At 61.5% G+C, this 230686-nt stretch carries 202 protein-coding genes, 3 tRNA genes, 1 other RNA gene and 3 riboswitches (1 of these 209 cut by a window edge); of the genes, 80 read left to right on the top strand and 126 right to left on the bottom strand.

The features are described 5' to 3' along the window. Positions 1 to 238: the beginning of a DUF4388 domain-containing protein gene (locus tag E8K79_RS16795; protein WP_136515740.1), read on the bottom strand. The gene continues 995 nt to the left of window position 1, outside the view; 238 of the gene's 1233 nt are visible here — the first part of the coding sequence; the start codon lies at positions 236 to 238; its stop codon lies off the left edge, out of view. Between the two features lie 134 nt (positions 239 to 372). Next, a riboswitch (cyclic di-GMP riboswitch) is annotated at positions 373 to 449 on the bottom strand. 956 nt (positions 450 to 1405) lie between these two features. Between E8K79_RS16795 and lexA the strand changes: the two genes are divergently transcribed. The 3 genes from lexA to E8K79_RS16780 are packed head-to-tail and all read left to right on the top strand — an operon-like array spanning position 1406 to position 6376. Further along, a complete protein-coding gene (gene lexA / locus E8K79_RS16790; protein ID WP_136515739.1) occupies positions 1406 to 2110 on the top strand; it encodes a transcriptional repressor LexA in 705 nt (234 codons plus the stop codon). Further along, positions 2086 to 3336, top strand: coding sequence for a DNA polymerase Y family protein (locus E8K79_RS16785; RefSeq protein WP_136515738.1), 1251 nt, complete (start codon positions 2086 to 2088; stop codon positions 3334 to 3336). Before lexA ends, E8K79_RS16785 begins: the two co-directional genes overlap by 25 nt. 4 nt (positions 3337 to 3340) lie before the next feature. After that, positions 3341 to 6376: a DNA polymerase III subunit alpha gene (locus E8K79_RS16780; protein ID WP_136515737.1), complete on the top strand. Its 3036-nt coding sequence runs from the start codon at positions 3341 to 3343 to the stop codon at positions 6374 to 6376. Here the strand turns inward: E8K79_RS16780 and E8K79_RS16775 are convergent. From E8K79_RS16775 to E8K79_RS16660, 24 genes are all read right to left on the bottom strand, one after another. After that, positions 6373 to 8478 carry a sensor histidine kinase gene (locus tag E8K79_RS16775; RefSeq protein ID WP_136515736.1) on the bottom strand — a complete coding sequence of 702 codons (2106 nt, stop codon included), beginning with the start codon at positions 8476 to 8478 and terminating at the stop codon, positions 6373 to 6375. The two genes, E8K79_RS16780 and E8K79_RS16775, sit on opposite strands and share 4 nt — an antisense overlap. Positions 8479 to 8755: 277 nt before the next feature. Beyond that, the gene (gene ftsZ / locus E8K79_RS16770) at positions 8756 to 9910 is read right to left on the bottom strand and encodes a cell division protein FtsZ (RefSeq protein WP_135868486.1); all 1155 of its coding nucleotides are present in this window, start codon (positions 9908 to 9910) and stop codon (positions 8756 to 8758) included. 111 nt (positions 9911 to 10021) lie between these two features. Beyond that, positions 10022 to 11260 (bottom strand): cell division protein FtsA, encoded by a 1239-nt coding sequence (gene ftsA / locus E8K79_RS16765; RefSeq protein WP_135868487.1) that lies wholly within the window; start codon positions 11258 to 11260, stop codon positions 10022 to 10024. Positions 11261 to 11275: 15 nt separating this feature from the next. Then, positions 11276 to 12100: a cell division protein FtsQ/DivIB gene (locus E8K79_RS16760; protein WP_136515735.1), complete on the bottom strand. Its 825-nt coding sequence runs from the start codon at positions 12098 to 12100 to the stop codon at positions 11276 to 11278. 89 nt (positions 12101 to 12189) lie between these two features. Next, on the bottom strand, positions 12190 to 13107 hold the full coding sequence (locus E8K79_RS16755; protein ID WP_136515734.1) for a D-alanine--D-alanine ligase: 918 nt from the start codon (positions 13105 to 13107) through the stop codon (positions 12190 to 12192). A gap of 24 nt (positions 13108 to 13131) precedes the next feature. After that, positions 13132 to 14037 carry a UDP-N-acetylmuramate dehydrogenase gene (murB, locus tag E8K79_RS16750; RefSeq protein WP_136515733.1) on the bottom strand — a complete coding sequence of 302 codons (906 nt, stop codon included), beginning with the start codon at positions 14035 to 14037 and terminating at the stop codon, positions 13132 to 13134. After that, entirely contained in the window at positions 14034 to 15419 is a 1386-nt protein-coding gene (gene murC / locus E8K79_RS16745; RefSeq protein WP_136515732.1) for a UDP-N-acetylmuramate--L-alanine ligase, read from the bottom strand. Before murC ends, murB begins: the two co-directional genes overlap by 4 nt. 184 nt (positions 15420 to 15603) lie before the next feature. Beyond that, on the bottom strand, positions 15604 to 16683 hold the full coding sequence (murG, locus tag E8K79_RS16740; protein WP_136515731.1) for an undecaprenyldiphospho-muramoylpentapeptide beta-N-acetylglucosaminyltransferase: 1080 nt from the start codon (positions 16681 to 16683) through the stop codon (positions 15604 to 15606). Then, complete coding sequence (ftsW, locus tag E8K79_RS16735) at positions 16680 to 17747, bottom strand: putative lipid II flippase FtsW (RefSeq protein WP_198419399.1); 1068 nt, start codon at positions 17745 to 17747, stop codon at positions 16680 to 16682. Before ftsW ends, murG begins: the two co-directional genes overlap by 4 nt. Positions 17748 to 17779: 32 nt before the next feature. Continuing rightward, positions 17780 to 19144, bottom strand: coding sequence for a UDP-N-acetylmuramoyl-L-alanine--D-glutamate ligase (gene murD / locus E8K79_RS16730; RefSeq protein WP_136515730.1), 1365 nt, complete (start codon positions 19142 to 19144; stop codon positions 17780 to 17782). Positions 19145 to 19167: 23 nt separating this feature from the next. After that, complete coding sequence (mraY, locus tag E8K79_RS16725; protein WP_136515729.1) at positions 19168 to 20244, bottom strand: phospho-N-acetylmuramoyl-pentapeptide-transferase; 1077 nt, start codon at positions 20242 to 20244, stop codon at positions 19168 to 19170. Next, positions 20244 to 21653 (bottom strand): UDP-N-acetylmuramoyl-tripeptide--D-alanyl-D-alanine ligase, encoded by a 1410-nt coding sequence (locus tag E8K79_RS16720; protein ID WP_136515728.1) that lies wholly within the window; start codon positions 21651 to 21653, stop codon positions 20244 to 20246. Before E8K79_RS16720 ends, mraY begins: the two co-directional genes overlap by 1 nt. A gap of 169 nt (positions 21654 to 21822) precedes the next feature. After that, entirely contained in the window at positions 21823 to 23340 is a 1518-nt protein-coding gene (locus E8K79_RS16715; protein ID WP_136515727.1) for a UDP-N-acetylmuramoyl-L-alanyl-D-glutamate--2,6-diaminopimelate ligase, read from the bottom strand. A 13-nt stretch (positions 23341 to 23353) separates the two neighbouring features. Further along, positions 23354 to 25318, bottom strand: coding sequence for a penicillin-binding protein (locus tag E8K79_RS16710; RefSeq protein WP_136515726.1), 1965 nt, complete (start codon positions 25316 to 25318; stop codon positions 23354 to 23356). Beyond that, positions 25315 to 25650: a cell division protein FtsL gene (gene ftsL, locus E8K79_RS16705; RefSeq protein ID WP_129127351.1), complete on the bottom strand. Its 336-nt coding sequence runs from the start codon at positions 25648 to 25650 to the stop codon at positions 25315 to 25317. The genes E8K79_RS16710 and ftsL overlap by 4 nt, the downstream gene beginning before the upstream one ends. Before the next feature lie 16 nt (positions 25651 to 25666). Beyond that, complete coding sequence (gene rsmH / locus E8K79_RS16700; protein WP_136515725.1) at positions 25667 to 26605, bottom strand: 16S rRNA (cytosine(1402)-N(4))-methyltransferase RsmH; 939 nt, start codon at positions 26603 to 26605, stop codon at positions 25667 to 25669. Continuing rightward, entirely contained in the window at positions 26606 to 27088 is a 483-nt protein-coding gene (gene mraZ, locus E8K79_RS16695; RefSeq protein WP_135868500.1) for a division/cell wall cluster transcriptional repressor MraZ, read from the bottom strand. Between the two features lie 274 nt (positions 27089 to 27362). Next, a complete protein-coding gene (locus E8K79_RS16690; RefSeq protein ID WP_136515724.1) occupies positions 27363 to 27692 on the bottom strand; it encodes a hypothetical protein in 330 nt (109 codons plus the stop codon). Between the two features lie 18 nt (positions 27693 to 27710). Then, on the bottom strand, positions 27711 to 28205 hold the full coding sequence (locus E8K79_RS16685; RefSeq protein WP_136515723.1) for a hypothetical protein: 495 nt from the start codon (positions 28203 to 28205) through the stop codon (positions 27711 to 27713). 212 nt (positions 28206 to 28417) lie between these two features. Continuing rightward, positions 28418 to 28838, bottom strand: an RNA gene (gene rnpB, locus E8K79_RS16680) — RNase P RNA component class A. A 150-nt stretch (positions 28839 to 28988) separates the two neighbouring features. Further along, positions 28989 to 29705, bottom strand: coding sequence for a zinc ribbon domain-containing protein (locus E8K79_RS16675; RefSeq protein WP_136515722.1), 717 nt, complete (start codon positions 29703 to 29705; stop codon positions 28989 to 28991). A gap of 46 nt (positions 29706 to 29751) precedes the next feature. Next, a complete protein-coding gene (locus tag E8K79_RS16670) occupies positions 29752 to 30870 on the bottom strand; it encodes a Nif3-like dinuclear metal center hexameric protein (RefSeq protein WP_136515721.1) in 1119 nt (372 codons plus the stop codon). A 120-nt stretch (positions 30871 to 30990) separates the two neighbouring features. Further along, a tRNA-Ile gene (locus E8K79_RS16665) sits at positions 30991 to 31067 on the bottom strand. 48 nt (positions 31068 to 31115) lie between these two features. After that, positions 31116 to 32267: a THUMP domain-containing class I SAM-dependent RNA methyltransferase gene (locus E8K79_RS16660; RefSeq protein WP_136515720.1), complete on the bottom strand. Its 1152-nt coding sequence runs from the start codon at positions 32265 to 32267 to the stop codon at positions 31116 to 31118. A gap of 380 nt (positions 32268 to 32647) precedes the next feature. Here E8K79_RS16660 and E8K79_RS16655 point away from each other — a divergent pair, with 380 nt between their 5' ends. Continuing rightward, on the top strand, positions 32648 to 33937 hold the full coding sequence (locus E8K79_RS16655; protein ID WP_136515719.1) for a sensor domain-containing diguanylate cyclase: 1290 nt from the start codon (positions 32648 to 32650) through the stop codon (positions 33935 to 33937). A gap of 58 nt (positions 33938 to 33995) precedes the next feature. On the opposite strand, the gene E8K79_RS16650 is transcribed toward E8K79_RS16655, so the two are convergent. The 5 genes from E8K79_RS16650 to E8K79_RS16630 all read right to left on the bottom strand — a co-directional run bounded on the left by E8K79_RS16650 (position 33996) and on the right by E8K79_RS16630 (position 40604). Then, entirely contained in the window at positions 33996 to 34784 is a 789-nt protein-coding gene (locus E8K79_RS16650) for an outer membrane protein assembly factor BamD (protein WP_136515718.1), read from the bottom strand. A gap of 69 nt (positions 34785 to 34853) precedes the next feature. After that, positions 34854 to 36659 carry a translational GTPase TypA gene (typA, locus tag E8K79_RS16645; protein ID WP_136515717.1) on the bottom strand — a complete coding sequence of 602 codons (1806 nt, stop codon included), beginning with the start codon at positions 36657 to 36659 and terminating at the stop codon, positions 34854 to 34856. A 106-nt stretch (positions 36660 to 36765) separates the two neighbouring features. Continuing rightward, the gene (locus E8K79_RS16640; protein ID WP_136515716.1) at positions 36766 to 37494 is read right to left on the bottom strand and encodes a tetratricopeptide repeat protein; all 729 of its coding nucleotides are present in this window, start codon (positions 37492 to 37494) and stop codon (positions 36766 to 36768) included. Between the two features lie 66 nt (positions 37495 to 37560). Continuing rightward, on the bottom strand, positions 37561 to 39048 hold the full coding sequence (locus E8K79_RS16635) for a lytic transglycosylase domain-containing protein (protein ID WP_136515715.1): 1488 nt from the start codon (positions 39046 to 39048) through the stop codon (positions 37561 to 37563). Positions 39049 to 39467: 419 nt separating this feature from the next. Then, positions 39468 to 40604: a DUF362 domain-containing protein gene (locus E8K79_RS16630; protein ID WP_136515714.1), complete on the bottom strand. Its 1137-nt coding sequence runs from the start codon at positions 40602 to 40604 to the stop codon at positions 39468 to 39470. A 60-nt stretch (positions 40605 to 40664) separates the two neighbouring features. Between E8K79_RS16630 and xerC the strand changes: the two genes are divergently transcribed. Then, complete coding sequence (xerC, locus tag E8K79_RS16625; protein WP_136515713.1) at positions 40665 to 41543, top strand: tyrosine recombinase XerC; 879 nt, start codon at positions 40665 to 40667, stop codon at positions 41541 to 41543. A gap of 191 nt (positions 41544 to 41734) precedes the next feature. Here the strand turns inward: xerC and E8K79_RS16620 are convergent, their stop codons facing one another. Both E8K79_RS16620 and E8K79_RS16615 read right to left on the bottom strand, forming a co-directional pair. Continuing rightward, positions 41735 to 43333 (bottom strand): acetyl-CoA hydrolase/transferase C-terminal domain-containing protein, encoded by a 1599-nt coding sequence (locus E8K79_RS16620; RefSeq protein ID WP_136515712.1) that lies wholly within the window; start codon positions 43331 to 43333, stop codon positions 41735 to 41737. 642 nt (positions 43334 to 43975) lie between these two features. Beyond that, a complete protein-coding gene (locus E8K79_RS16615; protein WP_136515711.1) occupies positions 43976 to 46057 on the bottom strand; it encodes a methyl-accepting chemotaxis protein in 2082 nt (693 codons plus the stop codon). Positions 46058 to 46286: 229 nt separating this feature from the next. Here E8K79_RS16615 and E8K79_RS16610 point away from each other — a divergent pair, with 229 nt between their 5' ends. Continuing rightward, positions 46287 to 46730 (top strand): PAS domain-containing protein, encoded by a 444-nt coding sequence (locus E8K79_RS16610; RefSeq protein WP_136516010.1) that lies wholly within the window; start codon positions 46287 to 46289, stop codon positions 46728 to 46730. Positions 46731 to 46800: 70 nt separating this feature from the next. On the opposite strand, the gene bfr is transcribed toward E8K79_RS16610, so the two are convergent. From bfr to E8K79_RS16565, 9 genes are all read right to left on the bottom strand, one after another. Next, on the bottom strand, positions 46801 to 47268 hold the full coding sequence (bfr, locus tag E8K79_RS16605) for a bacterioferritin (RefSeq protein ID WP_136515710.1): 468 nt from the start codon (positions 47266 to 47268) through the stop codon (positions 46801 to 46803). A gap of 231 nt (positions 47269 to 47499) precedes the next feature. Next, on the bottom strand, positions 47500 to 48777 hold the full coding sequence (locus E8K79_RS16600; protein WP_136515709.1) for a uracil-xanthine permease family protein: 1278 nt from the start codon (positions 48775 to 48777) through the stop codon (positions 47500 to 47502). Positions 48778 to 48841: 64 nt separating this feature from the next. Beyond that, positions 48842 to 49471 (bottom strand): uracil phosphoribosyltransferase, encoded by a 630-nt coding sequence (upp, locus tag E8K79_RS16595; RefSeq protein ID WP_136515708.1) that lies wholly within the window; start codon positions 49469 to 49471, stop codon positions 48842 to 48844. Positions 49472 to 49612: 141 nt separating this feature from the next. Beyond that, entirely contained in the window at positions 49613 to 50443 is an 831-nt protein-coding gene (locus E8K79_RS16590) for a rhomboid family intramembrane serine protease (RefSeq protein WP_136516009.1), read from the bottom strand. 75 nt (positions 50444 to 50518) lie between these two features. Then, positions 50519 to 51748: a dihydrolipoamide acetyltransferase family protein gene (locus E8K79_RS16585; protein WP_136515707.1), complete on the bottom strand. Its 1230-nt coding sequence runs from the start codon at positions 51746 to 51748 to the stop codon at positions 50519 to 50521. Positions 51749 to 51890: 142 nt separating this feature from the next. Continuing rightward, a complete protein-coding gene (locus E8K79_RS16580; RefSeq protein WP_136515706.1) occupies positions 51891 to 52853 on the bottom strand; it encodes an alpha-ketoacid dehydrogenase subunit beta in 963 nt (320 codons plus the stop codon). A gap of 1 nt (position 52854) precedes the next feature. Beyond that, the gene (pdhA, locus tag E8K79_RS16575) at positions 52855 to 53910 is read right to left on the bottom strand and encodes a pyruvate dehydrogenase (acetyl-transferring) E1 component subunit alpha (RefSeq protein ID WP_136515705.1); all 1056 of its coding nucleotides are present in this window, start codon (positions 53908 to 53910) and stop codon (positions 52855 to 52857) included. Positions 53911 to 54182: 272 nt separating this feature from the next. Further along, entirely contained in the window at positions 54183 to 54866 is a 684-nt protein-coding gene (locus tag E8K79_RS16570) for a TVP38/TMEM64 family protein (protein ID WP_136516007.1), read from the bottom strand. A gap of 64 nt (positions 54867 to 54930) precedes the next feature. Continuing rightward, positions 54931 to 56457 carry a mercuric reductase gene (locus E8K79_RS16565; RefSeq protein ID WP_246043857.1) on the bottom strand — a complete coding sequence of 509 codons (1527 nt, stop codon included), beginning with the start codon at positions 56455 to 56457 and terminating at the stop codon, positions 54931 to 54933. Between the two features lie 253 nt (positions 56458 to 56710). Between E8K79_RS16565 and E8K79_RS16560 the strand changes: the two genes are divergently transcribed. Then, positions 56711 to 59287 (top strand): bifunctional diguanylate cyclase/phosphodiesterase, encoded by a 2577-nt coding sequence (locus E8K79_RS16560; protein WP_136515704.1) that lies wholly within the window; start codon positions 56711 to 56713, stop codon positions 59285 to 59287. A 73-nt stretch (positions 59288 to 59360) separates the two neighbouring features. Here E8K79_RS16560 and E8K79_RS16555 read toward each other — a convergent pair whose 3' ends face one another. The 14 genes from E8K79_RS16555 to E8K79_RS16490 all read right to left on the bottom strand — a co-directional run bounded on the left by E8K79_RS16555 (position 59361) and on the right by E8K79_RS16490 (position 79998). After that, complete coding sequence (locus E8K79_RS16555) at positions 59361 to 60185, bottom strand: hypothetical protein (RefSeq protein ID WP_246043872.1); 825 nt, start codon at positions 60183 to 60185, stop codon at positions 59361 to 59363. Positions 60186 to 60266: 81 nt separating this feature from the next. Next, positions 60267 to 60416: a lmo0937 family membrane protein gene (locus E8K79_RS16550; protein WP_136515703.1), complete on the bottom strand. Its 150-nt coding sequence runs from the start codon at positions 60414 to 60416 to the stop codon at positions 60267 to 60269. Positions 60417 to 60471: 55 nt separating this feature from the next. After that, a complete protein-coding gene (locus tag E8K79_RS16545) occupies positions 60472 to 60663 on the bottom strand; it encodes a Thivi_2564 family membrane protein (protein ID WP_129127381.1) in 192 nt (63 codons plus the stop codon). Between the two features lie 149 nt (positions 60664 to 60812). Continuing rightward, on the bottom strand, positions 60813 to 60992 hold the full coding sequence (locus E8K79_RS16540) for a CsbD family protein (protein ID WP_129127382.1): 180 nt from the start codon (positions 60990 to 60992) through the stop codon (positions 60813 to 60815). A gap of 240 nt (positions 60993 to 61232) precedes the next feature. Continuing rightward, positions 61233 to 61460, bottom strand: coding sequence for a hypothetical protein (locus tag E8K79_RS16535; RefSeq protein ID WP_136515702.1), 228 nt, complete (start codon positions 61458 to 61460; stop codon positions 61233 to 61235). Between the two features lie 108 nt (positions 61461 to 61568). Continuing rightward, positions 61569 to 62219, bottom strand: a complete 651-nt coding sequence (locus E8K79_RS16530; RefSeq protein WP_136515701.1) for a response regulator transcription factor — start codon at positions 62217 to 62219, stop codon at positions 61569 to 61571. Positions 62220 to 62231: 12 nt separating this feature from the next. Beyond that, positions 62232 to 64178: a sensor histidine kinase gene (locus E8K79_RS16525; RefSeq protein ID WP_136515700.1), complete on the bottom strand. Its 1947-nt coding sequence runs from the start codon at positions 64176 to 64178 to the stop codon at positions 62232 to 62234. Further along, entirely contained in the window at positions 64175 to 65137 is a 963-nt protein-coding gene (locus E8K79_RS16520) for an ABC transporter substrate-binding protein (protein ID WP_281276108.1), read from the bottom strand. Before E8K79_RS16520 ends, E8K79_RS16525 begins: the two co-directional genes overlap by 4 nt. A 330-nt stretch (positions 65138 to 65467) precedes the next feature. Beyond that, complete coding sequence (locus tag E8K79_RS16515; RefSeq protein WP_136515698.1) at positions 65468 to 66358, bottom strand: M48 family metalloprotease; 891 nt, start codon at positions 66356 to 66358, stop codon at positions 65468 to 65470. Between the two features lie 12 nt (positions 66359 to 66370). Beyond that, positions 66371 to 66871, bottom strand: coding sequence for an SH3 domain-containing protein (locus E8K79_RS16510; protein WP_136515697.1), 501 nt, complete (start codon positions 66869 to 66871; stop codon positions 66371 to 66373). A 39-nt stretch (positions 66872 to 66910) separates the two neighbouring features. After that, entirely contained in the window at positions 66911 to 75220 is an 8310-nt protein-coding gene (locus E8K79_RS16505; RefSeq protein ID WP_136515696.1) for a CHAT domain-containing protein, read from the bottom strand. Continuing rightward, positions 75217 to 75813 carry a DUF1318 domain-containing protein gene (locus E8K79_RS16500; protein ID WP_246043855.1) on the bottom strand — a complete coding sequence of 199 codons (597 nt, stop codon included), beginning with the start codon at positions 75811 to 75813 and terminating at the stop codon, positions 75217 to 75219. Before E8K79_RS16500 ends, E8K79_RS16505 begins: the two co-directional genes overlap by 4 nt. Before the next feature lie 82 nt (positions 75814 to 75895). Then, the gene (locus E8K79_RS16495; protein ID WP_136515694.1) at positions 75896 to 79498 is read right to left on the bottom strand and encodes a hypothetical protein; all 3603 of its coding nucleotides are present in this window, start codon (positions 79496 to 79498) and stop codon (positions 75896 to 75898) included. An 86-nt stretch (positions 79499 to 79584) separates the two neighbouring features. Next, complete coding sequence (locus E8K79_RS16490) at positions 79585 to 79998, bottom strand: hypothetical protein (protein ID WP_136515693.1); 414 nt, start codon at positions 79996 to 79998, stop codon at positions 79585 to 79587. Between the two features lie 241 nt (positions 79999 to 80239). Between E8K79_RS16490 and E8K79_RS16485 the strand changes: the two genes are divergently transcribed. The 3 genes from E8K79_RS16485 (at position 80240) to E8K79_RS16475 (ending at position 86722) form a co-directional block, all read left to right on the top strand. Further along, positions 80240 to 82009 (top strand): sulfatase-like hydrolase/transferase, encoded by a 1770-nt coding sequence (locus E8K79_RS16485; protein ID WP_162604695.1) that lies wholly within the window; start codon positions 80240 to 80242, stop codon positions 82007 to 82009. A 128-nt stretch (positions 82010 to 82137) separates the two neighbouring features. Further along, positions 82138 to 84720, top strand: a complete 2583-nt coding sequence (locus tag E8K79_RS16480) for a sigma 54-interacting transcriptional regulator (RefSeq protein ID WP_136515691.1) — start codon at positions 82138 to 82140, stop codon at positions 84718 to 84720. Positions 84721 to 85156: 436 nt separating this feature from the next. Continuing rightward, entirely contained in the window at positions 85157 to 86722 is a 1566-nt protein-coding gene (locus E8K79_RS16475; protein WP_136515690.1) for a DUF6538 domain-containing protein, read from the top strand. 400 nt (positions 86723 to 87122) lie between these two features. Here E8K79_RS16475 and E8K79_RS16470 read toward each other — a convergent pair whose 3' ends face one another. Together E8K79_RS16470 and E8K79_RS16465 are read right to left on the bottom strand one after the other, a co-directional pair. Beyond that, positions 87123 to 87386, bottom strand: a complete 264-nt coding sequence (locus E8K79_RS16470; RefSeq protein ID WP_136515689.1) for a DUF6953 family protein — start codon at positions 87384 to 87386, stop codon at positions 87123 to 87125. Positions 87387 to 87413: 27 nt separating this feature from the next. After that, positions 87414 to 87587, bottom strand: coding sequence for a YodC family protein (locus E8K79_RS16465; RefSeq protein WP_136515688.1), 174 nt, complete (start codon positions 87585 to 87587; stop codon positions 87414 to 87416). 284 nt (positions 87588 to 87871) lie between these two features. On the opposite strand from E8K79_RS16465, the gene E8K79_RS16460 reads away from it, so the two are divergent. The 3 genes from E8K79_RS16460 (at position 87872) to E8K79_RS16450 (ending at position 90066) form a co-directional block, all read left to right on the top strand. After that, positions 87872 to 88450 carry a recombinase family protein gene (locus tag E8K79_RS16460; RefSeq protein WP_136515687.1) on the top strand — a complete coding sequence of 193 codons (579 nt, stop codon included), beginning with the start codon at positions 87872 to 87874 and terminating at the stop codon, positions 88448 to 88450. A 309-nt stretch (positions 88451 to 88759) separates the two neighbouring features. Continuing rightward, positions 88760 to 89293, top strand: a complete 534-nt coding sequence (locus E8K79_RS16455; RefSeq protein WP_136515686.1) for a hypothetical protein — start codon at positions 88760 to 88762, stop codon at positions 89291 to 89293. 53 nt (positions 89294 to 89346) lie between these two features. Continuing rightward, a complete protein-coding gene (locus E8K79_RS16450) occupies positions 89347 to 90066 on the top strand; it encodes a hypothetical protein (protein WP_198419837.1) in 720 nt (239 codons plus the stop codon). Between the two features lie 1063 nt (positions 90067 to 91129). Here the strand turns inward: E8K79_RS16450 and E8K79_RS16445 are convergent. The 6 genes from E8K79_RS16445 to E8K79_RS16420 all read right to left on the bottom strand — a co-directional run bounded on the left by E8K79_RS16445 (position 91130) and on the right by E8K79_RS16420 (position 93533). Beyond that, positions 91130 to 91315: a hypothetical protein gene (locus E8K79_RS16445; RefSeq protein WP_136515685.1), complete on the bottom strand. Its 186-nt coding sequence runs from the start codon at positions 91313 to 91315 to the stop codon at positions 91130 to 91132. Beyond that, a complete protein-coding gene (locus E8K79_RS16440; RefSeq protein WP_136515684.1) occupies positions 91308 to 91517 on the bottom strand; it encodes a hypothetical protein in 210 nt (69 codons plus the stop codon). Before E8K79_RS16440 ends, E8K79_RS16445 begins: the two co-directional genes overlap by 8 nt. Before the next feature lie 129 nt (positions 91518 to 91646). Continuing rightward, complete coding sequence (locus tag E8K79_RS16435) at positions 91647 to 91850, bottom strand: hypothetical protein (protein WP_136515683.1); 204 nt, start codon at positions 91848 to 91850, stop codon at positions 91647 to 91649. After that, positions 91847 to 92128 (bottom strand): hypothetical protein, encoded by a 282-nt coding sequence (locus tag E8K79_RS16430; protein WP_136515682.1) that lies wholly within the window; start codon positions 92126 to 92128, stop codon positions 91847 to 91849. The genes E8K79_RS16435 and E8K79_RS16430 overlap by 4 nt, the downstream gene beginning before the upstream one ends. Before the next feature lie 140 nt (positions 92129 to 92268). Continuing rightward, positions 92269 to 92553, bottom strand: coding sequence for a hypothetical protein (locus E8K79_RS16425; protein ID WP_136515681.1), 285 nt, complete (start codon positions 92551 to 92553; stop codon positions 92269 to 92271). Further along, complete coding sequence (locus tag E8K79_RS16420; protein ID WP_136515680.1) at positions 92550 to 93533, bottom strand: replication initiation factor domain-containing protein; 984 nt, start codon at positions 93531 to 93533, stop codon at positions 92550 to 92552. The genes E8K79_RS16425 and E8K79_RS16420 overlap by 4 nt, the downstream gene beginning before the upstream one ends. A 469-nt stretch (positions 93534 to 94002) precedes the next feature. Next, a riboswitch (M-box (ykoK) riboswitch) is annotated at positions 94003 to 94172 on the top strand. Positions 94173 to 94565: 393 nt separating this feature from the next. On the opposite strand from E8K79_RS16420, the gene mgtA reads away from it, so the two are divergent. From mgtA to E8K79_RS16405, 3 genes are read left to right on the top strand one after another with little or no spacing between them, the layout of a single operon-like run. After that, the gene (mgtA, locus tag E8K79_RS16415) at positions 94566 to 97247 is read left to right on the top strand and encodes a magnesium-translocating P-type ATPase (protein WP_136515679.1); all 2682 of its coding nucleotides are present in this window, start codon (positions 94566 to 94568) and stop codon (positions 97245 to 97247) included. 2 nt (positions 97248 to 97249) lie between these two features. Then, positions 97250 to 98041 carry a PTS sugar transporter subunit IIA gene (locus E8K79_RS16410; RefSeq protein WP_136515678.1) on the top strand — a complete coding sequence of 264 codons (792 nt, stop codon included), beginning with the start codon at positions 97250 to 97252 and terminating at the stop codon, positions 98039 to 98041. A gap of 13 nt (positions 98042 to 98054) precedes the next feature. Beyond that, positions 98055 to 98645, top strand: coding sequence for a DUF4337 domain-containing protein (locus tag E8K79_RS16405; protein WP_136515677.1), 591 nt, complete (start codon positions 98055 to 98057; stop codon positions 98643 to 98645). Here the strand turns inward: E8K79_RS16405 and E8K79_RS16400 are convergent. Continuing rightward, the gene (locus E8K79_RS16400) at positions 98617 to 100116 is read right to left on the bottom strand and encodes a hypothetical protein (RefSeq protein WP_136515676.1); all 1500 of its coding nucleotides are present in this window, start codon (positions 100114 to 100116) and stop codon (positions 98617 to 98619) included. The two genes, E8K79_RS16405 and E8K79_RS16400, sit on opposite strands and share 29 nt — an antisense overlap. Positions 100117 to 100321: 205 nt before the next feature. On the opposite strand from E8K79_RS16400, the gene E8K79_RS16390 reads away from it, so the two are divergent. Further along, positions 100322 to 103180, top strand: coding sequence for a hybrid sensor histidine kinase/response regulator (locus tag E8K79_RS16390; RefSeq protein ID WP_246043854.1), 2859 nt, complete (start codon positions 100322 to 100324; stop codon positions 103178 to 103180). A 431-nt stretch (positions 103181 to 103611) separates the two neighbouring features. On the opposite strand, the gene E8K79_RS16385 is transcribed toward E8K79_RS16390, so the two are convergent. The 4 genes from E8K79_RS16385 to E8K79_RS16370 form a co-directional block, all read right to left on the bottom strand. Further along, positions 103612 to 105891 carry a response regulator gene (locus tag E8K79_RS16385; RefSeq protein ID WP_136515673.1) on the bottom strand — a complete coding sequence of 760 codons (2280 nt, stop codon included), beginning with the start codon at positions 105889 to 105891 and terminating at the stop codon, positions 103612 to 103614. Between the two features lie 13 nt (positions 105892 to 105904). Beyond that, positions 105905 to 107167 carry a hybrid sensor histidine kinase/response regulator gene (locus tag E8K79_RS16380; RefSeq protein ID WP_136515672.1) on the bottom strand — a complete coding sequence of 421 codons (1263 nt, stop codon included), beginning with the start codon at positions 107165 to 107167 and terminating at the stop codon, positions 105905 to 105907. After that, positions 107164 to 109680: a response regulator gene (locus E8K79_RS16375; RefSeq protein WP_162604694.1), complete on the bottom strand. Its 2517-nt coding sequence runs from the start codon at positions 109678 to 109680 to the stop codon at positions 107164 to 107166. Before E8K79_RS16375 ends, E8K79_RS16380 begins: the two co-directional genes overlap by 4 nt. Before the next feature lie 212 nt (positions 109681 to 109892). Then, positions 109893 to 112052 carry a hybrid sensor histidine kinase/response regulator gene (locus tag E8K79_RS16370; RefSeq protein WP_136515671.1) on the bottom strand — a complete coding sequence of 720 codons (2160 nt, stop codon included), beginning with the start codon at positions 112050 to 112052 and terminating at the stop codon, positions 109893 to 109895. Positions 112053 to 112326: 274 nt separating this feature from the next. On the opposite strand from E8K79_RS16370, the gene E8K79_RS16365 reads away from it, so the two are divergent. Continuing rightward, entirely contained in the window at positions 112327 to 115230 is a 2904-nt protein-coding gene (locus E8K79_RS16365) for a PAS domain-containing sensor histidine kinase (protein ID WP_136515670.1), read from the top strand. A 30-nt stretch (positions 115231 to 115260) separates the two neighbouring features. Here the strand turns inward: E8K79_RS16365 and E8K79_RS16360 are convergent, their stop codons facing one another. The 4 genes from E8K79_RS16360 to E8K79_RS16345 all read right to left on the bottom strand — a co-directional run bounded on the left by E8K79_RS16360 (position 115261) and on the right by E8K79_RS16345 (position 116976). Further along, the gene (locus E8K79_RS16360; RefSeq protein ID WP_246043853.1) at positions 115261 to 115620 is read right to left on the bottom strand and encodes a nucleotidyltransferase family protein; all 360 of its coding nucleotides are present in this window, start codon (positions 115618 to 115620) and stop codon (positions 115261 to 115263) included. Then, positions 115586 to 116023 carry a nucleotidyltransferase substrate binding protein gene (locus tag E8K79_RS16355; RefSeq protein WP_136515668.1) on the bottom strand — a complete coding sequence of 146 codons (438 nt, stop codon included), beginning with the start codon at positions 116021 to 116023 and terminating at the stop codon, positions 115586 to 115588. The genes E8K79_RS16360 and E8K79_RS16355 overlap by 35 nt, the downstream gene beginning before the upstream one ends. Before the next feature lie 93 nt (positions 116024 to 116116). Beyond that, positions 116117 to 116192 (bottom strand) — tRNA-Phe (locus tag E8K79_RS16350). A gap of 220 nt (positions 116193 to 116412) precedes the next feature. Beyond that, positions 116413 to 116976, bottom strand: coding sequence for an elongation factor P (locus tag E8K79_RS16345; RefSeq protein ID WP_135868552.1), 564 nt, complete (start codon positions 116974 to 116976; stop codon positions 116413 to 116415). A 95-nt stretch (positions 116977 to 117071) separates the two neighbouring features. On the opposite strand from E8K79_RS16345, the gene E8K79_RS16340 reads away from it, so the two are divergent. Continuing rightward, positions 117072 to 117269 carry an RNA-binding S4 domain-containing protein gene (locus E8K79_RS16340; RefSeq protein WP_136515667.1) on the top strand — a complete coding sequence of 66 codons (198 nt, stop codon included), beginning with the start codon at positions 117072 to 117074 and terminating at the stop codon, positions 117267 to 117269. A 2-nt stretch (positions 117270 to 117271) separates the two neighbouring features. On the opposite strand, the gene E8K79_RS16335 is transcribed toward E8K79_RS16340, so the two are convergent. Next, positions 117272 to 117634 carry a translation initiation factor Sui1 gene (locus tag E8K79_RS16335; protein ID WP_136515666.1) on the bottom strand — a complete coding sequence of 121 codons (363 nt, stop codon included), beginning with the start codon at positions 117632 to 117634 and terminating at the stop codon, positions 117272 to 117274. A 169-nt stretch (positions 117635 to 117803) separates the two neighbouring features. Then, on the bottom strand, positions 117804 to 118883 hold the full coding sequence (locus E8K79_RS16330) for a ribonuclease Z (RefSeq protein WP_136515665.1): 1080 nt from the start codon (positions 118881 to 118883) through the stop codon (positions 117804 to 117806). Positions 118884 to 118985: 102 nt separating this feature from the next. Between E8K79_RS16330 and E8K79_RS16325 the strand changes: the two genes are divergently transcribed. Both E8K79_RS16325 and E8K79_RS16320 read left to right on the top strand, forming a co-directional pair. Continuing rightward, positions 118986 to 119318: a cupin domain-containing protein gene (locus E8K79_RS16325; protein ID WP_136515664.1), complete on the top strand. Its 333-nt coding sequence runs from the start codon at positions 118986 to 118988 to the stop codon at positions 119316 to 119318. A gap of 241 nt (positions 119319 to 119559) precedes the next feature. Beyond that, on the top strand, positions 119560 to 120411 hold the full coding sequence (locus E8K79_RS16320; protein WP_136515663.1) for a rod shape-determining protein: 852 nt from the start codon (positions 119560 to 119562) through the stop codon (positions 120409 to 120411). 100 nt (positions 120412 to 120511) lie between these two features. Here E8K79_RS16320 and hemB read toward each other — a convergent pair whose 3' ends face one another. The 6 genes from hemB to E8K79_RS16290 form a co-directional block, all read right to left on the bottom strand. Next, the gene (gene hemB / locus E8K79_RS16315) at positions 120512 to 121531 is read right to left on the bottom strand and encodes a porphobilinogen synthase (protein ID WP_136515662.1); all 1020 of its coding nucleotides are present in this window, start codon (positions 121529 to 121531) and stop codon (positions 120512 to 120514) included. A 65-nt stretch (positions 121532 to 121596) separates the two neighbouring features. Then, positions 121597 to 123135, bottom strand: a complete 1539-nt coding sequence (cobA, locus tag E8K79_RS16310) for a uroporphyrinogen-III C-methyltransferase (protein ID WP_136515661.1) — start codon at positions 123133 to 123135, stop codon at positions 121597 to 121599. A gap of 197 nt (positions 123136 to 123332) precedes the next feature. After that, entirely contained in the window at positions 123333 to 124289 is a 957-nt protein-coding gene (hemC, locus tag E8K79_RS16305; protein ID WP_135868560.1) for a hydroxymethylbilane synthase, read from the bottom strand. A gap of 48 nt (positions 124290 to 124337) precedes the next feature. Next, on the bottom strand, positions 124338 to 125639 hold the full coding sequence (gene hemA / locus E8K79_RS16300; RefSeq protein WP_135868561.1) for a glutamyl-tRNA reductase: 1302 nt from the start codon (positions 125637 to 125639) through the stop codon (positions 124338 to 124340). Between the two features lie 28 nt (positions 125640 to 125667). Then, positions 125668 to 126483 carry a c-type cytochrome biogenesis protein CcsB gene (gene ccsB / locus E8K79_RS16295; protein WP_135868562.1) on the bottom strand — a complete coding sequence of 272 codons (816 nt, stop codon included), beginning with the start codon at positions 126481 to 126483 and terminating at the stop codon, positions 125668 to 125670. Then, positions 126480 to 127157: a precorrin-2 dehydrogenase/sirohydrochlorin ferrochelatase family protein gene (locus E8K79_RS16290; protein WP_246043852.1), complete on the bottom strand. Its 678-nt coding sequence runs from the start codon at positions 127155 to 127157 to the stop codon at positions 126480 to 126482. Before E8K79_RS16290 ends, ccsB begins: the two co-directional genes overlap by 4 nt. Before the next feature lie 208 nt (positions 127158 to 127365). On the opposite strand from E8K79_RS16290, the gene trxA reads away from it, so the two are divergent. From trxA to E8K79_RS16275, 3 genes are all read left to right on the top strand, one after another. Beyond that, positions 127366 to 127695, top strand: coding sequence for a thioredoxin (trxA, locus tag E8K79_RS16285; protein ID WP_129128190.1), 330 nt, complete (start codon positions 127366 to 127368; stop codon positions 127693 to 127695). A gap of 15 nt (positions 127696 to 127710) precedes the next feature. Then, positions 127711 to 128223: a TlpA family protein disulfide reductase gene (locus E8K79_RS16280; RefSeq protein ID WP_135868565.1), complete on the top strand. Its 513-nt coding sequence runs from the start codon at positions 127711 to 127713 to the stop codon at positions 128221 to 128223. 122 nt (positions 128224 to 128345) lie between these two features. Then, positions 128346 to 128714, top strand: coding sequence for a hypothetical protein (locus E8K79_RS16275; RefSeq protein WP_136515659.1), 369 nt, complete (start codon positions 128346 to 128348; stop codon positions 128712 to 128714). Positions 128715 to 128882: 168 nt separating this feature from the next. On the opposite strand, the gene E8K79_RS16270 is transcribed toward E8K79_RS16275, so the two are convergent. Beyond that, the gene (locus E8K79_RS16270; RefSeq protein ID WP_136515658.1) at positions 128883 to 129800 is read right to left on the bottom strand and encodes an AraC family transcriptional regulator; all 918 of its coding nucleotides are present in this window, start codon (positions 129798 to 129800) and stop codon (positions 128883 to 128885) included. A gap of 296 nt (positions 129801 to 130096) precedes the next feature. On the opposite strand from E8K79_RS16270, the gene E8K79_RS16265 reads away from it, so the two are divergent. The 5 genes from E8K79_RS16265 to E8K79_RS16245 all read left to right on the top strand — a co-directional run bounded on the left by E8K79_RS16265 (position 130097) and on the right by E8K79_RS16245 (position 134353). Further along, on the top strand, positions 130097 to 131107 hold the full coding sequence (locus E8K79_RS16265; RefSeq protein WP_136515657.1) for an aldo/keto reductase: 1011 nt from the start codon (positions 130097 to 130099) through the stop codon (positions 131105 to 131107). Between the two features lie 29 nt (positions 131108 to 131136). Then, positions 131137 to 132195, top strand: coding sequence for an NAD(P)-dependent alcohol dehydrogenase (locus E8K79_RS16260; RefSeq protein WP_136515656.1), 1059 nt, complete (start codon positions 131137 to 131139; stop codon positions 132193 to 132195). A gap of 146 nt (positions 132196 to 132341) precedes the next feature. Then, the gene (locus tag E8K79_RS16255; protein ID WP_198419836.1) at positions 132342 to 133433 is read left to right on the top strand and encodes an MBL fold metallo-hydrolase; all 1092 of its coding nucleotides are present in this window, start codon (positions 132342 to 132344) and stop codon (positions 133431 to 133433) included. A 52-nt stretch (positions 133434 to 133485) separates the two neighbouring features. After that, the gene (locus E8K79_RS16250; protein ID WP_198419835.1) at positions 133486 to 134004 is read left to right on the top strand and encodes a flavodoxin; all 519 of its coding nucleotides are present in this window, start codon (positions 133486 to 133488) and stop codon (positions 134002 to 134004) included. 19 nt (positions 134005 to 134023) lie between these two features. Continuing rightward, positions 134024 to 134353 (top strand): carboxymuconolactone decarboxylase family protein, encoded by a 330-nt coding sequence (locus E8K79_RS16245; protein ID WP_136515654.1) that lies wholly within the window; start codon positions 134024 to 134026, stop codon positions 134351 to 134353. Positions 134354 to 134498: 145 nt separating this feature from the next. On the opposite strand, the gene E8K79_RS16240 is transcribed toward E8K79_RS16245, so the two are convergent. The 7 genes from E8K79_RS16240 to gcvT all read right to left on the bottom strand — a co-directional run bounded on the left by E8K79_RS16240 (position 134499) and on the right by gcvT (position 141479). After that, positions 134499 to 134972, bottom strand: a complete 474-nt coding sequence (locus E8K79_RS16240; protein ID WP_136515653.1) for a response regulator — start codon at positions 134970 to 134972, stop codon at positions 134499 to 134501. A gap of 266 nt (positions 134973 to 135238) precedes the next feature. Further along, positions 135239 to 136135: a lipoyl synthase gene (gene lipA / locus E8K79_RS16235; RefSeq protein ID WP_136515652.1), complete on the bottom strand. Its 897-nt coding sequence runs from the start codon at positions 136133 to 136135 to the stop codon at positions 135239 to 135241. Further along, positions 136135 to 136881, bottom strand: coding sequence for a lipoate--protein ligase family protein (locus E8K79_RS16230; protein ID WP_136516003.1), 747 nt, complete (start codon positions 136879 to 136881; stop codon positions 136135 to 136137). The genes lipA and E8K79_RS16230 overlap by 1 nt, the downstream gene beginning before the upstream one ends. 282 nt (positions 136882 to 137163) lie before the next feature. Beyond that, positions 137164 to 138603 (bottom strand): aminomethyl-transferring glycine dehydrogenase subunit GcvPB, encoded by a 1440-nt coding sequence (gcvPB, locus tag E8K79_RS16225; protein WP_136515651.1) that lies wholly within the window; start codon positions 138601 to 138603, stop codon positions 137164 to 137166. Next, positions 138594 to 139931 (bottom strand): aminomethyl-transferring glycine dehydrogenase subunit GcvPA, encoded by a 1338-nt coding sequence (gene gcvPA / locus E8K79_RS16220; RefSeq protein WP_136515650.1) that lies wholly within the window; start codon positions 139929 to 139931, stop codon positions 138594 to 138596. The genes gcvPB and gcvPA overlap by 10 nt, the downstream gene beginning before the upstream one ends. 2 nt (positions 139932 to 139933) lie before the next feature. Further along, positions 139934 to 140305, bottom strand: coding sequence for a glycine cleavage system protein GcvH (gene gcvH, locus E8K79_RS16215; RefSeq protein ID WP_136515649.1), 372 nt, complete (start codon positions 140303 to 140305; stop codon positions 139934 to 139936). A gap of 82 nt (positions 140306 to 140387) precedes the next feature. Continuing rightward, the gene (gene gcvT, locus E8K79_RS16210; protein WP_136515648.1) at positions 140388 to 141479 is read right to left on the bottom strand and encodes a glycine cleavage system aminomethyltransferase GcvT; all 1092 of its coding nucleotides are present in this window, start codon (positions 141477 to 141479) and stop codon (positions 140388 to 140390) included. Between the two features lie 123 nt (positions 141480 to 141602). On the opposite strand from gcvT, the gene E8K79_RS16205 reads away from it, so the two are divergent. The 6 genes from E8K79_RS16205 to E8K79_RS16180 all read left to right on the top strand — a co-directional run bounded on the left by E8K79_RS16205 (position 141603) and on the right by E8K79_RS16180 (position 145689). Continuing rightward, positions 141603 to 141941, top strand: a complete 339-nt coding sequence (locus tag E8K79_RS16205; RefSeq protein ID WP_136515647.1) for a hypothetical protein — start codon at positions 141603 to 141605, stop codon at positions 141939 to 141941. 5 nt (positions 141942 to 141946) lie between these two features. Next, on the top strand, positions 141947 to 142930 hold the full coding sequence (locus E8K79_RS16200) for a 2-hydroxyacyl-CoA dehydratase family protein (RefSeq protein WP_136515646.1): 984 nt from the start codon (positions 141947 to 141949) through the stop codon (positions 142928 to 142930). Between the two features lie 140 nt (positions 142931 to 143070). Beyond that, positions 143071 to 143847 carry an acyl-CoA dehydratase activase gene (locus E8K79_RS16195; protein ID WP_136515645.1) on the top strand — a complete coding sequence of 259 codons (777 nt, stop codon included), beginning with the start codon at positions 143071 to 143073 and terminating at the stop codon, positions 143845 to 143847. Between the two features lie 223 nt (positions 143848 to 144070). Next, a complete protein-coding gene (locus E8K79_RS16190) occupies positions 144071 to 144370 on the top strand; it encodes a cytochrome C (protein ID WP_136515644.1) in 300 nt (99 codons plus the stop codon). After that, positions 144367 to 144948, top strand: a complete 582-nt coding sequence (locus tag E8K79_RS16185; protein WP_136515643.1) for a putative metallopeptidase — start codon at positions 144367 to 144369, stop codon at positions 144946 to 144948. Before E8K79_RS16190 ends, E8K79_RS16185 begins: the two co-directional genes overlap by 4 nt. Positions 144949 to 145035: 87 nt before the next feature. Beyond that, positions 145036 to 145689, top strand: coding sequence for a hypothetical protein (locus tag E8K79_RS16180; protein ID WP_136515642.1), 654 nt, complete (start codon positions 145036 to 145038; stop codon positions 145687 to 145689). 111 nt (positions 145690 to 145800) lie between these two features. Here E8K79_RS16180 and E8K79_RS16175 read toward each other — a convergent pair whose 3' ends face one another. The 4 genes from E8K79_RS16175 to E8K79_RS16160 all read right to left on the bottom strand — a co-directional run bounded on the left by E8K79_RS16175 (position 145801) and on the right by E8K79_RS16160 (position 149994). Next, a complete protein-coding gene (locus tag E8K79_RS16175) occupies positions 145801 to 147165 on the bottom strand; it encodes an OmpA family protein (protein WP_136515641.1) in 1365 nt (454 codons plus the stop codon). Positions 147166 to 147460: 295 nt separating this feature from the next. Continuing rightward, on the bottom strand, positions 147461 to 148738 hold the full coding sequence (locus E8K79_RS16170) for an OmpA family protein (protein ID WP_136515640.1): 1278 nt from the start codon (positions 148736 to 148738) through the stop codon (positions 147461 to 147463). Between the two features lie 42 nt (positions 148739 to 148780). After that, positions 148781 to 149209, bottom strand: a complete 429-nt coding sequence (mscL, locus tag E8K79_RS16165) for a large conductance mechanosensitive channel protein MscL (RefSeq protein ID WP_136515639.1) — start codon at positions 149207 to 149209, stop codon at positions 148781 to 148783. Positions 149210 to 149364: 155 nt separating this feature from the next. Beyond that, positions 149365 to 149994 carry a cation transporter gene (locus tag E8K79_RS16160; RefSeq protein ID WP_136515638.1) on the bottom strand — a complete coding sequence of 210 codons (630 nt, stop codon included), beginning with the start codon at positions 149992 to 149994 and terminating at the stop codon, positions 149365 to 149367. A gap of 295 nt (positions 149995 to 150289) precedes the next feature. Between E8K79_RS16160 and E8K79_RS16155 the strand changes: the two genes are divergently transcribed. The 20 genes from E8K79_RS16155 (at position 150290) to E8K79_RS16060 (ending at position 170948) form a co-directional block, all read left to right on the top strand. Further along, a tRNA-Asn gene (locus tag E8K79_RS16155) sits at positions 150290 to 150365 on the top strand. 305 nt (positions 150366 to 150670) lie between these two features. Next, positions 150671 to 151297: a TetR/AcrR family transcriptional regulator gene (locus tag E8K79_RS16150; RefSeq protein ID WP_136515637.1), complete on the top strand. Its 627-nt coding sequence runs from the start codon at positions 150671 to 150673 to the stop codon at positions 151295 to 151297. Between the two features lie 23 nt (positions 151298 to 151320). After that, on the top strand, positions 151321 to 152661 hold the full coding sequence (locus tag E8K79_RS16145; RefSeq protein WP_136515636.1) for a TolC family protein: 1341 nt from the start codon (positions 151321 to 151323) through the stop codon (positions 152659 to 152661). A gap of 15 nt (positions 152662 to 152676) precedes the next feature. Next, positions 152677 to 153669 carry an HlyD family secretion protein gene (locus E8K79_RS16140; RefSeq protein ID WP_136515635.1) on the top strand — a complete coding sequence of 331 codons (993 nt, stop codon included), beginning with the start codon at positions 152677 to 152679 and terminating at the stop codon, positions 153667 to 153669. A gap of 1 nt (position 153670) precedes the next feature. Continuing rightward, entirely contained in the window at positions 153671 to 154615 is a 945-nt protein-coding gene (locus tag E8K79_RS16135; protein ID WP_136515634.1) for an ABC transporter ATP-binding protein, read from the top strand. Beyond that, the gene (locus E8K79_RS16130) at positions 154612 to 155568 is read left to right on the top strand and encodes an ABC transporter ATP-binding protein (protein WP_136515633.1); all 957 of its coding nucleotides are present in this window, start codon (positions 154612 to 154614) and stop codon (positions 155566 to 155568) included. Before E8K79_RS16135 ends, E8K79_RS16130 begins: the two co-directional genes overlap by 4 nt. Continuing rightward, positions 155565 to 156698: an ABC transporter permease gene (locus E8K79_RS16125; RefSeq protein ID WP_136515632.1), complete on the top strand. Its 1134-nt coding sequence runs from the start codon at positions 155565 to 155567 to the stop codon at positions 156696 to 156698. Before E8K79_RS16130 ends, E8K79_RS16125 begins: the two co-directional genes overlap by 4 nt. An 11-nt stretch (positions 156699 to 156709) precedes the next feature. Then, positions 156710 to 157840: an ABC transporter permease gene (locus E8K79_RS16120; RefSeq protein WP_136515631.1), complete on the top strand. Its 1131-nt coding sequence runs from the start codon at positions 156710 to 156712 to the stop codon at positions 157838 to 157840. 114 nt (positions 157841 to 157954) lie between these two features. After that, positions 157955 to 158494, top strand: a complete 540-nt coding sequence (locus E8K79_RS16115) for a C-GCAxxG-C-C family protein (RefSeq protein ID WP_162604693.1) — start codon at positions 157955 to 157957, stop codon at positions 158492 to 158494. 219 nt (positions 158495 to 158713) lie between these two features. Further along, positions 158714 to 160417, top strand: coding sequence for a sensor histidine kinase (locus E8K79_RS16110; protein ID WP_136515629.1), 1704 nt, complete (start codon positions 158714 to 158716; stop codon positions 160415 to 160417). Position 160418: 1 nt separating this feature from the next. Next, positions 160419 to 161057 carry a response regulator gene (locus tag E8K79_RS16105; protein WP_136515628.1) on the top strand — a complete coding sequence of 213 codons (639 nt, stop codon included), beginning with the start codon at positions 160419 to 160421 and terminating at the stop codon, positions 161055 to 161057. Between the two features lie 345 nt (positions 161058 to 161402). Further along, positions 161403 to 162518 carry a hydrogenase small subunit gene (locus tag E8K79_RS16100; protein ID WP_136515627.1) on the top strand — a complete coding sequence of 372 codons (1116 nt, stop codon included), beginning with the start codon at positions 161403 to 161405 and terminating at the stop codon, positions 162516 to 162518. A gap of 1 nt (position 162519) precedes the next feature. Then, entirely contained in the window at positions 162520 to 164217 is a 1698-nt protein-coding gene (locus E8K79_RS16095; protein WP_136515626.1) for a nickel-dependent hydrogenase large subunit, read from the top strand. Between the two features lie 15 nt (positions 164218 to 164232). Beyond that, positions 164233 to 164901 carry a Ni/Fe-hydrogenase, b-type cytochrome subunit gene (gene cybH / locus E8K79_RS16090; RefSeq protein ID WP_136515625.1) on the top strand — a complete coding sequence of 223 codons (669 nt, stop codon included), beginning with the start codon at positions 164233 to 164235 and terminating at the stop codon, positions 164899 to 164901. 18 nt (positions 164902 to 164919) lie between these two features. Beyond that, positions 164920 to 165441 carry a HyaD/HybD family hydrogenase maturation endopeptidase gene (locus E8K79_RS16085; protein WP_136515624.1) on the top strand — a complete coding sequence of 174 codons (522 nt, stop codon included), beginning with the start codon at positions 164920 to 164922 and terminating at the stop codon, positions 165439 to 165441. Positions 165442 to 165445: 4 nt separating this feature from the next. Beyond that, positions 165446 to 165781, top strand: a complete 336-nt coding sequence (locus E8K79_RS16080; protein ID WP_136515623.1) for a c-type cytochrome — start codon at positions 165446 to 165448, stop codon at positions 165779 to 165781. A 224-nt stretch (positions 165782 to 166005) separates the two neighbouring features. Beyond that, positions 166006 to 166755: a molybdate ABC transporter substrate-binding protein gene (modA, locus tag E8K79_RS16075; RefSeq protein ID WP_136515622.1), complete on the top strand. Its 750-nt coding sequence runs from the start codon at positions 166006 to 166008 to the stop codon at positions 166753 to 166755. 178 nt (positions 166756 to 166933) lie between these two features. Further along, positions 166934 to 168094 (top strand): sensor histidine kinase, encoded by a 1161-nt coding sequence (locus tag E8K79_RS16070; protein WP_246043851.1) that lies wholly within the window; start codon positions 166934 to 166936, stop codon positions 168092 to 168094. 105 nt (positions 168095 to 168199) lie between these two features. After that, complete coding sequence (locus E8K79_RS16065; RefSeq protein ID WP_136515620.1) at positions 168200 to 168625, top strand: MarR family winged helix-turn-helix transcriptional regulator; 426 nt, start codon at positions 168200 to 168202, stop codon at positions 168623 to 168625. A gap of 154 nt (positions 168626 to 168779) precedes the next feature. Beyond that, a complete protein-coding gene (locus tag E8K79_RS16060; RefSeq protein ID WP_136515619.1) occupies positions 168780 to 170948 on the top strand; it encodes an alpha-amylase family protein in 2169 nt (722 codons plus the stop codon). A gap of 33 nt (positions 170949 to 170981) precedes the next feature. On the opposite strand, the gene E8K79_RS16055 is transcribed toward E8K79_RS16060, so the two are convergent. The 4 genes from E8K79_RS16055 to E8K79_RS16040 all read right to left on the bottom strand — a co-directional run bounded on the left by E8K79_RS16055 (position 170982) and on the right by E8K79_RS16040 (position 173896). Next, positions 170982 to 171692, bottom strand: coding sequence for a cytidylate kinase-like family protein (locus tag E8K79_RS16055; protein ID WP_136515618.1), 711 nt, complete (start codon positions 171690 to 171692; stop codon positions 170982 to 170984). A 42-nt stretch (positions 171693 to 171734) separates the two neighbouring features. After that, a complete protein-coding gene (locus E8K79_RS16050; RefSeq protein WP_136515617.1) occupies positions 171735 to 172451 on the bottom strand; it encodes a PilZ domain-containing protein in 717 nt (238 codons plus the stop codon). Between the two features lie 17 nt (positions 172452 to 172468). After that, positions 172469 to 172861: a response regulator gene (locus E8K79_RS16045; protein ID WP_136515616.1), complete on the bottom strand. Its 393-nt coding sequence runs from the start codon at positions 172859 to 172861 to the stop codon at positions 172469 to 172471. Positions 172862 to 172960: 99 nt separating this feature from the next. After that, on the bottom strand, positions 172961 to 173896 hold the full coding sequence (locus E8K79_RS16040) for an NAD(P)H-binding protein (RefSeq protein WP_136515615.1): 936 nt from the start codon (positions 173894 to 173896) through the stop codon (positions 172961 to 172963). A gap of 212 nt (positions 173897 to 174108) precedes the next feature. Here E8K79_RS16040 and E8K79_RS16035 point away from each other — a divergent pair, with 212 nt between their 5' ends. Together E8K79_RS16035 and E8K79_RS16030 are read left to right on the top strand one after the other, a co-directional pair. Continuing rightward, complete coding sequence (locus tag E8K79_RS16035; protein ID WP_136515614.1) at positions 174109 to 174405, top strand: MTH1187 family thiamine-binding protein; 297 nt, start codon at positions 174109 to 174111, stop codon at positions 174403 to 174405. 113 nt (positions 174406 to 174518) lie between these two features. Next, positions 174519 to 175685 carry a DUF2235 domain-containing protein gene (locus tag E8K79_RS16030; protein WP_136515613.1) on the top strand — a complete coding sequence of 389 codons (1167 nt, stop codon included), beginning with the start codon at positions 174519 to 174521 and terminating at the stop codon, positions 175683 to 175685. Positions 175686 to 175719: 34 nt separating this feature from the next. Here the strand turns inward: E8K79_RS16030 and E8K79_RS16025 are convergent, their stop codons facing one another. The 3 genes from E8K79_RS16025 to E8K79_RS16015 all read right to left on the bottom strand — a co-directional run bounded on the left by E8K79_RS16025 (position 175720) and on the right by E8K79_RS16015 (position 178110). After that, a complete protein-coding gene (locus E8K79_RS16025) occupies positions 175720 to 176118 on the bottom strand; it encodes an FKBP-type peptidyl-prolyl cis-trans isomerase (protein WP_136515612.1) in 399 nt (132 codons plus the stop codon). Positions 176119 to 176196: 78 nt separating this feature from the next. Beyond that, on the bottom strand, positions 176197 to 177099 hold the full coding sequence (locus E8K79_RS16020) for an ROK family protein (protein ID WP_136515611.1): 903 nt from the start codon (positions 177097 to 177099) through the stop codon (positions 176197 to 176199). A gap of 303 nt (positions 177100 to 177402) precedes the next feature. Continuing rightward, entirely contained in the window at positions 177403 to 178110 is a 708-nt protein-coding gene (locus tag E8K79_RS16015) for a Smr/MutS family protein (protein ID WP_136515610.1), read from the bottom strand. 247 nt (positions 178111 to 178357) lie between these two features. Between E8K79_RS16015 and E8K79_RS16010 the strand changes: the two genes are divergently transcribed. Further along, the gene (locus E8K79_RS16010; protein WP_136515609.1) at positions 178358 to 180268 is read left to right on the top strand and encodes a GspE/PulE family protein; all 1911 of its coding nucleotides are present in this window, start codon (positions 178358 to 178360) and stop codon (positions 180266 to 180268) included. 1 nt (position 180269) lies between these two features. Continuing rightward, positions 180270 to 181121 carry an HDOD domain-containing protein gene (locus E8K79_RS16005; RefSeq protein ID WP_135868615.1) on the top strand — a complete coding sequence of 284 codons (852 nt, stop codon included), beginning with the start codon at positions 180270 to 180272 and terminating at the stop codon, positions 181119 to 181121. On the opposite strand, the gene E8K79_RS16000 is transcribed toward E8K79_RS16005, so the two are convergent. From E8K79_RS16000 to E8K79_RS15990, 3 genes are read right to left on the bottom strand one after another with little or no spacing between them, the layout of a single operon-like run. After that, positions 181105 to 182091, bottom strand: coding sequence for a PilZ-like domain-containing protein (locus tag E8K79_RS16000; protein WP_136515608.1), 987 nt, complete (start codon positions 182089 to 182091; stop codon positions 181105 to 181107). The genes E8K79_RS16005 and E8K79_RS16000 overlap by 17 nt on opposite strands. A 55-nt stretch (positions 182092 to 182146) precedes the next feature. Next, positions 182147 to 184825: a DNA polymerase I gene (polA, locus tag E8K79_RS15995; protein ID WP_136515607.1), complete on the bottom strand. Its 2679-nt coding sequence runs from the start codon at positions 184823 to 184825 to the stop codon at positions 182147 to 182149. After that, a complete protein-coding gene (locus E8K79_RS15990) occupies positions 184826 to 184999 on the bottom strand; it encodes a DUF4177 domain-containing protein (RefSeq protein ID WP_135868618.1) in 174 nt (57 codons plus the stop codon). Between the two features lie 184 nt (positions 185000 to 185183). On the opposite strand from E8K79_RS15990, the gene E8K79_RS21340 reads away from it, so the two are divergent. Further along, positions 185184 to 185357, top strand: a complete 174-nt coding sequence (locus E8K79_RS21340) for a hypothetical protein (protein ID WP_198419372.1) — start codon at positions 185184 to 185186, stop codon at positions 185355 to 185357. 111 nt (positions 185358 to 185468) lie between these two features. Next, positions 185469 to 185891, top strand: coding sequence for an Hsp20/alpha crystallin family protein (locus E8K79_RS15985; RefSeq protein ID WP_136515606.1), 423 nt, complete (start codon positions 185469 to 185471; stop codon positions 185889 to 185891). Between the two features lies 1 nt (position 185892). On the opposite strand, the gene larE is transcribed toward E8K79_RS15985, so the two are convergent. The 3 genes from larE to E8K79_RS15970 all read right to left on the bottom strand — a co-directional run bounded on the left by larE (position 185893) and on the right by E8K79_RS15970 (position 187573). Then, positions 185893 to 186699: an ATP-dependent sacrificial sulfur transferase LarE gene (gene larE, locus E8K79_RS15980; RefSeq protein ID WP_136515605.1), complete on the bottom strand. Its 807-nt coding sequence runs from the start codon at positions 186697 to 186699 to the stop codon at positions 185893 to 185895. 95 nt (positions 186700 to 186794) lie between these two features. Next, positions 186795 to 187253, bottom strand: a complete 459-nt coding sequence (locus E8K79_RS15975) for an RrF2 family transcriptional regulator (protein WP_135868621.1) — start codon at positions 187251 to 187253, stop codon at positions 186795 to 186797. Between the two features lie 110 nt (positions 187254 to 187363). Beyond that, positions 187364 to 187573 (bottom strand): hypothetical protein, encoded by a 210-nt coding sequence (locus E8K79_RS15970; RefSeq protein WP_135868622.1) that lies wholly within the window; start codon positions 187571 to 187573, stop codon positions 187364 to 187366. Between the two features lie 134 nt (positions 187574 to 187707). Here E8K79_RS15970 and dapF point away from each other — a divergent pair, with 134 nt between their 5' ends. From dapF to dtd, 5 genes are all read left to right on the top strand, one after another. Continuing rightward, entirely contained in the window at positions 187708 to 188544 is an 837-nt protein-coding gene (gene dapF / locus E8K79_RS15965) for a diaminopimelate epimerase (protein WP_135868623.1), read from the top strand. Positions 188545 to 188655: 111 nt separating this feature from the next. Next, entirely contained in the window at positions 188656 to 189090 is a 435-nt protein-coding gene (locus E8K79_RS15960) for an HIT family protein (RefSeq protein ID WP_136515604.1), read from the top strand. After that, entirely contained in the window at positions 189090 to 189941 is an 852-nt protein-coding gene (locus E8K79_RS15955) for a deoxyribonuclease IV (protein ID WP_136515603.1), read from the top strand. The genes E8K79_RS15960 and E8K79_RS15955 overlap by 1 nt, the downstream gene beginning before the upstream one ends. 23 nt (positions 189942 to 189964) lie before the next feature. After that, positions 189965 to 190480, top strand: a complete 516-nt coding sequence (locus E8K79_RS15950; protein ID WP_136515602.1) for an O-acetyl-ADP-ribose deacetylase — start codon at positions 189965 to 189967, stop codon at positions 190478 to 190480. Beyond that, entirely contained in the window at positions 190480 to 190929 is a 450-nt protein-coding gene (gene dtd, locus E8K79_RS15945; RefSeq protein ID WP_135868626.1) for a D-aminoacyl-tRNA deacylase, read from the top strand. Before E8K79_RS15950 ends, dtd begins: the two co-directional genes overlap by 1 nt. Here dtd and E8K79_RS15940 read toward each other — a convergent pair whose 3' ends face one another. Continuing rightward, positions 190930 to 191301 (bottom strand): pyridoxamine 5'-phosphate oxidase family protein, encoded by a 372-nt coding sequence (locus E8K79_RS15940; RefSeq protein ID WP_136515601.1) that lies wholly within the window; start codon positions 191299 to 191301, stop codon positions 190930 to 190932. Positions 191302 to 191416: 115 nt separating this feature from the next. On the opposite strand from E8K79_RS15940, the gene E8K79_RS15935 reads away from it, so the two are divergent. From E8K79_RS15935 to metX, 5 genes are all read left to right on the top strand, one after another. Beyond that, on the top strand, positions 191417 to 192274 hold the full coding sequence (locus E8K79_RS15935; RefSeq protein ID WP_136515600.1) for a TIGR02757 family protein: 858 nt from the start codon (positions 191417 to 191419) through the stop codon (positions 192272 to 192274). Continuing rightward, complete coding sequence (gene pabB / locus E8K79_RS15930; RefSeq protein ID WP_136515599.1) at positions 192274 to 193992, top strand: aminodeoxychorismate synthase component I; 1719 nt, start codon at positions 192274 to 192276, stop codon at positions 193990 to 193992. The genes E8K79_RS15935 and pabB overlap by 1 nt, the downstream gene beginning before the upstream one ends. A 91-nt stretch (positions 193993 to 194083) precedes the next feature. After that, positions 194084 to 194947, top strand: a complete 864-nt coding sequence (locus E8K79_RS15925; protein ID WP_136515598.1) for an NAD(P)-dependent oxidoreductase — start codon at positions 194084 to 194086, stop codon at positions 194945 to 194947. Then, positions 194944 to 195114: a hypothetical protein gene (locus E8K79_RS21335; protein ID WP_198419834.1), complete on the top strand. Its 171-nt coding sequence runs from the start codon at positions 194944 to 194946 to the stop codon at positions 195112 to 195114. The genes E8K79_RS15925 and E8K79_RS21335 overlap by 4 nt, the downstream gene beginning before the upstream one ends. Before the next feature lie 87 nt (positions 195115 to 195201). Continuing rightward, positions 195202 to 195301, top strand: a riboswitch (SAM riboswitch). Positions 195302 to 195401: 100 nt separating this feature from the next. Continuing rightward, positions 195402 to 196505 carry a homoserine O-acetyltransferase MetX gene (gene metX, locus E8K79_RS15920; protein WP_136515597.1) on the top strand — a complete coding sequence of 368 codons (1104 nt, stop codon included), beginning with the start codon at positions 195402 to 195404 and terminating at the stop codon, positions 196503 to 196505. Between the two features lie 70 nt (positions 196506 to 196575). Here the strand turns inward: metX and E8K79_RS15915 are convergent, their stop codons facing one another. The 3 genes from E8K79_RS15915 to E8K79_RS15905 all read right to left on the bottom strand — a co-directional run bounded on the left by E8K79_RS15915 (position 196576) and on the right by E8K79_RS15905 (position 200250). Next, positions 196576 to 197784 (bottom strand): acetate kinase, encoded by a 1209-nt coding sequence (locus E8K79_RS15915; RefSeq protein WP_136515596.1) that lies wholly within the window; start codon positions 197782 to 197784, stop codon positions 196576 to 196578. Between the two features lie 385 nt (positions 197785 to 198169). Then, positions 198170 to 199219 carry an endonuclease/exonuclease/phosphatase family protein gene (locus tag E8K79_RS15910; protein ID WP_246043850.1) on the bottom strand — a complete coding sequence of 350 codons (1050 nt, stop codon included), beginning with the start codon at positions 199217 to 199219 and terminating at the stop codon, positions 198170 to 198172. After that, positions 199216 to 200250, bottom strand: a complete 1035-nt coding sequence (locus E8K79_RS15905; RefSeq protein ID WP_246043849.1) for a polysaccharide deacetylase family protein — start codon at positions 200248 to 200250, stop codon at positions 199216 to 199218. The genes E8K79_RS15910 and E8K79_RS15905 overlap by 4 nt, the downstream gene beginning before the upstream one ends. Before the next feature lie 250 nt (positions 200251 to 200500). On the opposite strand from E8K79_RS15905, the gene recC reads away from it, so the two are divergent. The 5 genes from recC (at position 200501) to rmuC (ending at position 211164) form a co-directional block, all read left to right on the top strand. Then, positions 200501 to 203722: an exodeoxyribonuclease V subunit gamma gene (recC, locus tag E8K79_RS15900; RefSeq protein ID WP_136515595.1), complete on the top strand. Its 3222-nt coding sequence runs from the start codon at positions 200501 to 200503 to the stop codon at positions 203720 to 203722. Continuing rightward, positions 203719 to 207135, top strand: coding sequence for an exodeoxyribonuclease V subunit beta (recB, locus tag E8K79_RS15895; RefSeq protein ID WP_136515594.1), 3417 nt, complete (start codon positions 203719 to 203721; stop codon positions 207133 to 207135). Before recC ends, recB begins: the two co-directional genes overlap by 4 nt. Positions 207136 to 207167: 32 nt before the next feature. Beyond that, complete coding sequence (recD, locus tag E8K79_RS15890) at positions 207168 to 208970, top strand: exodeoxyribonuclease V subunit alpha (RefSeq protein WP_136515593.1); 1803 nt, start codon at positions 207168 to 207170, stop codon at positions 208968 to 208970. Between the two features lie 71 nt (positions 208971 to 209041). Beyond that, a complete protein-coding gene (locus tag E8K79_RS15885; protein ID WP_136515592.1) occupies positions 209042 to 209839 on the top strand; it encodes an alpha/beta fold hydrolase in 798 nt (265 codons plus the stop codon). 2 nt (positions 209840 to 209841) lie between these two features. After that, the gene (rmuC, locus tag E8K79_RS15880; RefSeq protein WP_136515591.1) at positions 209842 to 211164 is read left to right on the top strand and encodes a DNA recombination protein RmuC; all 1323 of its coding nucleotides are present in this window, start codon (positions 209842 to 209844) and stop codon (positions 211162 to 211164) included. Positions 211165 to 211455: 291 nt separating this feature from the next. Here the strand turns inward: rmuC and E8K79_RS15875 are convergent, their stop codons facing one another. From E8K79_RS15875 to E8K79_RS15845, 7 genes are all read right to left on the bottom strand, one after another. Further along, positions 211456 to 211920: a CHRD domain-containing protein gene (locus E8K79_RS15875; RefSeq protein ID WP_135868638.1), complete on the bottom strand. Its 465-nt coding sequence runs from the start codon at positions 211918 to 211920 to the stop codon at positions 211456 to 211458. A 100-nt stretch (positions 211921 to 212020) separates the two neighbouring features. Next, entirely contained in the window at positions 212021 to 212323 is a 303-nt protein-coding gene (locus E8K79_RS15870) for a helix-turn-helix domain-containing protein (RefSeq protein WP_136515590.1), read from the bottom strand. Positions 212324 to 212402: 79 nt separating this feature from the next. Beyond that, positions 212403 to 212807, bottom strand: a complete 405-nt coding sequence (locus tag E8K79_RS15865) for an acetyl-CoA carboxylase biotin carboxyl carrier protein subunit (protein WP_136515589.1) — start codon at positions 212805 to 212807, stop codon at positions 212403 to 212405. 15 nt (positions 212808 to 212822) lie between these two features. Then, complete coding sequence (locus E8K79_RS15860; protein WP_136515588.1) at positions 212823 to 213023, bottom strand: hypothetical protein; 201 nt, start codon at positions 213021 to 213023, stop codon at positions 212823 to 212825. An 11-nt stretch (positions 213024 to 213034) separates the two neighbouring features. Continuing rightward, entirely contained in the window at positions 213035 to 214579 is a 1545-nt protein-coding gene (locus E8K79_RS15855; RefSeq protein ID WP_136515587.1) for an acyl-CoA carboxylase subunit beta, read from the bottom strand. A gap of 22 nt (positions 214580 to 214601) precedes the next feature. Further along, the gene (locus E8K79_RS15850; RefSeq protein WP_136515586.1) at positions 214602 to 216107 is read right to left on the bottom strand and encodes a methylmalonyl-CoA carboxytransferase subunit 5S; all 1506 of its coding nucleotides are present in this window, start codon (positions 216105 to 216107) and stop codon (positions 214602 to 214604) included. A gap of 229 nt (positions 216108 to 216336) precedes the next feature. Further along, a complete protein-coding gene (locus E8K79_RS15845; RefSeq protein WP_136515585.1) occupies positions 216337 to 217359 on the bottom strand; it encodes a GPMC system family 4 glycosyltransferase in 1023 nt (340 codons plus the stop codon). Between the two features lie 156 nt (positions 217360 to 217515). Here E8K79_RS15845 and E8K79_RS15840 point away from each other — a divergent pair, with 156 nt between their 5' ends. From E8K79_RS15840 to E8K79_RS15825, 4 genes are all read left to right on the top strand, one after another. Next, on the top strand, positions 217516 to 218271 hold the full coding sequence (locus tag E8K79_RS15840) for a GPMC system MBL fold metallohydrolase (RefSeq protein WP_136515584.1): 756 nt from the start codon (positions 217516 to 217518) through the stop codon (positions 218269 to 218271). A gap of 31 nt (positions 218272 to 218302) precedes the next feature. Further along, entirely contained in the window at positions 218303 to 220147 is a 1845-nt protein-coding gene (locus E8K79_RS15835) for a TIGR04442 family protein (protein WP_136515583.1), read from the top strand. Between the two features lie 79 nt (positions 220148 to 220226). Beyond that, positions 220227 to 223013, top strand: coding sequence for a GPMC system transcriptional regulator (locus E8K79_RS15830; protein WP_136515582.1), 2787 nt, complete (start codon positions 220227 to 220229; stop codon positions 223011 to 223013). Positions 223014 to 223206: 193 nt separating this feature from the next. After that, a complete protein-coding gene (locus E8K79_RS15825) occupies positions 223207 to 224469 on the top strand; it encodes a tyrosine-type recombinase/integrase (protein WP_136515581.1) in 1263 nt (420 codons plus the stop codon). 92 nt (positions 224470 to 224561) lie between these two features. Here E8K79_RS15825 and E8K79_RS15820 read toward each other — a convergent pair whose 3' ends face one another. The 10 genes from E8K79_RS15820 to E8K79_RS21145 all read right to left on the bottom strand — a co-directional run bounded on the left by E8K79_RS15820 (position 224562) and on the right by E8K79_RS21145 (position 230548). After that, positions 224562 to 224999, bottom strand: coding sequence for a hypothetical protein (locus tag E8K79_RS15820; RefSeq protein WP_136515580.1), 438 nt, complete (start codon positions 224997 to 224999; stop codon positions 224562 to 224564). 92 nt (positions 225000 to 225091) lie between these two features. Next, entirely contained in the window at positions 225092 to 225529 is a 438-nt protein-coding gene (locus E8K79_RS15815) for a DUF4826 family protein (RefSeq protein ID WP_136515579.1), read from the bottom strand. Between the two features lie 113 nt (positions 225530 to 225642). Continuing rightward, entirely contained in the window at positions 225643 to 226407 is a 765-nt protein-coding gene (locus E8K79_RS15810) for a hypothetical protein (RefSeq protein ID WP_136515578.1), read from the bottom strand. Between the two features lie 83 nt (positions 226408 to 226490). Continuing rightward, entirely contained in the window at positions 226491 to 227210 is a 720-nt protein-coding gene (locus tag E8K79_RS15805; RefSeq protein WP_136515577.1) for an HNH endonuclease, read from the bottom strand. Positions 227211 to 227272: 62 nt separating this feature from the next. Next, entirely contained in the window at positions 227273 to 228073 is an 801-nt protein-coding gene (locus tag E8K79_RS15800) for a hypothetical protein (protein ID WP_136515576.1), read from the bottom strand. Positions 228074 to 228370: 297 nt separating this feature from the next. Then, positions 228371 to 228676, bottom strand: coding sequence for a hypothetical protein (locus E8K79_RS15795; RefSeq protein ID WP_136515575.1), 306 nt, complete (start codon positions 228674 to 228676; stop codon positions 228371 to 228373). Positions 228677 to 228733: 57 nt separating this feature from the next. Beyond that, positions 228734 to 229177, bottom strand: a complete 444-nt coding sequence (locus tag E8K79_RS15790; RefSeq protein WP_136515574.1) for a hypothetical protein — start codon at positions 229175 to 229177, stop codon at positions 228734 to 228736. An 83-nt stretch (positions 229178 to 229260) separates the two neighbouring features. Next, a complete protein-coding gene (locus E8K79_RS15785; protein ID WP_136515573.1) occupies positions 229261 to 229737 on the bottom strand; it encodes a hypothetical protein in 477 nt (158 codons plus the stop codon). Positions 229738 to 229765: 28 nt separating this feature from the next. Next, the gene (locus E8K79_RS15780; protein ID WP_136515572.1) at positions 229766 to 230257 is read right to left on the bottom strand and encodes a hypothetical protein; all 492 of its coding nucleotides are present in this window, start codon (positions 230255 to 230257) and stop codon (positions 229766 to 229768) included. A gap of 138 nt (positions 230258 to 230395) precedes the next feature. Beyond that, entirely contained in the window at positions 230396 to 230548 is a 153-nt protein-coding gene (locus E8K79_RS21145) for a hypothetical protein (RefSeq protein ID WP_162604691.1), read from the bottom strand. Positions 230549 to 230686 lie beyond the last annotated feature (138 nt).

The following is a 230686-nucleotide window of genomic DNA, read 5'->3' as shown; positions in this document are numbered from 1 at the left end:
GTGCGCTCAAAGCAAGGTTGAGGGTGCTTCGGTCGATGACGCCCCTGCGAATCAGCAGCTCGCCCATGTTCTGTCTAAAGACGGTTGAACTCGCCCTGGTGACGTAGCCATTCTGAAAAATGATGCTGGCCTCGCGCCCCAGACTTTTCAATGACAGCACGCCGGACTTTCGGCTCAAGCTGACGATCTGCATGATCTCGCCGAGTCCCAGATCGTCGATGTTGCCAACAAGACTCATGGTTTTAGCCTCTCATATGAAGGATTAGGTAATGCGAGGAAGGGGGAGTCAGATGGAGCCGAGAACGGCATCAGCCCCCTTCGCATCGGAAATTGCTCCATAAAAAAAGCCGGGGCCAGAATATCTTGAGATATTTCGGCGACCCGGCTGTCTCTATGAGACCCTGTAGGCTTTCCGTCCCATCCTCGCGGATGGTTTAGTATTGTCGTTATCCGGCTTTAATTGTATTGGCTTGCGGCGAACGATAGCCCAAGCAGCCCGCTTCGTCAAGAGTAAACAATGAGAAGCTTTGATCAAGAAGCCCAAAGTATATTCTTTACCTTTTCACCATTTTGGTGCGCAGCAAATTTCGCAGCGTCCCATCTCTCCACAGGCCTGCACGCCCAAAGAATGATCCATTACCGTGGGAAAGTCGCACACAGCGTTGGATAAATCATCCATCGCGATGGAGAAGTTATCCAACGCGGTATATTAATCATCCATCGCGATGGATAACACGAATACTGCGATAGATAACACGTGCATCGCGATGGAAAAGTTGTGTACCGCGTTAGATTAATCGTCTATCGCGATGGAGAAGTTATCCGACCCGGTATATTAATTATCCATCGTGATGGATAACACGAATACCGCAATAAATAACACGTGCATCGCGATGGAAAAGTTGTGTACCGCGTTAGATTAATCATCTATCGCGATGGAGAAGTTATCCGACCCGGTATATTAATTATCCATCGCGATGGATAACACGAATACCGCAATAAATAACACGTGCATCGCGATGGAAAAGTCATCCACCGCAGTATATTAATCATCCGCCGCGATGGAAAAGTCATCCGCCGCGGTATATTAATCATTTACCGCGATGGATAACACGAATACCGCGATTGGTAACACGTGTGCCGCCATGTAAGGCTCTTAAATCACTGCAAACCTGCTAAAACACGGGCTTCACTTAAACAGCAGATAACTCTGTTCGTCAGTTTTCCATCCAATCCCTCCTTTTTCAGCTTTCTTCTTCACTTTTCCCCGAGCAGGCAGACGACTGACGACGAAGAGCGAGCGACGCGCGTCGCGCTTGCCGCGTTCACCCCTTGACTTACGAAAAACTTACGAGTATCCTCGCTTTCCTGATCGGACCGGGACAAGGATGCGGTGGAGGTCGAAATGACGCCTAAACAGAAGAGGGTTCTTGATTTCATTCTGGGTTTCGTCGAGGAGCACGGCTTCCAGCCTTCCCAGATGGAGATCGCTCAGGGGTGCGGCTTCGAGTCGCTCGGGACGGTGCAACATTACCTTCGTTCGTTGGAACGGCACGGGCTCCTTGCGCGACAGGCTAATGCTAAGAGGGGGCTGCAGTTGACGGCAAATCCCCCCTGTCTCCCCTTCGCAAAGGGGGCGACGCTTACGGCCGGCACCATTGCAAAGGGAGGGACAGTTACGCCCCCGCCACTGGGGGCAAACGTTACTTTCCTAGAACTGCCGCTGGTGGGAATCGTGGCGGCGGGTAAGCCGGTGCACGCTTTCGAACTGGCGGACGCCATCGAGGTCCCTTCGGCTATGGCGGGACCGGGGAACGTGGTCTACGAGGTGCGCGGCGATTCCATGGTGGAGATGGGGATCATGGACGGCGACTACGTGGCGGTGCACCCGCAGTCGGTCGCCGAGAACGGCCAGACGGTGATCGCAGAGGTGAACGGCTCGATCACCATCAAGAAGTATCAGCGCAAGGGAAACATTATCCAGCTCCTGCCGGCGAATGCGGCGATGAGCCCGATCATGGTGACGGAGGACGACGAGTTTCACATCAGGGGCATCCTGGTGGGCTCGATGAGGTTTTATCGCAAGTGGACCGGGAAATCCTCCACATAACGGTTCCGGCCTTCCCCATCGCGCTCGCGCGGGTGGTGCACGCGCACCTGCGCGGCCGTCCGGTGGCGGTGGCGCCGCTAAACTCGGAACGGGCGCTTTTGCAGTGTATCTCCGCCGAAGCGGAGGCGGAAGGGGTGCACGTGGGGACGCCGATTTACCACGCGCGCAGGTCCTGTCCCTCGCTCATCGTCATCGCCCCCGACCCGCACCTGATGGCGAAAGGGAGCCATGCTCTCACGGAGCTTTCGGCTGAATTCACCCCGATCGTGGAGCCGGGGGCCGGACGCGTTTTCCTCGACGTGACCGCTTCGCGTCGGCTTTTCGGACCGGCACGCGACGTGGCGGCGCGCATGGAGAAGTCGATTTCCACAGGGCTAGGCCTCGTGGCGATGGCCGGGGCGGGTGGCAATAAGCTCGTTTCGCGGGTGGCCGCGGATGTGATGCAGGAACCCGGCGTCTACGACGTCTTTCACGGCGCCGAGAAAAGTTTCCTCGCCCCCTTCCCGGTGTCGGTGCTTCCAGGCGTGGGGGAATCGCGACAGACACTTCTTTTCCGGGACCTGAACCTGCAGCGGGTCGAGCAGGTGGCGGCGTTGTCGGTGCCCCAGTTGCGGCTGGCCGTGGGAGCGTTCGCTCCGTTGTTGCACGACCGGGCCTGCGGCATAGATCGCTCTCCGGTTCAGCCGCCCAGGCTTTCAACGGAGATCGTCGAGGAGGGGCTTCTCGACCAGGAGGAAAACGACGACGCGGTCCTGCTCTCGGAACTCTTGCGGCTCGTGGAGGGGTGCGGGCTGAGGCTCAGACAGCTCAACAAGGGGGCGCGCAAGATCACGCTTTCGGTGATGTACGCGGACGGGGTGACGCAGCAGGGTAAGAAGATCCTTCACTCGGCCACCGCTTTCGACTTGGCGCTTATGGGCGCGGCGGAGGAGCTTTTCTTCTCCACCTGTAAGAGGCGGCAGAGGGTGAAGGGGCTGCGTCTGTCCTGCGACCAGGTGGCCGGGGAGGCTGGGCAGATGGATCTCTTCGCGCCTGCGGCTGCCGAGGTGTCGAGAAGGGAGAGCGATCTGCAGGAGACGCTGGACCTCTTGCGGGAAAAGCACGGCAAGAACGCGGTGCGCTGGGGCAAGGGGCTCGCGGCGCACCGGGAAGTCACCGTCGCCAGCGAGGCGCCACCAGCCTGGGACCCGGAGCAGAACAGGTATATGACGGTGACTAAAAACTAAACATATGTTCGTCCATCTCCACGTACACAGTTCCCTCTCCCCCGGTTGGGGTGTGCTCTCGCCGGAGGCGCTTTGCGCCGAGGCGGCGCGTCTTGGCTTCGATACTCTCGCCGTCACAGACAGAAACGGCCTCTACGGCGTGCCTCGCTTTCTTGACGCGGCACGTGAGGCAGGGATCGCTCCCATCATCGGCACGGAGGCGGTGACGGAGCAAAACCGCGCGGTGCTGCTCGCCTCGGACGAAGAGGGTTACGCCAACATCTCGCGTCTTCTCTCCGACCTCCACTGCGAAAAGGGATTCGACCTCTGCCGGGCGCTCCTGCAATACCGGCACGGGGTCATCGTCCTGAGCGACGACGCGCGCCTGCTCGCCGCACTCAAGGGGGCATACGCCGAGCGGCTCTTCGCGGAGCTGTCGCCGGGGCACGACATGCACCGGGCGCTCGCACTGTCACGGGATCTCGGCCTGCCACCGGTGGCTACGGCACGGGCGCTTGTACGCGCCACACAACTCGAAGCGCCGCCTGCGCGGGCCGGGGGCGAGCTGCGCGACTTTCACTTGCACCGCGTGCTGCGGGCCATCCACCTCAATACGAAACTTTCCAGGCTCGCGCCGGACCGGACGGCTTCGGAGGCGGACGCCCTGTACGACGCGACGCAGATGGCGGACTTCTTCCCGCACTGCCCGCAGGCGCTGGAAAACTCGGCACGCATCGCCGCCATGTGCCGCAGGGAGTGGGACTTCTCGACGACCATCTTCCCCGCTTTCCGGGAACTCAACAACGACGATGCCTTCGCGACCCTCAAGTCCCGCGCCCGCGCCGGCGCCCTCTGGCGCTACGGCGCGATCGACGAAAAGGTGGAGGCCCGGCTCGACAAGGAACTCTCCATCATCCGGGACAAGGGGTTCGCGCACTACTTCCTCGTCGTTGAAGAGATCACCAGACAGTCGCAGCGCACCTGCGGCCGCGGCAGCGCGGCGGCTTCGCTCGTCGCGTACTGCCTCGGCATCACCCACGTCGACCCGATCCGGCACAACCTCTTCTTCGAACGCTTCCTGAACGAGGGGCGCAGCGATCCACCGGACATCGACGTCGACTTCCCGTGGGACGAGCGCGACGCGATCCTCGATTTCGCCTTCGCCCGTTACGGGGCACGGCGCGCGGCGATGGTGGCGAACCAGGTGGGTTTCAAGGGAAGATCGGCGCTGCGCGAGGTGGCAAAGGTCTACGGCCTGCCAGACTGCGAGATCAAGGAGATGACCGAGCGCGTCTCCGGCTTCTGGCGGCCGGAACAGACGGCGGCGGCCATGTCGGAGCACCCGCTCTTCCAGGGCGAGAGCCTATCTCCGGACTGGCTGGAGATCGTGGCGACGGCAAGGCGGCTGAACGGCCAGTTACGCCACCTTTCGCTGCACTGCGGCGGGCTCATCATCGTCCCGGACGAGATCCGCCGGTACGTCCCGGTGGAGATCTCGCACAAGGGGCTGCCGGTCATCCAGTGGGAGAAGGACCAGGCCGAGGACGCCGGGCTCGTAAAGATCGACATCCTGGGGAATCGTTCGCTCGCCGTGATCCGTGACGCGATGGCGGCGGTCAAGGAGCAGAAGGGAGTCGAGATAGACTACGCAAGTTGGCGGCCGCTTGAGGACGAGCGTACCCGGAGCCTCATGCGGCGCGGCCTCACCATCGGCTGCTTTTACCTGGAATCCCCCTCGGTGCGCCTGCTGCTACGCAAGATATGGAGCTCCACGGCGCCGCCGGAGACCTTCGACGCCGACCTCTTCGAGGTGCTGGTGCAGGCGTCGTCCATCATAAGGCCCGCGGCGAACAGCTTCATCCAGGAGTACGTGGCGCGCATGCAGGGGAAAAAGTGGCAGCACCTGCACCCGCTTCTGGAAGGGGTCCTCGGGGAGACGCTCGGTATCGCCATCTACCAGGAGCAGATCACACAGATCGCCATGGAGCTCGCCGGCTTTTCCGCCAGCGAAGGGGACCAACTGCGCAAGGTGATCACGAAGAAGCACAAGGAGAAGCGGCTCGCCGATTTCCGGGCCAAATTCGTCGCCGGGGGAACGGAGCGGGGCGTCTCCGCCACGGTCCTCGCGGCGATCTGGGAACAGATCCTCTCCTTTGCAGGCTACTCCTTCTGCAAGCCGCACTCGGCAAGCTACGCCCTTTTGAGCGCCAAGGCCGCCTACATGAAGGCGAACCATCCGGCCCAGTTCATGGCGGCGGTGATCTCCAACCAGGGGGGATACTACTCCCCGTTCGCCTACATCTCGGAGGGGCGCCGCCTGGGTCTCGCCATCCTGCCGCCGGACATCAACGAGAGCGAGTACCACTACCTGGGCAAGGAAAAGACGCTGCGCATCGGCCTCATGCAGATCGACGGGTTTACGCGGAAAGGGGCAAAGCGGCTCTTCGGGGAGAGGCAGGAGGGGGGACGCTACGCCTCCTTCGCCGATTTCCTGCAACGAAGCGGCGTGCAGCGTGCCGATGCCGAGCGGCTCGTGAAGGCGGGGTGCTTCGACGCGCTGGAAGGTCTGGAAAGGCGCCCCGCACTTCTCTGGGAACTGCTCCATTTTCAGCAGCAGGACACGGCGCTTCTCTTCGAGCATAAGACGACTCTCCCGAAGGCTCCTCCCTACGATGCGGATACGGTGCTGCGGCAGGAGGTGGAGGCGCTCGGCTTTCTCGCCTCCCGGCACCCCCTTTCCCTCTACAAGGCGCAGTGGCAGCGCCACCGCCCCATCAGGGCGGCGGAGCTCATCAAGCATTCGGGAAAATGGGTGACCATGGTGGGATGGTGGATCACGACAAAGATGGTGGAGGACAAGCACGGGCGTCCCATGGAGTTCGTCTCCTTCGAGGACGTCACCGCCATCTTCGACGCGACCTTCTTCCCCGACGTCTACGCCCGTTTTTGCCGCAAACTTTCGCAGCGGCGTCCGTATCTCCTGAAGGGGGTCGTGGAGGAGGAGTTTGGCGTGGCGACGCTAAGGGTGAAGTGGGTCGGTTTCCTGGAGGGAAACGGCTAGAGCGCGGCGGGCTGATCGCCGACGTCGATTCCCGCGGGGATGCCACCTATGAGCGGCAGCAGGATCGTGAAGGTGGTCCCTTCGCCCGTCTTGCTGTCGATGACGAGATAGCCGTCGTGCTGCTTCACGATGCCGTACACGATGGCAAGCCCGAGCCCGCTCCCCTTCCCCACCTCCTTGGTGGTGAAGAAGGGTTCGAGCACGTGGGATTTCGTCACCTCGTCCATGCCGACCCCGGTGTCGGTCACCGTTATCACGGCGTACGACCCGATCACGCCGAAGCCGTGCTCGTACACCCATTCTTCCGTGATATCCATGGAGCCGGTGCTGATGGTGAGGGTTCCCCCCTCGGGCATGGCGTCGCGGGCGTTGTTGGCTAGATTGGTGAACAACTGGTCGATCTGGCTCGAGTCGGCAACCACCGGCAGCGTCGCGTCGCAGAGCTCGAAATTCATGCGGATCTTGTTGGTGACCAGGCGGCTTAACAGCTTGCGCACGTTTTCCACCACCTGGTTCAGGTTGACCGGCTCGGGATGGTTGACCTGTTTGCGGCTGAAGGCGAGGAGCCCCTGGGTGAGCGAGGCGGCCTTTTCCGCGGCGCTCATCACCTGTTCCAGGAAAGGCTGGACGTCATCGTCCTCAGCCAGTTTCATCTGCGCCAGGGTGACAAACCCCATCATGCCGGTGAGCAGGTTGTTGAAGTCGTGGGCGATACCGCCGGCCAGCACCCCGACCGACTCCATCTTCTGCGACTGCCGGATCTGCTCCGCCATGCGTTGCTCGCGCTCCAGATAGATGGCGTTGCGAAGGCTCATGCCGATGACCGGGGCGATGCCGGTCAGAAGGCTCAGGTCACTGTGCGTGAGCGGGCGCTTCGAGGTGTTGTTGTCCACGGCAATGATTCCCAGCGACTCCCCTTCGCAGACGATGGGACAGCAGATGAAGGATTCCGCCTCCATCTCACGGGACAAGGCCACGCTCTGCTCGGAATGCAGGTGCTCCAATTCAGAGAAGTCACCGACGAACTTGCTTTCCTTATCCCTGAAGGAGGCCACGAAGACCCCTTGTGAGCCAGGAGAGGTGAGGTCAAAAGACTTGTTGAGCAGCGCCTCGAGCTGCTTGTCGCTATAGCCGAACCCGGTGCTGAACCTGAGGCGCGACTTGCGGTCGTCGGCCAGCATGATGACGCCCCGGTCATAGCAAAGCCTTTTTTCGATGACCCCGATGACGTTACGCAGCACCTCGTCGGTGCGGGTCTGCCTGCTCAAGGCCTGACCGACCTCGTTGACCATCCGGGCGTTGTTGTAGTTCATCCCGATCTGCTCGATGGCCCGCTCGGTCGATTCCTTCACGTTCGCCAGGGTGACCAGGATCTCCTGCTTCTCGAGCCGCTCCGCGACATATGAGGCGACGAGGGCTGAGATGGCGATCCCGGCCAGCACCTCGGGGAGGTGCCCGATCCCGAAGCTATGCTGCAGCAGGGCGTACACCGCGAGGCTGAGCGGAATCATGATGTTCCTCGCGCGGCGTATGGTCGCGAATCTCGTCTTCTTCCAGGTGACCACGTAACGGCAGCAGTTCCCCCCATTGAAGATACATTCCGGATGCTCGACCTGGGGAATGTCGTAGTCGAACATGGTGACGATCGCCTCGAAGAAACCGATGCGGTTTTCGCACTGGTACGGCTTCTCCTGGACCCCCTCGTACGGGGTGACCGTTATCTCCGCCTTGTTTTCCGCGATCCTGCGTCCGACGAAGCGGGAGGAACGGGTGAAGTGGCTCGCGCATTTACCCGCAGCGAGGAGCGTGTTGCCGGGGCCGATGAGCCCGAGGGTGTACTTGGCGCTCGCGCTGAGCGCCTCCTTTGAGGTCGCAAAGCGCCCGCCTTCCCTGGCGATGTCGGTGCCGACCAGCTGCGTCATCCTGGCGTGGAAGCGGTCAACCTGGGTCTGGGTGAGCCAGTGTCCCTCATCACTCAGTTCGTATGCGGTGATGCCTGCATAGCACAGGATGTCGCGCACGTCGACGCTGGGGTACTTCTTCTTCAGCAGCGTCACGAAGATGCTGATGATCTTGCTGTTGTAGAGGGGCTGTTCGCTCATTGACTGCAAATACTCCTGGTCGGGCGGGTCCTATATCACATTTCCTTATAGGCCATTCTCGCTTCATCGGCCAAGACATCGAATCCTTAAGGATAAAGTGGACGGGCCGGGGATAAAAGTCCCCACGAACGTTCATCTGTGAATTCCGCGGAGGTCGGGAAAATATGTCCACGAAGCGCCCCAGGTGCCCCCGCGCTCCCTCCCTAATCGCCGGATGAAAAAAAGGCCCGGCTCCCTTTGCGGGGGCCGGGCCTCATTGCCTTGGCTGTGCCTGAAGCTAGTCGACGGACTTCCTGAGGAAGGTCGGGATATCGTACTGGTCCTCGTCGTCCATCATGAAGGAGCGCTGCTGCCTCACGGTCTCGCGCTGATGCTTCTCACGGATGAAGGTCGGGATCTCACGGTTGATCTCGGGCTGCGGCTTCACGAGCGAGCTCACGTTCTTCATCTCGTGGCGCCCCTTGTCGAGGTCGAAACGGTCGCCGAAACCGGTGGCGATCGCGGTGACCTTGATGGTCTCGCCCAGGGTCTCGTCGATGACAAGACCGACGATGATGTTGGCGTCCTCGTGCACCTTCTCGTGGATCACCTTGCTGGCCGCGTCGAACTCGTCCATGGTCATGGCGGAGGAGCCGGAGATGTTGACCAGGACGCCTTTAGCGCCGGAGATGTCGATGTCTTCAAGCAGGGGGCTGGAAATCGCCTTGAGGGCTGCGTCGACGGCACGGTTCTCGCCGTTGCCAAGGCCGATGCCCATCATGGCCATGCCGCGCTCGCTCATGATCGACTTCACGTCGGCGAAGTCGACGTTGATCAGACCGGACTGGGTGATCAGGTCGGAGATGCCCTGCACCGCCTGGCGCAGCACGTCGTCCGAGGGCTTGAAGGCGTCGAGGATGGACATGGACTTGCCGGCAAGGCCGAGGAGCCTGTCGTTGGGGATCACGATCAGGGAGTCGACGTGCTTCTTCAGTTCCTTGATGCCGTCCTCGCCCTTGGCGAGACGCTGACGCCCTTCGCGGGTGAACGGCTTGGTCACGACACCCACGGTGAGCGCGCCCTGCTCGCGAGCAATCTCGGCTATGATCGGGGCTGCGCCGGTGCCGGTGCCGCCGCCCATGCCCGCTGCGACGAAGATCATGTCCGCGCCTTTGAGGGCCTCGTTCACCTTCTCCTTGTCCTCGAGGGCGGCCTCGCGGCCGACGTTCGGGTTCGCCCCCGCCCCGAGTCCCTTGGTGAGCTGGGTGCCGATCTGTATCTTGACCGGCGCTTTGGACATCCTGAGCGCCTGGGCATCGGTATTGGCAACGATGAAGTCGACCCCGGTGACGCCCACTGCCATCATGGTGTTGACTGCGTTCCCGCCGGAACCACCAACGCCTATCACCTTTATCTTCGCACTCTGGTCGATGCTTTCATCGAACTGAAACATGAACTACCCCCCTTTATTAGCGCGCCCCCCGGCGGCGTTAAAATATTAGCCGGTTTTATACTACGTTTATGTAGAGAATGGAAGCCCAAAAGCACTACATATTGTGCTTTTTTAGAAGAATTCTCCGAACCAGTCCTTCATCCTGCGGCTCACCCTGCGGAAGACGGTCTCGTCGCTTTGCTGGGTCGGGAATTCGTGAACCCCGACGTTCTTCGAGCCGTAGACGACAAGGCCCACGCCGGTCGCGTAAACCGGTGAATTCACGACGTCTGTGAGCCCGCCGATCCGCTGCGGCAGGCCGCGGCGCACCGGGAGGTTGAAGATCTGCTCGGCCAACTCCGGCATCCCCTCGAGGATGGTGGAGCCGCCGGTGATGACGACGCCCGAGGCGATCATGTCCTCGAGGCCACTCTTCACGATCTCGCGGTTCACCAGGGTGAAGATTTCCTCGACGCGGGGTTCGAGGATCTCGCACAGAAGCTGCCGGGAGAGGATGCGCGGTTTTCTGCCGCCGACACTCGGCACCTCGATGGTCTCGTCCTTGCCGACCATGGAGGAGAGGCAGCAGCCGTACTTCTGCTTGATGCGCTCGGCCTCGGCCATCGGGGTCCTGAGACCTACCGCGATGTCGTTGGTCAGGTGGTTGCCGCCAAGGGAGAGCACCGAGGTGTGCTTGATGGCGCCGTCCACGAAGATGGCGATGTCGGTGGTGCCGCCGCCGATGTCGACGAGAGCTACGCCGAGCTCCTTTTCGTCCGCGGAAAGGACCGCCTCGGAGGAGGAGAGCTGTTCGAGGACGATGTCGGCTACCTCGAGACCGGCGCGGTTACAGGACTTGACGATGTTCTGCGCGCTCGCCACGGCACCGGTGACGATATGCACCTTCGCCTCGAGCCTGACGCCGCTCATCCCGAGCGGCTCGCGGATGCCGTCCTGGTCGTCGATGATGAATTCCTGGGGGAGGATGTGGATCACTTCGCGGTCCATCGGGATGGCGATCGCCTTGGCTGCCTCGATCACGCGCTTCACGTCCTCGGGAGAGACCTCGCGGTTCTTGATGGCGATGACACCCTGGGAGTTGAAACCCTTGATGTGCCCGCCGGCGATACCGGCGTAGACCGACTTGATCTCGCAACCCGCCATGAGCTCGGCCTCCTCGATCGCCTTCTTGATGGCGGAGACGGTGCTCTCGATGTTTATCACGACACCTTTTCTCAGCCCCTTGGAAGGACTGGTGCCGATGCCGACGATGTCGATGCCGTCTTCGGTGACGTTGCCGACGATGGCGCAGATCTTGGTTGTGCCTATGTCGAGGCCTACGATCAGGTTATCCCTTCTTGTTGCAGACATACTCCCCCCCTTTTCCTACACTTTTTTAACTATGATTTTGTCGATGTAATCGAGGTCTATGTAATCCAAAGCCTGCATCTGCGTTTTCAGGTCGCCGTAGATGCGGGACAGGCGCGCCAGCTTGTCGCCGAACTCGCCGTTGCCGAGTTTCACAGGGATCCCCCCCTGCATGGTGAAGAGGGTGAATCCGTACCCCCTGCTGTAGTGGATCTCGGAGATGTCGGCGAGGCTGAAGACGCTGCCGGACTTGAGCGTGCCGATGAGCTGCAGCGCGCTCTTGAGCGCCTCCTGGGTCCCTTTCGGGTCCTGAGCCAGCTCTTCCTCGGTGATCCCGGTTATGAGCGGGTAATCGAGCCGGTCGCCCTCGGTCAGCGATTTGAAGAGAACGCCCTTGTCGTCCAGGTAATAGAGGCAGCCGACGTTGGCTACCGCGACCGGCGTTCTCTCGGCAACGGTGATGGAGAGGGTGTGCGGGAAGTAACGGCGCACCTGGATCTGTTCCAGCCAGGGGTTCTTCCCGAGGCGGGCCATGACGGCCTTGAGGTCGAGCCCGAGCATCGAATCGCCTGGGCGGACCCCGGCCAACGTGATTAGCTCGTCCCGGCTCACCTTTTTAAGCTGTGAGACCTCGATCGTTTCGAGACGCAGGAGCGTGGTGCGGGATACCACCCCGTAGGCCTTCCAGCCACCGAACCCGACGATAGCGCAGACGGCCGAGGCGCCGATCCCCCTGGAGAGCCATTTGAGGATGGGAGTCCAGTTGATCGGTTTGCGCTGCTTGGGCGGCTTCTTGACCCTGTTGTTGGGTATCCGCTGTTTTTTGGTGTGAAGATCGCGCATGGCAATTACCGTTCGAATTTAATTTCAATGCACTGCATGACAACGGCTTTTCAGCTTACGGGACTGAATCTCAATCCCAATTTTTCCGTCTAAATCTTGAGCGACGCGGCGAGCAGGATGCGCGTCACCAACTGGTCAAAATCAATCCCGGAACCGCGGGCGATCTCCGGCAAGAGGCTCAGGTCGGTCATCCCCGGCAGGGTATTGACCTCGAGGAGGTAGCATTCGCCCTTCTCGTTCACCAAGAAGTCGACGCGGCTGTAGCAGTCGCACCCGAGAGCGGCGTGCGCCTTCTCGCCTTCCTTTAAAACCGCCTGGTACACGTTCTCCGGCAGGCGGGCGGGGAGGATGTGTTCGGCGCCGCCGTCGGTGTATTTAGCCTCGTAGTCGTAGAACTCGTTTTTCGGGACGATCTCGATGGCGCCCATGGCACGGCCGTCCAGGATGCCGACCTGAACCTCCTTGCCGCTTATGAACGCTTCGATCAGGATCTCGGCGTCGTAGCGGAAGGCCTCTTCCAGCGCCTTCTCCATCTGCCCGGGCTCTTTCACGATGCTGACGCCGACCGACGACCCCTCCTTGGAGGGCTTCACCACGACCGGAAGCGGGTTCTCGAGCTTCAGTTCCTCGCCGCGGCGCAGCACCTGGTAGGGAGCAAGCTTGAGCCCCGCCGCTGCGAACATAACCTTGGCCGCGACCTTGTCGATGGCCAGCGCCGAGGCGAGCACGCCGGAGCCCGTGTAGGGAACGCCCATGAGTTCGAGGAGCCCCTGGACCGAGCCGTCCTCTCCGAAGCGGCCATGCAGGGCGATGAAGGCGCGCTCCACCTTCTCCTCGGCAAGGCGCTGGGCGAGGTCGCGCCCGACGTCGATGCCGACGGCGTCGTACCCCTGACGTTGCAGGGATGCGAGCACGGCCTTGCCGCTATTGAGGGACACCTCGCGCTCGGCGGAAAGCCCCCCCAGCAGCACGGCGATCTTTTTGGTTTTCAGCTCATCTATGGTCATGCTCTGATTCCTTTTTCCTATTCGCTACCCTTCTCCGACGATCCTCACTTCTTCTTCCAGTTCGACGCCGCTCTCCTCTTTGACCCGGAGCTTTATAAAAGCGGCCAGGGTGAGAAAGTCGGCGGCCCGGGCGTCGCCGCGGTTCACCAGGAAGTTCGTGTGCACCTCGGAGACCTGTGCTCCGCCTACCGTCTTGCCGCGCAGCCCCGCCTGGTCGATGAGGCGCCAGGCGTTTTCGTCGGGAGGGTTCTTGAAGAAGGAGCCCGCGTTTGGGAAGCCGACACGCTGCCCGCCGCGCTTGGCGATGTACTCCTGCATGCGCGCCTCGATCAGGCGGCGCTCTTCCGGCTCCAGCCTGAGCCTCGCCCCGAGGACGATCTCACCCGGCTCAAGCTTCAGGTAGCGGTAGCCGTACTCCGCCTCGGTCCCTTTTCTCACCAGGACCTCGCCGCCGCGCATCGTGGTCAGCGACTCGACCCGCAGGAAGGTCTCGCTGCCGTTTGCACCGGCGTTCATGGTGAGCGCACCGCCGAAACTCCCGGGGATGCCGCAGAGAAACTCGATGCCTCCCAGACAGTTTTCCGCAGCGAAGCGGGTAAGGGCCTGGTTGGTGACGCCGGCCCCCACCTCGAGTCGTGCTCCGGGCATCTGGGTCATGGTGTCGAGGCGCTTGAGGGAGATGACGCACCCCCTTATGCCGCCGTCGCGCACGAGCAGGTTGTATCCGCCGCCGACCACCATGGAGGGGATCCCACCTTCCAGGAGCGCCTCCACTGCCGCTTTCAGGTCATCCTGATCGGCGGGTTCGAGGAAGAGGTCGGCCGGCCCGCCCACCCTGAGCGAGCTGTGCCGGGACATCGGCTCGTCCCACAGGACGCTGCCGCGGACCCTTTCAGCCACCCGCTCCAGATCGGCGCGCGACCAGGTCACTTGTCCCCCGTTGCCTTCAGACGCTCCAGCATCGCCTCACCGATCTGCCAGACGTTGCCGGCGCCAAGCGTGAGCAGGATGTCGCCCGGTGCGAGGACGCCTTCCAGGTGCGTGCAGAGTTTGTCGCGGTCCGAGATCCAGGTGACATCTTTCTGGCCGTGGCGCCTCACGCGCGCGGCAAGCGCCTCGGCGGTCACCCCTTCGATCGGGGCCTCGCCGGCCGCGTAGATGTCGGTGAGGATCAGGACGTCGGCATCGTGGAACGCCTTGACGAAGTCCTCGAAGAGCTCTTTGGTGCGCGAGTAGCGGTGCGGCTGGAACACGACCACCAGGCGGTTCTCCGCGAAGCCTGCCTTGGCTGCGGCGAGCGTCGCCCGGATCTCGGTCGGGTGATGGCCGTAGTCGTCAACCACCTTGATTGAGTTCACCTCGCCCTTGAGCGAGAAGCGGCGCCCGACCCCTCCGAAGGCCTTGAACCCTTCCTGGATGGTTTCGAACGGGATGTCGAGTTCCATGGCGACCGCGATGGATGCAAGTGCGTTCAGCACGTTGTGCGCGCCGGGCATCGAGTAGATGATCTCCCCGAGCCTCACCCCCTTGTGGTGCGCCACAAAACTCGTGGAGAACCCGGAGAGGCGCACGTCGGTGGCGCGGAAGTCGGCCTGGGCCGACAGGCCGTAGCTCGTGAAGCGTTTCTTCACGCGCGGTAGGACGTCGGCGATGTTGCCGTTATCGAGGCAGAGGACGGCGAGCCCGTAGAAGGGGATCTTGTTGATGAACTCTACAAAGGTGTCCTTGATCTCCTCGATGCCGCTGTAGAAGTCGAGGTGGTCGGCGTCGATGTTGGTGACGACGGCGATGGTCGGAGAGAGGAGCAGGAAGGAGCCGTCGGACTCGTCTGCCTCGGCGACGAGGAACTGTCCCTGGCCCAGGCGCGCGTTGCTACCGAGCGAATTGAGCCTGCCGCCGATCACCATGGTCGGGTCGATCCCCCCCTTGGCGAGGAGGGTCGCCACCATCGAGGTGGTGGTGGTCTTGCCGTGGGTGCCGGCCACTGCGACGCCGTACTTCATGCGCATCAGTTCCGCGAGCATCTCCGCGCGGGGGATGACCGGGATCAGTTTGAGGTGCGCCTCGATAACCTCGGGGTTGTCCTCGTGCACCGCGCTCGAGATGACCACGACGTCCGCCTGGGCCACGTTCTCGGCCGCGTGGCCGATGAAGATCTCGCCGCCAAGGCTCTCAAGGCGCTGCGTCGTGTCCGAGCTTCTCAGGTCGGAGCCGGAGACCTTGTAACCCAGGTTCAAGAGCACCTCGGCGATGCCGCTCATGCCGATGCCGCCGATGCCGACGAAATGTATCCTCTCTATCTTTCCGTACACAGAAACTCCTTAACCGGAGGACGTTCAACGTTCAGCGTTCAACGTTCGCCTTATTCATTTGCTTCGCTCGGCCGCTTCCTGACGGCCTGATCTTAACCTGGTCATTTAAAGTGATGCCGCTTCGACATCCTTTGCCGGAGGGACATCCAGTCTCGAACGTTGAACGCAGAACGCTGAACGGTCTCTAGCCTCTCCCCGTCATGGCCGCGACGATCGCCTGGGCGGCGTCTAGCTGGGCCAGGAAGCGGGCGTTTTTCTCCAGCTCGGCCACCTTTTCCGGGTGCTCCATAAGATCACTGATCTCGGCCGCGAGCCGCTCGCCGGAAAGATCCTCCTCGAGGACCATGCGCGCGGCGCCTTTGTGCACCAACGACTCGGCGTTCTTCCTCTGGTGGTCGTCGGCTGCGTACGGATACGGGATGAAGACGCACCCCTTGCCGCAGGCGGTCACCTCTGCGATGGTGGTGGCCCCAGCCCGACAGATGACCAGGTCGGCGGCACCGTAGGCCGCGGACATGTTGTCGATGAAGGAGAGTACCTGCGCCTGGACGCCCTGCCCCTGATACCCCTCGCGCACCCGCGCTACGTCCTTGTCGCCGGTCTGGTGCGTAATGCGCAGCTTGTGCTTCACCGACTCGAGGAAGGGAAGCGCCTCCAGCATGGCGCTGTTGATCCGCTGCGCTCCGGCGCTACCGCCGAAAACGAGGATGCTGAACGCGTCGCCGGCCTCGCGCTCCCGCTGCTCCTGAAAGCCCCAGAGGATCTCCTTGCGGATCGGGTTGCCGGTCATCTGGGTGATCCCCTTCGGGAAGAACGCGGCCGCCTCCTCCATGGAGATGAAGATGCCGTCCACGATGCGGCTCAGAACCTTGTTGGTGAGCCCCGGAAACGCGTTCTGCTCGTGGATGAAACGCCTGATCCCCATCCCCTTCGCGGCGAGGAGGATCGGGGCCGATGCGTACCCTCCCACCCCAAGCACCATGTCGGGACGGAACTCCTTCAGGATCTTTCTGGACTGCGAGTAGCCGTAAAGCAGGCGCCCGGCGCTCATGAGCTTCTTGACGGTCCCCATCCCCTTCATGCCGCTCGCGGAGATGAGCTCCAGCTTGTATCCGAGCTTCGGCAGAAGGCGCGCCTCGATGCCGCGCTCGGTGCCGACGAAGAGAACCTCGTTCTCCGGGCTGCGGGAGAGGAATTCCTCTGCCACCGCTATCCCCGGGAAGAGATGCCCCCCGGTGCCGCCTCCTGCGATGATCAGCCTCATACCGCCCCCCTGGTCCTGGTGGAAACGTTAAGGAGCACGCCGACCGCGCAGAGCGTGATGATCAGCGAACTGCCGCCGTAACTTAAAAACGGCAGCGCGATCCCCTTGGTCGGGAGAAGGCCGGTGACGACTGCCATGTTGATGAATGCCTCGAGTCCCAAAAGCACCGAGATGCCGAAGGCGAGGAAACGCCCGAAGCTGTCTTCGGCGGCGATGGCGACACGGATGCTTCTTTGCACCAGCAAAAGGAACATCGACGCGATCACGATCACGCCGATGAACCCCATTTCCTCGCCGAGCACGGAGAGGATGAAGTCGGTGTGCGCCTCGGGAAGGTAGAAGAGTTTCTGTTTTCCCTCGCCTAGCCCCTGCCCGAAGAAGCCGCCGGTGCCGAGGGCGAGCCAGCTCTGGATGATCTGGAAGCCGGCGTCGGTCGGGTCCTGCCAGGGATCGAGAAAGGCGGTGATGCGCCGCATCCGGTAAGCCTTGGTGAAAACGAGGTAACAGACGCCGGGAAGTGCTACGAGCCCCATCCCGAGGATGTACTGCACTTTGGTCCCCGCGGCGAAGAGCATCATGATGGCGACCGCGAACATGGTGAGCGCGGCACCCATGTCGTGCTGCGCGAGCAGGACCACGATGAACATCCCCAGGATCAGCATGTAGGGAAGAAAACCTGTGGTGAACTGCTTTAGCTTGTCCTGGCGCTTCTCCAGCGAGTAGGCCATGTACATGATGAGCGCCACCTTGGCGAGCTCCGAGGGCTGGAAGTTGAAGCCCGGAAGCCGGATCCAGCGCGACGCACCCTTGGCGGTGCCTCCGATACCCGGCACGAAGACCAGAAGGAGAAGCACGAAGGTGCCGAGAAAGAGCGGCACGGCGTACTTCTTCCAGACGTGGTAGTCGACGTGCATGGCAAGCCCCATGCCGATGAAACCGATCAGCGCGTAGAGGGACTGCCGTTTGAGGAAGAAGAAGCCGTCGTGAAACCTCTTGGCTGCCATCACGGAAGACGCGGAGTAGACCATGACCACACCGAAACAGGTGAGGATCACCGCCATCATAAGCACGATGATGTCGTACCCCTCCAGCCGCTTCACGCTCCGGTCTCCTCCTTTTTAGCCGCGCGTACCGCAGCCTTGAAGCAGTTGGCGCGCTCCTCGTAGTTCTTGAACATGTCGAAACTGGAACAGGCGGGCGAGAAGAGCACCACGCCGCCGGGCTCGGTCAGCCTGTGCGCCATGTCCACCGCTTCCTCCAGGGTCTCGGCGAAACGGGTGTCGGTCAGGTGGCCGAGCGCTTCCTTCATGCGCTCCTTCGCCTCGCCAATCAGCACCAGGTGGCTAACCCGCTCCGAGACGAGTTTCGCGAGCGGCTCGTAGGAGCCCCCCTTGTCCTTGCCGCCGGCGATCAGGGTGATGCCGGAGTCGAAGCTCTCAAGCGATTTCACCACGCTCCCGACGTTGGTCCCCTTGCTGTCCTCGTAGTAGGCGACGCCGTTCACTTCCTCGACGAACTCCATGCGGTGCGGTAGCCCCTTGAAGCTCTTCACGGTCTGGTAGGCGCACTCGCCGTCGCAGCGCATGAGGAGCGTGGAGGCCATGGCCGCCATGATGTTGTCGAGGTTGTGCACGCCCTTCAGCCGGAACCCTTCGGTGCCGAAGCGGAGCACCTTGCCGTTGTGGGCGAAGGTGATGAAGCCGTCGCGGTAGCTGATACCTTCCTCGAGCTCATGGAAGCGGCTCATCGGGAAGAGTTTCGCCTTCAGTTTCCCCGCGCATGCCGCGACCAGCGGGTCGTCGATGTTCAGGACGGCATAGTCGTCGGCACCCTGGTTCTCGAAGATGCGCAGCTTCGCGTCGATGTACTCCTGGAAGCTGTGGTAGCGGTCCAGGTGGTCTTCGGTCAGGTTCAAAAGGACGGCCACATGCGGGCGAAAACTCTCGATCCCTTCGAGCTGGAAGGAGGAGAGTTCGACCACGACGCGCTCGACCTCGGCACCGCTCATGGCGAGCTCGATGAGCGGGTTGCCTATATTACCGCCGACGAAGGTGTCGAAGCCGCACCCCTTGAAGATCTCGCCGGTGAGGGTGGTCGTGGTGGTCTTGCCGTTGGTCCCGGTGATGGCGACCATCGGGGCCTTGATGAACCAGGAGGCGAGCTCCACCTCGGAGACCACGCGGCGCCTCTGGGCCCGCGCCATCTCGAGCGGCTTGATGTCCATCGGGACGCCGGGGGAGACGACGACCAGGTCGGCCATGAGGAAGCTGTAGGGAACGTGACGCCCAAGCTCCAGGCAGAGATCGAGGTCGGCGAGTTCGGCGAGGACGTCTTTCAACGCCTCGTCGTCGCGCATGTCGGTGATGGTCACCTGCGCCCCGGCCTCCGCAAGGAAGCGGGTCACGGCAACGCCGGTCTTCGCGAGACCTACCACCAGTATTTTCTTGTCCTTTAAATCCATATGACCTTCTTTATCTCCGGAAGCTAGCGCATCTTCAGGGTCGAGATGGCGACCAGCGCGAGGATGATGGTGATGATCCAGAACCTGACAATGATCTTCGGCTCAGCGACCCCCTTCAGTTCGAAGTGGTGATGTATCGGGGCCATCCGGAAGATCCTCTTGCCGCGGTACTTGTACGACCCCACCTGGAAGATGACCGACAACGCCTCGACCACGAAGACCCCCCCAACGATGACGAGGAGGATCTCCTGCTTGGTGAGAACGGCCAGGGTGCCGAGCGCCCCCCCCAACGAGAGCGAGCCCACATCCCCCATGAAGACCTCGGCGGGATAGGCGTTGTACCAAAGAAAGCCAAGCCCCGCGCCGACCATGGCGCCGCAAAGAACGGCGAGCTCCCCTGCCCCCGGCACGTACGGGATCTGCAGGTAGCCGGAAAGCCGTGCGTTACCTGCGATGTAGCAGAAGAGGAGGTAGGTGGCCGCGTTGATGGCGACGGGACCGATGGCGAGGCCGTCGAGTCCGTCGGTCAGGTTCACCGCGTTACTCGCGCCGACGATGACCAGGGTGACGAACGGGATGTACAGGATGCCCAGTTCCGGGTGCAGCCTCTTGAAGAACGGGAAGTAAACTTCGGTGGAGAACCCGGGGAGGTTGTAGAGGAAGATGCCGACGCCGCCTGCGAGGATCACCTGCCAGAACATCTTCTGGCGCGGCGACAGTCCCTTCGGGTTTTTCTCGACGACTTTCTTGTAGTCGTCGACGAAGCCGAGCACGCCGTACCCCCCAAGGATGAGCAGGGTGAGCCAGATGAAGATGTTGGTGAGGTCGGCCCACAAGAGGGTCGGGACGACGATACAGACGAGGATCAGCACCCCGCCCATGGTGGGGGTCCCCTGCTTCTTCAGGTGCGATTCGGGGCCGTCGGTACGGATCACCTGGCGCGCCTGCAGCCCCTCGAGTTTTCTGACCACCCACGGCCCCACGATGAAAGAAAGCACCAGCGCGGTGATCATGGCGTAGATGGTGCGGAAGGTCAGGTATTTGAAAACGTTGAAAAGCCGGTAGTCCGCGGCAAGCGGATACAGCAGATGGTAAAGCATCAGTCATGCCCCCCTTGCGTCGCGGGTGCCAGCGCCTGTTTTACCGCTGCCGCCACCTTTTCCATCTTCATACCGCGGCTCCCCTTGAAAAGGACGCAGTCGCCGGGCTCGAGCCAGCTGAGCAGCTCCCCGGCAATTTCCTCGTGGCTTTGCGCATGCATAACGCGCTCGGCGGGAAGACCGGCCTCAAGGGCACCTTTCTTGATCTCGGCGGCAAGCTCGCCCAGCAGATAGAGGCGCTCCACTGCCGCCGCGGCCTTGGCGCCCAACTCGCGGTGCGCCGCCTCGGTGCCGAGCCCAAGTTCCAGCATGTCTCCCAGCACTGCGGCGCACCTTCCCCCCGCGGAAAGCTCATGCAGGGTGGTGAGTGCCGCCGCCATGGAGGCGGGGTTCGCGTTGTAGCTGTCGTCGATCAGGGTGACGCCGGCCACATCCTCGAGCTGGAAACGCTTGTCGTATGGGGTGAACTCCTCGAGCCCACGGCAGATCACCTCGCCCGGAACACCGAGCGCGTGCGCCGCAGCGGCCGCGGCAAGCGCGTTGTAGATGTTGTGGCGGCCGAAGGCCTTCAGGGTCACCGGCAGCTCGCCGTCGGGGAGCCTCAGGGTAAAGCTTTCCCCGAGCTTCCCGAGGCTCTTGATCTCGGCCGAGGAGACTTCCGCCCCCCTGAGACCGAAGGTGAGCCGGGTGACGTTGAGATGGGTCGGGCAGGCGGAGACGAGGGGATCGTCCACGTTGTACACCGCGACGCTCCCGGGCTTCAGACGCAGGAAAAGCTCACCCTTGGCCTTCGCCACCCCCTCGACGCTTCCAAGGGTCTCAAGGTGCGCCGGGAAGGCGTTGGTGATGATCCCCACCTGCGGGTCGGCGATCTCGGCCAGGCGGTCGATCTCGCCGAACTCGCTCATGCCGATCTCGACGACGGCCCAGCGTTCGCGGCCGGTCAAGCGGAACAGGGTGAGCGGAAGACCGATCAGGTTGTTCAGGTTCCCCTCGGTCCTGAGACCGGGGCCGGTCTGGGCGAGGATACGGGCGAGCATCTCCTTGGTGGTCGTCTTGCCGTTACTGCCGGTAACCGCGACCACCTTGAGATCAAAGCGGCGCCGGTGGAAGGCGGCCATGTCGCCCAGGGCGCGCAGGGTGTCCTTGACGGCAACCGCGCTGCACCCGGCGGGAAGCGGGTTAGCGGCGAGCCACGCCTCGGAGGCGAGGAAAGCGGTGACGCCGCGGACGGCGGCGGGATTTATGAAGTCATGACCGTCGAAGCGCTCTCCTACGAGCGGCACGAACAGTTCGCCGGGAGCGACCTTGCGCGAGTCGGTGGAGACGGCGGAGACGTCCATGCCCCCCTCCCCGATCAGCCTGCCGCCGGTTGCCTCGGCTATTTCATACAGCGTGAATATCGACATCCGGATCCTGGTTTCCTTTTACTGCCGGGCGTCATGCGCCCTTGATTCGCCCCTTTTCCAATGGTGCTCAGGGCTTACGGTTCCTGCACCGCGAACTGCTTTTCCCAAGCGCGGGAAAACGACTAATGTGCCGCAAAATAAGGGAAAAGGGAACCTTTTTTTGCTACTGCTACTTCCTGAGCCGCAGCGCAGCTGCGGCCTCCTCCCGGTCGTCGAAGTGGAACTTTTCCGTCCCGACGATCTGGTAATCCTCATGCCCCTTGCCGGCCAGAAGGACGATATCGCCAGGCTTTGCCGCGAGGATCGCGGCGCGCACCGCGGTGCGCCTGGACTCGATGGTGGCAAACCCCTTCTCGCGGAAGCCCCCCTCCAACTCCTCGAGGCTGTACTCCTTCAGGTGCAAAGGCGTGATCCCCGCCCTCACGTCGACGAGAATGGCCGCCGGGTCCTCGGTGCGCGGGTTGTCCGAGGTGACTACGGCCAGGTCGCTGTAGCGTGCCGCGATCTCTCCCATCACCGGGCGCTTCCCCTTGTCGCGGTCGCCGCCGCATCCGAAGATGGTGATGATCCGGTCCGTCTTCAGTTCCGAGATGGTGGAAAGGACGTTCTCCAGGGCGTCGCCGGTGTGGGCGTAATCGACGAGCACGATGATCCCCTGGTCGTTCGCGACCCGCTCGAGGCGTCCAGGCACCTTCTTGTGTGCGCGGATCCCCGCCTCGATCGCCTCTTTAGGGATGCCAAGGGCAAGACCCGCCCCGACCGCGCCCAGGATGTTGTACAGGTTGAAGCGCCCCAGGAGGTCGGACTCGATGTTGATCTCGCCCACCGGCGACTGGAGGCGACAGCGGATGCCGTGCACCGAGAAATCCACCTCGGCGACGGAGAGGTCGGCCGGGCCGTTCACCGAGTAGGTGAGGACCGGTGCGGTCGCCTCGGCGGCGATCCTCGGACCGTAGGGGTCGTCCAGGTTCACCACGGCGCGCCTGAGCGGCTTGTGGGCACTCGGAGCGAGGAGGTCGGTGAAGAGGCGCAGCTTGCTTTTGTAGTAGGACTCCATGTCGAGGTGGTAGTCCAGGTGGTCGCGGGTCAGGTTGGTGAAGATGGCGACGTCGAAGATGCAGCCGTCGGCGCGGTGCTGCTCCAGCGAGTGGGAAGAGACCTCCATCACCGCCCCCTGCGCGCCCTGGTCCACCAGATCGCGCAGTATCTTCTGCAGGTCGACCGACTCCGGCGTGGTGTTCGGTGCAGGGATGTCGGTCGCGCCGAAGCGGTAGCTGATGGTGCCGAGGACGGCCGCGGGGATCCCCGCCTCAGCCATGATCCCTTCAACGAGGTAGGTGGTGGTGGTCTTGCCGTTGGTGCCGGTGATGCCGACGACCGGTATGTTCCCGGTCGGGGTACCGTAGAAAATTGCGGCCATGAGGCTCATGGCGCGGCGGGCATCCGGGACCTCGACGCATACGGCCCCGGCAACGGCGCAGGGGCGGTCCGCAATTATTGCGACCGCCCCCCCTTTTACAGCGGCTTCCACGAACTCCGTCCCGTCGCTCTTCACCCCGCGCAGGGCGAAGAAGGCGGCGCCTGGCGCCACCTGTCGCGAGTCGTAGCAAAGCGACGTTATCTCCATGGCGTCGTCTCCGGTCACCTTGGCTCCCGGAACACAGGCCAGCAATTCTTTCAGTTTCATGCTCCCCCCATGGTCAGGCCGACGGCACGAAGCGCACCCAGACCTGATCCTGCGTGGTGATGCGGGCGCCCGGTGGCGGGTTCTGCTCTACCGCCCGGCCGCTTCCCTGCAATTTTACGTTGAGACCGCGCTGCTCCATCACCCTGAGCACCTGCCGCATGCTCATACCGCGGAAGTTCGGCATGGTCCCGGCGTCGCCACCCTCGATGGCGCCCCCCTCCACCGCGGCCTGCTCCACCTGCGGGGTCATCTTCTCGGGCACCGTCGCCGGCTTCTTCTTCACGTTCTTGTCCGGCGGAACGTTCAGGTAGCAGAGGGCCTGCTGAGCGATGGCGCTGAAAGCCGGAGCGGCGACCACACCGCCGTACACGTTGGCGGTCGGCTCGTCCACCATTACCATGATGGCCAGACGGGGTTTCTCCACCGGAACGAACCCTATGAAGGAGCCGATGCGCTTTTTTGCCGAGTAGCTGCGCCCTTCCACCTTCTGTGCCGTACCGGTCTTCCCCGCGACACGGTAGCCGTCCACCGCGGCACCGGTGCCGGTCCCACCCTCGGCGACGACGCCTTCCAGCATGCCGGCCACGGTCTTAGCCGTCGCGGGCGAGATCACCCTTCTTTTCAACTGCGGACCGAACTGCTGCAGCACGACACCCTCGTCGTCCACGATCCGGTCCACGAGGTACGGCTTCATGAGGTTGCCGCCGTTAGCCACCGCGGATACCGCCGCGGTCAGCTGCAATGCCGTTGCTGTCACCCCCTGGCCGAAGGAGATGGTGGCGAGGTCGATACCGTACCACTTGTCCTGCGGCCGGAGCATCCCCGAGACCTCCCCCGGGAGATCGACGCTGCTCTTCTCGCCGAACCCGAAACCGGTGAGAGCGGTGAACAGGCGCTGCGAGCCGAGCCTCTGGCCGATCTTGGCGGCACCGATGTTGCTCGAGTATTTAAGGACCTGCGACACGTTCAGCGCACCGTACTTATGCGTGTCGTGGATGGTCCTGCCGTACATGTTGCAGGAGCCGTTTTCGCAATTGAAACTGTCGCCGGGCCTGATCACCCCCGCCTCGAGGGCTGCCGCCACCAGGAAGATCTTGAAGGTCGACCCGGGCTCGAAGCTGTCCGCGATGGCGCGGTTACGCACCGATTCGTGGGTCAGTGCCGCGATGTTGTTCGGGTTGAAGGTGGGGTAGTTGGCCATGGCCAGGATGCGCCCCGTGTCCGGCTCCATGACGATAGCGATTCCGGCCTTGGCACCGTTTTTCTCGATCGTCTTAACGAGTTCCTTCTCCGCTATGTACTGGATGTTCTTATCCAGGGTGAGGACGACGTTGCTCCCTTTGGAGCCGCTTTTCCCCTCGCTCCCTTTCTTGAGGGCGATGTCCCGGCCGAGCGCGTCGCGCTCGGTGACGAGGAAGCCGGTGTTACCGAGGATGACGTTGTCGTACTTCTTCTCGATCCCTTCCAGGCCGGTCGGGTCGACCCCGGTGAAGCCTATCACATGGGCCGCCACCCCGGAGTTCGGGTAGAAGCGCCGGTTTTCCTTTACGAAGCCGACCCCGTCGAGCTCGAGTTCCTTTACCTTCTTCGCCTGCTCCGGGGCCATGCGGCGTGCGACCCAAACGAAGTTCTTCGCTCCTTTCAGCTTCGCCTCGAGCTCAGCCCTGTCGCCCCCGAGGACACTTGCCAACTGCGCCGCAGCCTCCGGGATATTCTCCATGTTGCGGGTCTCGGCGTAGCAGGAGTCCATCTCTATGGAGACGGCGAAGGGGGCGTTGTTGCGGTCGTAGATACCGCCCCGGCTCGGGGTGAGCGCCACGATCCTCTGGTGCTGCTTCTCGGCAAGCTTCACCAGTCGGTCGTTGTTCAAAACCTGCAGGTAAAAAGCGCGTCCTGCAGCGATGATGAAAACAACCACGAACAGCAGGGCCACGAAACGCATGCGGACCCTTGCCCATTTCTCCCGCTTCTCGATCACTTGACCAGGACCACCTGCTGGTCGTTGGGGAGCGCCATACCGAGCTCACCCTTGGCGAGCGCCTCGATGCGGGCCGGTGCCTTAAGCGAGGCGACCTCGACCCTCAGACGCTTGTTCTCCTGCTGCTGTTCCCTGAACTGCCGGTTCGCCTCCCCGATCCTCAGGTTCAGGTCGATCACCTCGACCCTCGACCAGACGTGGAAGATGGAAACCAGGGTAAGCAGGACCATCACCCCCGTGAGGTAACGGAAGCTGATCCAGTTTTCCCTTACCGCTACCCCGGGACGTGCCGGTGCGGCGACTTTGCCGTAGGCGACTTTGCTCTGTGCCATAGATCTACCCTCTTCTTTAAATCTTCTCGATGCCTCTTAGGCGTGCGCTGCGGGACCGCGGGTTGGCCTTCAGTTCCTCGTCCCCCGCCTTGATAGCCTTTTTGCTCAGCAGCCGGTACTGCGGCGTGCGGTTGCAGATGCAGATCGGGAGTTCCTTCGGGCAGGTGCATCCTGCACTCGCACCCCGGAACGCCTCCTTGACGATGCGGTCCTCCAGCGAATGGAAGGAGATCACCGCACCGCGTCCACCTTTTTTCAGGAGCCTCAAAAGGTCGGCAAGGCCGTCCTCAAGGCTCTTCAACTCCTCGTTCACAGCGATGCGCAGCCCCTGGAAGGTCCTCGTCGCCGGATGCAGCCGCTCCTCCCACTTAGCCTTCGGGATGGCCCCCTTGATGATGTCGACCAACTGCAGCGTGGTCTCGATCGGGCTCTCCTCGCGTGCCTTCACGATGAAGGAGGCGATCCGCTTCGCCCAGCGCTCCTCGCCGTAATCGGCGATGATGCAGTTCAACTCCCCCTCGGAGAGGGTGTTCACCAGGTCCGCGGCGCTCGGGCCGGAGCTGCGGTCCATGCGCATGTCAAGTGGTGCATCGGTCTGGAAGCTGAAGCCACGCTCGTCCTTGTCAAGTTGGTGGCTGGAGACCCCGAGGTCGAGCACGAAGCCGTCTATGGCATCCACCCCTATCTCCGCCAGGGTGGCGGCGATGGAGGAGAAGTTCCTCTGGAAGATGCTGACCCGGTCGCCGAACTGGGAGAGGCGCTCCGTGGCCACCGCGATCGCCTCGGCGTCCCGGTCGAAGCCGATGAGCCGCCCCTGCGGGGCACTCGCGGTGAGGATGAGCCCGGCGTGGCCTGCGCCGCCGAGGGTCCCGTCCACGTACACCCCCCCGTTTTTCGGTTCGAGGAGCCCGAGCACCTCGTCCGGGAGGACCGATATGTGATGGAAATCCGGCATCTAGAGGCCAAGCTCCGCGAGCGCGGCCGAATCGACCGGGAAGTTTTGTTCATCCTTCTCGCATACCTGGGCCCAGACGGACTGGCTGTAGATGTCGACCTTGTTCTGCATGCCGACGAAGTGGAGTTCGCGCTCCAGCTGTGCGGTCTTTCTCAGGTCGTTGGGAACCAGGATGCGCCCAAGCTTGTCTGCGGTGCATTCGACCGCCGGGACCAGGATGGTGCGGCGCACCGCGGCGAGCGCCTCGACGGAGAGCCCGAGGCCGGCCCCGTTTTTGAGCCGCTCCTCGAGGGCGAGGAATTCGCGGTAGGGGTAGATGGTCAGTCCGTAGCACACCTGCCCCTCGCCGAGTCGAACCGGGCTCGACTTGGTGAGGAAAAAGCGCTCGTCGCCGAAGGTCTCCACCAGAACCTCGCGGAATTTCGCGGGAATGCTGGTGCGCCCCTTGGCGTCGATGGTTGTGTCGAACTTTCCTCTAAACATGGTGTCCCCGGCACTTGTTGCCACTTTATACCACTACATACCACTTTCGTGCACGAACTATACGGGAGGCCATGCTCTATGTCAAGGCAAAATTAGAGACAAATAGGGAATTTATGGGAGGTTTTCCGATGGTTTAACGGGCGGGGTAAGAAGTGGTGGCAAGAAGTGGTAAGAACCCGGCGTGAACCCGGTTCCATTAAAGGGCGTAAGGAAGAGACGGAGGGGAAAACGCATCGGGCGGGGCCGTTACGGCCCCGCCCGAAATGCTGCGGCATTACTGGTTCTTTTTCCTGTCGAAGAGCGAGACCACGTTTCCCTTTTTCTCACCGCCCCCCTTTTCCACCGGGTCGAGCGGTTTTTCCGGAGGCTCCGGGGAGACGATTTTTTCCAGCATGATCGGCGTCCCGGACATGGTGAAGGGGGCGCCGTTCACCTGGCTTTCGTCGAGGATCCAGGTGTAGACCTGGAGCGGCACGGTGAGCACCAGGAGTTTCACCTGCCACCACCCCGGTTTGACGTCCTGGACGATGTCTTCGATGCGCGCGTAAAAGGCCGGCTTGTTCTCGATGTGCGCGAGCACGATGTCGTTGATGGTTGTCGCCATTTCTTCTCCTTCTCTTCCCTAAAGCAGGGGACCGTCCATGCTCCGTGGCGGGAACAGGGAACGGATCTCCGTGTAGATTATTTTGAGTTCCCGCTCCATGCCGTAAAAGCGGGCAACGTCCTCCTGCGACAGTCGGTCCTCGATCAGGTCGCAGTTGAAGGTGATGCAGTTGAAGGGACGGTATCCCGCCGGGATCAGGCATTGCCCCTCGCCCAGGAAGGGGCAGAGGCCGTTTTCGAAGCGCGGAGCGAAGAGGGGTCGCTTCGTGGCGAGGTAGACGAGGAGATCGGCGGCGCCGAAGTGGTATCTGCCGCTGACGCAGCAGGCCCCGCCGCATCCGGCACAGGAGCCGGCGGCGTCGACCTGGGCGACGATTCTCTGCATCGCCTCCTTGTGCGCCACCATACCGCAGGCGAGTCCCTCAAGGGTCTTGCGTTCCGCATCGGGGAGGCGCTCAAAGGCCGCCGTCACGCCACCCACCCTCTCCTGCCATTCATGGTTCCAGCAACTCACCTTGAACCTCTTCCCCCGGATATAAAAAAAGCCGTCCGACGGTGCGGAAGGCCCTGCTTCTTGAGTAACGGATGTTCTACGTTCTACGTTTTTACCCTCGGTCCACGTACGGCAAAAATGGCATCAACGAAAGGAGCAAGCCCCGGTGTCGTTGGTTTTACGTAGAACGTAGAACGTAGAACGCGGAACGTAGAACGTCTTTTAGGTTTTTTGGCCGGAGCAGCCCGTAAGCCGGGTTCTGTTCCCGCAACCGGTTACCCGGCGGCGGGCGATGGTCATTCATCTAGGAGCACCGTTGCCGGTGCCCTCAAGCAACCAACCCGGAAGCACGGACGGGCCGCCCTTAACGCTTCCCTATTTGGTCTTGCTCCTGGTGGGGTTTACCTGGCATCCGACGTCGCCGCCGAACCCGGTGAGCTCTTACCTCACCCTTTCACCCTTACCCCCCTTCGCCGAGGCTTCGGGGGGCAAGCCCCTTTAGCTACGGGTCCGGAAGGCGGACTTCTCTCTGTGGCACTATCCCTGGGGTTGCCCCCGCTGGACGTTATCCAGCACCATGCCCTGTGGAGCCCGGACTTTCCTCCCTCCACCTTCGCCGAGGCTACGGTGGACAGCGGCCATCTGGTCTGCTCCGGCCAAAATCTTTATTCCGTTCAACGTTCTGCGTTCAACGTTCGCCGGCCCCTCCCCCTGATCCTGACTTGGGTGACGCCGCAGAGCCTCCCCCGACGAACCGGGTACAGATCCCCATCGAACGTTGAACGTTGAACGCCGAACGGGTTTCTAGTCCTGCACTTCCTGCTTCATGATGAGGATGCGCTGGCAGTGCGGGCAAGTGATGACGTCGTCAGCACGGAACAAGGTGTTGTAGAGCTGCGGCGGAAGATGCATGTTGCACCCCATGCAGTTACCTTCCTTAGCCTCAACCACGGCCACACCCCTACGCTGGTCGCGCAGCTTGCTGTAACGCTTCATCACGTTCGCCGGAAGTACCTTCACGGTCTCCTCGCGAACGACGACGTCCTTGGAGATGCCTCCCTCGAGCGCCTCAACCTTCTGCTGCAGCTCAGCCTGCTGGGTGGCGACGTTCCCCTCCAACTCGGCCAGTTCGGCCTCGCGCTTGGTTATCTCACCGTTTGCCTCGTCGATGGCGCTGATCTTTTGAAGGATCTGCTCTTCGAGCTCGGTGATCTGCTTCTTAGCGGTGGAGATCTCCTTGGAAACCGCCTGGTACTCCTTCTGCGTCTTGATCTCCTTGAGATGCGCCTCGGAGCGGGTGATGTTCTCGTTCTCGGAAGCAAGGTTGGCGTCGAGCGCCCCCTTCTCCTCCTCAAGCGCCTGTACCTCCTCGCGCTTGGCGGCGATCTTCTCGCGTGCCTCGGCAAGCTTCGCCTCAAGGGCCTGCGCCTCGCTCAAAAGCTGGGCCTTCTCCCCGTCCAGCCCGTCGATCCTCAGGTCGATCTCCTGCAGTTCGTATAACGCCTTCAGTTTGTTACGCAAATTCCGCCTCCCCAACTACCTTTTTATGTGCTAAAGAGCGACGCCTTCAGTAAAACGCGAAAGGCTCCCGCTCTCCTTGGTACTCGATTACCTCTGCCTCCAGGCGACGCGCGGCAAGCGCCCCCCTCAACTGCGCAGCAAGCCCCTCGACCATGATCCGCTCGGTGGCGAAGTGCCCCGCGTCGAGCAGCGCCACGCCGAGCGCCTCGGCCTCGCGCGCCTCGTGGTACTTGACGTCGCCGGTTACCAGGATGTCGGCCCCCTTGCGCGCCGCCTCGTGCAAAAGCGAAACGCCGGACCCGCCGCAGACAGCGACCTTCTTCACCTGCCGTCCGGCTCCCCCCACCAGGCGTACGCCGGCGGCGCCTAGACGCTCCCGCACGAAGCCCGCGAACGCTCCCGCCTCAACCGGTTCGGGAAGGGTCCCAATGCGCCCAAGTCCCCGTGGCGCTCCCTGGTTCAGCACCGGATACAGGTCGCAGGCCGGCTCCTCGTAGGGGTGCGCCTGCTTCAGCGCGGCCACGGCGGCGCTTACTTTATCCTTCATGATCAGGAACTCGAGACGGCTCTCCGGCTCGGCGTGTCCCGCCCCCACCTCCCCTACGTAGGGGGTCGCCCCGTCAAGCGGGGTGAAGCGCCCAGTCCCCTCGCTCTGGTACGAGCAGTCGCGGTAGTTTCCGATAAGGGGCATGAACTGGGCAAGCGCCTGCAGCAGCTTATCCTCGAACCCTTTCGGCACGAACAGCACCATCTTCGCGTGCTCCTCGACTCCGGTGATCTTGAGCGGCTGCGCCCCCTCGATGCCAAGACGGGCGGCGAGGAGATCGTTGACGCCCCCTTGGGCGATATCGAGGTTCGTGTGCAGGGAGATGATGGAGAGGTCGTTCTTGAGGGCCAGCATGGTGAGACGACCGGTTTCGTCGGCCGCCGTGATCTTTTTCAGAGGGGAGAAGATGAAGGGGTGATGCGTGATGAGGAGCGGGCAGCGGGCTTCGATGGCTGCTTCGATGGCGGGACGACCGGGATCCAGCGCCACCATGATCCGGGAAACCTGGGAGACCGGGTCCCCCAGTTGCAGGCCTACGTTGTCCCAGGATTCCGCAAAGTGCGCCGGGGCAATTTTACCTGTAATTCCAACTAGATCTGAAACTTTGGGAGTTATCATCGCGCTCAAAAGAAAAAGAGTGCAACCGCTTGGTGTGCACTCTTTCTCCCCACTAGAAGTGTATTTTTCCGTCTGACCAGGTGCTTTAAGGGCATCCCCACATCATCCTAATTTGTAAGGTGGTGGGCCCACCAGGACTCGAACCTGGGACCGACCGGTTATGAGCCGGTAGCTCTAACCAACTGAGCTATAGGCCCGAAAAGCGAAATTAAAACATATATTAAAAGGATTAACGTGTCAAGCTTCTATTTTAATGACAGTGGGGCACTCCCCTCATACATCTCGTACTTTAGGAGTCGGCACTCGATCGGCCCGTTGTACAGTACCATCCGTCGCGACGCCTTGAGTCCGACCCCCTTTGCGAGGTCGAGGTTACCGGTGAAGAGGTAGGCGGTGTACCCCTGGCAGCGTTTCTTCAACGTGTCGCCAATCTCCCGGTACAGAGGACGCAGCGCCTCCTGCTCGCCGAGCCTCTTGCCGTAAGGCGGGTTCATGATGAGCACGCCGGGGCCGGGTGGGGGCGAGAGCTCCGCCATGGGGAGCTGTCCCAGGGTGAGATGCTCGAGCACCCCGGCGCGACGCGCGTTCTGGATCGCCATGTTGACGGCCGAATGGGAGAGGTCACTCGCCTGGATCGGCGCTGGAAGCCTGTCGAGGATGCCGCTTTTCGCCTCGGACACCATGGCGCGCCAGGCCGCCCGGTCGAACCCCTGCCAGCGCTCGAAACCGAAGCGACGGTTCAGCCCCGGGGCAATGCGGAGCGCCTTCATGGCCGCCTCGATGGCGATGGTGCCGGTCCCGCACATCGGGTCGACGAACGGGGTGCTGCCATCCCAACCTGAGAGTTCTACGAGGGCGGCGGCGAGGTTCTCCTTCAGGGGCGCCTCGTGCCGATCCAGCCGGTAGCCGCGACGATCCAGCGGTTCACCGGAAAGGTCGAGGCTCACCGTGCAGCGATCCTTGAAAAGCCGGACGTTGACGCGCAGGTCCGGATCCTTGGTGTCGACGCTCGGGCGGCTGCCGAAGCTATCGCGCTGCGCGTCGACAATGGCGTCTTTGGTCTTCAGCGCCACGAACCCGGAATGGGTCATCGCCGAATCCCTGAGGTTGCAGTCGACAGCGAGGGTCTGCGCCGGGGTGAGGAAACGCTCCCAGGGGAGGGAGCGCACCCCGCGGTATAGTTCCTCGGGTGTCTGGCAGGGGAATTCCGCCAGGGTCATGAGGACCCGGCTTGCGGTACGCAGCCAGAGATTCGCCCGGTAGGCCCCCTCCATGCCGCCGCCAAAACTTACGCCGCCACTCTCGACACGCACATCAGGGAGCCCAAGGCGGACGAGCTCGCCTCCGAGGGCTTCCTCAACCCCCTTCGCCGTAGTAGCGAAAAAAAAGTGCTTCATCACCTGCTCCTTTAAAAACGGTCGCCGGCCGCCATAATGAGAGACGGCGCGGCCTCGACCTGCATGACGACCGCGTCGGCGGATCTTCTCATTGGGACTATCCGGACACGCGCCTGCGGCAACGATGACGCCGCCTAAAATTAATTACCGTGAGAGGTTGCGCCACACTAAAATAATGATAAAAAATTAATTTCTTTAGTCGCGACCGTTCCTGCCGATGGGATCTTCATGAGCATCGCGCGGGGCGCGTGTCCGGTCCCCTTCCCGTTCACATGGGGACACTCTCACCATCCGGCACGGGACTTGCCTTTGCGTCGCCATAGTTTACACTTCCAGGGTGCCCGGCGACCCAATCCCCTGATTTATCGGAGAAAACGGTTATGAAGAGACTGCTCAGGGTCCTGATCGTAGAAGACGCACCGGACGACGCCCAGCTCATCGTGATACAGCTCGAGCAGGGAGGCTTCGACGTGCACGCCCGGCGCGTGGACGACGCGCAAGGACTCGTCGATGCCCTGGAGAGCGCCTCCTGGGACGTGGTCGTTTGCGACTACGTCATGCCCGGCTTTTCCGGGCTGCAGGCGCTGCAGATCCTCAAGCAAAAGGGCTCCGACATCCCCTTCCTGATGATCTCCGGGAAAGTCGGGGAGGAGGCCGCCGCTGCCGCCATCCGCGCCGGCGCTGACGACTTCGTGCTCAAGGGGAACCTGACCCGCCTGGTCCCGGCGGTGCAGCGCTCGATCGCGGAAGCGGCGCTACGCCAGCAGAGCCGGCGTCACGAGGAGGAACTGAAGGAGAAGCTGGACTTCATCCAGGTCCTCATCGACACCCTCCCCACCCCGATCTTCTACAACGACCCCAACGGTCTATACCTAGGCTGCAACAAAGCCTTCGAGGAGCAGATCGGCATCAAGCGGGGTGAAAACGTCAACAAGAGCATCTACGACATCCTCCCGCCGGACCTGGCCGCCCTATATAACAGGGGCGAGGAGGCCGCCGAAGCAGGGAGCGGCCCGCGCAGCTTCGAAGGGACCATCACCTGCGCCGACGGCGAGCACCGGGACGTCATCTTCTATAGTGCAAGCTTCAAAAAGCCAGGAACCAGCTCCGGTGGTGTGGTCGGGGCGCTCCTAGACATCTCGGAAAGAAAACAGGCCGAGCTGAAGCTGCGTTACCTGAGCAGTCACGACATCCTGACCGGTATCTACAACCGCGCCTACTTCGATGAAGAACTGGAGCGGCTGAAAAAAGGGAGGAAGTTCCCGGTGAGCATCGTCATGGCCGACGTCGACCGCCTCAAGGAGATCAACGACCAGCAGGGGCACGCAGCCGGAGATGAACTTCTGAAACACGCCGCCGAGGTGCTGAAAAACGCCTTCAGACGCGAGGATGTGGTGGCGCGTGTTGGGGGCGACGAGTTCGCGGCCCTGCTCCCGAACACCGATGAGACGGCCCTGCGCGAGGCGATGGAGCGGCTACAGCAGCAGCTGGTCCAGAGCAACGAAGGGCACGCCCCGCATCAGCTCAGTCTCTCCATTGGGGCTGCCACCGCACAAAACGGCGATGAACTCATGACGTCCTGGCGCCTCGCCGACCAGAGGATGTACCGCCAGAAAAAAGGGCGTAAAAACGGCGGTGCCGGCAACAAGCAGCACCAGTTGGTGGCCTGAGCCGGCGCCCAGAAACAGGGCGCACCTTCCACATGGAAGGCGCGCCTCATCTCCCTTCTTACTTCGCGTCCTTGAAGATGATCATGGGAAGCTCTTCGCCCCGGTCACCCTTACTCGACTTCCCTTCCCCCTTCGCCTCGCGCAGCCGCGCGGGATACTCAGCCGCAAGACGTTTCTGCACTTCCTCCGCCCGCGCCGTATCTCCCGACTTACGGTAAGCCTGCTCGAGGTTGACGAGGGTGTCAGCAAGACCAGGCTCCCCAGGGAAACGCTGCAGCGCCTCGTTGAGGCGCTTGATCGCAGCGGCGTACTTCTCCGTCCTCAGGTAGAAATTCCCTACGTAGTTCTCGTAGGCAAGCTGCTTACCCCGGCACTCGGCCAGCTTCACCTTCGCCTGCTGCACGAACTCGGAAGCGGGGTACTGCGCCAGGAACTCCTGGAAGTAGTGCACCGCGTTCTTCACGGCTGTCTGATCGGTGTCGATCCCGGTGATCTCGTTGTAGTTGCTGAGGGCTAACCGGTACAGCGCATAGGGCGCCTTCTCGTTGCCGGGGTGGAGCTTGCGGAAGTCTTCGTAGGCCGCGGCAGCCTCGATGAAGGCGCCGTTATCGAAATGGGCGTCGGCGATCTTCAGCTCGGCCTTTGCCGAAAGCTCGGGAGAGCTGTAGCTCTCCTTCACCTTCTTAAACTGGTTGATGGCCTCCTCGTAGTTGCGGGACGCGTAAGCGGTCTCCCCTTCCTTGAAGTAGGTCTCGGGTGTCTTCACCGGCGCCGGGGTCGAGGCGCAGGCACTGATCAGGGAGAGCGCGGCGAAAAGGCCCAGGTAACGCAGGGAACGAGAGTGCATGGGGTCTCCTCCGGTCGGTGAAATTCGTGAAAGCCCCGCAGCCGTGGTCGGGCTGCGGGGGTGCTGGGATCAGGCCCTGCCGGCGCGCTTGCGCTTGGTCGGGTCGAGCTCCTTTTTCCTCAGGCGTATGGAGACCGGGGTCACCTCGACCAGTTCGTCCTCGTCGATGAACTCGAGCGCCTGCTCCAGGGTGAGGTTGCGCGGCGGCGTCAGTTTGATGGCGTCGTCGCTGCCGGAGGCACGCACGTTGGTGAGCTTCTTGCCCTTGCAGGGGTTCACCTCGAGGTCGTTGTCCTTCGCGTGCTGCCCGATGATCATGCCGCCGTACACCTCGACACCCGCGCCGAGGAAGAGGATGCCGCGCGGCTGCAGCGCGTCGAGCGAGTAGGCCGTCGTCTCACCCTGCTCCATGGCGATCAGGACGCCGTTCTTCCGGCCCGGGATCTCACCCTTGTAGGGGGCGTAGTTGTGGAAGGTATGGGTGATCACCGCGGTGCCGCGGGTCTCGGTCAGGAACTCGCCCCTGATGCCGATCAGGCCGCGGGCGGGGACGATGAATTCAAGGCGCACCGTCTCCCCCATCGGGTTCATGGAGACCATCTCGCCCTTCCTGGGACCCATCCTTTCGATGATGGCACCCTGGTACTCGGAGGGGACGTCCACCACGAGGTATTCCATCGGCTCGTGCCTCACCCCCTCCACCATGCGCATGATGACCTCGGGCTTGGATACCGCCATCTCGAAGCCTTCGCGGCGCATGTTCTCGATCAGGATGGAGAGGTGCAGCTCACCGCGCCCGGAGACCTGGAAGGTGTCTGCATTGGCGGTGTTGGCGACCCTCAGCGAGACGTTGGTCCTAAGCTCGCGATCCAGACGCTCGCGGATGTTCCTCGAGGTCACCAGCTTGCCCTCGCGGCCGGCGAAGGGGGAGGAGTTGACGATGAAGTTCATGGAGAGGGTCGGCTCGTCGATCGCCACGTAGGGAAGCGGCATCGGGTTGTCGGCAGCGGCGAGGGTCTCGCCGATCCCCACCTCGGTGAAGCCCGCGATGGTAACGATGTCGCCGGTGAAGGCCTCGGCGATATCCACCTGTTTCAGCCCCTCGTACCCCAGAAGCTTGGTGACGCGCCCTTTGGAGATGGTGCCGTCGCGCTTGATAAGGGCGACGGTCTCACCGGAGGTCACCTTGCCGTTGAAGATCTTGCCGGTGGCGATGCGCCCGATGTAGTCGTTGTAGTCGATGTTGGTGACGAGGAGCTGGAAGGGCGCCTCCGGGTTCCCCTCCGGGGGATGGACGTTGTCCTTGATGAGCTCGAAGAGCGGCTCCATGTTGTCGGAGGGATGCTCCATCTCGCGCATCGCGTAACCCATCTTGGCGCTCGTGTAGCAGATTGCGAAGTCGAGCTGGGCGTCGGAGGCCTGCAGTTCGCAGAAGAGGTCGAACACCATGTCGACGACCTCGGCAGGACGCGCGCCCGGGCGGTCGACCTTGTTGATGACGACGATCGGCTTGAGGCCCAAGTCGAGGGATTTCTTCAGTACGAAGCGGGTCTGCGGCATCGGCCCGTCGAGGGCGTCCACCAGAAGCAGCACGGAGTCGACCATCTTCAGTACGCGCTCAACCTCGCCGCCGAAGTCGGCATGGCCCGGGGTGTCGACGATGTTGATCTTGTAGTCGCCGTGGTGGATGGAGAGGTTCTTGGCGAGGATGGTGATGCCGCGCTCCTTCTCCAGGTCGTTGGAATCCATCACGCGCTCGGTGATCGCCTCGTTCTCCCTGAACACCCCGGACTGTTTCAGCATGGCGTCAACGAGGGTGGTCTTGCCGTGGTCGACGTGGGCGATGATGGCGATGTTTCTGATCTTCTCCTGCATGTTTTACTGCTCCTTTATCTTTGGCTCGTCACAAATAAAAAGACGAGCAGAGAAGCCCGTCTTAAAAAAACAGCCCAATATTGCATTTTTCGGATATCTTTACAAGCTATTTTCTGATGATACGGCGCCTGCCGCCCATGGCGGCCATCTGCTGTTTCTGGATCGCGGCCAGGCTCTCCAGGTGGAACTGAAGCCACATCTCGCCGTAACCCTTCATCTTCATCTTCTTCCCTTCGCGCAGAAGCTCCAGGTTGAGCTTCAGGTTCTCGTCGCCGGGGAGCTTCGCCAACCCTTTGGCGGCGATCTCGCACGCCTTCACGTTCTCCCCGATCTCGTTCAAGCAGTAGGCGTAGAGGGCGTAGAGGAGCGACTCCTTGGGGGTCGCCATGATCGCCTTGTCGAAGGTCTCCTTCATCTTGTCGTGCTTGTTGCGCTTCATGTAGGTGACGCCGAGCATCCCCATGGTGACCCAGTTCTTGAAGAACCCTTTCTCCAGGTACGGGAACGCGGTGGCGAACTCGCGGCGCACGAAGTAGACCATGCCGATGGAGGAGTTGATCTGGCTCTCCACGTAGATCTGCCACTTCGCAAAGCGGAGGGCGGACTTCAGATCGCGGATCCCCTTCTCGAAGCGTTGCGCCTGGATATCCTTCATGGCCCCCTCCATGAGGACCTCGAGCTTTTTCGTCACGCTGCGGGCGATGAGAACGAAGCAGGCGGTAAAGACGATCATGGCGCCCAAAAGCGCGGCCCACCAGTACTGGAAGCCGGCGGCGAGGGAAACGATGAGGAAAACTGCGACAGCTGCGCCTGCGGAAATGAGAAGGTTGTACATCGGCTGATTTATCCTTTCGTGGTGCGGGTCAGGTGGTTGTAGGTGCTGCAGTGCGACGGACGGGGCCTATCCCTCGTCCTTGGCCAGGCTCCCCTTCTTCTGGTACTTGGCCACGATGATGCGCTTGCCCGGCTTGAGGGCGACCCTGGTCTTCAGGTTGTTCCAGGCCGAGAGCAGGCGGGCCGTGACGTTGAACCTCCTGGCAAGCGAGGTCAGGGTGTCTCCCTTTTTCACGGTGTAGTACTTGTGGACTTCCTTGACTTCGGCCTTAAGCTCAGCCTTCGCCTCGGCCTTAAGCTCAGCCTTCGCCTCGACCTGGGGCGGCTTAGCGGCATGGGAGGCAACGTCGGCCGAAGCCAGCTGCACCGGCACGGTCAGCACCTTGCCGTGCAGCTTGACCTTCTTCTTGCCCAGGTTGTTCAGCTCGGCGATGACCTGCGGCGTGGTCTTGAAGCGCCTTGCGATGGAGTCCAGGGTGTCGCGCTTCTTAGCCCGGTACTGGACGTTCTTCACGCGCTCGACAAAGCGCTCCCCCTCGGGGATCTTGGCGTACGCCTCCTGGCAGGCGGCACCGCTCCCCTTGGGAACTTTCAGCAAATAACCCGCGTAGTCCGGCGGCGTAGTGCCACGGCGCAGTTCCGGGTTCAGCTCCCGGAGGTTCTGCATCGGCACATTGCAGGCCTTGGACATCACGTCGAGGTCGGTGCGCGTGGGGACGGAAACCTGGTCAAAGTCGATGGGGGGAAGATAGGCGACGTCGGCGAAGCCGTATTTCGCCGGCTCCTTGGCGATAATCGCGGCGGCCAAAAGTTTCGGCACGTAGTCCTTGGTCTCCCGGGCCAGGTAACTCCCCTTGGAGATCTCCCAGAAGTCCCGGGTGTTGTACATGTTGATGGCGCGCAGGATCTTGTTTTCGCCCGCGTTGTACCCGGCTGCGGCGAGGTACCAGTCGTTGTTGAAGAGGGCGTAGAGCTCTTTCAGGTAGAGCGCCGCGGCGACGGTCGCCTTCAGGGGATCGCGCCTTTCGTCCATCCAGTAGTCGATGCGCAGGGAATAACGCTTGCCGGTGGCCGGCATGAACTGCCAAGGGCCCACCGCGGCCGCCACGGAGACCGCGTGCGGCAGGAAGCCGCTTTCGATCATGGCAAGGTAGACCAGGTCTTCGGGAAGCCCCTCCTTCTTGAGCACCGTCTTCATCATCGGGATGTAGCGCTCGCTCCTGGACAGCCACTTGGCGAAGGCACCCCGCCCGGGGCCCTGGAAGTAACGGGTGAAATACTCGACCTTGGAATTGAAGGTAAGGGGGATATCGGAATCCGGCAGCTCCATCTCAGGGAGCTTCAGCTCGAAGTCGTCCGGGTCATCGGTAAGATCGTCATCATCCTGAAAATCGGCGGCAGTGAGGCCGAGCCCTTTGGAAAGGGCAAGGTCGGCGGAGGCGAGTTGCTGCGTCTGAAGTTCCGCACGCCCGGAAGCCGGCGCCGGCAGCGCAGGGGCCGCAAGGGCGGTGCAAGGCAACAAAAGTGCGAGTATGAGCAGGGTGACTTTAATCATTCAATACCTTTAGCTGGGGTAGCGGGCGTACGCACAGGTGCGCAGAATAGCGGAATTCTCCACACTTGTCAATCCAAAGGGCTCCTTTGTCGGCTTTGCAGAAAGGGGGCGCCCCTCCCTGCCAATGCATAACGGGCCGGGGAGCGCTCGTCTTGAGCGTAGCGGGATGAAGGCGCGGCAAACAAAAAGCCCCCCGTGCGAGTACCGGGGGGCTTTTCCGTGTGCGATCCGCCCGCCGCTTTTAACCGGCGGGCCAACTAGGGCAGCCTTCCTTGCAGTGGGTTACCGGACGGATCATGTAGAAATTGGTCCACATATGCGTGATCTCCTTTTCCCTGTTGGATTTGCATCCCTCGCTGTGTGCATCCCGGAGGATGGCAAAAATATAATGGCGCCCCCCTCCCCTGTCAACCCGCCCCCTAGAGGGAGCGCCCCGACTTCTTCATGAGCCGAAGGAGGAAGCCGTCTTTCAAGGTGAGCGCGGCGTGTGGGCAGAGTTCGCGGCAGCAGAAACAGCGGATGCAGCGCTGGTAGTCAAAGCGCAGCCGTCCTCCCTGCACCCGGATCGCCTCGGGTGGGCACGCCTTGACGCAGATGCCGCAGAGCTCGCACTTCTCCGGTGCCACCTCCGGTCGCGAGGTGAACTGGTGACGCAGCCGGTTTTTCAAAAACCGGGGCAGGCCGAACTGGACGTCGGAGAGATGGGGAAGGCGCAAGGGGCGTGCGAGCGCAGTCGCAGGGTCCGCTCCGGCGATGGTGATCTCCTCCCGCCTTGATCCAGGGAGCCCCATGTTGCGCGCGGCGCTCTCCAGGTAGAGGAACTTCTTCGGGATCCCCGCCACCTCGGCGGCGACCTGATCCACGGCCACCGCGTTGTCCCCCGCCATCAAAAGCCCCACCTGGCAGGGGTCGCCGCTGCCCGGCCCGTCCCCCTCCATCGCCACCACCGCGTCGACGATGTTCAGGTCCGGCTCGCGCAGCATATAAACCTCGAGAAGCATGCGCGCGAAGAGCTCCTTGTCCGCCCCCGCCTTCAGGTGCCAGGCCGCCTTCCGGGTCCCGACCACGGCGCCGAAAAGGTTCTTCACGCAGCAGGTCATGGTCATCATCTCGTGCGTCTTCAGCTTCGGGAGGTTGATCAGGCGGTCTGCTTCGAGGTAGGGGCGGGCAAGTTCGAACTCGCGGAAGGTCCCCGTGCCGCCGACCGTGGCGCTTTCCTCGAAGGGGACGAACTCTGCCCCGGTCTCCTCGATGACGCGCATCATGCCGGAGCGCTCGGCGACGCGCCTGCCGCTCCCGACGCCGGGGGAATCACCGACGAGCGCGATGCCGCCTGCATGCTGCACGGCGAGGATGACGGCGCGCAGCACCTCGGGGTGGGTGGTGACCGCCGCCTCAGGGGGCTTCGCCGAGAGGAGGTTCGGCTTGATCAGCACCCGCTCGCCCGGCTGCACGTAACGCTCCATCCCCCCTAACGGTTCGAGCAGGCGCGCGAGTCCTTCTTCCACCTCTTCCCGTTCATACCGCGCCACCCTTTGCAGCGACACCTGGTACATACCCCCTCCCCGTCAAAAGCTGTTGTAAAGTGCCACCGCACTGAGGTAGATTCCCATACCATGAAACGGGCCATCGAGCAATTCTGCAGCTACCTCGAAAACGAGCGCAACGTCTCGCAACACACCCTCGCCGCCTACCGAAGCGACCTTGACCAGTTCGCCCTTTTTCTAGATCCGCACGGCACCTTTCCCTTGGCGGAGGTGAATCACCTCGCCATCCGGCGCTACCTCGCCCATCTGCACAAGGGGCACGCGAAGAGTTCCATCGGCAGAAAGCTCTCTGCCATCAGGGCCCTCTTCCGTTACCTGATGCGCGAGGGGCAGGTGGAGAAAAACCCCGCCGAGTTGGTCAGTACGCCGAAGAAGGAAAAGCGCCTTCCCTTTCACCTGAACATCGACCAGGTCGAGGCGCTCGTCGAGGCGCCGCGTGGCGGGGACATCCTCTCGCTCCGGGACCGTGCCGTACTCGAGACGCTCTACTCCTGCGGGCTCAGGGTGAGCGAGCTCACCGGGATGAACGTCGGCGACCTGGACCTTCCCGGGGCACTGGTACGGGTGCTGGGCAAGGGGGGAAAGGAGCGCATCGTGCCGGTCGGGTCCTGCGCCCGGGATGCGCTCGCCGCCTACCTCGAGGAGCGCGGCAACCCGCAATCTTCCGATCCGCTCATCCTGAACGCCCGCGGCGGCCGTCTCACCAGGAGGAGCATCGCGCGCATCGTCGACGCCCATATGCTGCTCATCGCCGCCATGCGCAAGGTCTCCCCCCACACGCTGCGCCACACCTTCGCCACCCACCTCCTCGAAGGGGGCGCCGACCTGCGGGCGATCCAAGAGCTGTTAGGACACGCGTCGCTCTCCACCACCCAAAAGTACACCCACGTCAGCATCGACAAGCTGATGGAGGTCTACGACAAGGCCCACCCGAAGGCACGCTCCTAGTTTCCAGCCCACTCCTCAACCCTCGCCCCCCCCCACAGCACCGCCTCAGTCGGACCAGTCGGACCAGTCGGAACAGTCGGGCTTGGCGGGCTTGGCGGCTTGGCGCTTGGCGCTTGGCGAACCAATAAAAAAACGCCCCGCCGGTTTCCCGGCGGGGCGCTCTTGCTGCGATAACGATCTGCAGCGGACTCTTAGTCCTCGCAGAGGTCGATCTTCACATCCCAGTTCTTCAGCTTCATGGTGCCGTTCTTCTCGAGGTTGAGGTGCATCTTGAAGGCGCGGTCCCACAGCTGCGGCTCGTGGCCGACCTTCCTCGCGAGACAATCCTTCTCTGCGATGTTGAGGTACTCGGTGAGCTGAGCCTTGTAATCCGGGTGGGCGCACTTCTCGATGATGCGACGGGCACGCTCTTTCGGAGCAAGGCCGCGCAGGTCGGCGAGACCCTGCTCGGTGATGACGCAGTCGAGGTCGTGCTCGGTGTGGTCGATGTGCGAGCAGTGCGGCACGACGCAGGAGATACCGGTCGGGTCGGTCTTGCTCGGACGGGAGGACGGGGTGTGCATCATCTTCAGGAAGCCGTTCCTCAAGAAGTCGCCGGAGCCGCCCAGACCGTTGATCATACGGGTACCGCCGACCAGGGTGGAGTTTGCGTGTGCGAAGATGTCGATCTCGACCGGGGTGTTCATGGCGATGCAACCCAGACGACGGATCGGCTCAGGTGCGTTGGAGATCGAGAGCGGACGCAGGGTGATCTTGTCGAAGTACTTGTCCATGTTCTCGAAGAAGCGCGGGAAGCCCGGGCTGGCCGAGAGAGACAGCGAGCAGGAGGAGGCCGCGTCGAGCTTGCCGGAGTCGAACAGGTCAAGCATGGTGTCCTGGAGCACCTCGGTGTAGACGGTCAGGTTCTTGAAGGGACCCTTGGCCAGGCCGCCGATGACGGCGTTGGCGATGGAGCCGACGCCAGACTGGATCGGGAGCAGGTTCTTCGGCAGACGGCCCGCCTTCACCTCGGTGGTGAAGAAGTCGATGATGTGGTTCGCGATCGCCTCAGAGGTGTCGTCCTGCTCGGCGAAGGCACGACCCTGGTCGCGCAGCTTGGACTCGACCACGGCGATGACCTTGCTCGGATCGCAGGGGATCGAGGTGGAACCGATCCTCTCGCCCGCATGGGTGATGCCGAAGATCTGGCGGTTCGGCGGGGTGAGCGGGGTCAGGAGGTCGTGGATCCCTTCGAAGGAGGGCTGTCCGGTGTTCACCTCGAGGATGATCTTGTCGCAGATCATCAGGATCTCGGGGATGACGCCGCAGGAAGAGGTCGGTACGATGGAGCCGTCTTCTTTGATCGCGGAAACCTCGATGATGGCGAGGTCGAGCTTGCCGCTCTCGGAATCCTTGGTGTAGAAGCCGTAGCCCAGATCCTGTGCGAACAGGGAGAGGTGCTTGTCGCCCATGCGGATGCGGCCGGCGTTGATGCCCGCTGCGATGTTCTTGCCGGTCTGGTACGGCCAGCGGCGGTCGATCATGTCCAGAGTTGCCCAACGGTCTTCGGTTTCCGCACCGACGGAAGCGCCGATGAAGAGGTTGAACTTCAGCTTGCCCTGCAGGTTGTTCTTCTCTACGTGGTCAGCCAGGGCGATGGGCACCACTTTCGGGTAACCAGCCGGGGTGAAGCCGGACCAGCCAAGGTTCATCCCGTTCTTGAAGAACTCAATGGTCTGCTCGGGAGCCATGACCTTGTTCAAAAGTTGTTTGCATTGTACCCGGTCTTGAAGTGTGCCGTACTCGGACATATCTGCCTCCTGTTTTGTTTTGTTGTCTACAACTAAATCAGCTGAATGCTGACAGATAACAAGGTGTTGCAATCAAGCTCGCCGCCGCGCAAGCTCCTTATCCCGCGGCACTTTTACTCTTTTTCCCCAAAAAGTAGAACCGGATTCTACTCAAGAGGGACTGGTGAGTCAACTAAAAACCCGTATAACTCTATTTTAGATCTTCGAACGTTCGTTCGATCGATATGCGTCCACAAGATGCACTGTATACAGTATGCAATCTAATCTCAAGTTGCCGTCCACGTCAACAATAAAAAATCGTTTCGCCTCTGAAAGCACAACAAACACGGAGGATGACAGGCAGGTTGACCGCGCCACGGGGGATATTTGACAGCTGACTCGGCCTCCCCACTTGACGCTGATTTCTCCTTCTATTCTGACCCCATAGCCGGAGTGGCCCGTTGCGGCGGCGGCTATGACGCGGGAAAAAGCAGGGGGTGGTCTCGCCGTGAAAACGGGTTGCGGGGCGGGCAAAGAGAAGAGAGGTAACGGGAGCGCGTCTTACGCCAAAATAAAACAAACGAAGGGAGGGGTGAAAAGCGGCAGGCCGCCCCGATGCATCGGTGACGGCCTGCAGATGGAATCAAGGTGTGAGATCGGATCTTATTCGGCGCGGTAACCAATACGCACGGCACCCCAATGGCGGTTGTTCAGGATGATGGGGGTCGAGATGTCGTTCATGATCTCGCCGGTGTCCCTCATGTAGGTCTGCAGCAGGAACGACTCGGTATTCTGTGCCGCCTTAAGGCCGGTTTTGTCGTCGAAGATGCGCTTGGTACGGTTGTTCACCTTGTCCACTTCCGGGTCACCGGTCAGCGGCTTGGAGTAGCGCAGGTTGTGGCTTGCCACGTAGCCGTGGTCGTCCACGCAGATGGCGAAGAAGATGGAATCCTTGCGACCTAGGATCGCCTCCTGCACCGGCGAAATGTAACGATCGAAGAAGCCGTCGAACGCGGTGGCGTACTTCTGCGGCGCGGTGTTCGGGATCGGCTTGTAGTTGCGGTCGAACAGGTCGGTCATGCTGATCCTCCCCGCGGCGACCCCCTCGCCGATGACCGCTACGAAGCCGTCCCTAAGCTCCGCTGCCATGCGCTTCATCTCATCGTGCCTGTTGCCGACGCTGAATTTCCCCACCGTCGAAAAGATCTGTTCGGCAACACGGGTGAGCTCCGTGAACGCCTTGTCGCTCTCCAGCATGTCCTCGTGCACCGCCAGCGCCGAGCTCGAAACGCCGTGGATCTTTTCGGCGATCTCGTTGGTTGTGGCGCTTTGTTCCTCGGTCGCCGAGGCGATCTGGTTGATGAGCTGCGCCGTCTCCCCGGCGAGCCCAAGGATCCGCTCCAGGCACTCCTTGGCGGCAATGGATTTTGACACCCCGTCCTCGACCCGCTCCTGTTCCTCGGCGATCGACCTTGCCGCCTCACGGCTTTCGGACTGGATGTTGGTGATGATCTTGGCGATCTCCTTCGTCGAGGTGGCGGTCTTCTCGGAGAGCATCTTGACTTCGTCGGCGACCACCGCGAATCCCCTGCCATGTTCTCCGGCCCGCGCCGCCTCGATGGCGGCGTTCAGCGCAAGGAGCTTGGTCTGGTCCGCGATGTCCTCGATGAGGTTTATGATGTCGCCGATCTGCGCCGACGAGGCCTCCAGCCTTCCGACGGTGTCGAGGGTCTGGGTCACGTTCTCCCTCACGAGGACGATGGAGTTGCACGCCCCGTCCACAACGCCCATCCCCTGACTTGCCGCCTCGTCCACCTCGGAGGAGAAGCCTGCCGCCTGATGGGTGTTCCCGGCCACCACGTTGAGGGTCGCCGCCATCTCCTCCGTGGCGACCGCCACCGACTCCGAGCGGTCCTTCTGCTCGGCCGACGACGCCACGGTGTTCCTAGCGCGGCTCGAGACGTGGCAAAGCGAGATGGAGATGTGCTCGGCCAGTTCGTAAAGAACTGTGATCGTTTCGCGCAGTTTGTTGACGAGGTGGTTTATGTGCCGAGCGAGGTCGCCGATCTCGTCGTTCGAACGGACCGGGATCTCCTTGGTGAGGTCCCCTTCCCCCTGGGCTATATCTTTCAGCTTGTCCGAGAAGAAGAGCAGGTCGCGCATGACCGTTTTCTGGAAGAAGACGTACATGCAGAGCATCATGCAGACGAAGAAGAGGCAGCCTGCGGCAACCAGTATGGTGATCATCTTTATGGCGCTGCGGTAGCCGTCCTCGAGCGAGGAGGTGAGCTGCACCGCGCCCAGGTACTTGTCCCCTGCGTCGTGGCATTGCTTGCAGCGCTCTTCGTTGCGGAGGGGAACCGCCATCTTAAGGGTGTGAATTCCCCCGGTTGTCTCTCTGATTTCTACCGGCTTACCGTCGGCGAGGCTTCGTGCGACATCCTTGTTGACCGCCCCGGTTTCGGAATCCTTGCCATCATTGTCGAAGATCTTGATGTCGAAGCCGAAGTTCTGTTCCTTGGCGACCTTGGCGAGGTTCCTCACCGATTTGGCGTCATCCTTCATCATGAAGGCCGAAATCTCGTCCACAATAACGGCGGACATGGTCCGGCTGTTCTTCTCCTGCAACTTCATGCTGGAGCTGTACTGGAGCCAGATCGCCAGGCAGCCGACAATGGTGATCCCTATCAGCAGGTTGATCCCAATGATCGCCAGAATTTTGTGTATTAGTTTGTTAGTGAACATTGCTCCTCCCGGACAGAACAGCGTTCGCTGTCGGTGAGGATTGTATCGGACGATGCCCACGGTACTTTAGGGTGTCGATCCATTATTACTAATATTTAATATCCCAACAAAGGTTCACCGATGGTTTCTTTTTATGCGGCAAAAGGTTCGTCTGTTTGATTCAAGTCAAAACGACGGTAGGCTTGGGTATGCTAGGATGGCAGCAAGTCTTACTACCACGGAGGTCGACATGACGCAGCTTGGTGATCAGGAACTGTACCGGCAGCTGGTTCAGAATTGCAACGATGCAATCATATTTTCAGACAGGGAAGGGGTGATCAGACTCTGGAACAAGGGGGCGGAGGAGATGCTCGGCTTCAGTGCTGAGGAAGCCCTGGGACAGTCGCTCGACATCTTCATCCCTGAGAACCAGCGCGCGCGGCATTGGGAGGGATATTTCCGGGTCATGGAAACCGGTTTCACGCGCTATGCGAAGGAGCTCCTGGCCGCCCCCGCGCTGCGCAAGGACGGCACCCGCATCTCGACCGAATTCTCCATGACCATCATCAGGGATGCCGACGGGAATATCGCCGGAACCGTGGCGGTGATGCGCGACGTATCGGTGCGCTGGCAGAAGGAAAAGGCGCTCCGGGCGCGGCTCGCCGAGCTGGAAAAGGGGGCGACCCCGGCCTGACGCTACTTCGCACGAAAAAGGGCGCCTGGACTCTTCCAGGCGCCCCTTCCCGCTGCACCCCACCTTGAAATCATCCCACCTGATCCACCAGGTAGTTCTGCACCCCCATCTGGGCGATCTGGTCCAGCTGCGCCTCGATGTCGTCGATATGGCTCTCCTCCTGGTCCAGGATCGACTGCAGCAGTTCCCGCGTCCCGTTGTCGCCGAGTTCCACGGCAAGCTTGATGCTCTCGTTGTACCCGCGGATCGCCGTTTCCTCCAGGGCGTGGTCGAACTGGTGCATCTTCGGAATCTCGCCGCCGATGTGGATCGGATCGAGCCGGCTCACGATCGGGCGCCCCTCCAGGAAGAGGATCCTATCGATCAGCTTCTCGGCATGCTTCATCTCGGTGATGGCACGCTCACGGATCGCGGCGTGAAGCCGCTTATAGCCCCAGTTTTCGCACATCTCCGCGTGCACCATGTACTGGTTGGTGGCGGTGAGCTCCTCGGCCAGGCGCACGTTCAACTGTTCGATCACCCTTTCGTTCCCCTTCATAGACGACCTCCTTTTTGATGAGGCCCGGCTGACGCCGGGTCCGCTTCCTTCCGGCGGAAAGGCGCGCCGGCCACCAAGTTAATATGTCTTAATCGGGCGACTGAGAGTATACCCGGCCTCGCAGCGTTGGCAATCTCCGGCGGATGCCCGGGAAAAGAGGAATACGGCGCAAAAAAAGCGCCGACCCCTTATGCAGGGACCGGCGCTCGTAGTTACACATTTTCCGGAAGCCTAAACCGCGGTCTCCGGCTCCTCCTCGTCCGCGTCGCCCCCCATGGGGACGGTCTCACCTTTCGGCAGCAGCAGGTTCAGGAGGATGGCCGCGATACCGCAAAGGCTCACGCCGTGCAGGTGCTGTCCGGCCACGTTGACGGAAAGCCCGCCGATGCCGAAGACCAGCACGAGCGAGACGATGATCAGGTTGCGCGGGCGGTGCATGTCGACCTGGGCGTGGATGAGGGTGTTGAGACCCACCGAGGCGATGGAGCCGAACAGCAGCATCATGATGCCGCCCATGACCGGCGCCGGGATCGACTGCAGGATGGCGTTGAACTTCCCGAAGAAGGCCATGACCACGGCGAATCCTGCGGCCCAGGTCATGATGACCGGGTTGTAGCAGCGGGTGATCATGACGGCGCCGGTGACCTCGGCGTAGGTGGTGACCGGGGGGCCGCCCACGAGGGCCGCGGTGCAGACTGCAAGGCCGTCGCCCAGCATGGTGCGGTGCAGACCCGGCTTCACGGTGTAGTCCTTGCCGGTGACCGCGCCGATGGCGACGATGTCCCCCACGTGCTCGATGGCCGGCGCGAGGGCGACCGGAACCATGAAGAGGACGGCGGACCAGTTCCACTGCGGACTAACGAAGGTGGGGACCTGGATCCAGGGAGCCGCCGCGACCTTGGCGAAATCTACGAGCCCCAGGAAGATGGAGAGGACGTACCCTACCGCTACGCCGGAGAGAACCGGCAGCAGCCGGAAGATCCCGCGAGCGCGCACGGCGACGAGGGCGGTGGTGAGAAGCGAGACGCCTGCGACCAGGAGGGCGGTGTCGTAGTCGACGAGAACGGCCTTGCCGTCGCCGGTTTTACCCATGGCCATGTTGACCGCCACGTTGGCAAGGCCAAGGCCGATGATCATGATGATCGGGCCCACCACCACGGGCGGCATGATGCGATGGATAAACTCCGCGCCGCGCAGGTAAATGGCGGCGGAGAAGGCGAGATAGAGAAAGCCGGCGGCGAAGAGCCCCCCCATGGTGGCGGGAAGCCCCCAGGTCTGCACGCTGTAGATGATCGGAGCGATGAAGGCGAAGGAAGAGCCGAGGAAGATGGGGACTTCGCGCCCGGTGCAGAGCTGGAAGATGATGGTGCCGACCCCGGCGCCCAGAAGCGCCATGCTCGGGTTCAGGCCGGTAAGGATCGGCACGAGCACCAGCGCGCCGAAGGCGACAAAAAGGATCTGCGCTCCGGAAAGCGCCTGGCGCCAGACCGGTTCTTTTACTTCGGACATGCAAAAACCTCACTTGGAATGGAAGATACGGAGGGGGCTCCCCCGCTCGATGACAGCAGGGGTGCTACTTAGTGCCGAAGATCTTGTCCCCGGCGTCGCCGAGCCCAGGGAGGATGTAGCCGTGCTCGTTCAGGCGCTCGTCGATGGCCGCCACGTAGATGTCGATCTCGGGGTACGCCTCGGCGATCTTTTTCAGCCCCTCGGGTGCGGCGACGAGGCAGAGCACGCGGATCTGGAGGCAGCCGTTCTTTTTGAGCATCTCGATGGTCGCCGCCATCGATCCGCCGGTGGCGAGCATCGGGTCGATGATGAGGGCGAGGCGCTCGTCGAGTTTAGTCACGAAGCGTTCGAAGTAGGTGTGCGCCTCCAGGGTTTCCTCGTTCCTGGCGAGTCCCACCACGCTCACCTTGGCGTTGGGGATCATGTCGAGCACGCCGTCCAGCATCCCAATGCCGGCACGCAGGATGGGGACCACGGTGACCTTCTTCCCCTTGATCTGCTGGATCTCGAACTTGCTGCCGTCCCAGCCGGTGATGGTCCGCGTCTCCAGCTGAAAGTCTCTCGTGGCCTCGTAGGCGAGCAGGCAGGCGATCTCGGAGGTGAGTTCCCGGAACTTCTTCGTGCTGATGCCGCTCTCGCGCATCAGGCCAATCTTGTGCTTCACCAGGGGGTGGTTTACTTCGTGGACGCTCATAGCCTCTCCCGTCGAAAAATTTGGTCATACCATACCGGATTTTATCCCTGCAAACAAGCAGTTACGCATTAGACGTATCCAATCGAACAGACAGAACGGGGCGCAGATGAACGGCTGTCGCCGACGGGGTGGAAGGACGGGCTAGAGGAAGCGGTAGGCGAGGGAGAGGAAGGCGGCCCAGGCGAGAACGGCAAGGGTTGCGACAAGGCAGACGATGGCGATGGCGTGGTGAGCGGCGCTCTCCCGGCTCCGCTCGCGGTACCCAAGGATCTTCGCGGTGATGATCCCCCCCACGATGCCGCCGCCGTGGCCCCAGTTGTTGATGCCCGGCATGATGAGGCCGAACACGACGAGGCTTATGAGCCAGCCGCTCACCTCGCGGGAGACCGCGGCGCCGTAGTTGCCGCCACGGCTCTTGCCGAAATAGAAGAGTGCTCCGATGAGACCGCAGACCGACGCGGAGGCCCCGATGGTGAAGGGAATACCGGCAAAGCAGGAGGCTACGTAGCCGGCGACGCCGCTTGCCGTGTAGATGACGAACATGCGGCTCGTGCCGAACTCGGCGCTCACCCAGGGGCCGATCTGTCTTAACGCCATCATGTTGAAGAGGATGTGCAAAAGACCGCCATGGAGGTAACTGGCGGAGATGAGGGTCCAGAAGCGCCCCATCTCGAAAACCGGAACGGTGCCGGTCGCCCCCAAAAGGAACAGGCTGTTCTGGTCCGGGGAGAGAAAGCCGAAGAGCCCTCCCTCGAGGCCGGTTCTTTTACTCAGAAAAAGCGACAGGAGGTAGAAGACGACGTTCGCCGCTATGATGCCGTTGATGGCAGAACCGGGACCGGAAGCGCCCGATAGCACCCGGCGCACCGCGCCCGCCGGACGGGAGAGGGCGGCGCCGCACCAAAGGCATGAGCCGTAACGGGCGTCGGTGGGTTGCCCGCAGTTCGGGCAGGTTATGGAGGGGTGGGCCATCCGGGGGACCTCTGGATTCAGATTGCGCCGCACTGTAGCACCGATCAAGGAAAGGACAAAGTGTTTCCTTGACGGCTAGCCGCAGTCGAGAAACAAAAGAGCGGGGTCTTCCAGGTACCGGAGCACCTTGCCGAGAAAACGGGCGGCATCGGCCCCGTCTGTGGCGCGGTGATCAAAGGTGAGGGACAAGGGAAGGATCTTCCTGATGGTGATCTCCCCGCGGTGCACCCAGGGGCGTTCCACGATGCGGCCGAACCCCATGATGGCGACGTCGGGCCAGTTGATGATGGGGGTCGCGAAGGTGCCGCCGAAATGCCCGTAGTTGGTGATGGTGAAGCTGCTCCCCTTCAGTTCCTCGAGCGTTATGCTCCGTTCGCGCGCCTTGCGCCCCAACTCCTGGACCGCCTGGGCGAGCTCAATGATGCTTTTTTTGTCCACGTCCCGGATCACCGGGACCATGAGTCCCTCGGGGGTATCCACCGCGAGACCGAAATGGTAATGCCGCTTGAGGACCAGTTCCTGTGTCTCGTCGTCGATCGAGGCGTTCAGGAGGGGATGCTCCTTAAGGGCGTGCTGCACCGCCTTGATGAAGAAGGGAAGGAAGGTGAGGTGCGTGCCGCGGGACTCCACCTCTCCCTGCTCCCGCGTACGCATCTCGAAGATCTCGGTGATGTCCACCTCCTCCATGCTGGTCACGAAAGCGGTGGTCCGCTGCGAGGCGGTCACGTTGCGGGCGATGGTCCGGCGCAGTCCGCGCAGCGGTACCCGCTCCTCAGGCCCCGCCCCACTAGGCGCGGCGGCGACCGTCTCCAGGTCCTCGGGCCTTATGCAGCCGCGCGGCCCGCTCCCCTTGATGGTACCGAGATCGATGCCGCGCTCCCGCGCCAGCCTGCGCACCATGGGGGTGGCCAGCACCTCGACGGAAGCCGGGGGGGCGAAAGGCGCAGCCTCTATGGCGGTCTCAACAGGCTCTTCCTCGGCCTCTGGAAGCGAGCCCACGATACCAACCGATGCCGGGCGCGGCGGGGACTGCGGGGGTTGCTGGGGCTGCTGTTGCAGCTCGGGCTTGCCTTCAGCTATGGAGAGAAGCACCTCCCCAACCTGCACCGTCTCACCTTCCTTCCGGTGCAGGCGCTCGACGACACCTTCCCGGGGCGAAGGGACCTCGACCACCGCCTTGTCGGTCTCCACCTCCAACAGCGGCTGGTGTTCACGAACTGTGTCACCTGCCGTTACCAGCCAACGGCGCAGTTCCACCTCGGTGATCCCCTCGCCCAGATCCGGAAGTTTGAAATCGAAAGACATGCACTTCTCCTTGTCGTTGCTGTCAGTCCGGCGCCTGCATGGCTCCTCCCCCGGAGGGGGGAGGTCGGGAGGGGGAAAATACGTTTGCAACAGCCGCCGCGCGCCCCCCTCCCCAGCCCTCCCCCTCCAGGGGAGGGAGCAATCAATACTGAAGCACTTCGTCTAACGCCCCCCTGATCTGCTGAGGACCGGGAAGGTAGTGATCGATCAGCTTCGCCAGAGGAACCGGGACGTCGGGCGCGGTGACCCGGAGGATGGGGGCCCGCAGGTGCAAGATCGCCTCCTCGGCCACGGTGGCCGCGATTTCGGCGCCAAAACCGCAGCTCTTCGCCGCCTCGTGCACGATAACGAGCCGCCCGGTCTTTCGCACCGAGGCGAGCACCGCCCCGATGTCGAAGGGGCTCAGGGTGAGGAGATCCAGCACCTCGGCGTCGTAGCCGTCCACCGCTTTCAGCACCCGCTCGAGCATGCTCCCCCACGCGACCACGGTGACCGCGCCACCGGCCCGCGCCACCCGCGCCTTCCCGAGCTCCACCACGTATTCCCCTTCCGGCACCTCCTCGCGGATCAGGCGGTAGAGCCTGGTCGGCTCCAGAAAGAGCACGGGGTCGGGGTCGCGCAGTGCCGACAACAAGAGCCCCTTGGCCATGTAGGGGCCGGAGGGGACCACCACCTTCAGTCCCGGCACCTGGCAAAAGAGCGCCTCGGTGCTTTCCTCGTGCAGTTCGGGTGCCTTGATCCCGCCTCCGTAGGGGGTGCGCACGACGAGGGGACAGGTGAACCGGCCGCGGGAGCGGGAACGGACGCGCGCGGCGTGGGCGAAGAGCTGCTCGAAGGCGGAGTAGGTGAACCCCATGAACTGTATTTCCGTCACCGGGCGCAGACCGTAGGCTGCCATGCCGATGGCCGCCCCCATGATCCCCGACTCGCAAAGCGGCGTGTCGAGGACGCGCTCGGAGCCGAAACGCTCAATGAGCCCCTCGGTCACCCGGAAGACGCCACCGTCGCGCCCCACGTCCTCGCCTAAAAGGACCACCCGGTCGTCATGCTCCATCTCGTAGGCGAGCGCCTGGTTTATCGCCTGCACCATGTTCAGTTGCGCCATGTCAAAGTCCCTTCTTCTGCCCGGTCTGGCGCGGGGTGAGTGCGGCGAGCACGCCGTCGAAAAGCTCCGCCGGGGCCGGAGGAAGCACATTCTCCATCTCCCGGATCGCATCGTCGATGACACGCGCCGCTTTTTCCTTCGCCTCGACCCGCCGCTGCGGCGTCCACGCCCCGCGCGCCTCGAGGAACCGCTCGAGCCTCGTGATCGGGTCACGTTCGCGCCAGAGCGCCACCTCCTCGGGTGGACGGTACCGGCCGGCATCGTCCGCGGTGGTGTGGTCGGCCATGCGGTAGGTTAGGCATTCGATGAAGGTGGGGCCGCCCCCTCCCCTCGCCTTCTCTAGCGCCTCGCGCGTTGCCCGGTACACGGCGAAGACGTCGTTACCGTCCACCTGCACCCCTTCGAAACCGTAGGCGACCGCCTTCTGGGCAAGGGAGGTGGTGGCGGTCTGCGTCTTTAGCGGCACCGAGATGGCCCACTGGTTGTTCTGACAGATGAAGACCATGGGGAGTTTGAAGACCCCTGCCATATTCATCCCTTCGTGGAAGTCACCCTTCGAGGTCGCGCCGTCGCCGAAGTAGGTCACGACCACCGCCGGGTCGCGGCGATAGCGGACGGCGAGGGCGGCGCCTACAGCATGTGGTATCTGGCTTCCCACCGCGACGCAGAAGGGAAAGATATTCAGCCCCTCGGGGGCCTTCTGGGCGCGCTCGTCGCCGCCCCAGTACTGCAGGAGCTGGGCGATGGGAAAACCGAGGGTGAGGTGTACCCCCATCTCGCGGAAGGAGGGAAAGACCCAGTCGCCCGGAGAAAGGGCGAAGGCGCTTCCCACCTGGGCCGCCTCCTGCCCGAGTATGGGGGGATAGGTGCCTATGCGCCCCTCCCGCTGCAGTGCGACAGCGCGCTCGTCGAAGACGCGGGCGAGCAGCATGAGCTCGTACATGCGCCGGATCTCCTCTTCCGACAATTGCGGCATGAGATCCGGGTCCGCTTCCCCGCGCTCGTTCAGCACGCCAAGGCGCTTTGTCTCGAATTTTCCGATCGACTCTAACGGCATGATCCACTCTCTTATTAAAATTGGGGCCCGACGAGTATGAGAGTGTAAACGGACACTTGGGGGATGTCAAAAGGGGGCGGGGAGAGGAAGTTCCAAAAGGGATGGGCTGCAAACGGGAAGTAGCCTTTATCAATGGCCTCACCGCCTCTCTCCCAGAATTCCCGCCCCCGGAGGGGGAGGGCAAGGGAGGGGGAAGCGCAGCAGCTCGGTCAGCCTCCCCCCCTCCCAGCCTCCCCCCTCCGGGAGGAGGTGCACTTACTCTGTGAGGAGGGTCAGCTTGCGCCCTTTCCCCGCGTGATCCTGCCGTGAAGCACGGGTAGCAGCGCGAAGAGCCCCAAAAGGGCGAAAGAGCCGAGCACGCGGGGGGATGCGACGTCGGAGAGGGAGTTGATGGTGGCAAGGCTCGCCCCGGCGTTCACGAAGACGAAGCCGCCAGGGATGATGCCGATGAAGGTGCCGAGCACGAAGACCCGCAAGGGGAGCCTGGTGAGCCCGGCGGCCAAGTTGATCAGAAAGAAGGGAAAGAGCGGCACAAGACGCAGGAATAAAAGGTAGTTCCAGCCGCGCTCCTCAAGTTCGCGGTTTATCCCCTCCAGACGCGCCCCGAAACGTGAAAGGATCGCGTCGCGCAGCAGGTAGCGCGTGACGAGAAAGGCGAGCGTCGCCCCGATGGTGGCCGCCGCCACGGCGTACACCGTACCGGCGAGAGGGCCGAAGACGGCGCCTGCGGCAAGCGACAGCACCGCGGCGCCGGGAAGCGAGAACGCGGTCTGCAGGATGTAGATCGCCATGAAAAGTGCGACGGCGCCGACGGTATGGGAGGCGTAGTAGTCCGCTAGCAATTGGCGGTTCGCCTTGAGGGCCTCGAGGGTCAGGAAGCGCTGCAGGTCGAAATAAAAGAAAAGGGCCACCGCCACACACGCGGTGAGAACGATGAGGATCTTTTTCGGGTTCATGTGAAATTCGGCTCCCATTCGGCTTGGCAATATGCGATTTCTAGCATATAAACCGCGCCGGGGGTTACCATTTTCTTCGCCAGGAGAGCCAGGCGCGCAGAAGCCTCTGTACGAATGGGGTGAGCCGGCGGCGCTGGTGGAGGTCGGCGAGCTTTTTGAGCACCTCGGCCTGGGTGGGATAGGGGTGGATGGTGTTGCCGATGGCGGTAAGCCCCAGACCGGAGGAGATGGCGAGGGCGACCTCGCCGATCATCTCCCCGGCGTGCCTCGCCACGATGGTCGCGCCGAGGATGGCGTCGCTCCCCTTCTTCAGGTGCACCCGTGCGAACCCTTCCTCTTCGCCGTCCAAAACCGCCCGGTCCACATCGGAAAGCGGGACAGTGAGGGTGTCGATCGCCACGCCGCGAGCAAGGGCGTCCGCCTCGGTTACCCCCACGTGCGCCACCTCCGGATCGGTGTAGGTGCACCACGGGACGGTAAGGGCGGAGTTGCGGCGCCTTCCCATGAAGAGCGCGTTTGCGATGACGATGCGCGCCTGGGCATCCGCCGTGTGGGTGAACCTGAGGCGGGAGCAGACGTCCCCGGCGGCGTAGATGCGCGGGTTGGAGGTGCGCAGCGTGTCGTCCACCCGCACCCCCTCACGGTCATAGCCGACCCCGGCGAGCTCGAGCCCAAGCCCCTCGACGTTCGGGGCGCGCCCGGCGCCGACCAGTATGGCGTCCACCTCGAGCTCGAAGGGACGCCCCGCACGCTCCAGATGCAGGACCTTCACGCCTGCCCGCGCCTCGACCGATGTGACCCCGGTCTCAAGGTGCACCTCGATCCCCTCACGCAGGAAAGCCCGGAGCATCAGTGAGGAGGCGTCGGCCTCGTCGCGCGCGAGGAGCCGCCCGCCGTGCTCTATGAGATGGACCCGCGCACCGAAGCGGGCAAAGCCCTGGGCGAGCTCGCAGCCGATCGGGCCGCCCCCGATCACCGCCAGCCGCCGCGGCATTTCGGTGAGCGAGAAGACGGTCTCGTTGGTGAGGTATCCCACCTCGGTGAGGCCGTGTATGGCCGGGGCCGCGGCCCTGGCACCGGTGCAGACGGCGGCTCTCGCGAAGAAAAGCGTCGCGCCGGCGACCTCGATGCGGTCCGCTCCGGTGAAGCGACCTACCCCGAAGAAGACGTCCACACCCAGCTCGTCCCTAAAGCGCCTAGCGGCGTCATGCCCGCTAAGCCCCGCCCTCAAGGTGCGCATCCGCTCCATGGCTACGCCGAAATTACCGGCAGTCCACTCCCCGCCGGTCACGCCGAAGCGCGCGCCGAAACGGGCGTCGAAGGCGGCACGCGCCCCTCTCAGGAAACCTTTGGACGGGACGCAGCCGACGTTCAGGCAGTCTCCACCCATGAATCCGCGCTCGATCAGGGCTACCTTTCCCCCCAAAGCGGCCGCACCCGCGGCGCAGACGAGACCGGCGGTGCCGGCGCCTATGACGACCAGGTTGTAGCGCCCGGCAGGCTCGGGGTTCACCCAGTCCGCTGGATGTACGTTGTCAGCGAGCAGACGATTTTCCTCTGTATCGGGTTCCATCCCGTGACGCGTGCTCATACCGTTTCCCCTCGCTGGCTCAGCGCCCTCCCCTGCAGGAACTCCCGGTAAAACCGAAACAATGTGCCGCTTCGCATGAAGCTTCGCTTCGATAATTCCCGGTGCAGTTTTACCATAATTACCTTATCATTTTCCTCAGAATGACGAAGTTATACAAGGAGCCTTTTCCCACCCTGCTGCCAGCGAGTGTGACGACATCGCTGATCTGCAGCGTAAGCTAAAGCCCCCCGGGGCTGAGAGCACGGAGGAACCCATGAGCGGTGCAGATTCAGACACCAACAGCTCCGGGACCAGTTCCGACAGCAGAAAAGAGGCGAAAAGGATGAGTTTCAAGGCGAACCACCTTCCCCGCAAGGCGCTCGCCGCCGAATTGGAGCTTTACAACGACCTCTACGAGTCCACCCCCATCGCCCACTTCACCCTGGACCGCTTCGGCGTGATCCGCGGCACGAACCAGACGAGCGCCGACCTCCTTCGCACGGAGAGGGAAACCCTTCTGGGTCGCAGCTTCGAGGACCTGGTCGACGACTCCTCGCGCCCTACCATCGCTTCCCTTTTAAGCAGGCTCTCCGGTGCAGACGCCCGGGCAAGCTGCGAGGTGAGCCTCCTCGTGGAGGGCGCCCAGGCGCCGCGGGTGCGCATCGAGGCGCGTTCCTGCCGCGAAGGGTGGGAGTACCGGCTGGCCCTTGTGGACATCACGGAGAGCAGGCGGGCCGCCGAGGCGCTCGAAGTTTCCGAGGCGCGCTACCGCGGGCTGTTCGAGGCCGCCAAGGACGGCATCATGATCGTTGATGCGGCCAGCGGCGAGATCACCGACGTGAACCCCTCCATGATCCGCATGCTCGGGTGCGGCAGGGAGCAACTCGTCGGGCACAAGCTGTGGAACGTCCCCTCCCTGAGCGCCATCGCCGCGAACCAGACCGAGTTCGCCATGCTGCACTACAACGATTTCATGCACAACATCGACCAGCACCTGGAAACCTACGACGGGCGCAGCATCGCGGTCGAGGTGATCAGCAACAGCTACCGCGTCAACGAGACCACCGTGCTGCAGTTCAATATCCGCGACATCACCATCAGGAAGAACGCGGAGGACGCTCTGCTCAAGAGCGAAGAGCAGTGCCGCACCATCGTAAGCAACATAAACGAGTACGTCTACAGCGTCCGCTTCGAAAACGGCGACATCAAGTCGGTCTACCACAGCCCCAAGTGCCTGGACATCACCGGCTACACCCCAGAGGAGTACTACAAGGACCCGCTTTTGTGGTTCACCATGATCCACGAGGAAGACCGAAACCAGGTGGTGCAGTTCCTGAACAGCATCTTCGCCGGCGAGGACCAGGAACCGATCAGGCACCGCATCGTGCACAAGGACGGCTCGGTGCGCTGGATCCTGAACAACTGCGCCGTGCAGCGGGCCAGGAGAGGGGAAAAGGTCAGCATCTCGCGTCTGGACGGCTTCATCCTGGACATCACCGACATCAAAAGGGCAGAGGAGAACATCTTTTTCCTGGCGCACCACGACCCGCTCACAAAGCTACCCAACCGCAGCACCCTCTATGCCAAGATCGAGCAGGTCATCTCGGTCGCGCTGAGGAACAGGCGCAACGTGGCACTTTTGTTTCTCGACATCGACGGGTTCAAGCAGATCAACGACTCGATGGGGCACGACGTTGGGGACCGGCTGCTGCAGACCGTGGCGCGAAAACTAAGCGACTGCACCCGCTCCTGCGACGTGGTTGCGCGGCTTGGGGGGGACGAGTTCGTCGTCGTGCTTTGGGACTGCGGCGTCACCGAAACCACGCTGGTCGCCGAGAAGATCATCAACGCAGGGTTCCCGCTGCAGGGGACCAACATCATGGTCACCCCGAGCATCGGCATCAGCATCTTCCCGGAGGACGGCAAGGACTACCTCGCCCTTTTGAAGCACGCCGACATAGCCATGTACCACGCCAAGAAAACGGGTGGGAACAATTTCCAGTTCTTCACCCCGCGCCTGAACCAGATGGCCCACGAGCGGTTCGCCGTGGAGGCGGAGCTGCGCCGGGCGCTCGAGCATGAGGAGTTCGTGCTGCACTACCAGCCGAAGGTGGACCTGGTGACCGGGCACTTCAGCGGAATGGAGGCGCTGATCCGTTGGCAGCACCCGGTGCGCGGCCTCATCATGCCCGAGGAGTTCATCACCATCGCCGAGGAGAGCGGCCTTTTACATCAGATCAGCAAGTGGATCATCCCGACAGTCTGCCGTCAGATCCAGCAGTGGCAGCAACAGGGGATCGACAAGATCTCCGCGGCGGTCAACCTCTCGGCGAGCTTCTTCCAGCACCGCGACTTCGAGGAGACCGTCGAGGCATCCCTTCTGGAGACCGGCATCCCGCCGGAATGCCTGGAACTCGAGCTCACCGAGGCGACCATCATGAGCGACCCGCAACGGGTCCTCGGGAGCATGGCGGCGATGAAGGCGCTCGGGCTGCAGCTCTCCATAGACGACTTCGGCATCGGCTACTCGAGCCTCAGCTATCTTAAGAAGCTTCCTGTGGACAAGCTGAAGATCGACCAGTCCTTCATACGGAACATCGCACGGGACCAGGACAACGCCGCCGTCGTACGCGCCGTGATTTCGATCGGTCGCAGCATGCAGCTCAAGGTGATCGCGGAGGGGGTCGAAAACGCTTCACAGCTCGCCTGGCTGCAGGCCGAGGGTAGCGAAGAGGCGCAGGGGTACTACTTCAGCCGCCCGCTGCCGGTACCTAAGATGACGGCGCTTCTGAAGCAGAACGCGAACTTCCTCCACAACCCGCGCGGCCGGGAACAGATGAAGCAGCATTGAAAAGTCAAGAGGCCGGCAGGGTGATCCCCGCCGGCCTCTTTTTATCCTTCCGGCACACCTGATCGGTACCGGCCTAATCCTCGTCCTCTTCGCCCCCGCTATCTTCTTCGTCATCGCTCCCATTCATGGCAGGGGCGCCCGGCTGAAGCATCCTCATCATCTCCTCGTGGTTACGCTCCATCTCCTCGGTCATCTCGGCACGTTGCTGCGCCATCCTCTTGACCGTCTCCACCACGAGGTCGAGCTTCTTGTCGGCGGGAGCCTGATCGAGCTCCAGCAGGAGCTCCTCGAGGTCCTCGTCCTGCTCCTTCGCCCTATCCAGCATCCTTTCCATCATCATGCCGTGCATGCCGGGGGCACCACCACGCGGCCCCATCCCCTGAGGGGAGCGTCCCGGCATCAGGCCGCAACCGGCCTGGCGGTACCCGGCCAGGAGCGGTTCGAGATGGCTCTTCACCTGGGCCGCATCGATACGGTCGGCGCGCACCAGATCCTCCAACGCCCTCAGGTGCATCTTCACGTCGATCAGGTGCTGTTCCATCATCTTCTGCCGCTGCGGCGGAAGCTGCATTCCGGCGCGGTACTTTTCCATCTCTTCCACGCTGCGCCGCATCTCCGCGACGGCAACCCGCGCGAGCTGCGGTACCACTGGCGCCCCCGCATCGGCGGCTGCATAGAGCAGCTGAGCGAAGTTGGCCACGTTCCTGTGGTAGGCCATCATCAGCAGGTGCTCCGGAGTACGCGTCATCTCCCGCCGCATGGAGCCTTTCATGATGTAGCCCGGCGACCCGGGTACCGCATCTTTCATCTGGGGCATATCCGCGTAGGCCGGGGCGGGTTTGTCGGCGGCAAAGGCCGGCAGGGCTGCGAGGAGAAGAATTGCTACTGCTGCTGACATGCGTTTCACGGTTTGTCCTCCTTTCAAAAAAAGGCCGGGTTGACCCGGCTCAATGGATGTCGATGACGGTAGTTAAAACAGTCACAGTGGCCGTTGTTTCTGGATCAGGTTCAGTATAACAAGTATCCCGGCAATCCCAAGCAGCAGATGGAGGTATCCGCCGAAGGTATAGTGGGTCACCAGACCGATCAGCCACACAACGAGCAATACCACGATGATTGCCTTGAGCATGCCCACCTCCGCCGGAAAGCTTCCGGCACGCCCTATCAAGGGGCGTCAGCCGCTGTTACTTCCCGACCCTAAGCCTGGTGAGATTTTCCATCAGGCCGAACACGTTCAAAAGCCAAAGGACCACGACGATGACAACGACGGCGTTGAGAATGGACTTGATCGAGCCTGCCATGGGGATGAAGGTATTGACGAGCCACAGCAGGACGCCGACCACGATGAGAACGAGCAGCACGTGCACCAAGGGCATGACGAACACCTCCTCTTTCGGTCCGGCTGACCTTCGCCCTTTGCAGGGCATCCCAGATCGCCAGCAGAGCGACCGCAGCCACCGCCGCCTGGAGAGCGGCGGCCAGCGCCCCGGCACTGTTTCCACCCGGTGGCAGGCCAGGTGTGGCGCTATTTCTCCAGATCCTTCTCCGCCTTACCGACGTCTTTCTGAATCTTGCCGGTTATCTTCTCCCCCCTGCCTTGATGTTCCATGGAGACATTACGGGTGGTCTTACCGACCGTTTCCTTTGCTTGACCCTTCAGTTCCTGCAGTTTTCCTTTGCTCTGGTCTTTCGTGCTTGCTTTCATGGTGTACCTCCTGAGCGATACCTCTTGGCCGGAAGATGCTGGCTAATCAGTGACTGCGGTCGCTCTGCTGGCGATCGACGCGCCGGCGGCTGTGGAATCGCGCAAAGACATCATTAAGTAGCACCAATCAAACCCGACAAAGTGTATAGTGCCGACTTTTGCTGTCAAGCGGGAACAAAGGGTGAAAAGCGGAGCAGCCGGCAGTGCCGGCTCTTTCTTGAAAGGGAAGACGGGGGGAGGTTACTTCTTCTTTTTTGGGGAAGCGGTGAATTTGGCGTGGTGCGGGTGACGGCACAGGAACTGATGTCCGAAGGCGAGCGCATGCTCACAGAAACGGTTCTTCACAAGACAGATGGAGAAGCTGTCAACGAGCGCATTGGTGCGGCAAGTTGTGCGGCACTCCTCCAAAGCCTCGGCATCGGTAGCCTGGCTTTCGTCCTTTTCCTTTTCTTGTTCCTGATCGGGCATGCTTCACTCCTGGCACAGTGGTAACTAAGCCATGACAAAGCCAGTATTAAGGGAAGCGCCCGCACAAATAAATAGGTCAATAAGCAGAGAAGGATGCCAGTACTCACATCACTTCAACGAGGTCAGCCCCTGCCTTACCGCGTACTTGGTGAGTTCCGCTATGCTGAAGAGGTCCAGCTTCTTCATGATGCTGTGCCGCTGGTTCTCGACGGTCTTGACACTTACGCCGAAGGCGAAGGCGATCTCCTTGGCGTTGCTGCCGTTGGCTATCAGTTGCAGGATCTCCCTTTCGCGCGCGGAGAGGTTCTCATAGGTAGCAGGCACCTCGTCCGGGATGCGCTGCAGGTACTCCTTGATGAGGAGGGTGGTCACCCTCGGGGGGAGGTAGGTCTCCCCGGCGGCGACGGCCCTAATCGCGCTCGCCAGCTCGGCGAAGGCCGCATCCTTCAGGACATAGCCGTTCGCACCCGCCTTAAGGACCTCCACCACGAAACGGCGGTCGGACTCCATGGAGAGCGCCAGCACCTTCACCTCTGGGAACTCGGCCATGATGCTGCGCGTGGCATCGATGCCGTTCACGTCCGGCATGGATATGTCCATCACAATGACGTCGGGGCGCTCCTTGCGCGTCAGGCCGATCGCCTCGGCGCCGGTCCCGGCTTCCGCGCTCACCATCATATCCTCTTCCTTGTCGATCAATGCGCGCAGCCCCTGCCGGACGATGGCATGGTCATCGGCGATCAAAATCTTCATCTTCATTTGTCTCCTCCTCTAAAAACCGTCAAGCGGCACCGTTACCGTGGCCAGGGTCCCACCGGCAGCCTTGCCCACGATGGAAAAGGCCCCGCCCAGATGTTCTATTTTCTGCCTTACGTTCAAAAGCCCGAAGCCCCCTTCTCTGGTAGCACCCTTTGCGACCGCGTCCCCATTCAGCCCGATGCCGTCGTCGTCCACCTGGACCACGAGGAAGCCGTTGGAGCGCAGGACCGCCACGCGGCACTGCATGGTCCCGGCATGCTTGGCGACGTTGAGCATCAGCTCCCTGACCGCCTGGAACACCGTCGAGCGGATCTCGTAGCGCAGGGGCTTCTCCTTGCCGTCATCGCTGAATTCGACCTGCAACCCGAAGTCGGCGTAGAGTTCCTCGCCCAGCCAGCGCAGCGCAGCTTCGAGCCCGGCACTCGCCAGAAGCGGGGGTCTCAGTTGGAAGGTGAGCGACCTGATGTCCTGCAGGGTCTGCTCGATTAGCCCCCCGATCCCGTCGGCCTCGGACTCGCATTCCCCAGTCGGCACGCTGCTCGCGAGGGCGTCGAGCTTGATCTTCGCCAGGATGAGCCGCTGCCCCACTTGGTCGTGCAGCTCGCTTGCGATCCGGTCGCGCTCCCGTTCCTCGGCCATGGCGAGATCGAGCGCCATATCCTGGAGTTTTTGCTGTTGGGTGAGGAGTTCGACCTCGATCTTCTTCCTGATCTTTATCTCTTGCAGCAGGTGTTTGTTGGTGAGCTGCAGTTTCGCGGTGCGCTGATGCACCTCTTCCTCGAGCTGCTGGCGCGCCCCGGCCATCACCTCTTCGGCCGCTTTGCGTTCCGTGATGTCCAGCACGACCCCCATAAGACCGGTCACCTCCCCTCCCGTGGAGAGAATCGGCTGGTAGTTGGCCAGCCAGTGGCGCGGCTGCTTTTGGGAAGCATCTGCCCTTCCATGCAACTCGACGTTCCGGATACACTCGCCACCCTCAAGCACCGGCCGCCAGATTTCCTTGAGCTGGGTGGTGATCTCCGGCGCGAGCACCTCGTCGATGGTGCGCCCCACGTGCTCGCAGATGCTCTTGCAGTTCATCTCCGCCAGGCGCTCGTTAAGGCGCAGGAACCTGAGGTCCCGGTCCACGACGAAAAGGCCGACCGGGGTGTGCGTGTAGACGTTGGCCAGTTCCTGCAACTGCATCCGGTAGCGCTGCTCGCTGTCGTGCAGCGCCTTGGTGTAGTCCTGCACCTGCTGCGTCACGTTGTTGAAGACCCGGCTCATCTCGGCCAGCTCGTCGGTCCCCTCCGCCGAGATGCGGTGGTCCAGGTTCCCCGCGGCGACCTGGTCGGCGGCCTCCTTGACCGCCATCATGCGGCGGTGCAGCACGGCGTTCAGATAAATGGAATTCACAATGGTCCCGAGCGCCATAAGGAACACCAGCACCAGGGTCAGGGTGATCATCCGGTTCGTCGCCTGCTCGAACCTCTCGCGTGCCGACTTCTGCAGGCTCACCGCTTCCTGCTGCAGCGCCGAATCCTTGAGCATGATCTGACTGTACAGACGGCTCGCGAACTCGTCGTGGTGCACGTAGGCAGGATCTACCCCGGCAACCCCGCGCATCCGCTCTACAAGGCGCTGCGATATGAGCTGCGATTCAGCCAGTTCGCGCATCACCCGTTCCAGCGCCTCACGCGACGGTCGGTCGCCGAACTCCGTATGCCCCACACCTGCCAGGTGCGCGGTCTTCTCCGTGAGCGAGAACCACTGCAGCCTCGCCCGCTCTACACCGTACAGGAAGTACTCATCGCGCAGCGTGGCACGCTGGAACACCACCGATTGGATACGGTCGGCCAGGGCGTGCTTCTCCCCGGCCAGGTGCAGCTCTCTGCTCGTCCACGCAAGCAGAGAGGCCACGATCAGCAACAGCGTGAGGGACAGGAGCGCGCTTACTTTGAGCCTGCGGGCAAAGGTCACGGTCTTAGCACCTGCGGGTCCACGGCTTCCGGTTTCACCGACAGCAGCGGGCGCGGATCAATGACTTCCAGGAAGTTCGGCATCCTGACGTTGCGCGCCAGGCGGTGCTTCGCCGCCCAGCGGGTTTCCTCCTCGAGAGCCAGGAGCAGGGCGTGGTCCAGGGCGACGGTGCACGAGCCTTCCTCCCACAATTCGGCAACCAGTGCCGGTGGAAGCTTGAGGTCCGCAAAGACGATCGCCTGAGCCTCCTGCGGGTGACGCAACGCGAACTCTTCGGCCCGGAGCAGGGCACGCAACATGCGCCGCATCGCCTCCTGGTTGCCGTTCACAAACGAGGCGTGCCCTGCAATAACGAAGGTTTCCGTATAGATGTGAGGGTCGTTCAACACCACCCCGTCGGCACCCATCCTCTCGGCGATGATCTTGCCGGTGGGGTCCCAGGTGGAAACTGCGTCCACCCTCCCGGAAAGAAGGGCTTCCTGCATCTGTTCCGGCGGCAAGTCAACCAGCCTCACCTCATCCATGGCCAAGTGGTTGGCGGTCAGGAAAGAGGAGAGAAATATGTGGGAGGTGGTTCCCTGCGTGAAGGCGATGCGCTTGTTCTTCAAATCTCCGGGGGCGGAGATGCCGCTTTTCCTGCGTGCGACGATGCCGTTTTTCTTGTTCGAGGTATAGATGCTGCCGATCACGGAGAGTTTCTGCCCACCAAGAACGGCAAACATGAGCGGAGTTTCGGCGACGGTGGCGAGGTCGGCCTTCCCATCCAGCACCGCCTGCAACGCCGCCTTGCCGTAGCCGCAAGGTTGCACCTGGACGGCGAGCCCCTCCTCCTTGAAGAACCCCTTGGCAGCAGCAAGTTGCACCAGCGAACAATCGTGCAAGTTGGCCCAAGCCAGGCGCAAGGGAATGGGCGGGCCGGCTTCTTGCGCACGCTGACCTTTGCAACCTGAAACTAGCAGACACAGTATCAGTATCAGCGCAACTCTCAGTATCCACTCCTCATGATCGGCGCATGCTTACACGGCTGCAGGGAGGGTCCCCCATTCTTTCACAGGACGCGGCCGCAATGTGTCTGCACGGCCTTATCCATGTCAAAGCCCGGCAAAGTACCGGTGAATAATATGACGAGTAGCTAACAAAGTGCAATTAATTTTAGCACTCCCCGCACCAAATACAGCAAATTGCATAAAATAGCGCCGCTGAACGAAAAAAGGGCAGGCCAAGGCCTGCCCTTCTCTTTGGTGTTGCCGGTATCAAAGCATGTTCTCATAAACTTTGACAGTCGACCGTCACTTTGTCGTTTTGGAAGCCTTCCCCCCCTTGGCGAACTTCGCGAAACGCGTCGGCAGCTTGGCAAGCGACGCCCGGTCCGGGTACTTCTTAAGCCCGGCGGCCACCCGCACCAGGCGCTCGTCCAGCGGCGGATGGGTCGAGAACCAGGAACCGTTCTTCGTCGCGGTCGCCTCCTGGCGCTTGAGCTTTTCCAGTACGGTCGTCATGGCTGAAGGGTCGTAGCCGGTCCGGTAGGTGGTCTCCAGGGCGGCCTGGTCCGCCTCGAACTCCATCCCCTGGTCGAGCCCCTTGTCGAAAAGGGTCGATTGCATGTCGCCGATCATCGATTCGAACTGCTGCCCCTTGCTCCCCTTCATGGTGGCGGCGGTGATGCTCGCCGCACCTTGTAGGAACTGGGCACGCCGGATGCTTTTCAGGGCGTGCTTCTCGGCCACGTGCCCCACCTCGTGGGCGAGCACCGCCGCAAGCTCCGCCTCGTTGTCCAGGAGGTTCAAAAGGCCTCGGCTGATGAAGACGATGCCGCCGGGGGCGGCGAAGGCGTTTTGCACCGGGCTGTCCAGCACCACGAAGCGGTACGGGATGGTGGAGCGGCGGCTGTTGCGCGCCACGGCGTTACCGACCAGGTTCACGTATTTTTGCAACGCCTCGTTGTTCACCGGCTTGCCGAAGCGCTGCATGCTGTCAAGTGCCAGGCTCTCACCAACGGTGCACTCGGTCTGGTAGGTCATCTCCTGCGATGAGGAGAGCACCTGGGTCGCACCGGAGAGGATTTTCCCCTCCTTGGACTCCGGGTTCATCAGGTTGTTCAGCTTGTCCTGCCATCCGGCGTGTGCCGGTAGCGCGGCGAGGCAGGAGAAAGCCGCAAGGGAAACGATCAGTCTTTTCATGGGCATCCTCCTTTAGCGGGCGTACTCGCCTATTTTTCCTTCCTTGAGGAAGGTCTTCACTTCTTTGTCGGAAACCTTGCGGGCGAGGATCCGGTCCAGCTCCTTCTTGAGCGCTTCAGGCGTGCCGTGCTGTTTCGCGTACGCGGCAGTCTCCGGGGAAAGGCCGCGGATGCTGCGGGCGCTGTCCGCCTTCGCCGTGTTGATCTGGCTTTGCTGCATGGTGCCACCTAAAAGGCCGTCGCCGCCACCCACCTCGGCGACCGGTGCCGCGTCGGCGACACGCCCCGCGTAGACCCACCCTTCCTTGCCGTCGGCAGTCTGCACCTTGAGCCAACGTCCCCCGTCCTCGACCAGGGTGAGCTCAGCCCCCACCGGCAGGTCCGCCAGGTTCGCAGCGCTTATCGACTGCTCGCTCTTCAACGTGGTCCCTTCGCTTACCACCCAGCGCTTCTCGGCGCCGAACGCCGTGGCCGCCGCCAGCATCAAGAGGGCGGCGAAAACCGTTTTCTTCATGGTCACCTCCGTTATGGCCGGAATGGCTCCGGCGCTTCGTTACTTGTAATCACCAGTTAGTACGAACGCCCCCCAGTAGCCGGGGTGCGGGTAGCGCTTTCTCACGTGCTGCATGGCGAGACCGAGCGCCTGCGCCTTGTCGGTGCCGGCGTAGTCCCGGTAGAACTGCTTCATCAGGATGGCGCTCGAGACGTCGGAAACGCGCCACAGGCTCGAGACCAGGGCGTGGGTCCCGGCGAAGATGAAGGCGCGGTTCATGCCGATCACATCGTCGCCGCTCTTCACGTCGCCCAGGCCGGTCTGGCAGGCGGAGAGGACCACGAGGTCCGCCTTGATGTCGAGCCCGAACACCTCCTCGGCCTGCAGCCTGCCGTCGTTTCCGGCGTCCTTGGCGAGCCTGATCGAGGAGAAGAGCGGGTTCACCGGGTCGAACTCGCCGTGCGAGGCGAGGTGAATGATACCGAACCGTGAGATATTCTCACGCACCCAACTCTCGGTGGCGCGCTCGCGGGTCAGCATGGTCACGTCCGCGTAGTTCCAGCGCAGCGTCCCCGCCTCCTTCTCGGCAAACGGGAGGTCGAGCGAGGCGTTGCCGAGGTCGGGGTTGCCGATGGCTAGGATGCGCAGGTTCTTCGCCGCCTGGCGCCGGGCCAGGGTGTTGCGGTACACCGAGGCGGCCGGGAGATGGAAGAGATTATGCCGGTCCACCAGGTAATCACGCCCGTCGTAGAGGGTCGCGAAGGAGAGGTAGTGGAGGCTGCCGTGCGGCACGATCCCGACCGTGTTCCCCTGCGCCACGCCGGAAAGGGGGGCGGAGAGGAGCAGCCGGTAGAGTTCCCGGGAGTTCTCCTCCAAGGGCTCCAGGTTCTGCAGCATGCGCCGGTAGGTGGCGATCTTCCCGGAAAGCTCGGCGGCCGGGACCGGGAGCACGAAGAGGCGGCTAGCCTCGCGCTCCAGACGCCAGCACAGGAGCCGGTCCGGGAGCTGGTAGTAGGAGAGCAGGGTCACCCCCGGCTCCAAGAGCGAGCGGACCTCCGGCACGGTGACCGGCGCCACCTTGATGAGCGACAACAGTTCAGGGCGGCGTCGCTCTATGTCGATCAGAAGGTCTTGGTAGGAGCCGCGCAGCCGCTCGAGTGCCGCCTGGTACATGGCGCGCTCCGCCGGGTTCGCCGCCTGCTGCGCCAACTGCTCCTGCTCGACGATCTGCTCGCGCAGCCGGTTCTGACGCTCGTAAAGATCGCGGTCGGCGCCGCCGGCAAGCGAGAGGCGCTGCCGCCCCAGGATGTCGATCAGGTTTCTGGCGCGGGAGCGCTCGGCGACGGCGAAGGCCTCGTCGTCACGCCCAAGTTCCACCAAAAGACCTACCAGCCCCTGGTAGACGTCCATCTTGTCGGCGAGGAAGCCGTCTTTCAGCTGGTCCAGTTTGATCTCGGCACGGAGCTCCTCGATGGTAGCGAGCGCGTCGCGATAGGAGGAGACGGCACCTTCCCGGTCCCCGGCACCCTCTTTCAGACGGGCAAGCCCCAGAAGGGCGCGCCAGCGCACCTCGCGCAGCAGCATGAGGTCGGCTAGCTCGAGCGCCTTCTTGTAGCTCCCCTGCGCCTCGCCTTTCATGCCGCTTTTGGACCGGGCGTCCCCGAGGGAGAGGTGGATCTTCGCTTGGTTCACCCGGTCGCCGGTGCCGTCGGCAAGCGTCGCCGCCTCGTCGAGGAGCTTCAGCGCCCCGGCGGGGTCTCCCATCTTGAGGCGGGTTTGCCCCAGGTTTCTCAGGTCGTAGGCGATAGCCCAGCGCGAGCCGAGGGCGCGGTCGATGGCTAGCGCCTCGCCGAGGCTTTGAAGCGCCCCCGGGTAATCTCCCGACTCGCGCCGCACGAGCCCTATGTTGTTCAGCGTGGTCGCCCTCTCGTCCCGGCGCGCCTCCAGCTTGCCAGAAAGTTCCAGCGCCTGTTTGAGTTCCACAAGGGCGCGTCTCGAGTCCCCAAGGGTCCACCAGATGAGGCCGCCGGTGTTTTTCGCCATCACCTCTTCCAGGGGCCAGTTTTCCTTCTGCGCGGCCCGCTCCACCTGTTCGCGCATATCGAAGGCGTCCTGGTAGCGCCCCTGGAACCAGGCGTTGTTCCCTTGCTCCAAGACGATCCTCATCCGGGTCTTGAGCGCGGCGTCACCCACCTTTGCGAGCGCCTCGTGGTAGAGGAGGCCCGCGTCCGCGAAGTTCCCGAGCAGGCGCCGGCAGCGCCCCCGCTCCAGGATGGTCTCGGCCTCCAGCGCCCGGTTGCCGTTTTTCGCGTAGAGTTCCTGTGCTTTAGCGTAGTAGCGCTCAGCGGCGGCGAACTGGTTCAGGCGCAGGTCGAGGATACGTCCGAGATTCCGGTACTGGTCGGCCAGGTTCAGCTCGTCCTTCAACTGTGCGTTCAGCCCCGCCGCCTCCTCGAAGAGGGAACGGGCCGCCGGGTAGTCCACCGCGTTCTCCATCACCGCGCCGAAGTCGGAAAGCGCTGCGGCCTGCTCCTTCGCAAGCCCCAGGTCGGCGAAGATGGAGACCCCCTCCTTGAGTGAGGCGGCCGCCTCGGAGAAGCGCTCCAGGCGTCCCTGCAGAAGCCCCAGCCTGAAGAGCGCATCGGCGTGCTCGGCCGAGTACGGCTTTTCCTTCGCCAGGCGTTTCACGAGGAGGTCCGCGTGGAGGACGGCGCGCTCGGTGAGCCCGGCGCCGAAGGCGCTCTCACGTGCATGGCGGTGCAGGGGAGCGCGCTGTTTGGCAAGCTCCGGCGTCGCGTCCGCCACGACGAGCGCATTGTCGAATAGCGCCAGGGCCTGCGCGTAGCGCCCCTCGTTGTGCGCCGTCACCGCGCGTTTCACCACGTCGCCAAACTGCTTCTTGGCGAGCTGCGCGCTCTCGGCGGCGTTGCCACCCCAGTCGCCGATCAGGAGCCAGCCTGGAGGGAGCTCACGCCGCGCCGTGGCGAGGGAGGCGTCCGCGTAGCTTTTCACGAAGGAGGAGAGATCGGCGGCGCTCCCTTCGGAAAGAAGCAGGCTCGGCACACCGGTGAGCGAAGCGAGCTGTCCCAGGTAATAGGCCTCGTCCTTCCCCCCGCGCGGAGCGACTATCAGCGAGACCGACTCGCTCCGTGTCAGCGAGAGAAGATCGCGACGCGCCCCGGTGCCGTCCTCGAAGAGGGCATCGAGCCCCCCTCCCCCGCCGGGACGGGCGGGTACCGTCGGGAGGAGCCCGGCGGCGCCGGGGAGGGTCAGGGTGTGGGCGTCGGGCAGCCGCTCCGGCAACCCGTCGGGGGGGAGCTTTGCGAAGGGGGGAAGCGACGGCCATACGCCGGCCGGGTCGAGGACCTGCGTCCTGAGCGGTCTGCGCCCTTCGACGCTCTGCAAGAGCTGGCTCGCACTCACCCCCCAGGTGAGGACGCGAGCGTCGGCGAAGGCGCCGGGCTCCTCGTAGATGGCGACGAGCGCAGGATCGTTCAGGCGCGAGGCGGCTGCAGCGCGCGTCACGGTTTCGGCGCGGACACCCTCCTTGCCCCCCAAGGTGAAGAGGAGGAAGCGGTCGCCGGGAAGCGCCACCAGGCGGAGCACGCTCCGGCCCGGGAGCCGTTCCAGGAGGTCGATCGCCTCGGCGGGCTGCGGTGTGAGCGCCCGGCAAAGACGCGGCGCCTTACCGGAGACGCATCCCTTGCGGAAGGAGGCAAGTCGGGCCCGGAAGCCCTCTTCCTTCTCGCCCCCCGGAAGGGCTGCCGCCGAGGCGGCGAGACGCAGGGCGGCGGGACCAGCCGCGGCGTAGTAAGGGGGAAGTAGCCCCAACTCCTTGCCGAGCATGGCGTCGAGAACCGCCTGTTCCTGCTCGGCGCGCAGCTTAAGGTACGCGGGGTCCGCCGGCGCCGGGCCAGCAAGCTCGGCGCGAACCCGGTCCAGCTCTAAGAGGTGCGGTGCGGCCTTTTGCAGGAGGGCGAGCACGGCGGGGTCGTCCATGCCGAGGAGGCTTTTCCCGAGAATCTGGACCCGCTCCAGCTCGGAGAGGCGCTCAACGAGGGCGAAGCCCTGTTCCGGGTCCTTCGCGGTTAGCGCCTCGATGCGGGGGGCGAAGCGCTCGGTGAGCTCGCCTAGATGCAGGTCGTATTGCGTGGGGGGGAGTCGGTCGAGGAGTTTCAGTGCCTCGTCGAAGTCGCCTAGGCCAGCGAGCGCACGCCAGGCCATGGCACCGTTACCGGCGGTGCGCGCCTCGGCGAGAGCATCGCGGTAGGCGCTTGCGGCCGCGTCCGGGAGGCCGAGCGAGGAGAGCGCCGCCGCACGGTTCAGGCTCGCCGGGAGACGCAAGTCCCCTCCCCTTGCGGGAGGGGGTTGGGGGTGGGGTAAGGCGCCACTCGCCGAGTTCTTGCCCACAGCAACGTCACCCACCCCCCGGCCCCCTCCCGCCTGCCGGGGGAGGAGCAGCCGCAGCACGCGGTCCCACATCCCGATGGCACGGTAGACAAGGGCCTGACGGCTGCCGTCGTCGGGACGGCCGGAGGCGAGACGGGCCAGGATTGCGCCGATGTCGTTGCCGTAACGCGCCAAAGCGTCGGCGGGAAGGGCGCCGCGGTAGGAATCGGCAAGGGCGGAGACGCGGGCCTGCGCCGCCAGGAACTCAGCCACCGTCTCCGGCGCGGCGTCGGCCGGGATGAGCATCCCCCAGTTCACCAGGTTCAACATGGCGCCGACAGCGTTGCTGCTTCGAAGCGCGATCTCGGTCCCTTTCCGGAAACCTTCCGCGGCCCCGGCGCGGTCGCCGCGCGCGTAGTCGAGCTGGGCGGCACGGTGGCTCAGGAGCCCGACGCCAAAGAGGTCCCCCTCGGTGAGCTGGTCGACCCGAACGGGGTAGCGGCCGAGAAGCTCCTTGAAGAGCCGCGCCGCAGCTTGGTTATCGCCAAGCTCGGAGGCGATGCGGGCGAGATAGCTCTGCGCGAGACGCCGCTCCTGCTCGGTAGAGAAACCGAAGGCGGCCTCGGTGGCGTCACCCTTATTGAGGGCGACGTCGGCGCCCACCTTGATCAGCCCGCCGCCTCGCTTCGGCGCCGCTTTCTTCGCAGAGGGGTAGCGGTCCAGTAGCGTCAGCACCTCGTTGAAACCGTCCCTGGCAAGTTCGAGAAGCTTCCGCATGTCGCCGCCCGAAGCGCTCTCGGCCTGGCGATAGAGGGCGATGCTCGCCGAACGGCGGTTCGCGGCCAGGTTCTCCGTCATGCCGAGGTCGCGGTTCAGGCGGTAGGCGACATCGAAACGCTCCGCCGCCTCCTTGAAGCGCTCCGCGTCAAAGAGCGAAAGCCCGAGCCGGTCGCTCAGTTTCGCCTGCGTCTCTACCAGGCGCGGCACGGCGGCGAGCTCGCGCTCCACGGCGGCCGCCATGGCGGTCAGTTCCAGCACGTACTTCTCCCCCTGCGGGGTACCGGCGCCGGCTGCGGTGACCAGCTCCTTTTCACGGGAAAGAAGCTTTTTCACCGCCTCCTCGAAGCGGCCCCACGCGGGGGACGGCGGAGGCTCCACGCGCTCCGCGCCGAGCAGTTCCAGCTCCGCGTTAATCTCGCGCTGCCGGGCAAGCAAACGCTCCCGCTCAGGAGAGAGCTTTTCCCCGGCAAAGAGACGCTCGTTCGCCCGGCGCGTCAGGCGGCCGAACTGCTCGAGCGCCCGCGCCGGATCGAGCCGGGACTGGGCGAGGGAAAGCGCACGGCCGTACCCTTCGATGGCAGCGTCCTTCTCCCCCACCTGAAACGCGGCCGCGGCGTAGCGCTCGTGGAAGAGAAGCTCGGTCTCCGGGTTGTCGAAGGGGACCTTGGAGGCGAGACGCTGGCGGTAGAAGCTCCACGCGGTTGCGTTCCTGCCGAGCAAGAAGGCGACGTTGCCGATGTTCAATGAGAGGTTCGCCGCGTTCTCCGGGTTCACCTCGGGACGGTTCAAAAGCTTCGCCCTGCGGTAGAGGTTCAGGGCGCGCTCGAGCCCGCCCGCCTCGCCGTGCACCGTCTCGAGCACCTCTGCGATGTAGCCGCGGGTCTGGAAGGGGTACTCGGAGCCGGGAAGGCGCTCGGCGGAGCGCGCGATGAGACGGTCTCCCTCTTTGAGCGCATCCTTGCCGGGGAGGTAGGTGAGGCAGAGCCCGGCAGCGTAGAGGAGCACCGGGTCGTCCGGGTACTTCTTCAGCATCTCTCGGTAGAGCGCCAGGAGCTCCGGGGCCTGCCCCTGGGCGGCGACCGACTTCACGTAACCGCGGTGTGCCTCGAGGCTGCGCCCATCGTAGCGGATCAGGTCGAGGAAGGCGGCGCGGGCCGCGGCGATCTCGCCCAGGCGGTATAGGCTCTCCCCAGCGGCGAGGCTCTTTCTGATGTAGGCGGCACGGGCCAACTGGTAGAGCGGCGCGTCCTCGGGGTGCAGCGCCATTTCCTTCTCGTACAGGGCGGTCGCCTCGCCGAAGCGTTCCTCGCGGTACAGGATCTCGGCGAGCGCGAAACGGGCCGCCGCCGTCGGCGTCGCAAGCGGCGGGAACTGCTCCAGCACGGTGCGGTAGGCGTCCTTCGCGCGCACCCAGTCGCCGCCGCGGTAGGCAAGATCGCCGCTTCGGTTCCAGGCGCCCATGGCGAGGCGCGGCAGGGTGGTGCGGTACTGCTCGGCCAAGGCCGCCAGACGCTCACGCGGCTCGGTCGAACCCGCGGTCAGCTGGTCCAGGATGCCGGCAATGGCCGCCTCGGCCCAGCGCTCCTGCCGGTCGTAATGCTTGGCCACTTCGACCAGCGCGCTAACAGAACCCTCGCCCCCCTCGATTGACGAGAGGAGACGGGCGCGGCGGTAGGCAGCTTCCCCCCGGAGCGCCTCGTCCACGGCGGGGTCGGCGGCGGCCTTTTCGAGGAGTGCTATGGCGGCCAACTGGTCCCCCGCGCCGGAGCCGTACTCGGCCTGCAGGCGCGCGGAATCGATGAGCGCCCGCGCCGCAGCGTCGCGCCCCTTGTTCCCGGCCGCAGCGACCATATCCCGCTGCGCCTCGGCGATCACCTCGCGGCGCCTCCCGGCCACGACGACCTCTTCGCAGCGCAGGGCGGCCCGCAGCCGCACCCCCGCCACCTGCGCGCGAGCGGCCTCGGCCGGGAACGCGGCGTAGCGCTTAGCCGCCTCCTGGTAGCGCTCCAAAGCGCCGGGGTAATCCTTCGCCTCTTCCATGAGCCCGGCAAGTGCCAGCGAGGCAAGCGCCCCCTCGCGGCTCGCGGCTTCCTCCCGCGCCAGGACGCGCAGGAGGGCGAGCCTTGCCGTCGCCGGATCGGCGGGCTGGCGCTCGAGGATCAGGCGCGCGAGTTCCCACTGGGAGGCGAGGTCGGGACGGTCCGGGATTTCACCGGAAAGGGGAAGCGATACCACCTGTCCCCCGGCCGCTCCGCCGGCGACGAAGAGCACCGAGTCGGAGGCGGGAACCGGTGCAACGGTGGAGAGAAGGCCCGAGGTGAGGGGGAAGGCGGCGGGGAGGCCCCCCTCGCCTGCACGTTTCAGTTGCAGCCGGAAGACGGCGCCCCCTTCCGGCCCGGTGGCGGAGTCCCCAGCGGGAGGGGCGAAGCGGGTGAAGAGTATGGTGTCGTCGTCCTGCCAGGCGGGATAGAGGTCGCGCTCCCCCCCCGCGGTGAGCGAGCTCAGGCGCCTGGCGCGGAGGTCCCAGAGCCAGAGGTCGCCGCCGGGGTCCTTTTCCCGCGAGACGAAGGCTAGGCGCCCGCCGTCCGGCGAGGGGACCGCGAAGGCGGCGTCGATGCCTATGGGGATGGTCTCCCCCCTGCCGGAGGTGAGGTCGAAGCGGACGATTTCGCGGCGCCCGGAACCGGGGAGCTCACGCTGATAGAAGAGAACGTTCCCGTCCCTCGCGAAGGAGGGGGCGTCCTCGCCGGCATCGTTGCCGGTCAGGCGCACCGGTTCCGCGTCCGGCCTGACGAGATCCAGAAGCCAGATGTCCCCCTTCAGGTCGTCGCGCTCATCGGTGAAGGCGAGCCGGGTCGCGCCGGCGTCGAAGGCGGGGGCGGCTATGCGCACCGGGCTCTTGCGCAAGAGGCGCGGCAGCCTATCCGTGGCGCCGGTCGGGTGCAGCCAGAGTTCGTACCCCGCATCCCCCTTTTCCACCGTCGCCATCCATTTGCCGTCCAGGGAGCGCGCCGCGTAGAGCACCGACTGCGGCGTGTAGAGCGCGGCGGCAGGCACCATCTCCGGGCGCGAACGCGGAGCCGGGCGTGGTGCCGCGGGGGCCAACAGTTCCTCCCCGAGCGGCACCGCTTCCGCGACGCCCGCGGCAAGGAGCGAGGCGAGAGCCAGGAAGAGGGCTGTTTTTCTTGCCGACGCCTTCATCGGGCGCCCCACGCCCCGTCGTCCTGCTGCACCCTGGTCCCCGGTGCGCTGTTCTGACGGTTGATCCGGGCGAAGACCTTGCGGATCGCCGGGAGGTCGCCCGCGGTGAAGTTCTCGTTGGTGCGCACCACCCGGTTCATAAGAACCTCGCGGGAGCGGTTTACCTCGCCGACCACCTGGCCGAACTCACCCTCGCTGTAGCGCGCCGCAAAGGCCTTCAGGTCGGCGGGGGCCTTTTCCGGCAGATCGCGTGCGAAGGAGGTCAACGTCCCATCCAGGTTCTCCCCGACCCAGCCGAGCCGTTTCAAAGTGTCCACGTCATCGGCGTGGAAGGCGATGGTTTCCAGCGCCTGCGCCGCCTCCTGCTGTTCCGGGGAATGTTTCGGCGGCGTTTCCACCTTCCCGGTCGGCGAGACCCCGCGCACCGAGGCGACTAGCAGCACGTCCTCAGAGAGGGCGTTGTAGGTGCCGAGCACCTGGTTCTCCAGGGAGGTCCGCTCGCTCACCACGTTCACGTCGACCTTGGCGAGGGTGCAGCCGGATGCAAGAAGAAGGGCGAGGGCAATGGACAATTGACGATGGACAATTGACAACGAGAAGCGCCGCGAAGGCAGGTGGCCGGCCAGCAGCGAAGTTTTCAACGTAGAACGTAGAACGCAGAACGTAGAACGTGTTTCATTCCACATGTTTTCTCCTTTTCAGGGACAGCTTCCCCTTTTCGTCGACGACAAGGGTGTCGGAGCGGACCAGGTCGAGGAGCAGTTGGGAGCTCCTTATCGCCTGGATCAGGCTTTTCAGCTCGTTGTCTATCGGCAGCTCGGAAAGACGCAGACGGTCGATCCTCGGGATGGCGACGTCCACCCCCTTCACGGCAAGCTCCCCTTCGCAGTCGAGCGCACCGTCCACGGCGCTCACCCGGACCCCCTTCAGATCGGCCATCTTGAGCGCCTTTCGCTGCGCTACGATCTTCTCGTTTCTCTGGTACGGATCGACGGCGAAAAGGGCACGGTCCAGGACCCGCGAACTGAAGTGGCGCAGGTTCAAGTTCATACGCATCCCTTCCAAAAGCGCCCTCTTCTCGGTGGCAAGCGGCGCGGAAAGGCTCAACTCGCCGGTCAGCTCTCCCTCGCCTCCGGGACGAAGGGACCCGGCAGCAGGGAAGAGAAGCACCGGATCGAGGCGCGAGAAGTTGCAGTAGGTTGAAAGAACGGGGGTCGCCCCAGTGAGGTCGATCATGCCCCGGGCACGCACCGTCCCCCCGGCGAACTCCGCCTGGAAGAAGGAGAGACCAAGCGATTCGGGCTCCAGGAGGAGGTCGGCCTCGAGGGCTCTCACGGCAAGCGGCAGGGCGCCGGACCTGAAGGAGGCGCTGCGGACACCGATCTTACGTGGACCGCTGCTTTCGCCGCGCAGGTCCTGGTAGATCCGGTTCGCGAGATCGGAGTTCGCCACGGTGAACGGGGCAACCGGAGCGGGACGCACGAGTGCTGTGGAGAGGGGCTCCCACGTCTCCCCCTTTCCTTGCGCCAGCGCATAGGTCCGGTCGAGCACGAGGTCGGCGCGCATGCCGTCCGCCCCCACCCCCTTGCCGTCGGCAACGCCCAAGTCGCGGCACTTGCCGTAGCCGCGCACCTTCAATTCCCTGGCCGCGGTCAGATCGACACGCGCGCCTACGGCGACGTTGCCGGCGAGGCGCCATCCCGCGATGACCTGCTTCGCCTCTGGGGGGAAGTTCCCCTCCAGGTGGGCGAACATGGTGGCGTCGAGACGCTTCAACATGGTTGCCGTGTCGAGCTTCAGCTCGCGCTCATCCATGAGCGCGTCGAGGCGCCCAACGGTGAGTTCGGCCACCTGGGAAAGGCCGAGCGACGCCACGGTCAGTTCCTCGGTCAGGCGAAGCTCCTTCCAACCGGAGAGTTCACCCTGCAGCTTGAGTGCGCCGGATTGCAAAGGGAGCGTAGCCGCCGTGCCGGTAAGCCCCTCGAGTGCCGCGAAGCGCACCCCGCCATCGATGGCGAGGGGAAGATCGGCGCGGGGCACGGAAAAGCGCAGTTGCGGCGCCGTACTTAACCCCTTGATCCGATACCCTCCCTGCGCGGCGGGAAGCTTCAGGTCCATATCGTTCAGCTTCACGGTCAGCTCGCCGCGCTCCAGCAGGGCGACGCCCCCCTTCGCCTTGCGCAGCGGGTTCGTCTCCGCGGAAGCCTGCGCGAGCGGCAGCGGCAGGGCCAGGTCCCACGCGGCGGAGGCGAGCCCGGCCGCGTCGAAGCCGGCGGGGAGGAAGGGGGCGGCAACCGGCATGAGGCGGCGCAGGTCGATGTGCGCCTCCCCCTTGGTCGCAGCGAGTTGCCTCCCCTCTCCGGTGAGCGCTCCTTGGGCGGTGAGGGTAAGCGCGTCCGACGCGGCCAGGGTGAAGTGCGCCTGCGCCACCGTCGGGCTCCCCTTCCCCTTGGCCGGCAGATGCACCCCTTCCGCGGCGAGACGCGCGGCAAAGGGGCGCAGCGTGACGACGCGCTCCCCCTGGCGCGCCCGCAGCGACGCAGCCTCGAGATTTAAAAGCGGAAGCGCCGCGTCCACGGCGCCGCCAGAAAGCACGCGCCCCTTGAGCGAGACCTCCTCGCGCAGCCTCTCGAACGCCAGTTCCTCCCCCACGGCCAGGCGTTCGATGCCCAGGCTTTGGGTAACGTCCGCGACGGCGCGCTTTCCCTTCAGGTCGATGCCGGAGAGGTTCAGCGCCACCCGCCCCCGCATCCCTTGCGCGCGCAGAGGCTTCTTCCCCGCCACCTCGAGGTTTGCGGCCGAAAGGGATAGTTCAGCGGCGGCCCGCACCGGCGCCATCTTTTTAAGCGGCAGGACGGCCCGGTCGAGGGAAAGCGCGATTCCTTCCCCCTGCACCGCACCGGCGGGAAGCTTTAGGGAAAGGCGCGGCAGGGCCAGAGCCAGCCCGGACACCGCCACCTCGCCGTCGTTCTCCGGCCCCTTGAGGCGGGCGGTGAGCCTTGCAAGGGTCGCACTCCCGGTCAGGTCCTTGATCGGCAGTCCCTTCCCGAGGAATGGAGCGGCGAGGGCGGCGGCGCGGGAAAGTTCCAGGCGCACTCCGGAAAGCTCGGCGGAGACGGCGCGGGACTTTTCGGTAGGACGGTCGACGACTGCGTTCCAGGATGCGGTGAGCAATCCTGGGCTCGCGAGGCTCCCCTCGCTGAAGGTCACCTGCTGGCGCTTGTAATCACTCTTCAGTTTCTGGCGCAAACGAAGGTCGAGAGGCGCCACCTTCCCCCTTTTCCCCGGGAGCCGGCTTACGGACAGGCGCTCGCCGTCGAGCGCAAGTGCCAGGCGCAGGTCCCCCGCCTGGTCGGTCTCCCCATCGAGGGCCACCAGGAGGGCGCCTCCAAGCTCCGGCAGAGGCTTCTTCGCCAAAGGCGTCGCAAGTTTCATCACCTCGGCAAGGGAAAGGTGCAGCCTAGCCTTCAGCCCCTCCGGGCGGGACACGCCCCCTTTCACGTCGAAATCTGCACCGGGAAGGCCAGCCTGCACCGCGAAGAGCGCCGCGGACGGCTTGATGCGATGTGCCGCGGTAACGAGATCGGCGACGCGCGCCTTGAGGCGAACCGGCTGGGCTTTGCCGCCGTCGACAGCCACCTCTCCGGTGAGCGACGCCGTGGCCGGCAACGTGGAAAGCGAGGGGACCGCGAGCCCGAAGGCGAAGTTATTCATGAGGAGCTCGCGCTTGGAAGGCGGGTCGGCGTAACGCAGCGTCATCGGGGCCGCGTCGACCATCGCCCGCACCTCGACCGGAAGCGGCCACTCCATGGTGTGGAACTTCTGCACCCCTTCCGCGATCCGCGTGAGCGGGTCCGCCAGCTTCTCCTGGGGCTTTTGCGGCCCAGGGGCGAGGTCCGCATCGAGCTTCGCGAGCTTCACCTCGAGGCTCACGCGCCAGCGCCCGGAGCTCTCCTCGCGGGAAAGGCCGGGAACGATCTTCAGCTCTTTGAGTGCGGCATGCAGCAGCGGGGGCGGCCCTTCGCCCAGGTTAAGGCCGGAGATCGCGATGCCGCGGGACCAGGAAGCGGTGAGATCATCCCAGGATATGGGACGTTTGAGGGCCTTGGAGATACCGAGTCTCAGCAGGGATTGCACCGGCGAGGTGGAGATAAGGGTCGGCAGGGACACCACGAGCAGCGCCAGAAGGAGGAGTCCGGCCAGCGCCACTGCGCTCCCGACCAGGAGAACGCGTCTGAGGCGGATGGTGCTGATGTAGGCGAGGAGACGAGGGCGCATCGGTCAGGGTCCCGGGAGGTCCAGCGGAAGTTGCGAGGCAATTTCTCTTATCATCTCCAACTTTTAAAGTCAAACGACGCGGGCCCTCAGCGCAGGAGCCGGTGGCAGATGCCGCAGAGCTGGTCGCCCGCCCGTATCAGGTGTGGCGCGGGTTGCGTGAGATCATGGCAGGAGAGGCAGGTGATCTTGCCGTCCTCGAGAATGCATCCCGCGGCAAGAACCTCGGCCGCCGACGCGTACTCCATCTCTTTCCCAAGCGGGGGGTAGCGGTGCATGAGCGAATGGTCGTTGGTGTAGAGACAGTGGTCGTCAAGACATATGGCAACCGGATGCGTCGACCCTTCAGAGTGACAGGCGATGCACTCCTGCATGGTGAGGATGCCGCTGGCGCTGGTCAGGTGGTCGAGGTTCGCCTCCCCCATGCGCAAAAAGAGGAAGCCGCCGATGGCGACAACGATGGTCAATAACAGCCACACCCGTATCTTCCCTGAGCCGGACATATCCCCCTCCTCATGGAAGTGGTCTGAGCCGGTAACCAGCTTTCATGCCATGAGCTGCCTGGTAATTTCGTGACTTGTAAAGTCTAGCACGACAGTTATGACAGACAACGATGCGGCCAACGATTCCTTTGACAGAAAAGAGCCATGGCAGAGCCTCAGGCACTCCACTCATGGGCATCCATTACTGCTTTTAAGAGTAGCCCTCTTCTGCTACAGTGAGTCGCCACGCACGGGAGAGAGTATGAGCAGCAATCAGGAACATAATAAGGGTGCGGCAGTGACCGGCCGTGCCCCAGCAGTTTGCCCACCCGTATCCCGTTTGCATGCCCTGCGCCCTGCATTGCGCGATCTGACGGTCGTCTATCTCCTCTTCTTCTGCCCAAATCTCATCTACAGCCTGCATAACCACCACTTCGACCTGGCCGGACAGGGGATGCAGCTCCTCGTCAACGGCGTCGTAGCCACCCTTCCCTACCTAAGCCCCGCATTACTCGTCCTGGCGCTTGCCCCGGGGAAGTGGGGACGCACTCTGGTCGCGGCGCAATCAATCATGGTCGCCCTCCTGGCATGGGTGGGGGTGGCACACCTCATCATCTACGGCCACGGCATCGGCCCGGCGAGCGTCTACGTGGCGCTCAGCTCCAACCCGGCCGAGGCGAGCGAATACCTCTCGCTCTACGGCAGCGTGCGTGTCTTCGCCTGGCTCGCGCTGCTTTTGGGGCTGCAGGCGGTAACATGCGTCTTCCTGTTCTCCCAGCGGCGCGCCTTCCATGGCAGGCGCGCCGCCACGGTGCTTGCCGCCTTTTTTCTCGCCCCGCTTTCCTGTCTCGTATGGGGAGACCGCAGCGCCGGAGCGGGGAGCGACAACTTCGCTCTGGTCTACGCCAACGCGGCGTGGGCCTACCGGCTCGACGAGATGAGGGCGAGGAAACTCCGGGCGAGCGCCGGAGAAACGCAGCCGGTGCGGGTGACGCGAACCGCCCGCGCGCCGCAAGGGGTCCCGGAGACTTATGTCCTCGTCATCGGCGAATCGACCAGCCGAGCTCACATGGGGCTTTACGGCTACAGGCGCGACACGAACCCGCTGCTGGGATCCCTGGTGGGCGAGCTGACCCTCTTCGACAACATGGTGTCTGCCGACATGCTGACAAGCCTCTGCCTGCAAAAGCTCCTGACCCCGGCGAACACACGGGAGCCGGGCAGGGTTTTCGAACCGCACATGCTAGACGTGGTGAAGGCGGGAGGATTCAGGAGCTACTGGCTTTCCAACCAGCGCATCGAGGGGAGCGGCGAGATCTGGAACAAATATTTCAGCGAGAGCGCCGACGTCCGTTTCCTCACCGACACGAGCGCCATAGTCGACGCGAGAACGAGCTACGACGAGACACTGCTCAAACCGTTCGCCAAGGTGGTCAACGACGGGGGAAAAAAGAAGTTCATCGTGCTGCACCTAATGGGAGCGCACCTCAATGCGCGCATGCGCTATCCCGAGCGCTTCCAACGTTTCACCCATAGCGCCGCCGACCGGTGGGTGACGCGGCACAAGCGCAAAGGGGAAACCTACGACTACATAGATTGGTACGACAACGCGGTGCTCTACAACGACTACGTGGTCCACAGCATCATCAACATCCTGAAACAGGGAAACGGCGCGAGGCTCATGCTCTACCTGTCGGATCACGGCGAAGAGGTAGGGGACAGGGACGACTTCATCGGGCGCGGCGGCGGGAGCACCAGCAACAGGTTCGAGATCCCGTTCATCGTTTGGATGTCCCCCGAGTACGCCGCCGCGCGGCCGGAACTGGTCCAGGAGCTCCCGCACGCGGCGCGGCGCCCCTGCCAGGTGAACGGTTTCATCCACACCCTCATGGATTTCACGGGGGTCTGGACTGACGCCTACGACCCGGCGAGAAGCGTAGTCAGCCCCAGCTACGCCGCGGGGGCGCGCCTGGTCGACGGAGCCGATTACGAGACCATGCGCGCGGCGACAAAAGCTGCACAGCGGGAATGACGCACGTATACACCCCCGCAACGCTGCGGACGGTATACGTTTTAGACACCCAGACGTCTTTTACGCTACCATCGTAACCCTCTTCGGCCGCTCCTTCGGGAGAACCAACGGCCGAAGCCGGGAGAGCGATGGCGCAGATCAGTTGTGACACGATATCGGGGATACGCCTTTTCAACGGACTGGAGCAGAAAGAACTGCACCAAGTGGCCGGGCGCCTCGAGCTGCGCCAGTTCGCCGCCGACGAGATCATCCTCTCGAGGAACGAGCCGGCGATGGAGCTCTACGTGATCCTCTCGGGGCGCATCCGGGTGGAGCTTTTGGACCGCTCCGGGCAGATCCTGAACCTCACCGAACTGGGGATCGGCAACGTGATCGGCGAACGCGCCATCCTGACCGACGAGAAGCGCTCCGCCGACGTGCGCGCCATCACCGAGGTGCAGGCGGCACGGCTCACCCGGCAGGACTTCGAGGAGCTCCTCGAGTGCATGCCGCTTCTCTACGCCAACATGAGCCGCATCCTCGCGGCGCAGCTCGGGAGCTGGGCGCACCGCCACCAGCGCGAGGAGAGCGAGCACCGCGAGGTGATCACCAACATCATCGGCTGGCAGCTCCTTCCGGAATTCGGGGAGTTCCCCGGCATCTCCCCCTGGGTCCGCCTGCTCAACAAACGCCTCGAGCACCTGGCCGGTACCAGGAGCCACGTCCTCATCTTAGGCGAGCCCGGCACCTGGAAGGACCTGGCCGCCCGCCTGATCCACTTCCACAGCGACGACAACCGCCCCGTCCTCTTCCTCGACTGCGCCGCGCCGCCGCCGGTTTTGGGGGAGGAGTGCGCCGCGAGCGAATCGGCGGCACAGAGCTCGCTCCTGCTCGGTCTCGCTCAGGAGGCGGCGCTCTTCGGCCACGCCCCGGAGGGGGCGATGTACGCGCGCCGGGTGCGGCGCGGCATGATCGAGCTTGCCGCCGGCGGCGACATGATCCTCAGAAACATCGACTGCCTCACCCCCGCGGTGCAGGAGGAACTGGTCGAGTTCATGGAGTCCGGCCACTTCACGCGCCGCGGCGAGACGAAGCTTAGAAGCGGAGAGGTGCGCATCATCGCGACGAGCGGCAAGCCGCTCGCCCCCATGGTCGACAACGGCAAGTTCAACGCGGTCCTCTTCAAGAAGCTCTCGGGCGAAACGGTGGAGTTGGCACCGCTAAGGGAACGCAAGAAGGACATCCCGGTCATAGCGAGGAGCCTTCTCAAGTCCCTGAACGCGAAGCACCACAAAAACGTGCGCCGCCTTTCCCAGGACGCCCTGAACCGCCTGGTGGACCACGACTGGCCCCTGAACGCGAGCGAGCTGTACCAGGTCGTCTCGCGCGCCGTGGTGGTGTGCAACGACGACGAGATCCACCCCGAACACATCTCCCTGCAGGGGCACCCCTTCGGCGACGGGCACTTCGACCTCCTCACCCTCCCGGCGGTGGAGCGCCTCGCGCGCAACCCGCGCTTCCCGCGCCTTTTGCGCTATGTCACCGTGCCGCTCTTTCTGGCGGTGACGCTCTACACCCTCTTCGGGCCTCCTCTTAACAACGCGGCGAACCTCGCCGCCTGGACCATAGGGTGGCCGGCGCTCCTCGTCACCGCCTTTCTCTTTGCCCGCGGCTGGTGCAGCTTCTGCCCCATGGAGGCGATCGGCGAGTATATCGGGGTGTCGAGCCGGGTGGTGCGCGACCCGGCCCCCTGGTTGCGTCGCTGGGGCCCCACCCTCTCCTTCGTGGCGCTCGTCCTGATACTTCTGGCCGAGCAGGCGACCGGGATGTTCACCTATGCCGGCGCGACCGGACTTCTCCTTTTTGGCATCCTCTGCGCCACGGTAAGCGCCGACCTCGTCATCGGGCGCCGCGGCTGGTGCAAGTTTCTCTGCCCCTTAGGGCGCATCGTGAGCCTCGTCTCGCGCATCTCCCCCCTTGAGATGCACAGTAACCACAACGTCTGCCTGAGCCGCTGCCGGGTCGACGACTGCATCAAGGAAAAGGGTTGCCCGATGGGTCTGCACCCTTCCGGGGTCGACAGCTCGGACCATTGCGTCCTCTGCCTGAACTGCGTGCGAAGCTGTCCGCACCACTCCATGCAGCTCGACCTGAGAAACCCGACCTGGGGCGGGTTCAACCGCGCCCGGCGCGGCCTGCGCGAGGCTTTCTTTAGCACCACCCTGGTCGGCGTGGTCATCGCCGCGAAGGGGACCCCGCTCGCCGCCGGCCGCCACATCGAGATCTTCTCGCGCACCCTCTGGAGCGTCACCGATTACCTGGTCGCCCTCGCCATCGTAGCCGGCTTCACCCTCCTCACCATGCTCGCGTCGGCGACGGTGCGCGGAACCGGGTGGCGCCAGGTCTTCACCACGAGCGGGCTCGCCTACCTGCCGCTTGCCGCGGCCGGGCTCTTCCTCATCTTCTTCCGCGCCCTGGTCGAGGGGGGCGCTGCACTCGTGCCGCTCATGATCGACGCCCTGGGCCTCGACGGCCGGCTCGACGCGGCGCGGCTCACCCCCGAGTTCGGCACGCTGCGCCTGCTCATCTACCCGCTCATCGTGTTAGCTGCGCTCTTCTCGCTCAAGATCCTCGGCAAGCTGCAGCGCCAGGACGGTCTCCCCGGCGGTGCGCTTGCCGGTCACCGCGTCCTGATCGTCGCCGCGGCGACGGTTTTCGTGGCGATCCTGTAGCGCTTCCAGCCCCCCTCCCGGGAGGTTCTTCAGGCAATGTTTCGAAGCGGTGAGCATGGCGTCACGTCCCCCCCTTTGCGAAGGGGGGCAAGGGGGGATTTGCCTTGGTCTGAGTGTTCAATCGATTAGAGCCAGAGATGAAAAGCAAATCCCCCCCGTCCCCCCTTTGCGAAGGGGGGAGCTTTAAGGCCACCGTTCTCAGCGATAGTGGACACGGGCTGCAACCGGACCCCTCTGGGTGAAAGGCGGTAACTGTCGCCATCCCCGACGATAACGGGTTGACAATTTTCCCGACAGGGTATAAACAGACAGAGTTCCTCGTTAGAATAGAATTTTTTCCTTCCTAACCACGCGGAATCATTGAGGGTCGAAACGGTGATTCAGCTCCAATTCCTGGCTTGGTACAAAACTTTGTACAAAGTGAGGAATACGGATCGTGACCTATCTGACCAAAATCAACCGTACCTACTACCTCCGTCTGGTAGTCCCTCCCGACTTACAACTCTACTTCCGAACACGCGAGATTAAGCGAAGCCTGCGGACCCGCTGCCTAGCCGACGCACGGAAACTGCTGTACCCGGCGCTGGCAGACATCCAGGAGCAGTTCCGTGAACTCAGAGGTAAACGAATGTACACCCCGCCAACTATCACAACCGAGGCCGTAGCCATTTTCCGCCGTTTGCACCCTGGCTGCCAAACCCACATCAACGCAACGACTACTCACAGTTTTGGCCCCGGCTGGGTTATAGAGCAGGAGACGGGAATCACGCCCCACCCTGATCTGGTTGCGATCCAGGAACGGCTTGACGAGGGGTGGAAGCTGACTGAGCAAGATGAATGGGAGTTCGTGGGGGTGCAGAGTGTACAAGTGCCACCTGCGATACTGGCCCCGGCGCAGAGGGTGGAGCCTGCTGCGGAACCTAAGCCTGTCGCACCTGCGCAGCCTCCCCAAGAGCAGTTGCTACTCAGCGAAGCGATAAGGCTGTACAATGCGCACCGTGAAGCGCCAGCCGACACTATACACTACCGGCCAATGGATGCTTCCACCCTCAACAGCGACAAGCAAGCTCTCAAGCAGCTAACTCGGTGGCTGGGTGGTAAGGATGTCCCAATAAACTCTCTGCTGGACTTGGATTACAAGCAACTCACGCTCTTCATGATGGAAGGAAAGGGCGGTAAAAAAGGCCTAGTCAAATCTTCTGCTGCTACAAGGCTTCGGTACCTCGGGTTCTTCTTCACCTTCCTGAAGGAGTTCAACTATATCGACAGGACACCCACTATCGTGGCCCCCAAGAAGTTTGGCAGGGAAAAAATTAAAACGGCCAACATCCCATACTCTTTTGACGAGCTGAACAAGTTTTTCAGCTATGTCACAAACAACAAGCCAAGCAAGATGAGTGATCGTCAAAGCCAACTTGAGCTAACTTATCTCATTTTGATGTTTCTTTACACTGGGTTTAGAGCTACAGAACAAACCTCTTTTACCAAGAATGAAATACATTCCGTCAGAGGTATCCAATATTTTGACTTCACACAACTCACCAAAGAGAACGTTGCAAGCATCAGGATGGTACCTGTTCATAGCAAGCTGATCGAACTTGGCTTTTTGGATTTTGCCAACAAGCAGGAAAAAAAGATTTTTCCAGTTGACATTTCAAATTACAGAACTAGGTATAATAAAATCCTGTATGAAACTGGGATTAAGACTATTCCTAGAAGCAAAACATTCCACGGGTGCAGGTCTACATTCGACATTAAGCTGCATGGAAGGGCTGAGGATTCAGTCAGAAGGACTTTGATGGGTCATGTAAAGGTAGGGATGGACACGGTATACCTGCACCAGCTCTTAGATGATATGCCGATGTACAAAGAGAGCATCGAAAAAATCGTCTATGAGCTTGACTTTGCCTCCATCAAGCAAGACCTACAGCAAGAGCTTGCGTATCTGTATCCCTCTGACGGCACCAAAGCTCGGAAGGGAACGAAGCACGGCGCGTCTTGAGACGCCGGTTACCGATCAGCCTACTTATATAAGATTGATGTCACCTTTCTTGGGTGAGCGCAGGGGGTAGCGCTTTTTGGAAGTCGATCTCATTTTGACCCCCGCCCCCACCTCTGAGGATCGCTTGTAGAGGGACTTTAGGGGCGGGGGGGAGGGGCAGGCCTGGGGGTAAAATGCACTTACTGTTCTTCGGGGTGTTGATCTTGATTCACGCCTGCGCTGCGGTCTGGTTTTACCGTCGCAGTCGGCATGTGGTCGGGGTGTTCAACCTTAGCTGTATCAGCTTGCAGGTGTACCTGCTGCTGATGAAGCCATAGAAATCAGAAGGGCCGCTCCTAGATCAGGGAGCGGCCCTTCTTTCATCCTTCCAGCATTTGTCCTGAGATGATGTCGTATCCTTCTAGTCTGCTTTCCTCCCTGCTGGGTCACCTTTTTGTCTCAGTCGCCAGTAACGGTCTCCACCTTCCCACATTACTTGGCCTTCAGTCAGTTTCCTGAACTCTTTTAAGACCTTGGGGTGAATTACCGTATTGCCACTCTGGTTTTCACAAACAAAGTCTTGTCCGAACTTTCTCTCAATTTGATCAACAGCATCTTCTTGATATAGTTCGTTACTTTTCTTGAACTCAGCAAGCATCCATTCTGCAACATCTTTAGGTGTCATAAGCCTGTCTCCGTGCCCTTTACGTTCTTATTTGTCGAGAACAATTTTCCTGAGAGAGACACACGGGAAGTTACCAGATTCTAGTTTTTTCCCGGCAAACCACTGGCATCGAACAGTATTATTGTCAAAGACAACGGATATTGTCATTACTGGACCATCTGATACAAGCTGCACCGTTTCACCCACATTGAACTGTTCCATGGTGACTCCTTTTTAGATATTCATAAGTAGATGCCCATTCATACTCCCTTATTTGAAAAATGTAAACCCGAAAAAGTAACGCAAACAGCTGTCTAGGCACTGTGCCTTGGAGCGGGGGTGTCATAAACTGCCCAAACATTAACCGGGCGGAGCATCAATAGGGCGTGCTCCCGTGATAGGCTCAAAAAATATCAAAACCACCTATCAATAGGATTGACCTTGGCATTTTGATCGTATATTATCAAAACATTTTAAACGTCATTGATAGTACGAGGAGGGGCAAGATGGAAAAGCACAAGAAGGGTCAGGTGATCGGATACGCCAGGGTAAGTTCGACGGACCAGAAGTTAGACGTGCAACTCGACCAGCTCAAAGCACTAGGAGTAGACAAGGTGTATGCTGAGAAGGCGAGTGGTGCCGATGCTGAACGTGTTGAGCTTGCCGCCCTCCTGGACTACGTGCGAGAGGGTGACACAGTGGTTGCCTGCAAGCTCGACAGGATCGCCAGGAGCACCGCGCACCTTCTCTCCATCGTGGAGATGCTTAACAAGAAGGGCGTTGCACTCCGGGTGCTGAACATCGACCTGGACACCAGCACCCCCACCGGCAAGCTCATGTTGACCATGCTTGGCGCTATCGCTACGTTTGAGCGGGAGATGATGTTGGAGCGGCAGGCCGACGGGATCGCCAAGGCGAAGGAGGCCGGGAAGTACCTGGGGCGCAAGCCTACCGCCAAAGCGAAGAGCGCGGAGGTGATGGCACTCTTGGGCCAGGGTAAGACAAAGGAGGCGGTTGCTACAGAGCTGGGTATCGGGGTTGCCTCCGTCTACCGGATCGCCAAGGAGCACAAAGCAGGCAAGTAGGATTGAGGGCCAGGGGTAATCACCGGCCCTTTTGCTATCTGAGACGCACCAGGAGGCTCTACAAGGGACGATCTCCCGCCAAGGCAGGCGGGAGGTATGGGCAAAACCGACAGGGGGCATTTTGGGGGCTTCATTAGAATTTACTTGACATTCATTAAAATCCGGGGTATAATCGGGGAAGTTCCGTTAGGAACGACCCTATATCCCTACACCTACCGGAGAAGCATACGGCTACCCTACCGCCTTCCTGCTGCGAGTAGCAGCTACCCTGCTAAGCCCAGCCACTGAAACACGCAAAGCCGCGCCAGAATGACCGAGCGCGGCTTTGCCGTATCCCCTCCCCCTGCAGCCTACACTGCGCCCCACGTACCCTACACAGCCTGTCTCAAGGTAGGTAGAGAACCCACCTTCCGCAACTGGGACGGGGAAGGCTCCCTGGTCGACTTCGTGATAGGCCTGAACCTCCACCGTCGACACCTCACCGACGATCAGAAGAGCGCCGTCGCGTTCGACATGATTCCGCTGAAGCAGGCAGAGGCGAAGGAGAGGCAGCGGGAGGCGGGTATTGAGAGAGCGGCCAGTGCCGAACGCGACGGTACGGGCCAGCTTGTGACCAAACGTACACAAGCTGGTGACGAGCAAACACCTCTTGATCGCGCCCCCACCACCCGCAAGATCGTGGCCGATGCCATAGGGATCAGCGAGCGGAAGGTCCAAGACATCATCAATATCGCTAAGGAAGCACCTGAGAAGGTGGAGGAGATCAAGCAGGGGAAGGCGACGGTTAAGGAAGTGATGCGGGAGGTGGAGCAGGTTTCTCTGGATTCTAAGAAATCTTTATGACATATTGATTCCCTGCTGAGTTCATTCTAATGACTATTCGGAGGGAGCAGTAAATGGTGAAGTGGCTTGCAATGTTGCTATGTGTCGTAAGTATGACTGGGTGTGCAATCAATCTGCCTTTCAACAACCGCCTGGACTACTCAAGAGTCAGTGAAGCAAAGAGGCTTGCTTCACCGAAGACAACGCCTGTTGCGCTAGAGTGGGTTCCGGTAACCTTCCCCACCAGGATCGACATTCAAGGCGCATCGGGGTTTGTAGGGGGTGGTTCCAACACTCGGATACCTACGGGTGTGGCTCTGTCCAACCGCATCCTGGAGGCCCTGGACGTTTCAGTTGGCATTGACCCCGCGTCCAAACATTTACTGGAAATGAACATCCTCAACGCTGAGACCAAATTCGAGTATTCAGCCGGGATGAGCAACATCACGCCGGGCATTGATTACGGCTGGTGTAGCCTGGACATAGAATTTGACTATGACGGCAGCGTATGGAGCGAGAAGTTCGTCTCGGAGGAGAAAGACCCAACTATCGGGGCTTCAAGCCAGACAGCGTTGCTGGATAAGGTCTGGGACAACATCGCATTGCAGGTAGCAAAGAATGTGAACACTAAAGTTGCCGAGCTGCCAAGACAGGAGAACTACAGAGAGTCGGAGCAATACCGGCGCAAGAAGGTAGAGAGGCTGCAGAAGATAGCCGCAGAAGAGACGGAAAAAGCTAGGCTGAAGAAAGAGGCAGAAGAGGCGTTTGCGAGGGCTGCAAGAGGTCGTTACTAGCCCAACGAAATACGAAAGCCGCGCCCGATCACCGAGCGCGGCTTTCGATTACCGGTCCAGCTACCTACGACCCGGAAGCCAGGGAGCATCCGTCACACAGACCAATCTGCATGTTGTTCCACTGGTCGAATGGCAGTTCGCTGATAGCATCCTGGATGTGCTCCGGTAGATTCTCCACGTTGTTCCTGCACCCATCACAAAAGTCCACTCCCATCGAAGCTCCTCCTCATGAAGTCATTGCATGGGCGGAAGCTAACATGCACGGCGTTCAGCGTCAATAAGTATTTTACTTCAACAACTTAGCTTTCCAGGTGTGCATGATTATGCAGAGGTGGAAACGTAACCCAACCGGCTTCTGCCGCTCCTCCCACACACACAGGTGGTGGGCTTGACGGCTACGGCAGGGAGCGCTGCGGATGCTGCAGGTTTGGGTGGGGTGTGAGAGCTGGGACCGGAGCCGGGGCTATAGATCGCAGCGGTCGAGCGGGTCAGGGTCAAAGCATCCGTCAAATTGGGGGCTGTATTCGGTGCGGGGAGCCTTACGGCGTTGCCTCAGCTTAGCCGTGCTGATGTAGCTGAGGGGTGACGGCATCCATGTGCCACAGTAGCGACATTGGCCGGTTTTCTGGATCGCACTTGGGCGGTGACAGTAGCTGCAGGTGCCGGGAGCATCGGCAACCTTACATTCAATCTGCCGGGGCTTTCTATAGATATGGTCTGTGTTCATTGTCTTCCTAGTCGGTAAATTAAAAATAGTACAGGTGCTGCTATGCCCCTGGGCGAGAAATGCCACTGTAGGGCGAATTTGGAAGCCTCAGCTAAGGCTCCGCTGTCACTGCATAAGGGGTGAGGCCGCGCAACCGCAGCCATGCCCTTGTGATGGCTTCGGCAACAGTAGGAGATGCTGCCGGGATCGTGGCGCGGCGGGTGATGGTCTTGCCGCGCTGATGGAATGAGTAGTGGACAACGTGTAGTTGCAAGGTTCCTCCTGGAACGCAAGAAACCGCCCTTTGCGGGGGCGGCTCCTGGTGTAGGTCTGGTTGGGCTGGGCTGAGTTGTGTGGCTAGGCGGGGCCAATGCAGACCACGTAGCAGTCTTCATACTCACGGCCAAACTTCTGGCGCAACATACCAACTACCGCTGCACCGGCCCTATCTGGATCGTCGGCGGGAACGCCGATTGTGCCGCGCTCGGTGCTGCCATTGGTAAGTTCAACTTTCCATGCATACATAAGCTGCTGCTTAGGCATTGGACACCTCCAGGGGAAGCAGGGTTACACGATAGAGTTTGCCGCTGATGTATCGGACTTCGGCAATCTTGAACCGGGAGCCGTTCTCGTCGGTGACGAGTTTGCCGGGGTCCACGTAATCCATCTCGGATTCGGTGTAGAGGGTGACAGGGTGGGCGGATGCTTCGGTGATGATGCAACCGGATGTGGTGCTATACGTCATGAGGGTATCTTCCTTTGTGTGTTTTAGTCGCGGGTGCTGTGTCTGAGCAGCACCCGCATTTGGGAGAACCCCAGCATTGGCCCGGCTGGGACGGGAGTGGCCCCGGAACGGAGAAACCGGGGAGCTACGTTAGGCATACTGAGCTAGGAGGGTCAGGGCTTTCACTTGCTCGGAAAGAACGTGGACCGCCACCATTGTGTCGGCAAGCTCTGAGCCATAGGCTCTAGTTGCGTCTAGGATCGCGGTCTTGATTTGAAACGAGGAGTGGTCGGGGTAATCACCTTTGACTCGCTCGTAGATGGCTACGACAAAGGCTTCGAGAGCGGGACTCATGCTGCCCTCCGCTCTGCGATAGCTTCTTTGATCGCTGCAGTAACCAACCTGGTCGTGAGACTGAAGGCTTCACGGAAGAGTTGCTTGTGTTGGGGGTCGCTGAAGGACTGAAGGTTCTCAGCGAACTGCTGCTTCAGGGTGGCGCTGGTCACACCGTCATTAACCAGCATTTTGATGATTAAGCCGGTGCCCCTGCTGACGGCATCGTTTGCCGCAGGATCGCCCTTGTGGGCGCTGGTGAGTTCGTTGTGAAGGGAATCGAGTTCTGCATACGTCATTAGTTTTGTCTCCTTGGCACCGTCCCTACCGGGACGCTGCTGCCCCCTGCGGGGGCTATGAATTTGGGATTTTTCTGAAATGGTTCTAAAGCCGCGTGGGCCGTGGGTTTGCGGGTAGTTTTCTGTCTTCACACCCCTACCTATAAGAGAGGTACTAGCGTTGCCTCATGCCGGGCCTTTTTGCTGCCGTAGCGGCAGGGCATACGGCGTACCTCCTTCACAGCGTACTGCGCACCATCGAGTCGGTCGGTGATGATGTCGCCGGGAGCCGGTGCCAGGTCGGCAGCGAAGATGTAGGCGATGCACTCAGGAGCTGGGAAAGTGTTCTGAATGTATGCCGGGTAGAAGTGCCCGTTTCGCTCATTGAAGAGCCTCCCGGTGCGGTTGACGGTTCGAGTGAGCGGTCTTAGAAGATCGCGGTTCATGCTGCTACTGCCTCCAGTGATGTGAGTTTGCTGAGCATCTGTGAGAAGTACGCCGGTATTTTATCGTTGCCGAGGTGTTCGCTGAGAGTGGTGCTGAAAGCCCACATGATGTCTTTGTAGTCGTGTTCGATGAGTCGGTTCCGCACAGAGGCCTTGAAGGCGTCGAGCTGTCTGTCTTTGTCTGGCTCACTGCGTGGAACCGTCAACCTCAGTTTCTCGGTTGCTCCTAAGTAGCGCTGCCAGTCTGGGCACACCTTCCGGCGCGTGTTGTTCCTGTCTGTGTCCTTCAGGCTTTTGAACTCGACCATTCCGGCGATGAGAGCAGCGGCAAGTGCTCCAGGGTCTTCACCGGAGCACCAGCGCTTGAAGGCTGCATTTGCGATTTCCTTGGAGAGCTGCACTTCGAGCCGCAGGTAACTGAGAGGGTAATCAAAAGTCCGGTCCTGGGCCGATTTAAGCCCCTTCTCGTAGATGCACAGCCTCTGTGGCTTCGTTCCGAAGTAGATGGTCCTGGGGGCACCTTCGGTGCTACCCGGCCAAACTACAACCTTGTGCTTCGATGTGAAGTAGTGGCGGTCAACCTGACGCTTGAGCTTGTCGAACTTCAGTATCTCACCTGCATCGTCGTTGTAGATGTCGAAGTCGCAGGCACTGACGTTATGGGTGAGGCAAAAACCCTTGATGCGGTCTTCACTCACTACACCATAGTCAAAGGCTGAACCTTTGATCTCTAGGTGAACTGTGTTGTCGTTGTTCTTGGTTCTGCCCTCTGTGTAGAGGAATATCTTGTTTTTGTAGGAGTAGCAGGCTGAGTAGTAGCGCTCATACGCTCTTGTCTTTGCCGTGGCGTAGAAATCTGAGAACTTCAGGCCGAAGAGGCCGTCTAGGATTTGATCTATGCTTAGCGGGTCGAAGCTGTCTATCACTCCGTCGATGGTGAGGTTTACTCCATGTACTCCTGTGGTTGGTCTTGTAGCCATGCTGCGAGTGCTCCATGTATTTTGAAAAAAACTCCCTACACTTTTTTATATACACAGAAGCGGTTAATTTTTATCAGGCCTGGAGTAAATTTTTTTCTACATAGGGTTTTGTAAGGCAGGGGGTGGGGGTGAATCTCCCGCTGTAGCTGGGTATACTTGTCAACCAACATGCCAGACTTGGTTGACAAGCCTATCCAGCCACAGTTCCGAAGACCGCACGCCTTACCTGAGGTGTCTACCCCCTGATTATTTCTAGTTGGACAGTACCAGTGGCGGGTAATGCCCGAACTGGAGCTGGTTCGCAGGAGCTGCCCTTAGAGGTGATTCCCCCTGATACCGCTACGCGCGCACTCAGACTCCAATGAAAAGGCTTGCAAATGCCCTTTAAAGCTGGTACAAATTTTTGGACAAATAGCTAGGAATGCGGCGCCACAAAAACGACGCACTTTCACCTACTTATAAGATTCATCAAGTTCCTCGTTAAGATGAGGCGTTTGCACAAACACAGGCTACTGCCCGGAAACGTCGAAAGACGCCAATGGGTAGACCAGGTATTGCCGGATTAAGGCTCTACTTAAGGTAGCTGGTCCCTTGCGACCTACGTTGTGCACTGCCGAAAACCGACGAGTGGGGAACCGTGAGGCACATTCAGGCCCGGGTTCTCCCGTGGCCTTTTTTCGTTTCCGCACATCACACAGAAAGGTGGTGGTTTTTCACATTGGACAGTCATAGTAGCGAATATCCGTTACCCATCCCGTTCCCGCGGCGATAACCCCCTTCAAAGCCTTCCTCCTTCCCTGCCCGCTTTGATCCGGTTCCGCCCCCAGGAACGGGACTCGATAAGCAGCGGGGAGTCTTCCACACGAACTCCCTTTTGATGCAAGCACCGACCGGCTTACGCAGGGCGCTCTACGCCCGTGGCGCATCCGGCGTCGTATTGCGGTCACACGCGCCGTCGCAGCACCGGTCCGTCCGGCTGCGGATGTGGTACGCTTTGGCCGCACGCAAGGTTGCCGTACAGGAGAAGGCAGGATGTTCATCGTTTCCAATATACCGGGAGGGCGTTCGACAAAGCAGACGCCCGCCCAGCGCCATCAGGCGCACAAAACGGCGTCGCAAGGGGAAAGCGAGCGCCGCCTGGTGGAGCTTTGCTCCATCTCGGTGCGCGACGCGCTGAAAGAGCTCGACACGAAGGCGAAGGAGGGGCTCTCCGCCGAGGAGGCCGAAAAACGCCTCGACGAGTACGGCGCCAACGAACTCGCCCACGCAAGACGCCTCACCGTGCTCGCCGACCTCCTCGAGCGCTGCAAGAGCCCGCTCGTAATCCAGCTCCTCGTCATCGCCATCATCTCCGGCATCGTCGGCGAGACCAAGTCGGCCCTCATCGTGAGCGCCATGATCATCCTGAGCGTCGGCCTCTCCTTCATCCTGGACCGCCGCTCCGGCCAGGCGGTCGAGGCGCTCGGCAAGAGGGTTCAGTCGCGCACCCTCGTGCTGCGTGACGGCGAGGAGACCGAGATCCGCATCAGCGACGTGGTCCCGGGCGACATCGTGCTCCTCATGGCGGGCTCCATCATCCCCGCCGACGTGAGGCTCCTCTCCGCCAAGGACTTCTTCGTGAGCCAGTCCGCGCTCACCGGCGAGTCGATGCCGGTGGAAAAAAGCGCCATGGTCGACAAGGAGCACGACACCGGGCTCTCCGCCTGGGAACTCCCGAACGCCTGCTACTTGGGCTCCAGCGTGAACAGCGGCTCGGCGCGCGCCGTCGTCGTCAACACAGGCGTCAGGACCCTCTTCGGCTCCATCTCCGCCTCGCTTGCCGAAAAGCCGGAGGATACGAGCTTCGACAAGGGGACCCGCTCCTTCACCTGGCTCATGATCCGCTTCATGCTGGTGATGACCGCGGCGGTCTTCATGATCGTCGGCATGACCAAGGGGAACTGGGTCGATGCCCTCCTCTTCGGCCTCTCCATCGCCGTCGGCCTCACCCCCGAGATGCTCCCGATGATCGTCACGGTGAACCTCGCCAAGGGCGCGCTCACCATGGCGGCCAAGAAGGTGATCATCAAGCGGCTCCCCTCGATCCAGAATTTCGGCGCCATCGACATCCTCTGCACCGACAAGACCGGCACGCTGACCCAGGACCAGGTCGTCCTCGAGAAGTACGTCGACCTGACCGGCCGCACCAGCGAAGACGTCCTCACCTACGCCTACCTGAACAGCCACTACCAGACGGGCTTAAGAAACCTGATCGACCGCGCCATCCTCGACCACACCGAGATGAACGTCCAGCTCTGCCGCCTGGTGGACGAGCTCCCCTTCGACTTCCAGCGCCGCCGCATGTCGGTCGTCGTCGACTTCGAGGGTGACCACGTGCTCATCTGCAAGGGGGCGGTGGAGGAGATCTACGAGTGCTGCAGCCACTACCAGATCGGCGAGGAGGTCTTCCCCCTGTTCGACATGATCCGGGACAACCTCTTCGAGGAGGTGGAACGGCACAACCGCGACGGCTTCCGCGTGCTCGCCATCGCCTACCGCGAGTTCCCGCGCGAGAAGCCCCAGTTCGAGGTGAAGGACGAGTCGCGCATGATCCTCTTGGGGTTCATCGCCTTCTTCGATCCACCGAAGGCGCAGGCGAGCGAGGCGCTCGCCCTCTTGCAGGAGGCGGGTGTGCGCGTGAAGGTGCTCACCGGCGACAACGGGCTCGTGACGAAGAAGGTCTGCAGCAACGTGGGACTGAAGGCGGAGGGGATGCTGACCGGTGCGGAGCTTGCGCGCCTGGACGACGAGGAGTTCACGCGGGTGGTCCGCGAGGTGGACGTCTTCGTGAAGCTCTCCCCGGCCCAGAAGGAACAGATCGTGCGCAGCCTGCGCGACAGCGGCCACGTGGTCGGCTTTTTGGGGGACGGCATCAACGACGCCCCGGCGCTTAAGGCCGCCGACGTCGGCATCTCGGTCGACTCCGGGGTCGACGTCGCCAAGGAGACCGCCGACATCGTGCTCCTGGAAAAGAGCCTTCTCGTCCTCGAAGAGGGGATCATGGAGGGGCGCCGCGTCTTCGCGAACATCATCAAGTACATCCGGATGGGGTCCTCCTCCAACTTCGGCAACATGTTCTCGGTGATCGGGGCGAGCTACCTGCTTCCCTTCCTCCCGATGCTGCCGGTGCAGATCCTCGCCAACAACCTCCTCTACGACTTCTCCCAGACCGGGATACCGACCGACCGGGTCGACGAGGAACTGGTGGCGAAGCCGCTTAAGTGGAACATCGGCAACATCAAGCGCTTCATGTTCTGCATAGGCCCGATAAGCTCGCTCTTCGACTACGCTACCTTCGCGCTCATGTGGTATGTCTTTGGCTGCGCCGCCTACAACGCCCCCGGCGTCACCGCGTTGCAGCAGGACGGGCTTGCGCGGCTCTTCCAGACCGGCTGGTTCGTGGAGTCGCTGCTCACCCAGACCCTGATCGTGCACATCATAAGGACCCGGCGCATACCGTTCTTCGGCAGCTCGGCCTCGCTTCCGATGACCCTCACCACGCTGGCGATCATGGGGATCGGCGCCTGGCTCCCCTACTCCCCCTTCGCGGGGGCGCTGAGCCTCGTGCCGCTGCCGCCGGTGTACTGGGTCTATATCGTCGCGTTCCTTCTGACCTATTCCATCCTTACCCACTTCGTGAAGACCTGGTTCTTCAAACGCTTTGGAGGTGACTGATCATGGACAGCCTGCTCGACGCACTACAGGAAGGGCGTCTCCTCGAGATCCCGGACGATTACGACAAGGAGGACGCGCTCCGCTTCCTCGCCCACATCCTGGAGGCGGTGCCGTCGCTTCCCGCCGACACCGACGTGGCCGGGCTCATCCTCGCCAAGGAGGCGGCCTCGAAGACCGCCCTCGGCAAGGGGTGGGCCTGCCCCGACGCCCGCGTCCCCTTCGACGAGGACCTGATCTGCGTCGTCGGCTGGAGTCCCAAGGGGATCGACTACGGCACCCCGGACGGAAAACCGGTGAAGGTGATCGCCATGTACCTCGTCCCGGAGAACCAGCGCAGCAACTACCTGCGCGAGATCTCCCTCCTGGCGAAGGCGCTCGAGATCTACCCGGAGATCGAGCGGCTGAACGCGGCCGACAGCCTGAACGACATCCGCGACCACCTGCTCGACCTGATCAGCACCACGAGGGGGACGGTCGGCCCCGACTCCCGCGCCAGGATGATCCGCCTGCAGGGGAAAGCGGCCGCCGTGGAGCCGGTCCCCCAGGACCTCGCGAACCTGCTCGTCGAGCCCGTCACCATCCTCGTGGGCACCGGGCTCTCCCCGGTGGTACTCGGACACGACCAGGCGCTCGTTGAGCTCCTCGAGGGGCATCCCGGGCTCGCCGAGGAGGCGACGGCGCACAGCTCCTTCAACGTCGGCGGATGGCGCATCGTGAAGCGCAAGGACGCCTCCTTCACCGGCGAACGCCTGCTCATCGACTGCCTGGCACTGAGGACTTCGGGAGGGAAGTAAGGAGAGGATTGCCATGACGGAAGCAAACGATCTGCAGCAGCGCCTCGATTCGTCCGAGGAGAGAAACGCGCTCAACAACAAGGTCGCCGTGGCGGTCGCCATCATCTCGGTCTTCATGGCGGTGTCCAAGGTGAAGGACGACAACATCGTCCAGGCGATGCTGCAGGCTAAATCGGACCAGGTGGACACCTGGAACGAATACCAGGCGAAGAAGCTCAAACAGCACCTTGCCGAACTCGGGCTGAACCAGGTGGTGGCGATCGGCGCGCTGGCGCCGCGGGAGAGCTCTCCCGCGCTCGAGCGGCAGAAGAAGGAGTACGGCGACAACATCGCGCGCTACAAGGTGGAAGAGGAGAAGCTCGCCGCCCAAGCGAACGGACTCGGCAAGCAGTACGACGACTTGAACTACCGTGACGACCAGTTCGACCTCTCCGACGCGACGCTCGCGGTATCGCTCGCCATGCTCGCCATCGCCTCGCTCACCCAGAAAAAAAAGCTCCTGTACCTGGCGCTCGCCATCGCGGGGTTCGGGATCGTCATGGGTGTCGCAGGCTTGGCCGGCCTGCCGCTGCACCCTACCGCGCTGGTGCGCGCCCTCTCCTAGCACCGTCCCCCTCGATCGCGGCGAAGAGTTCTGAGACCACCTTGGAGAGATGGCACCCCGACAGGAGTGCCGCGTAGGACGCGTCGTCGGTGATGATCCGCTTCCTGAGCGGGCGATGCTCGCTCTCCGAAAGCAACTCCTCGAGCGTCGCCTTGATGCTTTTGCCCCGCGGCGGGACCTCGATGCCGCGCCCGCAGCCGGAGTCGTCCAGGGCGGTCACGTACCAAAGTCTTAGCGGCGCGAGGCTCGGGTCCGCCTCGATGTGGCCACTCGCCCGCACGTATTCGAGCACCTTCTGGGCAAGCTGCAGCTTCGCCATCTCGTAGCACGACTCATCAACGATGTTGCCGTGCTCAAAGAAGGGGATCACGTGCAGCCACGGCTCGCTGCGCACCTGCTCCGTCCCCGGTTTCTGCTCCCGCCCCACCACGAAGAGCGCCCATACGTAAGCGGTGTAGAAGAGCCGCGAACTAGCCGGGTTCCCCACCACGCTGTGCCCCTCGTACTCCAGGATGAAGGCCTCGCGGTCCGGGTTCAAAAGCTCCTGCTGCGCTCCGCAGATCTCCCCCTGGAAAAAGCTGCTCGGGGGCCAGAGCTTGCCGGTTACGCTCGCGTGCAGGGCCGGGTGCGCCGTGCCGGTTTGCGCCGCCGCCGCTTTTCTCAGGTCGGAGAGGAGCTGGTCCTTTCTCTCGTCCCTTACCCTTACGCGCACCGAATTGTTCTCGTCGCCGAAGCCGTACTGCAACGTGATGGGCCCCTGCCACTGTTCGCAACTGCAGATCGGGACGCTTGGCCCCCACAAAAGCCAGAGGTTGAAGATGGTCATCTGCTGCGCCGAAAAGCCGCGGTGCGACATCCGGTCGTACGAGGAGATGATGGGATCCCAGTCGTCGGAGAAGCGCGACATGAGCCCGGCCAGGAGGTTCAAAGGCAGAAGAAAGCCGTGCTCGATCTTCACGCTGCAGAGAAAGGAGGCCTCCTCGTCGAGCGATAGGCGCAGTTGCGACACGGCGAGCAGGTACTGCTTGATCCCGTTCTTGGTGCTTTCATCGTTCAACCGGAAGACATCCACCACCTCGATCACCGGCTCGCGCTCCTTGATCTTCAAGGCGCCGAACTTGGCCCGGTTCGCCCGCCGCCACTCGGCGAGCTCGCGGCGGTAGGCCTCATCGTCGAACTGCAGCTGGTACCTCTTGGTTTTGGCGTCGAGATACCAGGTGGGCTCCTTGCGCGGCTTCGGGTGCAAAAGCCGGAGCTCAAGCCAAAGGCGCATCTGCCTTCTGAACATCGCCGGCTTGAAGGGCCAGGCCGAGTCCCAGCACGCCTTCAGCGTGTTCATGACGGGGAGGTTTTCCTCGGTGGAGAGGCAGCGCCAGACCAGGCGGACGGGGGGGAGGAAGAACCACAGCAGGTAGAAAAAGGCGGTGGCAACCGCGACGACAAAGGCGGCGATCTCCTGGTAGCTTTTCATAGGCGCCTCCTCTCAATTGATTAAAAAACGCCAACGAATTGTATCGGCGGCACTCGCTTTTGCAATGGCACCGCGTTCAAACAGTGCCGGCTCCCCCTCCGGTTCGTTTTTTCCCTCACAGTTTCCCGTGCAACGGTCGATAAGAGTGATGTAGCGGTGCACCGCAAAATACCCCGCCCATAAAGCGGCCATGGTCTTCACTATGATGCAGAGGTACATACAGAAAAGGGCGCTCGCCCTGCTGGTCGTCGTCGCCACAATCGTGTGCGGGCTCATCTTCACCCTCTCCTATGACAAGGCGAAGGATGCGGCCATCTCCAGGCTGCATGACGAGCAGATGATCCATGCCAGGCAGGCGGCCCAGGGTATCGAGGAATATTTCGCCACCTGGACCGGGATCCTCAGCTCCCTGGCACGGATGAAGGAGATCGCCGTTCTCGACGCTCAGGGGCGGCAGCAGATGGAATTCTTCTACGATGCCCACAAGGAGCAGATCCGATCCTTCACCCGTGTGGACGAAAACGGGGTCATTCTCTTCACCGTTCCGCAGCGGGAAGCGGAGGGGAAAAACATCGCGGACCAGAAGCACATCCGCGAACTTATGCGAACGCACCAGCCGGTGGTGAGCGACGTATTCCGGGCGGTGCAGGGATACGACGCGGTAGCCCTCCATGTCCCGGTTTTCGACGAGGCACGCTTCAAGGGGAGCATCGCCATCGTCATCAACTTCCAGAACCTCGCGCACCGCTACTTCGACGTGATCAAGATCGGCAAGACCGGGTACGCCTGGGTGGTCAGCCGCGATGGCACCGAGCTGTACTGCCCCGTGGCCGGGCACAGCGGCAGAAACGTCTTCGAGAACGCCCGGGAGTTCCCGAGCCGCAGAGCTGTCGCGCGGGAGATGCTGAAGGGGGGCGCAGGCACAGGGAGCTACAGCGCCAGAGTGGACGCGCGGGACAGCAAGCCGACAAAACAGCTCGCGGTCTACTACCCGGTGGCGCTCGGCAACACCTTCTGGTCCATCGCGGTCACCTCCTCCGAAAAGGAGATCCTCGCCTCCCTCACCTCGTACCGAAACCGCCTGATCGCGCTGCTCGCCTTCCTTCTGGCGGCCGGCATCGCCGTCTCCGGCTGCATCGTCCGCGCCATGCTGATCTTCAAGGAGGAGGCGGCCCGCAAGGAGGCCGAGGCGGACCTGCGCGCGAGCGAGCAGAGGTACCGCGACCTCTTCGAGCACAACCCGGCGCCCATGCTGATCTACGAGCGCGGGAGCATGGAGATGGTCGCGGTGAACGAGGCGTTCGCCCTCGCCTACGGCTACGCGCGCGAAGAGGCGCTGGCACTCCACCTGACCGACCTCTACCCGGATTACGAGAAGCGCAGGATCACCGATGTCGCCGCGAAGCTCACCGGGCATACCTACGTGGGGGAGTGGCACCACCGCAAAAAAGACGGCTCGGTCTTCCCCATCGTGGTCACCTCGCACGACATCGTCTACAAGGGGCGCACCTGCCGCATCGCCGTCATCACCGACATCACGGAGCGCAAGCAGATGGAGCGGGCCATCGAGGAAGAGTCGAATCTGAACCGGCTCCTCCTCGAGCAGTCCCCCGACGGTATCGTCATCATCGACCCGGAGACGGCGCGTTTTCTCAACTTCAACGACGCGGTATGCAGACAGTTGGGCTACAGCCGGGACGAGTTCGCGGAGCTCTCCATCTTCGACGTGGAGGCGCAGGAGACACAGGAAGAGACGCACGAGCGGATAGGGGGGATCGTCAGGGAGGGACGTGGGAGTTTCGAGACGGTGCAGCGCACTAAGAGCGGTGAACTCAGAAACGTCGAGGTCAACGCGCAGATCGTCAACATCCAGGACCGCCAGGTCTACTACTGCATCTGGCGCGACGTGACCGAGCACAAGAAGCTCGAGGAGCAGTTAAGGCAGTCCCAGAAAATGGAATCGGTCGGGAGACTCGCCGGTGGCGTCGCCCACGACTTCAACAACATGCTCGGCGTCATCATCGGCGCCGCAGAGCTTTGCCGGCACCGCATCCCCGACGACGCCCCAGAGCAGAAGTTCCTCGACCACATCCTGAAGGCGGCGCAGCGCTCCAGCGAGATCACGCGGCAGTTGCTTGCCTTCTCGCGCAAGGAGATCGTATCCCCAAAACCGGTGAACCTGAACAGCCAGATCCTCGCCGCGGAGAGCATGCTCTGCCGCCTGATCGGCGAGGACGTGAAGCTCACCTTCAAGCCGGCGACGCCCCTTTGGACCGTTCTCATCGATCCCTCGCAGGTCGACCAGATCCTCATGAACCTCTCGGCCAATTCCCGAGACGCCATGCCTGACGGCGGCAACCTGAACATCGATACCGCCAACATCCGCCTCAACACGGATTACTGCCGCCACCACGCAGGCTGCGTCCCCGGCGACTACGTGAAGGTCACCGTGAGCGACACCGGCACCGGGATGGACCGGGAGACGCGGGAGCACATCTTCGAGCCGTTCTTCACGACGAAGGGGGTGGGGGTCGGCACCGGCCTCGGGCTCGCCACGGTGTACGGCATCGTCACCCAGAACAACGGGTTCATCAACGTCTACAGCGAGCCGGGACAGGGGACCGTGTTCAACATCTACCTGCCGCGTCACCACGAGGAGGCGCGCGAGGAGGAGGCCGACGACGCCCTGCCGAAAAGCGGCAGCGGCACCATCCTGCTCGTCGAGGACGAGGAGATGCTCCTTTGCACGACGACGCTGATGCTTGAGGAGATGGGGTACACGGTGATCCAGGCGGGGACACCGGAAAGCGCCATCGACATCTGCATGCAGGGGGGTGAGATCGACATGGTCCTGACCGACGTGGTGATGCCGGGGATGAACGGCAGGGAGATGGCCGAGCGTATCAGGGGGATCCGCCCCGGGATAAGGGTCCTCTTCATGTCCGGCTACACCGCCGACATCGTCGCCCAGCGCGGCATCGTGGAGGAGGGGATGCACTACATCTCGAAGCCGCTCGACTCCCGGCAGCTCCACGAAAAGATCGCCCAGTTGCTGGCACACTGACGGGGTGCGGCGCGACATGACCGGGTAGCAACGCCCTCACCCTGCATGGGGAGAGGGGACACGAAGTTCAATTGCCTAAGAAGCTCTGCACTTGGCCCTGACGCTCCCCCCTTTGCGAAGGGGGGACGGGGGGGATTTGCTTTTCATCCTCTGGTTCTATCGGTTGAACGGAGTCGCTTTACTCACCGACAGGTTGTTTGTTTTCTGTCCTTTGCTGTTGCAGCGTTCGTGATCGCAGCGACAGCAGGTGTTTGCATGGTCAGACCAAGACAAATCCCCCCTTGCCCCCCTTCGCAAAGGGGGGAACGTGATGCCAAGCTCACTGCTTCGAGACTAAAACATAGATGCGTCCCCGGAATTTCCTGAAGAACCTTCGCAAAGGGGGGAACGTGATGCCAAGCTCACTGCTTCGAGACTGACTCACACGTGCTTTATGCGGCCGGTGCGGGGGAGCGGTCGAGAAGGTCCCGTACCTTCCGCAGCAACTCCGTAGGCTGAACCGGCTTCATGATGAGCTCGGTATCCTCGGCCAGGGCGTCGCGGATGTCGATGAATTCCCTGGTGTAGCCGCTCGTGAACGCCACGCGCATCGACGGGTCGACCTTCCTGATCTCCTCACAGGCCTCCTTGCCGTTCATCCTGGGCATGATGAGGTCCATAAGCACCAGCGCGATGGTTCCCGGCGGCGTCCCCTGAAACTTCTCGATGGCATCCTCCCCGTCCTGCGCCAGGATGACCCGATACCCGTGCTCAGTGAGGATGCTGTCCAGGAGCTGACGCAGTGAGGGCTCGTCCTCCACTACCATGATCGTTTCCGTTCCCCGGCCGGGAGCATCAGGTGCCGCGACGCTTTCCTCGGCAGCCCCTCCGATCCGGTACAGCGGCAGGTAGATCCTGAAGGTGGTCCCTACTTCCGGTTCGCTGTACACGTTGATGAACCCGTTATGCTGCTTGATGATGCCGTACACGATGGACATGCCGAGGCCGGTCCCCTTGCCGGGCTCCTTGGTGGTGAAGAAGGGCTCGAAGATCCTGGTCCTCGTTGTCTCGTCCATCCCGACCCCGGTGTCCGAGACGGAAACGACCGCGTAAGGACCGGGCGCGGGGTGCTCGCCGGTCGATGCGCCGCACTCCTCGATCATCTGCCGGTGGGTCTCGATGGTCACCACGCCGCCCCCCGGCATGGCGTCGCGGGCGTTGGTGACCAGGTTCATCAGGACCTGGTCGATCTGGCCGCTGTCGACCCTGACCGGCAACGGCTCTGCGCTTACCGCTGATCTGAGCTGGACATCCTCCCCGATGACCCGCGCCAGGAACTTCTGCACCTGCAGGATGATGTCGTTCAGGTTGGCAGGCTGCAGCCTCATCACCTGCTTGCGGCTGAAGGCGAGCAGGCTTGAGGTGAGCTGGGCGGCCCGGTCGGCGTACTCGAGGATGTGTTCGACCTTCTCCTTCTGCTCGGGAGCGAGGAGGCTGTCCCCTTTCAGCATGGCGCCGTACCCCATTATGACCATAAGGATGTTGTTGAAATCGTGGGCCACGCCCCCTGCGAGCTGCCCGATCGCCTCCATCTTCTGCGATTGCAGCAGCTGCTCCTCCAGCCGGTGCCGCTCCGTTATGTCTTCCTTGATGGTCACGTAGTGGGTGACGACCCCGTCCCTGGTGCGGACCGGCGAAACGGTGACGCGCGTCCAGAGAAGCCGGCCGTCCTTGGCGCGGCTCGGCATCTCTCCCTGCCAGACCGTCCCCGATGTGATGCAATCCCAGAGGGTCTGGTGGTCCGCCTCCTGGGCCTGCTCCGACAGCAGGAGGTCCGCCTGCTTCCCTACCATCTCCTCCGCCGTATAGCCGCTCATCCGTGTGAAGCTCGGGTTCACGAACTCGACGACCCCGTTCTTCGCCGTGATGCGGATGGAAAGCGGGCTCTGCTCCACGACGTGATACAGCTTCAGTACCAGCTCCTCGGTCTGCCGGCGCTCCGTGAGGTCGTCGACGAGGGTGATCAGGTAATCCGGCTTTCCCTGACCGTCGAGCGAAACCGAGGAGGTGAGCCGGCTCCAGCGTTCCCCCTGCGGCGTCGCCACCGGGGCCTCCCGGACCACGAGCTGCCCGGGGTGGCCGAGCGGTTCGGTCGGGTCGAACCCGGGCAACCAGTCGCTCAGTTGCGTTCCCAGGAGCTCAGCTTCCGTTGCCCCCAGGAATTCCTGCAGTTTGCCGTTCGCCCGCAGCACGCGCCCCTCCAGTTCGAGGTGCGCAAGCCCAAGCCCCGCCTGCTCAAAGGTGCTCCGGAAGCGCCGCTCGCTCTCCACCAGCCGGCGCTGCGTCATGATCGATTCCAGCGCGTTGGAGAGCGTCAGGCGGATCTCGGTCTCGTTCCACGGCTTCTTGAAGTAGTAGTAGATCTGGCTGCGGTTGATGGCGTTGATGACGGCGTCGATGTCCGAATACCCGGTGAGGATCATGCGGATGCAGTCCGGATAGGCCGCCGCGACCTTCTCCAGGAACTCGGTCCCCGTCATGCCCGGCATGCGCTGGTCGGAAACCACAAGGGGGATGTCGTGCCCGGAAAGGAGCGCGAACGCCTCGTCGGTGGTCTCGGCGATGAACACCTCGTAGGTGTCGCGCAAAAGAGCACGCAGCGCCACGAGATTCGGCCGTTCGTCGTCGACGTAGAGGAGTCTCGGTTTGGCTGCAGGAGGTTTTTCGCTCATGGCGGCTCCTTTCTCAGGTTTCGAGCTGCGGCAGGATCACGCGGAATGCGCTCCCCTGCCCGGCGCGGCTCTCCACCTCGATAACGCCCTGGTGGTCGCGGACGATGCCGTGCGAGATGGAAAGCCCGAGGCCGACCCCCTTGCCGACTTCCTTGGTGGTGAAGAACGGTTCGAACAGGTGCTTGCGCACCTCGTCCGTCATGCCTGTCCCGCTGTCCGCGATCTCCACCACGGCGCAGCAACGTCCGTCACGCTCCTCCATCCGGGTGCTGACGCGGATGGTCGCGTCAACTTTTTCCGGTTTGGCAAGGATCGCGTCAACGGCGTTTGCCAGCAAATTCATGAACACCTGGTTCAGCCTGCCGGGCTGGCACAGCCATGGGGGGAGATCGTCGTAGTGCCGTTCGATGCGGATGCGGTCCTTGTAGGAGCCGTTCAAAAGCAGCAGGGCGGCGTCGAGGCACTCGTGCAGGTTCACGCTCTTTCGCTCCGCCTCGTCCATGCGGGAGAAGATCCTCAGGCTGCTCACGATCTCGGCGGCCCGGTTCGCGCCGTAACAGGCGTTGTTCACGAGCTCATTCATGCTCTCGCGCAGTTCACCAAGCTCGTTGTCCCGGCACCACGTCTCGATGCGGCCGATCACCTCATCGCATACCCCGCCCGGTAGGGCCTGGCAGAGCGCCATCAACTCGTCGATCGGCGCCACGGTCTTTTTCAGCCCCTGTACGCTGGCGGCGATGAAGTTAAGTGGGTTGTTGAGTTCGTGTGCGACCCCCGCGGTCAGAAGCCCCAGGGCCGCCATCTTCTCCGACTGCACCAGGTGCACCTGGGCGCGGGTCAGGTTCTCCAGAGTCCGCGCGAGTTCGGCATTTTGCCTTTGCAGCTCTCCACGCACCCGGGAGAGCTCGAGATGGGTCTCCACCCGGGCGAGCACTTCCTGCGCCTGGAACGGCTTGGTCACGTAATCAACGCCCCCCTCGTCGAAGGCACGCAGCTTGTCCGCAGTCTCCACCGCGGCGGAGACGAAGATCACCGGGATGGAGGCGAGTGCCGGGTCTTCTTTTAAGGCGCGACAGACCTCGAAACCGTTCATCTCCGGCATGTTTATGTCGAGCATGACCAGGTCCGGGGGCTGCAGCCGCGCCGCCTTGAGGGCCATGGGACCGTTGATGGCCCCCCGCACCTCGTAGCCCTTCTCCTTCAGGATCGATTCCAGGAGCTGCAGGTTGGCCGGGGTGTCGTCGACGATCAGGATCATTGCCGTTTTTTCCGTCATACCGTGTCCGCCTCTCTACCCGAAACCGCAGGTTCCCCGACCTGCCCCGGCGTTTGCAGGAGCACCTCCTCGATCAGATCGAAGCGGTACCCTTCAGCATGGTCGCGCAGGCGGTCGGCCACCCCGGGCGCGCTCTCGCTGATGCATCCAAGCAGGGAAAGGATGCGCCCGCGGTCCAGCTCCCGCGCCGCGGCGATCAGTTCGGAGCGCACCTCATTGGGAAGGAGCGCCACCGCCTCGGCCATCCCCGCATCCGACAAGACGCCTTCCCCGCTTGCGACCGGGGCGCCCTCCTCGTCTTCATACTCGAACTCGACCGGAAGCAGCCGGCCCACCTTCTCGAAAAGCTCCTCCTCGCGAAACGGCTTGCGCAGGAAATCGTCGACCCCCGCCGCCATGACTTCCCGCAACTGCTCCTCGAAGACGCTGGCCGAAACGGCTATGATGGGGACGTCCTTCCCCTCGGGCAGGGCGCGTATGCGCCTGGTCGCCTCGCGCCCGTCCATGACCGGCATCACCACGTCCATGAAAACGAGGTCCGGCGTATGGGAGGCGAACGCTTCGATGCCGCTTTGCCCGTCCTTCGCCTCGATGACGCTGAACCCCGCCGGGGTGAGCATCTTCACCAGGATCTCCCGGTTCGTTTCGCGGTCGTCCACCACTAAAAGCTGCCAGGTCCGCTGTCCCGGCTTCAGGCGCAGCACCCGGCGCGGTTGCCCGGCAGGCACCGGAGCGGGCGCCTGCTCCGCCTCGACCACGGGAAGGATCACGCGGAAACATGCGCCGTGCCCCGCTTCGCTGGAAACCGACAGATCCCCCCCCATGAGCCGGGCGTACTCGCGGCTGATCGGGAGCCCGAGTCCGGTCCCTCCCTGGGTCCTTCTGCCGACGTCCGCCTGCTCGAAGAGGCCGAAAACGTGCTGGATGTCCTCCGGCGCCACGCCGGGCCCGGTATCTTCCACCTCCACTTCCACGAACGGGCGGCCGTCACGCATGTCCCCCCGCGCGCGGAGCGCTACCCAACCATGGTCGGTGAACTTCACCGCGTTTCCAACCAGGTTGATGACGATCTGGCGCAGCTTCCCCGCATCCCCAAGCACGTAGCGCGGCGTATCCGGATGTACCTCGAGCATGAGCTGCAACTCCTTGGAAGCCGCCTTGGGAGAGAAAACCTCCACCACGTCCTGCAGCACTCCGGGCAGATCGAAAGGGAGCGCCTCAACACTCATGCGCCCCGATTCGATCTTGGCCATGTCGAGCACGTCGTTGATCAGGGCCAAGAGGTGCTCGCCGGAGCGGTTAACCGTCTTTAGGTTGCGCCGGTTCGCCGGCGAGAGGTTGGGGTCGTGCAGGACGATCTGGCTGAACCCGAGCACGGCGTTCAGCGGGGTTCTTATTTCATGGCTCATGTTGGCGAGGAAGAGCGACTTCGCGCGGTTGGCTGCCTCGGCCCCCTCCTTGGCAAGGGCCAGTTCGTCTAGGGCGTTACACAGCTGCTGGTTCGCCTGGCGCAACGAGCTGGTACGCTCGTCGATGCGCTGCTCCATCTCCCGGTTGATCTGTTGCAGCTCCCTGGTCCGTACGTTCACCTGCTGTTTCAAGACGACCCCGCCGACCAGGCTCATGATCAGTGCGGCGCCCAGCACCCCTCCAAGGAGCGGCAGCCAGGCCGGGAGGTTGAAGTGCACCTCTTCCGAAGTCCACCGCTTCATCGTGGCGTAGTACACGGACTGGGGATCCGTTTTCATCGCGGTCAGGTGGCCGTCGATGACCTCCAAAAGCTGCAGCGGCCCGGCGGCGTCCTTTCGGGCCGCGAAGCAGTAGGGGGCCGGGTCGAACATGATCGGGGTATCCTCCAATCCCGATTTCCTGGCGAACATCAACCCGTAATAGCGGTTGGTGACCCCGGCATCGACCTTGCCCGAGGCGATCATCTCGAATTCCGTCTTGTAGTTCGAGACCGGCACCTGGGTGATCTTCAAGCCGAAACTCTTCGCCTGCCGGTCCAGGGTTTCCAGCTGGATGGTCTTCTCAAGCCCCGCCACACGCTTGCCGTTTAGGTCCAGTATCGACTGGATGCCGCTTCCCTTGCGGGCATAGACCTGCGACCAGCCGGAAAGGACGGCAACCTTGTTGAAGGAATAAACCTTCTCGCGCTCCGCCGTATATGCGACATCCGGCATCAGGTCTATTTCGCCTTTTTGCAGGCGCTCCAGCCCCTGGCTCCAGGTCCCGGTCACGTACTGCAGCTGCCAACCCTCTTTTGCGGCTATGTGCTCGATGATGTCGACAAAGATCCCCGCAGGCTTACCGGCTGCCGAGACGAAAATCTTCGGGGGGTTGTCGTAGACGCCGACGGAAACGGTTCTGGGAGAGGCGAGGACGGCGGTAGGGACAAGGCAAGACAACAGCAAGACGACACTGAAGATAAGGAGCGGGAAAACGAAGATGAAGAAGCGGGCAAAGGATGAAGGCAGGTGTCCCTGGTCATGCCAGGATCCCTTCGAGTTCATGGGTAACCTCATAGCAGCACAGGTTCCGAAGTCTGCCGCATGACGGCCCACGCGTCGGGCGGGCAGCTCCTTTGACAGTACTTCCTGTGACAACACAGTTCCGCAGCCTCTCTTAAAGAGCCGTTAATATAGTGCAATCCTCGGGACAATACAATGAAGTAGGTATTGCGATAAACGCAGGTAAGAATTCGATTTCCCTTACCGTGCCCGATTTAAAGCAGGGACTCCAGCACTGACGCCATCGCCTGCGCGTCAAAAGGCTTGTGCAGGGCCTTCAAGAAACCGTAGTCGCGGAAGTTCGCCATGACTGGGTCGTTGGAGTAGCCGCTCATCACGACTAGGCGCGCTTTCGGATCGAGGGAGAGGATCTGCTGCGCCGCGTCCTTCCCCCCCATCCCTCCGGGTATGGTGAGATCCACCAGCACCGCAGAGAAGGGAGCCCCCTCCTGCAGCGCCGCGCGGTACAATTCCACCGCGTCGCCGCCGTCGGCGCAGGTCACCACCCGGTGCCCTAGATGCCCGAGCACCCCCGCCGCCAACTGCCGGATCACCTCCTCGTCGTCCATCACCAGCAGGGAGAGCGCGGAGGGAGGCACCTGGCTGACGTGCGTCACCTCGGGTGCTTGTTCCTCACCGCTTGCCCCCAACGAGGGTAGATAAATGGTGAAGGTCGTACCATCGCCTTTTTGAGAATCGACGCTCACGCTGCCGCCGTGCCTTTTGACGATGGAGTAGACCGAGGCGAGCCCCAGCCCCTTCCCCTGCGGTTTGGTGGTGAAGTAGGGATCGAAAACCTTCTTGAGGTCCTCCTGCGAGATGCCGCCCCCCTCATCAGAGAATGCGACGCTCACGTACGGCCCGGGCGGGAGCTTCTGCCAGTTGTTCGCCTCGAGCAGGTGGTCGCGAGCGGTGATGACGAGCAGTCCCCCCTCGGGCATCGCCTGCACGGCGTTCATGATGATGTTGCTGAAAGCCTGACACATCTGTCCCGCATCGGCCTCCACCGCGCTCAGCGACGCCGGGACGTCGACGATCCCCTTCACGTTGGAACCGCTCAGGGTGAGCGAGACGGCCTCGTCCACCAGCACGCCCACCGAGGTGACCGCCCGGACCGGCGCTCCCCCGCGCGCGAAGGTGAGCAGTTGCTTGGCCAAGTCTCCCGCGCGCAGCGACGCGCGCTCCGCCGCCTCCAAAAGGGGCTGGGAGCGGTGCTCCGGCTCTAGTTGCATCCTCGCAAAGGAGAGGTTACCCATGATGCCGGTCAGGATGTTGTTGAAATCATGCGCGATGCCGCCGGCTAAGATGCCGAGGGATTCCAGTTTCTCCATCTTGAGCCGCTCGTCCTCCATCGCCTTCAGCGCCTGCTCCGCCTCCCTGCTGCGGTCCCACTCGCGGTTGAAAACCTGCGTGAGCGTCGTCGTCATGATCATGAAGACAAGCACGAAGAGGACCCCGCGATAGAGGTCGTTGTACCAGTTGGCAAGGTAATCGGCCGTGGACATGGCGACGAAGACGTAGAGCGGCTGCGGTAGCGCAATCTTTCGGAAGGAGAAGACCCGCTCCACCCCGTCCACGCTGCTCTTCGTGCGGTAGGTCCCCATGCTCTCCCCCTTGGCGAGCAGCGACCTGAACCGGTTGGAAGTGACCTTGATCTCAGAGCCGCCGGGGGAGCGGTTCAATTTGGGGTAGCGCGCCACGACGCTCAAGTCCGACGCCACCAGCGACAACAGCCCCTGTTTGCCGATATTGAGCGTGGAGAAAGTATGGGACAGGTAGTCGAGGGACACCCCGGCATAGGCAAGCCCTGCGAAGGAGCCGTCCGGAGCGTTCACGCGCCGGGCAAGGACGATCATCCATTTACCGGAGATGCCGCCGATGAGCGGCTTGGAGATGACGAGCCCCGCGTCGGGGGTCTGGCGCAGGTATATGAAGTAGTCGCGATGGGCGAGGCTCTTCGTGGTTGCCGGCGTGACATTGGGACCGTATAAAGCGACCCCTGCCATATCGGTCGCCCTGAGCGAGACCAGCTCCGGGAGCCGGGCCTGCTGCCGAACTATGAAGCGGCTGAGGGCTGCGGAGTCCACCTGCCCGGCCCCAAGCTGCCGTTCGTACTCGTCGCAGACCGCCTGCAATGATATGTCTATCTTGGAGAAGATGCCGGAAATGTTCTCGTCGAGCACCCGGGCAAGGTTCTGCGTCGTGACGCTTGCCCGCTCCGTGTATACGTCCCGGCTTTTCATCAAGGCGAACGAGACCATCCCGGCAACGACTATGTTCAGCACCACCACTCCGGCGAACAGGTGCCTTTTCAGAACATTGACCGATCTACCGAGTGCTGTGTCAGTCTTAGCTTTTTCCTTTGCCATTAACATGGACGCGGATGTCAGCTCCTATGAGATTGGTTTCGTTTATGTTCCAGACAGTTTGCTTCATTTTATCAGTATGGCAATAGCTGGAACTAAAATTATCGGGTTAAACGTGCGCCGATAGTATGTCGATCCGGCTCAAGAAAGCATGCAGAGGTAAAACATGTGACAGATCGGCGTTCGGGGCCCAAAACCTTTGACTGATTTAGCTGCACTCCGGGAAAGGACTGCTATATTGAGTAAGGTTTTTTAATTTCAATCCCCGCGGACATGAGGCTTCATGGCCCCCTACCTGAACCACTTACAGCCGACGGAACAACACCTGCGACGCGGCGCGGCCCTAAGCGGCATCGTCGCGGCCGTGATCGGAGCGATACATCTCGTCTTCTGGCTCTCCGGCCTCCTAACCTCAAGCGGCTTGCATCATTTCGTGATGAAGACGAACGCCTCGTTGTGCCTCCTTCTCTGCGGCCTTGCCGTTGCCGTAGTTGCGGAGGAGCCCAGGGGCTCTAGGGGGCTGGCGGCCATCCTGGCGGCACCGGCAACGGTGATCGCTGCGCTCACCCTGCTCGAGCACCTCCTCGACGTCGATTTCGGCATTGACCAGCTCGTGGCGTATGAACAGCCGGGTGCACTGGGGGTCCTGCACCCGAACCGGATGGGTCCCCCCGGTGCCACCGCATTCACCCTCTGCGGCATCGGCATTTTTTTGCTGCTGCAAGTAAAAAGGGTGGCGACCCAGGTGGCCCAGTTGCTGGGGAGTGTCCTTTGCCTGCTGGGTCTGATGGGGTTTCTCGGGTACCTTTATCGCGTTGAAGGGCTCTATGCGGCCCCGCGCGTGACAGGCATCGCCTGGCCTACGACCTTATCGCTCATTCTCCTCGGCATCGGGCTTCTCCTCGCAAGACCGCGAGATGCGTTCATGGCGGTATTCACCTCACCCACGCCAGGCGGCTTCGTATCACGCGCCCTGCTGCTGCCAGCGGTTACCCTCCCCATCCTGCTCGGGTGGCTCGTCCTCACCGGCGAGGCTTACGGCCTCTACGGCATAACGTTCAGCATAAGCCTCCTCATGCTCTCCTGGATCGTCATCTTCTCGGTGATCGTCTACCAGATAGGAAAACGCGCGGAGACCCATGTGCAGGCGCTGGAAGGCCAGAAAGCCCGCGAAGCGCTGCGCCAAAGCGAGGAAAAGCTGCGGGACATCATCGACAACATGGCTGAGGGGCTCATCGTCATCGACGTGGAAACCGCGGGGCTCTACTGGAACCGCCGGGCTCTGGAGATGTACGACTTCGAGGAGGAGTCAGACGAAGTCAAGACCTTGGAGAGCGCGGTCCGAACCATCGAACTGAGAACGATGGAGGGGGAACTCCTGCCTCTGGAACAGTGGCCGGTTCGCCGGATTATGAGGGGCGAGGAGCTGCACGACGTCGAGCTTTTGGTAAGGCATCGGGAGCGGACATGGCAGAGGATCTACAGCTACCGGGGGACGGCGATCCATGATGCGCAAGGAAAACTGCACATGGGCGTTCTGACGATTCGGGACATTACCATCAAAAGACAGGCCCAGGAGGCGCTCAGGGAAAGCGAGGAACTGCTAAGCACCGTGCTTGAGACGCTTCCCGTCGGGGTATGGGTAATTACCGCGAGCGGCGACATCCTGCATGCCAACAGGGCTGCTGAAGAGATATGGGGCGGCGCGCCAAAGGTCGGGATCGCCGGATACGAAAGGTACAAGGGGTGGCGGACCGATTCCGGAGAAGCGATCGCCGCAGAAGAGTGGGGAGGCGCGCGGGCCATCCTGAAAGGGGAGACCATCCTCAATGAAGAAGTGGAGATAGAAGCGTTTGACGGCAGCCGAAAGGTCATCCTTCTTTCCGCGGTCCCCATCAGGAATGACAAAGGCGAGATCACCGGGGCAGTCGCGGTAAACCAGGAAATAACGGTGCGTAAGCGGATAGAGAACGCACTTCGGGAGAGCGAGGAGAAGTTCCGTGCCGTCTTCGAACAGGCGGCCGTCGGGATGGGACGCGTCTCCTTTGACGATGCGCGCTGGATCGATGTCAATGCGGCATTCTGCAACATGCTGGGCTACAGCCGTGAGGAGATGCTGGCGACTCCCTGGCCCGACATCACTCACCCCGATGACCTGGACCTTGACCTTGTGCCGTTCAGGAAGATGGCAGTGGGCGAGTTGAACAGCTACAGCATAGAGAAGCGCTTCATCCATAAAACGGGGGAGTACGTATGTGCCAGGCTCACCCTGTCGTTGGTGCGCGATTTCGGCGGCAGGCCCAAATTCGAAGTGGCGATCATCGAGGACATCACGCGCCGGAAAGAGGCGGAGGAGGCACTGCGCAAGGCGAAGGACGAACTCGAGCTGCGGGTAAGAGAGCGGACGGCGGAGCTGGAGCAGGCGTACCTTGCGTTGCAGCGCGAAACCGACCAGCGCCTTGCCGCGGTAGAAGACCTGCGAGAAAAGGAGCAGCTCCTCGTTCGGCAGAGCCGGCTGGCGGCCATGGGGGAGATGCTGGCCAACATCGCCCACCAGTGGCGGCAGCCGTTGAACGTCCTCGGGCTCGTCGTCCAGCAGTTGCAGCTGACCTACGAATTGGGGCAGTTTAGCGGCGAGTTCCTGAAGGGTGAGGTGGGCAGAGTGATGGCGCTCATCCAGCACATGTCGAACACCATCAACGACTTCAAGGATTTTCTGAAAGAGGAAAAAGAGCCGCAGCCGTTTGATGTAAATTCCGCCGTGGACGCCACGGTGAAACTTCTGGAAGCGCCTCTTAAAGCGTTGCGGGTCGATCTGCGTATCGAGGAGGTGGACAAGCTCGTCGTGACGGGGCACCGAAACGAGTTCTCCCACGTCATCATGAACCTGGTGAACAACGCTACGGAAGCGCTCAGGGAGCGGGGGGTGGCAGCGCCGCGGATATCGATCCGCATTTTCAGGGATGGGGAAAAATCCGTCATCACGGTCGCGGATAACGCCGGGGGCATTCCTGAGGAGATATTGCCGCGCATCTTCGAGCCGTATTTCACGACAAAGGGGCCGGAAAAGGGAACCGGGATCGGGCTCTACATGTCCAGGAACATCATCGAGAAGGGCGCGGGCGGGCGGCTCAGCGTAAGGAACACCGAAGACGGTGCGGAGTTCAGGATAGAGTTTCCCGGCTAGCGGGGACTGGTCCGGATGACAAGATTCAAACTAAGGACGCTGTGACGCGGTTACCGGAGGTCTCTGCAGGACAACCTTCTCGCCGCGCGCTATCTCACGCTGAAAGCTCTCGGGAATGCGAGCCCAGTCCAAGACGTCGACCAGTATCGGTAGCCCACTTTCGCGGAGCGCCTCCCGCAGGGAATAAAGGTCGGCTTGCGGCGTCCCGATCTCCAAAGGATTTCTGACCACCAGGTCGAGATCGCTCCCGTCGTGGGACGTCCCCTGGACGCGGCTGCCGTAGGCCCATACTTCCGCATCGGGGACATGAACGGCAAGAAGCTCGCGTACGATCTCCAGCCATTCCGGGCGAATATCAAGCATCCTGCCCGCCGTTTCCAAATCGCTCACGCAAGGTTGCCTCCAGAGCGCGGGCATCCGTGAGGAATCCCGGCAGCAGCTTAAGAGTATCTTCGGCGAAACCGACGCCGTAGTCATGGGCGGTGCTGTTTCTGTTGTCGCGATAGATGAACCAGCGTGCCACAGTGTCTGTATCGAGCAGGCCGTGCTTGGCTGCGTGCCGCAGCACATCTTTGTAGGTGAGGGCATCGACTTCCCTTGGGCTGCCGGTGAACGCCTTCAGAGCCTTACGCAGGAGTTTTCCACCCGTCTCAAGAGTCAGTTCGAAACCTTTCACCACTGCGTTTCGAAAAATCTCGTAGTCGATGCTTTCAGGGTCGGAGTTGCCGAGGAGGGTCAGGGATGTTTCGAGGGTCTTGATACAGCGAGCAAAGTGATCGGTGTTGAGGTACATGGCACCTCCGGATCGAAGCTGGGAGGATGAGCTCCCATAGAGTTTGTAAAAAAAGAGGTCAGCTATTCCTAGCTGACCTTCTTTATTTTTGGGTGGTGCCCAGAGACGGAATCGAACCGCCGACACGAGGATTTTCAATCCTCTGCTCTACCGACTGAGCTATCTGGGCAAGAGACCAACTTTATACTTTGAATCGCCGACTGTGTCAACCCTTTTCTTCTAATTTTTACAGCCAGTCTTCAATGTCCTTCACTTCAGACACACAGCCGCTTTGCTGACAATGAGAAACGCCCCTTCCTCACCCTATCCCCTCCCGCCTGCGAAGCGAGGCGACGGCATGCGATGGAACGTGGGACACGGGCTCCGGCTGGAATCGATCGCAAATGACGTTAGGCGCGGGAGATGAAACGCCCGTCCCGGGTGTCGACTTTGATTTTCTCGCCGGTTTCGAGGTACGGCGGCACCTGCAGACGCAGGCCCGTCTCGAGGAGCGCTTCCTTGGTCTGTGCGGTCGCGGTGGCGTTCTTCAGCGCGGGGGCGGTCTCGGTGACGATGAGTTCGACCACCATGGGGAGGTCGACGCTCACCATGCGCTCCTGGAAGATGCCGAGCTGCACTTCGGTCCCGTCCAGAAGAAAGGGGGCGATGGCTTCGAAATTGTCTTCTTCCATCTCGAACTGCTCGTAGTTCTCGAGGTCCATGAAGACGCCACGGCCGCCGTCGGCGTAGAGGAACTGCCCCTTGTGACGCTCGAAGTCCGCCTCGTCGACCTTGTCGCCGGAACGGAAGGTCTTTTCGAGCACCTGCGCGGTAAGCAGGTTGCGGTACTTGGTCTTCACCATGGTGTTGGCGCCGCGGGCGGAGGGGGACTGGAAGGCAACATCGAGGAGTACGCAGGGGGCGCCGTCAAGCTTGATGACGAGGCCCTTCTTAAAGTCGTTAGTGGTATACATGCTCAATCTCCTTTACGAAATGTCCCTTTTTAGCAGAATTCTGTGATAAGTTCAACCGCGCCATAAGGCGGCAGTGACAGTTAAATGGAGGCAGAGTGAAGATAGATACTGAGTTTATAAAGCTGGACAGTTTTCTGAAGGCGGTCGATGCAGTCTGCTCGGGCGGCGAGGCGAAGATCATCATCGGCGAGGGGATGGTGTCGGTGAACGGCGAGGTGGAACTGCGCCGCGGCAGGAAACTGCGTCCCGGCGACAAGGTGGAGTTTGAGGGAAAAAGCTTCCTCGTGGAGTAACCTCACCCCCCGGCGCGCTTCGCTTTGTAGCCGCGTTTCAGGAGTTCGGCAAGAAGTACCTCGGCGTGGTCGCCCTGAATCTCGATCACGCCGTCTTTCGCTGTACCACCGCAGCCGCAGCGCTTCTTCAGTTCAGCGGCCAGTGTGGTGAGCGCAGCGGCGTCGAGAGGAAGTCCGGTGATGACGATGACAGTCTTGCCGCCGCGCCCCTTGGTCTCCCGCCTGAGCCGCACGGTGCCGTCGCCGGCGGGTGCTGCGGACTTCTTGCAGATGCAGGATTTGGCGGGCTTGCCGCAACCGGGGCACATGCGGCCGAATTCGGATGAGTAGACTACCGGGGCGTCATTCGAGCTGGTCTTTTTCATGCGTCGTTTGTAGCAGAAAAGCCGCGGCAGATTCAAGTCCAGAAAGTCAACGGCTTTAACGCAAAGACGCCAAGGCGCGAAGCCGCCAAGAGAGAACCAAAAGGAAGCCCCCCAAGTCTTTTCTTTGCGCCTTGGCGGCTTTGCGTCTTTGCGTTGAAGCCTTTTGCTTTTAAATCTCCACCGGCCTGGGCACCTCGCTCTCCATGATGGGGCGCGGCGTGAGCCGGTCGGGGATCTTCAGCACGGTGGTCCCGGCCGGCGGCTCGATCTCCTGGTAGAGCGTTTCGCTGCCACGCTGGTTCGTCTTCGAGAAATGCATAGGGAGCACGTACCTCGGACGCAACCGGTCCAGGAGCATGTTGAACTCAGTGGTGCATAGATGGCGCGACAGCTGCGCCTTTTGCTGCTGCGACGCCAGGAAGGCGCACTCGCACACCAGCAGTGTCACCCCCTCCAGAAGCCCGGCCAACTGCTCGACGTTGTCCTCAGAGTAGCCGATGTCGGTGCAGTAACCGATGCTCGCCGGCTCCTCGATCTTCCGGATACGCCGGTACAGTGACGCGGCATCGGGCTCCCACCTCTCTTCCATCCCGCCGTCGCCTCCATGCGGGTAACTGATGCGCTGTCCCTCCATCGCCCCGTCACGAAACAGACGCTCCATCTCCTTCAGCCAGCCCCCCCTCTCCACCCCTTCCGCGGCCATGCGCGCTTCATCGACCACAAAGGCGGCGCCTTCGTCAACACGATAGGCCCTTACCGGAATGCGGTGCTCGCATTGCGTCGAGGTTACCTTGAGGTGGCGGTTCTCGTAGAGGATCCCGTTGCGCTCCCCTTCCCTGCTCGCCGCGAAGGCCTCGGCCCCGCAGTAGAGCGTGCTGCTGACGCGCCCGTTTCCCTCCACCTCGTTCACCCTGAAGTTTCCCCAAAAGGTGTCGGCGAGGTTCCAGTCGTAGCAGGCGAACTTGCTTGCCATACGGCTTGAGAGTCCCGCCGGACCGAAGATGTCTATGGTACGAGGCGACGCGTGGCTGTGGCGGATGACGCTGTCCATGCCCATGAAGTGGTCCATGTGGGCGTGGCTTATGAAAATGGCATCGATGGAGGTGTAGACCCTTTTGGCGAGATGATGCATCTTGCCGCAGTCGAAGAGGATGGCGCGCCCGGTTGGCCTCACCCGGACCAGGAGCAACGGATCATCAAAGAGACCGGCGAAGAAGGTCGGTTCGAGGTAGCGGAACGGTTTCGGCATGCGCAGAATTTTACCATTAGATTGACCTGCATCAATTGCAACATACTCTCTGCGGGTTACAGTTCCTATCAAGAACGCACATCACTGACAAGGAGTAGCGACATGGCAGAGAAAAAAGGCGTGGCACTGGGCGAGGCACTGAATCTGGCAAATCTGGCGGGCTATCAGGACGGCGCGGTGGTCAGCAGGACGGTCATAGACAAGCCGGTCGGCACCATCACCGCCTTCGCCTTCGACGCGGGTGAAGGGCTGAGCGAGCATACCGCTCCCTACGATGCCTTCGTGCAGGTGATCGACGGTGAGGCGGAGATCAACATAGACGGGAAGGCACACAACGTAACGGCCGGGGAGATCATCATCATGCCGGCGAACATACCGCACTCGCTGCGCGCGTTGAAGCGCTTCAAGATGCTTCTGGTGATGATAAGGGCTTAAAGCACCCCTCCTCCCGGAGGGGGGGGAGGTCGGGAGGGGGGAAGGCGGATCGATTTGCTGCCCTCCCCCTCCCTGCCCTCCCCCTCCGGGGGCGGGGATGTTGAATTGAAGTGACTGGTCTTTCCTCTGTGCCCTCTGTGGACCTTGGTGACCTCTGTGGTAACGCTTTTGTTTGACCCTTTTTCAACCATGGGCTATGCTCCGATTCGTTGCAGCAACAGTAATTTGTCGGAGCGGGATTATGGTTTTTTTCAATGTCGAGCAGTGGCGGCAGCACGTCGCCCTTGATGTCGGAACGGCAACCACTCGTATCGCCACCGGTAACTCACAGCTCTTCGAGCTCCCCTCAAGAATCGGCGCCACCAAGGCGCTGCGCAACGGTGTCGTCGTGAACGGCGACGCCGCCTACCGCATCTTGCACCCCATTCTGGAATGCCGCCGGGTCTTCGGCATCGTAAAGCCGAGCATCCTCGGCTGTGCCCCGACCGACGCGAGCGAGCAAGAAAGAGGGCTGCTGGCAGACTGCATCATGAAGGCAGGCGCGGCCTCGGTATCCATCATTCCGGAACCGCTCGCTGCCGCTGTCGGAGCCGGCCTGGACGTCTCATCTCCCTATGCCCAGATGGTGGTCGACATCGGAGAGGGGGTCACCGATTGTGCCGTGATCCGCTCCGGAAGGCTCGTCGCAAGCTACGCCCTCAGGGGCGGGTGCTGCCGGATGCGCGAGGCCATCGCAGCCCGCCATTCGATTAGCGAGGACGCGGCGGACCTGCTCCTGCGCGACTGCGGCATCAACGCACCTGAGGATGTCCTGGGAAGCATCGCGGTCGCTGCCGCCGTCAAGCCGGTCCTGGAAGAGATCGCCGACGGTGTCGATACCTTCCTGAGGGACCTGCCCGACGAGTGGGGATGCGACATCATCTACGGCGGCATCTGTCTGACCGGTGGAGGTGCGCTCATCCCGGGGGTGCGCAGGTTGCTCGAGGAGCGTACCGGCGTCAACATAACCCGCGCAAGAAATCCGCGCCGCGCGGTAGTCGAAGGTGCGCGCGCCATCCTTCCCGTCGTCGTCATGCTGAACCGGTGGAAGTAGTCCCCCGGCGGAAATCACCACCACAGGAACAAAAAAAGCCCCTGCCGGATCCCGGCAGGGGCTTTCGTTTTTCAGGTCGGTAAAGAGCGCGGAGCGCCCTCTACTTGCAGCCGCAGCCGCAACGCTCGCGCAGGTCCGCCTCGTACCCCTTCTTCAGGAGCTTCGCCACCTCTTTCGAGTGGTAGGTCAGGATCAGGTCGGCGCCGGCACGTTTGAAGGACATCATGGTCTCCATGACGACACGGTCCTCGTCGATCCACCCCATGTTGGCGGCGGCCTTCACCATGCTGTACTCGCCGGAGACGTTGTACACGGCGGTCGGGAGGTTGAACTCGTTTCTCACCTCGCGCACGATGTCGAGGTAGGGAAGGCCGGGCTTGACCATCAGGATGTCGGCCCCTTCCTCCACGTCCATGCGCGCCTCGCGGATCGCCTCGAGACGGTTCGCCGGGTCCATCTGGTAGGAACGGCGGTCACCGAACTGCGGGGTGGACTCGGCGGCCTCACGGAACGGACCGTAGTAGCCGGAGGCGTACTTCACCGCGTAGCTCATCAGCGGGATATTGTTGTAGCCGTTGTTGTCGAGCGCCTCGCGGATTGCTGCCACGCGGCCGTCCATCATGTCGGAGGGGGCAACCATATCGGCGCCTGCCCTTGCGTGGGAGAGCGCCTCACGGGCCAGAAGCTCGAGGGTCTCGTCGTTGTCCACGTCACCGTTCTTGATCACGCCGCAGTGCCCGTGGTCGGTGTACTCGCACATGCAGACGTCGGTGATGACGGCAAGGTTCGGGACCTGTTTCTTGATGGCGCGGATGGTCTCCTGGATGATGCCGGTATCGGAGTAGGCGTCGCTGCCCATGGCGTCCTTCTGCTCGGGAATGCCAAACAGGATCACCGCCGGAACGCCCAGCTCGTAAACCTCCTGGGCCTCCTCCACGATGTTCTCGATGGACTGCTGGTAGATGCCGGGCATGGAGGAGATCTCCTTCTTGATCCCCTTGCCGAAGGCAGAAAACATCGGGTATATGAGGTCGTTGGCGGAGACGGAGGTCTCACGGACCATGTTTCTGAAAACTTCCTTGCCCCGAATCCTTCTCGCTCTGTACAACGGGTAGAACATAGGTCTCTCCTTTGCGTGTCTGCGTTGCGTTTCTGTTACTCATCAAGTGATGCAGGAAATACTTCTTAGCTCTGCCGGAAATAGGAGACCATCTCCCGGGCGAGCGCGTCGAGCGTGTACTCTGCCGGCTCCATGTGCACTTCCAACCCCAAGTCACGGCAGGTCTTAGAGGTGATTGGGCCGATCGAGGCGACTTTCACCCCTTCCATCAGGTGCAGGAAACGGTTCTCGCCAAGGATCGCGGCGAGGTTCTGCACCGTGGAGGAGGAAGTGAAGCTCACACAGTCCAGACGCTTCTCCTCGAGGGCGGCAAGCGCCTCGGCCGGGATCTCCTCAGGGGTGCGGTTCGCGTAGGCGACCGGCGCGATGACCTGCGCTCCCAGCCGTCCCAGCTCTTCCGGAATAACGTCGCGGGCACGGTCCCCCTTCGGGAAAAGGACCCACTTCCCTTCCATGTCCATCTCGGCAAACGCCGCCACGACTCCCTCCGCTTTGTAGTCGGCGGGAATCAGGTCGGGGCGGATGCCGTACGCCTCCAAGGCGGCGCCGGTCTTGGGACCGACGGCGCATACGCGGCAGCGCCCGAGCGCCCGTGAATCAAGGCCGTGCTCGCGGAGCCGGTTGAAAAAGTATTGGACCGTGTTGTACGAGGTGAAGATGATCCAGTGAAAGCTGTCGAGTGCGCTGATCGCCTCGTCGAGTGCCACGTAACTTTGCGGCGGCACGATCTCGATGGTCGGACAGCAGTGCGTGTGGGCTCCCAACTGCTCCAGCTTGGAGGCGAACTCTCCCGCCTGATCGGCACCGCGAGTGACCATGACCGAGCGTCCGAAGAGCGGACGGTTGTCGAACCAGCGCAGCGTTTCCCGAAGACTCACCACTTCGCCGACCACCGTGATGGCGGGCGCCTTGAACCCTGCGGCTCTGGCCTTATCGGCGATATCTGCGAGCGTCCCGACCAGCACCTCCTGCTCCGGGCGCGTTCCCCATCTGATCAGGGCAACCGGTGTCTCCGGTGCGCGGCCGTGGTCCATGAGGCTTTGTGCTATGTGCGGCAGGTTGGTGACTCCCATGTAGAAGACCACGGTACCGCTTCCAAGAGAAAGCCCTTCCCAGTCGATCTCCGACGAAGCCTTCCCCTTCTTTTCGTGGCCGGTAACGAAGGCGACCGACGTGGTGACGCCGCGGTGGGTGAGCGGGATGCCTGCGTAGCTCGTGGCGCCGACGGCAGCGGTGATGCCCGGCACGATCTCGAACGGGATTCCCGCCTCGACCAGCGCCTCGCACTCCTCGCCGCCGCGCCCGAAGATGAAAGAGTCGCCACCCTTGAGACGCGCCACCACCTTCCCGGAGAGCGCCTTCTGCACGAGCATCTCGTTGATCTGGCTCTGCTCGCGGTTGTGCTCACCGCCGACCTTCCCCGCGTAGATGAGTTCCGCCCCTTTCGGCGCGTAGCGCAAAAGTTCATCGTTGGCCAGGTAGTCGTACATCACCACCTGGGCCTTCGCCAGGCAGTCGCGTCCCTTGACCGTGATGAGCCCCGGGTCGCCCGGCCCCGCGCCGATCAGGTAGACGTAGCCTTTGTTAGTCGTTTGAACGGTCATCTCGCACCAGGAAAAGTGAGTGTCGTGCGCAAAAGGCAAAAGGCTAAGGTAGAACCATTAGCCTTAAGCGAAAAAAGCGAAAGCGTTAACCACAGAGGTCACAGAGAGTCACAGAGGAACCCCCAAAGTTCAGGGTTTTGCTTTTCCTCTGGTCCTCTGTGGACCTCCGCGCCCTCTGTGGCAATGCTTTTTGGTTTCTATACCGGGATTTCCTTCTCCCGGGAGACTTCGCGCTGGTAGACCTCGGCGAGGATGGCGTGGCCCCCCTCGTTGAGGAGCTGCTCGGCGAGTTTCACGCCCAGCTTCTCGCAGTCGTCGGCCGGACCGGTCACGCTCCCCTTCACGGAGACCTTGCCGTCAACACTGGCGATGAAGCCGGTGAGCTTCAGCTCGTCGCCGCTCACTTCGCCGTAAGCTGCGATGGGAACCTGGCAGCCCCCCTCGCAGCGCCAGAGGAGGGCGCGCTCGGCGCGCACGGCGCGGCTCGTGTCGGAGTCGTTGAAGAAGGAGATCGCGTCCTTCACCGCCTCGTTGGAGAGGTTGCACTCGATGCCGAGGGCGCCCTGGCCAATGGCCGGCAGGGAGAGGTCGGCCGGAAGGAGCTCGGTGACGCGGTCGGCGAAGCCGAGACGGTTCAGGCCGGCGGCGGCGAGGATGACTGCGTCAAGCCCCTCGGTCTCCAGCTTGTTCATACGGGTCTCGACGTTGCCGCGGATGATGACCATCTCGAGGTCGGGACGGACCTTCAGGAGCTGCGCCTGGCGACGGAGCGCCGAGGTGCCGATGCGGGCGCCCTGCGGCAGGTCGGCGAACTTGACCCCCTTGGAGATCACCGCGTCGCGCGGGTCTTCACGCTTGGTGATGCAGTAAAGGCCGAGCCCTTCCGGGAATTCGGTCGGGACGTCCTTCATGCTGTGCACCGCGATATCGATCTCGCCGCGCAGCATCGCCTCCTCGATCTCCTTCACGAAGAGTCCTTTGCCGCCCACCTGTGCCAGCGGTACGTCGAGGATCTTGTCGCCGATGGTCTTGATCTTCTTCAGGGTCACCGTCATGTCCGGGTAGCGTTTTTCCAGTTCGGACTTCACCCAGTTTGCCTGCCAGAGTGCGAGCTGGCTCGCGCGGGTTCCTATTCTCAGCTCCTTCAGCGCCATTTTGTCCGTTTCTCCTTTATCTGTATGTGTGCCTGTTTCTTTATCCTGTTAGTCTTCCAGCTCCATCAGGTTCTCCTGCTCCGCTTCCGTCTGCAGGTCGAACAGGCTGCGCAGTGCGTCGACGTAGAGGTCGTTGCGGCTTCCCTGGTCGGTCCTTTTCAGGGTGCTCGTCGGCTGATGCAGCAGCTTGTTCATGATGGCGTTGGTGAGGGCTTCGAGCTTCTTCTCCGCACCGGGGGGGAGGTCCTTCCAGTTCGACAGGGTCTTCGCGAGTTCCGCCTTCCGGATCTCGTCGAAATGGCTTCTGAGCGCCACGATGGTCGGGGTCACGTCGAGGGAGGCAAGCCACTTGAAGAACTGACCGATTTCCTGCTCGACGATCGCCTCGGCCTTGGCCGCCTCGATCTTGCGCTGCTCGAGGTTCGTGGCAACGACGCCGTTCAGGTCGTCGACGGTGTAGAGGTAACAGTTCTCGACGTCGTTCACCTTCGGATCGATGTCGCGCGGCACGGCGATGTCGATGAAGAACATCGGCTTATGCTTGCGGCGACGCAGCACCTCCTCCATGTCGTTTTCGCGGATGATGAAGTGCGGAGCACCGGTCGATGAGAGGATGATGTCCGCCTTCGGGAGATGATCCATCAGGTCTTCGAAGCGGACCGGTTTGGCGTCGAACTCCTCGGCGAGTTTCTCGGCGCGCTCGTAGGTGCGGTTCGTGACCATGACGCCGCGCACGCCGACGTTGATGAAGTGTTTCGCCGCCAGCTCGCACATCTCGCCTGCGCCGATGAGCAGGACGGTCTTGTCGCCCAGCTCGCCGAAGATCTTCTTGGCAAGTTCAACCGCGGCAAAGGCGACGGAAACGGCGGAGGAGGCGATCTTCGTCTCGGTCCTCACGCGTTTCGCCACCGAGAACGCCTTGTGGAGGAAACGGTTCAGGATGATGCCGGAGCTCTTGAACTCGGCCGCGTAGCCGTAGGAGGTCTTGATCTGGCCGAGGATCTGCGGCTCGCCCACCACCATGGAATCGAGGCTCGAGGCGACGCGGAACACGTGGCGGGTGGCGTCCTCACCGTGGTAGCTGTAGAGGTGCTTTTCCAGCGTCTCCAGCGGGAAGTTGTGGTAGTCAGCGAGGAAACGCTTCAGGCGCGCCATCCCCCCTGCGACGTCGCGGGTGGTGGCGTAAACTTCGACACGGTTGCAGGTGGAGACGATCACCGCCTCGGTGATGTCCGGCAGTTCCACGAGCGCCTTGAGCGGCTTCTCCATCTGGGTGGGAGAAAATGCGATTTTTTCCCTTATTTCAACGCCGGCAGTTTTATGCGAAAGGCCTACCACAATAATGTTCATAACAATGCCTGCCCCTTGGGGAAATCCCTTACTTGTAGCTGTGCAGTCCCGGCAGCAACAGGTTTACGCCGAGGAAGGTGAAGAGCATGATGACAAAGCCGAAGATGGAGAGCATGGCGGCCTTCCTGCCGCGCCATCCGGTGGTCAGTCTGCCGTGCAAGAGAGCGGCGTAGATGAACCAGGTGATGAGCGACCAGGTCTCCTTGGGATCCCAGCTCCAGTAAGTGCCCCACGCGGTCTCGGCCCAGATGGCGCCGGAGATGATGGCGAATGTGAGCAGCGGGAAACCGAAGGTGAGGCAACGGTAGCTGATGTCGTCCAGAAGGTCGAGCGCGGGGAGTTTCTGGAACATGGGCCCGAGCCGGCGCGTCTTCAGGAAGTGCGACTGGATCAGATACATGATGCTGACGCCGAAGGAGATGGCGAAGGCGGCGTAGCCCAAGAAAGCCATGATGGTGTGGACGGCGAGCCACTTGCTCTTAAGCGCCGGGTTGAGCGGCGGGATAACGCTGGAAAACGAGGCGGAGATCGCCATCACCAAAAGCGCAAGCGGCATCATGAAGGAGCCGAGGATGCTGATCTTGTAGCGCCTTTCGAAAAGAATGAAGATGCCGACGATGGCGAGGCTGAAGAAGGAAAGCGATTCGTGCAGGTTGGTGATCGGTGTGTGCCCGGCCTCGAGGTAGCGATTGACCGTGAAGCCGCAATGCACGACAAAGCCCGCGAGGGTGAGCCACAGTCCTACTTTGCCCAGCGATTCCTTCGGCTTGAGCAAGTACAGGAGGTAGATGGCGGTGACAACCGCATAGATGACCAGGGTGCTGTTGAAGAGCAAGGCGTTCATGAAGGGTCCTTTTTTCCTGCTCCTACCGAGTCCGATGTGGCCCCGGTAGCTGAGAGCTTCTGGAGTATCTGGTCTATGGCATCTCTCTGCCCGGTCCTGATCAGCGTGGGTAGATCCAGCGCGGCAAGCTCGGCAAAAACCGGGTCATTGTATGCGTTCCCCACCTTTTCAGTCAATAGCTTTTCACGGACAGTTCCTAAAAGAGCAACTGCTTCACTGTATTCAGAACCAAAGAGAGGCTCAAGCTGTTCGACGATACGCCGTGCCAGTACGGGGCTGGCGCCACCGGTCGAAACAGTTATGAGCAGTTCTCCCTGTTGTAAAACGGCAGGGGTGGCAAAGTCACTTTCCCGCGGCGCATCGACGCTGTCTATAAGTATGTTGAGGGCTCGCGCCTCCTCCACGACCATGCGGTTGACGACTGGAGCGTCGGTGGCGGCGAAGGTGAGCACGGCACCGGTCAGGTCGCCGGGCTGGTAGGCGCGGCAAAGGTGCAGCAGCTTTCCCTCTGCGGCCAGAAGGGCAAGCGGCCCGGTAAGGACCGGGGACACAACGACAAGCTTCGCGCCGGCTTCCACCAGTCGTTTCGCCTTGCGTTCCGCCACCCTGCCGCCGCCTACGATCACCACGAGCCGGCCCTCGAGGTTCATGTTGATAGGATAGTGGCGCACCATGTTTCTCCGGTATGGAAATAAAGAGCTATGACTACCTCAACCGGCGCTAATATGGCCCGAACCGGAAAGAGTGTCAATGCTGAATACATGAACGATGAAGCGGGTTTCACTGGTATTCTTTCCCGCCCTCCGCGCGGGCAATTACTCCTTGCTTTTTTCATCCGCTCATTTATAGTAGAAACCACTTTTTTAATAAAGGAGAAGGTCAATGGCCAGCGAAAACGTACAAACCTTTACCGATGACAATTTTGAGAAAGAAGTACTGCAGTCCGACATCCCGGTACTGGTAGACTTCTGGGCCACCTGGTGCGCCCCCTGCAAAGCCATCGCGCCCCTCATCGATACGGTAGCGTCCGAATACGAAGGACGCGTCAAAGTAGGCAAGGTCAACGTGGACGATAACCCGGCGACACCCGGCAAGTACGGCGTGCGCGGCATCCCCACCGTGATCCTCATCAAAGACGGCAAGGTAGTAGACCAGGTTGTCGGCGCTATTCCCAAGGCACAGCTCGACGCCCTGATCAAGAAAGCTCTCTAAAAAAGGAAAAAGCAGATGTTGTTCAAGAAGTTCGCGATGAAAGCCGTCCCCCTGGCACTCGCAGGGCTTTTGCTCTCCAGCCAGCCTGCAGCAGCCATCCTGCAGAAAGGGGATCCCGCCCCCCCGATCAAGCTGACCACCACCATAGGGCAGCAGATCACGCTCAACAACTACAAGGGCTATGTCCTGGTAATGGATTTCTTCGCTACCTGGTGCATCCCCTGCAAGGAAGCGATCCCGCACCTGAACTCGCTGCGTGCCAAATACGGCAAGCAGGGGCTGCAGGTACTCGGAGTAAGCGTCGATGAGGGGAGCGATCGCGACGTCAAGAACTTCATCGCGGAGAGAAAGGTCAGCTACCCGGTTGCCATTGCCGGTGAGGACCTGCAGACCGAGTACGGGCTGCGCTCCATCCCCACCCTGTTCGTGATCAACAAAAAGGGCATTGTGGTGGAAAGGTTCCAGGGTTTCTCGGACCAGACCGCAAGGGGACTGGAAGAGACCGTAAAAAGGCTCCTCGCCGAATAGGCTAAGCCGGACCTGAAAAACGAAAAGAGCGGCGTCTGCTGCGATACGTCAAAGTATCGCAGTGAGGCGACCGCTCTTTTTTTGTCCTCCCTCCAGAGTCGGTGGGTACCAACAGCCTGTCAATGGGGACCAACATTTTGTCGGTGAGGACCAACAGTCCGGCGGTGGGGACCAACAGTCCGGCGGTGGGGACCAACAGTCCGGCGGTGGGGACCAACAGTCCGGCGGTGGGGACCAACAGTCCGGCGGTGGGGACCAACAGTCCGGCGGTGGGGACCAACAGTTTGTCGGTGGGTACCAACAGTTTGTCGGTGGGTACCAACAGTTTGTCGGCGGTGACCAACAGTTTGTCGATGGTGACCAACAGTTTGTCGATGGTAGCCGACAGTTCGTCGGAGGGGACCTACGATTCGCAGATGGCGACCGGCAATTTGCCGATTACTACCTACAATTCGTCGATGGCGACCAACAGTTTGTCGATGAGGACCTAACAGTTTGTCGATGAGAACCAACAATTTGCCGATGGGGACCAACAGCCTGCTGGCGAAGCAGAGACAGCTTATCTATGCCTGCCTACAGCTTGTCGATGAGTACCGACATAACCCGTCATGGGCGACAAAAAAGGTTCCCTGAGCATCAGCACACAGGACAAGAAGTGATCAAGCCGAAGCAGAGGTCGGAATGTCGGCGGCGGCATACTGCCGAAGGTGTGTGATGTCCCGCAAGGGGGGCGCTCCGAACAACCGACTGTACTCCCGGCTGAATTGCGACGCACTCTCGTAGCCTACGTTGAAGGCTGCCGTCGTGGCATCGACCCGTTCGGCAAGCATCAGGCGTCGGGCTTCGTTCAGGCGCAGCATCTTCTGGTACTGCAACGGGCTCATCGCCGTCAGCGTCCGGAAATGATGGTGGAAGGTAGAGGTGCTCATATTCACACGTGTCGCCAGATCGTCGATACGCAGTGGGGTAGCGAAGTTACCTTTCAGCCAGTCGATGGCCCGCGCGATCTGCTGGCTCTGGCTCCCAGCCGAAGCCATCTGGCGCAGGCGCGCCCCCTGGTCGCCCACCAGCAGCCGATATATGATTTCCCGCTGTATCATCGGGGCGAGTATGGCAATGTCGTTTTCGTCCTCCAAAAGGTCGACCAGCCGTTCAAAGGCGCTGATGAGAGGATGAGTCACTTCGCCGACCGCCATACCGCGACTCGACTGCTGCGCGCGCGGTTGCGGAAGGTTGCTGTCGAGCATCAGCTGCGAGACCTCGCGCAGATCGAGCATCAGCCGCAGCCCAAGATATGGCTTTTCAGGACTCGCCTCGATGACCTGGACCACCGTGGGAAGGTGCACCGAGGTGATCAGAAAATGCCTGGCGTCGTAAACGAGGGTTTCTTCTCCAAGCTTCACCCGCTTGGCCCCCTGCACGACGAGGCAGACACTCGGCTCGTACATGCCGCTCACCGGCTCGGTCACTTCCTCCCGCCTGAAGAGGGACAGTCCGGGGATCGCAGTATCGAAAAGCTCCACCTTTTCGGTCCATCGTGCAATATTAAGCTTCAAATTCTCGATCGCCGCGTCCATCTCCCGCCCCCTCAACCAACCGCCTAACCGTGTGTTTACCAACAACTTCCCTGAAGGCATACTACTCACCCGCCACCGGCTTTACAACTTTTTTCGCAGGATTCACAGGATCAGGCAAAAAATCGGCAGGATCGGTCTACCTCCCTTCTCTTTCTCGGTAGTAGGATCTGATCATCCTCAAAAGGGAATTACCCGGCGTTACGGGATGGAGCATGCGTCACACTGCGATAGAATTTGCGGATGTGTCTGCGATCCCGACACCCCGGCGGTTTTGAGTCCGACAAAAGGAGAAACGAATGCAAAAGAGAAAATTGGGTAAAAGCGGTCTCGAGGTCTCGGCGCTCGGCCTCGGGTGCATGGGAATGAGCTTCTCGTACGGCCCCCCTAAGGACAAACAGGAGATGATCACCCTGCTGCGAACAGCAGTGGAGCGCGGCATAGACTTCTTCGACACGGCCGAGGTGTACGGCCCCTTCATCAACGAAGAACTGGTAGGCGAGGCGCTAGCCCCGCTGCGCGACAAGGTGGTGATCGCCACCAAGTTCGGCTTCGACATAGCACCGGGTAAGGACCCGAGGGGGATGAAGGGGGCGACGCCCGCCCTGAACAGCCGTCCCGAACACATCAGGGAGGTTGCGGAAGCCTCGCTGAAGCGGCTCAGGATCGATACCATCGACCTCTTCTACCAGCACCGCGTCGACCCGGATGTCCCCATCGAAGAGGTGGCTGGTGCGGTGAAGGAGCTGATCAAGGAAGGCAAGGTGAAGCACTTCGGGCTCTCCGAGGCTGGAGTGCAGACCATCCGCCGTGCCCATGCGGTGCAGCCGGTTGCGGCGCTGCAAAATGAATACTCGCTCTGGTGGCGGCGCCCCGAGGAGGAGATCCTCCCCACCCTGGAAGAACTCGGTATCGGCCTTGTCGCCTACAGCCCCCTCGGCAAGGGATTCCTCACCGGGAAGATCGACTCCAGTACCACCTTCGACAGCACCGACTTCCGCACCACCCTCCCCCGCTTCACGCCGGAAGCACGCCAGGCGAACCAGGCGCTGGTCGACCTGCTCGGCACCATAGCCGCGAAGAAGCAGGCCACTCCGGCGCAGATCGCCCTCGCCTGGCTGCTGGCCCAGAAACCGTGGATCGTACCGATCCCGGGCACCACTAAGCTCGAGCGCCTGGAGGAGAACATCGGCGCCACCAAAGTCAGCCTGAGCGCCGAGGACCTGAGTGAAATCGACGGCGCGGCGGCGAAGATCCATGTGGAAGGGGGCCGCTACCCCGAGATGCTGGAAAAGCTGACCAACCGCTAACACAACGAGAACGAACAGGAGGATAAACCATGTACAAAGCAAAAGCCTACTCCGCCGCAAGCGCAACCGCACCGCTGGTATCCACCGACATCCAGCGCCGGGAACCGACCGAGCGCGACGTCCAGATCGAAATCCTTTACTGCGGCATCTGCCACTCCGATCTGCACACGGTGCGCGACGAGTGGAACAGCGTCATGCCCACCATCTACCCCTGCGTTCCGGGCCACGAGATCGTGGGGCGCGTAACCAAGGTCGGCTCCGCGGTGACCAAGTTCAAGCCAGGCGACTTAGCGGGCGTCGGCTGCCTGGTCGACTCCGACCACACCTGCCCGAGTTGCAAGGCGGACCTCGAGCAGTTCTGCGGCAACGCGACCTTCACCTACAACTCTCCCGACAAACACCTGGGCGGCGTCACCTACGGCGGTTACTCGGACAGCATCGTCGTGGATGAGCACTTCGTGCTGCACGTTCCGGCGAACCTGGAACTTGCCGGGGTCGCACCGCTACTTTGCGCCGGAATCACCACCTACTCCCCGATCCACCGCTGGGGCGACATCAAGGGGAAAAAGGTCGGCGTGGTCGGTCTTGGCGGCCTCGGGCACATGGGGGTCAAGTTCGCCAAGGCCTTCGGCGCCCACGTCGTGGTCTTCACCACCTCGCTCGGCAAAAAGGAAGATGCGCTGCGCCTGGGTGCCGACGAGGTGATCATCTCCACCGACGCCGAGCAGATGAAACAGCACGCGGGGACCTTCAACTTCATCCTGGACACCGTCGCGGCAGATCATGACTTGAACGCGTACATCAACATGCTCGGACTTGAAGGGAACATCACCCTGGTAGGCGCGCCGGACAAACCGCTCGCGCTCTCCTCCTTCGCCCTTCTGTTCGGTAGGCGCAGCGTCTCAGGTTCGCTGATCGGTGGGCTTGCCGAGACCCAGGAAATGCTCGATTTCTGCGGCAAGCACAACATCACCTCCGACGTGGAGATCATCCCGATCCAGCGGGTCAACGAGGCGTACGAGAGGCTGGTGAAGTCGGACGTGAAGTACCGTTTCTCCATCGACATGGCCTCCCTCAAATCCGAATAATCCCCATGTGGTTACTGCACGCAGTGAGGCGCCGGGTCCGCCAATGGACCCGGCGCCGCCCCCATCTTCTTCCCGCCCGGAGCGATCCCGGCTCCCTGGCGGGAAGATACGTCTTCACCGTATTGTGTATTGGAGGCCTAACCGCCATGGCGGCAGCATCTATCAACGACAGCAGCGCATCCGGGCAGAAAAGCCCGAACCACTCTCCGCAACAGAACGCGGCGGTGATGTCGACGGGGAGCTTCATTGAAAGCGCCCGGGTGATGTGGAACTTCTTCTTCAACAAGCCCGCCGGCACCGTTCCCACCGGGGAAATTCCGGTCCGTAAGATGTCCCGTGAGCAGTTGCTCGCGGCACCCGACAACACCGTCTTCCGGCTCGGGCACTCTACCGTTCTTTTGAAGCTTCATAACGCGTTCTGGCTCACCGACCCGGTGTTCTCCGACCGCGCATCGCCGATTTCTTTTGCCGGACCGCTCAGGTTTCACAAGGCGCCGATCAGCATCGAAGAGCTTCCCCCGATAAAAGGGGTGATCATCTCCCACGATCACTACGACCACCTGGACCGGCGCTCCATCGTCGCGCTGGCCAAGAAAACCGAGTACTTCATGACGCCGCCCGGGGTGGGCGACATCATCGCCGAGTGGGGGGTCCCCTCTGAGAAGATCCGGCAGTTGGACTGGTGGCAGTCGATCAAGATCGGCGGCGTCCTTTTCGCCGCAACTCCTTCGCAGCACTTCTCCGGCCGGGGCCTCTTCGGCAGAAACAATACCCAGTGGGGCTCCTGGGTGATGCTCGCCCCCGGCTTCCGGGTCTTTTTCAGCGGCGATTCCGGCTACTTCTCGGGGTTCAAAAGGATCGGCGACGAATACGGCCCCTTCGACCTGACCATGCTGGAAGCGGGCGCCTACAACGAGCATTGGGCCGGCGTCCACATGATGCCGGAGGAGACGATACAGGCACACATCGATCTGAAGGGGAAGATCCTGCTCCCGATCCACAACGGCACTTTCGACCTATCTATGCACCGTTGGCAGGAACCGTTCGAGCGCATCCTTCATCTGGCACAGGCGCGCAGCATACGCGTCTCGATGCCGCTGATGGGAGAGCCGGTTTATGCGCTTTATCCCGCAAATGTCAGGCGATGGTGGGCCCCAGTAGACCCGACTACTCGACCGCAGGGCCTTAAAGGTGATGCCCACCCAGTACTACAAGGCGGGGGCGCTGCTGAACTTTAGTTGCCCCGGCGGCGGTCAGGGCATCGACGGCTTGGGCAAAAGAGGATGATTGATGAGCAATAAAAGCAAAAAAACCATAGGAAGTTGGAATGTATTGACCGTCTATTTCTCTCATTCCGGCAATACGCGGGAATGCGCCAGGCAGATCAACGAAAGGGTTGGGGGCGACCTGCTGGAACTGATCCCGGCCCGCCCCTATCCGCAAGATTACGACACAGTCGTCGCCCAGGCTAAGCGGGAATTGCAGTCACGTCACCGGCCCGAACTGAAGGTAACGGCAGCGGACCCGGCCGATTACGACATCATCTTCGTCGGCTCTCCGAACTGGTGGAATACGGTGGCGCCGCCGGTGATGACCTTTCTAGCCGGACACGACCTGACGGACAAGGCCATCTTCCCGTTCATCACCCATGAAGGGACTGGTCTCGGGCGAAGCGCAAAGGAGATCGCGGAGCTCTGCCCGGGCGCGACCGTGCTCGACGGCATAGCCATTCGCGGGGGAGAGGTCAGAAGAGCAGGAGAGAAACTGTCGGAGTGGCTGCAGAAGTTAGGCATAGCAGAGGCTGCTTGAGATAAACACGGAGGCGACGATGTCAAAGCAAGAAGAAGGTAAAGGGATGAGCGATCTGGAGGCGGTTGCACCGGAGTTCGCGAGACTGACCAAGGATTTCCTTTTCGGCGAAATATGGGAGCGCCCGGAACTCTCGCCGCGGGACAAGAGCCTGATCACGGTCACCTGTCTCGTGGCGCTGAACCGGATCGAGCAGGTGGAGTTCCACCTCAAAAAGGGGCTGGAAAACGGACTAACGAAGGAAGAGCTGGTGGCAGCGATAACGCACATCGCCTTCTACGCAGGCTGGCCTACGGCAGCCTCGGGGTTCGCCCACCTAAAGCATGTGCTCGACAGTATGCAGGAGTGATGACAAAAAAAGCCACTGGCCTTGCCAGTGGCTGCTCCCTTTGGGATAGAACCGAATTTGGAGCAAAAGGAGATGAAGCGCGTGCTACGAACCAGCTGCGACAGCCACCACTGCACAGCTGGAATATCGCTATAAAGACTTCACGTTACTGCCACCACCGCACTTCAGCGTGTCCTCTCGCCGAGGCGGCCGCCCGCGCCGAAAGGGTACGAAAACTGGACCAGACCCCACGGCTGAATCCGATGGCGGAAAGAAGCCCCACCTTATTGAACTGCGTTGCGTTGTGGAAGATGAACTGGTCGCCCAGGAACTCGAGGGCGACCCGATCCTCCCCGGCACGGTCGTGAAAGACACAAAAGACGGTGCGCGGCGAGACCTTCTCGTCGGGCCAGTATTTTTCGAGGCGCCGGATCTGCTTTACCAGGTCATTCCCGCCCATTCCGGAAAGTGCATCGGCGGTACAAACTATGGCAAACGGATCGGCGCTCTGGTAACTCACGATAAACTTTCGCAGCCCCTCCTTTGCGTTCCTCGCAGATTCCACGGCGCAGTGAGGCGCCAGCATCTTCTCCAACAAGACACGTCTCGCCTCGCTCTCCTCGATAATCAATGCACGCATATTCCCCCCTGGAGGCGGTCAGCTGCCAATCCATTACAGTGCTCATGATCACAGGATATACGGGATAGGCAATCAGGAATAGCAGGATGGAGATGATTCTATTGTAGGAATGCTGCCGATAGGGACAGTCGAGGCGAATGATTATTCGCCGAGGCCTTCACGTTCCCCACGTGGTTTTGATGAACCAACTGCAAATCCCCCTAAATCCCCCTTCGCAAAGGGGGGCTTTCAAACCGCCTCAATGGGCGGGAAGTTGCCGTTGTCCCTCAGCGGGAAGGTGATGGAGTGGCGGCGAGATAACGTTCGGCGAGGTAGGAACTGCGCACGTAGGGGGCGCTTTCGACATGGGCGAGGCCGGCCAGAAGCGCCTTTTCCTTCAGCGCCTCGAAGCGTTCCGGCTCGACGAAACGCTGCACAGGGTAATGCTGCCGACTGGGGGCGAGATACTGGCCAAGGCTCAAATAGCTGCAACCCGCGGCAACAAGGTCCTCGAAGACAGCTACGAGTTCGTCTTCCTCCTCGCCAAGCCCGAGCATGAGCCCCGACTTCGTCTTGAGATCCGGCCTCAGCCGGTGCGCATCGTCCAGCAGTTTCAGGGACCTCTGATAATCGGCGCCGGAACGGATCGCGTAAAGCCGGGGAACGGTCTCCAGGTTATGCCCGAGGATGTCCGGCTCGCTTGCCAGCACCACCTTGAGGGCCTCCAGATCGCCGCGCAGGTCGGGGATCAACAGTTCTATTTTGGTCGCGGGAGAGGCCTTGCGGATTTCCGCAACGGTCTCGGCGTAATGGCGGGCGCCGCCGTCCGGAAGATCGTCGCGGGTGGGGCTCGTGATGACGACGTGGGAGAGTTTCAGGCGACAGACCGCCTCAGCCACCGCGGCCGGCTCCCCCTGTTCCGCGGGAAGCGGCGTTTCCTTCGAGACGGAGCAGAAGGAACAGAGCCTCGTGCAGGCGCGCCCTAGGATCAGGAAGGTCGCCTGCCGCTGGCGGAAGCATTCCGTTATGTTCGGGCAGCGCGCCTGCTGGCAGACCGTGTTCAGGTTGAGCTCCTTCAAAAGCCCTTCCATCTCCGCGTGGGCCGCCGGAGTAATTTTCTTCTGCAGCCATTCCGGCTTTCGCAACTGGTCCACAGTTTCCACCCTATCCCTCTTTTCCTGCATCAGCAGCGTCCCTCGAGGGTCCACTGCCGGCAACGGTACTTGTGCTCTTCAAGCTTCTTCGCGACAACAGCCTCCTCAGGGGTGAGATCTTGCGCCGCGAGCTCAACGCCCAGGCGCTCCTCAAACGATGCCACGAGAAGTTTTTTCAGTTCCTCCGGTTCCGGCCTTAGCCCCAGTTCCGCGAGGCTCACCGAGCGTGCCGCCCCCGGGGCCGGCTCCTTCAGGTAGCGCAGCCCCTCCTGCACCCGGCTTTCCAGCGGTATGGAGCCGTGTTGCAGGATGGCGCCGGAGAGCCTGCGCTGGGCGTTGCCGCCGATCTTGCGATCATTCACCACCACGTCGAACTCCTCCTTCCCGGCGAAGCAGAAGGCGGTCCGCTCGCCTAAGCGTTCCTCGGAGGGGTTCAGGTCGACGGCGAAGCGGGCATCGAGCCCCAGCCGTTCGTAGGTGCCGAGCAGGAATCCGCAGAGCTTTCTGAATCCGTCCTTCACCCCGGCGCTCCCCAGGTGGTCGGGGGCACAGACTATGCTGTAAGTGACCTCGGCGGCGTGGTAGATGATGCCGCCGCCGGTCATGCGGCGCACCACCGGGATACCTTCTTCCCGGCAGAGATCGAGATCGAGGGCCGCGGACGCGTCCTGGAAGCGCCCGACGGAAAGTGCGGCGGGGCTCCAGCCGTAAAGGCGCAGTACGGGACGCGCCGGGTCCTTCTGGAAACAGTTGAGAAGCGCCTCGTCCAGGGCCATGTTACCCGGGCCGTCCAGGGGGCCGGTATCGATGAGTCGCCATGTAGTCTTAGTTTCTGATATCAATTAAAACCTCACAAACTTAACGCAAAGACGCAAAGCCGCGGAGACGCAAAGAAAACTGAAACAGGGGAAAAACAGGCAAACCTTTCAACTCGGCATATGTTATCTCCTCGCTTCGTGGCAACGCCCTCACCCGCCCTTTGGGAGAGTGTACGGGAAGATATCAAAAGGTTTTCCTTTGCGCCTTGGCGGCTCCGCGTCTTTGCGTTGAGCTTTTTATCACTCGCAACAAACCTGCTGTGCCCTTGCAGCCCGGGTCTCGTCCAGGCGCCCGACCGGAGTCGTCACCGGGGCCTCTTGCAGACGCTCGGGGTTTTCCCTCGCAAGCCTTGCCGCCTCGAGCATCACCTCGATGAAGGCGTCCATGGTCTGCCTGCTCTCGGTCTCGGTCGGTTCGATCATGATCGCCTCTTTCACGTTGAGCGGGAAGTAGACGGTGGGGGGATGGAAGCCGCGATCGACCAGGTACTTCGCGACGTCAATGGCGTGCACGCCGTGTTCCACCTGGCGGCTCGCCGAAAAGACGCACTCGTGCATGCAGGTCTGGTCGAAGGGGAGCTCGTACTCCTCCTTGAGCCGCGCCATCATGTAGTTCGCGTTCAGCACCGCATGCTCGCTCACCTCGATGAGCCCCTCGCGCCCGAGCATAGTGATGTAGGCATAGGCGCGCGCCATGATCCCGAAGTTTCCGAAGAAATCGGAGACCCGCCCGATCCCCTCGGGATGGTCCTCGACGGCGAAGCTGCCGTCCTCCCGGCGGACCACCCTCGGTGTGGGGAGGTAACGCACCAGGTCCCCACGTACCCCGATCGGCCCGCTCCCCGGCCCACCGCCTCCGTGCGGCGTGCTGAAGGTCTTGTGCAGGTTCACGTGGATCACGTCGAACCCGACGTCGCCGGGACGGACCTTACCGAGGATCGCATTCAGGTTCGCGCCGTCGTAGTAGGTGAGCGCACCCGCCTCGTGGGCTATGGCGCAGATCTCGGCGATGTGCGGGTTGAAGAGCCCGAGGGTGTTCGGGCAGGTGAGCATCACCGCCGCCACCTCTTCGTTCATCGCCTTACGGTACAGGTCGAGGTCCATGTCGCCGTAGGGGGCGGTCGGGACGGTGACGATCTCGTAACCCGCCATGGCGGCACTTGCCGGGTTGGTGCCATGGGAGGAATCAGGGACGATGACGTACTTCCGTTTGTTGTCGCCGCGCGCCTTGTGGTAGGCGGCGATCACCATGATGCCGGTCATCTCGCCGTGGGCGCCGGCAAGCGGCTGGGTGGTCACCTCGTCCATCCCGGTGATCTCTGCCAGCTGACGCTCGAGGCCGTGGACGAGGGAGAGCGGCCCCTGCACCAGGCTTTCGCCGCCGGGAAGCAGGGCCAGCACCGGATGGCAGCCGGCGAAGAGCGCAGCCACGTCCTCGTTCACCTTGCTGTTGTATTTCATGGTGCAGGAACCAAGCGGATAGAAGTTGGTATCCACCGAGAAGTTCCTGCGCGAAAGGTTCGTGTAGTGCCGCACCAGGTCGAGCTCGCTCACCTCGGGAAGACGTACCGGCTCCTGTCGCCTGAGCGCTTCGGAAAGAGGGGGCGCCTTGGGAACGTCGCTCAACGGGACCCGGACACCGCAACGACCGGAGACGGATTTCTCGAATATCAGCTCCATAGCGCCTCCTCGAGCAGGACCGCCAGGCGGTCGATCTCATCCTTGCTCCGCTTTTCGGTGACGGTGACCAGCAGCGCCTTTTCCATCCCCTGATAGTACCGGCCGAGCGGGACGCCCGCCGCCACCCCTTTTTCGAGGATCCTTTGTACCACTTCGGAGGCGTCCCAGGGAAGGGACAAGGTGAACTCGTTGAAGGTGGCGCCGCCGGTCAGAAGATCCACCCCCTTCACCGAAGCGAGCACCGACTTCGCGTACTGCGCCTTGTCGTAGTTCAAAAGGGCCAGCTCCTCGAATCCCTTTTTACCGAGCGCCGCGCAGAAGATCAGGCCGCGCAGGGCGCACAGGCTCTGGTTGCTGCAGATGTTGGAGGTCGCTTTATGCCTTTTTATGTGCTGCTCGCGCGCCTGCAGGGTGAGGACGAAGCCGCGCCGGGCCTGGTGGTCGATGGTTTCCCCGACGATGCGTCCGGGGAGGTTGCGGATGAAACGCTTCCTGGTGGCGATAAAGCCGAAGTACGGACCGCCGAAGGAGACCGGGTTACCGAGGCTCTGCCCTTCGCCGACCGCGATGTCCGCCCCCATCTCCCCGGGGCTCGCTACGAGCCCGAGTGCGATCGGGTAGCAGGAGACGATGAGGAGCGCCTCGTGCTCGTGCGCCTTCTGCGCCAGCGCGCGGAAATCCTGGACGTTGCCGAAGAAGTCGGGGCTTTGCACGATGACCGCGGCGGTTTCTCCGTCGATGAAGGCCATGAGGCGGTCGAGGTCCGAGGTGCACCCCTTCGGCTCCACCTGCACCGCTTCCGCGGAGAGGCTGTGCAGGTATCCCGAAACGATTTCGCGGTGCAGCGGGTTCACGCTTGCGTCAAGGATCACCTTGTGCCGCTCGGTTATGCGCAGCGACATGAGCGCCGCCTCGGCGACCGCGGTGCCGCCGTCGTAAAGCGAGGCGTTGGAGGCCTCCATCCCGGTCAGGCGGCAGATGGTGCTCTGATATTCGTAGAGCGCCTGCAGTGTCCCCTGTGCGCACTCGGGCTGGTACGGCGTGTAAGCGGTGTAAAACTCGGCGCGCGAGGCGAGATGATCGACGGCTGCGGGGATGAAATGGTCGTAGATGCCGCCGCCGATGAAGGGGACGATGTCGGCGCCGCAGGCGGCCGCCTTCTCCTTCATGTGGCGTGTGAGTTCCAGCTCCGACATCCCGGGGGGAAGATCGAAGGATCTCGCCCTGAGGTCGGCGGGTATGGACGAGAAGAGTTCCTCGACACTCCCCGCGCCGATCACGGCAAGCATCTCCCGGATGTCATCCGGCGTGTTCGGACAGTATCCCATCGCTAGAGTCCTCTGAGGTATGTGCCGTAGGTCTCGGCGTCCATGAGGGAGGCGAGTTCCCCCTCGTCCACCCCTTCGAGCTTGCAGATCCAGCCTTGGGCTTCCGCCCCCTGGTTCACCAGTTCCGGGGCCTCGTCGAGCGCCTGGTTCACCTCGACCACCTTGCCTGATATCGGCGCGTAGATGTCGCTTGCCGCCTTCACCGACTCGATCCCGGCAAGGGTGTCGAACTGCTTTACGCTCCTGCCGATCTTGGGAAGCTCGACGTAGGTTATGTCGCCCAGTTCATGCGCGGCGTGCTCGCTGATCCCCACCGTGGCCTGCCCACCCGCCATCTCGACCCACTCGTGCTCCTTCGTGAAGAACTTTGCCATGGTATCCCTCCGTTTCGCTGACGTTATATTTGCCGGCCCCCTCCCGCAAGGGGAGGGGGGAGTTATCAGACCGGCCGCCGACCTATGCCCTCAACGACCCGCCCGTGTAGAAGGGAAGCTCGACCACCTCCGCCTCCATCTCCACCCGCTCGTGACGGATGACAAGCCTCGTCCCCAGGGCGGCAACCGATGGTTTCACGAGCCCCAGCCCTATGCCGCAGGAAAGCATCGGGGAGAAGGCGCCGCTCGTGACGCTTCCCACCTTTTCCCCTTCGTGCAGGATCTCGTAATGGTGGCGCGGGGCGCGCCGCGAATCTACCCGGAAGGCGACCTTCGCCAGGGGGGAGCCCTGCGCCAGCTCGCGCTGCAGCGCCCCCTTGCCGATGAACTCCTTGTCCATGTTCACGAAAGAGGAAAGGCCGGCGGTAAGCGGCGTGATCCCCTCGTCGAGGTCGCTGCCGTAAAGGGAGTAACCCATCTCGAGGCGCAACAGGTCGCGTGCCCCGAGCCCAGCCGGTGCTACATCGGGCTCCTGCAGCAGGATCTCCCAAAGCCGGGCCACCTTGTCGGCGGGAAGGAAAATCTCGTAGCCTAGCTCGCCGGTGTACCCGGTGCGGCTCACGATGGCGTCCTCATCGAGAATGCGGGTCCTGATGAATTTGAAGAACGGGATGTCCACGATCTGCGGCCCGAAGTGTCGGACCATGATCTCGCGCGACAGCGGGCCCTGCAGGTCGACCTTCCCGGTCCGGGAAGAGATGTCGGTCAACACGGCGGGGTTTTTCAGGCGGGAGCGGATCACGGAAAAGTCGTTGCCTGTGGTCGCCGCGTTCACCACAATCATCGCCTCATCCTCGGCAAGCCTGAAGACGATAAGATCGTCGATCACGCCTCCATCCTCGTTCAAGAGGAAGCCGTAGCGAGAGCGTCCGACCGCGATCGTCTTTACCGAAAAGGTGAAGACCCCTTCCAGCCCGTCCTCGACGATGTCCCCTTTGTAAAGGAACTCGCCCATGTGGCAGATGTCGAAAAGGGCCGCCCTCTCCCGGCACCACCTGTGCTCCGCGATAATCCCTGCGTACTGGATCGGCATGAGCCATCCCCCGAAGGGGGCCATGAGCGCCTTGAGCCCCTCGTGAGCTGCGCGTAGAGGTGTCGACTTGAGATCTTCCATGGGTGGGACTCCTTCCCGGCATGCACTGCCGAGTCTTGAGGTGAGGTTGGTAAAATGCCGCAGGTTTAACTTCTTGCCAAAATACCCGATATGCATATAATCTAGCGGTTGCCAGGAGAAAACATGGACAAAGCAACCTTCTTGCAGAACCTCGCCGAAAAGCTCGCGCCTTTTGAAACGGCAAACATGGTCGATTTCGCGCGGCACCTGACCGTGAAGAGCGCGATCTCGAATCCCTGGTTCGTCTTCGGTTTTTTGATCGTTGCCTTCTACGCAGTGGTTCGCAAGTCGAAATTCGTGCTTGCCGCGCTTTTCACGACCTTTTCCCTTTTGCTTCTGATCCACTTCACCATGCCGGTGGAAGGGGGCGCGCTGAACCTTTCCACGACCCTTCCCTTCGCCTTCGGCGGGCTCGCCATCGGCGCGTTCCTCATCTATTTATTCTTCATCAAGACGGAGTAGACCTTTTGCGCAGAGTAGGCTTTACCACCACCATTCCGCTGGAAGTCCTGATCGCGGCGGGGGTGGCCCCCATCGACCTGAACAACATCTTCATCACCCATCCCGAAAAAGCCTCGCTGATAGAAGATGCCGAGCTGACCGGCTTCCCCAGAAACGTATGCGCCTGGATCAAGGGTATCTACGGCTCCGTTGTCGCAAGCGGCATCACCGAGATGGTCGCCGTGACCGAAGGGGACTGCAGCTACACGAAGGCCCTAATGGAGGTGCTCTCGCTAAACGGCGTGCGCGTCTACCCCTTTGCCTACCCCGGCACCCGGGAGGCAGCCCCGCTCAAGGCCGAGATCGAGAAGCTCATGTCTTATTTCGGCGTCGGCTGGGACGAGGTCAACGCCGCCAAGAAGCGTCTGGACCGGATCAGGGCCAAGGTGCATGAGATCGACCGCCTTACCTGGCAGGAGAACCGGGTCACCGGCGAGGAGAACCACTACTTCCAGGTCTGCACCTCCGACATGAACGGCGACCTCGACGCTTTCGAGGCCGAGGTTGATGCCTTCCTGGCCAAGGCGGTGCAGCGGCCCGAAAGAAAGGAGCCCATCAGGCTGGCCTTTCTCGGCGTCCCCCCCATCGTCTCCGGGCTCTACGACTTCCTCGAGGAAATCGGCGCGAGGGTCGTCTTCAACGAGACCCAGCGGCAGTTCAGCATGCCTTACGGCATAGAGGACCTGGTGGAGCAGTACCGCGCCTACAGCTACCCCTACGATATCTTTCACCGCATCGGCGACATCAGCGGTGAGCTGCAAAAGAGGAAGGTGGACGGGGTGATCCACTATGTGCAGTCCTTCTGCTTCAGGCAGATCGAGGACATGGTGCTCAGAAAGAGCATCAAGCTCCCGATACTGACGCTGGAGGGTGACAAGCCCGGCAACGTCGACGCAAGGACGAAGATCAGGCTGGAAGGTTTTCTGGAATTACTCGAGGATCGTAACTGAAGCGGACCTCCGGCAATGGCAAGTCCGTGACCAAATATACAATGGCGTCCCCAATTGGCAAGCAAACGGGGACGAGAAAAGAGATGGCCGTTCAACTCAGATAGAGTGGCCCAGCAGGTAGTGACAGGAGATGTGTTCAGGTGTCAGAAGCTTTGAGAATAGGAATTGATCTGGGAAGCAGGAAGGCAAAGTTCGCGCTCATGCGCGGCGGCGAGATCCTGCGCCTCGCCGATCTCGATACCATTGCCTTTTACAAGAAGTACGGCCGCATCGTCGACGACGAGCTCTCGCTGGATCTTGAAGGAAGCGGCATCTTCAGCGCAGACGAGCTGCGCGAGGCGCAGATCACGGTGACCGGCTACGGCAGAAACAGCATCAATCTGCACGGGGCGCGCGTCATCTCGGAGATAAAGGCGCACGTTGCCGGGGCGCGCACCCAGACCGGGCTTGCCGATTTCACCCTGCTCGACATGGGTGGGCAGGACACCAAGGTCGCCCAGGTGGTGGCGGGTCGCCTCACCGACTTCGTCATGAACGACAAGTGCGCCGCCTCGAGCGGTCGCTACCTGGAGAACATGGCATCCGTCCTAGAGGTGAGCCTCGATGAGCTCTCCTCCCACTGCGACGAGCCGGTGGCGCTGGACGCGACCTGCGGCATCTTCGGCGAGAGCGAGTTGATCGGCCAGATCCTGCGTGGTTACCCGGTAGCGCGGCTGTGCGCCGGTGTGAACCTCACCCTGGTGAAGCGGGTCATGCCGATGTTGAAGCGCTTCCCTTCCGACACCCTGGTCATCACCGGTGGGGTCGCCTTAAACAGTGCCATGATCACCCTTTTGCGGGCACAGTGCGGCATGGAGATCATCATCCCGAAACATCCCCAGCACAACGGGGCCATCGGTTGCGCCTCGAACGGTTAAACAAAGGCGTCAGAGGCTTCAAAGGCTTTAAAGGCTTTAACGCAAAGACGCGAAGGCGCCAAGACGCTAAGAAAGCACTAAAAGCCTTAGGATTTAAAACCTTCAAAAGATTCTCTTTGCGTCTCCGCGGCTTTGCGTCTTTGCGTTAGGCCGTTGGTTTTTTGCTTGAATTTTCGAAGCGGCCCGTTTAACCTCGCCGCTACATTCAATCCCCGGAGGGTACATGCGTATCGGCAAGAAAGACTTGATCTTCATCGGCTTGGTAGCCGTCGTTTTATTCGGTTTCTATCTCATTTCGGGCGAGGAGAAGACCAAGCGGGTCCCCCTCGACGATGCCCACAAACCGTCCTATGAGCTATTCAAAAAGACCGGCAGCAAGATGGAAGCAGACAAGGGTTGCCCTGCCTGCCACAACACCGACCCCGGTGGCATCCCATTCCCGGCCAAACACCCGGTTAAACCCAAGGACGGGCCAATGCGCTGCCTCTTCTGCCACAAGCTGAAACTGTCCGGAGTGCAATGACCACGTTGAACCTGACCGGGGAGCTGGAGCGGCTGATCCGCGATATAGTCGCCCGCACCCCGGAGCTGCAACACATCGCCCCTGAGAAGCTTCTGGTCTGCGTCTCCAGCGGCAGGGCCAGCCGCGGCGGCAGTCTCGCCAAGATCCACCCACTGCGCTTTGAAGGGGGGGAGCGCTCCGTAAAGGCGCGGCGCGGCCGACGCAGCGTGCTGTGCACCATGCCGAGCATCACCCACCGCGGCGAAGAGATGCTCTACGTCATCTATTTCCTGGTCCCCCGCTTTCTCGAGCTCCCTTTCCGGGAGAAGCTGATCACCATCTTCCACGAGCTGTACCACATCTCCCCCGCATGCGACGGCGATATCCGCCGTTTTCCCGGCAGGAACTACGCGCACGGCTCTTCCACCAGAAGCTACAACCTTTTCATGGGGCAGTTGGTCGACCGTTACCTGGAGGCTACCCCGGACCGCAGCGGGCTCGCCTTTCTTGAAGGGGACCTGGCTGAGCTCCGCTCCCGGCACAGCGCCATTATCGGGCGCAGGCTGCAGGCTCCCCGCATCAGCGTCTCCCCGGCATGACCGGGCATCGCCCGTTGACTTTTCTTCGTCAAAACTATAAGTTATGTGGCGTTTACAGGACCGCAGCCCCAGAGGGAGCAAGACCGCATGCTGAAGCTCGATTACACCATTAGCAGGAAATTCGACGAACTCGCGGAAAAGGCTAAAAAGGTCAGTTCCTCGCAGCTCATAAACGACATCGCCGCCACCGTCGACTCCAAGCTTTTCCAGGACTGGGCCAACTCGGCCCTGAGCCTTTTGCAGCAGGTCTTCGGCGAGGAAAGCGCCTATTACCGCAACTTCCAGTCCATCTACGCGAAGATCATCAACATCACCTACAAGGAAAGCTTCGACAACTGCCGCGCCATCGTGCAGTCGGCGAGGGCCGAGTTCGAGCAGGGGGGACTCACCGAGATCCGCCTCTTCCTGGACCACGCTGTGCTGGAGTACCTGAGCGGCAGGACCTCCGACTTCCTGAAACGTGGGGACAAACATACGGCCTGTGTCCTCGCCTCGGTTCTCCTTGAACAATTCCTGATGCTCATCTGTGGCATCAAAGGGATTCCGGTCGGGAGCACTGAGGAGATGAACGAGGCACTTTACCAGGCGAAGGCCTACCAGGTGGGCACGTACCAGCGGGTGAAGGACTGGTGCTACATGAAGGCTGACTTCATCAGCGGGCAGGGAGAACGCTACCGCACCGCCGACGTCGACGAGATGCTCCGTGCAGTGCAGCGTCTGATCATCAAGGAGATTGGCTAAGGGGAGCTGCGAAGATCAAGCTTCGTGTCGCACCGAGATAAAATAAAAAGGGGAGGCCACTACGGCCTCCCCTTTTTTATTTGCTTAGGGTTTAGATTTTTCCACCAAGACTCATTTCTTCACCACGCAGTCGATGACCGCGTTGATCCTGCGGTTCTTGGCCCGCCCCTCGGCAGTGTTGTTGTAGGCGATGCGCCGCGTGTAGCCGTACCCCTTCGCGGAAAGCCGGCTCTTCTCGATGCCGAAGTTATCCACGAGGTAGCGCACCGTATTCTCGGCACGCTCGAGCGAGAGCTTCATGTTGTAGTCGTAGCCACCCACGTTGTCGGTGTGCCCTTCGATGACCGCCGTCGTAGTCGGGTACTTCTTCATGTAGTCGGCAACCTTAGCCAGTTCGTCCCGGTACTGCGGCTTGATATCCGCCTTGGCGGTATCGAAGTCGACAACGAGTCCCATGCAGAGCCGCTCGGGAGGCTTGACCTCTTTTACATCGAAGGCACAGTCGATGATGGCCTCGACGCGGCGATTGGCCTGACGCCCTTCGTCCGTCGCGTTTGACGCCACCGGACGTGCCATGCCGTAGCCTCGGGCCTCGAGCCGTGAGCGGTCGATGCCGTAGTTTTTGACGAGGGAATCGACGACCGCCTCGGCCCTGCGCTTGGAGAGTTCCAGGTTGTACTCCGGAGCACCGACATTGTCGGTGTGCCCTTCAAGGACCGCGGTCGTGGTGGGATATTTCTTCATGAATTCGCCGACCACCGCGATCTCGTCCTTGTCCTCAGGACGGACCGCCGCCCGGTTGATGTCATATTCGCCGTGCAGGGTGACGCAGTACTTGTAGTGTCCCGGTGCGGGCTCGGCGGCGGGTACCGGCTCGAGCGGAGGTTCCTCGGCGACCGGAGCCGGAGCCGCCTCGGCGGCGGCAGGGGCCTCTTTTACCCCACCAAAAATGAAGTCAACCCCTACGGTGTACTCGAGGTTGTGGTACGTCTCACCATCGTCCCTCAGGATCAGGTGCCGTACATCCCCCCTGAGGGCCATAGCCTCGGTCAGGAAGTACTTCGCACCGACTCCGTAATTGAAGGCGGGACGCGACACGTCGTCGCCTCCCTCGTACTCCCTTGAGTGTCCGCCAAAGCCGGCGGCGACATAGGGAACAAGCCGCGCCTCCGGCATGAAGTGGTAGAGCATGTCTAGGTGGTAGTTGTAGGCGTCGACATCGCCGATTCCGCTGTTGCGCTTTCCTTCCGTCGAGATGTAGTCGAAGACCGCCTCAAGGCCAAAATGCCGCGTGAAGTTGTACCCCGCGCGCAGGCCGTAGACCGGCATCGTCTCCAGGTGCTCCTTGCCTATGAAGGTGTAACCGCCGATGTAGGGGGAGAGCGAAAAACTTTCAGCCTTCACTTCTGCGTGAGCCTTTGGAAGCATGGTGAACAACAGCGCCGGAACCAGAACAAAAAGCAGGTACTTTTTCATCTGACACCTCCTATGTTGTTAGGCTTTGATTTCGCCTTCCTCCTCTATTTCACACCAGGAAAAAGACATGGGATAGGCTATCACCCTTTGCGCGACGTGCAACCAAGACCCTGCACAGACTCCTGACGGGGCTCTGTCTGAAGACGCCGTTTTTCCCTGCCTTACATGCCCTCTCGACCGTTCCTCTGCTTGTTTGCGTATGTCGCTCTTCCATCAGAACCACGGTTGTTAAGCCAATAAGAAAGGCGCCCCCTGCCGGCAAGGGGCGCCCTTTTGCGTGTTCAGCCGCTGCTGTCTATTCGCAGCGGAAGTTGGACTCGATGCGACGGTTCTGCTGCTTTCCTGCCGCGCTCTTGTTGCTAGCTGCCGGTTTGGTCGGGCCGTAGCCAACGGCCTTAACCCTATCCGGAGCGATGTCGAAATTCTTGATCAGGTAGTTGCGCACGCTCTCCGCCCTGCGCTGCGAGAGCTTCATGTTGGCTGCCTTGTCCCCTACGTTGTCGGTGTGACCTTCTATAGTCCCTTTGGCTTTGGGGAATTCCTTTAGGAAGTCGGCCAGCGCCTTCAGTTCGTCATGATACTGCGGCTTGATATCGGACTTGTTGGTATCGAAGTGGATGTTGATCACCGTTGGCTTGCACAGCTTGGCCGGTTCCGGCGCGGGAGCCACGACCGGCGGGGGCACGACGACAGGTGCCGGTACAGGTGCAGGCGGCGGAGCGACTACGTCTACTTTGGCGAGGCTCTTGGCGGTGCCGCCGGCCCCGTCGCAAACGAGACTGTAGGACACCGTCGAGTCGGGAGTCACGGTCATGGTCCCGGAAACCGGTACCGGTCCGATCCCCGGCTCGATGACGCACTTGGTAGCGTTTTCCGAGTTCCAGGAAAGGGTTGCCATCTCTCCCTTGGTGACCGAAGCCGGGGAGATGGTCAATCGGTCGGTAGGCGCCGCCGGGGGCGGAGGTACGACTACGGGAGCGGGTGCGGGGGCGGGAACCGGGGCTGCTACGGGAGCAGGGGCTTCTTTGACGCCGCCGAAGATGAAGTCCATCCCCACGGTGTATTCAAGGTTGTGGAAGTCCTCTCCGTCGTCCCTGAGTACCAAGTGACGCACATCCCCCCTCAAGGCCATTGCGTCGCTCAGGAAGTATTTGGCGCCTAGGCCGTAGTTGAAGGCGGTGCGGTCGACGTCTCCGGCAGGCCCTGGATACTTCCTGGACTGCCCTCCAAAGCCTGCGGCGACATAGGGAACGAACTGGGAGTCCGGCATGAAGTGATACAGGGCGTCTAGGTGGTAGTTGAACACGTCCACGCCATCGCCTATGCCGCTGTACTTCTTGCCCTCAGTGCTGCCGTAATCGAAGACGGCCTCCAGACCGATGCTCTTGGTGAAGTTGTAGCCGGCACGCAGACCGTAAACAGGCATCGTCTCCAGGTGCTCTTTACCGATGAAGGTGAAGCCGCCGACGTAGGGAGACAAGGAGAAAGATTCCGCCTTGACCGCGGCACGGGCCTCAGTGTGGACACCCAGCATCAAAGCCGGAGCAAGAAGAAGCAGCAAAGTTTTTTTCATCAGGGACCTCCTTGGTATTTCCAGGCAACGCGGGCTAAAGCATCAGTCCTGGTTCGATGTGCAGTTGGGGCAGCGGGTAGCTTTCACCGGTATCATCGTGCAGCAGTGCGGGCACTCCTTGGTGGTCACCGGGGGAGGAGGAGCCGGCATCATCCTGTTTATCTGGCGCACAACGAGAAAAAGGGCGAAAGCGATGATGAGAAAATCGAAAATGGCGTTTAGGAAAAGGCCATAGGCGATCACTGGGACACCGGCAGCCTTTGCTTCCGCAACGGAGCGGACCGGCGTGGAGGAGAGGTTTAGGAACAGGGAGGAGAAATCCATGTTGCCCAGAAGCTTTCCAATGGGGGGAGTTATGATGTCTGCAACGAAAGAACTGACGATCTTGCCGAAGGCCGCGCCGATGACAACGGCAATGGCGAGATCAAGGACGTTTCCCTTAAGCGCGAACTTCTTGAACTCCTCAACCATATAGTGCCCCCCTTTTGTTAAAACAAAAGCATCAGATTACACATTAAAAAGGGTAACACCCTTTCTCATGACCTGCAAGAGGGGCCATCTTTTTTCTGACAATGTACTGTCAAGAACTCTGGAGCGGGGTTAGCCACCGGCTAACCTGAGCTGCTTCAACTGCATGAACATGGGATGCCTCTCGCCTTGTCGAAGGCTTCCTTTCCCTCCTTGAAGCAAAACCAGCCAATCCCTAAGGCGCCGGCCGAGTCGAGCCAGCCGATACCGGTTAGTTGGTAGCCTACGCTCGAGACGAGCAGGATCACGGAGAGGAGGAGGCAGACGCGGGTGCAGGCGGCGTCTGCAAGTATGGCCTGGGAACCAAGGGCATGGCCGACCTTCACCTTCTCCCGGATCAGCAGCCACATCGAGGCGATGGAGACGCAGGAAACTACCACCCCCCAGAAGGTGGTGGTAGGAGCATGCAGGTGGAGCGCATCGTAGGCGGCGGTGACGAGAAGCCCTACCGCCAGGGCGTAGAAGCTTAAACCGGTGATCCTGAGCGCCCGCTGCTCAAACTCGTCCGGATTTCGATCCGGATTGTCCCTCTGGCGGCGCACCATGTGCAAGATCCCGGCACCGGAGACGACCTCTACGAACGAGTCCAATCCGAAGCCGAAAAGCGCCAAGGATTCGTCCTCGAAGCCGAACCACGCCGACACGACCCCTTCAAGGATGTTGTAGAAAATGGTGATCAGGGCGAGGATAGCTGCGGTGCGGTAGAGTCTGTCTGTTTGCGAGGTCATGGAAATCCTTCTGAAGGTCGTCATCGTCGGGGAGGCATAACAGAACCTGAATATATCTTGTCGGCCAACAGAAAGTCAACAGGGGGGGCGGCTCACTTCCCCGATACTATTTGGATCATCCTGGAGAGTCATGCTATGCAACCAGCCCTCTCGCCGTGGCTCCCAGAAAGGAGTTTGTTGTATTCAAAAAAAGTTGCCGGTTGGCTGGAATGAGCAGCAGAAATATTATTGACAGCCAAAAACCACTATGCTATACACGTAATCTCTTCGCGGCACAGTGCGAAGAACCCAATATTCCCGAGTAGATCAGTCGGTAGATCAGCGGACTGTTAATCCGTGTGTCGTAGGTTCGAGTCCTACCTCGGGAGCCACCAAATTCAAGGGCTTACAGCTAATCACTGTAAGCCCTTTTCGTTTTCTGACTAGTAACGCCATCCGTTGATTCCTCTCACCTCCCGGCCTGTGCGAAAAAGCGCTTCTCTCCACGCACGATCACACCGCTCAGGTTTCTTCTTTCTTCTTGTTCTCACCTGCTCTTCCATATGCCACGCATATTCCCAACTTCCGCCTCTCCGCCTCAAACTCACTGCGAAGTTTTTCCTATTGCTTGACAAGGGGTACAACATGACTTACAGTCATTTCTGACCAATGGTCACTTTTAAAAAAGGAGACCACAATGACTGACAATGTGGAACAGGTGCCCCCGGCCCAGCCCGGACGCAGGGCCAAGAGGAGCGAGCAGACCAGGGAGAAGATCTTCCGGGCCGCGCTCAAACTCTTCGCCGAGCGCGGCTTCAACGCCACCACCATCGAGGCGATCACCGCCGCCGCCGACGTCGGCAAGGGTACCTTCTTCAACTATTTCGAAAACAAGGAAAGCGTACTCCTCAACTACCGCGAGCTGCAGATGGAGAGGGTGGCCGCTTTCGTGGCGGCAAACCGCGAGTCGGACCGACCACTTGCCCCGCTTCTGCTGGAACTCGCCCTCACACTGACCATCGAGCAGGGTCAGAGTCCGGGCCTGATCCAAAGCCTGCTGACCGCGGTGTTTGCGAGCGACACAGTACAAAAACGGATGGCGGAGGCAATCGAAGGCAACGTGCAACAGCTCGCGCTGCTGGTCGGGCATCGTCAGGAGCGTGGAGAGTTGCGCAACGACCTCTCCCCCTTCGACATCGCCCAAGGGTTCCAGCGCATGATCTTCGGCACCATGATCACCTGGTCTCTCGCTCCGGTCGACCCGCTGGAAGAGAGCATGAAAAGAAGCATCGAACTGTTCGTGAACGGAGTCCTGCCCAAGTAGCGACACGCAACAAAGGATACGCCATGACTGCAAAGATCGTGAAAGTGTTGGCCGTCTCCCTGGCGCTCTGGTCGGCCGCCGAGGCCGCGCACGCCGAGAGCCCCCCTCCCCTGCCTCTGTCGCTGGACCAGGCGATCACCCGGGGACTCGACAGGAACCTAAGCGCGCTCCTCGCGAAGACGCGCGCGGACGAAGCCAAGGGGACGCGCGAACGCAGGCTCGCCAACTACCTGCCACACCTGCGCCTGGAGACCCCATTCGCATGGCAGACAAGGAACCTCAGCGCGCAGGGGATCACCCTCCCCAACGCCCCCGCCGTGGTTGGCCCATTCACGAGTTACGACTTCCGCATCTACGCGGACCAGAACATCCTCGACCTGCAGAGCTACCACGCCATCAAGGCGGCCGAGCAGGAGCAAAAGGCGAGGCAACTTGATTACCGGGACGTACGCGGCCAGGTGATCAGCCAGGTCGCCGTGCAGTACATCAACGCGGCGTACGCCGAGGCGCGGGTCGTGACCGCCAAGAGCCGGGTGGAGACCTCGGAGGTGCTGGAAAAGCTTGCCAGCGACCAGCGCACCGCGGGAATCGCCGACGGGCTCGACGTGCTGCGCGCCCAGGTGCAACTCGCCAACGACCGCCAGTACCTTCTCGTCACCCGCAACAGCGCGGAACTAGCCCGTCTCTCCCTTGCCCGTGGCATCGGCCTCGATCTCGGCACCCCCATCGCCATCACCGACGCGCTCGCCTTCAAGAAGCTGGAGGGGCCGCAGATCGATCAGGCAGTGCAGGCGGCACTCGAGAGCCGCCCCGATTACCGCGCCCTTTTCGCCCAACGCGCCTCCCTGGATGAGCAGATGAAGGCGTCGCGCTCCCGCTACCTCCCGAGGATCGTCCTGAGCGGCAACTACGGCACGAGCGGCCAGGAGATGAGCAAGCTCGACCCCTCCGGCATGATCCAGGTGAACATGGTGATGAACCTTTTCGACCACGACCGCAAGGGTGAGCGGATGGAGCTCGACAGCCGGCTCAAAAGAAACGATGAGCAGATCGCCGACCTGAAGCTCGGGGTGGAGCAGGATATCCGCGAGGCGCTTTTAAACCTGAACTCCGCCGACGACCAGGTGCTCACCGCCCGGCAGGGGCTCGTGCTTGCCGAGAAGGAACTGCAGTACGCGAGCGACCGTTTCAAAAACGGCGTGGCCAACAACATCGAGGTGGTGACGGCGCAGGACGCGCTGGCGCGGGCACGGGACAACGAGCTGAACGCCCTCGCGCAGCACGTCGAGGCGAAGATCGCGCTCGCCCGTGCCCTGAGCGACACCGAAAAGGCGTACCGGCTCTTCCTGGGCATCGAACCATAACGAGGACATGAACCGATGAAACGAAAACTGATCCCGATCGTCATCCTGACAGCGGCCGTCGCCGCCGCCGTCTTCTTCGTCAGCCGCAATAGAAACAGGGCCGACGCCAACACCATCACCCTTTCCGGCAACATCGAGGCGCACGAGAGCGTGGTCGGCTTCAAGGTACCGGGTCGCGTGGCCGAGCTCCCCGTGGAGGAGGGGCAACTGGTCCGGGCCGGGGAGATCATCGCCAGGCTGGACCAGGGGGACTACCAGCAGCAGTTGCGTATCGACGAGGCGAACCTCGGCACCCGGCGCGCCGAGTTGGGGCTCGCCACGGCAGGCAGCCGTCCCCAGGAGAAGCAGGCGGCCCACCAGTTGGTGCTCGACGCCCAGGCGGACTTTGAGCTGAAAAAGCACGACCTCGCGCGCTACCAGGCGCTCTACGAGAAGGACGAGGTTTCGGCCCAGGTGCGGGACACCGCGGCGGCCGCGCTGAAGCGTAGCAGCGCCGCGCTTGAGCGGGCGAAACAGAACTACGACCAGGTCAAGGAAGGGGTGCGCAGGGAACAGGTCGACATCAACCGGGCCGGGGTCCGCACGGCCGAGCAGGCGCTCGAGATGTCGCGCATCAAGCTCGGATACGCGACGCTCAAGGCCCCCATCACCGGCGTCGTGCTGGTGCGGCACGCGGAACTTGGCGAGGTGGTATCTGCCGGCACGCCGGTGGTCACCATCGCCGATCTCGACCACCTCTGGCTGCGCGGGTACCTGAGCGAGACCGACCTCGGGCGGGTCAAACTCGGACAGGTCGCCACGGTGAAAACGGACACCTACCCCGGCAAGAGCTACAAGGGGCGCGTCTCCTTCATCTCATCACAGGCTGAGTTCACCCCGAAGAGCGTCGAGACGCACAAGGAGCGGGTCACCCTCGTGTACCGCATCAAGATCGATCTGGAAAACCAGGCGCACGAGCTGAAGCCGGGCATGCCGGCGGACGCGCTCCTAGACGTGGCGGCCAAGTGACATGAGCGCCGACGATTTCACCATAGAGCTCGACGGGCTCACCAAGTCCTTTCCCGACGTGCGCGCCGTGGACGGACTGAGCTTCAAGGTCGCGCGCGGCGAGATCTTCGGTCTCGTCGGTCCGGACGGCGCCGGCAAGACGACCACCATGCGCATGCTGGCAGGCGTCCTCGCTCCCGACGCGGGGAGCGCCCGCGTGGCGGGCTACGACATGACGCGCGACCCGGAGGGGGCCAAGCAGCATATAAGCTACATGCCGCAGCGCTTCGGGCTTTACGAGGAACTCACCGTGGACGAGAACATCCGCTTCTACGCCGACCTCTTCGGCGTGCCGCGCTCCGAGAGGGAGACGCGCGCGGCGGAACTGTTGCAGGCGGCGGGGATGGCGGAGTTCCGCTCGCGGCTCGCAGGGAAACTCTCCGGCGGCATGAAGCAGAAACTCGGTCTCGTCTGCGCCCTCATCCACACCCCGGAAGTGATCCTCCTCGATGAGCCGACCAACGGGGTCGACCCGGTGTCGCGCCGCGACTTCTGGCGCATCCTCTACACGCTCCTCGACCAGGGGGTCACCATCCTCACCAGCACCGCCTACCTGGACGAAGCGGAGCGCTGCCACCGCGTGGCGCTCTTGCACGAGGGGCGCATGCTCTTTTGCGACACGCCCGAGAATCTGAAGGGGAACCTCGACGGCGCCGTGGTCTCCATCGTCTGCGCCGAACCGCGCCCGGTGAAGGAGCTCATCTCCGGCATGGAAGGGATCTCGACCATGATGATCGTAGGTGACGGGCTGCACCTGGTCGTCAGGGAACCCGAGCGCCTGATCCCGGAACTGCGTTCCCGCATCGCCGCGGCGGGGCTCAAAGTCGACTCCGTCGAGAAGGTCGCGCCCAGCATCGAGGACCTTTTCGTGGAGGCGGTGCAAAAGAAGAAGGGGGAGAAGCCATGAACGGTCAGCCCCAGGCGGTCGTGGTGCAGGACCTCGTGAAACGCTTCGGCGACTTCACCGCGGTCGACAACATCTCCTTCGAGGCCTCGCGCGGCGAGATCTTCGGTTTTCTCGGCCCCAACGGCGCCGGAAAATCCACCACCATCAGGATACTCTGCGGCCTTCTGCACCCCACCTCGGGCAAAGCGCTGGTCGCCGGGGTCGACGTCGCGCGCGAACCGGAACGGGTGCGCCAGAATATCGGCTACATGTCGCAGAAGTTCTCTCTATACAACGACCTGAAGGTAATCGAGAACCTCCGCTTCTTCGCGGGGATGTACGGCGTCAACCAGGCCGACGCGGCCGAGCGTATTGCCTGGGCCATCGACATGGCCGGACTCACCGGCCGGGAGCACCTCCTCACCGGGACGCTCGCCGCCGGGTGGAAGCAGCGCCTGGCCCTTGGCTGCGCGGTGCTGCACCGCCCCCCCATCGTCTTTCTCGACGAGCCGACCTCCGGCGTCGATCCAATCTCGCGCCGGCTCTTCTGGGAGCTGATCCACCGCATGGCGGACGAAGGGGTTACCGTCTTCGTGACCACGCACTACATGGACGAGGCGGAGTACTGCAACCGGCTCGTGCTCATCGACCGCGGCAGGATCGTCGCCTCCGGCTCGCCGCTGGAGCTTAAACTCAAGAGCATGGAGGGGGAGTTGCTCCTCGTCGAATGCGACCAGGTTGGGAAAGCGCTCGAAGCGCTTCAGGAGGCGCCGGGGGTCACCGACGCCGCCATCTTCGGACACGCGCTTCACCTCGTTGTACCCGATGCAGAGAGGGCCATCCCGGAGGTGCGGAATTATCTCGGGGAACGCGGCATCACCGTCTCCCGCATCGAGCAGATCCGCCCGACCCTCGAGGACGTCTTCGTCTCGCTCACGAGCCTGAAAGGGCGCAGGGAAAAGGAGCAGGCATGAACTGGAACCGGCTGTGCGCCATGGCGCGCAAGGAGATGATCCAGATCCGGCGCGACGCCCGCAGCATCGGCATCGTCATCGCGATGCCCATCGTGATGCTCTTCGCCTTCGGCTACGGCGTCAGCTTCGACACGAAGCACATACCGGTCTACGTCTACGACCAGGAGCAGAGCCAGGCCTCCCGGGACTTCCTGAAGCGCTTCGAGTCCTCCCGCTACTTCAACGTGGTGCGCTCGGTCGGAAACTACCCGGAACTGGTGCACGCCGTCGACGCCGGGACCTGCCAGATCGGCCTCGTGATCCCCCCCGACTTCTCGGCAAGGCTCGGCTCCGGAGAACAGGTGCGCATCCAGGCGATCTTCGACGGCACCGACAGCAACAGCGCGAGCCTCGGCATGAGCTACACCGAGGCGGTGGCACAGGCGCACTCACAAAAGCTACAGCTCGATTGGTTGCGCGCCCGCGGACAGGGAAGCGTGCGCGCCCCCTTGAGCGTCGACTCCCGAACCTGGTTCAACGAGAACCTGGAGAGCATGGTGACCATCGTCCCCGGGGTGGTCGCCATGGTCATGGCGGTGGTGGGGACCTTCCTCACCTCGCTCACCGTCGCGCGCGAGTGGGAGCGAGGCACCATGGAGCAGCTCATCTCCACGCCGGTGACCCCCCTGGAGATCATGCTCGGCAAGCTCCTCCCCTACGTCGCCATCGGCCTCATCGACACCAGCGTCTGCGCGATCATGGCGGTGTGGTGGTTTGAGGTCCCCTTCCGCGGGCACATCTGGGTCTTTTTGCTGAGCACCACCCTCTTTCTCACCGTGGTGCTGTCGCTTGGCTACTTCTTCTCCGTGGTCGCGAAGACCCAGCTCGCGGCGAGCCAGATCTCGCTCATCGCCACCTTCCTGCCGGCCTTTCTCCTCTCCGGGTTCGTTTACCCCATCGACCAGATGCCGGCGGTGGTGCAGGGGATCACCCACATCGTGCCGGCCCGCTACTACATGGCCATCCTACGAAACGTCTTTTTGAAGGGGTCGTCGGTCTTCAACATGTGGCAGGACTTTTTCGGGCTTGCACTCTTTGCCGCCATTTTGGGGCTTGCGGCAACGCGCATCTTCCGCAAGAAGCTTACCTAAGGGGGGAAATCATGCTCGGCCGCCTGCGCCAGATGCTCATAAAGGAATTCCTGCACGTGATCCGCGACAAGAGGGCGAGGTTCTTCCTCTTCGCGCCGCCGGTCATCCAGACGCTCGTCTTCGGCTACGCCGCAACGCTGGAGATCAAGCACGTCCCGATTGCCATCGTCGATTACGACAACAGCCAGGTGAGCCGCGACCTCGTCTCGCGCTTCCAGGCAAGCCGCTACTTCGAGGTGCGGCGCCTGTCGGACCGGCGCGAAATTCCCGAGCTCATCGACCGGAACGAGGCGACCATGGCGCTCCAGATCAATTCGGGATTCGCCCGCGACTTAGGCAAAGGGGAAACCGCCCACCTACAGGTGGTCGTCGACGCGAGCAACTCCAACTCCGCCCTCGTCGGGCTTGGCTACGTGAACCAGGTAGCCCAGGGGTTCGCCCGGGAGTACCGGCTGAAAACGCTGGCACGGCAGGCGCCCGCTCTGGCCGGGGGACTCCCGGAGATCGTCGTGGAAAGGCGTCCCTGGTACAACCCGGACATGTCCAGCCAGTGGTTCTTCGTCCCCGGCGTCATCGGCAACCTCGTGCTCGTGATCGTGGTGACGCTGACGGCGTTCGCGGTGGTGCGCGAGCGGGAGATCGGCACCCTGGAGCAGATCATGGTGACACCGATCCGGCGCGTCGAATTCATCCTCGGAAAAACCATCCCCTTCTTCCTGATCGGCCTTTTGGACACCGCGCTCATCAGCGCCGCCGGAACGCTCTGGTTCCACGTGCCGCTGAACGGGAGCTTTCTCGTCCTCGGCGCCGGGACCGTCTTCTTCATCCTCTGCATGCTGGGGGTGGGGCTTTTCATCTCCACGGTCTCCGCGACCCAGCAGCAGGCCATGGTGACGAGCTTCTTCTTCATCATGCCCGCGGTCATCTTCTCCGGTTTCGGCTCCCCCATCAGCAGCATGCCCGAGATCCTGCAGCACCTCACCTACCTGAACCCGCTGCGCTACTACGAGGTGGTGCTAAGAAGCGTCTACCTGAAAGGTGGCGGCTTCGGCCTTCTCTGGCCCCAGATGGCGGCCATGGCCGCAATCGCACTTGTCATGCTGACAGTGAGCGTGCTGCGCTTCCAGAAATCCCTCGAGTAGCCCTGCCCCGCACAACGCACTTAATCTTTCTTTAATGCAAATATTATGATATTGCTACTATTAATTTATTCGCACGGGTGGCGTAACGGCCTCCCTGTACTCTGGAGGGTTGTCATGAAAAAGGAAGAAGTTAACGCACCGATCAGCAGGCGCGCCATGCTGAAGGGATCGCTATGTCTGGGGGTGTGCCTTGCCGCGCAGGGGACACTGAACGTCGAGGCCTCCGCGGAGGCGGCGCAGGTGGCCGACCGCCCGGAGGCGGCGCGGAAGCACTTTCTGAAGTCGACGAACTGCTCGCAAGCGATTCTCGAAAACTACGCCCCCGCCTACGGCATCAAGCCCGAACTCGCCTGCCGTCTCGCCACCGGCTTCGCCGGCGGCATGACCACCGGGCACGAGTGCGGTGCGGTGACCGCCGCCTACATGGTGCTGGGGCTCGCCCACGGCCCGCAGGAGTGGAAGGTCTTTCCAAAGGTCGAGGCGTTCAACAAGGAATTCAAGGCGCGGCACGGCGAGCTTGGATGCTCGCAGCTTCTCGGCGTGAACATGGCGGCGAAGGACGGGATGAAGGAAGCAAAACGGAAGGGGCTTTTCAAGACGCGCTGCCCCAACTACGTGAAGAGCGCCGGAGAGATCCTTGAGAAGATGATCTAGCTACGCGTCGGTCCATATGAAGTCCAATTCGTGGTCGATAATCCGCGGCGCAAGGTTCCCGCTGGGGATTATCGACCCCACCCCACCCACATCATCGCTAAATCATTGACGTAACGTAAACGGCATGTATAGAATGCGGCGCCGGAATTAATCTGACGAGCCCAGGTAAAGAACTCCTACCTTCAGTAGGAAGCCTCATTTCGGGCCGGAGATACGTCGATGCCGCTGCAGAGATACCACTCCAAAACCCGGGCGGAATACCTGATCGCCAGTGGGCGCGTCATCTTGGCGGCATTCTTTCTCCTCGCCGTGTGGCTCGACCCTTCAGAACCTTCCCGCTTCGCGCGGTTCACCTATGGCATCCTCGCAGGCTACCTCCTTTACTCGATCATCATCGGGTTCGTCATCCAGCGCAGGGGGTTCGGCTGGAAGACGCTGCACCTCGTAACACACGGCATCGACCTCCTTGTCTTCGCCGGCCTCATGTTCCTCACCACCGGGCCCAACAGCCCGTTCTTCGTCTATTTCATCTTCGTACTCGTCTGCGCCACCTTTCGCTGGCAGTGGCGCGGCACGCTCTGGACCGCGGTCACCGCCATGGCAGTAACCTTGCTGCTCGCATGGTACCCGTCCAACCTTCTCCTGCAGCAGAGCTTCGAGCTGAACCGCTTCATCATCCGCATCGCTTATCTTGCCGTTGTTGCGGGTCTGCTCGGTTACCTGGGCGCCTACGAGGAGTCGATGCGCGAGGTCCTTTACATGCTGTCGCAGTGGCCCGGTACGGCTCTGCCGGAGGAGCCGGGGCCCGACGGAGCAGGGATGCTCGGCCACGCGGCCGCCATCCTGCATGCGCCGCGCGTGGTGCTCTGCTGGGAAGAGGCGGAGGAGCCCTGGCTGCACGTTCTGACCTGGTCTGCGGAAGGATCGCGGTATGACCGTGAGGAGCCGGAGACTTTCGGCAACATCGTCGCGGAGGAGCTCTCCGAAGCCGGCTTTTTCTGCCGGGGCGGCGGGCAGGAACAGGCACAGGTGGTCTACAACAGCGCCGGCGGACTGCAAAAGTGGCACGGGGCTCCCTTCGACCAGAAGTTCGTGAGACATTTCGAGATCACCTCCGCAGTGGTTTCCCGGCTAGCCAGCGACAAGATCTCCGGATACCTCGTCGCCCTGGACAAGAGACACCCGACCCCGGACGACATGGTGCTGGGGGGGATCGTGGCTCGAGAGGTCGCGACGAGGCTTTCCCATGGCCTGCTGCTGAAACAGCTACAGCAGGCAGCCGCCGACGAGGAGCGCCTGCGCCTCGCCCACGACCTGCACGACGGCCTGCTGCAGTCCCTGGCCGGGGCCAGCCTGCAGTTGGAAACAGCCGCCCGCCTCATCGAGCATGACACGGCGGCGCGGGAGAGCATCCAGCAGGTTCAGCACCTGCTCGCCTCCGAGCAGCGCGACCTCAGAACCCAGATCAACGCGCTGAAGCGCTTCTTCTCGCGCCGAAAGCCCGAGGAGTTCGGCCTGATAAAGCGCCTGGAAGACCTCTCTGCTCGCGTACGACGGCAGTGGGAAATCACCTGTTCGATCAACTGCAGCACCCCCAAGCCGCCGCTTGAGCGGGGCATCGCCCGGGAGATCTATTTCGTTATCCACGAAGCCGTCATCAACGCGGTGCGCCACGCCGGTGCGGCGACCCTCAAGGTCAACCTCGCCTTCAACGCTCAATGGGTCCTGATTACCATCACCGACGACGGACACGGCTTCGCCTTCCAAGGACGCTACGACCAGGACCAGCTAAGCGATATGAAGCGCGGACCGGTGATGCTCAGGGAGCGGATCGAGGCTCTGAACGGCAAACTCACCATCGACTCGAGCGACCGCGGCACCCGCATCGACATCACCCTTCCCCTTGTGGAACAAGGAGCATGACATGGCCATACGACTGGTGCTTGCCGACGACCACCCCCTGATCCTGAACGGGCTGACGAGCCTCTTCAATTTCGAACCGGACTTCGAGGTGCTGGCAAGCTGCACCGACGGCGCCGCGGCCCTGGAGGCGATCCGGCGCGAGCAGCCCGACATTGCCGTCCTGGACATTCGCATGCCGGGTCTCACCGGCATCGAGGTGGCCAGGAAAGTGAACGAGGAGAAGCTGGGCGCGCGACTAGTGCTCTTGACCGCCGCCCTCGAGGACGAGGACATGCTCGACGCTGTCATGCTCGGCATCCAGGGGGTGGTGCTGAAGGAGATGGCGCCCCAGTTCCTGGTGCAGTGCATCCGCAAGGTTTATTCCGGCGAGCAGTGGCTGGAGAGGCGCTCGACCAAACAGGCCTTGGAGAAGCTTTTGAAGCGCGAGGCGGGGGCGCGCGAGATGGCCGCCCTGCTCACCCAGCGTGAGATCGAGCTGGTGCGCATGGTGGCGGCCGGGCTGCGTAACAAGGAGATCGCCGGAAAGCTCTGCATTAGCGAGGGGACGGTGAAGGTCCACCTGCACAACATCTACCAGAAGGTCAACGTGGACGGACGCGTGGCTCTTCTGCGCTACGCACAGGAAAAGGGACTGGTTTAGCAGCTGTCACGGCCATTCTCTTTGCAGTCCGGCGCATTTGCCTCTGCCATCCCACGCTGAAATCCCCCTAAATCCTCCTTCGCAAAGGGGGACTTTAAACCGCCCCCTCTTCTAAAAGGTAAAGACCTCACAGGTCGCAACCATTCTGAGGGGGCGTTCCTGCACACGCACTGTCACAATTCCCGTTTTACTGTCAACACCCTATAGCTATGGGAATTTTTTTCTCACAGGCCTCACTTTCCCCCCTTGCAATAAAACATCTTTCTACTACAATCATAATTCAGTCAGTTCGGGTTCGTGCTCCAAAGAGTCCATCGTTTCGCCGTGAGCTAAAGGGAGGCCGGGATGAGCAAGACGAGAACAGAGGGAAGAGACGACACTGAATTCTCAATCAGCAGAATCCTGAAGGAACGCGGCGTTTCACGACGCGACTTCCTGAAGTTCTGCTCCACGATGACCGCCGCGCTTGCCCTCCCCCCCTCTTTTGCCCCCTCGGTGGCGCGCGCCCTTGACGAGGTGAAACGCCCCACGCTTGTATGGCTCGAGTTCCAGGGATGTACCGGCGACAGCGAGGCGCTTCTGCGCGCGGCGAACCCGACCGTCGGCGAGATCGTCCTCGACATCCTCTCGGTCGACTACCACGAGACCATCATGGTCGCGGCCGGGCACCAGGCGGAGGCGGCCCTCGAAAAGGCGATCACCGACCACAAGGGGAAATACTTCGCCGTCATCGAGGGGTCCATCCCGATGAAGGACGGCGGGGTCTACGGATGCGTCGGGGGAAAATCGAACCTCGCGCGCGCCCGGGAGGTGTGCGGCAACGCCGCGGCGACCATCGCCATCGGCAACTGCGCCTCCTACGGCGGCATCCCGGCGGCGGCCCCGAATCCGACCGGCGCGGTCGGCGTCAAAGAGGCGGTTCCCGGCGCCACCGTGATCAACCTCCCCGGATGCCCCTGCAACGCGGACAACCTGACCGCCACCATCGTCCACTACCTCGTCTTCAACAAGATCCCCGCGCTCGACGGCCACGGCCGCCCCCTCTTCGCCTACGGCAAGCGCATCCACGACAACTGCGAGAGACGCCCGCACTTCGACGCCGGCCAGTACGTGGAGGCGTGGGGGGATGATGGGCACCGCAGGGGATACTGCCTCTACAAGATGGGTTGCAAGGGACCGGCGACGTTCCATAACTGCCCCACCCAGCGCTACAACGAGAAGACCGCCTGGCCCATCGGCTCGGGTCACCCCTGCGTCGGTTGCGCGGAGCCGCAGTTCTGGGATGTCATGTCCCCCATGTACGGCAGGCTCCCGAACGTGCCCGGCTTCGGCATCGAGCACACCGCAGACGCCATTGGCCTCGGGCTTGCCGCCGGCGCCGCGGGTGCCTTCGTGGTGCACGGCGCGCTCAACGCGATGAGAAAGGACAAGGAACCGGGCGAAGACACCAAGGAGGATTGAGATGACCAAGATCGTTGTCGACCCGATCACTAGAATTGAAGGGCACCTGCGCGTCGAGGCGGAGGTCTCCGGCGGCAAGATCAGCAACGCCTGGGTCTCCGGCACCATGTTCCGCGGCATAGAAAAGATCCTTAAGGATCGCGACCCGCGCGACGCCTGGTACTGGACCCAGCGCTTCTGCGGCGTCTGCACCACGGTGCACTCGATCGCGTCGATCCGCGCCGTCGAGGACGCTTTGAAGATCCCGGTCCCCCCCAACGCGCAGCTGATACGTAACATCATCATCTCCATCCAGAACACCCAGGACCACGTGATCCACTTCTACCACCTGCACGCGCTCGACTGGGTGGACATCACCTCGGCGCTGAAGGCCGACCCGGTGAAGACCGCCCAGCTCGCCGCCTCGCTCTCGGAATGGCCCAACAACTCGGCCACCCACTTCAAGGCGGTGCAGGAGAAGCTGAAGGCGTTTGTCGCCTCCGGTCGCCTCGGCCCCTTCGCCAACGCCTACTGGGGGCACCCCGCCTACAAGCTCCCCCCCGAGGCGAACCTGATGGCGACGGCCCACTACCTAGAGGCGCTCGAGTGGCAAAAGGACATCATCAAGATCCACGCGATCCTCGGGAGCAAGAACCCGCATCCGCAGACCTTCCTGGTCGGGGGTATGTCCATCCCGATCGACCCGGATTCCCAGAACGCGCTGAACGCCGACAAGCTGATCGAGGTGAAGCGCCTACTCGCCAAGGCCCAGGAGTTCGTCGAAAAGGTCTACATCCCGGATCTCCTCGCGGTCGCCTCCTTCTACAAGGAGTGGGCAGGTATCGGCGCCGGGGTCGGCAACTACATGTGCTATCCGGAGTTCCCTGATGCGGCGGGCAACAACTGGCTCCCCGGTGGGGCGATCCTGAACCGGGACCTCTCGAAGGTGGTGGCGCTCGACCAGAAGAAGATCACCGAGCACGTGGAGCATTCCTGGTACCAGGACGCCGGGAGCGACGGAAAGGGGCTGCACCCCTATGAGGGCTCCACCGAACCGAACTACACCGGCCCCAATCCTCCCTACCAGTACCTCGACACGGACAAGAAGTACTCCTGGGTCAAGGCGCCGCGCTACGAGGAGAAACCGATGGAGGTGGGGCCGCTCGCCCGCGTGCTGGTCGCCTACGCCTCAGGCCACAAGGAGACCAAGGGGGCGGTGGACCTGGTACTCGGGAAACTGAACGTTCCCCCCGAGGCACTCTTCTCGACGCTTGGCCGCACCGGCGCCCGCGGCGTCGACTGTCTCGTCATCGCGCGCCAGGCTCCGAAGTGGCTCGACGAGCTGATCGGCAACATCGCCAAGGGGGACCTTAGAATCCACTCGAACGAGAAATGGGATCCCGCCTCCTGGCCCGCCGAGGCTCACGGCTACGGCTGGCACGAGGCGCCGCGCGGGGGTCTCGGGCACTGGATCAAGATCAAGGACCAGAAGATCCTCAACTACCAGGCCGTGGTCCCCTCCACCTGGAACGCGTCGCCGCGCGACGCGAAGGGACAGGCGGGCCCCTACGAGGCCGCTCTTCTCGGGACACCGGTCGCCGACCCGGAAAAACCGCTCGAGATCCTGCGCACCATCCACTCCTTCGACCCCTGCCTCGCCTGCGCCGTGCACGTCCTCGACGCGACCGGGCGGGAGATGGTGCGCGTGAAGGCTTCCTAGACAAGGAGGTGGGCCATGTCGGACCGTTGCAAGTTCAAGCAGTACGTCTGGGAACTGCCGCTGCGCTGGTTTCACTGGATCAACGTGCTCGCCATCGTGGTTCTCTCCGGGACCGGCTTCCTGATCGGCCATCCCGTTACGCTGGGAAGCTCGCCCTCTGATTACGCCATGGGGTGGATCCGCTTCGTGCACTTCGTCGCGGCCTACGCCTTCACGGTGAGCGTCGCCTCGCGCGTCGTCTGGGCCTTCATCGGCAACGAGCACGCAAGCTGGCGCGCCTTCTTCCCGATGTTCAGCGCGAAGGGACGGGAAAAGCTCAAAAAGATGCTGAACTACTACCTGCTCCGCTCCCACGAGGTCCCCGAGACGGTCGGGCACAACCCGCTCGCCACCACCGCGTACTTCGTGCTCTTCCTGATCTACCTCACGATGATCCTCACTGGCTTTGCCATGTACACCTCCCACACCCCGGGAGGGATCATGTTCAAGTCGCTTGGCTTCATGTACTCGCTTTTCAGCCTGCAGGGGATGCGCCTTGCCCACCACATGGGCATGTGGCTCATCCTAGGCTTCGTCGTCAACCACATCTACAGCGCTTGGCTTATGGACATAAAGGAGCACGGAGGCGAGATTTCCAGCATGTTCAGCGGCTACAAGTTCACGGTCAAACAAAAAGGAGAATAACGGGTGAAAGCAAACTCGATGAAACAACAACCGGCGCCGAAGTTCCTGGTGCTCGGCGTAGGGAACCTGGTGATGGGGGACGACGGCGTGGGGATACGCGTGGTGCAGCAGTTGCAGCGCGAGTACCGCTTCCCGAAGAGCGTGGAGATCGTCGACGGGGGGACGCTGGGGCTCGACCTCCTCCCGGTGTTAGAGGGGCGCAGCCACCTCATCATGGTCGATGCGGTGGAGACGGGAAAGGAACCCGGCACCTGCGTGCGGCTTGCCGGGGAGGAGCTTCCGATCGCCCTGGAGACGAAGGTTTCGCCGCACCAGATGGGGCTGAAGGACCTCCTGTCCGTGGCGAGGCTCATGGGGCAGGCACCTGGGGAGATGGTGCTGATCGGCGTGCAGCCGGGAAGCATAGAGATGGGGACCGACTTAACCCACGAGGTGTCCCTGCAGGTGGAGACCATGAAGGGGGCGGTGCTCAAGGAGCTCACCGCGTTCGGCGTCGAGTGCCGGCCCGTCTCGCGTGCCGTCAACGTCTGCAGGGACTAGCCCGATGCCCCGCCGCGCCGTCTCGCTCATCATCCTCGCCGCCCTTATGAGCGGCTGCACCGACACCCCACGGGGCGGGTCCCCCCCCGTGGTAACGGAGCGGGGTGGGCAGCTCTTCAAGGAGCGCTGCGCCCCCTGCCACCCGAACGGCGGCAACGTACTCACACCCGGCAAGACCCTGCATGCAGGCGTCCTCGCCGACCACGGCATAACGACGCCAGCCGACATCGTGAAGAAGATGCGCAACCCAGGCCCCGGGATGCTCCGATTCGACGAGACGACCATCCCGGACGCCGACGCGCGTCTCATCGCGGATTACGTCCTCGCCACCTTCCGCTGATGGACAGACTCATCCGTCACGCTCGCCGTCCCGCGTAACTGCCCACCCCGACGGCACCTGCCCTTTTTTCTCGCACGCCGCGGCCGGCCCCTTCGCCGCCCCCCGGCATTGAACCGCTTGATATCACGCACCAATCTTATCGGTCGCGCATGGCACGCGTCATGTAATCGGGAATATGGCGAGGGGCGCCCCCTCGCGTATCCCATCGAGAAAAGGAGTCTGCCATGAAAAAGCTGCTGTCCACGATATCGTCCTGCTGCCTCACCCTCATGCTGCTCGCAATGCCCGCTGCCGCAGGCGAGATAACAATCTCCGCCGCGGCGAGCCTCAAGGAGGCGGTGAACGAGATCACCGAGAAGTTCGTCCAAAAGCACCCGGGAATGAAGATCACCAGGAACTACGCCGCGTCCGGGACACTCGCAAAACAGATCGAAAGCGGCGCGCCCGCGGACATCTTCATCTCGGCCAACGAGGAGTGGATGAGCCACCTGAAAGAGAAGAAACTCGTTGCCGCGGCCTCCATCGACACCTTCACGCGGAATACCCTTGTCTTTGCCGGCGCCACGACGCGAAAGATCTCCGGCATGCACGACCTTCCTTCCCTCGGTAGCATCGCCATCGGCAGCCCCAAAAGCGTTCCCGCCGGGGAATACGCCGAGGAGGCGATGAGAAAGGCCGGGCTCGAGAAGCAGCTCAACGGGAAATTGATCCTCGCCAAGGACGTAAGGGAGAGCATGATGTACGCCGAACGCGGAGAGGTCGACGGCGCCTTCGTCTACCGCACCGATGCCCTGCTGGGAAAACACGCCAGGATCCTTTTCACGGTGCCGCAGCAACTCTACCCACGCATCGTTTACCCTATGGCACTCACAACAAACGGCACGAATAACAGGGACGCTGCCGAGTTTTTACACTACCTCAAAAGACGCGAAGCAAAGTCGGTACTGAGCCGGTACGGTTTCGCCGTCGATTAACCACAACCCAAGGGTCCAACCGACCGTCAAAACGTTGCTGAGACAGAGATTTGGGCACTATTAGCCCCTTTTATAACAATTTCCTTTCAGAGAATTAAATTATTTGATAATAATGGTAACGTTCCAACCTGGTGATGTTTTCTCCTATGGCAGCATGCGGTACCGGCAAAGGTCAACTATGGCTAGTAAGACTTCCAGCGAATCTTTCGATGACGCCACACAAAGCAGCGCCACGGGCGAACGCTACCTCGAAATACTCGACCAGGCGCCTGCCCTGATCTGGCGCGCCGACAGCGAGAACCGGCGCGATTGGCTCAACGGCGCCTGGCTCGCCTTCACCGGCCGGGCGATGGAACAGGAACTGGACGAGGGGTGGATCGCGGGGGTGCACGTCGAAGACCGGGAGCGCTACATCGGCGAGCGGCTCGGCGCTTTTCAAAAGCGGGAGCCTTTCGAGATCGAGTACCGGCTGCGGCGTCACGACGGCCATTACCGCTGGATCTTCGACATAGGCCGTCCGGTATTCTCGAATGAGGGCGGCTTCGACGGGTACATCGGCTACTGCTTCGACATAACGGACCGGAAGAAGGCCGAGAGAGATCTGAACGCCGCACGGGAAAGCGCCGAAGCGGCCAACCGCGCGAAGAGCTACTTTCTCGCCAACATGAGCCACGAGATCCGCACCCCGATGAACAGCATCATGGGGATGTCGCAGCTCCTCGCCTTCACCGACCTTACGCCGGAACAGAAGGAATACGTGGACGGCATCCTTGATTCCTCTCAGGGGCTGCTGACCATCGTCAACGACATCCTCGACCTCTCGAAGGCGGAAGCCGGCAGTATCGAGTTGGAGTGCCACGGTTTCAGCCTCAGGCAGAGCCTTGCGGAAGTGGTGAGGACCCAGATGCCGGTCATCAACAGGAAGGGGCTTGCCTTCAGGACTGAAATCGACGACGACGTCCCCGACGAGTTGATGGGAGACCGGTTGCGGGTGAAGCAGGTGTTCCTCAACGTGCTCGGCAACGCCATCAAGTTCACCAACGCGGGCGGTATAACCGTCTCCGTTCAAGTCCATGAGCAAAGCGCAGGCGTGGCACGCCTGAAGATCAGCGTCGCCGATACCGGCATCGGCATCGCCGCCGAGGCGATAAAGCGCATCTTCACGCCCTTTAGCCAGGAGGATGCCTCCATCACCAGGCAGTACGGCGGCACCGGACTCGGCCTCTCCATCAGCAGCGAGCTGGTTCATCTCATGGGGGGGCATATCTGGGTCGAAAGCCGCAAGAACCACGGCAGCACCTTCCACATGGTGATCCCCTTTCGTCTCGAGCGCAGCTAGTAGCTCCCCCGCCCAAGCCCCGCCTGCCCCTCCCGACTGGTCCGACTGGTCTGCGAGGGATTTTTTTCTTGACTTTAGTTTGCCGTCAAACTAGATTCCCCTCCCATGGAAACCAAGAGCATCGCAGCACTCATAAGCGACACCCGCGCCGGCATCAACCGGCACCTGCTCCAGGAACTGAAGCGCCTGGGGATCGAAGGACTCGCTCCGTCGCACGGCGCCATCCTGCACCACCTGTTCAACAACGAGCAGGTGACCATGAAGGACCTCGCCAAGGCGGTGCGGCGCGACAAGTCGACGGTGACCGCGCTGGTCGGCAAACTGGTCGCAAACGGCTATGTCGAGAAGGCGAGCAGCACCCAGGACCAGCGGACCGTCTTCGTGAGACTCTCCCCCAAGGGCCAGGCGCTCAAGCCGGTATTCCAGGAGGTGTCGCGTAACCTCATCGAAAGGATATGGCGCGGTTTCGACGAAACGGAGCAGCAGGAACTGATACGCCTGCTCAGGAAGGTGAGAGGCAACCTCCCGTAATTTTATAGCCGCCCCGCTTACGTCACCCCCCTCCCCCAATCACTCCCCCCTTCTTTTCTCACCTGTTGCCATCCCGCCAAACTTCGCTACCGTTCTTACTTGTTTTTTTTAAGGACAATGCGGCGGCCCGGTCGCCGGCGCGGGAGGTGCGACGATGGCATACGGAGCCTGGATCGGCAACCTGAAGGTGAACGGTCGCGGTGGGAACTACGGAACGGTGAAGCTCCTGCTTGACGAGACCATGACCGGGGAAAACCCGACGCGCCTCGGCATCACGGTCGAGATCGCCGGTCCCGGGATGCCTCCCGACGCGTTCGAGGTGGAGCTCTTCACCAACCTGAACCGACGTGACTTCGTGAAGACCCACGAGCCGCTCGCCGACTCGGGCGGGCCCACCTCCTACTGGATGCCGTTGCGCATGTCCTTTCTTGGACGCTCCTTCGACAACCTCGTCTTCACCGCTGAACTCCCCGTCACCAAGTGCGGCGCCTATCGCATCACGGCACGCTACCGCATGACCGGCACCGATACCTGGTGGTGGCATAACGACTTCGCCCCCCGCCCAAATGATCGGCTGCAGCGCGACTGCGCCGTGGTGGTCTCCCCCGCCAAGGCGGCCAGATCACGGCTTTACGAAGCGAACGCCCTCACCGTGGAGGCACTCGCCGGTGGCTCCTACGAGAACCGCAGCACGCTCGATGACTTCCTCTCCATCCACGACTTCGACGGTTTCAACCCCTTCCAGCTCACCTACGTCAACAACGAGCTCGGCTTCAACACGCTCTGGCTGATGCCGGTATTCCCGAACACGCAGTGGCGCTGGGACCGAGCCAGGTGGCAGTGGGCGCCCAACGACAACCCGGGTAGCCCCTATTCCTCACGAGATTACTGGAGCATCAACCGCTGGCTCGCCGACAACGCGGCACCGGCACGGGCCCTCGACCTGTTCCGGATGCTCTTCGATGAGGCAGCCGCCGTCGACCTCGACGTCTTCATAGATCTCGCCTTCAACCACGCGGGGCGCGACGTCATCTACGGCGCAGGCGCCGTCGACCTCGGTTTCTGCACCATGCAGGATGAGGAGCAGTGGATCCGGGAACACCACCCTGCCTGGTGCACCCGCGGCACCGCCTTCGTCGACGGGCACAGCGTCCCCTACTACCGCGAACCTGCCGGCTCGGATTTCGAGTGCGCGGTGTGGGCCCCCACGGACCGGCTCAATGAGCATGTCTGGGACGATGCCAACGTCGACTGGTTCTTCGGAGACTACGCGGCCCTTGGTCCCAAGCCCGGCCGCGCCGCCGACTACTGGGGGAACCCGGTGTCGCACTACGACCCGAAGGGAAACGCGGAGGACGAGAGTGACCTCTTCTACACCGACCTGGCGGTGCAGGCCGAGACCGAGAAACTGTGGCAGTACTTCGGCTACATCCTTCCCTACTGGATCGAGAAAAGCGGCGGGAAGCTGGCCGGCATCCGGGCCGATTTCGCGCAGGGGCTACCCAACCAGCTCTGGGAGTACATCGTGAACCGCACCCGCAAGGCCCGCTGGGACTTCATCTTCCTCGCCGAGGTGCTCGACCCGGACGTGATCCAATACCGACTGAACCGGGTGTTCGACGTCCTCACCACAAAGGACCACCACCTGTACCGGCAGGAGGAGGTCCGGATGAGCGACCTCTTCGCGTCGCTCGAGCAGGAAAGCACCCTCTTCGGCGGCGAGGCGCTCGTGATGCACAACGGGACCAGCCACGACGAGGGAGGCAATGCGGACAAGTGGGCCATGGCCGCTCGCTACGCGGTGACCGCCGCCATGTACGGCTGTCCCATGGTGTTCATGGGGCAGCCGCTCGGGCTTGCCGACAAGCTCCCCTTCAGGGACAGCTGGGCGAATATGTACCGGGCGTGGAGCGATGAGATCCCTGAACGGGAGGCGGTGGGACGGATGTACTTGCGGATCAACCAGGCTCGGGAGACCACGGCGGAGCTGAGGGAGCCGAAGCGCTACTTCCTTAGCCTATCAGGGGGTGGTTTCCACGAAGAAGTATTTTCCGTGGCGCGCTGGCGGGACGAGGGAGAGAAAGACTCGGTGACGCTGGTTTTCGTGAATCTGAACGTCCATCACGGTAACGCCGGGACCTTCACCATCCCCAGCGCCATCAGGCTCTCAGGTAACTACCAGGTGCGCAACCTGGTCGCGGACGACCCGCACCTGCAGCTGTGGGGCACTCCGCGCAGCGCCGAGGCCCTCTACGACGACGGCATCTTGGTCGTTTTCACCCTCCCCAACGAGGTGCAGTACTTGAAACTGGAACCGGCGTAAAGCGTGCCGTGCGCCCGAAGGGGGCTAATCCTCTCACACAGGCGGCCCGAGCACGAAGTTCGCGATGGTGTAGGCGATCTGCTCCGGGGCGCAGCGGTCGTTGTTGAACATGAGGTCGTAGAGCAAGGGGTCGTGGTCGTCCTGGCTCAGAAAATCTCTGGTGAAGCGGTCACGCACCTTCTGCTGGCGGTGCATGAGTTTCTCCGCCTCCTCTTCTTCGATGTTGAGGCGCCTGGCGAGGGTGGAGATTTTGAATCGCTCCGAGGCGAAGATGCGGAAGTGGTAGGAATGCTCCTGGTGCCTGGTGATGATGGAGCCCCCCAGTTCGAGAATCAGCACGTTTCCCTGCTCCGCCAGCGCGGCCACGTGTTGCGAGAGGGGGAGAAAATAGTCGTAGTTGCTTTTCCAGCGCGACGAAAAGGTGGCGAGGATCTCGGAAAGCATGCGGCTGTTTTCGCCCAGCGTCTCGAGGATCTCCTGTGAGAGGTTGTGGCGGCGCGCCACCTCCTCAATAACCGCCTTGTCGATCATGACCCATTCATCGCCGGTCCGCTGCATGAGTATCTCGCGCAACAGTTCCGCCATCGGGTAGCCGGTGCAGCCGTATTCGCGGGAGATGGTGATACAGGGGCGGGGTTTTGGCTTTGCCTGGCTTCTGGCCGCCTTGTCCTTCTGTCTGCGGTTGTACTCCTCGAGGCTGCCGATCCTCAGATCGACCGAGGGTATGAACAGGTTGTCCGGCATGTTCCCGCTCCTTTCATCGTTTCATTGCAGTGTCCAGCCTTTTCAGCTCATCTCCTTCAGCTCCCGGATCAGGTCGACCTGACGCTGGAAGATGAACCGGGAGAGTACCCCCTCGATATGCGCATCGGAGTAGATGGAGAACCTGCAGAGAGCGCCCCCCTCCTCCTTGGTGCAGTCGACCACGGCGGCGTTCAACTGCAGCGGCGTCACGGTGTTGTGCAGAGGGTTCGGGATCATCACCTTCAGGACGACCTCGTCCCCTTTTGCCAGGTCGCTCGGCGCTTCGCTCAGGATGGAGAAGCCCCCGAGGGAGACGTCGAGGGCCTTTGCCTTCAAGGTCCCTCCGGGCGCCGCGATCTCGGCTTCGCAAGGGGGATCGAGCTCGAGTCTCAGCGAGGTGCGCTGCTCGGCAAGCACGTCGATGTAACTGAAGTTGTGCAGCGAAGCCATCATGCGACGCACATCGGAGTCCTTCACTTCGGCCAGAAGCGACTGCGGAAAACTGCCGCATTTGATGCAGGTCCGTCCGGAATGGCCAAGTGCGACCGCCTGCTGCGGGTGCACGTCCAGTTCGAGCACCTCGCCGCATAGCTCCACCAGGGTGGCGGGATAGCTGATCGGGAGTCCCTTGTAATAGTTCACGAGCTTCACCCGAGTCCCGGCACCGGACTTTATCATGTCGCGAAGGCGCGTGAGGATCTCGACGCGGTCCTGCTCGATGGAACTGTTGACTGCGGCTCGGTAATGGCTTGGATCCATGTCAGGTCGTCCCCGCTCTAGAGCAATCCGTGTCGTTTGAGCATGCCCATGAGGTCGGCCCGTGCAACCGGCTTCACGAGATAGTCGGTGCAATCGCCGTCCCACATCGCTTCCTGGACGTTTTCCGGGGAGTTGAGGGAACTGGTCATGATGATGACGCTCTTTTTGTCCTGGTGCTGAGCATCCTTTTCTGCCTGGCGCATCAGCCTTAACGCCTGCTGCCCGTCCATCTCCGGCATGATGATGTCGAGCAGCACAAGATCGAAGGGACGCCCTTCCCTTAGGGCGCCGGTGAAGAGATCCACCCCTTGCCTGCCGTTGTCCGCGACCTCTATCTCCGCAACATCCTTCAAAAACAGCATGAGCCCCTCACGCAGGAACTCGTTGTCCTCGATGATCAAGCACTTCATATGGCTCCTCGTCTGCGACACCCGCCGCTCGGGCGCCCCACGCAGGGTTGTTTTCGGCGCTGCCGTCCTGCGTCTGACCAGTTTTCTTATCGGCCGCGGTTAATTAACCTTGAGGTTTTCTGATGCTGCTTCCTCCTCGAGCGCGGTGCGTACCGCCTCATCGTATCCGGTGAGCGGAATGGGGAGAATCTTCCTGATTGTGTCGTCGTGACAAATCACCTCGTTGCCGAGTCCCTCGATGAGCGGCATGGAGATCGAGGGCTTGACCGGGGTTATGAGCCAGACCCAGTAGGAGGAAAGCTTGGGAGTGAGAAACGGGACCGGGAATATCTTGATGAATCTCTTCTCGATCTCGGCGAAGCGCTCCATCATCTCCCGATAGGACAGGAGTTCGGGGCCGCCGATGTCGTAGGTCTGTCCGGCGGTGCGTTCGTCCTTGAGACAACCGACGAGGTAGGCGATGACGTCCTGTACCGCGATGAACTGGCAGCGTGTGGAGACCCAGCGCGGGGTCACCATCACCGGGAGACGTTCCACCAGGAACCGGATCATCTCGAAGGAGGCCCCGCCAGCGCCGATGATGACGGCGGCGCGCAGGTAGGTGGTCTGGAAATTACCCTTTTGCAGAACCCTAGCCACCTCGAGGCGACTCGCCAAATGCTCCGAGAGTTGATCGCTCTCCTCACCCAGCCCCCCAAGATAAATGACCCGCTTTACCCCCTGCATCTCGGCGGCACGTATGAAGTTTTGGGCTGCCTGCCGGTCGCGTTCGTCGAACCCGGCCCGGTCGCCTCCCATGGCATGCACCAGATAGTAGGCCGTCTCGATGCCTCTCAAGGGGGCGACCAGTGAGTTCGCCTCCAGGAGATCACCCTGCGCCACCTCGACCTGCGTGGGGAAGGCGGTCGAGGAACTGCGCACCAGGCAGCGCACCGGAATCCCTTCCGCGGCGAGGGCGGCAACCAGTCGTCTGCCGATGAAACCGGTTGCACCAGTCACCAGCACCTTGGCCCTTGCGTTCACACTCTCACTCACATGTTCCTCCTGACAACCGCCTGCCTTTTGTTTGAACTGAACCAGTTTAGGTGCAGATGAATCGTTGTCAACAGCTCCATGAAACGCTAAAGCGGGGGCCGTCACAGCAGTTTTGCTGTTTCACAACCTGCCACCCTTGGATTATTATATCGGTTCGGACTCTGAGAAACTTCCATCTGCGTTCCAATAACCAGCTAAAGGAGAAACAAGCAATGAAAGTCATGGTTGATCTGTGCATCGTTCCCCTTGGTGTCGGCGTCTCACTTTCCAGTTACATCGCTGCTTGTGAGAAGGTTCTGGCCGATGCGGGACTAAAGACCGCGCTGCACTCGTACGGGACCAACATAGAGGGAGAATGGGACGAAGTATTCGCCGCCATCAAGCGTTGTCACGAGACCGTCCACGCCATGGGAGCCCCGCGCATCACCACCACGGTGAAGCTCGGCACCCGCACCGACCGCGAACAGACCATGGAGGACAAGATCAGGAGCGTGCAGGAGAAGATGTAGCGGAAGGAAGGTGGCACAGACCGAGGGTTTGAGATGGCCAATTTGCACGAGACCTTCTTGCAAATGATTGGAGCGGTCTTAGACTCTGTTCCTATCCCAATAGGAGGTCTGCTATGCCAAAGAAACTCGTGGTCTGCTTTGACGGAACGTGGAACAAGCCGGACGAGGAAACTGACGGGAAAGACTCCAATACCAATGTGGAAAGGCTCTTTGTCTCCCTTGACGGAGTGGACGCACGTCAGCACTCGGGGAGCACACTGCCTGACGGCGCCACCTTGAAATGGTACGACTCGGGGGTAGGCACCAAGTGGTACGAGCACATCCGCGGCGGCGCCTTCGGCTACGGACTCTCGCTGAACATACGCCAGGGGTACAAGTTCCTCATCGACAATTATGAGCCGGGCGACGAGATCTATACCTACGGCTTCAGTCGCGGTGCTTACACGGCGAGGAGTATGGTGGGACTGATCAGGAATTCCGGACTGCTCGACAGAACGAAGATCCTGACAATGGGGGAGGGAGACGAGGAGAAATATCCGTCCTGGCAGCGCCCGAGCATGGATGAGTTCAGGAGGATGAGCCCCGAGGACGTTCCCCACATCATCGACGCGTACCAGCTCTACCGCAACCGGGACGGCGGCGCGGATACCGATTTCGCGCTTAAATTCAGGGAGCGGTACGCTCATAAGGACGTGAAGATAAAGCTGCTCGGCGTTTGGGACACGGTGGGCGCCCTGGGCATTCCCTTCAAGCTGTTCGATTCCTTCAATGCCGAGCACTACCAGTTCCACGACCAGGAGCTTAGCGCCATAGTCGAGAACGCCTTTCACGCCATCGCCATAGACGAGCACCGCGAGAACTACGCCGTGACGATCTGGAACCCGAAGCAGAAAGTCAACCAGGTGATGGAGCAGGTGTGGTTCGCCGGTGCCCATGCCGATGTCGGCGGAGGCTATAAGGTCGCTGAACACCCGCTGGCCGATGCGGCGCTGGCGTGGATGCAGAGAAAGAGCCTTCTGGAGGGAAAAGGCCTCACCTTCACCGATATTCAGAAGGTGGATGGGACGAAACTCGAACAGGCGCAACCGACCGACTCATACAGGCAGTTTCTAGGCGGGGTCTATCGGATGCTCAAGGAGCCGTACTACCGGAAGATGGGTATCACCGAGTTCGGCAACGAATTTTGCAGCGCCTTCTGCGGCCAGATCACGGGTTACGCCCCGAAAAATCAGGGTTACGTTGCGGTGAAGGTTGAGTTGGTTTCCAATCCGGAGTCATAGCCGGAGTACGTAACGAGGCGGTGGGTGTCGCTGATCACCGGTCTTCTACCGAGAGGATTTCGACCTCGAAGAAGACGTCGTGACCGGCGGGAAGGGGCTCGCGGTACTCGCGCGGGCGACCGGGGAGGGAAAGAGAAACGTCACCTCCCGCTCCTGGGCCGAAATCGTAGGCGACTCCGGGGGAGCGTTCGGTTGAGAAGGCGAAATGGGAGCCTATCGGGAATGGAAAGAGGTTCGCCTCGGCTGCGGGAACCCGGACGATGCGGTGATCTCCCGGCACCATCCCCAAGAGCCCCTGCTCCAGGGCGGGCGGCACCCTCCCGTCCCCCACGACGAACTCCAGGGTGTTACGTTCGCCGACTATGTAAACCCTGCCGTCCTCGAGCCTGCACTTGTACCTGATGTTCACCGTTTTGCCGGTTCCGGTTTCCATGGGGCACCACCTTTCAAGGGGTCTTATGAAAACCAGAATATAGTAACGTTAACGATTCCAAACGCAACCGGCGCCGACTCAGATACCGATCCAGGCAGCCCCGAAAACTCCGGCGGAGTCCCCAAGCCTGTGCCTCAGGATCGGCGTGCGCAGGTCGTTGTGGAATACGTAGTGCCGCACCCTTTCCAGGCCGGCATCGTAGAGCTCATCGATGTTGGAGAGCCCGCCCCCCAGCACCACGGCGTCCGGGTCGAGCATCGAGATGAGCCCGCCCATACTGCGGCCGAAGTCGTCGAGGAAGGTGTTGAAGGCGACCAGGGCCCGGGGCTCTCCCCTGCGCGCCCCCGCCACGATCTCCTCCATGGTGAGGCTCACGCCGTTGCGGGTGAGGTAGGCCGCCTCGACACCGGAGCCGCTGATCTTGGTCTCGATGCAACCGCGGTTGCCGCAGTAGCACATGGCACCAGCCGGGTCTATCGATATGTGCCCCCACTCCCCGCTGATCCGGTGCGGCCCTTCGCGCACCACACCGTCCACGCAGATCCCTCCGCCGCACCCGGTTCCCATGATCACGCCGAACACGAGCCCGTAACCCGCCCCCGCTCCCTGGCGGCATTCGGCGAGGGTGAAGCAGTCCGCATCGTTACGGACCGCGATCTTCCGCTCCAGAAGCCGCTCCAGGTCCGCCTGGAAGGGGCGCCCGATGAGGCACACCGAGTTCGCGTTGCGCACGAGGCCGGAGACCTCGTCGACCGAGCCGGGTATGCCGATGCCGACGGTGCAGCCGGCACCCGCCGGAACAAGGGACGCAAGGTCGCGCACGAGCCGCACCACCGACTCGACGATCGCCTGGTACCCCTCGGCAAGAGGCGTCGCGCGGCGCTCCCGCGTGAGCACGGTGTCCCGCGCATCAAGCAACACCCCTTCCGTCTTGGTCCCACCCAGGTCTATCCCGATGCGGTAAAGCTCCGTAGGCTGCATTTTGTTGCTCCTTAATGATTCCAAATCCTATGCCGCGACGACGTCCACTCCTCCCCTCTCCCTCCGGGAGAGGGTGCCCGAAGGGCGGGTGAGGGCCTTGCCACAAAGCTGGAAAGTTGCAGCTGCCGACGCCCTCACCCTGCCCTCTCCCGAAGGGAGAGGGTACGCAGAGGTACGCGGCGGAAGATCATGTATGATCCGGAACGGAAAAGCCCCCGGAGACGGGGGCCGTGAGAGCAACCATTATATAAATGTTGCACGGTGTGAGCCAGGAAGAACAGAGCCCCGCCACTCCGCGCGCCCCTACTTCCCGCTCTCCTCCGGCTCCACCTTTTTCTCCTTCAAAAAGACCACGATCGCCCCGCTCCCCCCCATGTCGTTGGGAGCCTGAACGCACTCAGCTACCATCCCCTTACCGTTTTCCCTTAGCCACTTGGCCACGGCCGTCTTCAGCACCGGCTCCCCAGGGGAGTTGTTCCCCTTGCCGGTGATGACGAGCACCCCTTTCTGGCCCCGGTTGTACGCCCCCTTGACGAAACGCTCCAGGTTCTCAAGCGCTTCATCTCTGGTCAGGCCGTGCAGATCGAGTTGGAAGTCAAGCCGGATACCTCCGCGGCGCACCTGACGCATACGGTTCACCGGAGCTGTACGCGGCACGTGCTCTTCCTCGTGCAACTGATCCTCGAACCGAACGTCGAGCTTCAAGGCGTCCAACGCCTTCAGGAACAGGTTCTGGTCTTCCTCATCACGCCGGACCTTCGCCGCCTGATGCTCTTTCACCTTGGTGGGCGCCGCGGCGGGCGTCCCGGCAAGACGCTTCACGCCGGCCACCGCCTCGAAAAACAGCATCTCGTCCGAGAGGTCATGCCCGGTCTTGGCGACTGGCTCCTCCTTTTTCGGGGGAGGGGGCGCCGCGGCACTGCGCACGTCGAGGGGGGCCCCTTTGAGGGCCTTGAAGGGGGACGAGCTGAACTCTTTCTGCTTCGGTTTCTGCTTCTCTTTATTTTTCATGCAGCGGAGTCCTTCCTTGTCTTCTGCTCTGCCTGCGGTCCGACCCGGTGCAACCCTAAAGATCTACGCCAGCATAAGCTGCTGTTTTTGTTGATGTCAAAGGAATATCCCTGCGTCGTTTCAGGAGACACAAATATTAGCCCCCTCCAATCGGCATGGTATACTACCAAGGTTTTTGGGCGGATGTCAACGAAGAGTGTCCACGGCCGCGGTCTGCTGGGTGCCGCGGCTGTGCGGGGGATGATCCATGGAGAGCTCCAACTATCAGAACCAGGCAGCCCGAAAGGACGGTGGAGTCGATTCCGGACTGGAGATAGCATCGCTGATGGTCAAGTCCGGGCACCTGGCGGAGCAACAGCTCTCCTACGCCCAGCGGGTGAAGGGGAAGCTCGTCACGCCGAGGACGCTGATCGCCGTGCTGCTCGAACTCGGCTTTTTCACCCGTGAGCAACTGCGCGAGACGCTGCGCAACAATATCGTTTCGGTGAAGCTTGGAGCCCTGCTGGTGGAGCTCGGCTACCTGAAACCGGCCGAGTTGCAGGCGGCGCTCGGCATCCAGCGCGACGGCGACAACTGCAAGATGCTAGGGGAGATCCTGGTGGAGCAGCGTTTCATCGAGGAGTACACCCTGGCCGAGGTGCTTGCCTTCCAGCTCGGCTTTCCCTTCATCGACCTCGACGCCGCCGACATCGACCGTTCCCTTCTCGCCAAGGTGCCTCAGCACTGGCTCTCGCAGCACAACTTCGTCCCGGTCAAAGAGGAAGGGGGGCGGGTGACGGTCGCCATCGCCGATCCATTGAACATGGAAGGGAGAAAGACCGCTGAGAAGCTGTTCGGTCCGAACACCCTCTTCGCCATTTGCACCATGAAGGCGATCCGCGATGCCTTCACCCTGTTGAAGCGCGGCATCATCCAGGGGGACGGTACCGCCACCGACGAACACACCGTGACCGGCATCGTCAACTCGATATTTGAGGAGGCGCTCAAGGAGGGGGCGAGCGACATCCACATCGAGCCGATGAGGGGGGTGCTCCGGGTCCGTTTCCGGCGCGACGGCATGCTGATCCTGTACAAGGACTTCGCCAAGGAGCTGGCGCTTCCCTTAAGCAGCAGGATCAAGGTGATGGCCGAAGCGGACATAGCCGAGAGAAGAAGGCACCAGGACGGCAGGATCTGCTACGAAAGCCCGAAAACGGGCGCCACCCTCGACATGCGGGTCTCCTTCTACATCACCATCCACGGCGAAAAGATCGTGCTCCGCCTTCTGAGCATGAAGGGAGAACTCCTCGACCTGAAAGAGATCGGAATGCCGGCGCGCATGCTCGAGCGCTTCATCGACGACGCGGTGGACACGCCAAGCGGCGTCCTCATCGTCACCGGCCCCACCGGCAGCGGCAAGACCTCGACGCTGTACAGCTGCGTCCAGCACTTAAACGAGCTCTCCACCAGCATCGTGACCGCCGAGGAGCCGGTGGAGTACGTCATCGAGGGGATCGCCCAGTGCTCCATCAACCAGAAGATCGGGGTCACCTTCGAGGAAACGCTGCGCCACATCGTGCGCCAGGACCCGGACATCATCGTCCTCGGCGAGATCCGTGACAACTTCTCCGCCGAGATCGCGATCCAGGCGGCGCTCACCGGGCACAAGGTACTCACCACCTTCCACACCGAGGACAGCGTCGGCGGTCTTTTGCGCCTGATGAACATGGAGATAGAGGCCTTCCTGATCGCCTCCACCGTGGTCTGCGTCCTCGCCCAGCGTCTGCTGCGCCGGGTCTGCCCGGAATGCGCCGAACCCTACCTTCCAAACCCAACCGAACTGCGCCGGATCGGCTACAGCAACGCCGATCTGCGCGGGGCCGAGTTCAAGGCGGGACGGGGGTGCAGCAAGTGCCGCTACAGCGGCTACCGGGGCCGGGTCGGCGTATTCGAGATGCTGATCCTGAACGAACTGGTGAAAGACGCCATCCTCAGCAAGAAGACCTCCTACGAGATCAGGAAGATCTCCACGGAGACGACCGGCATGGTGACGCTGCTCGAATCTGGGCTTTGCAAGGCGGCCCGGGGGGAGGTCTCCCTGCACGACGCGGTACGACTTCTGCCGAGGATCGGCAAACCGCGCCCGATCGCCGAGATCAGGCGCCTTTTGGGGGAATGACATGCACGAGAAGCCTTTCGTTGAGGTAGTAAAGGAACAGCTCGAAAGTGAGACGCTCAACCTCCCCGTGTTCCACCCGATCGCGGTCAAGCTGCAGGGGATCCTCTCCGGCAAGGATTTCAGCATCGACCAGGTGGTGGCGCTGATCATCAAGGATCAGGCGTTGACGAGCCAGGTGCTGAGGCTCGCGAACTCAGCCTTTTTCAGCGGGCTCGCCAAGGTCACCACGATTACCGACGCCGTGGTGCGGCTCGGAACGCGCGAGGTGGCGAGCGTTGCCATGCTCGCCTCGCAGCAGCACAGTTACAACAGCCTGACCCACCCCGAGCTCAAGTCACACGCCCAGGTGCTCTGGAAACACGCCATCGGCTGCGCCATCGGCACGCGCTGGCTGTGTGAAAAAAACGGCTATCGGAACCTCGCCCAGGAAGGTTTCATCGCGGGCCTGCTCCACGACATCGGGAGCCTGCTGATACTGAAAGTGCTAGAGGGGATCGCGCTGACCGACGGAGAGCAGAGGGGAGTGTCGCGGGAACTCACCAACGAGATCATCGCGGCCATGCACACCGAATCGGGTTACCAGCTGATGCAGAAGTGGAACCTGCCCGAGGTTTACTGCAACATCGTGCGGGACCACCACAAGGATCTGGAGGAGACGGGGAACGTGCTTTTAAGCCTCGTGCGCCTGGTGGACCACGCCTGCAGAAAACTTGGACTGGGGGGGACGCCGGAGCCGAACCTGATGCTCGCCGCGACAAGCGAGGCTCAGGGGCTGGGAATCAAGGAGATCATGCTCGCCGAGCTGGAAATCATGATAGAGGATGCCATGGAGATGGTCACCTCTGCCTCTTGAGGAAGTCGATGAACCCCTCGTCGAAGATGCGCTGTACCTCCCACTTCTCGCCGCGCTCCTTAGCCACCAGGATGGCGCGCACCTGGCAGCCGATGAAGGCGGTGAGCAGGATCAGGGCAAACGCCACCTGCACGCGCCGCACCCACGGCGAAACGCTCGGCTCCGGTTCGGGAAGCACCCGTGGATTCTGGGCGAGCTGCCTGAGTTGCTGCCCCTGTATGTAGCCGATGAGCCGGTCACGGTCCGCCTCGTCGATGAAGCGGTACTTCACCGCGGTACTGAAACGGGTGGTATCCGGCACCTCGCGCACCTCCACCACCTCACCCACGATCTCGATGAGCCTCGGCGCGCCGGGAAGGTAGAGACTCAGCTCGATGAACTGCCCCACAATCATCTTGCGGTTGATATTTATGCGCAGCCCTCCGCCGGACATGTTGGCGACCACAGGGGTGGAGTCTTTGCGCTTTTCCAGCCGCGCCCTGATCTCCTCCCTGCTGTCCTCGAGTTCCTCGGGCTCGCCCGGCTCCGGGGTCTGCGCCGCGAACTCCATCTCCAGGCGGCGTTTCAACCAGCGCTGCTTCACGTCCGTCTCGATCTGGCTCAAGGGGAGCCGGAAGTCGAGCGGCAGGTAGACGTCCTGGCGGTAGTACTCGCGCGGCTCGAACGAGTAGACGTCATCCACCAGGCGCAGCACCAGGCGGTGCTCCGCCGTCTCGTCGCTCACTAGAACGGCGCGGCAGGTCACCCCCCCGTCGTTCTCGGGGATACCGACGTTCAGGGTCTCCCCGGTCCTTAGCTGCGCCTCCTCAGGGAGCTGATCGCGCGACAGGTCGACCAGGAGAAGATCGTCGTCCAGCGTGGCGACCACACCCCACTCGGGGAACCAGCCGCCCCCCTCCATGGGGATCCCCACCCGGATCCGCTCCCCCTCGTGGAAGTACCTTGCGTACTGTTCCAGCTCCTGGGCCATACTACCTCCACTGTCATATGCAATAGAAAGCTCTTCGGCGCCGCGCGCCAAAAGCTTAGTGGGCTTCGCTCCAGTTCCGGCCGAAGTTCAGGTCGACCTTGAGCGGCACGGCGAGCGGCAGCGCCCCCTCCATCTCCGTGCGCACCAACTCCTCCATCTGTTCCCGCTCGCGCTCAGGCACCTCGAAAACCAGTTCGTCGTGCACCTGCATGATCAGGCGGCTTTGCACCTGTTCCTCCTGCATGCGGCGCGAGACCCGGATCATGGCGGCCTTGATGATGTCCGCCGCAGAACCCTGGATCGGGTAGTTGGTGGCGTTACGCTGCGCGAAGGCGCGCACGTTGCCGTTTTTGCTCGCGATCTCCGGGATCTGCAGCCTCCTGCCCAGGATCGTGGTGACGAAGCCGCAGGCCTCTGCCTCGGCGATGCAGCTGTCGAGAAAGCTCCGCGCCCCCGCGTGCCGCTCGAAGTAGCTGTCGATGAAGGCCTTCGCCTGCTTGGGGGGCACCCCCAGCTCTTTGGCGAGAGAGAAGGCCCCCTGGCCGTAGATGACGCCGAAGTTGATCACCTTGGCCTGCCGTCTCATCTCGGAGGTCACCAGTTCCGGGAACATGCCGAACACCTCGGCTGCGGTGCGGCGGTGGATGTCCTCGCCGGCCGCGAAGGCGTCGCAGAGCACCCGGTCGCCGGAGAGGTGCGCAAGCACCCTGAGCTCGATCTGGGAGTAGTCCGCGGAAAGGATCAGGCTCCCCGGCTCGGCGATGAAGGCACGCCGGATGCCGCGTCCCTCCTCGCCGCGTACCGGTATGTTCTGCAGGTTCGGGTCCGATGAGGAGAGCCGGCCTGTGTTGGTGACCGCCTGGTTGTAGGAGGTGTGCACCCTTCCGGTCCTTGGATCGATGAGCCTCGGCAGCGCATCGGTGTAGGTCGACTTGAGCTTGGAGATGCTGCGGTACTGCAGCAGAAGCCGCGCCACCTCATGCTCCTCGGCAAGCCGCTCCAGCTCCTCCACGTTGGTGGACCAGGCCGTCTTCCCCTTGGTCTTCTTCCCCGAGGCGAGCCCCATCCGCCCGAAGAGCATCTCGCCCAGCTGTTTCGGGGAGTTGATGTTGAATGGGCCGCCGCAGTGCGCGTGGATCTTCGCCTCGAGCTCGATCAGCTGCTGGCCGAAACCGGTCGAGAGCTCCTTCAAAAGCTCCACGTCGAGCTTCACCCCTTGCAGCTCCATGTCGGCCAGGATCTCCATGAGCGGCATCTCGACCTCGAAGAGGAGCTTCTCCATACCCTGCTCGCGCACCTTGGGAAGCAGGATCTCGTGCAAAAGGAAGGTCGCGTCGGCATCCTCGCATGAGTAGGGGCCGGCCCGGTCCAGGTCGACCTCCGAGAAGTTCAGCTCGCACTTGCCGCTTCCCACCACCTCGGAGTAGGAGATCATGCGGTGGTCCAGGTACTCGAGGGCCAGTGCGTCCAGCCCCTGGCTGTTACGCGAAGGGTTCACCAGGTAGGCGGCGAGCATGGTGTCGCACCAGATGCCGGAAAGCTCGGTGCCGGAGAGCTTCAGCACCTGGTAGTCGTACTTGAGGTTCTGGCCGATCTTCTTGCGGTTCGGGTCGGCGAGGAGCGGCCCCAGAAGCTGCAGCACCAGCTCCTCGGAGAGCTGTTCGGGCGCGCCCAAGTAGCGGTGCCCGACCGGGATGTAGTACGCCTCGTGCCCGTGGCAGCTCACCGCGTAACCGACGATGCGCGCCTCGTAAGGGTTGAGGCTCGTGGTCTCGAGATCGATGGCGAAGGCGGGGGCCTTTTCGAGCTTCTCCACCAGCGCGCGCAGGTCGGCCTCGGTGAGGACAACGGAATAGCGCTCGCAGGAGAGCGTCGGCGAACTGGTCAGGTCCTTTAAAAGGGTCGCGAAGCCGTACTCCCTGAAGAGCGCGGCAAGGCGTCGGTTGTCCGGCGGGGTCACCGCGAAGTCGTCGATGTCGTACTCGATGGGGACGTCGCAGTCGATGGTCGCCAGGGTGCGGCAAAGACGCGCCTGGTCCGCGAACTCGACGAGCCGCTCGCCGGTCTTCCCCTTCACCTCGCCGGCGCGCGCCAAGAGCTCGTCCAGCGTGCCGTACTCCAGCAGGAGCTTCTTCGCGGTCACCTCGCCCACACCCGGGACGCCGGGGATGTTGTCGGAGGTATCCCCCCAGAGCGCAAGCACGTCCACCACCCGCGCCGGCTCCACGCCGAACTTCTCGATGACGTCGGGGATGCCGAAGCTCTTCTCCTTCATGGTGTCCAGAAGGGTCACGTGATCGGTGACGATCTGCATCAGGTCCTTGTCACCGGTGACCACCACGCAGTCGAGCCCGGCGCTCTCCGCCTTTTTCGCGATGGTCCCGATGATGTCGTCGGCCTCCCATCCCGGAAGCTCCAGGGCCGGGATGTTGAAGGCGCGCACCATCTGCTTGATCGGAGCAATCTGCTGGGCTAAGTCTTCTGGCATGGCGCTTCGGGTCGCCTTGTAGGCGGGGAAGAGCTCGTTTCTGAAGGTGTGCTTGCCGGCGTCGAAGATCACCGCCACGTGGGCCGGGGCCCGGTCCTTCATTACCTTCAGAAGCATCTGCGTGAAGCCGTAAAGCGCGTTGGTGGGGAAACCGTTAGGCGAGCTCAGGTGGCGTATGGCGAAGTAGGCGCGGTAGATATAGGATGAACCGTCCAGAAGGTACAGGGTCTCTCTTTCAGCGGTCACCTAATTCTCCTCTTTGGTGAAGACGACGAAGGCCATGGAAGGACGCTTGCTCGCGTCCCGCATGGCGAACTGCATGGCGTCGAATTTCCACCCTTTGCGGGTCCATTCGTTGAGCGCTTCCTCGATGGTGTCCTCCGAAACGTGGCCTATCTCGACGACCTTGTACTGCAGCATAAATACTCCTCATGATTGGCATTTCCGGGCCATATTATCCGATAAACCCCTGTGCTTCAAGGCGAAATGTTCTGTTGCAAAAAAGGGTCAAACTGTTATGATTCTCAAAAAACTAAAAGGGGGTGCAACAAGTTCAGGCAGTTAGGTTTTCGATGTCAACCAACCAGGCAAAAGGGGAGCCAGCATGGCAAGAAACGACGAAGAGACCATCGACCAATTGGCGCAACAGATGGAAGTTAACCTGGCAGTCGACTACGAGAAAAAGGACTTGAAGGCACAAAGAGAGCAGGTGAAACAGCACCTGTATGATGGCTCCAAGAAACTGAAACACACCGTACCCAAGGGAAAGCGGATTTAAAAGGAGAAGGAAATTACGGGGAGGGGGCTTGAGAGAACGGCTCCCTCCCCTTAAATTTGCGGTTTAGATTTAGCACTGTGCGCCGTGCGGCGCATCATCCGGAGGAAAGAGATGGCGATCGTCAGATACAACCCGCTGAGTGAACTGAGAAGCATGCAGGACAAGATGAACCGGCTGCTGGACCTGGCCTGGACGCGCGAGGTGGGTGAAGAGATCAGGGAGGGCGTCTGGCAGCCCCCCGCCGACGTCTACGAGAGCAACGCAGCGGTCACCATCAAGGTGGAGCTCCCCGATGTGGAGCTCGACGACATCGACATCAGGACCGAAGAGCAGACCCTGACTATCAAGGGTGAGAGAAAGCACGGTGAGGAGATCCGCAAGGAGAACTTCCACCGCATCGAACGCTACTTCGGCCCCTTCCAGAGAAGCTTCGCCATTCCCGCCGACTTCGACCTCACGCATCTGAATGCGAGCTGCGATAGCGGCGTTCTCACCATCACCATCCCCAAGACCATCACCGTAGAGCTCGCCTAGCTCACCCCTCGTTCATGCTGCCGGTGCGGTACCCCTGCAGGTCGAGTGAGACGTAGGTGAACCCGGCCTGCCTGAAGAAGTCAACCGTGCGCCGGCGCAACGCCGGCTCGAGCATGCGCGGCAATTCGTCCTCAGAGAGCTCGATGCGCGCGCTCTCCAGGTGGAAGCGCACCCGGTACACGCGGAAGCCCTCTCCCTTCAGAAATTCCTCGCAGCGCTCGACCTGGTTCAGCCGCTCGCCGGTGATCTCGGTCCCGTACGGGAAACGGCTCGCCAGGCAGGCGTAGGCCTGCTTGTCCCAGGTGGGAAGGCCGAGCCCACGGGAGAGTTCCCGGATGTCAGATTTCGAGAGATCCGCCTCGAGTAGCGGTGAGCGCACCTTGAGTTCGCAGGCGGCGACCCGCCCCGGGCGGTAATCCCCCAGGTCGTCGGTGTTGCTGCCGTCTGCGACGCAGGAGAAGCCTTTCTCGCGCGCCTTGTCGCTGCAGATGCGGAAGAGCTCGCTCTTGCAGTGGTAGCAGCGGTCCTTCGGGTTGTGGCTGAATCCCGGTATTTCCAGTTCGTTGGATTCGACGAGGATCTGCGTCGCGCCAATCACGGCGGCCAGACGCTTCGCCTCGTTAAGTTCCGATTCCGGATAGGTGGGGGAAGTTGCGGTGACGGCAAGGACGCACCCGGTTCCGAGCGTGTCGCAGGCCGCCTTGAGCAGAAAGGTGGAGTCGACCCCGCCCGAGAAGGCGACGAGGACCGAACCCATTTCGTGCAGGATCTCCTGCAGCTTGTGGTATTTTTCCTGGGGAGTGCCCATCTTTCCTCTTGATAGCACCGTCAGACGGGGCCACCCCAGTTGCAGTCACAGCTGGTGCGCCGCGGCTGCAGTCGCCTTGCTTGTCGTAGCCGACGTCAGATGAAGTACATGAAGCGGTGGTCCTGCTCCCGCTTGATGCCGATCGCCTCGCCCCTGTCGCACAGGGTCTTCAGCGTCACCGACTCAAAGAACTCGTTCAGCCTGGAGTTCGACTCCTCCCAGACCGTCTGGGTCACACAGCTTCCGTCGAAGCCGCACTCCCCTTTTCTACGCCCCGAGCAGTCCACGATCAGGGTATCCCCCTCGGTCGCCTCGATGACGGCACGCACAGTGATCTCTTCCGGGCTCTTGGCGAGGCAGTACCCCCCCTGCGGCCCGCGCTTGCTCTTCAGGATCCCGTGTTTCTTGAGCCCCTGGAAGATCTGCTCGAGGTAACGCGGCGATATGTCCTGCCGGCGCGAGATGTCCTGGATCTGGGCGGGCTGACTCCCGGCGTTGTATGCGATGTCGAAAAGAGCCCTCAAGCCGTAACGGCTTTTGGTCGAAAGTCTCATGGCTGTATCTCCCGCTGATGGTTGTTAAGCGAAGATACAATACCACATTTTTCGTGTCAACAATATAAACAATCGTATGTCTGAATTTACCCCCTCAGACACGCGGCATATCACCAGTAACGCTGCGGAGGCTCAACCCTTTCCACCAGGACGATAAAACCGTCAATGACCTGGAACACGTCTCCGTAGGCGTTGGTCCACTTGTCCCCCTCCTCGAGCGGCGTCGGAACCTCCCTGCTCCCAAGGAACACCTCGGCGTCGTCGATGTAGGCGTACCACTCCAGACTGCCGTTCATCCAAATCTTGTTCTTGATTTCCATTAGACCTCCGTCCCGATTTTTCTCATGATCTTACTGAAAAGTATACGGGGCGGTCAAGCACCACCCGTTTTCGCTTGTTGCCGGGGGCGCTTTTTGCTATTTAGAGAGGACATTTTCCCTTGGGGGTTTTCACTATGAAATTCACGAAGATGCAGGGCGCCGGCAACGATTACGTCTACGTCGACTGCTTTAAAGAAAAGGTGCAGGATCCCGCCGCTGCTGCCATCAAGGTTTCCAACCGCAACTTCGGCATTGGCTCCGATGGCCTCATCCTCATCATGCCGAGCGAGGTGGCCGACGTGAGGATGCGCATGTTCAATTCCGACGGTTCCGAGAGCGAGATGTGCGGCAACGGCATCCGCTGCGTCGCCAAGTACGCCTACGACCACGGCATCGTCTCGAAAAAGGAGATCACCGCCGAGACGGGCGCCGGCATCCTCACCCTCCAGCTCTTCACCGATGGTGGTAACAAGGTTGAGAAGGTGCGGGTCAACATGGGTCCGCCGCGTCTGACCAGGAAGGAGATCCCGATGCTCGGGAATCCGGACGAGAAGGTGGTAAGTGCGCCTCTCAACGTGCTGCATTCCACCTTTAACATCACCTGCGCCTCGATGGGGAACCCGCACTGCGTCATCTTCGTGGACGATGTCGGCAACTTCCCGGTCGAAAAATACGGCCCGATCATCGAGAACCACGAGCTCTTCCCGCGCCGGACCAACGTGGAATTCGTGCAGGTTGTTTCCCGCACCGAGATTCGCCAGCGGACCTGGGAGCGCGGCGCCGGCGAAACACTCGCCTGCGGCACCGGCTCGAGCGCCGTGACCGCGGCGTGTGTCCTGAACGGGCTCACCGAGAAGAAGATATTGAACCACCTTTTGGGGGGCGACCTCGAGATGGAGTGGAGCGAGGACGGCAACATCTACATGACCGGCCCCGCCGTCGAGGTGTTCAGCGGCGAGATCGACATCTGAGCGACAGAAAGCCCTGTTTGCGTTAGTTTGCGAAGCCCTCTCCCAAAGGGATAGGGGATGTGGACGATGAGATCGAAGATCGTCCCGATCACGATTTAAAAAGGAATCACTATGACCTGCCCCATCTGCACCAAGTGGGAGGACGACGAGGAACAGCGGGTCGTCGAACTGGAACACACACTGGTTTCCCTGAGCCGTGACCAGTTCTTTCCCGGCTACTGCTTCGTCTATACCAAGACGCACGTAACGGAGCTCTTCCACCTGGACGAGTCGGTCCGAAACGGGGTGATGGCGGAGGTGTGCGCCGTCGCCGAGGCGCTCTACAACGCGTTCAACCCGGACAAGATCAACTACGAGCTGCTCGGCAACATGGCGCCCCACATGCACTGGCACATCGTGCCGCGCCGCTCGGGGGATCCCCTTTGGCCCCGCCCGCACTGGAGCGAGCCGCACCAGGAGCTGATCCTCAAAAGCGAGGAATACCTGGAGCGGGCGGCGCTGATCCGGACCCACCTGGAGAAACTCGACGTAAGGGAGGAGCGGTAATGGATCTTCTGGGCGCCCACGTCTCCATTTCGGGAGGCATCCATAACGCCGTTGATCGCGGCGTGGCTGCGGGATGCGGCTTCATCCAGGTCTTCACCCAGAACGCTAACCAGTGGCGCGGCAAGGCGATCTCGGACGCCGACGCCAAGCTCTTCAGGGACAAGCTCGCCGCCAGCGGCATCGCCGGCGCCATGAGCCACGACATCTACCTGATCAACCTTGCGGCCGCCCCGGGCGACGTGAAGGACAAAAGCCTCCTCGCCTTCCGGGAAGAGCTGCAGCGCTGCGCGAAGCTCGGCATCGACAAAATCGTCATGCACCCCGGCTCTCATAACGGCGACGGCGAAGAGACCGGCCTGAGGCGCGTCTGCGAGGCGTTCGACCAGCTCCTTGCGGAAGTTCCGGAGTTCACCGGCAAGGTGCTCCTGGAAAACACCGCCGGCCAGGGAAGCAACCTCGGCTACCAGTTCCAGCACCTTAAATCCATTATCGATGGTTCCTCGTACCCGACCCGCTTCGGCGTCTGCTTCGACACCTGCCACGCCTTCGCCTCGGGCTACCCCATCGCCGACCGGGACGGCTACCGCAAGACCTTCGACGAGTTCGACGCCCTTTTGGGGATCGAGCGGCTCATGGCCTTCCACCTGAACGACTCAAGGAAGGGGCTCGGCTGTAAGGTGGACCGTCACGAGCATATAGGCGCCGGAGCCCTGGGGCTCGAGGCGTTTCGCCTCATCATGAACGACCCGCACTTCGCCCTGGTCCCGAAGGTGATCGAGACACCCAAGGGGGACGACGACGAGATGGATGCGGTGAACCTGAAACTGCTGCGGAGCCTGGTCGAAAGCTGATCGGCCCTGCAAAGGGGGTTAGCATGTGCGAGAAGGTGGAGATCTTCCAGGGTGACATCACAAAACTCGCGGTAGACGCCATCGTGAACGCGGCCAACAGCTCGCTTCTGGGCGGCGGGGGCGTCGACGGCGCCATCCACCGGGCCGCCGGACCGGAACTTTTGGCCGAGTGCCGCACCATCGGTGGGTGCCCGACCGGCGAGGCACGCATCACGGCGGGGTACCGCCTCCCGGCGCGCCACGTGATCCACACGGTTGGGCCGGTCTGGCAGGGAGGCAACCACGGCGAGCCCGCGTTTTTACGCTCCTGCTACCGCAACTGCTACCGTCTCGCCCGCGAAAAAGGGCTAACAACGATAGCCTTCCCCGCCATCAGCACCGGGGTCTACGGCTATCCCATGCGTCCGGCCTGCCGCATCGCGCTGGAGGAGGCGAAGTTGGCGCTCGAGAGCAACCCCGAGCTCGCACGTATCGTCTTCGTCGCCTTCTCACCGGAGGCGGCCGGGATCTACCGGGAAACGATGGAGGAGGTTTTTTAGTGAAGGCTGTGATCCAGAGGGTGAAAACGGCGAGCGTGCGTGTGGACGGCAAGGTGGTGGGCGAGATCGACCACGGCATCCTGGTGCTGCTCGGCGTCGAGATCGGCGACTCCTGCAAACAGGCGGACTGGCTGGCCGAGAAGATCGTGAACCTCAGGATCTTCACCGACGAACAGGGGAAGATGAACCTGGCCCTGGCCGACGTGAAGGGGGAGATGCTGGCGGTCTCGCAGTTCACCCTGGCCGGAAACTGCTCCAAGGGGAGGCGTCCCTCCTTCGACACCGCGGCCGACCCGGCCGAGGCAAACCGCCTCTACAGCTATTTCATGGGAAAAGTCTGGGAGCTCGGCGTCCCGGTGCAAAGCGGGATCTTCCAGGCGGATATGGAGGTGTCGCTTGTGAACGACGGCCCCGTCACCTTTATCCTGGAGACCCCGCGCACCCGGTAATCACATCAACGGACGCACCTCATCCACCTTGAAGTACGCCACCCGGCTCACCTGCGCGCTTGCCTGCGGGCTCGCCACCAGCGCGGTCCGTTCCTTTATCTCGTTCAGCAGTTCCCCTTCCCCCTTTTCCTCGGTCATGGTCAGCGTAAGCCTCCAGCCGCTGTAACCCCTGGAAGGCGCGAGATAGAGGTAGCTCGCGTGCGGGTTCTGCCTCAGGTTCTCGATGCTGCGCCCCTCGCTGAACCCCCAGGCCAGGGTCTCCTCGTCCACCACGTGCGGCAGGGCAAAGACGGCTAGATTGACCAGGCCGTTCGCGTCGGCAGTTCCGATAATGCCGCGCCCACCCTCCGGAAACAGTTCCGCAAGTTTCATGAGTTCCGCCCCCTTTTCCCTTTAAGCTGATGAATCACTATGATAATCTAACAGGCCCGAAGGGTTTGTCCATCGCCCACATGAGAGCCGCCGCACCGCCAATGAGGAAGACCAAGTGGAGCTGAAGACCATACTGGAAGCGCTGTACCAAAACCGATCGCAGGAGCACCTAGCCAACGATCCATTATCCTTCTGCCACCGCTTTCATGAGCCGCAGGACCAGGAGGTCGCCGGACTGATCGCCTCCTCGTTCGCCTACGGAAACGTGAAGATCATCAAGAAGAACCTCGCGGTGATCTTCGACGCCATGGGCCCCTCGCCGCGCCGCTTCGTGGAACGGTTCGATCCGGCCGAGGGGATGCGCCTTTTCGCCGGCTTCAAGCACCGCTTCAACGACGGTCGCGACCTAAGCGCCCTGCTCCTTGCCTGCCGCGTCATGATCGAGGAGACAGGTTCCGTGGAAAAGTGGCTCCTGCGCTTCCACGACCCGGCAAGCGAAGACATCACCGGAACCCTTTCCGGCTTCAGCGAGGCGGTGAAAGCGCTCGACCTCGCCCCGGTCTTCGGTCCCGGCGGCGTCCCGAAAGACGCCTACTTCCCCTTCTTCTTCCCCTCTCCCGCCTCGGGTAGCGCCTGCAAACGCCTCTGCATGTACTTGAGATGGATGGTGCGCCCGGCGGACGGCATCGATCTCGGCATCTGGAAGGGGATCTCACCGACGCAGCTCGTCATCCCGGTGGACGCCCACATCCAGCGCATCTGCCGCTTCCTGGGCTTCACCGACAGGAAGCAGGGGGACTGGCGCATGGCCTGTGAGATCACGCGCGCCCTGCGCGAGCTCGACCCGCAGGACCCGGTGAAGTACGATTTCTCGATCTGCCACCTGGGGATCTCGGAGGGGTGCGACGGAAAGGACCGACTCAAGTGCGCCGCCTGTCCCATCGGGGATTTCTGCTCCGCGGGAACGGAGTGATGCCGCAGTCTCCGGCCTACCTGCACGGCTTCGCCTTCGCGCGCCAAGTGGGCGAGATCCGCGCTGCCACACCGGCCGAAGTGGGACCGGCCTTCGAGGCGCTGGAGCGCCAGGTGGCGGCGGGTCTCCACGCCGCCGGCTTTGTCTGCTACGAGGCGGCCTCGGGCCTCAACGAAGCGCTCCCCGCCGGCTCCCCCCACGCCATGCCGCTTTTGTGGTTCGGGCTCTACGAGGAGCGCCGCGCCGAACCTTTCCCACGGCATGACGCCCCTTTTCGCTGCACCGACTGGCGCCCCTCGCTCGGAGAGGAGCAGTACGGAAGCGCGGTCGGGACGATCCGGGAGTTGATCGCAGCGGGGGAGACCTACCAGGTCAACTTCACCCTGCGCCAGCGTTTCGCCTTCGCGGGGTGCCCGCGCTCCTTCTTCAGCGAGCTCTGCCGCAGCCAGCCCACACCCTACAACTGCTACCTCGAGTGCGACCGATGGCGGATTCTCTCCGCCTCCCCCGAGCTTTTCTTCTCCCTCACGGGCGAAAGGCTCGTCACCCGTCCGATGAAGGGGACTGCGCCGCGCGGGCGCTGGTGGGAAGAGGATGTCGCACGGAGGGAACAGTTGCGCCATACCCCGAAGGAAGCGGCCGAAAACCTGATGATCGTCGACCTGCTGCGCAACGACATGGGGATGGTGTCGCGGACCGGGTCGGTCCAGGTGACCTCGCTCTTCGACGTGGAGAGCCACCCGACGGTGCACCAGATGACTTCCACGATCGAGTCGCGCCTCAATGAAGGGGTGACGCCGCAGCAACTGTTCCGGGCCCTCTTCCCCTGCGGCTCGGTGACCGGAGCACCCAAACGCAGGAGCATGGAGATCATCGACCGGCTGGAGGGCGACCCGCGCGGACTCTACACCGGCAGCCTCGGCTACTTCTCCCCCGGCGGTGAGGCGAAGTTCAGCGTAGCCATCCGGACCGCCGTCATCGACAGCGAGAACGGTTGCGGCGAAATCGGCATCGGCAGCGGGATCACCTGGGATGCCACCCCGGACGCGGAGTACCGCGAGTGCCTGGAGAAGGGGCGTTTCGCCCGAGAGGAGCGGCCTGAGTTCCACCTGATCGAGTCGCTTTTGCACGAAGACGGCTGCTATTTCCTGCCGGAGCGGCACATGGAAAGGCTTGAGAAATCGGCAGGCTACTTCGCTTTCCCGTTCGACGCAGCAGTTGCACGACGGAGGCTTTCAGAGGCGGCGACCGGCCTGGATCGTGCGCGGCGTTACAAGGTGCGTCTTCTCCTCTTTCCTGACGGCACCACGAGCTGCGAGGCGGCGGAAATCCCGGAATCGGCGGCCGGGCTGAAGGCCGCCTTCGCGCGACAGCGCGTCGACTCGAACGATCCCTTTCTCTACCATAAGACGAGCCACCGCGAGCTGTACCAGCAGGAGCTTTCCGGGCGAAGCGGGGTGCAAGAGGTGATCTTTCTCAACGAACGGGACGAGATCACCGAAGGAACCAACAGCAACGTCGTCGCGCGGATCGACGGCCACGACTACACCCCTTCTCTGTCGTGCGGGCTTCTCCCGGGAACCCTGCGCGAGGAACTGCTCGCGCGCGGGGAGATCAAGGAGAAGCTCCTGAAGCGGGAGGACCTCGAGCGGGCCGAGGCGGTTTATCTGGTAAACTCGGTGCGCAAGTGGCGTAAGGCGACACTGGTTCTCGATTGATGCCCTCAAATCTCCCTCTCCCGCAAGGGACGGGGCAACTGCAGCAGTTTTTAAGGAGCTTGGTATCCATCAATACAAGGAGGCAAACACTATGGAAACGTACGGTTTTCTCGGGCTAGGCATCATGGGAAGCGCCATGGCCAAAAACCTCATTAAGGCGGGCTTCAAGGTGAAGGTATGGAACCGTTCAGCGGCCAAGTGCGAGGAGTTCGCGGCGCTTGGCGCCAAGGTCGCGGCAACACCGGCCGAGGTCGCGTCCTCCTGCGCCATCACCATCGCCATGTTGGCCGACCCGGCTGCAGTGCGCGAGGTCTGCTTCGGTCCACAGGGGGTGCTGGAAGGGGTCGGCGCCGGGCGCAGCTACGTGGACATGTCAACCGTTGACGCCGGCACCACGAAGGAGATCGCCGCGGCGGTGACCGCCAGAGGAGGCAGGTTTCTGGAGGCGCCCGTTTCCGGGAGCAAGAAACAGGCAGAGGACGGTACGCTGATCATCCTGTCCGCCGGCGACAGCGGCCTTTTCGATGAGACCGTTCCGCTCTTTGAGACGATGGGCAAAAAAAGCCTCTTTCTCGGCGAAGTAGGACGCGGCGCGGAGATGAAGCTCATCGTCAACATGGTCATGGGAGGGATGATGACCATATTCTGCGAGGGAATGGCGCTCGCCGAGAAGGCGGGGCTCGACAGCGCCGACCTCCTCGACGTGCTCGATTCGGGCGCTATGGCGAACCCGATGTTCAAACTGAAGGGTGGACTGATGACCGGCGGCAACTTCGCCCCGGCTTTCCCGCTCAAACACATGCAAAAGGACATGCGGCTTGCCGTCGGCTTGGGCGACGCGCTCGGGCAGCCGCTCTTCACCGCGGCAGCAGCCAATGAGAACTTCAAACGGGCGAAGGCCGCTGGCTTCGCGGATGAGGACTTCTGCGCCGTCTACAAGGCCATCAAGTCGTGAAGAAGTTTCTCTCGACTGCAGCGGTGACGCTCCTTACCAGTGCGTTTCTCGACCCCTTGATCCAGTCCGGCCTGGACAAGCCGGTCCCTTGGCTTAGGGACTTCGCTATGGCGCTTGCCGGCGCAGCATGCTTCTACATCCTGGTGAAATACCGTCACGACCTGTAACCGCGCTCGTGAACCTGGAGCTCAGTTTGCCGTTGACAAATAGCGGCGGCTCCCTTATTCTGCACCCCAAAATTGAATAGAAAGACCTGCTTATCTAGAGTGGTGGAGGGAAAGGCCCTGCGAAGCCACAGCAACCGGCCCAATCGGGCGACAGGTGCTAAATCCTGCCGAAAGGCGAAGATGAGAAAGGCGCTTTTGAGCTATTGTCACACCCGAAAAGCCCCTTCTCACACCGAGACGGGGCTTTTTTTGTGCCGCTTGCCGGCACCCGAGAGTACGAGAGAGACATGTCCTACGGCATCGTGACAGAACAGATCACCACCTTCGACACCGAGCTGCGCCTGGAAAGCGGCCGCATCCTCGGGCCGATCGATATCGCGTACGAAACCTATGGCACCCTCAACGAGGACCGCTCCAACGCCATCCTGGTCACCCACGCCTGGACCGGGAGCGCGCACTTGGCCGGGCGCTACAGCGAGGACGAGAAGCGAGGGGGGTGGTGGGACGACATCGTGGGACCCGGGTGCCTGCTCGACACAGACCGCTACTTCGTCATCTGTTCCAACGTGATCGGATCCTGCTTCGGCTCCACAGGTCCCACCTCGATCAACCCGAAGACCGGCAAGCGCTACAGCCTCGCCTTCCCGGTGATCACCGTGCGCGACATGGTGAAGGCCCAGACCCTGCTCATCGACCGGCTCGGGATCAAGAAGCTCTTCTGCGTGTTAGGCGGGAGCATGGGAGGAATGCAGGCACTCGAGTGGGCCACCCAGTATCCGGACCGCATCGCCTCCGCAGTGGTGCTCGCCACCACGCCAAGGCCGTCGGCGCAGGCCATCTCGCTGAACGCCGTCGCGCGCTGGGCCATCTTCAACGACCCTACCTGGAAGAAGGGGGAGTACCGTAAGAACCCCAAGGACGGCTTGGCACTCGCTCGCGGTATCGGTCACATCACCTTCCTCTCCGACGAGTCGATGACCGCGAAGTTCGGGCGCCGCTTCTCGGCCCGCGACGGCCAGTTCGACTTCTTCGGGCAGTTCGAGGTGGAGCGTTACCTAAACTACAACGGCTACAACTTCGTGGACCGCTTCGACGCCAACTCGTTCCTCTACCTCGCCAAGGCGCTCGACCTGTACGACGTCGCCGCCGGCTGCGAGTCGATGGAGGAGGCCTTCGCGCCGGTCTCGGCCCCGATGCAGTTCTTCGCCTTCACCTCCGACTGGCTTTACCCTCCCGCGCAGACCGAAGAGATGGTCGACACGCTGAATACGCTGGGTAAAAAGGCGGAGTACCACCTAATCACCTCGGCCTACGGCCACGACGCCTTCCTCCTCGAACACCAGGCCTTCACGCCGATGGTGCGGCAGTTCCTGGAAGGGATCAAGCCGTAGGAGACAGCAAAAAGGGCGGAGACCTGCATGGTCATCCGCCCTTTGTCGTTTCTCTTCCTTTGTGACGCCGCTACTGCCAGCCCATGATGGCGGCCACGTCCTCGTTGAGCACCATATCCTCGCCGCTCGGTATCGCGAACACCTTGACACCCGAGTCCTCCGCGCTGATCAGCATCTCCCGCTCGCCCTTGAGCGCTTCCTCGTCCTTTTTCAGGTCGACCTTGATGTCGAAGTGCTCCATCCCGCTCAGCGCCATGCCGCGCACCGGCCAGTCCTCCCAATCCTCACCGTAGGTGAAGACGATGGCATCCGGCTTGCCGGTGACGGCGATGTAGGCCCCCAGGTACTTGCGCAGACGGTAGGTCTCCATGTCGAGGGCGAGCTGGCAACGGGCGTCGCCGACCACCGCCTCGTCCACGACGGTCCGGCGGCTCACGCGACGCCCTACGATGCCGGCGAGGCCGCTCTTCTGGTTCAGGAACAGGTCGAGCTCGGTCGCCGAGACCCCCGCTTCGTTCACCATGAAGGGGATGATACCGGCATCGATGTCGCCACAGCGGGTCCCCATCATGACACCCTCCAGCGGGGTAAGCCCCATGCTGGTGTCGACGGACGCACCGTTACGCAGGGCACAGAGCGATACACCGTTGCCGGTGTGCACGGTGATCATGTTGCATTCCTCGAGCGGCTTGCCGATCAACTCCGCCCCCCTGCGCGCCGCGTGCGAATGGGACTGCCCGTGGAAGCCGTAGCGCCTGATGCCGTGATTTTTGTACCACTCGTAGGGAAGCGGGTAGATGTAGGCCATCTCCGGCATGGTCTGATGGAAGGCGGTATCGAAGATGGCGACCTGGGGAATTCCATGCAGGAGCGCCTGCGACGCACGGATGCCGGCCAGGTTCGGGTTGTTGTGCAGAGGTGCCAGGGTCGCCACCTCCCGGATCGCATCGACCACGTTCTCGTCGATGAGCACCGATTTCGTAAAACGTTCGCCCCCGTGCACCACGCGGTGGCCGACCGCGGTAATTTGGGCGACATCGGAGATGACACCGTCTTTGTCGTTCGTCAGCGTGTTCAGGATCAACTGCAGCGCATCCTTGTGATCGGCGCACTCGCCGTCCAGGTGCCTCGGGTCATGCCCCGGCACCCGGTGTGTCACGAAGGAGTCCCCGACCACGATCCGCTCCACTTTGCCGGTCGCCAGAAGGGCCTGCCTGTTCCAGTCGTAAAGTTGGTACTGTGCCGAGAACCTTCTGCAGTTCAGGGTGAGAATTAGCATGCTGCCAAACTCCGATCCGGGCCTGCTGGATAAATTGAGCGGGCCCCGCTGCTTTGTAGCGTATCTAAGGGTGGGTACTGAAACGTCACCTACGATACGTGTGGAGATTATGATCGGTGGGGGTCATCACAGGGTCTTCACGGACTATCGCACGGCGGAACGTCCATAACTATCACTATCTGCGCGAAAGTGCAATTAGTAACGATGTCTTACAAAACGTACGCGGCGCGCTTTCCGATGGGGAAATGGCACTGCGCGGGTGATTATTCGTCCCTGCAGGGCAAGGATCAGGTTCTTGCAAAAGTAGATGGTCTTGCGCTCCAGCGCGGGAGGTGGTGGCTCAATCCGATGATGGCAGAGCAGATCCAGAGAAGCGAGGACGGGACTACTGGAGCGTCTTGCGCGGGTTGGTGAGGACGAAGTCGGCCGTCACTGGACGGTGGTCGGAGGCATACCGGGTGCCGACCCAGCAACGCTGGGCCTTCAAACCGGAAGTCGTCATGATGTGATCGATGCGCATCCATGATCCGCGGATCGACGGCACCCTGTATTGTAAAACGTTGTGACCATAGGTGTAGCCGTAGCCCCTGCCGCTTTGCGTGAAGGCGTCGGCAAACCCTGCGCTTCTGATGATCTCACATACGAGCGACTGGTCCGGAGAGTTGAAGTCGCCGGCAACGATGCAATCGCCCCGCTCCTGCCCCAGGAACTCGGCGACACGTTCTGCCTGCAGGATCCTCGTCATAACATTCTCTTCGAAATAATCAATGGCCGGGGGCAGGTACCAGGCACCTGACTGCACTTCTCGGAAGGCCTTCAGGCTCCATCTCGGTGTCTTGAAGTGGACGTTGTAGATGGAGATGTTCCGGGAGTTGACGCTCACACTGCAGCGCAGGAATGATTCCCCCTTCTCCTCCTGATAAGGGAGCTCATGCAGTTGGACGGCGGAGATGGGGTACCGGCTCGCAACGACGTACTGCCCGAGGTTCACTACCTGCCACCCCGCCAGGAAATCGGTCAGAGGTCCTTTCCCGACCTTTTGCGCGTCCTGGAAGAGCATTATGTCCGGGCGGCTGCGCCGCAGTTCATCGACGAGCGGCGCCAGATCGCCCTTGCCGTACTTGATGTTCCAGGTCATCACCCGCAGGACCGGCCCGGAAGCCACCGCGCTGCGTGGCGGCCACGACCAGTGCCACCCCATGACCGGCCCCAGCACCCAGAGGATTCCAGCAAGCGGCAACAAGGCCAACGGACGCGCATAACGAAAGGTAATCGGGGTGAGCAGAAGGCCGGGCAAGGTCCAGATCAGCTGTGGGAGGTAGAAGTTCAGCGCCGCCATCCAAAAACGGTCCGGGCCGAGCCAGTTGAGAACGGTGAGAGCGGCAATAAGGACGATGTAGGCGGCGTTGATGGCCAGAAGGAGGTTCAGCTTCATCGGGTTTCTCCCAACGCAGCACCGGAGCAATCCCCCTTCGCATCGCCATCGTTTCCATCCAGTCTCCCCGCCGGGGGAGCGCCATCGTCGGCTTCCGTGTACATCTTACCGACGCTTTCATTCCAGAAAGTGGCTATTTCATGAGGAAGCAGGTGCCAGTACTGCCCCTCGTATTCCGTTTTGATGTGCATCAGCAGTTCGCGGTAAAAATCGCTTGGATACTCTTCGAACCCGGGATTGTCGTCGAAGTTCATGTAATCAGGGTGGGTGATCAGCAGCGCCATGCCTCCGTGCTCGGCTATCCAGCGCAGTTTCTCCTTCCAGATGCGAATGTTCTTCTCGCGGAACAGGATGAACATGGTGAAATCCTGCGGCAGGGTGTAAGGGAGCACCACGTATTCTCGCCCGGGAACCTTGGTGTGGTGCACAGGAAAGATCGTTCTCAGGCCGTCGGACTGCGGTTCGAAAGGATCCGTGTCGAAGGCGGAGGCCTCATAGAGGATATCCAGACCGTGAAGCCAGTCGAAGTTGTGGTAGACACATGGGGAACGGAACCCCACGGCTCCCCATTCCTTCAGATATCGGTTGATCTGCACGGCATGTTCCGCAAAGACCTCCGGCGAGTCGTACAACTTGCGGTTGTGCTCCAGCCCATGCACGCCGACCTCGAATCCTTTGGCAACCAGCTTGTGGCGCAGGGCAGCGGGAAGGTCGTAGTCGTGGGCAACGAAGTTGAAAGAGGACCGAAAGCCGAGTTCCTGCTCAAGCTTCATGAGACTTTCGCACCGTGTCAGGCCGCGCGCCGTATCGACATCATGGGTCAGCACGACGGAGAAGCGCCTCCCCTCTGGCCACCCACCGAACCCCGGCGGGGTGGTGCCGGCCTTGGGATCTATCGGCCATATTGACCGGAAGAAGTAGCGCTTGGACTTGGCGACGATTCTGCGCAGAACGATCTGCAGCCGGCGCGACATCAATGGCTTGACTCGGTAGTAGGCGCGCGCAATGGTCTCTTCACTGATCAGCTTCATGCATCGCTCCTTTGTCTGTCACCCGAGCAGACGGCAAAGCTATAAGACAAATCTAATTAGACAAACAGTGACAAAATATATACGAAGCCGCACGCAATGCAAGTACACACGGTGCTGACGGAAAGCCGCGAGGCCAAGCTTTTGGTCGAGACAGCCGCGGGAGGATGTGATATCTTTGCGCTTTCCGCCAGCCCCCGAGCCAGATGCATGGCCGGGAAGCTCCCCGCAAGACCGCGATACGAGAAAGACCATGCCTCTGAACATCTACACCAGCAACCAGATGGAACGCCTGGTGGACCGCCTGGAAAAGGTGGTCCGCGCGCCGCGCCGCGTCCACTACTCCCCTTTCGAGAAGGAGCTGATCGTGGTGCAGAGCAAAGGGATGCAGCGCTGGCTTTCCATGGAGCTCGCTGCCCGCATCGGGGTCTGGGCAAACGGCGAATTCCTCTTCCCCAACAAGTTCGTGGAACAGCTCTTCGCCAAGGTGCTCCCGGGGTGCCCGGAGGAGACCTCCCTCTTCTCCCCGGAGGTGATGACATGGCGGGTGCTGGGACTTTTGCAGCAATCGGCGGGAAAGCCTGGCTTCGAGGAGATCGCGGGTTATCTTGCCGATGACCGGGACGGGCTGAAGCGCATGCAGCTCGCCGGGCGCATCGCCGACACCTTCGACCGCTACACCATCTACCGCCCCGAGTTCCTACCGGCATGGGAGAAAGGGAAGGAAGAACACTGGCAGGCACAGCTTTGGCGCACGCTCACCGACGGCGTGGAACAGAAGCACCGCGCACGTTTGCTGGAGGAATTCAGAAAGGCGCTCGATGCCGGGAGCGTCCCGGAAGAGCGCCGCATCTCCGTGATCGGCATACCGTCGCTCCCCCCCTTCCACCTCGAGATCCTGGCCCGCGTCGCCCGTCACACCGAAGTGAACCTGTTCCTTTTGAACCCCTGCCGCCAGTACTGGGGGGAGATCGTGTCGGAGCGGGAACTGGCCCGGCTGGAGAAAGAGGGGGACGGAGAGGAGCAGTGGTACGAGACCGGGAACCCACTCCTCGCCTCCTGGGGGAAGCTCGGGCGGGACTTCTTCGAAGCAATCATCGACGGCTGCGGTGAACACGAGCGGGAAGACAGCTTCCCTCCCCTGCCGCAGGGCTCGCTTTTGCACGAGGTGCAGGCGGACATCGTCGAGCTGCGCGGAGCCGACGCGGGGGTACGCCAGGTGGCGCCGAACGACCGCTCCATCGAGGTGCACTCCTGCCACTCGCCGATGCGCGAGGTGGAAGTCCTCCACGACACGCTGATGGCCATGTTCGACGCCGATCAGTCCCTCTCCCCGCGCGACGTGCTGGTGATGACGCCGGACATCGAGGCGTACGCACCGTACATCTCCGCGGTATTCGGCAACCCCGAGCCGGGTGCGGAACGGATCCCCTACTCCATCGCGGACCGAAGCCTAAAGAATGAGGGGGAGGCGGCGCAGGCGCTGCTCTCCATACTCGCCCTGAGCGGTGGGCGCTACGGTGTCGCGACGGTGCTCGACATCCTCGAGTCCCCCCCGGTGGCACGGCGCTTCAACCTCTCCGCGGACGAACTGGAGACGGTGCGCGACTGGCTGAGGGAAGCGAACATCAGGTGGGGCATCGACGCGGCGCAGAGGGCCGAACAGGGAGTCCCCCCCTTCCACGAGAACTCGTGGGCCGCGGGGCTCGACCGACTGCTCCTGGGCTACGCCATGAGCGGCGACGGCCGCTCCTTCTACAACGAGATCCTCCCCTTCGACAACATGGAAGGGGGCGCGGCGCTGGTGCTCGGGCGCTTCATGAACTTCTGCGACAGGCTGTTCGCCGAAACGAAAGGACTCGCCCGACTGCGGACCCCGGCACAGTGGGTCCCGGTACTGCGCCAGATCCTGGACGACTTCATCCTGCCGGACCGTGACGGGGAGCGCGAACTCCTTTCGCTGATCGAGATCGTTAAGAAGCTAGGCACGTGCGGCAGCGAAGCCGGTTTCGAGGAAGAGGTCGGCATCGAGGTGGTGCGCTACTGGCTGGGAGAGCAGTTAGGGAGCTCCGAGCGCGGCCTCGGCTTTCTCACCGGCGGCGTCACCTTCTGCGCTATGCTCCCGATGCGCAGCATTCCCTTCCCGGTGGTGGCCCTGATCGGAATGGACGAGGGGCAATTCCCGCGGCGCAATCCGGCCCAGGGGTTCGACCTGATGACCAAGGAGCGCCGCCCCGGCGACCGCTCGCCGCGCGACGAGGATCGCTACCTGTTCCTCGAGGCACTCCTCTCCGCCCGCAAGCGGCTGCACATAAGCTACGTCGGGCAGAGCATCAAGGACAACGCCGAGCTACCCCCCTGCGTGCTGGTGAGCGAACTCCTCGATTACCTCGGGCGCTGCTTCGTGACCGCCGGTGGGAAGAAGGCGGGGCAGGTACGGCACCACCCGCTGCAGCCCTTCAGCCCGAAGTACTTCAGCGGCGCCGACGGGTTCTTCAGCTACTCGCAGCAAAACTGCGCCGGCGCCGTCGCCAAGCTCTCCCCTCCCGTACCCGCACCCCCCTTCCTGGCAAGTCCGCTGGAGCCATGGGAGGAGGAAGGGACCGTCACAGTCAAGGCGCTGACCGACTTTTTGTGCAACCCGGCAAAGGAGCTGTTGCGGCGCAGGCTCGGCATCCGCATCGAGGAAAAGGACGATCCGCTGGAAGAGACGGAACCGTTCGCGCTTGGCTCTTTGGAAAAGTACCAGCTGGAACAGGAGATCGTCGCGGCCGTGCTGCGCGGCGATGAACTCGAGGTCCCCTTCGCGGTGGCGTGCGCGCGCGGCGACCTTCCCCCCGGGGTGTGCGGTGCGGCGCTGTACCAGAAGCTCGGCGAACCGGCGGCGGAGTTCGCAGAAAAGGTGCGCGAGGCTTGCGCAGGCGAGCCCCTCACCCCGCTGGACATAGATCTGAGCCTCCCCGCCGGTCGCATCGTGGGGCGCATCGAGGAGCTGCGCGGCGACGCCATGGTGCGCTACCGCTACACCGACCTGAAGGCGAAGGACCGACTCCGGCTGTGGGTCGAGCACCTGGTGCTTAACTGCGTCGAGGCCGAAGGGTATCCCCTCGAGAGCACCTTCGTCGCCGCCAACGGCACCGTCCGCACCCCGGCCATTGAGGGTTGCGAGGCTGAGTTGAACCGGCTTCTCGAGCTTTACCGAACCGGCATGCGGGCGCCGCTCAAGTTCTTCCCGGAGACCTCGCTCGAGTACGTCAAGAAGAGCCGCGATCCGAAGCAGGCGGGAAAGGCGCTTTCCGCCGCCGCGGGAGTCTGGCGCGGTAGCGACTACAAGAAGGGGGAAGGAAAGGACCCGTACTGCCGCCGGTGCTTTGGCGAAGTCGCGCCGCTGGACGACGAGTTCCAGGCCCTCGCCCTCGCGGTTTGGGAGCCGATCCTGGAGCACCAGGCGATGAAGAGCGTGAAGAAAAAATGAAACGTTTCGACCTCCTACATACCCCGCTTGCCGGGCGCAACTTGATCGAGGCGAGTGCCGGCACCGGCAAGACCTTCACCATCGCCGGGGTCTACCTGCGCCTGGTCATCGAGAAAGAGCTCGACGTGTCGCGCATCCTTGTAGTGACATTCACCGAGGCCGCGACGAAGGAGCTGAAGGAACGCATCAGGAAGAAGTTAAAGGACGCGGAAGAAGGCTTCCAGACCGGGGCGAGCGACGACTTCCTCATCGCCGGGATCATGGAACGTACCGCGGATCACGCGCGGGTAAGAAGGCTTCTGGCGAGTGCGGTGCGCAGCTTCGACGAGGCCGCCATCTTCACCATTCACGGTTTCTGCCAGAGGATGCTGCAGGACAACCCCTTCGAGAGCGGGTCGCTTTGCGACACCGAACTCGTCACCGACCAGGGAAAGATCTTAAGCGAGATCGCCCAAGACTACTGGCGCATCAACTGTTACGGCGCCCCGGTGGCGCGGATCGCCGCCGCCGACCAGGCGAAGGTGACCCCGGAGTCGCTGCTGAAACTCGTGAAGCGGGTCAGCGGCGACCCGTACGCCGCCGTAGTCCCCGCCGCACCGGCCGCCACCGAGGAGATCCCGGAGTGGCTCCTCGCGCTCAAGCGCAACTTCTTCGACTACCTGCGTGCCGAACTCCCGAAGCGAAAGCGGCTGAAAAACGTCCGTTCCTTCGACGACCTCTTAGCCGACCTGCATGCCGCGCTGATCCGCACCGGCTCCACGCTCCCGAAGCTGATACGTGAGCGCTACCAGGCCGCACTGATCGACGAATTCCAGGACACCGACCCGGTCCAGTTCGCCATCTTTGACGCCGTCTATCCCGCGGACTGCGAGCTCCCCTTCTTCCTGATCGGCGACCCGAAACAGGCCATCTACAGCTTCCGCGGCGCCGACATCTTCGCCTACATGGGGGCGGCGGAGGCGACGGAAAAGCGGCACACCCTGCTGCAGAACTTCCGCTCCGAGGCGACGCTCATCGAAGCGGTGAACGCGGTCTTCGACTCTCGCGAGCTCCCTTTTCTGCACGAAAAAATCGGTTTCAACAAGGTCAAAGCCGCGCCCAAGGAGAGCAGCATCCTGAAGGAGAACGGCGAGCGCAAGGCACCGCTCAAGTTCTGGTTCGCCCCCCGCACCGAGCCGGGGAAACCGATCAACAAGGGAGACGCCTGGGAGCTCCTCCCGGAGACGGTGGCCTCCGAGATCGCACGACTCCTGCGCGATGCAAACGCTGGGACGCTCACCGTCGACGAGCTGAAAAAAGATGGCGAGGAGGAGCGCTGGGAGCGGCGGCCGGTCCGGCCGCGTGACATCGCCGTCCTGGTGCGGGCGAACCATCAGGCGAAACTGATGCAGCAGGCACTCACCCGCAGGGGGATCCCGAGCGTTCTCTGCAACGCAGGAAACCTTTTCGAATCCGAGGAGGCGGCCGAGCTGCTGAGGCTTTTGAGCGCCGTGGCGCAGCCGGGACACGAGGCGCTTTTGCGCGGCGCGCTGGCGACCGACTTGGCCGGCGTCACCGGCACCGAGCTCGCAGAGCTCATCGATGACGAGGACAAGTGGGAAGAGATCCTGGAAGAGTTCCGGGACTACCACGACACCTGGAACGCCGGGAGCTGCATGGCGATGGCGCTGCAGTTCATGGAGCGGCGGAAGGTGCGCGAGCGGCTGCTCGCCGGGCCGATGGGGGAGCGGCGCCTCACCAACGTGCTGCACGCGGTCGAGACGATCCACCAGGCCCAGGTGAAGGAGCGCCTCGGGATGGAAGGTGTCGTCACCTGGCTCTCCGGCCGCATCACCGAAGATCCCAAAAAAGAAGAGTACGAGGTACGCCTGGAGACGGACGAGGAAGCGGTACAGCTCGTCACCATCCACAAGAGCAAGGGGCTCGAGTACCCGATTGTCTTTCTCCCGTTCTCATGGGCCGAGCCCGGCAGCAAGGACGAGGGTGCGCTCTTTCACGACGGCAACGGCCGTGTCGTCCTCGACATCGGTTCGCCAGAGATGGAACAAAGCCGGGCGAAGGCGGCACAGGAAGCGCTCGCCGAGAGCCTGCGCCTGCTCTACGTCGCCCTAACCAGAGGCAAGCACCGCACCTACGTCATATGGGGCGCCTTCAAGGACGCCGGCGACAGTTCGCTGCATTACCTGCTGCATCCGGGGCAGAGCGCGGTCAAAGGGCAGATGGCTATCTGCGACGACGAAATCCAGAAGCGCTTGGCCGAGCTCGCAACCTCGTCCCCCGGCAACATCGAGGTGCTGACCATGCCGCCCGCCGACCTGCTGGGATACCGGGCGAGCGAGGAGAAGGCGCCCGAACTGGCACCGATGGTGTTCACCGGCGCCATCTCCCGCGACTGGCGCGTGGCGAGCTTCACCTCACTTTCCAGCAGCCGGCACCACGCATCCCACACCGCCGAGCTTCCCGACCACGACGAGGAAAGCCTTGGCGAGGAAAACCCGGTGCGCGACGTGGAGCCTGCCGGCATCTTCGCCTTCCCCAAGGGAGCGAAGGCGGGCATCTTCCTGCACAAGATCTTCGAGGAACTCGACTTCACGCAGAAGGCCGAGCGCCTCGCGCCACTGGTCGAGGACGAGTTGGACAAGCACGGCTTCTCTGCAGACTGGAAGCAGGCCGTGTGCGACATGGTGGGGAACGTACTTGCGGCTCCGCTTGGAGAACAGGGAATCACCCTGGCAGAGGTAGGGCCGGAGCGGCGTCTCACCGAGCTCGAGTTCTTCTTCCCCCTCGCGGCGCTCACCTCGGAGCGGCTGAAAGAGGCAGCGGAGCGTTTCATGGCCGCGCAGGGGTCGGAGGCGGCCTTCCCGGTGGATATGGCCGGGCTGTTCTCCCGGCTCTCCTTCGCGCCGGTCCGGGGGATGCTGCTCGGTTTCATCGACCTCATCTTCGAGCATGGCGGGCGCTACTACATCGTGGACTGGAAGTCGAACCACCTGGGCAACGCTCCTTCGGACTACGGCCCGGCGGCGCTCAGGCGTGAGATGGAGGAGAACTTCTATCCGCTGCAGTACCTCCTCTACACGGTGGCGCTCGACAACTACCTGCGGCTGCGCGTCCCGGATTATGACTACGATCGCCATTTCGGCGGTATCTTCTACCTCTTCCTGCGTGGTGTCGACGGTACAGGACACGGCGTCTTCGCCGATCGGCCGCCGAAGGAGTTCATCACCGAACTGGCCGCCGTTTTGTTGCCGGAGACGGTGCATCAGTCGGAAGCGCAGCCCTCACCCGCCTCCGGGTCAGAGCCCTACGGTGGGCAAGACCCCGCCAGCGGACCGAACACCGACGGGAGAGGGAACGCGGACCGGAAGAACAAGAAAGCGTCGGATCAGCAGTTGAGTTTGGATTTGTTCTAAAGTGTTGATGCTTTTTGATTTACAGGTGCCCCATGACTCCTGAAGGAGTGCAATTAAATGACATAGACCGGCAGTTCGCCGCCTTCATCTGCAGGCAGGCGGGAAGCCGCGATCCCCATCTGGAAGCGGCGGCGGCCCTGTTGAGCCGCGGCGTGACGGCCGGGGACGTGTGCCTGGACCTCGCAGGCGCGCTCGACGAGGGTCGTGCCGCCGGGTACCGGCTCGAGTCGGTTGCGACCTGGCGCGAGCGCCTTGCCGCCGCCCCGGTAGTAGGGGCTCCCGGCGAGTTCAAGCCGCTCATCCTGGACCACGCCGACCGGCTCTACCTGCAGCGCTACTGGCGCTACGAGAACGAACTCGCAGAGGCGATCCTCAAGCGCGGCGAGCCCGCCCAGTTCGACCGCGAGCGTCTCAAGCAGGGTCTTGCCCGGCTCTTCCCCGCAACGCCGGGAGAAACGGACTGGCAACGGGTCGCCGCCATTGCCGCCGTCACCAGGCGGTTTTGCGTCATCTCCGGCGGACCGGGCACCGGCAAGACCTCCACCGTGGTGAAGGTACTGGCACTCCTTCTGGAACAGGCGGAAGCTCTTGGCACCGGGAGCGCCCTGCGCATCGCCCTCGCCGCCCCCACCGGCAAGGCGGCCGCGCGCCTGAAGGAATCCATTGCCGCCGGTTTGGACAAGGCGGAACAGGAGGTGCGCGGCCTCATCCCGGAGGACGTTTTCACCCTGCACCGGCTCCTCGGATACCTGAAGGGATCCAGCGGCTTCCGCCACAACAGCGAGAATCCCCTTCCCTACGACGTCGTCATCGTGGACGAGGCGTCCATGGTATCCCTGCCGCTCATGGCGAAGCTCCTCTGCGCCCTGCGCCGGGACACCCGCCTGATCCTTCTGGGCGACCGGGACCAGCTCGCCTCCGTCGAGGCAGGTGCGGTGCTGGGCGACATGTGCGATACCGGCGCCGTGCACGGCTTCTCCCCCGAGTTTGCCGCACTTGCCGCCGAAGTTGCGGGCGATGCCGTATCAGTCCAGCCGGGGCTGGGGCCGCTGGGCGATGCCGTGGTGCTGCTGAAAAAAAGCTACCGTTTCTCCTCCACCGGCGGTATCGGCAAGATCGGAGCGCTGGTGAACGCAGGCGACGCCGCCGCTGCCCTTGCCGCCTGTCTCGATCCGGCCCTCCCCGAGGTCTCGCTGGCGTCGCTCCCCCCTGCCGGTGGCTTGGCCGACGCCCTCGCCAAGCGCATCACCGACGGCTATGCAGAATACCTGCACGAGCAGAGCCCCGAAGGGGCGTTCGCCAAATTCAGCCGGTTCCGCATCCTGTGCGCCATGCGTAGCGGGCCGTACGGTGTCGAGGCCGTCAACCAGCTCGTACGGCAGCGCCTGGCGCAGGCCGGGCTCATCCATCCGCACGGACGCTGGTACGCTGGGCAGCCCGTCATGATCAGCAAAAACGACTACAACCTGGGGCTCTTCAACGGCGACGTGGGACTCATCCTCCCCGATGCCGAATCCGGCGGCGAGCTGCGCGCCTTCTTCCCCTCCGGCTCCGGCGGCATGCGGAAGGTGCTGCCGCTCAGGCTCCCAGAGTACGAGTGCGCCTTCGCCATGACCGTGCACAAGAGCCAGGGTTCCGAGTTCGACCGCGTCCTGCTCGTCCTTCCCGACCGCGACACGCCGGTATTGACGCGGGAACTGCTTTACACCGCGATCACCAGGGCGAAGAGCTCCGCCGAGATTCTAGCCACAGAAGATCTGTTCCTCTCAACCGTCGAGCGTCGCGTGATCAGGCGGTCAGGGCTGCGCGAACGTCTTTGGGGGCCAATCATCTGACCTCCGCATGCCTTCACAAGCCCTCCCTCGCCCTACGGGAGACCCACATCATCCACTGCCAAGGAGCAACCATGAACTGCACCGTTAATGATATAAACATCGCCTATGATGAAGCCGGCCAAGGCCCCGCCGTCCTGCTCATCCATGGCTTTCCTCTCAACCGCCAGATGTGGCAGCCACAACTGAAGCCTATTGCCGACGCCGGTTACCGTGTCATCGCCCCGGACCTGCGCGGTTTTGGTGCAAGCGACGCACCCGTCGGGCCCTACAGCATGGACCTCCTCGCCGACGACATGATCGCCTTCATGGATGCCTTGAAGATCGACAAGGCCGTCATCGGCGGCATGTCCATGGGGGGCTACATCCTCATGAACCTCCTGGAGCGCTACCCGGAAAGGGTCCGTGCCGCCTGTTTCATCGCGACCCGCAGCAACGCCGACGACGAAGCGGGACGCGAGCGGAGAAAGGCCATGGCCGCGGAGGCGGAAAGGCTCGGCGCCAACCCTATCATCAAGATCTTCGCCGAACTGCTGTTCGCGGCGGAGACCTCGCAGGAAAGCCCGGCGCTGATCGCCCGTGTCACCGCATGGATGCGCGAAACCCGTCCGCAGGGGCTCGCCGGCGGTCTGCTCGGCATGAGCGACCGCAAGGACTACACCGCACTCCTACCCACGTTCAAGCACCTCTCCCTGGTGATCGCAGGCGCGGAAGACCGTGCCGCACCCGCGGAAACAGCGGAAACGCTGATCCACGGCCTTGCCGGATGCCGGAGCAGGGTCATCGAAAAGGCGGGGCACATGCTGAACATGGAACAGCCTGAAATCTTCAACGAGACCATGATCTCTTTTCTTAAATCGCTACCGGAGTAGCCATGGGAACCGACCTGCTGCAACTCATCCTGCTGCTTCTACTCGCCGCCACCTTCACCGTGGCCACTCTCTGCTACCTGCACTTGAAACGGCTCACCTCGTCAGAGGCGCGCTTTGATCAGTTGGAGAAGGGACTCGAGCGACTGGAGCGGACCCTTCAGGACGAGCTACGCCGGAACCGCGAGGAACTGGGTGGCAGCCTGCGACAGTTCGGTGAGGCGGTGCAGAAACGGATGGTGGATATTGCGTCGCTGCAGAAGGGGCAGATGGAAGGTTTCACGCAGCAGTTGGGCGCCCTCACCGCAAGCAACGAACAGCGACTCGACAAACTGCGCGAGACGGTTGAACTCAGGCTCAAGTGGCTGCAGGAAGACAACTCAAAAAAGCTCGAACAGATGCGCGCCACGGTGGACGAGAAGCTGCACGAGACCCTGGAGAAGCGGCTGGGCGAATCGTTCAAGCAGGTGAGCGGGCAGCTGGAGCAGGTACACAAGGGACTGGGCGAGATGCAGTCGCTGGCATCCGGCGTGGGCGATCTGAAGAAGGTCCTCTCCAACATCAAGACGCGCGGAACGCTTGGCGAAGTGCAACTGCACAACCTGCTCGAGCAGATCCTCACCCCGGACCAGTACAGCTCCAACGTAGCCACAAAGCCGGGCAGCGACGCCCGCGTGGAGTTCGCGGTCCGGCTCCCCGGCAAGGATGACAAACCGCTCTGGCTCCCCATCGATGCGAAGTTCCCACAGGAGGACTTCCTGCGTCTGGTCGAGGCGCAAGAGCAGGGAAACCTGGCCGCGGTAGCCGAGGCAACGAAGCAGTTCGACAGGACGGTGCTGGGGATGGCGAAGCTGATCTGCGACAAGTACTTGGCGCCGCCGGAAACCACCGATTTCGCAGTCATGTTCCTAGCCAACGAGGCGAGCTACGCTCAGGTCTTGAGCCGTCCGGGGCTTTTCGACGCCATCCTGCGTGAGCACAAGGTGATCGTCGCAGGCCCGACCACCATCGCCGCCCTCCTCTCCTCGCTGAGCCTCGGGTTCAAGACGCTGGCCATCGAAAAGCGCAGCAGCGACGTCTGGCGCCTCCTGGGCGCGATCAAGACTGAGTTCATGACCTTCGGGACTCTATTGGACAAGACCAGGAAAAAGCTGGACGAGGCATCCTCAAGCATCGACACCGCGGCCACAAGGACCAGGCGCATCCAGAGGAAGATGCAGGGGATCGAGGAGCTGCCTGAGCATGAGGCGAAAGGGATTTTGGGTGTGGAGTTCGGCAGCGGCGCCGAAGCAGAGGTAAGCGAGGCGGTGCTCATCGAGGAGCCGTAAAGAGGGTTAGTCCCCCTTTGCGAAGGGGGATTTAGGGGGATTTCTTGCAGGCTTGGCAGAGGCAAATCCCCCCTGTCCCCCCCTTCGCAAAGGGGGGGACGCTAAGGCTCATGCAGAGCTTCGTGGGGAGCTGTACTCCATCTCCCACGGAATTTCTGAATAACCTTCACTTCGAAGTTTCCCTTTCCGTGCTCGTTGTCAGCTCGGCGACGAACAAAGAAAAAGCCCGTCGACGGCTGGTCCATGGAGCCAGTGCCGGCGGGCTTTTTTATTGTACGGCCGCTTTAGCCGTTATTTGATCTGCCCGCGGATTTCACCGTCCGGGTACTTGTCAGTGTGGACGTTCACGTAGGTATCGCCGGAACGAAGCAGTTTTACCAGCTCGTCGAATTTACCTTTGTAGTCGCCCATCAGGTCGTTGCCGCTTACCTTACCTTCGGAGAGAACACCGCTGAATTTCCCTTTCTTGCCACCGCTGAAGAGCCCGACAATCGGAGGACCGTTTTCCCCTTTTTTGCCGACATGGATGTGTGCCGCACTGGCGTCGACCACGTCCTTAACGTGGAGCTTGTAAGTCAGCTCCTTGCCATCTTTGCTGAGTTTGAATTCGGCCTTCCCGGAAGATTTGGCGTCAGGCTTTGCCACTTCTTCCTTCGGGGTCAGTTTTGCCTTGAAGCTGTGCTCAGCGGCATACCCGGTTGAGACAGCAAAGAACGCAGCCAGAACCACCAGCATCAGCAGCCTTATCCTTTTCATTTCCTGCCTCCTCTAAAGCCTTGTTGTTACCACTACCGGCGATTATACCCTTTGCATTCAAAAAACACTATACATCTCACTCCTCAGACTTTTCCCTTTGTTAACGCAGGGCAGCAAGCCCTTTACGGTCTACGATGTCCAGCAGTCGCAACGCAGGGCCACTCGGCTTCTTCACCCCTTGTTCCCATTGTTGTACAGTGCTTTTACCTATACCTAGAAGTGCCGCAAAAACGGCCTGACTGGCATGACAGGCCATCCTGATCTGTTTGATCTCTTCCGGCCGGTATGGTTTCTTACGTGGGAGGCACAACGCCTGTATCTGTCGGAAGGTGAGGTCATCCATCATGCCGGCTTCGAACAATTCACGCGCCATTTCATCAGCTATGTCCAAAATTTCACTCATCTTGTTTCACCTCAACTTGAGCCGCCGCCACTATATCACCTAGTGATACAGCTGTCGACATCAATGGAGTCGGTCATTTTTACGCGAACTCCGCGATGGGCTGTCCCGGCTGTACTGCTTCGCCCACGGAAACGAGGATTTTATCCACGGTACCGGACATGTGCGCCGTGATGTTCGTCTCCATCTTCATCGCTTCCAGGACGACGAGCAGATCGTTCACCTCTAGGTGCTGACCGACCTGCACCACGACCTTGAAAACGACGCCGGCAATCGGGCTCCGGCAGATCTTGTCCGATACAGCCGTGCCACCTGGGGGAGCGCCGGTAACCGGGGCGGGGGCGGCCATCGGCATGGCACCAGAAGGGGGCGTAACCGCCTGCACCGTCGTAGTAGGGAACGATTCCGCCAGCCGAACCTCTTCGCCCTCTTCGACTTCCACGTCAACCCGATACTTCTTTCCGTCTATCGTCATGGTCAGTTGCACGGTGGTCTCCTTTTACTACCCTCTCCTGAGGTTCAAGTTATGCGACGCCTGCAGCACGACGCGACTGGACTGCCCCCAGGCGTTCGCCTGCATGGTATCGACGAACCTTGCCCTGCGGATGCGTACGTTCTTCCCCAGATAGGCTGCGATCGATGCCGCCATAACCATCAACAATTCCGGGGTTATCTCATCATGGTTACCTGCACGTTCTTCCACGATAAACCTCCTCAAAGCGGGATCAGGCCGTGCTTCTTCATGGGACGGAACTCGCGCTTGGTGTGCAGGATGTCGAGCGTCATGGCGAGATGACGCCTCGTCTCCGCCGGCTCGATGATATCGTCGACGTCCCGCCGCGCAGCCGCCGCGTAGGGGGTCGCAAAGGTGCTCTGGTACGACTCGATCAGTTCCCGGCGCTTCTGCTGCGGATCTTCGGACTGCGCGATCTCATTGCGGAATATCACGTTGACCGCCCCCTGCGGCCCCATCACCGCGATCTCCGCGGTCGGCCACGCGAAGACCCGGTCCGTCTCCAGTTCCTTGCCGCACATGGCCAGGAACGCGCCCCCGTAGGCCTTGCGCATGATCACGGTGATTTTGGGGACTGTGGCGGCCGAATAGGCGAAGAGCAGCTTGGCGCCGTGCCTGATGATCCCTCCCTGCTCCTGCTGCACGCCCGGCAGGAATCCCGGAACGTCCACCAGCGTGATGAGCGGGATGTTGAAGGCGTTGCAGAAACGGACGAAGCGCGCCCCTTTGTCCGAGGCGTTGATGTCGAGGGCGCCGGCGAGCACGCTCGGCTGGTTCGCCACCACACCAACGCTCCGCCCGAGGATGCGGGCGAAACCGACCACTATGTTGGCGGCGAAAAGCGGCTGCACCTCGAGGAAATCGCCGCCATCCACCAAGCGCGTGATCACCTGGCGCACGTCGTAACTCTTCTTCGGGTCGATCGGGACGATGGTGTTCAGCGTCTTGTCCGGCACCACGATGTCGTCCGCCTCGAGTTGGGGCGGATCTTCCAGGTTGTTGGAGGGAAGGAAGGAGAGGAGCCTCTTGCAGATGCGCAGCGCCACCAGGTCGTTTTCTGCGACGAAGTGCGCGACCCCGGCGTAGTTCATCTGGGAGAGCGGGCCGCCCAGGGCCTCGGCGGTGATCTCCTCACCGGTCGCTTCCTTGATGACCGATGGCCCCGTGATGAACATCCTCGCGTTAGCCGTCTGGATGATGAAATCTGTGAGGGCCGGGCTGTACGCGGCGCCGCCTGCACACGGACCGCAGATGAGCGAGATCTGCGGTACCACCCCGGAAAGCATGACGTTGTGATAGAAGATCTTGCCGTAGCCTGCCAGCGAGTCGATCCCCTCCTGGATTCTTGCACCGCCGGAGTCGTTCATGAACACGAAGGGGGTGCCGGTCTTCAGCGCGGCGAGCATCGCCTGGACGATCTTGTCGCTATGCACCTCACCCGCGGAACCACCGGCGACGGTGAAATCCTGGCTCGCCAGGTGCACCAGCCGCCCCCCGACGCTACCCGCTCCGGTAACGACCCCTTCTGCTGCGAATTCCTTCCCGGCCATTCCGAAGTTGGTGCAGCGGTGCCGGGCGAAGAGTCCGATCTCCTGAAAGCTGTCCTTATCGACCAGGCTCTCGATGCGCTCCCTGGCGGTAAGGCTTTGCCGTTCATGCTGCTCGTCTATCTTTGTCCGTCCGCCGCCAAGCTTCAGCCGCTCTTTCCTCTCGTTCAGCTCCTTTACCTTCTCGTCTATAGACATGAGCCCTCCTCGGCGTGCGGCATTACTCTTGGCCGTACGGCGCCACGGTAACCTTGTGCTGTTGGCCGCTCAGGGTGACCGTGTAGGTGACGGGGCCGGTGATCTTTCCTGGGTGCCCCTCCGGGATGTTGGTTTCCGACGCGCCGGTCTCTGGATCGCGCCCGACGTTCTTGGGCCCCTCGTGCCGGGTGGCGAAGAACTTCGGCGCCACCTGCGGGAAGAGCGCGTAAGTGAGCACGTCCTCGTCGCTGCCGTCGCACCCTTCAAGCGGCAGCGCTGCTGCGCGCAGCTTGCCCCATTCCGGCTCCAACAGGTCGGCGGGACGCACATCGATCGGCTCCTTCTTCGCGTGCCGCCGCGCCATCTCGACCACCTCCGGGTTCAAAACTCCTGGAGCGGCGCCGTAATAGCCGAGCATCAGGTCGGCGAACTCACCGGTAAGGACCTTGTAGCGCCCCATCAGCGTGTTCAGCACGGCCTGGGTTCCGACGATCTGGCTGGTCGGGGTCACCAGAGGCACGTAACCGGTATCCTTGCGCACCACCGGTATCTCTTCCAGCACCTCATGCATCCGGTCCGCCGCCCCCTGCTGCTTCAGCTGGCTCTCCATATTCGACAGCATCCCGCCAGGGATCTGGCTTCTGAAGATCTCAGTCTCCACGCCGGTGACCGTGGAAAGAAACTCGCGGTAGCGCGGCAGGATCTTCGAGAAGTGCTCCTTCACGCGCAGCATGCGCGCGAGGTCGATCCTCGTGCTGTTCCCGGTATGCTCCAGCATCTCCACGAAGCTCTCGGTTGGATTATGGCCCGGTCCGAGGCTCATCGAGCTCACCGCGGTATCGACGCAGTCGACACCCGCCTCCACCGCCTTCATGAGGCTAACCATGGTGACGCCGGTGGTGGCGTGCACGTGCAGCTGCACCCGGGTCTGCTCCCCGCAGCTCTCCTTGATGCCGCGCACGAGCTCGTAGGCCGACTGGGGCTTGATGAGCGCCGCCATGTCCTTGATGCAGATCGAATCGCACCCCATTTCGACCAGGCGTTTCGCCTGATCCACGTAAGCCTGAGTGGTGTGGATCGGGCTCACCGTATAGGAGATGGCGCCCTGGGCATGCTTGCCGCACTTCTTCACCGCCTTGACCGAGCGCTCTATGTTGCGCAGGTCATTCAGCGCGTCGAAGATGCGGAAGACGTCGATCCCGTTTTCCGCGCTCTTGTCGACGAAACGGTCGACCACCTCGTCCTGGTAGTGGCGGTATCCCAGGAGATTCTGCCCACGCAAGAGCATCTGCAGCGGTGTTTTGGGCATGAGCGCCTTGAAGGTCCTGAGCCGCCCCCACGGGTCCTCGTTCAGGAAACGGATGCAGGCATCGTAGGTGGCGCCCCCCCAGCATTCAAGGGACCAGAACCCGGCGTTGTCGAGATCCTCGCAGGCGGGGACCATGTCCTCGATGCCGAGGCGCGTGGCGATGAGGCTCTGGTGGGCGTCACGCAGAGCCAGCTCCGTGATGTCGATGAGTCGGTTCATGTCCTTCCTCCCTTTTGTCACGAAGGGATAGTCTACGGGAACCGGGTTCATTGGCAATAGCTAATTTGGATTTTAAGCAAAGTGGTTTGGAAGGAGTGGACACAGCCTGAGGGGAGACACAGGAGCGGTGGGAAGTGTTGAGCGGTGACTTCAGAAAAGAGGAGAGAGGTAGATGAGAGCGACGGGAAACAAACTGCGTAAAGCTCCCCCCTCCCGCAAGGGAGCGATCCTAAGCCTGGGCGAGGATCTCCTGGTAGAGAGAGTAGTAAGCCTGCCCTTCCTTCTCGGGGCAGCATTGTTCGCGCACGAGGTCGCGTCCATTTTTACCCAGGCGTTCGCGCAGGTGGGCGTCGGTCAGCAGTTGCTCGGCCTTGGCCTTGAACTCCGCCGCGCCGTGGTAAACGAGGCCGTTCACGCCGTCTTTCACGATGGAACGGTTCCCCTCGATGTCAGCAACGAGGAGCGGCTTCGCATAGGCCGATGCCTCCAAGACGGTGTTGGCCATCCCCCCCTCGGTGAGGGAGGTGTTCAGAACGACGTCTACCCGCCGGTAAAGCGCTCCCATGCAATCATGGGGCACGACGCCAAGGTATCGAGCGAACGGATAGCTCTCCAAGGCCTCCATCACCTCGGCGGCGTAGGCCGTGTCGAGCACCGGGCCGGCTATTTCGAGGTGCAGTTGCGGATGGCGCGCGTGCAACTCGGCAAGCGACGCCAGGGGAAACATCACGTTCTTCACCGGACGCAGCCCGGCGGGAAGCAGGAAGGTGAACTTGCCTTTCCCTTCCGCGGACGCAACAGGAGTGAAATTATTGGGAAGCTCGACCCCCTGGCGGATCAGGACAGTGCGCTCCTCAAGGCTGTGCAGATGTTCCCCCAGCCGCTTCTTCACGCAGCCGTGGAAGGCGACCAGCCGCGCGGCACCGCGCAGCGCGCCGTGCATCTCCAGCCCACGCTGATCGCACAGCGCCTGGTACACATCGGTGCCGGTCAGGGTAATCAGATAGGGGATGGAAAGCAGCTTTGAGAGCGCGTAGGCCACGCGCCCGCCGTGGTAGGCATGGAAGGCATGCAAAAGCTGCGGCTGGAACTCCTTTACCGCCTCCTGCAGGCGCTCTCCCGACAGACGGTCGACCGGGAATACCTGCACCTCGCAGCCAAGAAGCCTCAGTTCGCTCTCGATACGTCTTACCGTAACGGCATTGCCGGTTTCAGCTGGATAGTAATTGGGGGCGACAATGCCGACACGCATTAAGAACCTCTGCAGGAGTATTTTCACCGGATCATTAAAAAGCCGCGACCGCGGCAGGTTCAGATAATAGCCGCAAAACCCGCACTAGGCAAGGGATAAACCCTTGCCTCACTCAAACGTTCATGGTACCTTACGCACCATTCCGAGGTGCGACACATGAAAATTACCATCCTCGGCTCTGGCACCTCGACCGGTGTCCCCATGGTCGGTTGTCACTGCCAGGTCTGCGGTTCCTCTGACCCGCGCGACAAAAGAACACGTGCCTCGATCCTGGTCGAGTCCCAGGGGCAACGCATCCTCGTCGACACCTCTACCGACCTTAGGACGCAGGCACTCAGGGAAGGGGTACCGCAGATCGACGCCGTTCTGCTCACCCACACCCATGCCGACCACATCAACGGCATAGATGACCTGCGTGGCTTCCATTTCATTCACCGCAAGGTGATCCCGTGCTATGGCAGCCCGGACACCATCGGACAGGTGCGCGGCACCTTCTCCTATATCTTCGAGGGGCTCTGCTCGGAGGGATACTCGCCGCTTATGGAATCGCACCCGGTGGAGGCCCCTTTCGACCTGTTCGGCTGCCGGATCACGCCCGTCCCCATCAGGCACGGCTCCTTCCTGGCTACCGGCTACCGCTTCGACGACGCTGCCTACCTTACCGACTGCAGCGAGATACCGGAAGCCTCCATGGAGCTTCTGCAGGGGCTCGATCTGATGATCATCGACGCCCTGCGCTTCTCTCCGCACCCGAACCATTTCAACATCGAGGGTGCGTTGAGGATGACCGAGATTCTGAAACCGCGCCGCACCGTGCTGACCCACCTGACCCACGAGGTGCACCACAGCGACGGCGAGCGCCTCCCTAACGGGGTGGAGTTCGCCTACGACGGCATGACGCTCGAGCTTTGAGGAACTAAGACCTGAAGAACGGACGGAACTGATGTTCAGAGACATTCGGCTGCACGGCTATGCAAACGACCAGATCGAGTTCTACGCCATCACGGCGGGCAGCGAGGCGTACAACCGGTACTTCTTCAACACCGATCCGACCGATCCAGGCGAGATCCGCTTCTTCTCTCCCGGCAACGAGTTCATCATCGGCAAGAACGGCATCAGCCACCGCGGCAATGGCGGCTCCTTCTGCGAGTACATGTTCGGGGTGGACCAGCCCATCGCCGACCTCGCCAAGGAAGACGTCTCCAACCGCCTCATCATCTACGGCACCCACTACGACAACCGCTCCGGCACGCTGAGGTTCAGCGAGCGCACCGAAGGGTACGTAAGCTACGACAAGATCTTCTTCGACGGCAACGCCATCTTCAACTATTTCTTCGCCCTTACCGGGGCCGACTTCTCCGCCCCAATGCACGAGCAGCAGGAGCGCATCCTGAGGGTGCTGGGCAAGGCACTCAAGCGTTCAGGCGCGGTCGGCGAGGAACAGGACAACCTGATCATCCGGGAAATCCTCGACATCATCGACGACCCCAACGCCCACCTCTTCCTCTTCAAGCTGATCAACGTCCGGCACCGCGAGTACAGCGAGGCCTTCAAGGCGCTCTACTTCAACAACAAGAAGATCACCGATTCCGAGTTCCAGTCGTTGGCCGTCCTTGCCGAGCGTTACGGCATCGACCGCTACCAGCAGGAGAGGATCCGGATCGACGTGATGTACAAGCATCCCGACAACCGGCGCATCGTCGACGAGTACAAGAACATCCTGATCGCCTGCAACAGAAAGGGGGAGATCAACAAGCTCGAGAACGCGCGACTGACGCGCCTGAAGACCCTTTCGGTGCGCAACAAGATCCCAGGGGCGCTCTTTTACACCCTGGACGAGATGCTCAAGAAGGACAAGAAGCTGGTCGACCTGGAGGAGAGCAACTACATCTCCGAGACCCGCACCATCCTGGAAGGGATGTTTCTTTCCGAGCGGCAGATCGAGAGCACCATCGACGCAGAAGACATGCTGAAACTCCTCTACGCCAAAAAGCAGGCGGCGGAGAACCGCGACCACGCCTTCGAGGAGATGCTTCTGGACGCCAGCAAGGCCTGCGACGAGAAGATCCGCGACGGCGCCGACATCTCCATCCTGGAAGGCTACTCCTACATCATCACCTACTTCGACCGCTACGATGCGACCTCCTCGGCGATCAACCAGCTCGCCTTCATGGAGAACGTGCGAATCTCCGAGGAGATGATCCGAAGCCTGCTCGGCAACAAGCACGCCTTCGACATGCTCGCACCCGACCTCTTCACGAAGCTCTTCCTCTCCGGCATCTTCGAGGACAAGTACCTTGGGATCTACGGCAGGAAAAAGGTGAGCCATCTGGCCGCGGGGCTGAAGCTCATCGAGGAAAACCGCCTCACCACAACCGGACTTCTCGATCAGTTGGTGAATATCGACAGCGACGAGCGCCTGCACCTCACCCTGCTCGCACACATCAAGGATCGCATCCGCAACTTCTACTCCAAGTACGCCACGAAAGGTGATCAGGACGCCCTCAAGAAGGAGCTCGCCGAGGAGCTGAAGAACAAGAAGCTCATCGACGGTGAGATCCCCGACCACCTGTTCCGGGAGGCGATCCTCACCATCAAGAAAGAGGCGGTGTACATCCACAACCTGCTGCCGCAGATCATCCTGGAGAAGAACTGGGCGCTGCGCGAGGACTTCCTGGAGAACTCGGGCCTCGACCGTTTCTACGTCGAGGAACTCGAGCGCGAGTTCTTCGAGTTGAACGGCCTGGACCTCGAAGAGCTGTACCAGATCAGGAAAGGGTTCAACTAACCTCATCCCCATCCCCCTTGACACCCGCCCCCAATTCCTTTAACGTGCCCCTGTGTAAATTATGTACTCAGGAGAGCACATGCCTGTTACAGAAGAACAACTAAAGACCCTTGGCGATCGCATCGCCGCCTATGGCAAAGAGAACCTCGACGAGATGCTGCACCTGGTCGGCGAGGGAGCGCGCCTCGTCTCCAATCAGGAGCGGGTGCGGATTTACCTAGAAGACCTCACCCGCGGCGCCCTTTCCTGTGCCTTTGCCTGCGGCAGCTTCGCCGCCGAGATCCGCCAGGAAACCTTCCCCATCATCTCCGCCGAAGCGGCCGTTTCGAATACCTTCGTAACGCAGATGCTCGCACAATTCCTGCGTCCTGCGAGCAGCGGCCTCCCGCTCGACCAGGACTTTTCCCGACGCTTCGAGATCGACGGCACCACCATGCTTCCGATCACCAGCAACGGCAAATCCATCGGGGTTGCCTGTGTGGACGGGGAACTCCTCTCCCGCGACTGCATCGAGATGCTCATCCCATTTCTCGCCCGCGCCGGAGAACGGGTGGACCATGCCCGGAAGTACCACCAGCAACTGTTGCTGGCCCGCCGCGTCGAGGTCTACAAGAAAAGGGAAGCCGCAAGCTTCATGGTCCGCTCCGCGGTGCACCTGATCGACGGTCTCACCCTCGCGTCGGTGCTGGTCCCGGTGCGCGGCGGCATGGAGGTGCTGGCGAGCCATGCCGAGAACCTGGAGCTCAAACAGCGCTACGACAACGTCGGCAGCATCGACCTGAAACACGGCACCTCGCTTGTCTCCCGTTATGTGAACGAGGCGGGCGTCGTCACCGATGACCAGCTTCTGAAACCGCTCTTCATCGCCGACCTGCAAGACCAGACCATCCAGCGCCGTGCCCTCACCGAGGAGATGGGGCTGCGAACCCTCTACATGGTGCCACGCCTCGAGCCGGACACGCGCCGCCTCATCTGCCTCATAAACTACTTCACCCGTGAGTTGGCGAGCTTCAGCGAGTTCGAAGAGGGGCTTCTGCAGACCCACGCCGAGATGGTGGAACGCGTAATCAACGAGGTCGGCGGCGAGCACCTGGAGATCAAGGTCCTCTCCGAGATCTCCGACCTTTTGCAGGAGCGCAACGAGGGACTGCATCCCTTCCTCACCAAGGTGCTTTCCAAGGCAACCGAGCTGATCGGCGCGGACACCGGGAGCATCGCCATCGTGCAGGAACGAGAGGGTGAGAAGTGGCTGGTGGTTGAGAACGAGGAAGGGGCCATCGTCGGCGCGAAGAACAAGGAATGGCTCAAGAAAAAGATCCCTCCCTTCAAGATCGGCGGCGAAGACCTCCCCGTGCAGGAGCGCAGCCTGACCGGTTACGTCGCCTGGACCAAGGAGCCGAAGATCATTGGAGAGGTCACCGACACCTCGCAGCATTCGGGCTTTCACCGTCCCATGAACGAGCTGATCAAGAGTGAGATGGCCGTTCCGGTGATCAGCGACGACGAGGTGATCGCCGTCATCTGCCTGAACTCGCTGCAGGAAGGGTATTTCACCGAAGAACACAAGCGTATCCTGCAGATCATCGACCGCCTCACGTCCCGGCACATCTCCGACATCCAGCGCATCGAGCGCCTGCAGTCCGAGGTGAACAAGCTGCAAAGCGACATCGCCTACAAGGACCCGAAGGTTTCCTCGTACCGCCTCGGCAACATCATCGGCAACAGCCGCAAGGCGCAGGAGATCGTCGCCTTCATCAACACCGTCTCGCAGCCGCTTTCGAACCGGATCGCGCTATGGAGCCGCCACGTCCTGCAGGAGGCAACCATCGGGCTTCCCTCCATACTGGTGCTGGGCCCCACCGGGGCAGGCAAGGAATTCTTCTTCAACAACCTGTACAACAAGCTGAACGAACTGTACCGGCAGCAGATCAACCCGGACGGCGAGCTCCCGGTGAAGAAGACCAACATCGCCGCCTACAGCGGGGACCTCACCTACTCCGAGCTTTTCGGGCATATCAAGGGGGCCTTCACCGGCGCCTACAGCGACCGCAAGGGGATCCTCGAAGAGGCTTCCGGCGGCATCGTCTTCCTCGACGAGATAGGCGACGCCGACCCTAAGACCCAGGTGCAGCTCTTGCGTTTTCTAGACAACGGCGGCTTCGTCCGCCTCGGCGAGAACCGCGAGAGAATCAGCCGCGTCCTGCTCGTCGCCGCGACGAACAAGGACCTGAGAAAAGAGATCGCCCTCGGGAATTTCCGTGAAGACCTGTACCACCGCCTCACCGAGCTCTCCGTCGTGGTCCCGTCCTTGAACGAGCGACGTGAGGACATCCCCGACCTATCCACCCACTTCCTCGGCAAGCTCTACCGGACCTACCGAAGCACCGAGGAAGCGGTCCGCGAAGAGGAGCCCAGCCTCTCAAACGACGCCAAGGAGGCCCTCGTCGGCCATAACTACAAAGGGAACATCCGCGAGTTGCGAAGCATCCTGCTGCGGGCGCTGTTTTTCAGAACCGGGAAGCTCGTGACCGGCGATGACATCAGGAAAGCCATCAGGGATGGTGCACAGGAACAGATGGTGCCGGCCTCCGAGCGTTTGGCCGAAGAAGTGGCCAGCAGCATCATGACCGAGATAGAGACGGGAAAGGATTTTTGGGAAGCAGTCTACGAGCCCTACTCACAGAGCCGGATCTCCCGCGACGTGGTGAAGCTGGTAGTCGAGCGGAGTCGGAGTGCCGCCGGCAAGAGCATGCCCGAGGTCGCCCGGCATCTGAAAGCGATCACCGGCGATGCCCAGGAGGACGAAGAAGAGAGGAAGCGCTTCTTTAGATTCAAGAACTTCCTTTACAAAACCGTCAAGATTTGACCCCTTTTGAAGGAGTGTTAAACACGGATATTTATCAACAAAAAACAACTACTTACGAGTTGACACCACCATAGAGACCCGCTAATCTATAAGTCAGATTTACCGGGTTTTTTAGTGACCTTCGTACCCATATCGTACCCAGCCCCTCTTTTTTCGGACCTGGGTACGATAAGATTTTTCTAATGGTGGTGCCATGCCAAAGATCAAATTTACCAAATCGACGTTGGACAAGCTCTCAACCCCTCCCGGAGAGCGGGTGGATTACTTCGACACCGAGACGCGCGGCCTGGGGTTGAGGGTAGGCAACTCGTCCAAGACCTTCTTCGTGAAGGTGGACATTCGTGATGCAAGCTCGAAGACGGGATACCGCAGCGTGCGCAAGACGCTGGGGCGGTTCGGAGAGATCACCCTCGAGCAGGCGCGCAAGGAGATCCAAGGGTATGACGACCGCGACAAGGGATTCGTCCCCGGACTGCGCCTCGAGATCAAGCGGGGGCAGACCAAGATGCACGGGGCTGAGGTCACCCTGGCGCAGATGCTGGAAGCGTACTTTCTGGAGAAGAAGACTGCGGAAGGGAAAAACTACAAGACATCAACGGTCAGGGGGTATACCAACATCGTCACCCGCCACTTCGAAACCTGGCTCTCACTCCCCCTAGCCGAGATCGGGAAACTGACACCAGAGGTGGTCATCGACCGTTACCGGCAAGCTGAAATTGGGCACGGCCCATACGGCGCCAGAAACGCGTTCGTCATGCTCTCGGCGATCATCAACTATGCACGGGTGAAATACCCGGGTGTCGTCGCCACAAATCCACTTGCCGTGCTAAGGTTCGGCAAGCACATGAAGAAGATCCAGGCTAGGACCGAGCGACTGGAGGGGAAGGAGTTCGCCATCTTCTACCAGGGGATCCAGAAGTTCCACGAGAACATCCGGGACTGCTACCTGTTCTGCCTCTACCATGGACTGAGGAGCCAGGAGGCTGCCGCCCTGCGCTGGGAGTACGTCAACCTGGACCGGCTGACCCTGACCATCCCCGACACCAAGAACCGCAGGCCGCTCTATGCCCCGCTCTGCCGCCAGTCACTGGAGATCCTGGAGCGGAGGCTCGCGCAGCGCGAGGAGGGTTGTCCTTTCGTGTTCCCGGCGGTGAAGACGGTTCGTTACAGCACCAACAAGACCGGGCACGTCAGGCTCATGGCTACGGCGCTTAAGCTCAACACCGGACTGAACATCACCGTGCACGGCCTGCGCCGGACCTTCATCACCACGGCCCGGCGTCTGAAAATCTTCGAGGACGCCGACCGGCTCACCAACCACGTGGATAGTTCGATTTCAGGACGGCATTATGATGCGACGGATGTTGAGGACCTGCGCAGGCCGCTACAGACCATTGCCAACGAGCTCGAAAGGCTCATGAAAGAGGGGGCGGCTAAGGTGCTTCAGCTCCACTAACGGGGGCGGCCTTGACCGGCGGCGTTAGCCGCCCGCGTCTAAGGACGTGGTTGTACGCCTTCTTCGGCTTTTGCCTGGCCCATCGCCCCTAATCAGAAAAAGTTGTTCGGCAGTATAACCTCTGGCTTCATGTTAAAAGTGAAACTTGCAAGTAGCCATTTTTCGCCACTTTTATAGGACAAGAAGCTAGAAAACAAGGGACCTTTTTCATAGTCTATACTTACATAAGCGAGCTTAGATGTCTTTGATATTTCCTTAACCTTTATCACTTGATATCCAATATAAGCACCATACATTGCCTCAACTTGCCTGAACGTATTAGCTTGGCTCATAGCTTCAATACTGGTTTCGAACGCACTACCTTTGATCCATGCCTTAACTGCAGCTTCGGGTCCCTTGACCTTATATTCGTTCAGCCCAGCCAAAACTATGCTTGGCAAATCGTTTTCCGCCAGCGCAGAAATGGGTGCTAATAGACAAACTACGATCAGAGCTACAATGGCATACCGTGTCTTTATTTGCTGTTTCATTTTTCTCTCCTTTATAGTTGTTCAACGGCTCGGCAGTTGACCCGCAAGCCCGGCTTTTTGGGGCGGGCGGTGTCCAACTGTCTTGTTGGCGGCTACTCTTCCCAGACAGCATCATCCTCTGCAAATTTTGCAAGAAGTTCTGAACGTCTTTTGAGAAGGTCTCCAAGTACTGGCCAGTCCTCTTTAGTTCCGATTTTGATAGTCGGATGAGACTCGCCTCGCAACATGTACCCTGAAATCTCTCCCCATACTTCGGCAAACGTTCGCATCGCTTCTCTTGGATGTTTTACCTTCTCTGCTGAAATATAGTCTGTCGGCAAGTCTCCGGAGATAGCCCACCACCCGACCCATCCTGGGTTTTTATTGCTTTCTATTGCCCAGACCGCAACGTATGGTGGAACATGCCATGCTGGCCACTCCCCAATCTCTCCGTGGTCGATTTTTTGCTCTTTCAGGTACTCCTCAACTTGGATGCGTTGCTCTGCACACCACCGTTCCTCTACCTCTGGATTTTCATAATCTTCGATCATGTTTTTCCTTTTTCCAACGGGGGCGGCATTGACCGGCGGCGTCAGCCGACCGAGTCTAAGGACGTGGTTGGCTATCCTCTTCGCAGTCTGGGGTGGTAAAAGAAGCCTATACACTACTGCTCTACGTACTTTTTAAACTTTACTGATTGGATTCTAAAACGAAGATCTTCTAGAGTGAGCTTAACTACCGCAGTTCCACCAGTAGGACAGCAATTTCCATCGTTTTCCTTGTACAAACTCGTTTCTGCTATCATCGCGTCTATGTCTGGCCAGATGCCTTTATTGATGGTTAGACCCGCAGGGAGTCTTTCCGATAACTCGCTAATCCAGCTTGTCGTATCAAGCATCTTCCAGGTGGCACTTTTGCTGTCCCAGATGTAATACTCACTCTCGTTGAAGTTCCCAGTTCCATCCACCCCAATCGGTACATGCAGGAAAGTTCCAAATGTGTTTTTTACAATGGCTGGTTTCTGATACAAATACATGCCAATATCTGGGTCTCCACGCTCAAGAAAAAGTCTTGTATGCTTTTCTGCCCCTTCCTGCACAAAAATACCGATTCCCCGTTTGCGGTAATACCGTCCAGGAAATGATTCATCTCCGCACTTACCAGGTTCCGAAGAATAAGCCGGGATAATACAATAAATCACGTAGTAGAATGTGCGGTCTGATATAGTGCCAAAATTCCCCGTTTCGGAGATGTCACAGTCACGGATATCCGTTATATGATTGCGTCGAAGAAAATCTCTGCAGCTCGAATTCGAAGGGTGAAAGGGAATCGGAATAGCTAGTTCAGATGATCCGGCCATGGCTGATGGACTGCTTGCGCATAGTAAGGCTAGCGATAAACCTGTTGAGAGCATCAGCTTGCCATTCATGGTATCTCCTGCCAACGGGGCTGCGGTTGAACCGCGACCGTAGGGAGCCGTGTTGCAACCGCGTGTTGTAAATGTTGTCTCTCTTATGCAAGTGGCAACTTTTCAAGGAGACGCTTGCTGCCAGTAAGTGCACCAATTTTGGTAGATGTTTCACCGAGGTCTGTCCCGCTTTCACTTAGCCTCACTCCATTGTAAACCGTGAAAACCCACGCGCTGATTCTCGGGTCATCAACACCTTGTGCACCTATGTATCTGAAAGTATCTCCACCAAGCGTAACAGACACTCGATTTGGGGAGTACAAGTTGAGGAACTTGTTCTGAAAAAAGTCCTCCCCAGCCCTTGTTAAGGCTAATGTCTGCACGAAGTATTCATCAGATAAAAGTGTCTGCCAATGGTGCCACAAAAGGCCCTTTGTGATGTATTCGAATAGTGTGAGTAGCTTTTCTCCGTCAAAAGGCAATACCATAGAGGTGACAACTTGAGCAGATGAATCACGTAACAGTGAGTAAGATTTATTCCGATTAAGTTCTTCGTGTAGGCGCTGGTTTCTTGACAATCTTTTGGGAACCATCTCCGTCAGGTTTGTCTTCGCATCCTGATGCTGTCCTCCGAACGGCAATAAAGAGGATAGATAGTGCTCAAGTTGAGACTTCTGGCCATTGCAGCAAAGGCAAGATGGAACTTTGGGTAGGTTGTCGCGTTTCGTTAGTAAGAAGAACTCCCTTGCAAAAACGTGGTCGGCAGTCTTTGACGATTCATTGCCACAATACACACAGATCTTGTTTTTGTATTTTTTGCTCATTTTTCTATCCGTACAACGTGTCGGGGCGTGACCTGCGCAGCGGGTTCTTGCCGTGTCAGTGTCTACGCCTGTGTTGAAGGCTTCGTGTTATTTCTAATGGCTTTAATATGCTCCTCCAATAAAGCCTTCTTTTTTATCTCCAACAGCTTGGCTTTCCTTTCTTCATACTCGTTCCTGAAATCTTTTTCCAGTAATCGTGAAGGCTCGTAAGTCATACCGAGAATACTACCCATGCCAGTTGGTATAACTGTTGGGTCGTCTCGATCAACTTCAAGATGGGGTGCTAACTCGCCGCCTGAAAATCGATGATAGTACTCATGGTCTTTTTGCGCAATTTCCACACTCACAACCTTGATCATATCAAATATGTTTTGTCCGTAATCTACTGTTTCTGCCTCAGACGGCAGGTAACCCTTGTGGATCACCTTGTTTCTGAAGGCTTTCTGGTCCTGTATTTTGAACTTTGATTCCTCAAAACTCGCTTTTTGTTCAATTGCATACAAAAATAAAAAAGCACCGAATTGCCTTTCTGATTGATTTGAGACCTGTTTCCAGGCCTTCATAAATTCGTAGTTATTAAGTCCAGCTTTGTAGCAAACAAATTTGCTATAGAACTCGTAAAAGCGCTCAAGACTTGACGTAAACCCTAGAACAGCTTCAAGGTAATACCCCTCGATGAGTGCCCCGAAGGCGGACTCAAATAAAAATTGATATTTTATTCCCTGAAGCCGAAACTTGTTTTGATGTCCTTTTAGACAGGTAAATTCATAGAGGCTATCCTCAACAACATCTGTTGGATAGCAGGCAAGAGGACTGTTTCCAAGCTCCTTATGACACTCCATGCATGTCAGCCACAGTTTCATTTACGATATCCTCTTCAATCATCCTTCAACGGCTCGGGAGATCACCTGACGACTTTTCGGTCAGGTGCATCTTTCTTGTTGGATTCTGGTTTGCTTTGCTTCTTCATGATAACTACCGAATCCTTCACCTTTTATAAAACTCCCGCAAAACGGGCAATAATAGATATGTAGCCACTCTGGAAGAAGCCATTCTGTTTCATCAGGCAAATCATTTGCCTTTTCGATCTTCCCCTCTGCTACACTTTCTCGAAAACGGTCACAGCAATACACAGATTTCTCCAATGGCGATTATTTAGGTCACTGAATGGTAAGCCCCTGCTGCCCTGATGCAACCCATCCATGAACCCCAGCATCAGTCTCAACAAGTAACGCCCAATAGTCCTTACCGTAAGTCGTACGATTTACTTTCAGCTTTTCTCCTGGTTTTAGAGTTCTGACTGGCTTTTGGCTGCCGTATGCAGCATCAACTTCTCTAGCATAAAGTGGAGTCGCAGAAACGACGGTGACTTTGATTTTCTGATCCTGATAGCGGTCCCACCCCCAAATGAAGAGCGGAATTGCCATTGTGCCAGCAATTATCAGCAGTAATTTCTTTTTCATCATTTCTCTGTCCAACGGCTCGGACCGTGACCTGCGTGGCGTTCTTTGCCACGTCAGAGTCTACGGCCGTGTTATACCTTTTGACTTTTCTAGACTACCATCATCAAAATACAGTTGAAGAGAGTTAACCTCAGTTTCTTTCGGTATTCTGAAAACCCAGTAAACGGGCAATGACAATGAAGAATGTGGTTTGATTTCGATGGCTGTAATGTCAATGACCTCTGAAGCGATTGTGTCCTTATATGTCCTTGCTGTGAGGTGTTCATTCACTGTGAGTTTCAAAAATTTGTTTCCGTACCTTTGAGCTGTGGAAGTTAGGTTTGTTATCGTTATTTTGCCTTCGATTTTACTTTCGCCCTTTTTGAAACTTCTGAACTTGGGTGTTACTTCAGCTTTTATTTCAAAGCTCTTACTTGCTATTCCGATTGTGTTAGACTGCAACGCATAGGACGTCGTCGAAATGCAGAGCAGTAGCAAGCACGCTATTGTTACCAATGACTTCATCTATTTTCCTTTTCTCGGTATAACTGTGTCGAGGCGCACCGGCGGAGCGAAGCGGAGACCGAGTGCCGCCGAGTGGTTGGGAATTATTTTTGTGATGTCAGGCATCCCATTGGCTGACTTTGGTTCCACTTCTCAGCCATGAGCAGCACGTTCTTCTCCGAGCAATCCTTCATCTCCGCGTGCTGACATGCGTCAACAGCTGCTATTAAATGCTTGTCAGCTTCTTTCGCATTCCCCTCATGTCGTTCGATAAGGAAAAGCCTCATGTGCCCAAGCATTTTGTCCGCATTGTAGGTTCTTTCTGGCAGGATGAGCTCATTCTTCCCTTTGTACCTCTCAATGAAATTCAGGTGGGCATTTATCGCCTTCTTTGCAGTTTGGCACGTTCCTTCTTTCAACTGAAGGGATATGCCGTCAGTGGAGGCTTGCAATTCGGCCATACTTGCCGAGAAGCCACCACCGCTCAAGCCCTCCCTGTACCCCCAAAAAAATCCAAGCCCGAGCATGCAGATTCCACCAACGACGTAGCCAACGCTTTTTAGAATTTTTGGTTTGTTCATTTTTCCTTCTTCCCAACGGGCCGGGAGATCACCGGGCGGCTTTCTGGCCCGGTGCATCTTCCTTGTTGGCTGATGTGATTCCCTCTGAATACGTGATGTGAACACCTGCTATATTCTCTTCTTTTTTGAATACCCTTGATTGGTTCGCGTATCTCAAGATGATGCTATCTTTGCCCTGCCAAGATACAGCTATTTTTGGCCCTCCCCACTGACCTGTCGCAGCTTTCCCGTGATCCGAGTCAGCAATAAATGCATTTCCACTTTCATTTGAGAGTTCTTTTCTGAAAGGAAGTATGGAAACTTGGGTGTTAAAGTCAGTTGTTGCGCCACAGTCACGCACAAACACAACGGCTTTATTCGCGCCATCAGGGGAAGTATGAACCGAAACGATCCTGTTATCACAGCCAATTGTCTTGCTCAAATAGGGAATAATAATAGCAGCCATAATCCCGATAGCGGGGATCAGCACATACAGGCCCACCATAAATTTCGCTTCTTTTTTAAATAGGCCGTCTTTCATTATTCCTCAGTCAACTCGTTATTGACCGGTTAGCCCAAGCATCTCATTCAGGATGCCGGTATCTCATATGGGAAACATGCATCCTCTTGATGATGCCTTATTTGCATCCTGTTCAGGATGCACTCGCCTCCCAAACTATCAGGCATCGTCAACGATCCTGCACTCCAACTCGGTGCCGCGAATGGAGCCGTAACGGACCTGCCAGAGCTTATCCTCCGCGTTCCATCTGCCGCCTGCCGCTTTCAGCTTGGCACGAAAGTCCCCCTCGGAATAGCCGACCATCACCTTCACCAAGTCCTCTGTCAACGGTAATTGAAAAGTACCCCTTTTCGGTAATCGAAAAGTCCCCCCCTTGGTTATGACTGTTCGATGTGTTTAGCCAGCAGTCCAGCCTTGAGTTTCTCCTTGAGGCGGTAGCTTTCGCCCTTG

This window comes from Geomonas edaphica (genome assembly GCF_004917075.1).
GTDB classification, from domain to species: domain Bacteria; phylum Desulfobacterota; class Desulfuromonadia; order Geobacterales; family Geobacteraceae; genus Geomonas; species Geomonas edaphica.
Note: the sequence above shows the minus strand (reverse complement) of the source record. Positions and strands in the feature narration are given on the sequence as shown.

Bases quoted from the DNA above. Each gene is read 5' to 3' on its own strand.
- lexA (WP_136515739.1), top strand. From the start codon at position 1,406: ATGACGCCTAAACAGAAGAGGGTTCTTGATTTCATTCTGGGTTTCGTC.
- E8K79_RS16780 (WP_136515737.1), top strand. From the start codon at position 3,341: ATGTTCGTCCATCTCCACGTACACAGTTCCCTCTCCCCCGGTTGGGGT.
- E8K79_RS16775 (WP_136515736.1), bottom strand. From the start codon at position 8,478: ATGAGCGAACAGCCCCTCTACAACAGCAAGATCATCAGCATCTTCGTG.
- ftsZ (WP_135868486.1), bottom strand. From the start codon at position 9,910: ATGTTTCAGTTCGATGAAAGCATCGACCAGAGTGCGAAGATAAAGGTG.
- ftsA (WP_135868487.1), bottom strand. From the start codon at position 11,260: ATGTCTGCAACAAGAAGGGATAACCTGATCGTAGGCCTCGACATAGGC.
- E8K79_RS16760 (WP_136515735.1), bottom strand. From the start codon at position 12,100: ATGCGCGATCTTCACACCAAAAAACAGCGGATACCCAACAACAGGGTC.
- E8K79_RS16755 (WP_136515734.1), bottom strand. From the start codon at position 13,107: ATGACCATAGATGAGCTGAAAACCAAAAAGATCGCCGTGCTGCTGGGG.
- murG (WP_136515731.1), bottom strand. From the start codon at position 16,683: ATGAGGCTGATCATCGCAGGAGGCGGCACCGGGGGGCATCTCTTCCCG.
- ftsW (WP_198419399.1), bottom strand. From the start codon at position 17,747: ATGATGGCGGTGATCCTCACCTGTTTCGGTGTGGTCATGGTCTACTCC.
- murD (WP_136515730.1), bottom strand. From the start codon at position 19,144: ATGGATTTAAAGGACAAGAAAATACTGGTGGTAGGTCTCGCGAAGACC.
- mraY (WP_136515729.1), bottom strand. From the start codon at position 20,244: ATGCTTTACCATCTGCTGTATCCGCTTGCCGCGGACTACCGGCTTTTC.
- E8K79_RS16720 (WP_136515728.1), bottom strand. From the start codon at position 21,653: ATGTCGATATTCACGCTGTATGAAATAGCCGAGGCAACCGGCGGCAGG.
- E8K79_RS16715 (WP_136515727.1), bottom strand. From the start codon at position 23,340: ATGAAACTGAAAGAATTGCTGGCCTGTGTTCCGGGAGCCAAGGTGACC.
- ftsL (WP_129127351.1), bottom strand. From the start codon at position 25,650: ATGGCACAGAGCAAAGTCGCCTACGGCAAAGTCGCCGCACCGGCACGT.
- rsmH (WP_136515725.1), bottom strand. From the start codon at position 26,605: ATGCCGGATTTCCATCACATATCGGTCCTCCCGGACGAGGTGCTCGGG.
- mraZ (WP_135868500.1), bottom strand. From the start codon at position 27,088: ATGTTTAGAGGAAAGTTCGACACAACCATCGACGCCAAGGGGCGCACC.
- E8K79_RS16690 (WP_136515724.1), bottom strand. From the start codon at position 27,692: ATGGCGACAACCATCAACGACATCGTGCTCGCGCACATCGAGAACAAG.
- E8K79_RS16670 (WP_136515721.1), bottom strand. From the start codon at position 30,870: ATGATAACTCCCAAAGTTTCAGATCTAGTTGGAATTACAGGTAAAATT.
- E8K79_RS16660 (WP_136515720.1), bottom strand. From the start codon at position 32,267: ATGAAGCACTTTTTTTTCGCTACTACGGCGAAGGGGGTTGAGGAAGCC.
- E8K79_RS16655 (WP_136515719.1), top strand. From the start codon at position 32,648: ATGAAGAGACTGCTCAGGGTCCTGATCGTAGAAGACGCACCGGACGAC.
- E8K79_RS16650 (WP_136515718.1), bottom strand. From the start codon at position 34,784: ATGCACTCTCGTTCCCTGCGTTACCTGGGCCTTTTCGCCGCGCTCTCC.
- typA (WP_136515717.1), bottom strand. From the start codon at position 36,659: ATGCAGGAGAAGATCAGAAACATCGCCATCATCGCCCACGTCGACCAC.
- E8K79_RS16640 (WP_136515716.1), bottom strand. From the start codon at position 37,494: ATGTACAACCTTCTCATTTCCGCAGGCGCAGCTGTCGCAGTTTTCCTC.
- E8K79_RS16635 (WP_136515715.1), bottom strand. From the start codon at position 39,048: ATGATTAAAGTCACCCTGCTCATACTCGCACTTTTGTTGCCTTGCACC.
- E8K79_RS16630 (WP_136515714.1), bottom strand. From the start codon at position 40,604: ATGTACCAGGTGTCGCTGCAAAGGGTGGCGCGGTATGAACGGGAAGAG.
- xerC (WP_136515713.1), top strand. From the start codon at position 40,665: ATGAAACGGGCCATCGAGCAATTCTGCAGCTACCTCGAAAACGAGCGC.
- E8K79_RS16620 (WP_136515712.1), bottom strand. From the start codon at position 43,333: ATGTCCGAGTACGGCACACTTCAAGACCGGGTACAATGCAAACAACTT.
- E8K79_RS16615 (WP_136515711.1), bottom strand. From the start codon at position 46,057: ATGTTCACTAACAAACTAATACACAAAATTCTGGCGATCATTGGGATC.
- E8K79_RS16610 (WP_136516010.1), top strand. From the start codon at position 46,287: ATGACGCAGCTTGGTGATCAGGAACTGTACCGGCAGCTGGTTCAGAAT.
- bfr (WP_136515710.1), bottom strand. From the start codon at position 47,268: ATGAAGGGGAACGAAAGGGTGATCGAACAGTTGAACGTGCGCCTGGCC.
- E8K79_RS16600 (WP_136515709.1), bottom strand. From the start codon at position 48,777: ATGTCCGAAGTAAAAGAACCGGTCTGGCGCCAGGCGCTTTCCGGAGCG.
- upp (WP_136515708.1), bottom strand. From the start codon at position 49,471: ATGAGCGTCCACGAAGTAAACCACCCCCTGGTGAAGCACAAGATTGGC.
- E8K79_RS16590 (WP_136516009.1), bottom strand. From the start codon at position 50,443: ATGGCCCACCCCTCCATAACCTGCCCGAACTGCGGGCAACCCACCGAC.
- E8K79_RS16585 (WP_136515707.1), bottom strand. From the start codon at position 51,748: ATGTCTTTCGATTTCAAACTTCCGGATCTGGGCGAGGGGATCACCGAG.
- E8K79_RS16580 (WP_136515706.1), bottom strand. From the start codon at position 52,853: ATGGCGCAACTGAACATGGTGCAGGCGATAAACCAGGCGCTCGCCTAC.
- pdhA (WP_136515705.1), bottom strand. From the start codon at position 53,910: ATGCCGTTAGAGTCGATCGGAAAATTCGAGACAAAGCGCCTTGGCGTG.
- E8K79_RS16570 (WP_136516007.1), bottom strand. From the start codon at position 54,866: ATGAACCCGAAAAAGATCCTCATCGTTCTCACCGCGTGTGTGGCGGTG.
- E8K79_RS16565 (WP_246043857.1), bottom strand. From the start codon at position 56,457: ATGAGCACGCGTCACGGGATGGAACCCGATACAGAGGAAAATCGTCTG.
- E8K79_RS16560 (WP_136515704.1), top strand. From the start codon at position 56,711: ATGAGCGGTGCAGATTCAGACACCAACAGCTCCGGGACCAGTTCCGAC.
- E8K79_RS16555 (WP_246043872.1), bottom strand. From the start codon at position 60,185: ATGTCAGCAGCAGTAGCAATTCTTCTCCTCGCAGCCCTGCCGGCCTTT.
- E8K79_RS16550 (WP_136515703.1), bottom strand. From the start codon at position 60,416: ATGCTCAAGGCAATCATCGTGGTATTGCTCGTTGTGTGGCTGATCGGT.
- E8K79_RS16545 (WP_129127381.1), bottom strand. From the start codon at position 60,663: ATGCCCTTGGTGCACGTGCTGCTCGTTCTCATCGTGGTCGGCGTCCTG.
- E8K79_RS16540 (WP_129127382.1), bottom strand. From the start codon at position 60,992: ATGAAAGCAAGCACGAAAGACCAGAGCAAAGGAAAACTGCAGGAACTG.
- E8K79_RS16535 (WP_136515702.1), bottom strand. From the start codon at position 61,460: ATGCCCGATCAGGAACAAGAAAAGGAAAAGGACGAAAGCCAGGCTACC.
- E8K79_RS16530 (WP_136515701.1), bottom strand. From the start codon at position 62,219: ATGAAGATGAAGATTTTGATCGCCGATGACCATGCCATCGTCCGGCAG.
- E8K79_RS16515 (WP_136515698.1), bottom strand. From the start codon at position 66,358: ATGAAAAGACTGATCGTTTCCCTTGCGGCTTTCTCCTGCCTCGCCGCG.
- E8K79_RS16510 (WP_136515697.1), bottom strand. From the start codon at position 66,871: ATGAAGAAAACGGTTTTCGCCGCCCTCTTGATGCTGGCGGCGGCCACG.
- E8K79_RS16505 (WP_136515696.1), bottom strand. From the start codon at position 75,220: ATGAAGGCGTCGGCAAGAAAAACAGCCCTCTTCCTGGCTCTCGCCTCG.
- E8K79_RS16495 (WP_136515694.1), bottom strand. From the start codon at position 79,498: ATGCGCCCTCGTCTCCTCGCCTACATCAGCACCATCCGCCTCAGACGC.
- E8K79_RS16490 (WP_136515693.1), bottom strand. From the start codon at position 79,998: ATGTCCGGCTCAGGGAAGATACGGGTGTGGCTGTTATTGACCATCGTT.
- E8K79_RS16485 (WP_162604695.1), top strand. From the start codon at position 80,240: ATGAGCAGCAATCAGGAACATAATAAGGGTGCGGCAGTGACCGGCCGT.
- E8K79_RS16480 (WP_136515691.1), top strand. From the start codon at position 82,138: ATGGCGCAGATCAGTTGTGACACGATATCGGGGATACGCCTTTTCAAC.
- E8K79_RS16470 (WP_136515689.1), bottom strand. From the start codon at position 87,386: ATGACACCTAAAGATGTTGCAGAATGGATGCTTGCTGAGTTCAAGAAA.
- E8K79_RS16465 (WP_136515688.1), bottom strand. From the start codon at position 87,587: ATGGAACAGTTCAATGTGGGTGAAACGGTGCAGCTTGTATCAGATGGT.
- E8K79_RS16460 (WP_136515687.1), top strand. From the start codon at position 87,872: ATGGAAAAGCACAAGAAGGGTCAGGTGATCGGATACGCCAGGGTAAGT.
- E8K79_RS16455 (WP_136515686.1), top strand. From the start codon at position 88,760: ATGACCGAGCGCGGCTTTGCCGTATCCCCTCCCCCTGCAGCCTACACT.
- E8K79_RS16450 (WP_198419837.1), top strand. From the start codon at position 89,347: ATGGTGAAGTGGCTTGCAATGTTGCTATGTGTCGTAAGTATGACTGGG.
- E8K79_RS16445 (WP_136515685.1), bottom strand. From the start codon at position 91,315: ATGCCTAAGCAGCAGCTTATGTATGCATGGAAAGTTGAACTTACCAAT.
- E8K79_RS16440 (WP_136515684.1), bottom strand. From the start codon at position 91,517: ATGACGTATAGCACCACATCCGGTTGCATCATCACCGAAGCATCCGCC.
- E8K79_RS16435 (WP_136515683.1), bottom strand. From the start codon at position 91,850: ATGAGTCCCGCTCTCGAAGCCTTTGTCGTAGCCATCTACGAGCGAGTC.
- E8K79_RS16430 (WP_136515682.1), bottom strand. From the start codon at position 92,128: ATGACGTATGCAGAACTCGATTCCCTTCACAACGAACTCACCAGCGCC.
- E8K79_RS16425 (WP_136515681.1), bottom strand. From the start codon at position 92,553: ATGAACCGCGATCTTCTAAGACCGCTCACTCGAACCGTCAACCGCACC.
- E8K79_RS16420 (WP_136515680.1), bottom strand. From the start codon at position 93,533: ATGGCTACAAGACCAACCACAGGAGTACATGGAGTAAACCTCACCATC.
- mgtA (WP_136515679.1), top strand. From the start codon at position 94,566: ATGTTCATCGTTTCCAATATACCGGGAGGGCGTTCGACAAAGCAGACG.
- E8K79_RS16410 (WP_136515678.1), top strand. From the start codon at position 97,250: ATGGACAGCCTGCTCGACGCACTACAGGAAGGGCGTCTCCTCGAGATC.
- E8K79_RS16405 (WP_136515677.1), top strand. From the start codon at position 98,055: ATGACGGAAGCAAACGATCTGCAGCAGCGCCTCGATTCGTCCGAGGAG.
- E8K79_RS16400 (WP_136515676.1), bottom strand. From the start codon at position 100,116: ATGAAAAGCTACCAGGAGATCGCCGCCTTTGTCGTCGCGGTTGCCACC.
- E8K79_RS16390 (WP_246043854.1), top strand. From the start codon at position 100,322: ATGCAGAGGTACATACAGAAAAGGGCGCTCGCCCTGCTGGTCGTCGTC.
- E8K79_RS16385 (WP_136515673.1), bottom strand. From the start codon at position 105,891: ATGAGCGAAAAACCTCCTGCAGCCAAACCGAGACTCCTCTACGTCGAC.
- E8K79_RS16380 (WP_136515672.1), bottom strand. From the start codon at position 107,167: ATGACGGAAAAAACGGCAATGATCCTGATCGTCGACGACACCCCGGCC.
- E8K79_RS16375 (WP_162604694.1), bottom strand. From the start codon at position 109,680: ATGAACTCGAAGGGATCCTGGCATGACCAGGGACACCTGCCTTCATCC.
- E8K79_RS16370 (WP_136515671.1), bottom strand. From the start codon at position 112,052: ATGTTAATGGCAAAGGAAAAAGCTAAGACTGACACAGCACTCGGTAGA.
- E8K79_RS16365 (WP_136515670.1), top strand. From the start codon at position 112,327: ATGGCCCCCTACCTGAACCACTTACAGCCGACGGAACAACACCTGCGA.
- E8K79_RS16355 (WP_136515668.1), bottom strand. From the start codon at position 116,023: ATGTACCTCAACACCGATCACTTTGCTCGCTGTATCAAGACCCTCGAA.
- E8K79_RS16345 (WP_135868552.1), bottom strand. From the start codon at position 116,976: ATGTATACCACTAACGACTTTAAGAAGGGCCTCGTCATCAAGCTTGAC.
- E8K79_RS16335 (WP_136515666.1), bottom strand. From the start codon at position 117,634: ATGAAAAAGACCAGCTCGAATGACGCCCCGGTAGTCTACTCATCCGAA.
- E8K79_RS16330 (WP_136515665.1), bottom strand. From the start codon at position 118,883: ATGCCGAAACCGTTCCGCTACCTCGAACCGACCTTCTTCGCCGGTCTC.
- E8K79_RS16325 (WP_136515664.1), top strand. From the start codon at position 118,986: ATGGCAGAGAAAAAAGGCGTGGCACTGGGCGAGGCACTGAATCTGGCA.
- E8K79_RS16320 (WP_136515663.1), top strand. From the start codon at position 119,560: ATGGTTTTTTTCAATGTCGAGCAGTGGCGGCAGCACGTCGCCCTTGAT.
- hemB (WP_136515662.1), bottom strand. From the start codon at position 121,531: ATGTTCTACCCGTTGTACAGAGCGAGAAGGATTCGGGGCAAGGAAGTT.
- cobA (WP_136515661.1), bottom strand. From the start codon at position 123,135: ATGACCGTTCAAACGACTAACAAAGGCTACGTCTACCTGATCGGCGCG.
- hemC (WP_135868560.1), bottom strand. From the start codon at position 124,289: ATGGCGCTGAAGGAGCTGAGAATAGGAACCCGCGCGAGCCAGCTCGCA.
- hemA (WP_135868561.1), bottom strand. From the start codon at position 125,639: ATGAACATTATTGTGGTAGGCCTTTCGCATAAAACTGCCGGCGTTGAA.
- ccsB (WP_135868562.1), bottom strand. From the start codon at position 126,483: ATGAACGCCTTGCTCTTCAACAGCACCCTGGTCATCTATGCGGTTGTC.
- E8K79_RS16290 (WP_246043852.1), bottom strand. From the start codon at position 127,157: ATGGTGCGCCACTATCCTATCAACATGAACCTCGAGGGCCGGCTCGTG.
- trxA (WP_129128190.1), top strand. From the start codon at position 127,366: ATGGCCAGCGAAAACGTACAAACCTTTACCGATGACAATTTTGAGAAA.
- E8K79_RS16280 (WP_135868565.1), top strand. From the start codon at position 127,711: ATGTTGTTCAAGAAGTTCGCGATGAAAGCCGTCCCCCTGGCACTCGCA.
- E8K79_RS16275 (WP_136515659.1), top strand. From the start codon at position 128,346: ATGGGGACCAACATTTTGTCGGTGAGGACCAACAGTCCGGCGGTGGGG.
- E8K79_RS16270 (WP_136515658.1), bottom strand. From the start codon at position 129,800: ATGGACGCGGCGATCGAGAATTTGAAGCTTAATATTGCACGATGGACC.
- E8K79_RS16265 (WP_136515657.1), top strand. From the start codon at position 130,097: ATGCAAAAGAGAAAATTGGGTAAAAGCGGTCTCGAGGTCTCGGCGCTC.
- E8K79_RS16260 (WP_136515656.1), top strand. From the start codon at position 131,137: ATGTACAAAGCAAAAGCCTACTCCGCCGCAAGCGCAACCGCACCGCTG.
- E8K79_RS16255 (WP_198419836.1), top strand. From the start codon at position 132,342: ATGGCGGCAGCATCTATCAACGACAGCAGCGCATCCGGGCAGAAAAGC.
- E8K79_RS16250 (WP_198419835.1), top strand. From the start codon at position 133,486: ATGAGCAATAAAAGCAAAAAAACCATAGGAAGTTGGAATGTATTGACC.
- E8K79_RS16245 (WP_136515654.1), top strand. From the start codon at position 134,024: ATGTCAAAGCAAGAAGAAGGTAAAGGGATGAGCGATCTGGAGGCGGTT.
- E8K79_RS16240 (WP_136515653.1), bottom strand. From the start codon at position 134,972: ATGCGTGCATTGATTATCGAGGAGAGCGAGGCGAGACGTGTCTTGTTG.
- lipA (WP_136515652.1), bottom strand. From the start codon at position 136,135: ATGCAGGAAAAGAGGGATAGGGTGGAAACTGTGGACCAGTTGCGAAAG.
- E8K79_RS16230 (WP_136516003.1), bottom strand. From the start codon at position 136,881: ATGGCCCTGGACGAGGCGCTTCTCAACTGTTTCCAGAAGGACCCGGCG.
- gcvPB (WP_136515651.1), bottom strand. From the start codon at position 138,603: ATGGAGCTGATATTCGAGAAATCCGTCTCCGGTCGTTGCGGTGTCCGG.
- gcvPA (WP_136515650.1), bottom strand. From the start codon at position 139,931: ATGGGATACTGTCCGAACACGCCGGATGACATCCGGGAGATGCTTGCC.
- gcvH (WP_136515649.1), bottom strand. From the start codon at position 140,305: ATGGCAAAGTTCTTCACGAAGGAGCACGAGTGGGTCGAGATGGCGGGT.
- gcvT (WP_136515648.1), bottom strand. From the start codon at position 141,479: ATGGAAGATCTCAAGTCGACACCTCTACGCGCAGCTCACGAGGGGCTC.
- E8K79_RS16205 (WP_136515647.1), top strand. From the start codon at position 141,603: ATGGACAAAGCAACCTTCTTGCAGAACCTCGCCGAAAAGCTCGCGCCT.
- E8K79_RS16190 (WP_136515644.1), top strand. From the start codon at position 144,071: ATGCGTATCGGCAAGAAAGACTTGATCTTCATCGGCTTGGTAGCCGTC.
- E8K79_RS16185 (WP_136515643.1), top strand. From the start codon at position 144,367: ATGACCACGTTGAACCTGACCGGGGAGCTGGAGCGGCTGATCCGCGAT.
- E8K79_RS16180 (WP_136515642.1), top strand. From the start codon at position 145,036: ATGCTGAAGCTCGATTACACCATTAGCAGGAAATTCGACGAACTCGCG.
- E8K79_RS16175 (WP_136515641.1), bottom strand. From the start codon at position 147,165: ATGAAAAAGTACCTGCTTTTTGTTCTGGTTCCGGCGCTGTTGTTCACC.
- E8K79_RS16170 (WP_136515640.1), bottom strand. From the start codon at position 148,738: ATGAAAAAAACTTTGCTGCTTCTTCTTGCTCCGGCTTTGATGCTGGGT.
- mscL (WP_136515639.1), bottom strand. From the start codon at position 149,209: ATGGTTGAGGAGTTCAAGAAGTTCGCGCTTAAGGGAAACGTCCTTGAT.
- E8K79_RS16160 (WP_136515638.1), bottom strand. From the start codon at position 149,994: ATGACCTCGCAAACAGACAGACTCTACCGCACCGCAGCTATCCTCGCC.
- E8K79_RS16150 (WP_136515637.1), top strand. From the start codon at position 150,671: ATGACTGACAATGTGGAACAGGTGCCCCCGGCCCAGCCCGGACGCAGG.
- E8K79_RS16145 (WP_136515636.1), top strand. From the start codon at position 151,321: ATGACTGCAAAGATCGTGAAAGTGTTGGCCGTCTCCCTGGCGCTCTGG.
- E8K79_RS16140 (WP_136515635.1), top strand. From the start codon at position 152,677: ATGAAACGAAAACTGATCCCGATCGTCATCCTGACAGCGGCCGTCGCC.
- E8K79_RS16135 (WP_136515634.1), top strand. From the start codon at position 153,671: ATGAGCGCCGACGATTTCACCATAGAGCTCGACGGGCTCACCAAGTCC.
- E8K79_RS16130 (WP_136515633.1), top strand. From the start codon at position 154,612: ATGAACGGTCAGCCCCAGGCGGTCGTGGTGCAGGACCTCGTGAAACGC.
- E8K79_RS16125 (WP_136515632.1), top strand. From the start codon at position 155,565: ATGAACTGGAACCGGCTGTGCGCCATGGCGCGCAAGGAGATGATCCAG.
- E8K79_RS16120 (WP_136515631.1), top strand. From the start codon at position 156,710: ATGCTCGGCCGCCTGCGCCAGATGCTCATAAAGGAATTCCTGCACGTG.
- E8K79_RS16115 (WP_162604693.1), top strand. From the start codon at position 157,955: ATGAAAAAGGAAGAAGTTAACGCACCGATCAGCAGGCGCGCCATGCTG.
- E8K79_RS16110 (WP_136515629.1), top strand. From the start codon at position 158,714: ATGCCGCTGCAGAGATACCACTCCAAAACCCGGGCGGAATACCTGATC.
- E8K79_RS16105 (WP_136515628.1), top strand. From the start codon at position 160,419: ATGGCCATACGACTGGTGCTTGCCGACGACCACCCCCTGATCCTGAAC.
- E8K79_RS16100 (WP_136515627.1), top strand. From the start codon at position 161,403: ATGAGCAAGACGAGAACAGAGGGAAGAGACGACACTGAATTCTCAATC.
- E8K79_RS16095 (WP_136515626.1), top strand. From the start codon at position 162,520: ATGACCAAGATCGTTGTCGACCCGATCACTAGAATTGAAGGGCACCTG.
- cybH (WP_136515625.1), top strand. From the start codon at position 164,233: ATGTCGGACCGTTGCAAGTTCAAGCAGTACGTCTGGGAACTGCCGCTG.
- E8K79_RS16085 (WP_136515624.1), top strand. From the start codon at position 164,920: ATGAAACAACAACCGGCGCCGAAGTTCCTGGTGCTCGGCGTAGGGAAC.
- E8K79_RS16080 (WP_136515623.1), top strand. From the start codon at position 165,446: ATGCCCCGCCGCGCCGTCTCGCTCATCATCCTCGCCGCCCTTATGAGC.
- modA (WP_136515622.1), top strand. From the start codon at position 166,006: ATGAAAAAGCTGCTGTCCACGATATCGTCCTGCTGCCTCACCCTCATG.
- E8K79_RS16070 (WP_246043851.1), top strand. From the start codon at position 166,934: ATGGCTAGTAAGACTTCCAGCGAATCTTTCGATGACGCCACACAAAGC.
- E8K79_RS16065 (WP_136515620.1), top strand. From the start codon at position 168,200: ATGGAAACCAAGAGCATCGCAGCACTCATAAGCGACACCCGCGCCGGC.
- E8K79_RS16060 (WP_136515619.1), top strand. From the start codon at position 168,780: ATGGCATACGGAGCCTGGATCGGCAACCTGAAGGTGAACGGTCGCGGT.
- E8K79_RS16055 (WP_136515618.1), bottom strand. From the start codon at position 171,692: ATGCCGGACAACCTGTTCATACCCTCGGTCGATCTGAGGATCGGCAGC.
- E8K79_RS16050 (WP_136515617.1), bottom strand. From the start codon at position 172,451: ATGGATCCAAGCCATTACCGAGCCGCAGTCAACAGTTCCATCGAGCAG.
- E8K79_RS16045 (WP_136515616.1), bottom strand. From the start codon at position 172,861: ATGAAGTGCTTGATCATCGAGGACAACGAGTTCCTGCGTGAGGGGCTC.
- E8K79_RS16035 (WP_136515614.1), top strand. From the start codon at position 174,109: ATGAAAGTCATGGTTGATCTGTGCATCGTTCCCCTTGGTGTCGGCGTC.
- E8K79_RS16030 (WP_136515613.1), top strand. From the start codon at position 174,519: ATGCCAAAGAAACTCGTGGTCTGCTTTGACGGAACGTGGAACAAGCCG.
- E8K79_RS16025 (WP_136515612.1), bottom strand. From the start codon at position 176,118: ATGGAAACCGGAACCGGCAAAACGGTGAACATCAGGTACAAGTGCAGG.
- E8K79_RS16020 (WP_136515611.1), bottom strand. From the start codon at position 177,099: ATGCAGCCTACGGAGCTTTACCGCATCGGGATAGACCTGGGTGGGACC.
- E8K79_RS16015 (WP_136515610.1), bottom strand. From the start codon at position 178,110: ATGAAAAATAAAGAGAAGCAGAAACCGAAGCAGAAAGAGTTCAGCTCG.
- E8K79_RS16010 (WP_136515609.1), top strand. From the start codon at position 178,358: ATGGAGAGCTCCAACTATCAGAACCAGGCAGCCCGAAAGGACGGTGGA.
- E8K79_RS16005 (WP_135868615.1), top strand. From the start codon at position 180,270: ATGCACGAGAAGCCTTTCGTTGAGGTAGTAAAGGAACAGCTCGAAAGT.
- E8K79_RS16000 (WP_136515608.1), bottom strand. From the start codon at position 182,091: ATGGCCCAGGAGCTGGAACAGTACGCAAGGTACTTCCACGAGGGGGAG.
- E8K79_RS15990 (WP_135868618.1), bottom strand. From the start codon at position 184,999: ATGCTGCAGTACAAGGTCGTCGAGATAGGCCACGTTTCGGAGGACACC.
- E8K79_RS21340 (WP_198419372.1), top strand. From the start codon at position 185,184: ATGGCAAGAAACGACGAAGAGACCATCGACCAATTGGCGCAACAGATG.
- E8K79_RS15985 (WP_136515606.1), top strand. From the start codon at position 185,469: ATGGCGATCGTCAGATACAACCCGCTGAGTGAACTGAGAAGCATGCAG.
- larE (WP_136515605.1), bottom strand. From the start codon at position 186,699: ATGGGCACTCCCCAGGAAAAATACCACAAGCTGCAGGAGATCCTGCAC.
- E8K79_RS15975 (WP_135868621.1), bottom strand. From the start codon at position 187,253: ATGAGACTTTCGACCAAAAGCCGTTACGGCTTGAGGGCTCTTTTCGAC.
- E8K79_RS15970 (WP_135868622.1), bottom strand. From the start codon at position 187,573: ATGGAAATCAAGAACAAGATTTGGATGAACGGCAGTCTGGAGTGGTAC.
- dapF (WP_135868623.1), top strand. From the start codon at position 187,708: ATGAAATTCACGAAGATGCAGGGCGCCGGCAACGATTACGTCTACGTC.
- E8K79_RS15960 (WP_136515604.1), top strand. From the start codon at position 188,656: ATGACCTGCCCCATCTGCACCAAGTGGGAGGACGACGAGGAACAGCGG.
- E8K79_RS15955 (WP_136515603.1), top strand. From the start codon at position 189,090: ATGGATCTTCTGGGCGCCCACGTCTCCATTTCGGGAGGCATCCATAAC.
- E8K79_RS15950 (WP_136515602.1), top strand. From the start codon at position 189,965: ATGTGCGAGAAGGTGGAGATCTTCCAGGGTGACATCACAAAACTCGCG.
- E8K79_RS15940 (WP_136515601.1), bottom strand. From the start codon at position 191,301: ATGAAACTTGCGGAACTGTTTCCGGAGGGTGGGCGCGGCATTATCGGA.
- pabB (WP_136515599.1), top strand. From the start codon at position 192,274: ATGCCGCAGTCTCCGGCCTACCTGCACGGCTTCGCCTTCGCGCGCCAA.
- E8K79_RS15925 (WP_136515598.1), top strand. From the start codon at position 194,084: ATGGAAACGTACGGTTTTCTCGGGCTAGGCATCATGGGAAGCGCCATG.
- metX (WP_136515597.1), top strand. From the start codon at position 195,402: ATGTCCTACGGCATCGTGACAGAACAGATCACCACCTTCGACACCGAG.
- E8K79_RS15915 (WP_136515596.1), bottom strand. From the start codon at position 197,784: ATGCTAATTCTCACCCTGAACTGCAGAAGGTTCTCGGCACAGTACCAA.
- E8K79_RS15910 (WP_246043850.1), bottom strand. From the start codon at position 199,219: ATGAAGCTGAACCTCCTTCTGGCCATCAACGCCGCCTACATCGTCCTT.
- E8K79_RS15905 (WP_246043849.1), bottom strand. From the start codon at position 200,250: ATGAAGCTGATCAGTGAAGAGACCATTGCGCGCGCCTACTACCGAGTC.
- recC (WP_136515595.1), top strand. From the start codon at position 200,501: ATGCCTCTGAACATCTACACCAGCAACCAGATGGAACGCCTGGTGGAC.
- recB (WP_136515594.1), top strand. From the start codon at position 203,719: ATGAAACGTTTCGACCTCCTACATACCCCGCTTGCCGGGCGCAACTTG.
- recD (WP_136515593.1), top strand. From the start codon at position 207,168: ATGACTCCTGAAGGAGTGCAATTAAATGACATAGACCGGCAGTTCGCC.
- E8K79_RS15885 (WP_136515592.1), top strand. From the start codon at position 209,042: ATGAACTGCACCGTTAATGATATAAACATCGCCTATGATGAAGCCGGC.
- rmuC (WP_136515591.1), top strand. From the start codon at position 209,842: ATGGGAACCGACCTGCTGCAACTCATCCTGCTGCTTCTACTCGCCGCC.
- E8K79_RS15875 (WP_135868638.1), bottom strand. From the start codon at position 211,920: ATGAAAAGGATAAGGCTGCTGATGCTGGTGGTTCTGGCTGCGTTCTTT.
- E8K79_RS15870 (WP_136515590.1), bottom strand. From the start codon at position 212,323: ATGAGTGAAATTTTGGACATAGCTGATGAAATGGCGCGTGAATTGTTC.
- E8K79_RS15855 (WP_136515587.1), bottom strand. From the start codon at position 214,579: ATGTCTATAGACGAGAAGGTAAAGGAGCTGAACGAGAGGAAAGAGCGG.
- E8K79_RS15850 (WP_136515586.1), bottom strand. From the start codon at position 216,107: ATGAACCGACTCATCGACATCACGGAGCTGGCTCTGCGTGACGCCCAC.
- E8K79_RS15845 (WP_136515585.1), bottom strand. From the start codon at position 217,359: ATGCGTGTCGGCATTGTCGCCCCCAATTACTATCCAGCTGAAACCGGC.
- E8K79_RS15840 (WP_136515584.1), top strand. From the start codon at position 217,516: ATGAAAATTACCATCCTCGGCTCTGGCACCTCGACCGGTGTCCCCATG.
- E8K79_RS15835 (WP_136515583.1), top strand. From the start codon at position 218,303: ATGTTCAGAGACATTCGGCTGCACGGCTATGCAAACGACCAGATCGAG.
- E8K79_RS15830 (WP_136515582.1), top strand. From the start codon at position 220,227: ATGCCTGTTACAGAAGAACAACTAAAGACCCTTGGCGATCGCATCGCC.
- E8K79_RS15825 (WP_136515581.1), top strand. From the start codon at position 223,207: ATGCCAAAGATCAAATTTACCAAATCGACGTTGGACAAGCTCTCAACC.
- E8K79_RS15820 (WP_136515580.1), bottom strand. From the start codon at position 224,999: ATGAAACAGCAAATAAAGACACGGTATGCCATTGTAGCTCTGATCGTA.
- E8K79_RS15815 (WP_136515579.1), bottom strand. From the start codon at position 225,529: ATGATCGAAGATTATGAAAATCCAGAGGTAGAGGAACGGTGGTGTGCA.
- E8K79_RS15810 (WP_136515578.1), bottom strand. From the start codon at position 226,407: ATGAATGGCAAGCTGATGCTCTCAACAGGTTTATCGCTAGCCTTACTA.
- E8K79_RS15805 (WP_136515577.1), bottom strand. From the start codon at position 227,210: ATGAGCAAAAAATACAAAAACAAGATCTGTGTGTATTGTGGCAATGAA.
- E8K79_RS15800 (WP_136515576.1), bottom strand. From the start codon at position 228,073: ATGAAACTGTGGCTGACATGCATGGAGTGTCATAAGGAGCTTGGAAAC.
- E8K79_RS15795 (WP_136515575.1), bottom strand. From the start codon at position 228,676: ATGATGAAAAAGAAATTACTGCTGATAATTGCTGGCACAATGGCAATT.
- E8K79_RS15790 (WP_136515574.1), bottom strand. From the start codon at position 229,177: ATGAAGTCATTGGTAACAATAGCGTGCTTGCTACTGCTCTGCATTTCG.
- E8K79_RS15785 (WP_136515573.1), bottom strand. From the start codon at position 229,737: ATGAACAAACCAAAAATTCTAAAAAGCGTTGGCTACGTCGTTGGTGGA.
- E8K79_RS15780 (WP_136515572.1), bottom strand. From the start codon at position 230,257: ATGAAAGACGGCCTATTTAAAAAAGAAGCGAAATTTATGGTGGGCCTG.